Raw genomic sequence first — 190,469 nt, forward strand, 5'->3', positions numbered from 1 at the left:
GCGAGGATCACGCCGCCGACCGCGCCCACGACGACGACCGCCCATGGCGGGCACCGCCATGCCGCAAGCAGCACGAAGCACACCAGAGCCAGCGCAAGGTCGGCCACGCCGCCGATCGCCGTTGTGAAGACGGGCGTGTACAGGGCGGCGGCGAGGATGCCGACGACCGCCGCGTTCGCGCCGCGAAGAAGAGGCGGCGCCCACCACCGCCGGCGGAGCGCGTTCCAGAACGGCATCACACCGGTGAGCAGAAGGAACCCCGGAAGGAAGATCGCCGCCGTGGCGATCACGGCGCCGCCGACGCCGCCGGGGCCGGCATCAGCGAGGGCTCCGAGGTAGGCGGCGACGGTGAACAGCGGCCCCGGGACCGCCTGGGCTGCCCCATACCCCGTGAGGAACTCGTCGGCACTCACGTGCCCGTTCTGCACCACGGCGGATTCGAGGAGGGGCAGCACCACGTGCCCGCCCCCGAAGACCAGCGCGCCCACCCGGAAGAACGCGTCGAACAGCTCGATGCCTCCCGCACGAGTGACCAGGCCCAGCACCGGCAGGCCGACCAGCAGCACGGCGAGCACGCTGAGACAGACCACGCCGACCGTTCGCGACACCGGGAATCGCAGCGCCGGCTCCTCGGATGCCGGTGCCACGGTCCGGCAGAACAGCAGTCCGGCCCCCGCGCCCAGCGCGATGGCGAGGATCTGACCCACCGATCCGCCCCACAGCAGCGCGAGCACCGCCGCACCGAGGGCGATCGTCGCGCGCTGCCGATCGGGTGTCAGCGTGCGCGCCATCGACCACACCGCGTGCGCGACGATCGCGACTGCGACGATCTTCAGCCCATCGACGGCTCCCTCGGCGACGGGCCCCTCGTAGAGGTCGGCACCGGCGGCCACCGCTCCCATGAGCACCGCGGAAGGAAGCGTGAACGCTACGAAGGCCGCGAGCGCGCCGACGGCGCCGGCGCGCAGCATCCCGACAGCGAACCCGACCTGGCTCGACGCCGGTCCGGGAAGGAACTGGCCGAGGGCCACCACATCGGCGTACTGCTCCTCGCTGAGCCACCGCCGGCGGGTGACGAACTCGTCGCGGAAGTACCCGAGGTGCGCGATCGGACCACCGAAGGACGTCACGCCGAGCTTCAGGAAAGCGCCGAACACCTCTGCCACGGGATGCCGCACGTCAGAACCCCACCAGCGACGGGTGAACGGCGCCTGAACGCGCGCACGGGCGTGCGGTCGACATGACGGAAGTCTCGCACCGCCCGCGCGGTCGTCCCGATTCGCGGGCCGCGTGGCGCGTGACTGAAGATGGGCGCATGCGGCACGTGATCGAGAGGATGCAGGCGCGCCAGGTCGCGCTTTACCTGCTGGCGATCGCCGTGGGCGCCGTGCTCGGCTGGGGGCTCCCCGCGCTGGCCGCTGCGCTCGAATACGCGATCGCTCCGGTACTGGCGGCCCTCCTGTACGTCACCTTCCTCGCCGTGCCGTTCGGGCGGGTGGCCCACGCGCTCGCCGACCTGCGGTTCCTCGCCGTCGTCCTGGTGCTCAACTTCGTCGTGGTGCCGGTGGTCGTCTTCGGGTTGAGCCGGTTCGTCGCCTCCGACCAGGCGCTGCTGGTGGGCGTGCTGCTCGTGCTCCTGACCCCCTGCGTCGATTACGTCATCGTCTTCTCCGGCCTGGCCGGCGGTGACCGCGAGCAGCTCGTCGCGGCCACGCCGCTGCTCATGGTGGCCCAGATCGCGCTGTTGCCCCTCTCGCTGCGGGTGATGGCCGGAGCGGAGGTGGCGGCGGCGATCGACGTGCGACCCCTCGTGGAGTCGTTCGTCGGGCTCATCCTGGTTCCGCTGGTGCTCGCGGTGGTCTCGCAGTCCCTGGCACGCCGCTTCGCGCGCGCCCGGCCCGTCGTCGAGGGGGCGATGGGAGCGATGGTGCCCCTGATGATGCTCACGTTCGTGGTGGTGATCGCCTCCCAGCTGGCACGCGTGGGTGCCGCTTTCCCCTCGCTGGTTGCGGTCATCCCCGTCTTCGTCGCCTTCGTCGTCGTGCTCGCCCCCGTCGGGGCGCTGTTCGCTCGGGCGGCCGGACTGGAGAGACCGGCGCGCATCGCCGTCACCTTCAGCGGTGTGACGCGGAACTCGCTCGTGGTGCTCCCGCTGGCGCTGGCTCTTCCACCGGCGCTGTCGATTGCTCCGCTGGTCGTGGTGACGCAGACCCTCGTCGAGCTGGTCGCCATGGTGACGCTGGTCGCCGTCTTTCGCGCCGGGCGGCGATCGGCGCCCTTCGCCGCATCCACGCCGGTGTGATGCGGCCGCTCGCGGAGCGGATGCGGTAGCGCGACGAGGAGGAGACACGTAGATTGCCCCGTGAGAGGTGCGCGCAGCCGGTACGAGCGATGAAGGAGGCGCCCATGGCGGACAACTCCCGCGGGGCGAACCGCGACGATCCCGTAGGCACGCTCACGACGGCCGAGTGCTGGGTCCTTCTCGAACACACCCGTCTGGGTCGCCTCGCCCTGCTCGATTCCGCAGGGGAGCCCGAGGTCTTCCCCGTCAACTTCACCAGCAGCGAAGGCTTCCTCTACATCCGCACGGCCAATGACAGCAAGCTGCGCCATCTCCGGGTACGACCGCGGGTCGCCTTCGAGGTGGACGGGAACATCGACGACACGCACTGGAGCGTGCTCGTGCGCGGGAACGCCGCGCAGGTGACCGTCGACGAGGAGATCCGTCGCAGCGGAGTCGGTCGGCTGACCTCGGCGAGCCCTGCGGCCAAGCCGTTCTACATCCGGATCGCCCCGTCAGCCATCACCGGCCGCCGATTCCGGGAGGGGGCTGCCCAGCCGTTCTCCGCCCCGCGGACGGGCCCGCTGGATCGGGGCGCCGGCGTCCCGCGGTCCACGCGCCCGAACCCGATCCCGCACCTGCCGCCGTTCGAGGAGCAGTAGCCGACCTGGTCGGGCTCAGGCCCCCGCGGTGAGCCTGCCGTGGAATCGGGTGGACGCGTCGTTCATCCCCTCGAACGTGGCCGTCTTCCCGAGGCGCTCGTACTTCGCCTGGATGGCATCCAGCGCCGCGACCGTGGACGCGTCCCACACGTGCGAACGCGACAGGTCGATGATCACCCGGTCGGGGTCGCGGGTGTAGTCGAACTGCGTCGTCAGGTCGTTGCTGGAGGCGAAGAACAGCTCGCCGTCCACGGTGTAGCGCGCGGTGGGGACGGGGTCGGCGGCGACGACGCGGGTGACGGTCGTGAAGTGCGCCACTCGCCGCGCGAACAGCAGCATCGCGGCCACCACGCCGGCGCCGACTCCGAGGGCGAGATTGTGGGTCCAGACGGTGGTCGCCACCGTCACGACCATCACGAGAGTCTCGCTCTTGGGCATGCGGCGCAGGGTGCTGGGGCGGATGCTGTGCCAGTCGAAGGTCGCGACGGAGACCACGATCATCACGGCGACCAGGGCCGCCATGGGGATGACGGCCACGACATCGCCGAAGACCAGCACCAGCACGAGCAGGAAGACCCCGGCGAGGAACGTGGAGATGCGGGTGCGCGCGCCTGACGCCTTCACGTTGATCATCGTCTGGCCGATCATCGCGCATCCCCCCATGCCGCCGAACAGTCCCGACAGGATGTTGGCGGTGCCCTGCCCGAGCGCTTCGCGCGTCTTTCGCGAGTGCGTGTCGGTGATGTCGTCGACGAGCTTCGCCGTCATCAGCGACTCGAGGAGACCGACGATCGCCATCGCTGCCGCGAAGGGCCCGATGATCCCGAGGGTCTCCCACGTCAGCGGCACCGTCGGGACGAACAGCTCGGGCAGGCTCTGAGGGAGTTCGCCCTGGTCGCCGACGGTGGGCACCGTCAGACCGAGGACGACCGCGGCGGCGGTGAGGAGCACGATCGCCACCAGCGGCGCCGGGACCACCTTGGTCACGCGGGGCATCAGGTACATGATGAGCAGCCCGATGGCGAGGAGCGGATACACCAGCCACGGCACACCGATGAGGTGGGGCACCTGCGAGGCGAAGACGAGGATCGCCAGCGCGTTGACGAACCCCACCATGACGCTGCGGGGGATGAATCGCATGAGCCGCGCGACCCCGAGCGTCGCCAGGACGATCTGGATGAGGCCGCCCAGAAGCACGGTGACGAGGAAGTAGTCGATGCCGTACTCGCGCGCCACGGGAGCGATGACCAGCGCGACGGCGCCGGTTGCGGCGGTGATCATCGCGGGGCGGCCGCCGAGGAAGGCGATGGCCACGGCCATCACGAACGAGGAGAACAGCCCGAATCGGGGATCGACCCCGGCGATGATCGAGAACGCGATCGCCTCGGGGATGAGCGCGATGGCGACGACGAGACCGGCCAGCACCTCCCGGGTGAGCAGGCGCGGGCTGCGCAGCGCCTGCCATACGGTGGGTTCGATGCGGTAGCGGGTGGCGGGATCCTGGGCGGGGACGACGGCGGTCAACGTTCTCCTGTGGTCGGCGCCGGAGCGCGGCGCACAGGCACTCTACCGGGCGGCAGAGTCTCGCCCGGCCCGCCCGCGGGCGCCGCTCACGAGACGATTTCGCCGATCAGGTTCTCCACGCGACCGCGGATGTCGTCGCGGATGCGGCGGACGGCATCGAGGTCCTGTCCGGCTGGGTCCTCCAGCACCCAGTCCTCGTACCGCTTGCCGGGGAAGATGGGGCACGCGTCGCCGCATCCCATCGTGATGACGACGTCGGACTCGCGTACGGCATCCACGGTGAGAACCGTCGGGGTGTTCCCGGCGATGTCGATGCCTTCCTCGCTCATTGCGGCCACCGCGACGGGGTTGATGGCATCCTTCGGCTCAGACCCGGCTGAGCGGACGTCGATCCGGTCGCCGGCGAGGGACTGCAGGTAGCCCGCGGCCATCTGCGACCGACCCGCATTGTGGACGCAGACGAAGAGCACGGTCGGGCGGGTCATGGCGGTAGTCCATTCGTCGAGGGCGTCAGGCGTCCGAGTCAATACTGACGGAGACAGGTGAACGCGCGATGAATGTCATCGACTCGAGGCGCGCCGGGGAGCCACGCCGGGACAGGTGAGTAGGCTCTCGCCTCAAGAACAGAAAGCCGTGGACATGCTTCAGCGGATGGTTCTCATGGGAGACGTGCTGGACACTCTCCGGGAATGCTCGACAGATGACGCCGTGACGGTCGTCGCCGAGGGCGACGTGCCGACCGGTGCGCGCACCCTCGTCATGGGAGTCGATCTTCGTGGCGTCCCCTCACGCGGGGCGGCGAAGGTCCGCCTGCGCGCGGCCGGCCGGCTCGCCGCCGCGAGGGCCGGGGAAGGCGACGCGCTGCGTCATGTGGTGATCGCAACGGCCATGGACCAGCGCATCGTGCATCACTTCGATCGTGTGGCGTCGGCGATCGCGACCCACGTGCACTCGGAGGTGGAGAGGGCCGCCGGGCGCGAGGTCGAGGTCACGCTCCTCGACGTCTCCGGGTGCGACAACGGGCGCCTGCTCCGGGACAGACTCCACGAGCGCTCCGCCGACCGCACCGGCTCCCACGGCGTGGTCGTCTTGAACTGGGACGACATCCGCTCGCGCTCGATCGCCCGCGCGGCGAACGAGCAGTACATCTGAGAGCCATCACTCGTGGGGGCCGGAGCTCTCGTCCTTCCGATGAATGAGAGAAGCGCCGCGCCCTCGGGCGCAGCGCTTCTCGATCGGCGGAGGATAGGGGATTCGAACCCCTGAGAGCTTTCACTCAACACGCTTTCCAAGCGTGCGCCATAGGCCACTAGGCGAATCCTCCTCGGCCCCGGAGGACCGCCGACCATCCTACCCGCAACCGTCAGTGCGCCCGAACCGTGGGTCAGCCGGCCGTCGCGGGCTCGGGCGGATGGGCGTAGGCGGAACCGGGGCGGATGACGAGGGAGCGGGGGAGGACGCTGGCCAGGATGCGCCGCCCGGGCACCACGCCGCTGCGCATCCCCACGCGGACGGACTCCAGGGCGGCGGCGAGCTCTTTATCGGAGCCTGAGCCTGAGCCGGATCGGGCGCGTGACGACCCGGCGTCGGCGTAGCTGGCGCGCTCGATCGCGGTCACGAGGACGCCGACCGTGGCGGCGGGGGCGCCGTGCACGTCGACGAGGCGCGAGCCGAACGCGCGCGGCGACTCCGCCCCGGGCACCGCGATGCCCAGGTCGATCGCGAGTTCCTGGACGGCCAGCCAGGCGCCGCCGGCATCCCCACCCGCGGCTGCGGCAACCGACCGGCGCCGGCGGATGTCGCGCAGGAGCCCCGGCACGGCGAGCACGGCGAGGACGAGCAGCGCGGCGCCGATCCCCGGCCACGGGTTGCTTCCGCTTGTCGTCCCGCTGCCGCCCGCGCCGGCTGTGAGGTCGTCTTGCGGGAGGGGCCCCGTTGTCGCCGGCGCCGACGGCTCGGGCGCGGGCTGCTGGGCCTCCTGAGGTGCCTGGTCGGCGGGCGTGCCGGTGCCCGGTGTGACGGCGGAGCTGAAACTGGTCGCCACTCCGAGGCTGTTGGTCGGGTCGAACGGCACCCAGCCGATCCCCTCGAAGTGCACCTCCGGCCAGGCGTGCAGCTGGCTGCTGGAGACGGTGTAGACCGTTTGTCCCTGACTGGACTCGCTCGTGTTCGAGCCGGGGAGGTACCCGACGACGATGCGGGCGGGCATCCCGAGCGTGCGCGCCATCAGCGCGAAAGCCGACGCGAAGTGGACGCAGTAGCCCTCGCGCACCTCGAGGAAGTCCGCGACGGCGTCGGATCCGGAGCCGTCGAACCCGTCCTCCACCGGCGCCTCGAGGGAGTAGGCGAACTGCGGCCCGCGGAACCAGGACTGCAGGCTCTGCAGGGCGTCGTAGTCGTTCTGCGCGGCGCCGGCGACCTCCTGCGCGGTCGCCGCGATCACCTCCGGCATCCCGTCGGGAAGCGCGAACGTCTCCTCCGGCGCGGCTCCTCCGGCCTCGCGAGAGCGGATCTGCTCGAGCGTGGGGCGCGGCAGCGCGGTCGTGACCTCGTACACCTGACCCTGGGCCGATCCGGTACGGGTGACCACGGTGCGGTTCTCGGACAGCGCACCCCACTCGCCCTCGAGACCGGACAGCGACATGGCCGGGTACGGCACAGGGAGCCACGGGGAGTTCAGTTCCCGGATCTCCACCGTGGTGCGGTACTCGGACACGTCGATGCCGGAGTCGATCTCCACTTCGGGAAGCGCCCCCTCCTCCACCAGCGGCAGAGGACGCCCCGCATCCGGCTCCCAGACCGAGCCGTCGAACTCGGAGAGGGTCACGGCGCGCAGGTACGGGGGGCTCGGAGCGGTCGAGCGCACCGACAGCACCTCCGTCTCGCGAGGCTGGCGGAGATCATCGCCGAGCTGCAGCGTGGGGTCGATGGTCGGCCCCACGCCGAAGCCGCCGGAGCCGGCGCGCGCCACGGGGGAGGGAAGCAGGGGGCCGGCCACGAGGGCGACGACCACCGCGATCGCCCCGATGGCGCTCGCGGTGGCAGTGGCGCCGCTGCGGCGGCCGGGAGCCGGTGCCAACCGGCCCGGGCGGGCCTGCTCGGCCGGGTGGCTCTGCCGGGCGCGGGTGTCCACGCGCAGCAGGAACAGGATGCTGGCGGAGAGGATGACGAAGCCCGTGAGGTTGATGTCGCCGGGCACCGCGACCGAGGGAACCAGCGAGATCGCGACCAGTCCGACCGCCGCCAGGAGCGGCATCCGCGCGGTGAGGACGACATGGTCGATCGCGAGAGCGAGCAGTCCCACGGCGCCGATCAGGATGAACGCGAGCGGTGCCCCCGCCTCCAGGGGTGCCGCGCCCGAGACGATCTCGTCGACGCCGGCCGAGACCAGGGCGGGCACCATCGCGACGGTGGCGGGCGTGGGGATGACCCACACCAGGGCCGTGGAGCGACCGAACATCGCCGTCAGAATCAGCACCCAGACCGCCGCCTCCAGCGCCGCGACGGCAACGCCGGGAAGGCGGAACCAGCGGGCCACGAGACCGGCGGCAACGACAGCGGCGGCCAGGACCGCCGCGCCGAGCACCCACGGGCCGCTTTCGATCACGCGGAGAAGCGGGATCGATGCTCCCGCCAGAGCGACGAGGACGCCGGCGGCCAGCAGGACGTCGGTCCGTCGCCGACCGGTCGGCACGGCGCGGGAGTCGGCGCGCTCGCCGCGGTGCTCAGCGGACATGGGCGGCCCCCTGGCCGAGGGCGCTTTCCCAGGCGCGCGAGAGGTCTCCGCCGGGCGCGACGGAGGAGGCGGACCATCCGAAGCCCCGCACCCGATCGATGGAATCGGCAGCCGCTCTGATGGCGAGCAGGACCGGCAGTGAGGAGTGGTGCGCGAGCGGCGCGAGCGCCTCGGCGTCTTCGGAGTCGAGCCGGCCGGTGATGAGCACGACGGGCCCCGTGAGGATGCCGGCGAACAGGGCGGGGACGTGTGCGAGATCATCGCCCTGGCGGGCGGTGAGGGTGGCCACCTGTGCGGCCAGGGCTTCGACGTCGAACACCTCGCCCCCCGCGAGCGGGTCGGACAGCTCCGTGCCGTCGGAATCCAGCAACGCCACGGTGTATCCCTCGCGGACGAGCTGCATCACGGCCGACATGGCCAGCGAGACGCCCGTCTCGAAGGCGCCGTCGTTGCCGGGCGCCCGCATCGCGCCGGTTCCCCAGCGCGAGCCGCCTCGGTCGAGCACCACGGTGGCTTCGGGGCTGGCCTCCTGCTCCTCCTGGCGCACCATGAGCGTGTCGCGGTGGGCGGTGGCGCGCCAGTGGATGCGGCGCATCGAGTCCCCCGACGCATAGGGCCGCGCGACGAGGTTGTCCGCTCCCTGCCCGAGCTGCGCGGTGGCCGCGGGGAGCATCCCGCCGGCCTCGCCGGGGGCGGTGGGCAGCGGCGACAGATCGACGATGGCGGGGGCGACGGTCACGCGGGTGCGGCCGCCGAGGACGAAGCGTCGGCGGACGAGCCCGAAGGGGTCGGTGGCGGTGATGATGAGGGGGCCGATCGAGTGGATGCCGCGGCTGCGCCCCTCGACGGTGTACCGGAGCTCGACCGCTCCGTCACCGCCACGGAGGCCCGAGACCATCGCCGGGAAGATTCCGCGGGCGCGGCCGGCGAGGCCGCGCGGCAGGGTGTCCTCCCACGTGCCGGGTGCGGTCGGCAGCGCGGAGCGCATGCCCACGCGCACGCGCACCTCGCTCGCCCGTCCGACGGCTGCCACGTCCGGCAGGAGCGAGCGGGCGACGGCCTCGGTGCGGCGCGCGACGAACAACGAGACGATGCTTCCGGCCGCCACGGCCAGCAGCAGCACCCCGAAGTACACGAGCTCTCCCAGCCCGGCTTCGTGGGCGACGACGAACGCGGCGAGCGCGAGGGCGACGGCGCCGGTGCCCCGGGCCGTCAGCGGCCACACGCGCTTCACGGCCGTCTCACGTGCGCACCGCCAGCGGGACGCGGACGGAGCCGACGATCCGCTCGAGCGCCGCTGCGATCACGTCGATCGAGGACCGGCCCCCGGCGGCGGCGCGACGGGGGATGAGGCGGTGGGCGAAGACCGGGGCGAGCAGCGCGCTCACGTCGTCGGGGATCACGAAGGAGCGTCCGTCGAGGGCTGCCCACACCTTCGCGGCGCGCACGAGCTGCAGGGTGGCGCGAGGACTCGCCCCGAGCCGCAGATCGGGGTGGGAACGGGTGGCCTGTGCGAGCGCCACGGCGTAATCCTCCACGGCGGGCGAGACGTGCACGGCGCGCGCCCACGCGATCAGCTCGGTCACGCGCGCGGCGGTCACGACCGGTCGGATCCCCTCGAGCGGGTTCACGGTGTCGCGCTGGCGCAGCATGAGGGCTTCGCTGCGCGCGTCGGGGTACCCCATGGAGATGCGCATCATGAACCGGTCGCGCTGGGCCTCCGGGAGCGCGTACGTGCCCTCCATCTCGAGAGGGTTCTGCGTCGCGACGACCAGGAAAGGGTCGGGGAGGAGGTGGGTGCGTCCGTCGACGGTCACCTGCTTCTCCTCCATGGCCTCCAGCAGGGCCGACTGCGTCTTGGGGGAGGACCGGTTGATCTCATCCGCGATCACGACGTTGGCGAAGATGGCCCCGGGCTTGAACTCGAACTCGCGGTCCACCGGGTTGAAGACCGACACGCCCGTGACGTCGCTCGGCAGGAGGTCGGGTGTGAATTGGATGCGACGCACGCCGGCGTCGATCGAGGCGGCCAATGCCCGCGCCAGCATCGTCTTGCCGACGCCCGGCACGTCTTCGATCAGCAGGTGCCCCTCGGCGAGGAGACTGACCAGCGCCGAGCGCACCGCATCCGGCTTCCCGTCGATGACGCGGGAGATGGACGCCAGGATGCTGCCGGTGAGCTGCCCGAAGTCTTCGCGGGTGAGCGCCTGGGTCGCCGGGGCGTGTGCGGTCGTCGCCGTCTCGTTCATACGGTCCCTCGGGTCGGGGCGATGGGCGCCGCCGCCCGTCGTTACCTGATCGTAACCCCGCGATCGATACCCGAGGCTGGGAGAAACCTGCCCTTGTTACGGCCGCGGGAGCGGGGCAACCCTCCGGCCGCATTGGGAGGGCGCCGGCGGACCCGGTAGAGTGATGGCGGCTCTCCGCGTGGCGGCATCCAGGCCAACTCCCCCAGGACGGAAACGTAGCAAGGGTAACCGGGCTCTGCTGGGTGCGCGGAGAGTCTTTCTTTTTTGCCGCACGCCCGGGTGCGCGGGCGCGATCGTGACGCAACCCCCCGGGCGTCGACCGCCCGCCGCGCCTAGGGTGGAACCGTGGCGCAGAGCATCTACATCACGTCGGCAGAAGGCCACTCGGGCAAGTCCACGGTCGCGCTCGGGGTGCTCGACGCGCTCAGTCACGCGACGCCGCGAGTCGGGGTGTTCCGCCCGATCGCCCGCTCCACGGCCGAGCGGGACTATGTGCTCGAGATGCTGCTGGACCATGACGGGGTCGACCTCGAGTACGACGACTGCATCGGCGTCAGCTACGACGACGTGAGGTCGGACCCGGATGCGGCGCTCGGCCGCATCGTCGAACGGTACAAGGCCGTCGAGGCCCAGTGCGACGCGGTGGTGGTGATCGGCAGTGACTTCACCGACGTGTCCAGTCCGGCCGAGCTCGGCTACAACGCGCGCATCGCCGCGAACCTCGGGGCGCCCGTTCTTCTCGTCCTCGGCGGCCGCGCGGGACAGGGGCAGGGGGAACAGCTCGGCACCAGCACGGCCCGCACGCCCGAGGAAGTCGGTCAGGCGGCATCGCTGGCCCTGGTCGAACTCGCCCACGAACGTGCGGAGTTGTTCGCCGTCGTGGTGAACCGCGCCGACCCGGAGCGGCTCGATGAGGCCGTCGCGGCGCTCCGCGACATCGTCGACACCGAAAGCGCCCGCGCCGTGCCGGGGCGGCGGGTCTCAGTGTGGGCACTGCCTGAGGATCGTTTCCTCGTCGCCCCGTCGGTGCGCGGTGTGCTGCGCTCGGTCGGCGGCGAACTCGTCAAGGGCGACCCGGCGCTGCTCACCCGGGAGGTGCTCGGTGTGGTGGTCGCCGGCATGTCGATGGTGAACGTCCTGCCGCGGCTGACGGAGTCGGCGGTCGTGGTCATCCCCGCCGATCGGGCCGAAGTGCTGCTGGCGACGCTGCTGGCCAACTCCTCCGGCACGTTCCCCTCGCTCGCCGGCATCGTGCTCAACGGCGGGTTCCCCCTGCCCGAGCCGATCGACCGGTTGATCGACGGCCTCGGGTCGTCGCTGCCGATCATCGCCACCGACCTCGGCACGTATGACACCGCCGTGCGCGTGATGAACACGCGAGGCCGCCTCGCCGCCGATTCCCAGCGTCGCTACGACACGGCGCTGGCGATCTTCGAGCGGCACGTCGACACCGCCGAGCTCACGCGCTCCCTGGGTGTCGCCCGGCCCAGCGTCGTCACGCCGCTGATGTTCGAGTACGGCCTCGTCGAACGAGCCCGCCGCGATCTCCGCCACATCGTGCTCCCGGAGGGCAACGACGACCGGGTGCTGCGCGCGGCGGCCACGGTGCTGGCCCGCGGCATCGCGGAGCTGACGATCCTCGGTGACGAGAGCGACGTGCGCGGGCGCGCGACCGAGCTCGGCATCGACCTGGCCGCCGCGCGCATCGTGAGCCCCTTCGATCCGTCTCACGTCGACCGCTTCGCGCGCGAGTACGAACGCCTCCGCGCGCATCGCGGCATGACGTACGACCGCGCCGCGGACACCGTCACCGACGTGTCGTACTTCGGAACACTCATGGTCCACCTCGGCATGGCCGACGGGATGGTCTCGGGCGCCGCGCACACCACGGCCCACACCATCCGCCCGGCGTTCGAGATCATCAAGACGCGGCCGGGCGTCTCGGTCGTCTCGAGCGTCTTCCTCATGGCGCTGGCCGATCGGGTGCTCGTGTACGGCGACTGCGCCGTCATCCCCGATCCCACGAGCGAGCAGCTCGCCGACATCGCGATCTCCTCGGCGGCGACCGCCGACCAGTTCGGCATCGATCCGCGGGTGGCGATGCTGTCGTACTCGACGGGGGAGTCGGGCAAGGGCGCCGAGGTGGAGAAGGTGCGAGCTGCCACCGCGCTCGTGCGGGAGCGCGCCCCCCGGCTGCTGGTGGAAGGGCCCATCCAGTACGACGCGGCCGCCGATGCGGCCGTTGCGCAGGCGAAGATGCCGGGGTCCGACGTCGCCGGACGGGCGACGGTGTTCATCTTCCCCGACCTGAACACCGGCAACAACACCTACAAGGCGGTGCAGCGCTCGGCCGGGGCTGTCGCCATCGGGCCGGTGCTGCAGGGCCTCAACAAGCCGATCAACGACCTCTCGCGCGGCGCGCTCGTCGATGACATCGTCAACACCATCGCCATCACCGCGATCCAGGCTCAGGGCGGCTCCTCCGACCTCCTCGACCCGCGTGGGACGGGGGAGGGGGACGCATGACCGCGGTGCTCGTGATCAACTCCGGTTCGTCGTCGTTCAAGTATCAGCTCCTGGACACCGAGACCGAGGAGGTGCTGGCGACCGGACTCGTCGAGCGCATCGGCCAGGCATCCGGGGCTGCGCGGCACACGGTCGCCTCCGCCGCCCTGACGGCGGGGGCGGAGGAGCCCGCCCTGACGGTGACGGATGCGACGTTCAGGATCGAGCGGGAGATCCCCGATCACACCGTGGGTTTCCAGGTGATGCTCGACGCGTTCGCGGCGCACGGCCCCTCGCTCCGGGAGCATCCGCCCGTCGCGGTCGGGCACCGTGTCGTGCACGGCGGCGCCCGCTTCTACGAGCCGACCCTGATCACGCGCCTCGTCGAGATCAACATCGCCGATCTCGGGGTCCTCGCGCCGCTCCACAACCCCGCCAACCTCGCCGGCATCGTCGCGGCGCGCACGGCCTTTCCCGACGTGCCGCATGTTGCCGTCTTCGATACCGCCTTCCACCAGACCCTCTCCCCGGCCGCCTACACCTATGCCATCGACGCCGACCTCGCGCGGGCGCACCGCATCCGCCGGTACGGCTTCCACGGGACCAGCCACCAGTTCGTCAGCGCGGCCGCCGCGGCCTTCCTCGGCCGGCCGCTGGACGAGCTCAAGCAGATCGTCTTCCACCTCGGGAACGGCGCGTCGGTGACCGCGATCGACGGCGGCCGCTCGATCGACACGTCGATGGGCCTCACCCCCCTGGAAGGCCTCGTCATGGGCACGCGCTCGGGCGACCTCGACCCCGCCGTGCTCCTGCACCTCGCCCGCCGCGCCGACATGTCCATCGCCGACCTGGACGACCTGCTGAACAAGCGCTCGGGGCTGCTCGGACTCGCCGGCGTCAGCGACATGCGCGACATCCGCGCGGGCGTCGACGCGGGCGATCCGCAGATCACCCTCGCGTGGGACGTCTACGTCCACCGCCTCCGCGCGTATGCGGGCGCCTACCTCGCCGAGCTGGGCGGGGTGGATGTCATCTCGTTCACGGCGGGGGTGGGGGAGAACACCCCGGAGGTGCGTGCGGAGTCGCTCGCCACCCTCGGGTTCGCCGGTATCGAGATCGACCCCGACCGCAACGCGGCGCGGCAGCGCGGCATCCGCGTGATCTCCACGGATGCGTCGGCGGTGACCGTTCTCGTCGTGCCGACGAACGAAGAACTCGAGATCGCCCGGCAGACGCTGCAGGTCGCGGGGCTCTGACCGGCCGCCGCCGGCCCCGCAAGCCGCCGCGCCCTCGTGTGTCCGGGCGAACTACGCTGAATCCGTGCCCGACGGAACCCACGCCCCCTTGCCCGATCTCACCGCCTACGACGCCGTCCTGTTCGACCTCGATGGTGTGCTGACCCCCACCGCGGAGGTGCACATGCACGCGTGGCGGACGATGTTCGAGCAGCTGTTCGCGCAGTGGAACATCCAGCCGGCCTACACCGACCGCGACTACTTCGAGTATCTCGACGGAAAGAAGCGATACGACGGGGTGGCCGGTCTCCTCCGCAGCCGCGACGTCGAGGTGCCGTGGGGAGAGCCGTCCGACCCCCCAGAGGCCGACACCGTCTGCGGCATCGGCAATCGCAAGAACCTCGTCTTCGCCTCGGTGCTGCGCGCGGAGGGCATCGCGCCCTATCCGGGGTCGGTCCGGCTGATCGACAAGCTCCAGGCCGCCGGCGTGCCCATCGCGGTGGTCTCCAGCTCCAAGAACGCCGAAGAGGTTCTCGCGGCCGCCGGAATCCGCGACCGCTTCCCCGTCGTCATGGACGGCGTGATCGCCGAGCGCGACCACCTCGCGTCCAAGCCGGCCCCCGACGTCTTCGTCGAAGCGGCCCGGATGCTGGGGGTCGACCCGTCGCGGTCGGTCGCCATCGAAGATGCCCTCAGCGGGGTGCAATCGGCCGCGGCGGGCGGCTTCGCCGTCGTCGTCGGGGTCGACCGCGGCGCCGGGGGAGAGGAACTTTCCGACGCCGGGGCCACCGTCGTCGTCCAGGACCTCTCCGCGTTCGTAGACTGACATTGAGGCATCCCGATTCCTCCGCAGTGGAAGGCCGTAAATGATCGATCGAGGTCGGTTTCCCGTCGATGAGTGGCAGCTCATCGAGACCGAGGGGTCTCTCGACGACGCCGGCGTGACCGAGACGCTGTTCTCCGTGGGGAACGGCTACCTGGGACTGCGCGGAAACCATCCGGAGGGCCGGTTCGCGCAGGAGCAGGGAACCTTCATCAACGGCTTCCACGAGATCTTCCCGATCCGTCACGCCGAGCAGGCCTACGGGTTCGCCGAGGTCGGGCAGACGATCATCAACGCGCCGGACGCGAAGGTGATCCGCGTGTACGTGGACGACGAGCCGCTGTCCTTCGATGTCGCGGACGTGCGCGAGTACGAGCGAGTCCTCGACATGCGCGAGGGCGTGCTGCGTCGGCGCGTGCAGTGGGTCACCCCGTCGGGGAAGCACGTCGAGCTCGAGGACGAGCGTCTCGTGTCCTTCGAGGAGAAGCACCTCGCGGTGATGAGACTGACCGTCACGGTGCTCAACGCCGACGCTCCGGTGACGATCAGCTCGCAGCTCATCAACCGGCAGGACGGCGAGGGCATCTACGGCGGATCCCCCATGGCGGGGAAGAAGAGCCGGTCCGGGTTCGATCCTCGCAAGACCGAGAAGCTGCAGGAGCGGGTGCTCCAGCCGCAGGAGTACTGGCAGGACGGTGACCGCTCGGCGCTGACCTATCGCGTGAGCGAGTCGGGCATGACCCTGGCCGTCATCGCCGACAACATCCTCGAGACCGAGAACGACTACACCGCGCGCCGACTCATCGAGCCCGACATCGCCAAGAACGTCTTCCGCGTCGAGGCGCGCGCGGGGGTCCCCACGACCCTGACCAAACTCGTCAGCTATCACACCTCGCGGGGCGTCCCCACGGGCGAGCTCCTGGACCGGTGCCGCCGCGGTCTCGACCGCGCCGAAGCGCTCGGCGTCGACGAGCTCTTCAGGCGTCAGCGCGCATGGCTCGACGCGTTCTGGGAGCGCTCCGACGTCCGCATCGAGGGGCACCCCGACCTCCAGCAGGCGACCCGCTGGTGCCTGTTCCAGCTCGCTCAGGCGACGGCGCGTGCCGATGGGCAGGGCGTGCCCGCGAAGGGCGTGACCGGCTCGGGCTATTCCGGCCACTACTTCTGGGACACCGAGATCTACGTCCTGCCGTTCCTGGCGTACACGACGCCGCTGTGGGCGCGGAACGCGATCCGGATGCGGTACCTGATGCTGCCGGCGGCCCGCAAGCGCGCACACCAGCTGAACGAGGCCGGGGCGCTCTTCCCGTGGCGCACGATCAACGGCGAGGAGGCGTCGGCGTACTATGCCGCCGGCACCGCCCAGTACCACATCAACGCCGACGTGAGCTTCGCGGTGGCCAAGTACGTGCGCGCCACCGGCGACGTGGACTTCCTCGATTCCGAGGGCGTGGACATCGCCGTCGACACCGCGCGGCTGTGGGCCACCCTCGGCTTCTGGCGGTCGGGAGACGGCGTCATCGACGGCGAGGGGGAGACGTTCCACATCCACGGCGTCACCGGCCCCGACGAGTACACCACGGTCGTCAACGACAACCTGTTCACGAACGTCATGGCCCGCTTCAACCTCCGCTTCGCCGCGCGCACGGTGCGGGAGATGGAGGAGGCCGACCACGACGCCTACCTGAAGATGGTCGAGCGGATGAACCTCGACCCCTCGGAGCCGGAGATGTGGGAGCGGGCCGCCGAGGCCATGCACATCCCCTACAGCGAGGCCCTCGGCATCCACCCGCAGGATGCGGTGTTCCTGGAGAAGGAGATCTGGGACCTCGAGCACACCCCGGCCGATCAGCGTCCCCTGCTGCTGCACTTCCACCCGCTCGTGATCTACCGGTACCAGGTGCTCAAGCAGGCCGACGTCGTGCTGGCCCTGTTCCTGCAGGGCAACCACTTCACCGACGATGAGAAACTCGCCGACTTCGAGTACTACGACCCCCTGACCACCGGCGACTCGACCCTGTCCGCGGTGGTGCAGTCGATCCTCGCCGCGGAGGTCGGCTACCAGAACCTCGCGCTGGAGTACTTCCGCGACGCCCTGTTCGTCGACCTCGGCGATCTGCACCACAATGCCGCCGACGGCGTGCACGTCGCCTCCGCCGGTGGCGTGTGGACCGCGCTGGTGTCGGGCTTCGGTGGCATGCGCGACCATTTCGGCGAGCTCACGTTCGACCCGCGCCTCCCGGCGGAGTGGCCGTCGCTGGCGTACGTGCTGCACTGGCACGGTACGCGGCTGGATATCACCCTCACCCGCGATCTCCTCACGATCGAGGCGGGCGACGGCGACCCCGTCCAGTTCTCCGTCCGCGGCGTCGGGTACACCGTCCACGGCGGCGGACGCGTCGAGGTGCCGCTGCTCGGGCAGGGTCCGGTCATCCCGGGCAAGCCCTCCCTGCGACAGTTCGCCGACGCCCGTCGTGAGGATGGCACGTTCCTGTCGGTCTCCGTCCCGACCGTGACGGCCACGATCCCGGTGGTGGGCGACGATATGCAGGACATGCAGGTCCAGTCCCTCGGGGTCGACAGCTGAGCCGGACCTCGGGCGTGAGTCGGCTGCGTCGGCGCAGCCGTCTCGTCCACCTGGGGAACGGCGGGCGGGATGTCTGCGGCACACCGTAGGCTGGTTGCGTGACGACCGCCCTGTACCGCCGCTACCGCCCTGAGGCGTTCGGCGAGATGATCGGGCAGTCCCAGGTGACCGAGCCGCTGATGACGGCACTGCGCAGTGATCGCGTCGGCCACGCGTACCTCTTCTCCGGTCCGCGAGGCTGCGGCAAGACCACCTCCGCGCGCATCCTCGCCCGGTGCCTCAACTGCGCCGCGGGCCCCACCGACACCCCGTGCGGCACGTGCGACAGCTGCGTGGAGCTCGGCCGCGGCGGCGGCGGCTCGCTGGACGTCGTGGAGATCGATGCCGCCAGCCACAACGGCGTCGACGACGCGCGCGACCTGCGGGAACGCGCGATCTTCGCCCCGGCCCGCGATCGCTTCAAGATCTTCATCCTCGACGAGGCCCACATGGTCACGCAGCAGGGTTTCAACGCGCTGCTGAAGCTGGTCGAGGAGCCGCCCGATCACGTCAAGTTCATCTTCGCCACGACCGAGCCGGAGAAGGTGCTCGGCACCATCCGATCGCGCACGCACCACTACCCCTTCCGTCTCGTGCCGCCCGCCGCCATGCTCGAGTACGTCCAGGAGCTGTGCGAGACCGAGGGCGTGGCGGTGGAACCGGGCGTGCTTCCGCTCGTGGTGCGCGCCGGCGGCGGATCGCCCCGCGACACCCTCTCGCTGCTCGACCAGCTCATCGCCGGCTCCGACCCGTCGGCCGATTCCGGGCTCGTGACGGTCCGCTACGAGCGCGCCGTGGCGCTGCTGGGATACACGCACGCGGAACTGCTCGACGAGGTCGTCGACGCGTTCGGCTCGGCGGATGCGGCGGCGGCCTTCACCGCCGTGGACCGCGTCGTGCAGACCGGCCAGGACCCACGCCGATTCGTCGACGACCTGCTCGAGCGGCTCCGCGACCTCATCGTCATCGCGGCGACGGGGCAGGGTGCCTCGGCGGTGCTGCGCGGAGTGCCGGCGGAGGAGCTCGAGCGCATGGGACGCCAGGCCGCCGTGTTCGGCGCCGACCGTCTGTCGCGAACGGCCGATCTCGTCGTCGCGGCGCTGGATGAGATGACCGGAGCGACATCGCCGCGTCTCCAGCTCGAGCTGCTCGTCGCGCGGGTTCTCGCGCGCACGTCGCGCGGCGCCGCTGCGCCGGCACCGGCCGGCCCCGTTGCGGCCGCTCCGCCGGCTCCGGCCGCTCCGCCGGCACCTGCCGCTGCGCCGGCTCCGGCCGCTGCCCCGGCTCGCGCTGCCGCCCCGGTCGCTCCCGCTCCCGCCACCGGCTCCGTTGCTGAGCGGGGAGCGCGCGACGACGAGCCCGCCGCCGCGCAGCCGCGGGTCGCTGCCGAGCCGCCGCAGCGCGACGAGACGGCCGCGCCTCCCGCCGACCCGCCCATCCCCATCGCCGAGCCCGCCGGGCCACCGGCGGAGGCCGAGGCGGAGTTCGCGCCGCCCGCCGCGGCCGGCCCCTTCACCGCCCAGCGCATGCGCGACGCCTGGCCGGAGGTGCTCGGCCGGCTCGAGACCCTCAGCCGATCGTCCTGGCTGCTCGCCTCCGGCGCGCGGGTGATCGACCTGGATGACGATGTGCTCACCCTCTCGTTCGCGAGTCAGAGCGACCTGTCGGCGTTCAAGAAGAGGGCGGCCGGTAACGGCCCGAGCGAAGACCTGCGGCAGGCGATCCTCGGCGTCCTGGGCATCCGGGTGAAGTTCCTCGCCAAGCACGACGGCGACGGCCCGGGCGGCAGCGCGCCGCCGGCGCCCGAGTCCGCGCCGCCGCCCGAGTCCGCACCGCCGGAGCGGCCCGCGCGGCGCCCCACCGCGGCATCCACCGCCCCGGTGACCGAATGGGCCGTGGCGCCCATTCCGTCCACCCCGCCGGACGATTTCGACGCACCGCCTCCGCCCCCCGAGGCGCGGGGCGCGGTGGCGCAGTTCCCCGTCGACGACGAACCCGAAGACGCCGCGCCCGCCGCGCGGGCGGTCGCGACTCTCTCCCGGGTCCGCGAGGGCGATGTGCTGCCCGACGGCGACCCCGGCGAGGCCCCGCCCGAGGACGAGCCCGAAGACCTGCCCGCTCCAGAAGACCTCCGCGACGCCCCCGTTCCGCCGGTCGTGGCCCCGCGCATCGCGCCGCCGGCGCGCCCGGGCGTGCAGCGCTACGGCGAAGCGGTGGTCCGGCAGGTGCTCGGTGCGAACTTCGTCCGGGAAGAACCCCACCAGGCGCCGACGAGGTTCAACTGACCCATGTATGACGGCATCGTCCAAGACCTGATCGACGAGTTCGGCCGGCTCCCCGGTATCGGCCCGAAGTCGGCACAGCGGATCACCTTCCACATCCTGCAGTCGCCGTCGTTCGATGTGTCGCACCTCGCGAAGCTGCTGGCCGAGGTGCGCGAGAAGGTGCGGTTCTGCGAGGTGTGCGGCAACGTGTCCGAGCAGGATCGGTGCTCGATCTGCCGAGACCCTCGCCGCACTGCGACCCTCATCTGCGTCGTCGAGGACGCCAAGGACGTCGCGGCGATCGAGCGCACGCGCGAATTCCGGGGTCTCTACCACGTGCTCGGCGGCGCCATCAGCCCGATCGCCGGCGTCGGGCCCGACGATCTGCGCATCACGCAGCTGATGCAGCGCCTGGCCGACGGCACGGTGCAGGAGGTCATCCTCGCCACGAACCCGAACCTGGAGGGCGAGGCCACCGCGACGTACCTGAGCCGTCTGCTGCACACGCTCGAGATCCGCGTCACGCGGCTGGCCTCGGGCCTGCCCGTCGGCGGCGATCTCGAGTATGCCGACGAGGTGACGCTGGGCCGGGCCTTCGAGGGACGCCGGACCCTGTGAGCGACAGCACCACCGGGTTCAGCCGGCGTGCCTGGCTCCTCTTCGCCGCGATGGCCGTGCTGTGGGGAATGCCGTACCTGTTCATCAAGCAGGCGGTGGACTCGCTCTCACCGCCGGCGGTCGTCTGCATCCGCACTCTCGGCGCCGCATTGCTGCTCCTGCCGTTCGCGCTCCGCGGCGGCGTGCTGCGACAGGCGCTCCGCGCGTGGCCCTGGGTGCTCCTCTTCGGACTTCTCGAGATGGCCGCGGCGTACCTCCTGCTCAGCCACGCCGAGCTGACCCTGTCGTCGGGGATGACGGGTCTGCTCGTGGCCACCGTTCCCCTCTTCGGCGCGATTCTCGCCTTCGCCGCCGGTGATCGCGGAGCGCTCGGTCCGCTGCGCGCCACCGGGCTCGTGGTGGGGTTCGCGGGTGTCGCCGTCATCGTCGCCGGGCCCGGTCTCGCCCTCGGCTCCGGATCGGGCGGCCTCATCGCCGCCGGAGAGGTGCTGCTGGCGGCGATCTGCTACGCCGTCGCGCCGTTCATCGTGACCAAACGCCTGTCGCACGTGCCGACGCTGGGCGCGGTGACGTTGTCGCTGCTGGTCGTCGGTATCGCGTATCTGCCGGCTGCGCTCCTCACGCAGCACACCCCGCCCACCACCACGAGCCTCCTCGCCGCGGCGGCGCTGGCGGTGCTGTGCACGGCGCTTGCATTCCTGGCGTTCTTCGCCTTCATCGCCGAGGTCGGTCCGGCTCGCTCGACGCTGTTCACCTATGCGAACCCCGTCGTCGCGATCGCGCTGGGCGTGCTCATCCTGGGCGAATCCCTCTCGTGGGGGCTCCTCCTGGGGTTTCCCCTCGTGATCGCGGGATGCTGGCTCGCCGCCACCGGCGGCACCACGCGGATTCGCCGGCGCTCCCGAGTAGCGCCACCGGTCGCCCCGGGCTGACCCGCCTCCGGCGCGCCCGTCCCGCCGCCACCCGACGCGGACGCCCGTCCTTCCCCGGCGCGTGGACTCCGGAGGATGCGGGCGTATGTCGGCCGCGGCATCCGTGCGTCCGTAAGATGGTGCGTCGGGCGTGGCATCCGCCCGCTCAGCGTCGGCGGCAGCCGGCGACAGGTCCCGGGAGATCGAACGTGGCGCTGATCGTCCAGAAGTACGGCGGATCGTCCGTGGCTGACGCCGAGAGCATCAAGCGCGTCGCCAAGCGGATCGTCGACACCCGCCGGGCCGGTCACGAGGTGGTCGTCGCGGTGAGCGCCATGGGCGACACCACCGACGAGCTGCTCGAGCTCGCTGCGGAGGTCGCCCCGATCCCCGCCCCCCGCGAACTCGACATGCTGCTCTCCAGCGGAGAGCGCATCGCCATGGCGCTGCTGGCCATGGCGATCCACTCGATGGGCTTCGAGGCGCGCTCGTTCACGGGCAGCCAGGCCGGCATGATCACGGACGGGACCCACGGCGCGGCCCGCATCGTGGATGTGACGCCCGTGCGTCTGCGCGAAGCGCTCGATGAGGGCGCCATCGTGATCGTGGCCGGGTTCCAGGGGTTCAATCGCGACACGCGGGACATCACCACCCTGGGCCGTGGCGGGTCCGACACCACCGCCGTCGCCCTGGCCGCCGCGCTCGAGGCCGATGTGTGCGAGATCTACAGCGACGTCGACGGCATCTTCACCGCCGACCCCCGGGTCGTGCCCCGCGCCCGCAAGCTCGACCGCATCTCCAGCGAGGAGATGCTCGAGCTCGCCGCCAACGGCGCGAAGGTCCTCTACATCCGCGCGGTGGAGTACGCCCGCCGCCACGGCGTCATCATCCACGCGCGCTCGACCTTCAGCTCGGGCGAGGGCACCTGGGTGCTCGACCCCTCCCGCACGTCCCACCTCATCCCCGAGGGAGCCCCCATGGAAGAGCCCATCGTCGCCGGCGTCGCCACCGACCTCAGCCAGGCGAAGATCACCGTCATCGGCGTGCCCGACGTGCCGGGCAAGGCCGCGGAGATCTTCAAGATCGTCGCGAAGTCCGGCGCCAACGTCGACATGATCGTGCAGAACGTCTCGGCCGCCGCCACCAGCCGCACCGACATCTCCTTCACGCTGCCCAAGACGGATGCGGCGACCGCTCTGAAGGCCCTGGCGGCCGACCAGTCCGCTGTGGGCTTCGAGAGCCTCGTGCACGACGACCAGATCGGGAAGCTCTCCGTCGTCGGCGCGGGGATGCGGACGCACTCGGGCGTCTCGGCGACCCTGTTCGAGGCGCTGAGCGTCGCCGGGGTGAACATCGAGATGATCTCCACCTCGGAGATCCGCATCTCGGTGGTGCTGCGCGGCGATGACCTGGCCGAGGCCGCCCGCGTCGTGCACTCGGCGTACGGCCTCGACGGCGACGTGGAGGCGACCGTCTACGCCGGCAGCGGCCGCTGAGCCCGCTGCCTCCCGCAGCCCCGAGCTGTTCACAACTCAGGAGACACGCCGAGCGCCCGGCCCGCTGACGCGTCATCCCGGCCGGATCTCCTGAGTTGTGAACGGCCTGCCGTGATCCGGCGGCGACACGTCGGATCCGGGCGCCGCGGGAGGGTGGAGCTCTTGCGCCGCTAGAATCGGGCCACCGCGATCCCGCGGCATCCCCACGTGCGACGGCCCCGCGCCGCCGCATCCGAGGCGACCGAGGTACACCGTCATGACCCGCATCTCCGACTCAGGACTCTCCCTCGCCGTCGTCGGCGCCACCGGACAGGTCGGCGGGGCGATGCTCGACATCCTCGAGGAACGCGGATTCCCCGTCCGCGAGCTGCGCGCCTTCGCCACGGCTCGCTCGGCCGGGTCGGACGTCGTCTTCCAGGGCAAGGCCGTGATCGTCGAGGATGTCGCCACGGCCGACCTCGCCGGGATCGACATCGCCCTCTTCTCCGCCGGCGCCACGGGCTCACGGGCGCACGCCCCGCGGTTCGCGGAGGCCGGAGCCCTCGTCATCGACAACTCCAGCGCGTGGCGGATGGACCCCGACGTGCCGCTCGTGGTCAGCGAGGTCAACCCGCACGCCATCGAGGACGCGCGCAGGGGCATCATCGCCAACCCCAACTGCACCACCATGGCCGCGATGCCGGTGCTGAAGGTGCTCGACGCGGAGGCGGGCCTGGAGCGACTCATCATCAGCACCTACCAGGCCGTCAGCGGGTCGGGCATCTCCGGTGTGCAGGAGCTCCTCGGTCAGGTCGAGGGCGTCCTCGCGCAGGGCGATGTGGAACGTCTCGCGCGCGACGGCTCCGCGCTGGATTTCCCCCAGCCGGACAACTACATCGCGCCCATCGCGTTCGATGTCATCCCCTTCGCCGGCAACCTGGTCGACGACGGCCTCAACGAGACCGACGAGGAGAAGAAACTCCGCAACGAGAGCCGCAAGATCCTCGAACTCCCGGGCCTGCGCGTGGCGGGGACGTGCGTGCGCGTGCCGGTGTTCACCGGTCACTCGCTGAGCATCAACGCCGAGTTCGCCCGTGATCTCACCCCCGAGCGCGCGCGTGAACTGCTCGCCTCCGCCCCCGGCGTGACCCTCGAGGAGGTGCCGACGCCGCTGCAGGCCGCGGGAAACGACCCGACGTATGTCGGCCGCATCCGCGCCGACCAGTCGGCGCCGGAGGGCAAGGGGCTCGTGCTGTTCATCAGCAACGACAACCTGCGCAAGGGCGCCGCCCTCAACGCCGTGCAGATCGCCGAGATCGTCGCCGCTCGTCTCAGCGCCGCCGCCTGAACCGCCCGCGCTTCTCTCGACGTCGAGCGGTCGGATCTCTCGATGTCGAGACAGCAGGAGCTGCCCGCCTAGAATCGTCGGGTGACCGAAAACGTCGACGTCCTGCTCATCGGGGGCGGGATCATGAGCGCGACCCTGGGAACGCTGCTGAAGGATCTCCAGCCCGACTGGAAGATCGTGGTCTGCGAGCGCCTGAGCGCAGTCGCCCAGGAGAGCTCCAACGCGTGGAACAACGCCGGCACCGGCCACGCCGCGCTGTGCGAGCTGAACTACACGCCCGAGGGCCCCGACGGCACGATCGATCCCGCCAAGGCGATCGCGATCAACGAGCAGTTCCAGCAGAGTCGCCAGCTGTGGTCGACCCTTGTGGAGGAGGGCGTCCTGGATGCTCCGTCCACGTTCATCAACGCCACCCCCCACATGACGTTCGTCCGCGGGGAGAAGGACGTGGCGTTCCTTCGCAAGCGCTACGAGGTGCTCAAGAAGGAGCCGCTGTTCGCCGGCATCGAGTACAGCGAAGACTCCCGCGTCATCCACCAGTGGGCACCGCTGCTGATGAAGAATCGGCTGAAGAGCGACGAGCCGTTCGCGGCCACCCGCGTGCCCTCGGGAACCGACGTGGACTTCGGTGCCCTCACGCGCCAGCTCTTCGACCACCTCGCGGACGCCGGCGCCGATGTCGTGACCAACTGCGAGGTCCGCAAGCTCAAGCGCCAGAAGGACGGAACGTGGCTCGCCACCTACCGTGGGACGGTGGGCAAGACGCCGGGGACCATCCGCGCGCGCTTCGTCTTCGTCGGGGCCGGGGGATGGGCGCTCAAGCTTTTGCAGCGCTCGGGGATCCCCGAGATCAAGGGGTACGGCGTGTTCCCCATCGGCGGTCAGTGGCTGAAGACCTCCAATCCCGCGATCGTCGCGCAGCACAGGGCGAAGGTGTACTCCCAGGCATCCGTGGGTGCGCCGCCCATGTCGGTGCCGCACCTGGACACGCGCGTCGTGGATGGCGGGACCTCTCTGCTGTTCGGTCCCTTCGCGACGTTCAGCCCCAAGTTCCTCAAGAACGGTTCGATGCTCGACATCGTGTCGCAGGTGCGACCGCACAACCTGTGGCCGATGCTGAAGGTCGCCATCGACAACCCCAGCCTCATCCAGTACCTGGTCGGCGAGCTGCTGAAGAACCACGCGAAGAAGGTCGACAGCCTCCGCACGTTCATGCCGACCGCCAAGGATGAGGACTGGGAGCTGCTCAACGCCGGGCAGCGGGCACAGGTGATGAAGCGCGACCCGAAGAAGGGTGGCGTCCTGCAGTTCGGCACCGAGGTCGTCACCGCGGAGGACGGTTCCATCGCGGGTCTGCTCGGCGCGTCTCCGGGAGCATCCACCGCCGTCTCGATCATGCTGGGCCTGCTGAAGACGTGCTTCCCCGACCGGATGCCGGAGTGGGAAGGGCGTCTCAAGGAACTCATCCCCAGCTACGGCGAGACCCTCAACCCCCGCCCCGAGGTGGCGCGGGAGATCACGAGCGAGACCGCTCAGACGCTGGCCCTCACGGCGTAGACCGCGCATGGCGAAGCTGTACTTCCGCTACGGCGCGATGAACTCGGGCAAATCGACCGGGTTGCTGCAGGCGGCGTACAACTACGAAGAGCGCGGGCTGGAGGTGCTGCTCGCGAAGCCGGCGATCGACACCAAGGGCGCCCAGCAGATCGAGAGCCGCCTCGGGGTGGCCCGGCCGGCCGATTTCCTTCTCGGCCCCGGCGACGACGCGCGCGCCGTCTTCGCGGCCGCAGCCGGTGATCGTCCGATCGCGTGCCTCCTCGTGGACGAGGCGCAATTCCTCACCCCGCAGCAGGTGGACGACCTCCTGCGGGTGGCCGTGCTCGATGACATCCCGGTGATCGCATACGGGATCCGCACCGACTTCCGCACCGAAGCCTTCCCCGGATCGCGTCGCCTCCTGGAGCTCGCGCACAGCCTGGAGGAGCTGAAGACCATCTGCCGGTGCGGACGCAAGGCGATCTTCAACGCCCGGCTGGTCGACGGCCGGTTCGTCTTCGACGGCGACCAGGTCGCGATCGACGAGGGGCCGTCCACCGGGGTCGTGACCTACGAATCGATGTGCGCGGTGGACTACCTCCGGGAATCGGGCGGGCGTCTGGACGGCCGCTGAGCGGCATCCCGGAGGTCCGTTCCGCGCGCCGCGCACCGACCGGCAGCGGCGACGGCGGATACGCTGGCAGTATGCGAGTTCTCCTGTCCGGCGGCGCCGGATACATCGGTACGCACACCGCCGTGGCGCTTCTGGATGCCGGACACGACGTCGTCCTCCTCGACGACCTGTCGGGCACGTCCGCCGTGGCCGCCGACCGCGTGGCGCAGATCACCGGCAGGGCAGCGCCACTGGTGGTGGGGGATGCCACGGATCGCGACGTCGTCGAGAGCGTCTTCGCCGAGTACGGCCCGATCGACGCGGTCATCCATCTCGCTGCTTTCAAGGCGGTGGGGGAGTCGACCCGGATTCCGCTGGAGTACTACCGCAACAACCTCGACAGCACCTTCGCGCTGGTCGAGGCGGGCGTGCGCCACGGCATCCGCTCGTTCGTGTTCTCCAGCACCGGCACGGTGTACTCCGATCCTGCCGACCTGCCGTTCACCGAGGACTCGACGACGAGCGTGGACCTCTCCAACGCGTACAGCAAGTCCAAGCGCATGAACGAGGTGGTCCTCGAGGACGTGGCGCGCGTGAACCCCGACCTCAACGTGACCGTGCTGCGGTACTTCAACCCCGTGGGCGCCCACCCCAGCGGCCTCATCGGCGAGGACCCCGCGGGCATCCCGAACAACCTCATGCCGTACGTGTCGCGCGTGGCGATCGGCGCGCTGGAGGAGGTCGGCGTGTTCGGCGACGATTACGACACCCCCGACGGCACGGGCCTGCGCGACTACATCCACGTCGTCGATCTCGCGGAGGGCCACGTGGTCGCGCTCGAGAAGGCGCAACCGGGTTATGCGGTGTACAACCTCGGGACCGGGTCGCCGGTGAGCGTGCTCGACCTCATCGCCTCGTTCGAGAAGGCCGTCGGGCGGGAGCTTCCCACGCGGATCCTGCCGCGCCGGCCCGGCGACGTCGCGGCGACGTACTGCGACCCGTCGAAGGCCGCGCGCGAGCTGGGCTGGCGCACGCGCCTGTCGATCGACGACGCCAGCCGCGACTACTGGAACTGGCAGAGCCGCAACCCGACAGGCTACGCCCCTCGCCCCTAGCCCTCGCCCATCCCGTCGACTCGCCACAATCCGTCGCCTTTACGCTCCGAACCCGACGTTTGCTGGCGACTGGACGGGGGGTTACCGGCGCGGCGGCCAGGGGATCAGCATCGACGTCGTCCGGCGGTAGTCGGCGTAGGCGGGGTACTTGGATGCGCTGATGGACTCGGTGAGGATCGTCGAGCCGATGAACAGGACGGTCAGCAGAACCGGTCCTGCGATCGTCCAGTTCAGCAGGCCGCCCCACACGCCCAGGCCCGCCGTCGCCGCGGCGACCGCCCCGATCAGATAGAACACCCACCACTGCGCCTGCTCGAAGAAGAAGTTGGGGTGCCGGCTGAAGCGGAAGAGTCCCGTGGTGAGGAAGCCGGGCTCAAGGGTTCCGCCCGCGCGCTTCTTGGCCTGGTGGAAGTCCCATTGCTGCTGGTCGGCGACGAACTCGCCCGCGAGGAACGCCACGAACAGAATCGCCAGCGCGCCATCCCACCCCGTCAGAGGCTCGGGATGCTCCCACGCCATGGCCGCCGGGAGCGAGATCAGCACAAGCAGAGCGTTCTGGTACAGCACGATGAAGAGCAGGTTGAAGACCTGGAACTGCGCCGGGCTCATCCGCTCGCGCAGGATCGCCCACCGGTAGTCCTCCATCCCGGTGTAGCCGCCCTTGCGCGCGAAGTTGAACGTGAGGCGCGCGCCCCACGCCGTCACGAGGACAGCCATGAGCACGGCGCGGCCGGCGTCGCGCGCATCGGCGATCGTGGCGATCGCGAACACCCACACGTATAGGACCGGGACGATCGACCAGATGCGGTCGACCCACGACGTATCCTTCGTGACCAGCGACAGGACCCAGCACGCCGCACAGGTGACGGCGGCGAGGATCAGCACGACGCTCAGGGGCTCCACGGGCTCAGGCTAGCCCTTTGTGCGGTCGCGACGCCGGGGGTATTGTGGTCAGACCACAGGGAGGTCGTATGGCGTCGCGTGCTGCGCCACGGGCATGGCAGGTCGTGCTCGAGCGCATCGAGGCCGACCTCCGCGGAGGGCGCCTCGCCCCCGGCGATCGGCTCGCCCCCGAGCGCGAGCTGGCCACGCAGTTGGGCGTCGGCCGCTCGAGCGTGCGCGAAGCGCTGCGGGTGCTGGAAGTGCTCGGGCTCATCCGCACCGCCACCGGCTCCGGACCCAGCTCCGGTGCGATGATCGTCGCGACCCCCCGCGGCGGCCTTTCGGCTCTCCTGCGCCTCCAAGTCGCCGCGAACGGCTTCCCCGTCGATGACGTCGTGCGGACGCGCCTCGTGCTGGAGACGGCCGCCCTGGAGGCGCTGGCGAGCGCGCCGGACCGGGACACCGCATCCGCTCACACCGTGCTCGACGCGATGGATGCCGCGGACCTGTCACCGGCGGAATTCCTCGCACTGGACGCGCAACTGCACCTGACGCTCGTCGAAGCGTCGGGAAACCTTGTCGTCGCGGCCATGATGGAGGGCCTCCGCACCGCGATCGAGACGTACGTCCTCGCCGGCGCCAGCGCGCTGGAGGATTGGGATGCCGCCGCCGATCGCCTCCGCGCAGAGCACCGCGCGATCGTCTCCGCCGTCGACGCGGGGGACGGCGGAGAGGCTCACCGCCTCGTCCGCGCCCACATCTCCCGGTACTACGCCGAGGCCGGACTCGCACACCCCCGCGAAGGAGAGAACGCATGGTGACTCGCCAGTTGCCCAAGCCCGCCGAGATCTTCGAACTGATGAAGTTCAAGGCGCCCGAGCTCAACGCCAAGAAGCGCCGCCTGGAGGGCGCGCTCACGATCGCGGACCTGCGTCGCATCGCGCAGCGCCGCACGCCCAAAGCCGCGTTCGACTACACCGACGGTGCCGCCGAGGGTGAGCTGTCGCTGGCCCGTGCGCGCCAGGCGTTCGAAGACATCGAGTTCCACCCCAGCGTGCTGCGCCCGGCCGAGAACGTCGACACGTCCACGATGATCCTGGGCGGACCGAGCGCGCTTCCCTTCGGCATCGCCCCCACCGGCTTCACGCGACTCATGCAGACCGAGGGGGAGACCGCCGGGGCCTCCGCGGCGGCGGCGGCCGGGATCCCGTTCACGCTCTCGACCCTCGGCACGACCTCGATCGAGGGTGTCAAGGAGGCCACCCTTCGAGAGCCTCAGGGACCGGTTCCCGGACGTAACTGGTTCCAGCTCTACGTCATGCGCCAGCGCGAGATCTCTTACGATCTGGTGCGGCGAGCGGGGGAGGCGGGCTTCGACACCCTGATGTTCACCGTCGACACCCCGATCGCCGGCGCTCGGCTGCGCGACAAGCGCAACGGATTCTCCATCCCGCCCCAGCTGACCCTCGGCACGATCATCAACGCGATCCCGCGGCCGTGGTGGTGGATCGACTTCCTCACGACGCCGAAGCTGGAGTTCGCCTCGCTCACCGACACCGGTGGCACCGTCGGCGACCTCCTCAACGCCGCGATGGACCCGACGATCAGCTACGACGACCTCGACGTGATCCGGGGGATGTGGCCGGGGAAGATCGTCATCAAGGGTGTGCAGAACGTCGAAGACAGCGTGCGACTCGTCGACGCGGGCGTGGACGGCATCATCCTCTCCAACCACGGCGGCCGACAGCTGGACCGCGCACCGATCCCGTTCCACCTGCTGCCCCACGTGGTGCGCGAGGTGGGGACGGACGCCACCATCATGATCGACACCGGCATCATGAACGGCGCCGACATCGTCGCATCCGTCGCCCTCGGGGCGAAGTTCACCCTCATCGGCCGCGCCTACCTCTACGGCCTCATGGCCGGCGGGCGCGCCGGTGTGGACCGCACCATCCAGATCCTGCGCACGGAGATCGAGCGCACGATGGCGCTTCTCGGGGTGGCGTCGCTGGCCGAGCTCGAGCCCCGGCACGTCACGCAGCTGTCGCGCCTCGTGCCGCTCGGCGATCCCGCTCCCGCCGCCGCCCAGGCGTAGCCGGCTCCACGAGAAACGACGTTCCGGACGAGAAACGCCGCGCCGCGTTATGTCTCGTCCGGGACGTGGTTTCTCGTGGGTCAGCGTGCGGCGAGCGTCGGCAGGAGAGCGTCCAGGTACGTGGCGGTGTCGGGCCAGCCTTCGACCGCGTGGCAGGGGACGCCGAGCGTGAGCACGGGGTAGTCGTTGCCGTCGGGGTCGAGGCGGTCGCCGACGAACAGCATGTCGTCGAGCGCGATGCCGGTGACCTCGGCCAGTCGGGTCATGCCGTAGGCCTTGTCGATGCCGCGGTGGGTGATGTCCACGGACGTGGAACCTCCCGAGCGGACTTCGAGCTCGGGGATGCGGGCGGCCACGGCTTCGCGGAGCGCATTCTTCTTCGCGCCCGTGGGATCCCACGCGGTCTTCGCGGCAAGCGGTGCCCTCTGCCCGAGCGCCGAGAACGTGATCTGCGAGCCGCGGTCTTCGAGGATGTCGCCCCACGTCTCGCTCTCCCAGAGGCCCAGGCGCCGGGCTTCTTCCTCGACGGCGGCGAGGGCACGGGACTTCTCGTCGTCGCTGAGCGAGTGGGCGTAGACCGTCTCGATGCCGCCATCGGCGAGACGGTAGTACTGCGTTCCGCAGGTGGGCATGAGGTGCACGTGGCTGAGCGTCTCCGCCGACGCGGCCGGGAGACGCTCGACGACCTGGGTGCGGAACTGCGCGAGCTGCCCACCGGAGATGATGGCGACCTCGACGCGCTCGGCGAGGGCGATCAGCAGGTCGCCGATCCGCGGGTCGATCGGGCTCTTGGACGGGGCGAGCGTGTCGTCGAGGTCGAAGGCGACGAGGCGGGGCGTGGGTGCGGGCACGGTGCTCCTGTCGACGACGTCCGGTACGTGAAGAAGGCCCCGTCAGGCGACGGAGCCTTCTCCAGATGTTAGGTGGTCGGGGTGACAGGATTTGAACCTGCGGCCTCTTCGTCCCGAACGAAGCGCGCTACCAAGCTGCGCCACACCCCGTAACAACCACCCGAGTCTACCCCGAACCGACGGATGCTCCGAACCGCGGCCGGCCCGTCACCGCGCCGGACGACGACGCCGCTGAGCGAGGTGTGCCAGGAGGGCGAGGCCCGCGAGAAGGGCAGCGACGCCGCCCGCGCCGAGGCGGGAGCCCGCGTCATCCCACAGTCCCGTGGCCGCGAGCGACCGCGGCGTTTCCTGCGGCGCAGGCGCCGGCGGGGGAGTCGGAATGTGCACGATCTGGGTGGGTGCGGCGAAGTCCTCGGCCCAGAGATACTCCGGCTCCAGGAAGGGGGCGACGTCCGGCTCCTGCGCCGAAGCGGCGATCTCCCAGACCGCGGTGTAGTAGCCCGGGCCGGGCAGCTGCCAGTCCGAGGTCACGCGGTAGGTCCCGGCGCCCCGGGACGGATCGGTGACCAGTTCGAGCTCACCGATGGGCGCGGCGTCCGACGGGATCCCGGGGCCGGTGGGCGCCCCCTCGGTTCGGTATACGACGGCCGTCGCGCGGAGCGAGACGAACGCTCCGTCAGCCGTGCGGGGCCAGGCTCCCTCGACCGGCGCGATCGTCACATCGTCCACGAAGGGGCCCCCGTTCGCCTCGGGAACGAGGACCTGGGTGGTGATGCCGGGGGAGAAGACGACCGGTCGGGGCGTGGCATCCACAGCCTCCACCGAGTACTCCATCCCGCCGCCGGGCCCCGCGGTGTGCTGCTGGCCCTCGGTCGTGTAGTACCGCACAGCCGGCGCCATCGTGGCCGTCAGCGTGGCCGCGGCGTGCACGGTGAAGGGCGACCCGCTGTCATCCGGCGGCGTCGCGAGGATCTCGTGCGTGCTGCCCGGGGCGACGCCGGCCAGCTCAGCGTGTCCCGACCCGACGAACACGGCGTTCCGGAGGGTGACGACCGCCGTGGTGCCTGCCCCGCCCTCGAGCCGCACGGTGCCCCGCCGCGGGTCGGCGCCGTCCATCGTGAGGGTGAGCACGGCATCCGTGCCGGGAACGGTCACCCCCATCCCTTCGGCGTAGTACGCCTCGGCCTTCTGCTGGATCGCGGCGGAGTGCTCGGGGGCGAGCCGGGCGAAGGTCCAGTCCACGGCACCCGCCAGCGAGTCGCCGGGGTACCCCCAGGAATGCAGGGTCGTGTTCCAGTCGGCGATGGCCTTCACGGCCCACCCGACGCCGGCCGCCTGCACGGGGTCGGTGGTCTGCCCGTAAGTGGTCACCAGGTGGTTGATGCCCGCGAGCTGCTTCGGCGAAAGGCCGGCAGCATCCCCGCGAACCCCGTGGTCGGTGCTCGGTCCGGTCGGGGCGGGGAGCCCGGGCACGATGCAGTAGGTGTGCACGCCGTCGATCAGCATCGACCCGTGCCATCCGTCTGCGGAAAGGGGCGCCCACGTGCCGAATCCGCTGCCCTGGGATGCGGCGGACGCCGGCGGTGCCGCGAAGAGGATGCCCGCGAGCACCAGGAGGGCGCACACGAGCGCGCCGATCAGGCCCCGGCGGCGGCACGGGAGGGGGGTGGGCACGGAGGTCATCGCGCATCCTTTCGACAGGTGATCTCCGTCGATGGTGCGGTGTGCGCCGGCGCCGTCGGGCGCGATGTCGGCCTGGTGTGGAGGAACGGTCGCCGCGGGTCCTTGGGGAGGAGGAGTGGCGGCGCCACCGGGCGAACGCCGAATCCGTGGCGCGCGAGGCCGCGCTCAGCGGGGGAGGAGCGTGAGGAGCGTGACTTCGGGGCGGCAGGCGAACCGCACGGGCGCGTAGATGGAGTGGCCGATGCCGGCGCTGACGTTCAGCGGAACCGTGCGGTCATGGTGCGACCACTCGCTGAGACCGCGTGCCTGGTCGAGCGGGATGTCGCAGTTCGCCACGAGCGCCCTGCGGCTCCCGGGAATCCGGACCTGGCCGCCGTGGGTGTGACCGGCCAGCAGCAGATCGGCGCCGAGGTCGGTGAACGCGTCGAGGATGCGGCGATAGGGCGCGTGCGTGACGCCGAGCGACAGATCCGCGGCATCCAGACCGCCGAGCGCCGCGGTCGTCGCGCCCACATCGTCCCAGTCGCGATGGGCATCGTCGACGCCGAAGGCGCGGATGCGGAGGTCTCCGACGGCCAGCGCGGACGCGGTGTTGTCGACATCCGTCCATCCCAGCTCGTCGCTCAGGTAGCGGTCGAGGGCGTCGACATCGAGGTGCGTCACGTCGGGCTTGCGCGTCGACGGCCCCGAGAAGTACCGCAGCGGATTGCGCGGTGACGGGGCCTGCGTGTCGTTCGAGCCGTGCACGTAGAGGCCCGGGACGCCGGCGAATGGGGCGAAGGCGGTGCGGATTCCCTCGAGCCCATCGACGTGCCCGAGGTTGTCGCCGGTGTTGACGATGAGGTCGGGTCGGAGATCTGCGAGGCCGGCGATCCACTCCTGCTTGCGGTGCTGCCACGGCGCCATATGGGCGTCCGAGAGGTGGAGCACCCGCAGGGGCGTCGCGCCGGCGGGGAGGATGCGGAGGGCCGCGTACCGGACGGTGAAGAGGTATCGCTCGATCCCGACGCCCCACACGGCCGCGGCCGCACCGACGGCCCCCACGGCCCCGAGGGTCGTGAGGGCGGTCCTGGCGATCAGACCCGCCGCCACTTAGCAGTCTCTGGCGGTGACGGCCAGGACTACGGCAGCACTGCGCGAGGCCAGGGTTCCGGCACCCGGGTTCGTCCCGGTGGCCGAGCCCGCAGCCGGCGCGTTGGGATCTTCCGTGCAACTGGCCGACAGGTTCGTGAAGCCGGCTGCCCGGAGGGCTTCGGCGGCTGTTGCCCCGTTCATCCCGGCCACCGTGGGGATGGCGGTGGCCTGCCCGTTGCTCGGGTTGATCGTGATGGGCGCGCCGCCCGGGGCGGAGCCCGTGGGATTCTGGGCCGCCACGATGTCGGTCGGCCGGTCGGAGTCCACCGGATCGCCGACGGTCACTTCCCAGCCCGCATCCTGCAGCGTCGCACGCGCCTGGTCGACCGTCTGCCCCACGACGTTCGGAACATCACGCGTGACCTGCTTGGTCAGGGTCGACGCGGGGGAGGGGAAGGAACGCTCGCCGGGATAGATGTCATTGGCCACCGACTGCACGGCCCGGGCGATCGGATAACGGATATCCGAGAGGGCGCGACCCCTGTAGTAGTTGCGGAACGGGTTCAGGGTGCCGTTGGCGTTTCCGGCCCACACCGCGGTGGCGACCTTGGTGCTCGATTCGACCATCCACGTCTGGAGGAGCTCGTGCGTTCCCGTCTTGCCGAGGACGGCGACGCCGTCCCGCGGGTTGGCCTGGGCACCGGTGCCGTTGTTCATGACGCCCTGCAGAGCGTACGCGGCCGTGGCTGCCACCTCCGGGGTGAGCACCTGCGTGCAGGAACGGTCGGGCTTCGGCAGCTCATTGCCCTCGCTGTCCGTGACGCGGTCGATGATCTGCGGCTCGCAGTACATTCCGCCGCTGGCCACGGTCGCGAACGCCCCGGCCATGGCCATCGGCGACACGGGATCCGGCCCGATGACCTGGGCCGGGCCGTTGACGGCGATCGGCACGGCCGTGTCGTTCAGGGCGCTCGCGCGCACGGCGACACCCTCTTCGTTCACGGCAGAGTTGGCCATCACGCCCATGCGTGCGGCCACCTTGCCGATGTCGCACAGGTCGAGCTGGGCAGCCATGGCGACGAAGCCGGAGTTCAGCGACTGGGCCGTGAACGACATGGGAGTGCCCACCCCGCCGCCGCCGCCGCCGAAGTTGTTGGCCTTCCACGTGTTGTTCACGGTGTCGCCGACGCAGCTGTTGGTGAAGCGCTTGATGGGGAAGGAGCGGCCGTTGACCGACTCGTTGACGGAGTGCCCCTTCTCCAGCCAGTCGATGAGGGTGAACAGCTTGAAGGTGGAGCCCGCAGAGAAGCCGTTGGATGTCCCGAAGACCGGGTCTCCGGCATACACGATCGAGCTGAAGGACGGGTCGTTCTCCGTCACCGCGGGATCCTCGCTGAACTTCGTGTTCTGCGCGATCGCGAGCACACGGCCCGTTCCTGCCTCGACACTGACCGAGGTGGCCCCGTACCGCGTGTTGGGCATGGCCTCGGGGGCATACTGCGTGATCGCGTCCTCCGAGGCCTTCTGCACCCGCGTGTCCATCGTGAGGTAGACCCGCAGGCCCCCGCGCTTGAGCGCGCGCTCACGGTCTGCGGCTGTTTCGCCGAAAGCCTTGTCGTTGCGGATCACGGACACGGCGTACTGGCAGAAGTACGCCGCCTCGCCCGTGGTCTGGCAGCCCGTCGGCGCGGGAGTGATGGCGGGGGAGATGGGCTCCAGAACGGCCTGGTCGTACTGCTCCTGCGTGATCTTCCCGTCGTCGAGCAGACGGCTGAGAACGTAGAGCTGGCGGCTCTTGGTGGCGTTGTAGCCGTCGGCGGCGGCGAGGTACTGCTCCTGGGTGATCTCGCCGGACTCGAGCTTGGTGTTGAGCGCTGCCAGGATGTTCGGGTTGTCCACCGCTCCGTTGGGTGCGCCGTTGTCTTCGCGGTCGGGCTGGTCGATGCGGTACGTGTTGGGGTTCTGCACGATGCCGGCGAGGATCGCCGCCTGCCCGACGGACAGTTGGGAGGCGGGCACGTTGAAGTAGTACTTCGCCGCAGCATCCACGCTGTAGGTCGTGCCGCCGAAGTTGGCGATGTTCAGGTATCCGAGGAGGATGTCGTTCTTCGCATACTGCTTCTCGAGCTGGATCGCGTAGCGCATCTCCTGGAGCTTGCGCTGGTATCCCTCGATGCCCGAGGACTGCGTCGCCTCCAGGAAGCACGCCTGCTTGGCTTCGTCGAGCGACACGACCTCCTTGCCTTCGTCGTCGACCTCACGCTCGGCGTTGGATTCGCAGCGCTGGATCAGCACGTTCTTCACGTACTGCTGGCTGATCGAGGAGCCACCCTGGGTCTGGCCGCCCTGCGCGTTGCTGAGGAGCGCGCGAGTGGTGCCGATGAGGTCGATGCCGCCGTGCTGGTAGTACCGGGGATCTTCGGACGAGAGGATCGCGTCGTACATGACGGGCGAGATCTGATCGAACGCGACGACCGAGCGGTTCTGTTCGTAGAACTGCGTGAGCGGGTAGTCCTCGCCCGTCTCGGGGCTCTTGACGAACAGCTCCGTGGGCTGCATCACCTTGTCGATCTCGAGGTAGCTCGGCATGTTGTCGAAGATCGAGATGGCGCTGGATGCGGCGGCACCCGAAACGGCGATGGCCGGGGTGATGGTCGCGGTCACCAAGACGCCCGCAACGGCGCTCAGGCCGACGAGGCCGGCGAGACCGCCGAGCACACCGGACGTCGTCCGTTTCGTATCAGGCATAGGGTGATGCTAGGCCAGATTCCTGGGCGAAGCCTTGATTGGCATGCGCCCCGGGCGCTGTCGTGCGGCCGCCCCCTGAATGATCGGAGCTGTCATGACCACGTGGGAATACCTCACGGCACCCCTGCTCATCCACAACACCGCTGCGATCCTCAACAACTGGGGCAAGCAGGGCTGGGAGCTCGTGCAGGTGGTGACGGGCCCCGAGGGGGGCCTCGTGGGCTACTTCAAGCGCCCCTCCGGCGGCGGGAACGCCAACGCCGGGCTCGGCGCTGCGGCGCAGGCTTCGGAGCAGTTCGGACAGGGCGCATGAGCATCGCCGGCCGCCTCCACGAACTCGGACTCGAGCTCCCCGACGTCGCCGCACCGGCGGGTGCGTACGTGCCCGCCAAGGTGCACGGCGACCTCGTCTTCACCGCGGGGCAGCTGCCGCTGGTCTCCGGCGCCCTGCCCGCCACCGGCAAGGTCGGCGACGGGCACGGCCTCGTCCCCGCCGCCGACGCGCATCAGTACGCGCGGCTGTGCGCGCTGAACGCGATCGCTGCCGCGGCCGATGCTGCAGGCGGGATCGATCGCCTCACCGGCGTGCTCAAGGTCACCGGCTTCGTGGCATCCGTTCCCGAGTTCACCGGGCAGCCCGGTGTCATCAACGGCGCGAGCGAACTGCTCGGCGAGGTCTTCGGCGAGTCCGGCCGCCATGCGCGCTCGGCCGTCGGCGTGCCGGTGCTGCCGCTGGACAGCCCGGTCGAGGTCGAGGTCGTCTTCACCCTCGCCTGACAGCGGACGCTCGCCTGACGGCGCGCGCCGCCTGCCGCCTGCCGCGCGCCGTCTGGCGCCTGCGCCGCGAGAGCCGCTGCATCCAGCCGCCGCTCGAGTGCACAACGGCGGAGATGGGTGGCGACACGCGGGCGTGGCGGGCCTGGATGCGGCGTGTCCCGGTCGATCTCCGCCGTTGTGCACGCGCGACCGGCCACCCACGCCAACCGGCCGGACCCACGCCAACCGGCCGGGCCCACTCCGACGGCCGGGCCCACGCCGACGGCCGGGCCCACGCCGACCGACCCAGGCCCACCGTCGGCCCAGGCCCAGGCCCAGGCCCGCCCCAGGCCGACCCGTCGGCCCAGGCCCACCCCAGGCCGACCCGCCGGCCCGCGCCGGAACCGAACGGAACCGAACGGAACCGGACGGAACCGAACGGAACCGAACGGGCGCTCTACTTGACCTGCTTGCTGATGACGCTCATCACGGCCGTGTCGGCGAGGGTCGTCGTGTCGCCGACCTCGCGGCCCTCGGCCACGTCGCGCAGCAGCCGGCGCATGATCTTCCCCGAACGGGTCTTGGGCAGCTCGCCGACGATGTAGATGTCGCGCGGACGGGCGATGGGCCCGATCTGTTCCGCGACCCAGCTGCGCAGCGTCACGGCCAGGCCCTCGGGGGAGTGCTGCTTGAGGAAGCTCTCCTTGATGATGACGAACGCCACGACGGCCTGACCGGTGGTCTCATCGGATGCACCCACCACTGCCGCTTCGGCGGTGGACTCGTGAGCCACCAGCGACGATTCGATCTCGGCGGTGGAGAGCCGGTGGCCGGAGACGTTCATCACGTCGTCGACGCGTCCGAGCAGCCAGACGTCGCCGTCATCGTCCAGGCGCGCGCCGTCGCCGGCGAAGTAGTACCCCTTGTCGGCGAACTTGTCCCAGTAGGTCTCCTTGTAGCGCTCGGGGTCGCCCCAGATGCCGCGGAGCATGCTCGGCCACGGCTTGGTGATCACGAGCAGCCCGCCGTTGCCGTTGCCGACGTGCTCGCCGGCGTCGTCGACCACGTCCACCGCGATACCGGGAAGCGGAACCTGCGCCGAACCGGGCTTGGTCTCGGTGATGCCGGGAAGGGCGGAGATCATGATCGCGCCGGTCTCCGTCTGCCACCAGGTATCGACGACCGGCGTGGATTCGCCCCCGATGATGTTGCGGTACCAGACCCAGGCCTCCGGGTTGATCGGCTCGCCGACCGACCCGAGGAGGCGCAGCGATGACAGATCGAAGCGCTGCGGCACCTCTCGGCCGATCTTCATGAACGAGCGGATGGCCGTCGGCGCGGTGTAGAACACCGTCACCCCGTATTTCTGGATGATCTCCCACCACCGGCCCGGATGCGGCGTGTCCGGCGTGCCCTCGTACAGCACCTGCGTGGCGCCGTTGGCGAGCGGCCCGTACGTCACGTAGGAGTGCCCCGTGATCCAGCCGATGTCGGCGGTGCACCAGTACACGTCCGACTCGGGGTGGATGTCGTGCACGACCCGGTTCGTGAACGCGGACTGAGTGAGGTAACCGCCCGAGGTGTGCAGGATGCCCTTGGGCTTGCCGGTCGTGCCCGAGGTGTAGAGGATGAACAGCGGGTTCTCGGCGGGGAACGGCTGGGCCTCGTGGTCGGCGGATGCGGCCGGCACGACCTCGTGCCACCACAGGTCGCGGTCGGCGTTCCACTCGACCTCGTTCCCGCCGCGGCGGACGACGAGGACGTGCTCGACGGTCTCCTGCGGGCCGCTGCCGTTGCGGTCGGCGAGGGCCATGTCGACGGCGGGTTTGAGCGCGGAGACCTTTCCCTTGCGGTAGCCGCCGTCGGCGGTGATGACGACCTTCGCGCCGGCGTCGTCGATGCGGGCGCGCAGGCTGTCGGCCGAGAATCCGCCGAACACGACCGAGTGGATGGCTCCGATCCGCGCGACGGCGAGCATCGCCGCGACCGCCTCCGGGATCATCGGCAGGTAGATCGCGACGCGGTCGCCCGCGCCCACGCCGAGCCCCGCCAACACGTTGGCGACGCGCTTGACCTCCTCGGTGAGTTCGGCGTAGGTGACGCGGCGCTCGTCGCCGGGCTCGCCTTCCCACAGCAGGGCGACGCGGTCGCCGTTGCCGGCCTCCACGTGCCGGTCGAGGCAGTTGTAGGCGACGTTCAACTCGCCGTCGGCGAACCAGGTGGCGAACGGCGGGTTCGACCAGTCCAGCCCCTGCGTGAACGGTGTGTGCCAGTGCAGCAGTTCGCGTGCCTGATCGGCCCAGAAGCCCTCGGGGTCGGCGGCGGCGCGCTCGTACAGGTCAGCGGTGCCCACGGCCTCCGCAGCGAACTGCGCCGGTGGGGCGAAGCGCCGAGTCTCGGAGAGAAGATGGTCGATCTGACTGCTCATGCGCGCTCCTTTGCGGGAATGTCGCGCGGCGCGGGGGAATGCGCCGTGGCGACACGGTCAATCTAGTTGGCGTGGTGAGAGCCCGACTACCTCCGATAGTTGGGGCACGTGCGTCGAGGCCGCCGATTTGCTCCCCTCGGCGATGTGCGTAAGGTGGATGCGGCCCGAACATCGTTCGGCAGACGTGATGAGCGTGTCCCCCAACATCGCTCGTCGCGTGGCGGCATCCCGTCCCCCCCATATGGGATGCCGCCTTCTCTTTTTTCACATCCCAGTGCCGGGAACGTGCGCCACGGGGGAACGCGTCAGCTCTGCAGCGAGGCCAGGAACTCGTCGGTCGTGCGGACGTCGTCGCGGTCGTAGGTGCTGACGCTCGCGAGCAGCTCGGCCGCCCCGGTGCGCGCCATGAGCTCGGCGAGCGTCTGCGCCACCTGCCCCGGGGTGCCGGCGATGGCAGCATCCGCCGCGGCCATCACCGCCCCGACCTTCTTCGGCGTGCTGGAGTCGAGCATCCGCCGCACGTCCGCCACCGGCTCCAGGGCGCGGAATTCGCCGATCTCGCGCGCGTTGGTGGCAGCCCACGCCTCGGGGAGCCGGAGGTCGCGGGCGCGCTCCGGCGTCTCGGCGACGACGACATCGACGCTCACCATGAGGTAGGGGTCGGGCACACCGGGACTCGGACGGAACGTGTCGAAGTACGCCTCGATCGCGGCGTCGTCTCGCAGGGCCGGCCCCGCGATGACCGCGGGAAGCCCCAACTCCGCGGCGAGCGACAACCCATCCTTGATGGCGAGCAGGAACAGCGGGGGAGCATCGACCCGAGGCCTGACCGTGATCTCCGCCTCACCCGTCACGAATCGGCGCACCTGCACGACCTCGGAGGCGTATTCGTCCGGGCTCACGGTGTTCCGACCGAGCGCTCTCCGGATCGGGGAGGTGAAGCCGAGGGAACCTCCCAGCCCCACGTCGATGCGGCCGGGGTACAGCGCCTCGAGGAGGAGCGCCTGTTCGGCGATCACGAGGGGACTGTGGTTGGGGACCATGATCCCGCCGGTGCCCAGGCGGATGTGTCGCGTGCGTGAGCCGATCGCCGCGAGCAGCACGGCCGGGGCGGCGCTGGCGATCCCAGGGACGCCGTGGTGCTCGGCGGTCCAGAACCGGTCGAAGCCGAGGGCGTCGGCCCGCACCGCGCGCTCCACGGTCGTGGCGACGGCCTCCGCGTCGGATTCTCCGGCGCGCGTGCGCGACCGGTCCAGCAGGGAGACGCGCATTTGTGACCTTCCGACGTTGCCGAACGCGCAGCACGCTCCGATGGCCGGCCGCTGCTTCGCTGGATGACGCAACAGCGGGCCGCCCGGCGCGATTCCCGGCTCCGAGCGGCCGATCCCGTTCGCTGTGCAGCCCTTCTCCCCAGGCGCGGATGGAGGAGCGCTGTCCACCGACCGTGCTGCTCTCGGGCTCGCCGACGCCCGGGGCCCGTAGCGTCGCCGCATGCCCCCTCCCTTCGTCGTCACCCCCCGGCGAGAGCGGTCGGCATCCTCCTCTCCCGCGGCGCCGCCTGCCTCGCCCGGAGCGCGAGATGCCGCGCCCGGAGCGCGGGATGCCGCGCTGGAGCCCTTCGCGCGGTTCCTGGCGGACCCCGACGTCACCGACCTCTTCGTCAACGGTTCAGACGGTCTCTTCGTCGACCGCGGCGACGGGCCGCACCCTGTGCGGGAGTGGCGGGCCGCCGAGAACGACGTCCGCGACCTCGCCGTCGCCCTCATCGGGGCGGGAGGGCGTCACATCGACGACGCGACGCCCTGCGTCGACGTGCGTCTGGAGGGGGGTGTGCGCGTCCACGCGGTCCTGCCGCCGATCTCCTCGGCCGGCACGACCATCTCCATCCGGGTTCCCCGCGTCATAGCGCCCGACCTCGACGAGCTGGTCGCCCGCGGGCTCACCGACGACACGGGTGCGCGACGCCTCGACCAGCTCGTCCGCGACCGCGTCAACCTGCTCATCACCGGGGCGGCCGGGTCTGGCAAGACCACCCTCCTCTCCGCCCTCCTGTCCCGGGCGCCGGCCACCGATCGCATCGTCACGATCGAGGACGTCGCCGAACTGCGGCTGCACCATCCGCACCACGTCGCCCTGGAGGCGCGGCAGCCGAACCTCGAGGGCGCCGGCGGGATCGACCTGGCACGGCTGGTGCGCGAAGCCCTGCGGATGCGGCCCGACCGTCTCGTCGTCGGCGAATGCCGCGGTGTAGAGGTGCGCGAGCTCCTCTCGGCGTTGAACACCGGCCACGACGGTGGCGCCGGAACGCTGCACGCGAGCGGCCTGGCCGACGTCGCCGCGCGGCTGGAGGCACTCGGTGCGCTGGCGGGCCTGGACGACACGGCGCTCGCGCGGCAGGTCGTCAGCGCCATCGGGTGCGTCCTCCATCTGGTTCGCGGCGCCGACGGCCGTCGGCGCATCGCGGGAACGGGAAGCCCGAGCATCGAGGCGGGCCGGCTGCAGATCGTGGGGACGCCGTGGGTCTGATCAGGCGACGCCGCGATGCGTCCCCGGATGCGGCGGCGACAGCCGACACCGTCCTCCGCCTGGCGGTCCTGTTGCGCTCGGGCATCGCACCGGCGCGCGCGTGGACCGTGCTCGATGACGGCGGCGACGCCCTCGCCGGCCGAGTGCGCGCTGCGGCGGCGCGCGGCGAGGACGTCACCGACGCGCTCGCCGCAGAAGGGGGAGCGTGGCGGGAGGTGGCCGCCGCCTGGTCGGTGGCCACCACCGTGGGAGCGCCGCTGTCGGACAGTCTCCGCGATGTCGCCGCGGCTCTGCGGGACGGTCAGCGGACGGCCGATGAGGTGCGCGTCGCGCTCGCCGAGCCGGCGTCCACGGCGAAGCTCCTCGGCTGGCTCCCGCTCGTCGCCGTCGCTCTGGGTATCGCCCTCGGGTTCGACACCGCCGTGGTGCTGACGACCACGCCGTTCGGGCTGGCGTGCCTGACCGCCGGCCTCCTGCTGCTGATCGCCGCGCGGCGATGGAACGCCGCCCTGGTGCGCCGAGCGGCGCCCCCACCCGGCATCCCGGGGATGACGGCGGAGCTCACCGCCATCGCGCTGTCGGGCGGAGCGTCGGTCGAGCGGGCGAGACAGCTCGTCCGCGGTGCCCTCACCGGTGTCGACGGCCTCTCCGGCGCCGACGACGGTGATGTCGACGACGTGGTGGCGCTCTCCCGCGCGGCAGGGGTTCCGGCCGTCGAACTGCTGCGCTCGTCCGCGTGGCTCGCGCGCCATCGCGCCCGCACCGACGGGCGGTTGCGGGCGGCGCGGCTGAGTTCCCGCCTGCTGGTGCCGCTGGGCGTGTGCACCCTGCCGTCCTTCCTGTTCCTCGGCGTCGCCCCGATGATGCTGAGCATCCTCTCCTCCGGCGTGCTGACGCTGTGACCACCGACGTGCCCACCGAACCCCGATTCCAGGAGGATCACATGTCCCTGCCCCTGCTGCCGCCCCCGGCTCCGCCCGGATCCGCGGCATCTCTTCCCGCTCTCACCCGCCGGCGGGCGCGAGAGCTGTTCGCCGACGACTCCGGCGCCGCCACGGCGGAGTACGCCATCGCGACGATGGCCGCCGTGGCCTTCGCCGGGTTGCTGGTGGTGATCATGAGGTCGGACGAGGTGCGCGGCATCCTCACCGACCTCATCCGCCGTGCGCTGACGGTCGAATGACTCCTCGCCGCCCCCGCTCGCTCCTGGGCGAGCGGGGGTCGGTCACGGCCGAGTTCGCCGTGGCCCTTCCCGCCGTCATCCTCGTCGTCCTCTTCGGCGTCGGGGCGCTCGGCGCCGGCGCGCGACAGGTGCGCCTGCAGGACGCCTCCGCGGATGCCGCGCGCCTGGTCGCGCGCGGGGAGAGCCCCGACCGCGCGGCGGCCGTGGTCGCAGCAGCCGGGGGAACGGTGTCGATCGAGCCGCGCGGCGATCTCGTGTGCGTCACGGCGCATGCCCCCTCCCCGCTCCCCGGGCTCCCGCCCGCCGCGGCCACCTCGTGCGCGCTCGCGGGAGGTCTGTGATGGCCGGGGTCGCCGCCTCCGTCGGCATCGTGGGCGCCGCCGCCACGCTCACCGTGGCGCTGTGCGCCGCGGCCGCGGCGTCCGTGCACGCGCAGCGGGTCGCCTCGGCCGCGGATGCTGCGGCCCTCGCCGCCGCGGATGCCGCCAGCGGGGCCGTTCCCGGTGTGCCGTGCGAGCGCGCCGCCGAGGTCGGAGCCGCGGCCGGCGCCCGGGTGACGGCGTGCGATCTCGACGGCCTGGTGGCCACGGTCACCGTCTCCGCGCCGTTCGGGGTATTGCCGGCGACGGCGTCCGCACGGGCCGGTCCGCCGCCGTGAGATAGCCGCTGTGGCGAGCTATGCCGGATCCGCACCCAGGAAGTCGTGTGTATGGTGTGCATCGGAGAAAGGACCGCAGTGGCACAGGGCAAAAAACTCGTCATCGTCGAGTCACCGACGAAGATGAGGTCGATCCAGGGTTACCTCGGAGACGACTATGAGGTGCTCAGTTCGGTCGGGCACATTCGCGATCTGGCGAGCAAGAAGGACATTCCCGCGGACAAGAAAGAGTCCTACGGGAAGTACTCCATCGACGTCGACAACGACTTCGACCCGTACTACGTCGTCAATGATCGCAAGAGCAAGACCGTCGCCGAGCTCAAGCGCGCCCTGAAGCACGCCGACGAGGTCCTGCTGGCCACAGATGGTGACCGCGAGGGCGAGGCCATCGCGTGGCACCTGCTGGAGGTTCTCAAGCCCAAGGTTCCGGTCAAGCGCATGGTGTTCCACGAGATCACCCAGGACGCCATCCGCGACGCCGTCGAGCACACGCGGGAACTGGACACGTCGCTCGTCGACGCACAGGAGACGCGGCGCGTGCTGGACCGCCTGTACGGCTGGGACGTCTCGCCCGTGCTGTGGCGCAAGGTCGGGTCGGGCCGAGAGGGCACCGCGCTCAGCGCCGGCCGCGTGCAGTCGGCAGCGACCCGTCTGGTGGTCGACCGCGAGCGCGAGCGCATGGCCTTCGTCACGGCGTCCTACTGGGATGTCGAGGCGTCCGCCGTCAAAGACGCCGCCTCCTTCACGACGCGCCTGGCGCGCGTGGACGGTGCGCCGCTGGCCCGCGGTACCGACTTCGACGACCGCGGCGCGCTGAAGAAGGCCGTCGTGGCCCTCGACGAAACCTCGGCGCGCGAACTCGCCGAGGCGATCGCGGCCTCCGGCGAAGCATCCGTCACCCGCGTGGAGGCCAAACCCGGCACGCGCAGCCCCAAGCCCCCCTTCACCACCTCCACGCTTCAGCAGGAGGCCGGTCGCAAGCTCTCGATGAGCGCCAAGCACGCGATGAGCGTTGCGCAGCGGCTCTACGAGAAGGGCTACATCACCTATATGCGCACCGACTCCACCGCGCTGTCGGGGCAGGCGGTGAAGGCGGCCCGCGAGCAGGCCGTCTCCCTCTACGGTGACCGCGCCGTGCCGCCGAACCCGCGCACGTACCGCAACAACTCCAAGAACGCCCAGGAGGCGCACGAAGCCATCCGCCCGTCGGGCGAGGTCTTCCGCACGCCCTCCTCGGTATCGGGTGGCCTCGACCGCGACGAGCAGCGCATGTACGACCTGGTGTGGAAGCGCACGGTCGCCAGCCAGATGTCCGACGCGAAGTACGAGACGACGACCGTGACCCTCAGCGTGCAGGCGGGGGCGCGTGTCGCCGAGTTCACGGCGTCGGGCACCGTCTACACCTTCAAGGGATTCCTGGAGGCGTACGAGGAGGGCCGCGACGAGAAGCGCAGCGACGCCGACAAAGCCGACGACCAGTCCCTGCCCGCTCTCGCCGTCGGCGACGCGCTGCAGATGCGCGACGTCGAGCCGAAGGGGCACGCGACTTCGCCCAAGCCGCGCTACACCGAGGCGAGCCTCGTCAAGGCACTCGAGGAGAAGGGCATCGGTCGCCCGTCCACCTTCGCCAGCATCATCGACGTGATCCTCGACCGCGGCTACGTGACCAAGCGCGGGCAGGCCCTCGTGCCGAGCTGGCTCGCCTTCAGCGTGGTCCGCCTGCTGGAGGAGCACTTCGCCGACCTGGTCGACTACGACTTCACCGCGGCGCTGGAGGATGACCTCGACGCGATCGCCCGCGGGGAGCAGAACCGCTCGGAGTGGCTCCGGTCGTTCTACTTCGGCTCGACCGAGCAGGTGGGGCTGCGCAACGTCGTGGAGAACCTCGGCGAGATCGACGCGCGCGAGCTGAACTCCACGCGCATCACCGACACCGCCACGCTCCGCTTCGGCAAGTACGGCCCCTACCTCGAGGTGACCGACCCGGCCGACCCCGAGGCGCGTCGCATCGTCAACATCCCGGAAGACCTCGCCCCTGACGAGCTGACCAGCCAGAAGGTGCAGGAGCTCATCGACGCCCCGGTCGCCGGCGACCGTGTGCTGGGCGAGAATCCCGAGAACGGCAAGCTCATCGTCGTCAAGGACGGCCGCTACGGGCCGTACGTCCAGGAGGTCGACCCGGAAGACCCCGAGAACGTCGACGAGGCGACCGGCGAGGTCGTCGAGGCTCCGAAGAAGAAGACCGCGAAGAAGGATGCGGCGCCCAAGCCCCGTACCGCTTCGCTCTTCCGTTCGATGTCGCCGGAGACGATCGACCTGGACACCGCCCTCAAGCTGCTGACGCTCCCGCGGATCGTCGGCGCCGATCCCGAATCGGGCGAGGAGATCACGGCGCAGAACGGGCGCTTCGGTCCGTACCTGAAGAAGGGCACCGACTCGCGGTCGCTGGACGCCGAGCAGCAGATCTTCGACATCACGCTCGAGGAGGCCCTGGCCAAGTACGCCGAGCCCAAGTACGGCGCGAAGCGAGCGTCCAGTGCGCTGAAGGAGTTCGACAACGACCCCGTCAGCGGCAAGCCGATCCGCCTCCGCGACGGCCGGTTCGGCGCGTACGTGACAGACGGCGAGACCAACGCGACGATCCCGCGCGGGGAGAACGCGATGGACATCACGTTCGAACGCGCCGTCGAGCTGATCGCCGACAAGCGTGCCAAGGGCCCGGCCCCCAAGAAGACCACGCGCAAGGCGAGCACCACCCGGAAGGCACCGGCCAAGAAGTCGTGATCCAGCCCGCTGCATCCGGCCTCTTCCTCACCCTCGAGGGAGGAGACGGGGTGGGCAAGACCACCCAGGCGCGCCTCCTCGAGCAGTGGCTCGGCGAGCAGGGACGCGCCGTGGTGCGCACACGCGAGCCGGGCGGCACCGACGTGGGCATCCTCATCCGCGACATCGTGCTGCACCATCGCGGCGACGTGGCGCCCCGGGCGGAGGCGCTGCTCTACGCCGCCGACCGTGCGCACCACGTGGCCACGGTGGTCCGGCCGGCACTGGAACGCGGAGACATCGTGCTGCAGGACCGGTATCTCGACTCCTCGGTGGCGTATCAGGGCGCCGGCCGGGTGCTGGACGGGGACGAGGTGCGGAACCTCTCCCTGTGGGCGGCGGGCGGGCTGCTGCCCGACCTGACGATCCTGCTCGACCTGGACCCGGTGACCGCCCGCGCGCGTCTGGATGCCGAGGACAAGCCGTTCGACCGGCTGGAGGCCGAGCGCGACGACTTCCACACCCGCGTCCGCGACGCCTTCCTCGCGCTGGCCGCCGCCGAGCCGGAACGCTTCGTCGTCCTGGATGCCGCGCAGCCGGCGGAGTCGATCGCCGCCGCGATCCGCGACCGCGTGGCGCCCCTGCTGCGCTGACCGCACACCGGCGGCGTCGGTGGCCGGAGCTAGGCTGGAGCGCATGCCCACCGCTCCCACCGATGCCGTTCCGTGGGATGCCGTGTGGGGTCAGGACGAAGCCGTCCGGTCGCTGCGGGCGGCCACGGAAGACCCCGCGCTCCTCGCTCACGCGTGGCTCCTGGTCGGCCCCCCGGGGTCGGGGCGCTCGACCCTGGCGCGGGCCTTCGCGGCTGCTCTCATCGCCGAGCCGGGCGATGACGCCGCCGTGCGGCAGGTGCTCGCGGGCACCCACCCCGATCTCACGGCGCTGCGCACCGAACAGGTCGTCATCCGCATCGACGAGGCGCGCCGCCTGGTCGAGCGTGCCTACTTCGCGCCCTCCCTCGGGCGCTACCGGGTGATCGTCGTCGAGGATGCCGACCGCATGACCGAGCGCACGTCCAATGTGCTCCTCAAGGCGCTGGAGGAACCGCCCGAGCACACCGTGTGGGTGCTGTGCGCTCCCAGCGACGCCGACCTTCTCCCCACCATCCGCTCGCGGGTGCGCGTGCTCCGCCTGCGCGAACCGGAGGTCGCCGATGTCGCGGCCCTGATCGCCCAGCGGACGGGGGTCTCCCTCGAGGTCGCCGAGCAGTCCGCCCGTCACGCCCAGCGCCACATCGGGATGGCCCAGCGGCTGGCCACGGACGCCGATGCCCGGGCGCGCCGGGCCGAGACGCTCGAAGCAGTGCTGCGGGTGCGGGGGGTCGGTGACGCCGTGGAGGTCGCCGGTCATGTGGTGCGGGTTGCCACCGATGACGCGAAGGCGATCACCGCTCAGCGCGACGAGGAGGAACGCGCGGGGCTCCTCCGCACCCTGGGCGTCGCCGAGGGTGCGGCCGTGCCGCCGGCGGTGCGCAGCCAGCTCACCGCGCTCGAGGACGACCAGAAGCGGCGGGCCACCCGGAGCCTTCGCGACGGCATCGACCGGGTGCTGACCGACCTGCAATCGATGTACCGGGACGTCGTCGTGCTGCAGTTCGGTCGCGATGGCGACCTCATCAACCGCGAGTACGAGAGCGAGTTGCGCGCGATCGCGGCGGACTGGACCCCCGAGCGCACGCTGGTGGTGCTCGACCGCATCGCCGAGACCCGCCGCAATCTCGAGCAGAACGTCGCCCCGCTCCTCGCGCTGGAGAGCATGCTCATCACCGTGGCCACCGGGACGACCCCGTGACGCGCCTGCGACGCGCCGTCGCGATGGGGATGGCGCTGGCCATGGCCGCGGTGCTCTCCGCCTGCTTCCTCGCACCGCCCGCGCCGATCCCCACGCGCTCTCCCGACACCAGCGGGGTGGCCGCCGAACTCCTGCCGTACTACGGGCAGGACCTCGACTGGAACCGGTGCGAGGACGGCCGTTTCGACTGCACGACCGTGCGGGCGCCGCGAGACTGGGACGACCCGTCCGCGGGCGATCTGGAACTCGCCGTCATCCGCCAGCGTGCCACCCGCGGGGAGCCGCTGGGCTCTCTCCTGACCAACCCCGGCGGCCCGGGGGTCAGTGGCTACGACTACGTGCGGGATGCGGCATCCTCCCTCGTCTCGCCCGACGTCGCCGCCGCGTACGACATCGTCGGCTTCGACCCGCGGGGCGTTGCGCGGTCGAATCCTGTCACGTGTCTCGACGACGCGGGGATGGACGAGTTCCTGTACGGCATCGTCGACGGAGCGCGCGGTACTCCGGAGTGGGAGGAGAACCTCGCCGAAAAGGCCGAGACCTTCGCCGACGCCTGCATCGAGAACAGCGACGGCATCCTGCCGTACATCTCCACGCGCAACACCGCGCGCGATCTCGACCTGCTGCGCGCCGTCCTGGGCGATCGGGAACTGCACTACCTCGGCTACTCATGGGGGACCGCGCTCGGCGCCCAGTACGCGGAGCTGTTCCCCGAGCGCGTGGGACGCATGGTGCTCGACGGTGCGCTGGATCCGTCGCTGCCCGGGTCGGCCATCGGCGCGGAGCAGGCCATCGGTTTCGAAGCCAGCCTGCGCGCGTTCTTCGCCGACTGCGCCCGCTACGACGACTGCCCCTACGCGGGCACCGTGGACGACATGCTCGCCGACCTCGGCACGCTGCTGGCCCGCGTGGACCGCACCCCCGTTCCGGGCGCCGACGGCCGGCTGCTGGGGGCCGACGCGCTCCTGACCGCGATCATCCAGTCGCTGTACGTCCCGGGCACCTGGTCGTGGCTGCGGCTGGGTCTCACAGAGCTCGAAGACGGCGACCCCACCGCGATCTTCACCGCCGCGGATGCCTACAACGGCCGGGCCGAGGGTGGCTATCCCGACAATTCGACCGAGGCGTTCACCGCGTACAACTGCATGGACTACCCCGTGGAGTCCGAGGAGTCCGAGCAGGCGGCGGAAGACCGCATCCGCGCCGAGGCGCCGACGACCGCGGACTACTGGTTCGGCGCCGACGTCTGCGAGTTCTGGCCGGCCGAGCCCACCGGCACCCGCGAACCGGTCAGCGCCGAGGGCGCCGCCCCCATCCTCATCGTCGGCACCACCGGAGATCCGGCGACGCCGTATGCGTGGGCGGTCGCGCTGGCCGAACAGCTGTCGTCGGGAGTTCTCGTCACGCGGGTAGGGGAGGGGCACACCGGCTACACCGAGGGCAACCGGTGCGTGGATGATGCCGTCGACACCTACCTGCTCGAGGGCGTCGCACCCACGACCGACCTCGTCTGCGAGTGAGCGGCGCCGTGTTCGCGGCACCGTCGGCAAGCAGGTAAGATCGATGATCGTGCATCGTGCGAGCGACGCGCGCCACCTTAGCTCAGTCGGCAGAGCGATTCACTCGTAATGAATAGGTCAAGGGTTCGATTCCCTTAGGTGGCTCCAGAACAGGTGGTCCCACCTCAGGCCGATGCGGAGGGGACATGACGAACGCGATCGAGGCGGTCGTCGAGATCCTCACCTGGGTGACCTTGGGCGCGGGGATCGTCAGCGCCGGCCTGGCGTTGGTCGCCTACCTGGTGGACGGCACGTGGGTGCCCGTGCGCGGGTTCGTCGAACACGAGGACGACGGCATCGTGGTGCGCTGGTTCGACGAGGACAACGCGGTGAACCAGGCGTCGCTGACCGCCGAGGAGTGGCGCCATCTGGGCGGCGGCGGCACGGTGGAGATCTTCGCCCGGCGCGGGTACCGCAGCCGGATGCGCGCGCACCCGCGCTCGGGCGCGGTCCGCGCGCTCGCCCTCCTGGCAGCCATCCTGCTCGGTGTGGGCGTGGTGTGTCTGGTGCTCTCGCTCGTCCTCCTCTTCGTCGCCGGCTGACCGATGACGGAATGGCGCCGGACCATATAGCTAGATAAGCTAGCGATATGTCCGCGTCGCCCCGCACCGCGCCTCGCCCGCCCCGTTGGCTGCGCGTCGTGCTTCCCGCCGTCCTCATCGTCATCTGGCTCGCCGGTGGCGCCATCGGCGGGCCGTACTTCGGCAAGGTCAGCGAGGTCGCGACGAACGACCAATCGTCGTTCCTTCCCGAGTCGGCGGATGCCACGCAGGTCAACGAGCGCCTCGCGGACTTCCTCGGCGAAGACAGCATCCCCGCCGTCGTCGTGGTGGAGGGGAGCGCCGAGCTCACCGAAGACCAACTCGCCGAGGTGCAGACCCTGGCCGACGACCTCGCCGAGGTCGAGGGCGTGCAGGAGGAGATCTCTCCGCCGATTCCGAGCGACGACGGGCAAGCGGTGCAGATCTTCGTGCCGCTGGACAGCTCGGGGGAGATCCGCGAGACCGTCGCGGAGCTGCGGGACGTGGTCTCGAGCGACCTGCCGGACGGACTGGAGGCGTGGCTGACGGGGCCGGCCGGGTTCACCGCCGACCTCGCCAACGGGTTTCTCGGGATCGACGGACTGCTCTTGATCGTGGCGCTGGCTGCCGTCTTCGTGATCCTCGTGATCGTGTACCGGTCGCCGCTGCTGCCGGTCCTGGTGCTGATGACCTCCGTCTTCGCCCTGTGCGTGGCGCTGCTGACGGTGTGGTGGCTCGCCAAGGCGGGGGTGTTCATCCTCAACGGTCAGGTGCAGGGGATCCTGTTCATCCTCGTCATCGGGGCCGCCACCGACTACGCGCTGCTGTACGTCGCCCGGTTCCGCGAGGCGATCGCCGACGGGCAACCGCGGTGGGATGCGGTGGTGCGCGCGTGGCGCGGATCGTTCGAGCCGATCCTCGCCTCGGGCGGCACGGTGATCGCGGGGCTGCTGTGCCTGCTGCTGTCCGACCTCGCCAGCAACCGGGCACTGGGGCCGATCGCCTCCATCGGCATCGCCTTCGCCATGCTCTCGGCGCTGACGTTCCTCCCGGCGCTCCTCGCACTGGTGGGGCGCGCGGCGTTCTGGCCCTTCATCCCCAAGGAGCCCGCCGTCCAGGTCTCCGACGACCTCTCCCAGCCCGTCCGCGGCATCTGGGCGCGGCTCGCCCGCTTCGTCAGCCGTCACGCGCGACCGGTGTGGATCGTCAGCACCCTGGTGCTGCTCGTCGGGTGCGCGGGGGTCACGCAGCTGAAGGCCGACGGCGTGCCTACGAGCGAGTTCGTCCTCGGATACTCCGAGTCCCGCGAGGGTCAGACGGCACTCGCCGACCACTTCCCGGCCGGGTCGGGGAGCCCCGCCTACGTCCTCGTCGGGGAGGACGACGCGGCTGATGCTCTCGCGACCCTCGAAGAGGCCGATGGGGTCGACAGCGTGTCGCTGATCGTCGAGGATTCGCCCACCGGGCAGGCGCCGGTCGCGCTGCAGGACGGTGAGCTGGCCGTCACCGCCTTCGGCCCGCCGGGCACTCCGGCGCCGTCTCCGACCGTGTCCGATGGGGAGGTGCTGTTCTCGGTCACCCTGACGGATGCGGCCGACTCGGGTGGCGCGGAAGACACCGTCCGCGACCTCCGTGCCGACTTCGACGCCGACCTTGGGGAGGGCACGGTGCTCGTGGGCGGCCAGACCGCCATCGACGTCGACACCAATGACACCTCGATCCGTGACCGGACGGTCATCATCCCCGTCATCCTGGTCGTGGTGCTCATCATCCTGATGCTGCTGCTGCGCTCGATCCTCGCCCCCGTGCTCCTCGTCCTCAGCACGGTCCTGTCCTTCGGCACGGCCCTGGGGGTCAGCGCGGTCGTGTTCAACGTCGTGTTCGGCTTCCCGGGTGCTGACCCCGCGGTTCCCCTGTACGGCTTCGTCTTCCTCGTGGCGCTGGGCATCGACTACAACATCTTCCTGATGTCCCGCGTGCGGGAGGAGTCGCTGCAGCACGGGACGCGCTCGGGCATCCGGCGCGGGCTCGTCTCCACCGGCGGGGTGATCACCTCGGCCGGGCTCGTGCTGGCATCCACCTTCGCCGCGCTCGGAGTCATCCCCATCCTGTTCCTGGCGCAGATCGCGTTCATCGTCGCCTTCGGCGTGCTGCTGGACACGTTCGTGGTGCGATCGCTGCTCGTCCCCGCGCTCGCGATCGACATCGGGCGCGCCATCTGGTGGCCGTCGAAGCTCTGGCGAGAGGGCCCCGAGACCCGGCGCCCGGCGGCCGGGGGCGGCCCGGCGGTCGGGCGCGGCCCGGCGGCCGATCCGGATGCCGGCGCAGCCCCGTCGGCTGGCACTAACTCAGTCTTGATCGCAGGTGGGGCGCCGACACGCCGGTCCCTTCGGCGGCGGTGAGCCGTTCAGACTGAGTACGGCCCGCTCGCGCGCGCTGCGCCCGCCGGCTGGGCCGGCGGCCGGGGGCAGCCCGGCGCCCGGCGGTCGGGGGCTGCCCGGCGGCCGATCCGGACGCCGGAGCTGCCCCGTCGGCTGGCACTAACTCAGTCTCGATCCCACCCAGGGCGCCGACACGCCGGTCGCTTCGGCGGCGGTGAGCCGTTCAGACTGAGTACGGCCCGCTCGCGCGCGCTGCGGCCCGGCGGCCGATCCGGACGCCGGCGCAGCCCCGTCGGCTGGCACTAACTCAGTCTCGATCGCACGCGGGGCGCCGACACGCCGGTGCCTTCGGCGGCGGTGCGCCGTTCAGACTGAGTACGGCCCGCCCGCGCCCGCTGCGGCCGGCGGCTCGCGGCGGTGCGCCCGGCCCCCGAAGGAGTCGTACGCTCGAATCATGACCAAGGCGCTGTTCATCGTCGACGTGCAGAACGATTTCACCGAGCGGGGCGCGCTCGGCGTGACCGGTGGGGATGCGGTGGCCGAACGCATCTCGCGTTTCCTGGCCGAGCACGCCGGCGAGTACGAGATCGTCGTCGCCTCCCGCGACTGGCACGACGGTGACAACGACAACGGGGGGCACTTCTCCGACACCCCCGACTTCGTCGACACCTGGCCCGTGCACTGCGTCGCCGGCACGTACGGCGCCGAGTACGACGAGGGCTTCGACACGTCGCAGGTCACCCACCACTTGAAGAAGGGCCAGGGGAGGCCTGCCTACTCGCTGTTCGAGGGGGTGTCGGACGACGGGGCGACGGCGGCCGGCCTGCTCGAGGAACACGGCATCCGTGACATCGACCTGGTCGGGATCGCCACCGACTACTGCGTGCGGGCCTCCTCGCTCGACGCTCTGGCGTCGGGGCGGCACGTGCGCGTGTTCACCGACCTGGTCGCCGGGGTGCATCCCGACTCCAGCGCCGCGGCGCTCGCCGAGATCGCCGCGGGCGGGGCGGAGCTCACCGACTCCGGCAGGTGAGCCCCCGGCGGTGCGCTCGGCCGGGAACGGCCCGTTCAGCCCGCGACGGTAGGGTGCTCGACGGGAGGCGGCCGGTGGCGGGTGGGATGCAGCGGACCGCTGCCGGGCAGCGCGGTGCCAGCAGCCGCTCCTGGGCTGTGCGCGCCGAGCTGGCGGGCTGGGGGGTCGCTCTCGCGCTGAGCCTTGCGGTGACCGGGGTGGTGGCATCCGTCAGCGCTGACCTGCTCTTCACCGACGGCGACTCCGTCATCGTCCCGATGATCGTCCGGTCGATCACGCGCGGGGGCCCGCAGGACTGGGCGATGTCGCCCGTGCTCTTCGTTCCGGAGGCGATGGTCTACGCGGTGCTGGCCGCGTTGGGTCTGGGGATGCGGGCGACACTCGTTCTCAACGCCCTCGTCAACCTGCTCGGGCTCTACGGGGCGCTGCGCCTGGTGGCCGGGAGGCGACGCCCCGGCGCTTTCCCCGTGGCCGGTGCCGTGCTCGCCTTCGCATCGTTCAGCGCGTTGGGGCTGCTGGAGGGAACGGCCACCCGGGACGGCGCGCAGTTCGCCACGATGCTCACGACCACGTCGTACTACTCGGCGACCGTGATCGCCACGGTGGCCACGATCGGCGTCGTCCGCCGCGCCGTGGACCGGCCGGGCGCCCTCTCGTGGTGGTTCCCCATCGTCGCCGGCGCGATCGCGGCCGTGTCCGCGCTGTCGAACCCCCTGTTCGCGCTCTGGGCGATCGCCCCGCTCCTCGCCGTCCTGGCGCTGGTGGCCGCGCGGCGTCGCGTGCCCGTGGCATCCGCTCTCCGGCTCGGCGGGGCGTTGGCGGCCGGGGGCGCGCTGGGTCTTGTCTTGCGCGGGCTCTTCTCCACCGCGATCGTCGCCGAGAGCGGCAACTACCTGCGACCCGATCGATGGGCGCATTCGCTCGCGCACTTCGGGGGTCTCGTGGGTGCGACGGCAGCCACGCCCCACGGCATCGTATGGCTGGTCGGGATCGCGGCGATGTGGGTGGTGGCGATCGCCATGACCGTCCGGGCGTGGCGGTCGCGGGATGCGGCCCTCACCGTGGTGGCGGGGATCGCTGCGGCCTGGCCGCCGCTGCTCACGGCCGGCGCCGTCCTCGTCGGATCGGATGCGGCGCGCTACCTGCAGCCGTGGATGTACCTTCCCCTCGCCTCCCTGGCCTGCGTCCCGCAGGTGTGGCGACCCCGCTGGTCGGCCCGGGTCCGCCGGGCCGGGGTGGCCACCGGAGGGGTCCTGGCCGTGGTCATCGGCGGCGCGGCACTTCCCGCCGTGGTCTCCGCCGCATCCCGAGGCGACGCCGACCTCGACTGCGTCGTGGAGTGGGTGGAGCGATCCGGCCGCACGGGCGCCGGTCAGTTCTGGACGGTCCGCGCGCCGAAGGCGAACCTCGACGACCCCGCGCAGCTGATCCAGGTCGACCACACGCTCCGGGTCTACACGTGGCTCACCAACCGCACCGATGCCGTCGGCGCGGAGGTGACGTTCCTCGTGCAGGACGCGGAGACCTATCCCTTCGAGCTGCCCGCGGGATGGACGCTCGATCAGGCCGAGACCGTCGGATGCGGTCGCTACACGATCCTCGATTTCGGTGGGCGCGTGCTGCCGCTGGGACCACCGCGCAACTGAGACGTCAGGTGTGTGAGGGCGAGCGCGGAGGTCTCATTGCGGTGGACCGCCGGGATGTCATCCGGCGGGACGAGGAGTCCGCGTTCCCTCTCCTGGGCCGGCCGACGTTCCCCGCTGGGCGAGGTCTTGGTAGGCGGGCGTGAGTTCCTTCCACCGCGTCTCCCAATCGCCCGCGGGCCGTCCGTCCAGATGGGCACGGAGGTCTTCGACGTGGGCCTGCCAGCCGGAGCCGTGGAAGGGAAGTGCGTCCAAGGTGAAGCCGGACTCCTCGATGCGCAGTCTGGTGCGCGATCCTTCCGGGGTGAGGGTGGCCTCCATGCGAGTCTCGTCGGCCCCGCCGGGGTTGGCGATCAACGCCACGTGGTAGGGCGGGTCGCAGACCTCGACGCGGGCGGGCCCGTCCCAGCCGCTCACCAGGTTCATCCGCACGACGCCTCCCGGGTGGAGGTCGCCGTCGATCGTGCCGAGCCAGCGAGCCAGTCGAACAGGGCTCGTGACGGCGTCCCAGAGGTCGTGCACATCGGTGTTGTAGACATCGTCCATGCGCACGGTTCCCCTGCCCGCTTCGATGAGGAGGTCACCGGTCGGTTCGATATCACTCATGATTGCTTCCTGTCTTCCTTGACGCCGCGCGCCACCTCCGTGTGGAGCGCGTCCATCCGGGTGCGCCAGAGATCGCGGTATGCCTCGAGCCACTGGTCGAGCTCCGCCAGAGGCTCGGGCCTCAGCCGGTAGATGCGCCGCTGCGCCTCGCTCCGGACCTCCACGACACCGGCCTCGCGCAGAACGCGAAGATGCCGCGAGACGCCGGGGCGGGCGATGGGCAGGAGCGCCGCGAGTTCACCCGCGCTGGCCTCACCGTTGCGCAGCGCCTCGACGACCGTGCGACGTCCTCCGTCGGCGAGCGCGTGCCAGACAGCATCCATGCGCCGAACGTACCATGTCAGTTACGTAACCGAAAGGGTACGGAATCCGCAATCCGGCGGTGGCGATGATCCTTCCGGGGCCGTCAGGTGACGCGGCCGTCGCCGGGTCGCGACACCCGCAGCCACCGGTAGCCGTACGCTGCCACCTCCAGCTCGACCGCGCCGCGGGCTCCGAGTGGCAGGCGATCGGCGGCCAACAGGTCGACCAGCACCGTGCCCTCCGGCTCATCCGGCAGGGCGAACGCCAGCGTGGCCGGAGTGGCGGCGAAGTTGTGGATCGCCACCATCCGCCCGACGTGGGCGCGCAGGGAGTGCATGAGGATGCCGGGAACGTCGTGTTCCAGCACCTCGAACTCGCCCCACCCCAGCTCGGGGGAGATGCGGTAGCGGCTCGTCAGGTTGCGGAAGAAGTGCAGCAGAGAGTCGGAGTCCTCCAGCTGGTCGGCGACGTTCACGTGCGTGGGGGCATACCCGTCGCCGGGCGGGGCGGCGACCAGGCGTGAGGGCGCGGCGGCGGAGAATCCGCCGTTCCGATCGGGCGACCACTGCATCGGCGTGCGCACGGCGTGGCGCTTGTCGAGTTCGGCGTTCTCTCCCATCCCGATCTCCTCGCCGTAGAAGAGCACGGGCGTACCGGGGAGGGTGAACAGCAGGCTGTAGGCCATGCGGATGCGCCGCGGATCGCCGCCGAGCATCGTCGGCAGGCGTTTGGTGATCCCGCGCCCGTAGACCCGCTGGCTTTCGTCGGGCGCGAGCGCCTCGAACACCTCCTGGCGCTCGTCGTCGCTCAGCTGGTCGAGGGTGAGCTCGTCATGGTTGCGCAGGAAGTTCGCCCACTGCGCCTCTACGGGCAGAGCCGGCCGCGACGAGAGCGCTGCGGCCAGCGGTGCCGGGTCGCCGCGCACGAGCGACAGGTAGAACGCCTGCATGCCCGCGAAATCGAACTGCATCGTCAACTCCTGCCCGTCGCCGGTTCCGAAGTAGGCGACCTGCTGGTCGTAGGGCAGGTTCACCTCCCCGAGCAGCACGGCCTCACTGGAGCGTCGCTGCAGGAACCGCCGGATGTCGCGGAGCATGTCGTGCGGATCGCCCATCTCCTGGCCCTCCGGAACCTCGAGGAAGAAGGGCACCGCGTCGACGCGGAAGCCGGTGATGCCCAGCTGCAGCCAGAACCCGATCACCTTGGCGATCTCGTCGCGGACGGCGGGGTTGGCGATGTTCAGGTCGGGCTGGTGCGGATAGAAGCTGTGCAGATACCACTCGCCCGACTTCTCGTCCTTCTCCCACAACCCCCCGGCCTCGCCGGGGAACACCGGATTCGTCTGGCCCTGGGGCGGTGGGTCGCTCCGCCACACGTAGTAGTCCCGGTAGGGCGACGACGTGCTGCGCTTGGCGGCCTGGAACCACGGGTGACGGTCGGAGGTGTGGTTCACGACGAGGTCGACGATCACGCGCATCCCGCGGTCGCGGGCGGTGCGGATGACCTCGACCAGATCGCCGTGCGTCCCCAGTCGCGAGTCGACGCCGTAGAAGTCGCTGACGTCGTAGCCGTCGTCGCGGTCCGGCGTCGGGTAGAAGGGCATCAGCCACACGCACGTGACTCCGAGCTGCGAGAGGTAGTCGATGCGGGAGGCCAGCCCCTGCAGGTCGCCGACCCCGTCGCCGTCCGAATCGCGAAAGGTCTCCACATCCAGGCAGTAGATGACGGCGGACTTCCACCACAGGTCGCTCGTGTCGGTGATCCTCACAGCAGCTGCCTCAAGCGCGGGAGCAGGCGCTCGCGCGCCGCCGCCAGGAACGGCGCCTGATCCTGGCCGACGTGGTGCAGGTACACGCGGTCGAAGCCGACGCGGGTGACCTCGGCGATCCGATCGGCAAGCTCGTCGAGGTCGGGGGAGATGAACAGCGCCTCCCGCAGCTCGTGATCCTCCGGTTCGCCGGCGGCGGCGTCGAGCTGCTCGGGCTGCTCGATGTCCCACGCCGCCGGGGGACCGACCACGCCGTTGCTCCACTGGTCCCGCGCGATGGCCAGCGCCTCGGCATCCGTCTCGGCCCAGCTGAGATGCACCTGCAGGATGCGCGGGCCCTTCCCGCCTGCGGAGCTATATGCCCCGACGACCTCGCGGAGGGAGTCGGGAGCCTGCAGAACCGTGGCCAGGCCGTCGGCCCAGGATGCGGCCCACCCGGCGGTCTCGGGGCTCACCGCCGTGGCGAAGAGGGGCGGTGGGGTCTCGGGGAGGGTCCACAGCCGCGCCTCGTGGACGCGGACGAGCCCGTCGTGATCGACCATCTCGCCGTTCAAGAGCCGCCGGATCACCGACACACTCTCTGCGAGCCGCTCGTTGCGTTCGGGCTTGGGCGGCCACGGCTGTCCCGTGACGTGCTCGTTCATCGCCTCCCCGCTGCCGAGGGCGGCCCAGAACCGGCCGGGGAACATCTCCTCGAGGGTCGCGTACGCCTGGGCGACCACGACCGGGTGATACCGCTGGCCGGGGGCGTTGACGAACCCGATCGAGAAGTCGGTGCGTGCGAGCGCGGCCCCGAGCCAGCTCAGCGCGAAGCCTGACTCGCCCTGCCGGACGCCCCACGGGGCGACGTGGTCGGAGCACATCGCGCCGTCGAATCCCGCCGCCTCGGCGGCGATCACGTCGTCGAGGAGACGGCTGGGCGGAATCTGTTCATGAGAGGCATGGAAGCCGATGAGGACCATGCCCCCAGTCTTCCGGGAATCCCCCTGCCGGGGGAACGCGTTGCCGCCCGGCAGCACCGTGCGGTAACGGGCGGGCCCGACGGATGATTTTGGCCGCGCGCGCGATTCCGCGCTCTGCGATACTCCTAGCCATGATGCGGTTCCCTGTTGCGGCCATGGCGGCCGTCCTCACCGGCACGCTCGTATCTCCGACAGGGGTGATGGCAGCTTCTGAGCCGGTACCCGGTGTGCAGTTCCTCACCGCGGGCGAGGTGGAGCTGCACACGGCCACCGAAACGGACGAGGAGTTCGATCCCGGCACGGTGTATTGGGAGGTGCAACTCGAGTGGAGCGTCGAGAGCCGGCCGTACATCGCCTCGTGGGAGCGTTCCGACGGATTCTGGGAGTCGGAGGATGAGGCGAAGGCCTACTTCGCCGAGAACGACATGCCCGCCGCGCTCGAAGAACGGCGGCTCTGTGAGAACGCCCGGATGGGCGAGATCGCGGCGGAAAGCTCCTCGTATGACGACTTCAACGCGACCTGGGGCGCCGGGGAGGAGGAGTGGACGTTCCCGGAGGAGGAGTGGCAGGAGATCGAGTCGCAGTGCCCGCTGGAAACGCCGGCGGAACCGGAGTGGACGTGGGATCGCACGCCGTCCACCGAAGACGAGGACGCCCTGATCACCACGGTGCGCGTCCCCCTCGAGGTGATGGGCCCCGGCGAGCACGCCCTGTTCGCCGCCCCCTACGAGTACCGGTACGAGCCCTCCCAAGAAGCGGATGAACTGTGTCGCATTCAGGATTGGCCCGACGGCTCGCGGTTGAGTCGTGCGTGCCGCTTCCAGTGGCTGGACACGGCGACGACCGTCGTGACCGTACCGGAATCGCCGAGCGATGCACCCGCAGACGGTGCGGGAGAGGACGCGGGGGGACCGATGGGTCAGAGTGCGGTCCCGCTCCTGGCCGCGGCCGGAGTCGGGACGCTCGCGGTCCTCGGTGTCGTGGTGATCATGGTCATGAAACGGCGACGGTCCCAGCCGTAGCCCTCAGCCGACCGAGACGGAGTCGCCGACCCGGACGGGGCCTCCGCCTCCTGCCGGGAGGAGCAGGATGCCGAGGGTCGGCTCCGTCTGGTCGAACTCGGTCGTGAGGATGCGCAGCAGGCGTGCGTCGCGCACGCCGGTGTCGGGGTTGGCCATGATGGCCGCGCACCGTCCGATCGGCCGGTGCACTTCGAAGAGCACCTCGCCGATCCGTACGCGGCCGGTCCAGCCCAGTTCCTCCCACGGGGCTGTGCCGTCGATGACGATGTTCGAGCGGAAGCGGCGGTCATCGACGGGCGCCGGCACCGCCGCATCCGCCGTCCCGACGGAGGCCGCGCCATGCAGCGACACGAAGCCCCGCGGGCGGTCCTGGAACCGCGAGGTCATCCCGTCGCCGACGAGCTGAAGAGGCAGGATGCCGTCGCCCATCAGCCGTGCGGCGTCGGTGGTGTCGGCGAGGAACGACGTGACCGCCTCTTCGAGGCGACGCCGCCCCTCGGGGTCGAGCCCGGCATCGGCCACGGCGCGATCGCCGTCCCAGATGCGCACGCGCTGGGCCTCGCCGTCGTACCGCAGACGCAGGCGCGCGAGCGAGGGGAACTCCATGAGCGAAAGGCCGCGATTCTTCGGCCAGTAGTCCAGCCCGTCCCGCTCTTCCGGCTCGGATGCGGCAGCGAACCGGAACGCGAGTACGCGGTCACCGGCTACTCGGCCGTCCGCCTGCACGACCAGTTCGTCCTGCTGTTCGGGCGTGAACCCCTTGACCGGGTAGCGGTACAGCGCGGCGACGGAGGGCACGCCCCATCCTTTCACCGCCCGGCGGGGAGCCTTTCACCGCCCGGTGGGGAGCCCGGCGGTCGTGCGCACCGCCGGGCTCCTCCCTTTAGAAGGCGACCTCGATCGTCTCGTTCGACTCGATCACCTCACGGACGGCATCGCTCGCGAACGCCTTCTTCAGTGCGGCGGTCGCCTCCGATTCCGCATCCTCCTCGCGAACCACGAGGTTGAGGGCGAACGTGTCGTCGAGCTCGGTGATGAGGCCGTCGTCCTGCGGGGTGAGGCCGAGAGCTGAGATGTGCGACGGCCACTGGAAGACGAGGTCGGCCTCCTCGTACGCGGCGTTGAGCGAGCTGATCGGCACCTGCAGGAACTGGACGTCCTGGGGGTTGTCGACGACGTCGGTGACGCTCGCCTCGTAGGGATCGACCGCGGCATCGAGGGTGATGATGCCCTCCTCCGCGAGCAATTTGAGCGCGCGTCCGGTGTTGGAGGGGTCATCCGGAATCGCCACAGTCGCGCCGGTGGGGAGGTCGCCGATGTCGGTGAGCGTCTTCGAGTAGAACGCGATGACGAAGTTGTACACCGGCTGCACACCGACGAGCGTTCCGTCGTTGCCGGCGTTGAACGACTCCATGTACGGCACGTGCTGCGAGAAGTTCGCGTACACGTCACCGTCGTTGAGGATGGTGTTGGCCGTGACGTAGTCGCCCACCTCGACGAGCTCGATCTCGTAGCCGTCCTCGATGGCGTCGGCGGCCGCTTCCACGACGTCCGTCATCGGCGAGGTGACTGCGGCGACCTGGAGCGTCACCGGAGCGGTCTCGTCGCCCGCGCTCTCGTCTGCACCGGTGGCGCACCCGCCGAGGACCAGCACCGCCCCCAGTGCCGCTGCGACGATGCTGATTCGAGACGATCTCATGTGTTCCTTCTTTCCTGTGGTGGCCGGGTGCGCGGGCAGGGGATCACCGGTGATCCAGCCGCACGGAGGTGCGATGGCCGACCGCCTGGATGGCGAGGACGCACGCGATGATGATGACGATCGTGATGTACATGAGTGCGTCGTTGTACTCCTGGTAGCCGTAGCGCATCGCGAAGTCGCCGATCCCGCCACCGCCCACCACCCCGAGGACGGTGGAGTACGACAGCAGGCTGATCGCCGCTGAGGTCAGGGCGTAGACGAGCCCCGATCGCGCCTCGGGCAGCAGAACGCGGAACACCGCTCGGGGGAGGGTCGCTCCCATCGCCACGGCGACGCGGGAGACACCCGGCGGGATCTCGCGGAGGATCTGCTCGACCAGGCGGGCGTAGATCGCCACGGCCACGAAGCAGAGCGGCAGGGTCGCGGCCTGGGTGCCGAAGCTCGTGCCGATCACGAGGCGGGTGAACGGGATGAGGAAGACGACGAGGAGCAGGAACGGGAAGGAGCGGACGACGTTGATGTACATGTTCGCCACCGACCAGATCGGCCGGTTCTCGGCGATGCCGCCCCGCCGGGTGAGGAAGACGACCATCCCCAGCGGCAGCCCGATCAGGACGGCGGCGAGGAGGGAGACCACCAGCATGAAGCCGGTCTCGCCGAGCGCCTCCAGAATCTCTTCGCCGTACTCGGAGAGGAGGTCGGTGATGCCGTTCACGGCATCAGCTCCCGCTTGACCTGCTCGTGATAGCTCGGGAGGGTCCGGTAGTCGCTCCTGGCCACCGGGAACAGCTCACGCAGCTTCCCCCGTTCCAGCAGAGCCGCGCGGTCGCAGATCGCCTTGACGACATCCAGATCGTGCGTGATGACGACCACGGTCGTGCCCAGCTTGTCGCGGGCATCCGTCAGCACCCGCAGAACGTCGGATGTCGTGGATGCATCCAGTGACGACGTCGGCTCGTCGCAGAGGAGGAGCGCGGGGCGGGCAACGAGGGCCCGCGCCAGTCCCACGCGCTGCTGCTCGCCGCCGCTGAGCTGCGCCGGGAAGTGATCGGCCCGATGCGACAACCCGACGAAGGCGAGGATCTCGTCGACGGCCTCCTGCTCCTCGGCGCGGGTGAGGGCGGGGCCGCCCTGCCCTCGGGCGAGCTGCAGCGGCAGCGTGACATTGGATCGCACGGTGCGATTGCTCAGCAGGTGGACGCCCTGGAACAGCACCCCGATGTTCTGCCGCAGCTCCCGCAGCCCGCGGCGGCGGAGCCCCGTGACGGCGACCCCCCGCACCGTGAGCGAGCCGGAGGTCGGCGCGGTCAGCCCGTTGATGAGCTCGAGGAGGGTCGTCTTGCCCGCGCCGCTCTCGCCGATGACACCGAAGATCTCGCCCTCACGGATGCTGAGGGTGATGCCGTCCAGCGCCGGGAGGGTGTCAGAACCCGTGTCGTGACGCTTGGTGATGTTGTCGAATTCGACGATCGCGCTGCCGGCAGAGACCATCGCGTCGCGTCGTCCTTTCAAGGCCCAGCATCCACCTGGGTCGGAGTTTCTGTATCGGATCCAATTATAGTTGTCATATGAGTGCGAGGTATCGGACGGCCGCTGTCAATCGCGATGGCGGGGAGGGCGTCAGCAGTGTGGTCGGCGGGCTCGAGGTGGCGGTCTCCTCGCCCCTGGCGGCGGACATCGATCCGACGGCGTCGAACCCCGAGCAGCTGCTCGCGCTGGCCTGGGCCACCTGCCTGAATGGCACCGCGCAGGCAGTGGTGGCGCGGCAACGGCGCACAGCGGTGCGCGTGGAGGTCGAACTGCATCCCTCCCCGTCCGGATCGGGGTATGAGTTCCATGTCGACGCCTACCTCTCGGCCGAGGGGGCGTCGGAGGCCAAGACCGAAGAGATCCTCGCCGCCGCCCACGCGCGCTGCCCGATCTCGAAGCTGCTGGGCGCCGCACCCACGGTCCAGGTGCATCCCGAGGCGTACATCGCCGACTGACTCGCCCGTCGATCGGTCGTCGGCGCCCCGCGCCGCCGTTCTGATAGCCTCGTTTCCTGCCGGTGCCCTGTGGCGTCGGGTGGTCGGCGCGTTACGCGGCTCGGTCCGGGGCTTGAAACCCACAGCATCCCTCACCAGGAAGCCTGGAGGTTTCTCGTGTCCCTTGCGCTGCGCAGCCACACCGCCCGATGGTGGGCCCTCGTTACTCTCGCCCTCACCCAGCTGGTCATCACGCTGGACGTCACCATCGTCACCATCGCCCTTCCGCAGGCTCAGGATGACCTCAATCTGTCGGACGGGCAGCGGCAGTGGGTCGTCACCGCCTACGCGCTGGCCTTCGGTGCGCTGCTGCTGCTCGGCGGTCGCGTCGCGGACTACTGGGGACGCAAGCGCACTTTCCTCGTGGGGATGCTGGGATTCGGCATCGCATCCGTCTGGGGCGGACTGGCCCAGAGCGGCACCGACCTGATCATCGCTCGCGGCGTTCAGGGCGCCTTCGGTGCGCTCTTGGCCCCGGCAGCCCTCGCGATGCTCACTGTGCTCTTCCCGAGCGGCAAGGAGCGCGGCATCGCGTTCGCCGTCTTCGGCACCGTCGCCGGCACCGGTGCCGTGGTCGGTCTCGTCCTCGGCGGTGTGCTCACCGAGTTCGCCGACTGGCGCTGGTGCCTTCTCGTGAACATCTTCTTCGTGCTCATCGGCCTCGTGGCCGGTGCCCTGCTTCTGCAGGAGAGCCGCGCGGAGGGCGACAATCGCTATGACATCGGCGGAGCGATCACGGTGACGCTCGGGCTTGGCTGCCTCGTCTACGGATTCACGCTCGCCGAGCACGGGTGGGGGTCGCTCGACACGGTCGCGTTCCTTGCCGCCGGCGTGGTGCTCCTCGTGCTGTTCGTCTGGATCGAGACGCGTGTCCGTCAGCCCCTGCTTCCGCTGCGCGTACTCACCAATCGGGTGCGCGCGGGCGCCTTCGTCGTGCAGGCCATCGTGGGAACGACCATGATCGGCGCGCTCCTCTACCTCACCTTCCACTTCCAGATCGTGATGGGGATGAGCCCGCTGTGGTCGGGGCTGGCCAACGCCGCCATGACGGCCGTGATCCTCACGGCCACGCCGTTCGTGACGCGGTGGATGCTGGCGGTCGGGCCGCGCCCACTGATGATCACCGGGCCGCTGCTCGTCGCCGCTGGGCTGTTCTTCCTCGCCTTCATCACGCCCGACGGCAGCTACGTGGTGCAGATCCTGCCCGCGCTGGTGCTCATGGGATGCGGTCTGTCCATGCTCTTCGTGCCCCTACAGAACCTCGCCCTCGCCGGTGTGGATCCGCGCGACGCCGGGGTCGCCTCGGCGACGGTGAACTCCGTCTTCAACATCGGCGGATCGATCGGACTTGCCGTGTTCACGATCTTCTACGCCACCGCCGTGGACGCCGCGCGCGCCGCGGGAGAGGGTGCGATCGCGGCCTTCACGTCGGGCTACGCCACGGTCTTCGTGTGCGCAGGCGTCGCGATGCTCCTCGCGGCGGCCGTGTCTATCGCCACCATCCGCGGCCCGAAGGATGCGCTCCTGCCTCGGAACGACGAGCCCGTCCTCGCCGCGGGCTGACGCCGGTACGCGCCGGCCAGCGAGGAGTAGATCGGCCTCCGATCTGCGCTGGCGCTCCGATCATGCGACCCCACCTATGGGGTGGGTCAATGGGCGCCAAGAACTTGGAGCAGATTTCGCGTGGCGCGGTGCGCACTCGTTACGGCATTATGCAGAGAGCCGACGTGAGGAGAATGCATTGTCGATCGCCCACGGGCCGGCCGTTGCCGCGGACGTAGCGTCCGTGCTCCCCGAGCGCGCTCTGATCGCCAGGATTCGACGGGTTCTGATCGTGTCGCTTGTCGCCGCGTCGATGTATCCCGCATTCATGGGAGCCAGCTCGGGCTATTGTGCGGGCGGTGTCGATGGAAACGGCGGCTTTGTCGATGCGGCTGGCCGACCGATTGACGACGTTCCCTCATGCATCCAGCTGTCCCTCGGCCCCAGCCCGCTGGTTTATTTGGGCATCGGACTGATCGTCCTCGTCGCGATCAACCGTGTGCTCCGTGCGAGCGATGAGCGAATGGCTCTGCGAATCCTCGACCACGCGGCGATCGGGATATGTGTGCTCGTGAGCGTGGCGGTCGTTGCGTCTCAGGTGTGGTTCCACCTGATTCCCATCACCGAGTTCACGTCCGGATCATTCTGGTTCTTGAGCCCGTTCCCCTTCGGTCTCGTTGAAAGCTCCACCCCACCGTTTATCGCGCCCTGAGCGGCAACTGCTCGGTGGATACAGAGTTATCAAGGGCGCTATCCGCCCGTGAAGCCCTCGGCGAAGAGTTGGTAGCCGGCTGCCTCACAGGCGTCGGCAAGGGAGGCGGCCGTGTTCCACTCCGGGGTACCGATGTTGGCTGCGCCGTACGTTCCCGAGGGGATGGGAGGTGCCGCCGTTTTCAGTGCTGCGATGGCTTCGCTAACGGCGCCTTCACCTCGAGCGGGAACGCGGTCGAGGACCCGCGTGGCGAGTCGCATCCAGGCGTCGTACTCCTTCTGTGACATGCGCCCCTCGTGAAGGGCCGCCCCCGCGTTCTGGAGGATGGTCGAGACGTCAGTGAACGCCTCGCACGTTTCCACGTCCGTCACGGTCGAAGTGGTCGTGGTGGGGGGAGGGGTGGAGGCTGGAGCTGTGGTCTCGGGCGTCGAGGCGGCGGGCTCTGCCGCAGCACACCCGGCGATCCCCGCAGTGACCGCGAGAGCGAACATCGCCAGAACCGCACGGCTCACTGTGAAACCAGCAGAGGTCCTGATCATGGCCCGCAGCCTAGCGCGCACTCATCCGCCCGGACAAAGCGCTCCGGCTGGTGTCAGGTTGTTGTCACGCGGCTACTTTGGCTAGGTTCTCGGGCGGTCGGGGATTTCCCAGGGTTGCCCCGATTTCCGCTTCGACAGCGGCAACGAACTCGTCATCCCCGCCATGAGGGCCCGGCCGCAAATGCTCGACCTGTTGCCCTGAGCCTCGCCGTGGCGGAGGCCTTCGGGCGAGCGAGATAGCAGCCGGTGCCATCTTGGCGCTGCAGGTGAGAGGCTTCCAGATGGCGCGTAGGCGGATCGTTGTTCGGACGGTCCGGAGCGTTACGGTGTGTCGCGTAGCCCATGAGGGCCGCTTCGGGAAGGGGCAACGCGATATCCAGCTCGGGGCGGTAACGATGACGTATGGACACGATTGACGACACCGACCCTTCCGTCGGTTCATCAGAGCGGCAAGTTTTCCCGTCTCCTCCGGAGCGGATTCGAAAGGCTCGGTCGTTGGCGCGCGTGCCTGGCGCGAGGCGCCGCTTCGAGCCCGTCTATTCGTCCGCCGTCGCTGTAGGACGATTCTTCTTCGGCGGAATTCTTCAACTGCGGCCGACCGTTTCAGGGGCGGAGCGGATCCCTTCATCGGGTGCGGCCGTGTTGGCGATCACGCATTTCGGCTACATGGACTTCGCGTTGGTCGAGTGGGTCGCCTGGTTACGAACGCGGCGTCGGATCCGGTTCATGGTGACGAGGCGGGCGGCCGATAAAGCCGTGATCGGCTCGCTTCTGCGCCAGATGCGGCACATTCCCGTGGAGATGGGAGCCGGCCGCGACGCGTACGAACACGCGGTCCGCGCCCTGCAAGATGGCGAGCTTGTCGGAGTCTTCCCCGAGGCGGGAGTGAGCGCGTCGTTCACCGTGCGTGAGCTCAAGACCGGCGCGGTGCGTATGGCCGCTGCCGCCGGTGTAACCGTGATCCCCGTCGTGGTCTGGGGTGGGCAGCTATTGCGAACCAAGAATCATCGAGCGCGGGTCCGGGAGGCTTTCAAAGCGCCGATCCGCGTCTCGGTCGGCCTCCCCATGGAGGTTGAGCCGTCCGACGATGCCGCGGAGAAGACAGCTGAGCTTCGTTCGCACCTGCAGGCCCTTCTCGAGGACGCACAGAGGACTTATCCGATGTCGGGGGCGGGCCAGTGGTGGCAACCAGCCCATCTCGGCGGCTCTGCACCCACCCCCGCCGCCGCCGCAGTCGCAGAAGCGGAGCGCCAGCGGCGAAGGTTGGCTGACCGCGGAGCGACAACCAGTGACTGACCCCCGAGCCCGTCGAGATCACGATCGGACGATCCCGACCGTGAGCGGCCCACGAGCGCTAGAGGCTTCGATACGTCGGCAACTTCCGACATGACGCGAGCCTGGTAGACAGCGGATTGCTCCCCATGGCCGGCGGAGAAACCCGCGATCCCAGTTGAGACAAGGGATGGAGGCGGCCGGGATGCGGTGGGCCCCGTGGGGCTCGAACCCGCCTCAGACCCTTTTTGGGGTGGCCCGAGAGGCGAAAACCGCGTGATTCCGCCTTTCTCGGGCTGTCAGCGATTTCCCAGAAACGGTGCGATTTCAGCCGGATGTTGTCATTTTGTTGTCACGCCGGGGCGCGATCGACTCTTCCGCTGATGCGAGCCTGCTAGGCCGGGTTGTCCCGTCCAGGCTATGCCGGGCATGCCCGCCGGCGGCACTGGAGTTGGCGCCGATTATCACCCGGCCGGTTTCTAGGTCCCCAGCGACGCGGCCCCCGCGGTCGCCGTTAGCGGTGGCAGCCCGAGGGATGGTCGCGTTCGGGTCGACGGACCGGTGTGGGGCGGCGAAAAGGGCGCGAGCGCGTCCCGGGGTGGTGCAAAACGGCGTTCGCGTGGGGATCCCTACGCGGGCGGTGAGTGATTGAGGAACGTGCGCGGGCTAGGTTAGCGTCACGAGCGGGCTCGCCATCGACAGCCTGCTTTCATTCGACACCCTCCAGAGTCGCCGAGAGCGGCTGCGGCCTCGTGATGTCTCTGAGTCGCGCGTAGTGACCGGGGCGACGCTCGAGCTGCCCTTGCACCACAACGGTCGTGCCCGAGTGCATCCAGTCGTGCAGTTCTTTCATCTGCGTCGCTCTGACCGGCACTTCGACGCGACTCTTGCGGGTTCCTTCCACCATCGCGGCCGCCGTCATCGTGATTAGTCCTAGCGGCTCGCCCTTCACATACTCGATGCGAAAGATCGGGCCGACGAACACCCGCTCCGACTGCTTCTTGGTATCGGCGAGCACGCGTGTCGCGTCGCGAAGAAGGTGGCCCGCTTCGGCCGGGATGCTGACTGCGGTGGGAAGATCGTCGGCCGCCGGCTCTGCCCCGGCCCAGGTGAACCCGGTCTCCAGAAACGCAATATCGGGCTCCGCGAGAGCGGTCGCGGCCTTCGAGAACAGCTCGCGCGTGCCGCCCGCGTAGATGATTGGCAGCATGTTCTTCGCCGTGGGCACCGCGTCGGGTGTCACAATCTGCTTCTGAAACGCCGACAGCGCCTGTGCGAGCGTGCGGGTGACGCGGCGCTCGTTCGACTCAGGTGTCACCTGGTCCACGCCATCGAGCGTGTTCTCCGGTGGCGGTGCTGGCTCATCGACGTGGACGAGCACCGGGAAGACGAAGGATCCTTGCTCGGTGTGCCCGAGCCTGGCGGCACTCGCGATGGCGTCGCCGGTCTTCGCGTAATTGTTGATGGTGGCCCTTGGCTTGCGAGCGGCAGTCGCCGCAGCCCGCAACATCCCGAACGCGCTGCTGATGACGGTTGCCGCGGTCTCTAGTGGGATGGTCTCACCGCTGGCGTTCACTCGATATCGGACGACGTCATAGTTGTTTTGCTCGATGGACTTCTCGATGTCTCGCGGGTGCTCGTCAGTCGGTGCGGCGATGCGCTCGAGTACGCCGTCCCACTCGATGGTGTCGCGGCGGAGACTATGCGGGACGTATAGCTCGGCGTCGCGACCAGGAAGCGCCCAGAGCGCGGCGCGGTCGCTGACGCGGACGTGTGCCCACCGCCGACGGATAAGCAGCGCAGTGATGTCGCCGGCGGCAGGACTGACGGCGGGTGCGATGTGCTTCGCGCTCATGTCGTCTTCCCGTCCAGGACGTCGTAGACCAGGTCACGCCAGTCGTAAATGGTCTCGCTGGTGAGCTTGTCGGTAGCGGTGAAGGTCAGCGACGTGACGCCGAGGCCGCGCGGGAACAGCTTGCCGAAGGCGACGGTGTGATGGCGCGTGAACACGGCATCATGCTCGACCCACCCGTCGACATTCTTCGGCACCTTGACCACCACAACGAACACCGGAGTGTCGCTGGCTTCCCAGCTCTCGACCCAGTGACTTTCGAGCTGCAGGGTCATCTGCCCATTGCCCACCGCGAACTTCGACGTGCACTTGATTTGCACCCGAACGATCGTGCGCTGGAAGCCAAGCGTTGCGTCGATTGCTTCGATGTCTTCGTCGACCCGGGTCTCTGTGAACGTCGCGCCGGCATGTGCGCACAAGCTGCTGAAGTAGGCGGCGCCGTAGCGGGCGCGCCGCCCGTTGTCGGAGAACTTCGGGTGCGCGGGCGACGTCAGACGGCTGAGCGGGGTTCCCGTCGCGGCCGTGGTCATGCCCCAACATTAGGGGCATGACCACGGGGGTCCGCCAGGATTTCGGAACCGTGGGTAGAGCCGAGCTAGCTGTGCGACGTCCGGACCGGAGTCGTCCATGCGTTGACCGCGTTGCAAGGGTGGGTGCAGAACGTCGCCGGGTATCTCAGGCCGTCACAGCAGCCGTGATCAGGCGACGGCCAGATCCCGCCAGCGCCGCGCCCCCTAGCGAAGACATCCCCTACCGTGAACATGGCGGTCGTTGAGCGATCGGGCTGACCATCTACCTACGAGCGGCGGTACCTACCTGTGGCGCCAAGCCAGTCGTCGTATGTTGGTGCGCCGACGTTCGCTGCGTCGCGTTCCTTCGCTTCGCGCCAGCGTTGTAGTGCCTGGATCGCCACGCTCACGTAGTCACGCGCGTACTCCGTCCACCGGGGGTCGAAGTCCGTGGGCTCAACCTGCTCGCCTATGTCCACAAGCTCGAACACTGCGACGGCCCCCAGGGCCTCGCCACATGCGTCACGGATGCTTCGTCGGACGTGCAGCAACTGCCGAGGAAGAATCGGCTTCGCGGCGTCGAGTGCGTCGTACGTGTTGCCGACGACGCGCTCCCAATCGCGGCCGGTCCATTCGGGGTCGCATTCATGCAGAGCTGTGCGGAGGGCCAGAGCTGACGCGATGGCGGCGTCCGCGAGCTCATGGCGACGGGTTCGCCTTGAGTGGGCCTCGGCGTTCTGTTGACCTACTCGTCCACTTAAGTACGCACCAAGACCTGCGGCGACCACCGTTGCACTTGGCGCGATCAGCGTTGAATTGTCGAACATGTCAGAGATTCTGTCGGACATCGCCGACATGACTGCCCGGTCCGCGCGTTGGGTGATCTTCCCTCGTCCGCAAGGGTCCCTCAGCGGGCACGGAGTGACAGGATCGACGATCTTCTCGTTGAGGGACCGCTCATGACTCCGTACAGCGATCGTGGGAGTCATCTAGAAGATGAGCTCCGCGCTCGCTCGGTCGGCAACGTCCGGCGCGGGGCTCGCGGTCCGTGGATCGCTCGTTCGCACCTCCAGGGCGGAGTGATACGCGCGCGCAACAAAGAATCCCTCCACGGCCTCGACCTGACGGTCGTACTTGAGGGAGTTCGGTTCCTCGACCGAGAAGACGGGATTCTTCCTGCCAGGCCCAGCGATCCCTAGAAATCCGATGTCATACAGCATGCGTAAGATCGGCCCGTAGCGACCCGCCCACGACTGCTCCTGAGTCCCGTCAAGTACGGCGTTGCCGAGTGGAGTAAGCCAACCAACGCCGGTGAAACCATCTTCCGCCAGGAGCATGATGCAGTCGTCCAAACGCCGTTGCATATTCTCTCGGGACATGCGTCCGTCCGCGTGGCGAAAAGTCTCGAAAACTCGATCAATACCGGGGTAGTTGGTCTTCCATTCGTCGCGCAGGGCCAACAGTCTGTTCTCTGAATACACAACCTCGGCACGATGAATTGCATCCCACGAGATTTGGCTCTTGCCCTCGCTCTGAACAAGACACTCCCGCACGAACGCGATGAAGTCACGTGGGCGCAACAGAGTTCTGTCCAAGAGGTAATCCAGTGCGCTGCCTCGCCGCGAGTTCTGGTGAGGAAGGATCGAAATCACCGATTCGATCGCGGCCTGCTGCTGACGACCTGCCGCTCTGACTCTTTCGTCGATGAGACCAGTTAGCTGTTCGCGAGTCCAGTTCATGGGTAACACGAGAGATCGAAACTTCTCCTCCTGGCCGCCGCTAGCGGCGCCAAACTCCAGATGCTGAAAGATGTTGGTCCGGAGGGCCACGAGGATCTTGAGGTTCTTGACTCGCTTGAGGTCATGCACCGTTTTGAACAGGGCCATGATCAGTTCATTGGTGAGCTTTGCGTCGACCCAGTCCTTATCCAGATCGTCGATAACGATGTAGGTGAAGTCCTGTGGAGAGCTGAGAATGTCTTCATGCAGGACGTCCATCATCTTGTTTAGACGAGCAAGTTGAATCTCGTTGATGATGCGTTGATAGCGTTGCGTCAGTTCGACTCGCGACGTCTGCGTGTTCTCAATGCCGCTCGAGGCGCTCGCACCACCATCGACGATGCCGGGGATTCCGCCCTTGATTGCGCCTTCACCTTCGATGCGTTGGGTGAGTGTTGAGGTGATCTCCTTCACGCGTTCGTCGGTTTCCGCCCAGAATTTACCCTCGAAGTCATCGAGGTAAGCGAGTGCAAGCTTCTTACCTGGATTACGTCCGAGCTTCTCTCGGAGGGACTGGAGGACGGTCGCTTTCGCGTCCTGAGAATCAACCCGATAGCGGTGGCGAATGACCTCAACAATCAGCACATGCCGCCAGAGCGCCTTCCAGAACGACTGCATATCGACGTCGAGCGCCTGGAGTTGCTTTACGACGTCGAGGTTCGTGATGTAGGGCAGAGAGAGGTCCTCGGGGACTATCCGAATCACTTTGCTGGGATGTTCTTCCGAGAGGACCTTGAGCGCCGCTGACTTGCCTGAACCAGTGCGGCCGACCACGAAACAGCGGGGATCCGCCTTGCTCTCCATCGCGTGATATTGGGCGGACGGATAGAAGGCTTCGTCTAGCAATGGGTCGGCTTCTGCTTGATCGCCGCCGATGTTAAACCCAAACCCAAGCCGAGCCTTCTTCGCCATCGTTGCCCCTTCTCGTCCCAGAAGACTAGGGGAGACAGCCGACCATGCGTACGACACGCAACGTTCAGTTGCGCTCCGCCGCCGAATTAGTACGAACCGGGTGATCGCCGCTCGCTGATCGGTACGAGGCATCCCCATTCCGGAGGCGCGCGAGGCGGTCGGCCACGGGCGGTCGCTCGCCCCTCGAGCTGCTGGCTATCCGAAGCAGGTAGCGCGTGCCCGTGTGTGGAACGCGGGCCGCCCGCAAGCGGTCCTGCTACGCACACCCGAAGCCGTCACGCGGCGGCTCTGCGGAGGTCATGACGTAAGGCACGAAGCGATGCTCGCAACACCCGCCCGGGTCGATGCCCGATGCGGCCGCCTTTCACGCACGGTCGAAGACAGCGCGGATTGAGTGTCGGCACCGAACGGCGGTCGCGGATGGGAACCACAACTCGGCGCGCGGGGGTAATGACGAAACAACGATGCACGCAGGCACTTTCTGTGGGTGCTGCGGATCTTGCACGTTGGCTGGCCTCCTGTGTAAACCATGTTGCATGGCCAAATCGAAGCGGCGGAGCGAGGACGGCAGGGCCAAGGCGCACGCTCGTCAGCGCGAGCGGAATGAGAGGGCTGCCGCCGAGCGGGCCGTTCTCGCTGCCCGACAGGCCGCCTCGCAACGTCTCGACGGCAGCACGACCTCAGGTCTGCAGCGACTGGGCGAACTGTCGACCAGGCTCGAACGGCTTCATTCCGAGGAGAGCGACATCCTCCGTGAACGCGATCAGCTGATCGACGACCTGCGCCTTCTCGACACGTCTTGGAACCTCATCGCTCTTCGCAGCGGCGTCAGTCGCCAAGCACTGAGCAAACGCGCCCGGTGAAGTTCCCAGGACAACACGTTGGCATGTTGAGGCGGGACCAGAGGCTGCAGCGGGCGATGCCGCGCGGCCTCGACGAGCTGAGCCTCGAAAAAGCTCCGAGGGGCGATGACGTAAGCGACGGTCGTCCGACTCTCCCGTCAAGACGGATACCTGCCATGGCTGCCGTCGGTCCTCGGTCGTACACTCGGTGCATGGCGCTGGATCTCAACGAGTACATCGAAGCGGGCTACGCACTTACGCCTGCCGAACGTCTCGAGGCCGCCCGCGCCCTTCGACTCAGCGTCGACCAGGACACGGATGAGCGCCAGCCCGAGATCGACGCCGCGTGGGAAGACGAGATCGACCGTCGTCTGGATGACGTCAAGCGCGGAGAAGCCGTTCTCGTCGATGGTCGCGAAGGTCTCGCTGCGATCCGGGACGAGCTGGCGGCGCGCGTTCGGTGACCTACCGGTGGCGTGAGCACGAAGCCGCTCACGCGGAACTCCGCGAAGCCATCCTCTTCCTCGAAGATCAGCGCGAAGGCTGGGGCGAGCGCTTCGCCGACGCCGTGGAGGCTGCCATCGGCAGCATCCTCGACTCACCCCATAGTTGGGGGCTTCATCGTGGGCGCCCTCGCGTGCCGCCGGTGCGGTCGCGAAGCGTCGCAGGGTTCCGGTACGACATCAAATACGTCGTCATCGAGGACGAGGTGATCGTCCTGGCGTACGCGCACGAGCGACGCAAACCCAACTATTGGTCCGAACGGCTCTGACTCATGAGCTGAAGCGACGCGGGCGCGGGCGACCGGGGCCGAACTCCACCACAGAGGCGGATCAATAGAACCGCGAGCCCGTCGCTCCTATCCACAGAGCTGAAGCAGCCCTCCACAGTTGCCGGAGTTCGGCGCAGGATGCATCATGCGCAGCGCGGTGTACCGCCGCGCACCGATGCATCAACAACGGAGCCAGCATGGGCAGCATCCACTCCTACACCGCAGCATCCGGCAAGCGGGTCTACCGGATCAGCTATCGCAAGCCTGACGGGAGCCAGGCCACGCTGCGCGGGTTCCGGACGAAGTTCGACGCCGAGATCCGACTCGCCGAGGTGGAGATATCGAAGAACCGCGGCACCTTCGTCGATCCGTCCGACGCCCGCATCCTCGTCGGCGACCTGGGTGAGGATTGGGTCGCATCACGTCGGGCGGACCTCAAACCGTCGACCTTCCGTACGGTCGAGTCTGCGTGGCGCATCCACGTCCGTCCGAAGTGGGGCGCCCGGGCGGTGGGCGGGATCCGCCACTCCGAGATCCAGATGTGGATCGCCGGGCTCTCGACCACCCACAGCGCGACCTCGGTGCGTCGCGTCCACGAGGTCCTCTCCGGCATCCTCGAGGTGGCTGTAAGAGACCGCCGGATCTCCGCCAACCCCGCTCGCGGAGTCAAGCTCCCGCGCAAGAAGTCGAAGCCCCGCGCCTACCTCAGCCATGAACAGGTCGCCCAACTCGCCGCCGGGGCCGCTCGCCCCGAACTCATCGTCTTCCTTGCCTATACCGGTCTGCGCTGGGGTGAGGCGACCGGGCTGCGGGTGAAGCACGTCGACCTCAAGCGTCGCCGCGTGAGTGTCGAGGAGAACGCGGTCGAGGTCGGTAGCTTCATCGAGATCGGCACGCCGAAGACCCACGAGAAGCGTCAGGTCCCGTACCCCGCCTTCTTCGCCGAGACCATGCAGCGCCTCGTCGCCGGCAAGGGGCGGGAGGACCTCGTCTTCGGTGAAGGACGGATCCACGTCCGCCGGCCGAAGGCGACGTCAGGATGGTTCAATAGTGCGGTCTGCCGCGCGCAGGAGAAGTCGGCCGTCGCGATCAAGGCCGCTGTGGATGCGGGGGAGGAATCGCTACGCCCATTCCCGCGGGTCACGCCGCATGACTTGCGGCACACCGCCGCGTCCCTCGCCATTTCGGCCGGCGCCAACGTGAAGGCCGTGCAGCGGATGCTGGGCCACGCCTCCGCCGCGATGACGCTCGATACCTACGCCGACCTGTTCGACGATGATCTCGACGCTGTCTCGGCGGCCTTGGACGAAGCGGCGGGCGCCTCAGGTGTTGTCGATCTGTTGCGAGGTGACGGGCATTAGGAAGTCGAGCGAGGAGGTTGCTCCGATGCACTCACTCGCGAAGGCGGTCATGGGTCGTGTCGGAAACATCTACCCGTCGAAAGCTTGTGGCTCGTTGTACTGGGCGTGCGGGCCGAGTGCCTCTACGAGCGCTTCCGGGCATTCGATCCGTTCCTGGATGCGCCTAAGGTCCCCGATGGTGTCGGCGATGAAGCCGACCTCCATGCTGTAGCGCGTGTAGACCGAGGTGGGTCGAAGGTCGAGCCAGTCTCGCTGGCCGTCATCGCCGGACGCAAGGCCGGAGTGGAAGAGCAGATTGAACGTCAGCGTCTCATCGGCGGGGTCATCAGATACCTCTTCCGTCGCGTCGAAGTACACCACCCCGGGTTCCGTCGGGTCCAGGTCAGCTGGGGCGTCACCGCCATCCCAATGCACAGCCACGTCAGCGAGTTCATCGATGAACCGTTGCGGATTCCACCCTTGGTAGCCCGCGTTCCGGATGTTGTAAACGATTCCTTCCTGACCGTCGAGCTGTCGCCACAGCTGCGAGTCCATCGGCACCGGCGCGCACCCGGAGGCCACAACCGCCATGGGTGTAGCGATGCCCACGGCAAGAACGAGGCGAAGACCTCGACCCATCAATCGCGCTCCCTTTCACGGCCACGCGCCCGCTCAACTACGGCGTAGAGTGCCAAGCTCTTTCCCTTCCTCGTCGAGGAGCACCAGCTCGTCTCCGCGTACCTGGGCGGAACGGGCGAGAGCCAGCCACTGGTCATGTTCCTCGAGACACATCACGAGGGTCGTGTGGACCTCTTCGAATGTTGCGGTACCGTCGCCCTCGTCCTGCCAGCGGCCACCGAACCCGTTGCAGCCGTCATAGCCACCGAACTGCCCGCCGACACGCAGCTCGACATGCGGCTCGCGGTCATCGCTGCTACCCCACCTGCCCGCCGCATCCCCCGGAGGTGCGCAGGCGGTGAGCGCGAGCACGCTGGCTACGACAAGTGCAGCGACGGCGCGGCGGGGCAAACTCGAAGGCCTGGCTGCGGGCACACGCCCATCATGATTCATTCACGGAGCCGTGTGAACTCGGCGAACCGAAATCGATCGACTACGGGATTGCGAAGTCCTAGGGCGCGGACGGCAAGTGGATCAGCTTGTCGTCACCGTCGGCGAGCTCGATGAAGCCGAGACCACACCTCCGGAGGTAGTCGGCTGCTGCGCGTGCCGCGTCGGAACCAGCGTGGGGAACAACTCGCGTGGTGGTCAGCTTCAAAGTCTGCGCAGGCGTCTCAGCCCGGTAGCCAGGAGGATGGGTCGACACTTCATCCATCATGTGGATGCCGCGTAGATCTATCGACGTGAGACAGGCGCCCGCCGAGTAGCCGGCGTAGTCGAGGCGCGGAGAGCGGGCGAGCGCAGCCCTCAGCCGGGATTCCGTCGCCGCCCGCGCGAGCACGAACGCGTTTCCCCCTACTACCCAGAGCAGATCGGCGGCCGCGAGACGCTTCCTCAGCGAACTCTCTTCGCCGTCCCAATACTCCCGGAGGTCGAGTTCCTCGCTGCGATAGCCGAGTCGAGCCAGGTCGTCGACTTCCCGATCCCAGCTCAGCAGGCGCTCTTCGTACTCGTCCAGCGCATTCATCACGATCAAAGCGCGACCGTCGACACGTCGCAGAGCTTCCGCGCGCGGCCCGAACCGGTAGGCACTGAGATAGATCCGCACGTACCAACGCTAGCGATCCGCAGATCCCGCAATCATCCGAAAACGATGGCGGGGCTGAGCGTCACCCGAATCTGGGCTGGCTGGCGACGATCTTCTTAGTTGCGTTTGCACTTGCCCTTCGGCGCCTCTAGGTGGACGAGCCGCGGTGCCTGTCGCCAGGGCGATTGCCGAAGTGGGCGCGTCGTGCGCCTGGGAGCTGAACCCCGGGGTCGATTCGGACGAGCGCGCAGCATGGTCATACGCCACGGCATTCCGGTCATTGGAGACGGTTATTGCGCAGCTCGGGGCGAGCACTTCGGACGCGTAGCCGTTGGCCGAGCTCCGCGAACGGATCGTCGCGCAGCTCAGGCGGCAGGGGCACGGCGTCGTGCGCCGCGAAAAGCAGGGAATCCGTGCGCTCAAGGTGGCCCAGGTGAGAGTGGGCAGAGCTTTCGCAAAGATCGGCTTCCAGGTCACTCGACGTATTGCCCAAGAGATTCCACCGGTGACAATGCTATGCGCCGGCATGTCGGGTATGACGCATGGCGAGCCGACTCGGTGGGCGGAATACGGCCCAAGCGCACGGTAGTTGTGCCCGTCCTAGTGGGAGGTGCGCCCTCGATAGGCAGTCGCCTCCTACGTCAGCCCTCTTCTTCTCATCTCCTGGTCCATCCGACGCCGGGCGCGATCCAATCTGTCGCTTCCAAGGTGACCGAGGGTGGCGATGAAAGACGTTGCGTTGAGGTTCTCCAAGAAGCTCTCGCGTTCGATCTGTCCCAGCCGGGCGCGCCTGCTGCGAAGCTCGGCATCGGATATCTCAGTCAGGTCAGACAGATCGAAGAGCTCGCTTTCGGCACCGTCGCGGCTCACCTCATCGCTCATGAACGGAAGTATCCAACGGACGTCATGCCCGTCAAGCTACCCCGGCGGGACCCGAATTATGAGCGGGTGGACCCGAACGTGGCTGCATCCACGCGACTGCTGCAAATGATGGCGCTCTCAACCATGGTTTTCGGGACGGTTCTTACCGACCGTCGAGCAGGACTCCCATCACCGCAACCGTGAGCGGTCGAGGGCTCTGGCGGCTCCGATGCGTCGGCGACTTCTGACATGACGCGAGCCTTGTAGACAGCGAATTGCGCCCTATGGCCAGTGAAGAAAGCTCCGCGGATGTTGTCAAATTGTTGTCACGCGGCCGTTTCGGCGGGAGGTGAAACGCCGTGATCCCAGTCGGGACAAGGGATCGCGCGGTGCGGATAGCGGTGGGCCCCGTGGGGCTCGAACCCACGACCCGCGGATTAAAAGTCCGATGCTCTACCGACTGAGCTAGAGGCCCGCACCGACCAGCCTACCGGCCCTGGCGGGTGCAAAACTCAGGAGGAACCGGGGTCGGTAGGCGCTTGCGGGCCGCAGAGTGCGCGATTCTCCTGAATTTTGAACAGCCGGTGGCGCCGCATCCGCCGTCTGCCACCAGGCTGGAATAGGGACAGCGGACAACTCGCCCACAGGCCGGTCGAGTCCTGGCGGCGAGTGGGGCATGCTGGTGCACATGGTCATCGACGGTGTGGACGTCCCGGAGGACGCCGGCCCACCGGTCGACCACGTCGGCGCGCTGCTGGTGCGAGTCGCTGCCCGCGACCAGGCCGCGTTCGCCGAGCTGTACGACCGAATGTCCCCGCGCGTGTTCGGTCTCATCCTGCGCGTTCTCGTCAATCGATCCCTCAGCGAAGAGGTGCTGCAGGAGGTCTTCCTCGAGGTATGGCAATCCGCCGGCACCTTCGCTCCGAATAAAGGCCAGGGGAGGTCCTGGTTGCTCACGATCGCACACCGCCGAGCCGTCGACCGCGTCCGGGCGTCGCAGGCGAGCAGCGACCGTGACGTGCGTGCGGGCTTCCGAGACCTGGAGGCGCCGCGTGACGACGTAGCCGAGACGGTGGAGATGCGCATCGAGGGACGACGGGTGGTTGACGCGCTTGCCGTGCTCCCGGAGGTGCAGCGCGAGGCGCTGTCGCTGGCGTACTTCGGCGGATACAGCCAAAGTGAGATCGCGGCGCTCGTGGGAGCACCGCTGGGAACGATCAAGACCAGGATGCGGGACGGACTGACCCGCCTTCGCACCGAGATGGGGGTGACCGTATGAACGAGAAGGACTTCGCCGAACTGTCGGCCGCGGCCGCCCTCGGCGCGCTCACGTCCGACGAACAGCGCGCGTTCGAGGCGGAGCTGGCGGAGCATCCCGAGCGCGCCGACCTGGTCCGCGACGATCTGGATGCGGCGGTACGCCTCGCCTCCGCGGTACCCGCAGTCGTCCCGCCGCCGGGCATCCGCGACGCGCTTCTCGCGCGCATCGCGGACGAGTCGTCGCCGGATGCGGACGCCGGTTCCCGCGCGAGCGTCGACGACGCCGCCGCGGACGCGCAGACGACGGTGCCCGACAGCTCGTCGCGCACCGGGATCTGGCCCGGTCGCCCGCGGGGCTGGTTCGCGCTCGCCGCATCCTTCGTCCTGCTCATGGCGGTGGGCTTCGGTGCCGTGACGATCGGGCAGCAATTGAACCCGCCGCCGGCGATCGCCGCTCTCGAAGAGATCCAGCAGGCACGGGATGCGGCGTCAGCGAGCGTGGAGCTGGGCGACGGCGCCGAGGCGACGGCGCACTGGTCGGGTGAGCTCGGAAAGGCCGTGCTCGTATCCGACGGACTCCCGGCGCTGGAGAGCGACGAGACGTTCGAGCTGTGGTTCGTGCGCGAGGAGGGCGCGATCCCCGCGGGCACTTTCGCTGCGGACGACGGCGAGGCCACGGCGCTGCTGACCGGCGAGATACGTGCGGGCGATGTGATCGCCGTCACTGTCGAACCGGCGGGAGGATCGCCCGACGGCACGCCCTCGAGCGACCCGCTGTTCGCCATCCCGACCGCGTGAGCGGGGCCGGGTCCGCCTGAGCGGTGCCCGGTCCGCGTCAGTTGGCGGGTCCGCGTCCGAACCCCGCGGGTAGCCTGGAACGATGACCGATCAGCCCCGCGACTTCCACAAGCCGGTGCGCCGGCCCGCTGAGCTGTTCGACCGGCTGTTCGCCGCGGCTGACCCGGCCGAGGTATCGCGGGTCGCGCACAGCACCGCGCAGGCGCTGCTGTCGCGCGTGCGTGAGGATCCGTCCGTCGACGTGATCGGGCGCCTGGTGACCTTCACGGACGAGCACGGGATCGACGACATCGCCGAGCTGTGGTCGCGCTCGCCGGCACGTTCGCTGCCGGGCGCGCTGTGGCGTCTGTACCTGTTGCAGCTGATGATCCACGACGACCCGCAGACCGCGGCACTGCTGTACGAGCGCGGGCGGACCGAGATCGCCTCGGCCGACCCGATCGTGGCGGGGGCGCCGACACCGGCGAGCCCGGACGAACTCGTCGCCCTCATCGACACGATCCTGCGCGGACTGTTCGAGGGCGACTTCGCCGTGGCGCTGGAGCGCGCGGCGGCGTTCTGCCGCGTGCAGGCCTCGGGCGCGACGCACCTCGCCGACGACTACGAGCAGACCGAATCCGACCGCTCCTCGGCCCTCACGACCCGCGCCCTGCGGCTGTCGACCTACGCGGGCGATCTGTCGTCGTGCGCGGGCCTGTGGCGCCGCGACTCGCTGGCCTGACGCATCCGCGGGCCTGACGCATCCGCGGGCCTGCGAGAAACGACGATCGGGCTGAGAAGTGCCGCGCCGCGCCGTTTCTCGTCCGTATCGTCGTTTCTCGGCGAACACACGAGCAGGGCGCGAAGGCAAGAAGGTGCCGGGCCGCAGAACGCCTCTCGGCGCGAGGCCGCTCTCGGCGGCAAAAGATGGAGCCCGGGGTTACTGCGGCCCGGCTAGGAAAGTGTAACCGGTCCGCGCCCGAGGTATTCCCCCCCCGCATAGGCTCGGACCATGGCATGGCGTTACGCACTCGTGATCGATCCCGCCGCGGCGGGCGACCCGCGCACCGACTTCTCCGACACTTTCACCCCGATCGACCCGGCGGCGCCGGCGCTGAGCGTGGGGGAGTTGTCGACCCAGCGGGGCGACGGCATCTTCGAGTCGATCGGCGTTGTGGACGGGCATCCGCAGGAGACGCAGGCCCACCTGGAGCGGCTCGCGTACTCGGCGAGTCTGTGCGACCTGCCCGTTCCTCACCTCGAGCAGTGGCATCAGGCGGTGGCCCGGGTGGCGGATGCTGCAGAGCCCGGGGAGAGCGTGATCAAACTCATCCTCAGCCGCGGCGTCGAGCACGGTCCGGCGCCGACCGCCTGGGTGACCCTCGCGCCCGCACCGGATAGCACCAGCGCTCGCGAGGAGGGCATCCGTGTGGTGACCCTCGACCGGGGTCTGGACAGCGGCGCGGCCGAGCGGGCGCCATGGCTGCTGCTGGGTGCGAAGACGCTGTCGTACGCGGTGAACATGGCCGCGATCCGCGAGGCACGCCGCCGCGGGGCGGATGACGCGGTCTTCGTCACCAGCGACGGTTTCGTGCTCGAGGGTCCGACGTCGTCGGTGCTGCTGCGCTTCGGCGAGCGGTTCGTGACGCCCGAACCGGGGGCGGGCATCCTCCACGGCACCACCCAGGTGAGTCTGTTCGAGTATCTGGCCGACCACGGGTTCGAGACGGCCTATGAGCAGGTGCGCGCCGACATGCTGGCGCAGGCGGATGCGGCGTGGCTGGTGTCGAGCGTTCGCCTCGCCGCGCCCGTTGCCGCCATCGACATGCGCTCGCTCCCCGTCGACCGCCCGTTCACCGCCTCGATGAACCGCTACCTGCTGGCGCCCCGCGACTGACCCGCGCCAATACCGCTCCTCCGCCTCGCCACCCGCGGGCCGCGCGGCGGCGTCGCCCGCCTGCGAGCCGGCGCCGACGCCCACCCGCCCGCGGCCCCGCGGCTCCCGCACCCCCGGGCTCCCGCCCCCGCCCCCCGCCCGCGAGCCGGCACCGCCGCCCGTATCCCGCGGCCCGCGGCTCCCGCACCCCGGGGCTCCCGCCCGCCCGCCAGTATCGGTCCCCGCACCCCGGGCTCCCGCATCCGCCCGTGCACAACGGCGGACATTTCGAGCGACGCCCCCACACGGGGGTCGCGACGCCGGCGTGTCTGCGTCGATCTCCGCCGTTGTGCCCGGCGAGGCGAGGCGATGCGCGGCAGTGCCCGGCGTGGCGCGGCGCGGCGACGCGGTGACCGACGGCACCGCGGATCAGGTATGGCGCGCCGCCGCGACGTGGGCGAGGATCGCGCGCTCGACCAGATCCCAGTCGTGGATGACGAGCGCGTAGTCGAAGCGCAGCGTGACGTATCCCCACATGGCCGCGTATGCGTCGCGTACCAGGTCCTTGTGCCGCATATCCGGCGCCGCGTGATTGTCCTTGCCGTCCGTTTCCAGGATGAGCCGGTCACCGATCAGGAGGTCCACCCGTCCGACCCCCGGCACCCGGACTTGCGTGCGCACGGTGAGGCCGTGGCGTCGGAGGCGCCAACGCACGAGCGACTCGAGTCCGCTGTCCGCATCCGAGCGCGCGAAGTCGAGAGCCTCCCGCGCGGCGTCGTTCGTGTGGATTTGGAGCCAGCCGATACCCCGGGCATCGATGCGCCCGAGTCGCAGAGCCGATTCCAGCACGACGAAGAACTCTTCCACGCCACGACATGCCAGTACCTGGCGCAGGATGCGGGGGATGGAGGGAAACCCGAAGGCATCGGGCGCCTCGGCGTCATCCCAGTGCTCGACGCAGATGCATCCGTCGTGCCGATGGGTATGCCCGTCCGGCTTCATCCACACGTGCGCAGCGGGCTCGGCATCGATGACCCACAGCCCCTCGTGCCGGGCTGCTGTCACGCACGCCGACACTCCGCCGTGGGCGACGGCGGTGCGGGCCGGATCACATGCGGACGGGGAGGCGTAGATTCCCCGGCGCACTCGCTCGAGGATGCCGGAGCGTAATTGAGCGCTCAGCTGCGCCCTCGAGAGGCCGCTGTCGCGCAGCATCCGGTAGGTCGCGAAAGCCTCCCGCGGGTCGCACATGCGCTCGATGGTGCGGCCCCGCGTCAGCTCGCCGTGGCCTGCTGACTCGATCTGTGGGCGGACCGCCCCGGGCCGAGGCTGGGGAGGAGGGGTGACCGCTCGACACAATTGCGGACATGGTGCGCGACATGCCGATGTCCGGGCCCGGCGAGCGGCGTGTCGGAGATGATCTCCGCCGTTGTGCACGGGGCGGCGGATGCGGTGCACCCGAGGGCGCACGCCCGCACCCACGCCCGCCACGCCCGCCCGGGAGCCGGCGCCGCCGCCCGCACCCCGGTGCCCCCGCGGCACCCGGCGGCACCGGGGTGGATCAGCCGAAACGTCCGGAGACGTAGTCCTCCGTGGCCTGCACGGAGGGGGTGGTGAAGATGGTCGCCGTGTCGTCGTACTCGATGAGCTTGCCGGGCTTGCCCGTGCCGGCGATGTTGAAGAACGCCGTGCGGTCGGACACGCGAGAAGCCTGCTGCATGTTGTGCGTCACGATGACGACGGTGTAGTCGTTTTTCATTTCCGCGATCAACTCTTCGATCGCATACGTGGAGATCGGGTCCAGCGCCGAGCACGGCTCATCCATGAGGATGACCTCCGGGGAGACCGCGATCGCGCGGGCGATGCACAGGCGCTGCTGCTGGCCGCCGGAGAGTCCTGAGCCCGGTCGGTCGAGCCGGTCCTTGACCTCGTTCCAGAGGTTCGCGCCCTTCAGCGAGCGCTCGACGAGATCGTCGGCGTCCGACTTCGAGATGCGCTTGTTGTTGAGCTTCACGCCGGCCAGCACGTTCTCACGGATCGACATGGTGGGGAAGGGGTTCGGACGCTGGAAGACCATGCCCACCTGTCGGCGCACCAGCACCGGGTCGACGTTGGGGGCGTACAGGTCGTCGCCGTCCAGCAGCACCTGCCCTTCCACGCGGGCGCCGGGGATGACCTCGTGCATGCGGTTGAGTGTGCGCAGGAAGGTCGACTTCCCGCAGCCGGACGGGCCGATGAAGGCCGTCACGGTGCGGGGCTCGATGGTGAGTCCGACACCCTCGACGGCGAGGAAGTCGCCGTAGTAGACGTTCAGATCGTTGACTTCGATGCTCTTGGACACGATTCCTCGGGTTTCGGTTCGGGGGAGGGAGCCTCAGCGGCTCAGCTTGGGGGAGAAGACCTTCGCCACGAGGCGCGCGACGAGGTTGAGCAGCATCACGATGACGATGAGCACCAGCGCGGCGGCCCACGCCCGGTCGATGTAGGCCTGGGCGGGGATGCCCTGGTTCATGTACTGCGAATAGGCGAAGACCGGCAGGGTGGCCATCCGGCCTTCGAACAGGTTGTAATTCATCGAGGTCGCCACCCCCGCGGTGAGAAGCAGCGGAGCGGTCTCACCGATGACCCGCGAGATGGAGAGCATCACGCCGGTGGTGATGCCGGCGATGGCGGTCGGGAGGACGACCTTGCTGATCGTCAGCCACTTCGGCACTCCCAGGGCGTATGCCGCTTCCCGCAGCTCGTTCGGCACGAGCCGCAGCATCTCCTCGCTCGAACGCACGACGACCGGGATCATCAGCACCGACAGCGCGATGGCGCCCATGATGCCCATCCGGATGCCGGGGCCGAGGAAGAGCGCGAACAGGGCGTACGCGAACAGGCCCGCGACGATCGACGGGATCCCGGTCATCACGTCGACGAGGAACGTGATGCCCCGTGCCAGGCGGTTGCCGACACCGTATTCGACGAGATAGATCGCGGTGAAGATGCCGATCGGGATGGAGATGACCGCGGCGGCCAGTGTGATGAGCAGGGTGCCGACGATCGCGTGCAGCGCGCCGCCGCCCTCGCCGACGACGTTGCGCATGGAGTGGCTGAAGAATTCCGCGCTGATGCCGGCGATGCCGTTGGTGAGGACGGTCCATGCCACCGACACGAGCGGGACCATCGCGATGGCGAAGGCGGTCGCGACCACTCCGACCACGAGCCGGTCGACGCCCTTGCGGCGCCCCTCGATCAAGGTCGAGATGGCCGTGATCAGCACCAGGTAGACCAGAGCGGTGAGCACGGCCCAGCCGGCGACGTCGAAGCCGGTATCGCCGGCGATTGCCAGGACGGCGAAGACGAGCGCCATGATGACCGCGCTCGCGGCCAGGATGCCCCACGGCACCCACCGCGGGAGACGGCCGCTGGTGAGCTGGTGATGCTCGCGCACGGGGCCCGCGGGGGGAGCCTGGAGGCGGGGAGCGGTGATGGTCATGTCAGTTGGCTCCCGAGAATTCCTTGCGCCGGCTGACGATCCACCGGGCCAGCGCGTTCACGGCGAAGGTGACGACGAAGAGGATGAGGCCGGTGGCGATCAGGACGTTGATGTTGACCCCGTACGCCTCGGGGAACGTCAGTGCGATGTTCGCCGGGATCGTGCTGGGATTCTGCGACGTGAAGAGCCGGAAGGTGATGATCCCGGTGGCGGAGAGCACCATCGCGACCGCCATCGTCTCCCCGAGGGCGCGACCGAGGCCCAGCATGGACGCCGATACGATGCCGCTGCGCCCGAAGGGGAAAACGGCCATCTTGATCATCTCCCAGCGCGTCGCACCGAGGGCGAGGGCGGCTTCCTCGTGCAGTACCGGGGTCTGGAGGAAGATCTCCCGGCAGATGGCGGTGATGATCGGGGTGACCATCACCGCGAGCACGATCGCGGCGGTGAAGATCGTGCGGCCCGTGGCCGACGCGTCGCCGGCGAACAGCGGGAACCAGCCCGCGTTCACCGTGAGCCAGCCGTAGATCGGCTGCACGGCCGGGGCCAGCACGAGGATGCCCCACAGGCCGAAGACGACGGACGGCACGGCGGCCAGGAGGTCGACGACGTATCCGAGGCCCTGCGCGAGACGGCGGGGGGCGTAGTGCGAGATGAAGAGGGCGACGGCGACCGAGAGCGGCACGGCCATCACGAGCGCGAGGAACGACGCCCACACGGTGCCGAAAGCGAGCGGCCAGACGTACGCCCAGAAGTTTCCCGGAAGGAGCGAAGCATCCTCGCTCGTGGCGGTGAGTCCGGGGATGGACTGGACGACGAGGAAGGTCGTGACTGCGGCGAGGGTCACGAGGATCATCGAGCCTGCGAACAGCGCGGTACTCGAGAACACGCGATCACCGGGGCGCTGTTTGGGCTTCTCCCGGGCCGGAGCCGTGGTGGCGGTCATGGGGTCCTGTCTCGATCTGGCTGGTCTGAGCGATGCCCGGTCCGGCGCGAGGCCGGACCGGGCATCGGGGTCTTACTCGGTGACGATGAGCTCGATCGCCGCGTTGACCTGCTCGCGCAGGCTGTCGCTGATCGGCGCGCTACCGGCCGCCTCGGCGGCGGCCTCCTGACCCTCGGGGCTGGCGATGTACTCGAGGTAGCCCTTCACGATCGGGGCGACGGCGGTGTCGACGTACTCCTGGCACGCGATCATGTAGCTGATGAGGACGATGGGGTAGACACCCGCCTCCTGCGAGGTGCGGTCGAGTGCGATCGCGAGGTCGCCCTCTTCGCGCCCGTCTTCGAACGGCGAGGCGTCGACGATGGCCGCGGCGGCCTCGGGCGAGTACTGCACGAATTCGTCCCCGACCTGGATGGCCACGGTGGACAGGCCCTCTTCGGTGGCACGCGACGCGTCGGCGTACCCGATGGTGCCGTTGCCGCCCGCCACGGCGGAGACGACGCCGGACGTGCCGTTGGCGCCTTCACCGCTGTCGAGAGGCCACACGCCGTCGGGCTCGGAGGTCCACACGTCGGGGGCCGCCTGGAACAGGTAGTCCGTGAAGTTCTCGGTGGTGCCCGAGTCGTCCTGGCGGTGCACCGGGGTGACCGCGAGGTCGGGGAGGGTGACCTCGGGGTTCAGCGCCGCGATCGCCGGGTCGTTCCAGTTGGTGATGGTGCCGGCGAACAGGCCCGCCACGGTGGCCGCGTCGAGGTTGAGCGATTCGATGCCCTCGAGGTTGAAGATGACCGCGATCGGGGAGATGTAGGTCGGCAGTTCGATGATCCCGGAGCCTTCCACGCAGCCGTCGAAGGGACCTTCGGCGATCTCCTCCGCTGTGAAGGCGCGGTCCGAACCGGCGAACGGGAAGGCGCCCGCCTGGAAGGACTCCCGCCCGGCGCCCGAACCGGCGGGGTCGTACGTGATGGTCACGTCGGGGTGGGCGGTCTGGAAACCGGCGGTCCAGGCCTGGACTGCGACCTCCTGCGACGAGGCGCCGCCACCGGCGATCTCGCCGGAGAGGTCGGAGACGGGGGCGTTGCCCGTCGAGTCGCCGGACGAGGTCTCGTTGGCGGCGCAGCCGGCGAGGGCGAGGGCCGCGATTGCGGCGACAGCGCCCGCCTGGGCGATGCGGGAGATCTTCACTGTGTGAATCCTTCACGTGTCAGGGATGTGACGCCCCGGGTAGGGCTTCGGGTATCGAACCTGGTGCAGGTTCGATCTGAAACGTAGGCGGGGGCCCTTAAGAGGATGCGCTCCGGCGGTGAACGGGAGGTGAACGGGTCTCGGCCGTCCCGCGTCGCTGCGCCGTGCGCGTCCAGGCCGCCCGTCCGGCTTCTACAGTGGGACCATGGCGAAGCGACCCCCTGCCGAGGCGCGCGCGCTCGAGGCGCTCGCGGATGCCGCGCACGCTGCCCGCGCGGCACGGAAGGCGTCGAAACGGGTCGGTGACAAGGCCGGCCGGGCGCTGCGCAAACGCGCCGCGGACGTCGCGCAGTGGGTCGCTGCCACCGACGATGTGGCGTCGCATCCGAAGCAGGTGCGCAGGAGCGCCGAGAAGGCCGCTGCCGACCTCCGCCGGGCCACCCACGACGCGGTGCGCGATCAGGCGGCACGCGAGCGCGCGCGTGCGGCAGCGACGCAGGATCGTGTCCGCGCGGCGATGGCGGACTCCCTGCCCGTCGTCGCGACCGTCCCGGCCGCGCGTGCCGCCGGCCTGCCGGCCGTGGTGCGTCCGGAGGCGACCCGTGGCGCTCAGACCTTCGGCTCGTGGGTCTCGATGGCCACGATCCCGGATCCCGGGTGGTCGACCGACAAGTGGACGACGGAGAATCCGCCGGTCTCCAGCGACGACGCACTGCCGAGGTAGGACCCGGGGAGCGTGCCGGTGGCCAGTGCGAGCTCGTTGAGGATCTCGGGCAGCACGGGCCGATGGCTGCACAGCACGGCGGGGCGGCGCGCCCGCACCCGCTCGCCCACGACCGCGCGCACGTCGGCGGTGCCGTCCTCCCACGCGTCCTGACTGATGAGCGGGGTCTGTTCGATGCGCCGCGCGAGGGCTGCCGCCAGCGGGGCGACGGTTTTGACGCACCGCTCGGCGGGGCTGGAGATGATCTTGCGCACCCCGAAGGCCAGGAGCGGACCGGTGACCGTGCTGGCCTGTCGCTGCCCGCGGGAGGTCAGGGGGCGGGATGCGTCGGGGCCGCTCCAGTGCGCGCGGGACTTCGCTTTGCCGTGCCGCAGGACCACGAGCGGGAAGGTGCGGGTGACACCCTGATCCACGAGGGCCTGAAACGCGTCGAGGATCTCGAGGTCGACGGGGTAGCTGAGCCGGGTGCGGGCGTGCTTCACACTCGTCCACTCGAGGGCGGCGATCTCCTTGTTCGGCACGAACGACGACGCCCGCACCGCGGCATCCGTCGCCTCGGCCGCCCAGTAGTGCACGACCTTCTCGCGCGAGTTGGGCAGACCGTAGCGGGCGACGCCGATCGGCACGCCCAGGCTCACCTGGATCCCCGTCTCCTCGCGGATCTCGCGCACGGCGGTCTCGGCCAGCATCTCGCCGGGATCGACCTTCCCCTTGGGCAGGGTCACGTCGCGGTATTTCGTGCGATGGATGAGGAGGACCCGGGGCTTGCCCTCCACCAGGCGCCAGACCACGCCGCCGGCGGCGTAGACGGCGCTATCGGTCATCGCGCCGCCCGGGCGCGGCGTCGGCGCTGCACCGAGGCCATCGTCTTCTCCTGCAGGTCGATGAGCGGCTTGCCGTCCTTGTGGGTGCTGTGGCGCGTCCATTCCCCGTCGGAGCCGAGGTGCCACGACGTCGTGTCGGGGCTCATCGCGACGGTGAACAACTCGGTCAGATCGGTGATCTGCTCGGGGGCCGTGACACGCACGAGCGCCTCGACTCGGCGATCGAGGTTTCGATGCATCATGTCGGCGCTGCCGATGAACACCTGAGTGTCGCCGGCGTTGTCGAACGCGAAGATGCGCGAGTGCTCCAGGTAGCGACCCAGGATCGAACGCACCGTGATGTTGTCGCTGAGACCGGGGACACCGGGCTTGAGGGAGCAGATCCCGCGCACCCACACCTCGACGGGCACGCCGGCCTGGCTGGCGCGGTACAGCGCGTCGATGATCTGCTCGTCCACCATCGAGTTGACCTTGATACGTACGCGGGCGGGCTTACCGGCCAGCGCGTGGCGCCGCTCCTTGTCGATGAGACGGATGAGGCCCTTGCGCAGGTGAAGCGGGGCGACGAGGAGCCGCTTGAACTTCTTCTCGATCGCGTAGCCGCTCAGTTCGTTGAAGAGGCGGGTGAGGTCGCGACCGACCTCGTTGTCGACGGTGAACAGCCCGAAGTCCTCATAGATGCGGCTGGTCTTGGGGTTGTAGTTGCCGGTGCCCACGTGACTGTAGTGGCGCAGCACGCCGTCTTCCTCGCGGATCACCAGTGCCAGCTTGCAGTGGGTCTTCAGCCCCACGAGGCCGTACACGACGTGCACGCCGGCCTTCTCGAGTTTCCGCGCCCACACGATGTTGGCGGCCTCGTCGAAGCGCGCTTTGACCTCCACGAGTGCGAGCACCTGCTTGCCGGACTGCGCGGCATCGATCAGCGCCTGCACGATGGGGCTGTCGCCCGAGGTGCGGTAGAGCGTCTGCTTGATGGCGAGGACGTGCGGGTCTTTCGCGGCCTGCTCCAGGAACGCCTGCACGCTCGTGGCGAACGACTCGTAGGGGTGGTGCACGAGCACGTCCGCCCGCCGGATGGCGGCGAAGATATCGGCCCGCCGGTTCTGCTCCGGGGGCTGGAACGCCACGGCGGTCTTGGGCACGTGCGGCGGATAGCGCAGGTCGGGCCGGTCGATGCGCGACAGGTCGAAAAGTCCGCGGAGGTCCAGCGGTCCGGGGAGGCGGTACACCTCCTGCTCGGTGATGTCGAGTTCGCTCAAGAGCAGGTCGAGAGTGAGGTCATCCATGTCGTCGGTGATCTCGAGGCGGATGGGCGGACCGAACCGTCGTCGCAGGAGCTCGGCCTCGAGCGCCTGGATCAGGTTCTCGGTCTCGTCCTCCTCGATCGTGACGTCCTCATTGCGGGTCAGGCGGAACGCGTGGTGATCGAGCACCTCCATGCCCGGGAACAGGTCGCCGAGATGATTGGCGATGAGGTCCTCCAGCGGCAGGTAACGCCACTTGCCCCGCTCGCTGGGGATCTGCACGAAGCGGGGGAGCATCGGCGGCACCTTCAGGCGCGCGAACTCCTGCCGGCCGGAGCGGGCGTTGCGCACCCGGATGGCGAGGTTGAGCGACAGGCCCGAGATGTAGGGGAACGGGTGCGCCGGGTCAACGGCCAGCGGCATGAGGACGGGGAACACCTGCGTCTGGAAGTACTCCGACAGGCGCGCCCGCTCGTCGTCGTCGAGATCGTCCCACCGGACCACCTCGATTCCCGTTTCGGCGAGGGTCGGGCGGACGTGCTCGGTCCACGCCGCCGCGTGGCGCACCTGCAGGCGGTGGGCTTCGGCCGAGATGTCGGCCAGGACGTCCAGCGGCGCCCGGCCCACGTTCGTCGGCACCGCCAGGCCCGTCACGATGCGCCGCTGAAGCCCCGCGACGCGCACCATGAAGAATTCGTCGAGGTTGCTGGCGAAGATCGCGAGGAAGTTCGCCCGTTCCAGCGTCGGCAGGCTGGGATCCTCCGCCAGCTCGAGCACCCGGCGGTTGAAGGCCAGCCAGCTCAGTTCCCGGTCCAGGTAACGATTCTCGGGAAGCTGCGCGTCGACTGCTTCGACCGCCTCATCGAAGTCATCGTCGTCAGCGTCGCCGAGGCCGGCGTCGAGCACGTCGTGTCCGATCATCTCTTCATCATTGCAGGGGAAAGGGAACTCCGGCACGAACGGATGTCGTCATCGTCCCGCTCAGTCCCGCTGCGGGTGCCCCGGCCGGATGAACCCGCTCTCGTAGGCGAAGACCGCGGCCCCCACCCGGCTTCGGGTGTCGGTCTTGGCCAGCACCCTGCTGATGTGGGTCTTGATGGTGGCCTCGCTCACGAACAGTTCGGCCGACATCTCGGCGTTGCTGAGGCCGCGCGCGATGGCCGCCAGGACGTCCTTCTCTCGGTCCGTGAGCTCGGCCAGTCGCTGTCCGAACGCGTTGGCGGTCACGGCATCGACGGTGGACACCTCGAGCCGGCGTTCGATGAGCCGGCGCGTCATGACCGGATCGATGAGCGCGTCGCCGCGGACGGCGCTGCGAACGGCCGCGGCCAGCAGGTCGGGCCCGGCGTCCTTGAGGAGGAACCCGCAGGCGCCGGCGCGCACGCTGTCGAGCAGGTAGGCCTCATCGTCGAACGTCGTGATCATCACCACGGCCCGAGCGGTTCGCGCGTCGATGATGCGCCGTGTGGCTGCGATCCCATCGAGCCGCGGCATCCGAATGTCCATGAGGACGACATCGGGCCGCAGTGCCGCCGCCAGCTCCACCGCCACCTGGCCGTCCGGCGCCGCGCCGACGACGCTGATGTCCGGCTCGGCGTCCAGCATCGCCTCCAAACCGGCGCGCACCACTGGTTGGTCGTCGGCGACCACCACGGTCAGCTGTTCTCCGGTCATCTGCTCTCCTTCGAAGCGACGCCGGTGGCGGGAAGCGAGGCGGTCACCCGCCACCCCCCACCGGCGAGCGGACCGGCTGTGAGGGATCCCCCTGCGGCGTGTGCGCGTTCGGTCATGCCGGCGATGCCGTTCCCGCCCGGTGAGGCGTCGAGTTGCGGCGACGGCGACCCGTCATCGGTCACGGTCACCCCCACCCCCGTGCCGGTGGAGGCGAACGCGACGGTCACGCGGCGGGCGTCGGAGTGCAGGAGGACGTTCGTGAGCGCCTCCTGAGCGATGCGCAGGAGAGCGGTGCGGACGAACTCCGTGCCGACCCCGACCGACCCGCTCACCTCCACGGCGCGGCCACTGGCCCGTACCCGGTCGACGATGCCGGCGAACTCGGCATCCATTTCGCGTTCGGTCTGGGGCGAAGCGGCCGCGTCGCTCCGCAGGATCCGCACGACGCGGCGCATCGCCGTCAGCGCGTTGCTTCCGTCGGTCGCCAGCTCACCCAGCGTGTCTCGCAGCTCGCGGGGATCGTCCGATCCGACCCGGGCTGCCGCCTGCGCGCGTACCACCATGGCGCTGACGTGGTGGGCGACGACGTCGTGGATGTCGCGGGCGATCGTCGTGCGCACTTCCGCGGCGACGCGTTCACGATCCCGTTCCTGCAGCGCGAGCAGTTCGGCGTTGCGGGTGCGGAGGTCTTCGGCGATCGCACGCTGCCTGCGGATCGCATACCCGAGGGCGACGACGACGACGAGGACGACGGCCACCAGGACGCGGCGCGACGGGTCCGGCAGCAGGGCCGCATAGACCCCGAACAACTGCGGATTGATCGGGATGTCGCGGATGGGCAGGTACACGATCGCCACCGCGGCCGACACTGCCACGACCGGCGCGACGAAGATCATGGGCGCACCACGGAGCACGGCGCCGAAGCTGGCGACCACGAGGGGGGTCACCCTCACCTCCGGGACGTCGAACCACCACTCCGGCAGCGCGACGACCAGGGCGACGATGGCCAGAGTGGTCTTCGGGATGAGGCGTGATGCCGGCCAGGCCGCGGCCGCGAGGGCAGCGCACCCGAGGTAGCTGTCTAAGTCGTTCGGGTACCAGCCGTTCCGGGCCGCAACGAGGATCGTTCCCACCGCGATCGCGAAGGCCGCTGCCGCCACCACAGCGTCGCCGGCGATCGATCCACCGTCGCGGAACCACCTGGGCATGGCACAACCGTACGCCGGTGGGGCGAGTACGCCGTCCGTCGTTCGGATGACGCGGAAGGGCCATCCCGCCGACGCCCGGCGAGCCGGCGAGGAGAACAGTCGCTAGGGATCAGACCCGATCGGAGACCGTGATGAAACGTCCCCTTGTCATTGCCTTGTCGTTGCTCGCCCTTGCCGCGCTGTCTGCGTGCTCGGCAACCCCTGCGGCGGGGACGGGTGCTTCTCAGTCGTCCGGGGGGACAGCGGTGCCCGAGGAGACCACGGCGACGGAGGGGTCCGACCGTCTCCCGCTGTCGCCCCTTGACCAGTTCATGTCCGAGGTCAGGGGGTCAGACGTCAGCCCTGAAGAGCGGACGAAACGAGAACTCGCCCTCTCGACGGAGGAGCAGGACCGTATCGCGGAGTGCATGAAGGCGGAGGGCTTCGAGTACACGCCTAATCCCTCCGCTCCCGAATACCGGGAGAACACCGACGTGGAGGGGATCTCCGACGCCGATCGGGACGACCGGGAGTGGGTCGCGCAATACGGGTATGGGATGGTCCAGAATCCCGCCAGGTCGATGGACAAGCCGTACGGGTACAACTTCGAGATGGAGCAGCGAAAGGCGCGCGCGAACCCCGACCCCAATTGGGCCTACTGGGAGACTCTGTCGCGGGCTCGACAAGAGGCATACGAACTCGCACTCTCGGGCCCGCCGTACACGGAGACGGATGAAGCGTCCGGCGTCGAGCCGGAGCCCGGCGGGTGCGCGTGGGAGGCCCGCGTCGCTGTGCGGGGTGAGAATCCCGAGGACATGGCGGAGCACAAGCCGCTGTTCGACGCGATCGAGGACTTCTATGCCACGTTCCCGTGGCCGGGGATCCCGGAGCTGGAGGCGTCGTGGGTGGCGTGCATGGCCGAGAACGGGCGCCCGGGGTTCGGTCGGCACGAGGAAGCGCAGGTGTCGATCGCGCGTGAGCGGGACGCGCTCTGGGCGTCGGCGAACCCGGAGTCGGCCCAGAGCAGCGAAGAGATGCTCACAGGCGGGTTCACGGAGCAGACGCCGCCGGCGATGGAGGCGCTCACCGCGCTGGCCGAGAAGGAGCGGGAACTGGCCCTGATCGATCTCGGCTGCCGTGAGGAGGTCGACTACTGGGATACCTATCGTGCCATCCAGTTCGCCGAGGAAGAGCGGTTCATGGACGACCACCGGCGGGAATTCGACGCACTGCGCGCAGCGTACGAGCAGCAGGGTGGTAGCCGGTAACGCCTAGACCCCGAGGGGGAGCAGGGGTTGCCCTCACCCGTTCGGATGACCCGAAAGCGCCATCCCGCCGACGCCCCGCGAGCCCGCGAGGAGAACACTCGGTGGGGATAAGACCCGAATCGGAGATCATCATGAAACGTCCACTCGTTTTTGCTTTCTCGTTGCTCGCCCTCGCCGCGCTGTCTGGGTGCACGGCAAGCCCCGCGACCGAGGCGGGTGCTTCCCAGCCGGTCGGGGGTACGACGGCGACCGAGGAATCCGACCGTCTCCCGCTGTCGCCCGTGAACCAGTTCATGTCCGAGGTCCACGGATGGGACGACAGCCCGGAGGAGCGCACGAGACGAGACCTGGCGCTCTCCACCGAGGAGGAGGACCGCATCGCGGAGTGCATGAAGGCGGAGGGCTTCGAGTACACACCGACTCCCTGGTCTCCCGACTACGACGTGGACAACGTAGATGAGTCGGGCAACCCCGTCGACGACGACGGGGTCTCCGAGGCCCATCGGAACGACCGGGAGTGGGTCGCGAGCTATGGGTACGGGGTGGTCGAGAATCCGGGGAGGTCGATGGACAAGCCCTACGGGTACCAGTTCGAGAAGGAGCAGGCAGAGAGCGACGTGGAGGCCCGCGCGAACCCCAGCCCCAACGCGGTATACCGGGAAAGTCTGTCGCCGGCTCAGCGGGAGGCGTACAACCTCGCCTTCTCGGGTCCGCCCTACACGGAGGAGGATGCCGCGTCCGGCATCGAGCCGGATTCCAGCGGGTGCCAGTGGGAGGCCTATGTCGCTGTTCGGGGCGAGCGCCCTGAGGACATGCCGGAGCACAAGCCGCTGTTCGAAGCTATCGCGGACCTGTCCGCCACCTTCCCGTGGCCGGGGATCCCCGAGCTGGACGCGTCGTGGTCGGTATGCATGGCCGAGAACGAGCGTCCCGGTTTCACGAGTCAACGCGATGCTGATGCCTCGATCAGGGATGAGCACACGGCGCTCTGGGCGGCGGCGAACCGCGCCCCCGCGGAGAGAAGCGGGGACATGGCCATAGGCGAGCTCACGGAGCAGACGCCGCCGGCGATGGAGGCGCTCACCGCCCTGGCCGAGAAGGAGCGGGAACTGGCCCTGATCGATCTCGGCTGCCGTGAGGAGGTCGACTACTGGGATACCTATCGTGCCATCCAGTTCGCCGAGGAAGAGCGGTTCATGGACGACCACCGGCGGGAATTCGACGCGCTACGCGCAGCGTACGAGCAGCAGGGTGGTAGCCGGTAAACCCAAGACCCCGAGGGGGAGCAGGGGTTGCCCTCACCCGTTCGGATGACCCGAAAGCGCCATCCCGCCGACGCCCCGCGAGCCCGCGAGGAGAACACTCGGTGGGGATAAGACCCGAATCGGAGACCATCATGAAACGTCCACTCGTTTTTGCTTTCTCGTTGCTCGCCCTCGCCGCGCTGTCCGCGTGCACCGCAACCCCTGGGACGGAGGCGGGTGCGTCGCAGCCATCAGCGGGCACGACCGCGACGGAGGACGGTCGCCCGCTGACACCCCTCGCGCAGTTCTGGAAGGACAGCTGGTGGGGGGGCAACCTCAGCCCGGAAGAGCTGTCGAAGAGACAACTGGAAAAAGCCACCAAGCGGAGCGACCGCATCGCGGAGTGCATGAAGGCGGATGGGTTCGAGTTCTCACCCGCTCTTACCCCTCCCGAATCCGGGGGCACCGACGTCACCACTGACATCGAGGGGGTCTCCGACGCTGATCGGGAGGACCGGGAGTGGGTCACGAGCTATGGGTACGGGGTCGTCGAGAACCCCCAGAGGTCCATGGACAAGCCCTACGGGTATCACAACTTCAAGAAACGCGCGGAGGACAACGCGGAATACCTCGCGAACCCCGAACCCAATGAGGTGTACCGGGACAGTCTGTCCCGGGCTCAACGAGACGCGTACGACCGCGCCCTCAGCGGGTGCGAGGGCGAGGCCTACACCGCTGCCGGGGGCGAACATCCTCAGCTAATGCCGGAACACATACCGCTGTTCGAAGCGATCACGGAATTCGAAGAGATGTCGTGGCCGGGGATCCCGGAGCTGGAGGCGTCGTGGGGGGCGTGCATGGCGGACAAGGGGCACCCCGGGTTCACCGCCCAGGAGGATGCGATGCTGTCGATCAAGAATGAGCACGAGGCCCTCTGGTCCGTGAATCCGGCTGCTGAGGAAGCCCAATTCAAGAGGATGAACGAAGGCGAGTTCACGGAGCCGACGCCGCCCGCGATGGATGCGCTCACCGCGCTGGCCGAGAAGGAGCGTGAGCTGGCTCTGACGGATTTCGAGTGCCGTGAGGAGGTCGACTACTGGGACACCCAGTACGCGATCCAAGTCGCCCAGGAAGAGCAGTTCATAGCCGATCACCAGGAGGCGTTCGACGCGCTGCAGGCAGCGTACCTGCAGTGGGACAACCAGTGACTCCGCGAGTCAAGAAGCGCGCCCCGGAAGACGCAGAAGGCGCGCAGGGGGAGCAGGCGACCGACCTGCTCGACCTGGCACCCGCATCCGAGGACAGTAGTCCTGTTTCCCGGCGGCGGTGGCGGGATCTCCTCCCCTCGTTGCACGGAGCCCGCGTGCGGGAGTTGTTCGCACGCAACAGGGTGCTGTGGGTCGTCGCGATGTCCGCGTGCCTCGCGCTTGTCGTCGGATTGGTCACGGGGCGGATCATGGCGCCGGCGGCGGCCGAGACACCGCGGGCGGGGCTCATCACGACCCCGGTCGTCCTGGGCGAACTGCGGAGCGAACTGTTGGTGCGCATGGATGCCGCGTACGCCGACCCGATCGAGGTGGTCATCAATACCTCCGACGGGGGCGCCGGCATCGTGACGGGCCGGATTCCGGCGGGAGGCTCCGAGTTGACGACCCTCTCGGTCGCTCTGGAAGTGGATGGTCGTCCGCTCATCGTGCTCCCCGGCGGCGTTCCGTCGTACCGGAACCTTCGGGTGGGCCTCAACGGGCCGGACGTCGTGCAGCTCAAGACCGCGTTGCGCGCTGTCGGGCTGGACGGCGGCGATCCGGCGGGGGACGTGTTCGACGGTACGACGGCCGCAGCGGTTGCGGCGCTCTACGAGAAGGTCGGCTATGCCGCACCCGAAGGAGAGGAGGAGGCCGAGGAGGTTGTCCAGCAAGCCGAGGACGCGGTTCGCCAGAGCGAGCAGGCGCTCGAACTGGCGCGCCACCAGCTCGGTCTGGCGCGCGCCGGTGCGCCTAAGCCCGAGATCCTCGCGGCGGACAACGCCGTCGCCGCCGCTCAGCGGGAGCTCGATGCGGCCCAGGCCGCCACCCCGGGCGACGCGGTGCTGCTGGCATCGCTCCGCGATGCGCTCGTCCTCGCGCAGGCTCAGCGTCAGGAGTTGTCGGTTCCACCCGACGTGCGGGCGGAAACCATTGCGGTGAAGGGGGCCGAGCAGGAGCTCAACAGTGCGCGAGAATCGCTGACCCGCGCGCAGAACGACGCGTTGCCGGTGCTCCCCGCGGCGGAGGTCCTCTACCTTGCAGACGTTCCCCGCCGTGTCGATGCGGTGACGGCTCAGCAGGGAGCCGTGCTGTCCGGACCGGCCATGACCCTCTCGGGTGCCGCGTTGGCAGTGACCGGCGCGCTCGAGGAAGCAGACGCCGGGCTGGTGTCCAGTGGCGCCGAGGCGTTCTTCGAGTTGCCGGATGGAACCGAACACCGCGCCGTGGTCGACACCGTGGCACCTGCAGACCCCGTGGCATCTGCAGAGGGTGAGAACGCGACCGGCTGGAGCGTGCGATTGATTCCCGACCCGCTGACCCCCGAAGCGGAGGAGCAACTCCGCGGCCAGAGCGTGCTGGTGCGTATCCCTGTCGGTGCGACGGACGGAGCGGTGCTCTCCGTGCCTGCTGCGGCGCTGACATCCGGCTCGGGAGGGGAGACGCGTGTCGAGGTCGTGGAGGGAGACCCGCGCGACGGCGACCAGGCGGACGTTCGCGTCGTGGTGGTCGAAACGGGCCTCTCCACCGCGGACGGGGTGGAGGTGCGCGCCCTGGAGGGCGAGCTCGACGAGGGCGACATCGTGGTGGTGGGTCGATGAGCGAGCCCGTTGTCGAACTGCGGGACGTCACCCGCTCCTTTCCGGGCCCACCGGAAGTGCAGGCCCTCCGCGGGGTGAACCTCGTCGTCGAACGCGGCGACTACGTTTCCATCGTCGGTCCGAGCGGGTCGGGGAAGTCCACGATGCTGAACATCCTCGGTCTCCTGGACCGGCCGACCGTAGGGGAGTATCTCCTCTCGGGCGTTCTCACCGGGGTCTTGGATGAGAACGGGCGTGCAGCGCTTCGCGCCCAGCGAATCGGGTTCGTGTTCCAGGCCTTCCATCTCCTGGCCCGCCGGAGCGTCTTGGAGAACGTCATGCTGCCGATGCTGTACGACGGGACCCCCCGCGCCGATCGTGAACGGTACGCGCGAGACGCCCTCTCCCGCGTGGGGATGGCGCATCGGGTCGATTTCTCGCCGTCGGTGCTGTCCGGTGGCGAGCGGCAGCGTGTCGCCGTGGCGCGCGCCGTCGTGTCCCGACCCGCTCTCCTTCTCGCCGACGAACCGACCGGAAACCTCGATCAGGAGACCGCGGCCGAGACCATGCGCCTCATGGAGGATCTGCACGCCGACGGGCTGTCGGTGATGGTCATCACCCATGACGAGTCCGTCGCGCGTCGCTCCTCGCGGCAGATCCGCATCGCGAGTGGGCGGATGGGGGAGGTGCGATGATCCGGCTCAGACGGCGCAAACGCAGCGCCATCCCGGCCGAGGTCCGCGATGGCGACCGCTACGACGTTCTCGATCTGGTGACGGAGGCAACCAGCGATCTGGGATCGCGTCCGACCCGGCTCGTGCTCACCCTTGCCGGAACGGTCATCGGCGTCGGCGCGCTCATCGCCACCGTCGGGCTTTCCCAGAGCAGTGCCGGCGAAATCGCCCGGCAGTTCGAACTGGCCTCCCGGGCGCAGGCGCTCGTCCGACCTCTCGAGGCGCCCGGGCCCGACGGTGAGCCCGTACCGATGGGTCAGCTGCCGTGGGACGCCGCTGACCGGGTATCGACGCTGGCGGGGGTGGCGAGCGCGGCGACCCTGTCCGAAATCCCGAGTGACGACGTGGCCATCGAGGCGGTGCAGGTGCACGACCCGACCCGCGCCGAGACGAGTCCGCCGGGCCTCATCGCGGCATCGAGCGATGTACTGGACACGACGGAGGGGTCGCTCGTCTCCGGCCGGATGTTCGACCGCGGCCATGAGGAGCGGGCCGACCGCGTCGCGGTTCTCGGCATTCATGCCGCGGAGAAGTTCGGTCTCGCAGGGGTTGGTTCCCAACCGTCGATCTTCGTGGGAGGGAAGCCCTACGCCGTCATCGGTATCTTCGATGACACCCGGTACCGGGCCGAGCTGCTCAGCGCGGTGGTCATCCCGACCGGCGCGGCGCAGTCGGATTTCGGGATCGTCAGCCCGGCTGAGGTCCAGATCCGGCTGGATCCGGGAGGAGGGCCCATCGTCTCGGCGCAGGCGGCACGCGCCATCCTCCCCGACACGCCGGAGGTCCTGGAGGTGGGGGCGCCACCGGGGGAGAGCCTCCTTCAGCGGAGTGTGCAGGGGAGCCTCGACGCCGTCTTCCTCATCCTGGCGATCGTCGTGCTGCTGGCCGGTGGCTTCGGCATCGCCAACGTCACCATGCTCTCGGTCCTGGAACGCACCGCCGAGATCGGTCTGCGTCGCGCCCTGGGCGCAACCGGACGCCAGATCGCCGGCCAGTTCATCGTGGAATCCGCGATTCTCGGACTGGTCGGCGGATTGATCGGCGCGGTGGGCGGGGTGGTCGCCGTGATCGCCATCTCGCTGTCGCAGGGCTGGGCTCCGGCCGTGGATGTGCTGGTGGCGACCGGTGGTGCAGGTCTCGGCGGAGCCATGGGCCTCCTGGCCGGGTGGCTCCCCGCCCGCCGTGCCGCGCGGATCGAGCCGGTCGCCGCCCTGCGCGCGGAGTGAACGACGGGCGTCAGGTCGTGGGAGAGGGCGTCGGCAGCTGATCGTCCTCGTAGACGTTGAAGCGGTACCCCACGTTGCGCACGGTGCCGATCAGCTGCTCGAGGTCGCCGAGCTTGGCGCGCAGGCGCCGCACGTGCACGTCGACGGTGCGGGTGCCGCCGAAATAGTCGTACCCCCACACCTCGCTGAGCAGCTGCTCCCGCGTGAACACCCGCGAGGGGTGCGTGGCGAAGAAGTGGAGGAGCTGGAACTCCTTGTAGGTGAGGTCGAGAGGCTTCCCGTGCACCTTCGCTGAGTACGACGACTCGTCGATGGTGATACCGGACGTCTGGATGCGGGTAGACACCTGTTCCTTGGACATCCGGCCGATGGCCAGGCGTATGCGGGCGTCGACCTCGGCCGGTCCGGCGGTGACCAGGATGACGTCATCCACGCCCCAGTCGGGGGACACGGCCGTCAGGCCGCCCTCCGTGATCACGAGCATCAGCGGCGCGTCGAGCCCCGTGGTGTTGAGGATCTTGCACAACGACTTGGCACCGACGAGGTCGAGGCGGGCGTCGATGAAGATGACATCGGCGCTGGGGGCGTTCACCAGTTGGGCGGGCTCGGCCGGGATCTGACGCACCCGGTGGCTGAGCAGCTCGAGCGAAGGCAGCACGGGACCACCGCTGTGCGCGGAACTGAGAATGAGAAGCTGTGCCAACCGGACCTCCCCGATGCGGCGGGCCGCATGTCCCCCATATCTTAGGGCGAGTCGGGACCGGTCCCGCGCGCGCGTGCAGACGGGCCCGACCTGAGCGAGAATGGCGCACATGACCGTTCCGGAGCTTGCACCCCGCCGTACCGTGTGGGGCGTGCTCGCCGTGTGGATCGTGGCCGCGCTGACGGGCATCGGAATCGGCGTCTTCGTCCCCGAGGACTGGCGCGCCGCGTGGGTGATCGTGGGGCTCGGAGCGTGCGTGGTCCTCTCCTTCGCGGTTCAGCTGTGGTACGGCCGCTCGCAGGAGTTCCTCGTCCGCGTGGCCGCGAGTGCGCTGGGTGCGATGGTCGTCATGGCAGTCATCAGCGCCGGCTTCGCGCTCGCCGCGATCGTCCCCGGCTGAGCCGCCCGCCGCGAGGGGCGCGTGGGATAAACTCAGCGCATGGATCTCGTCGCGCTCGAACTGTTCTTCGTGGGGCTGCTGGGCCTTGCTTCGCTGGCGATCATGTTCGTGTCGGGCGTCGTCGTGAAGAACCTGTACCGCGGTCAGCGCTGACGGTCGCCTCGTGTTCGAGCTGCCGACAGACCTTCCCGCCGACCTTGCGCCACTCTCGTGGCTCGTCGGTGTCTGGGAGGGGACGGGCGTGCTGGACTACACGGCGGGCGACCATCACTACACCGGCGAGTTCTCCCACCGGGTGAGCTTCAGCCACGACGGCGGGCCCTACCTGAACTACTCGGCCAGCGCCTGGCTGTTGGGGGACGGCCAGCCGGCGCCGCTCGTCGCCGAGATGGGCTACTGGCGTCTGAGCCGGGCCGCGACCGCGACCGACGCCGGTCCGGGCCTCCTCCCGGCACTCGTGTCAGGTCCGGAACGCACCGTCGATGACGTCGAAACCCTCCGCAACGACGCGGGTGGCTTCGACATCGAGGTGACCCTCGTGCACGCCGACGGCATCAGCGAGCTCTATCTCGGCCAGGTGCGCGGGCCACGGATCGACATGGCCACCGACGCGGTGGTGCGCACCGCCGGCGCCAAGCCTTACACCGCCGCCACCCGGATGTACGGGCTCGTCGAAGGCCATCTGCTGTGGGCGTGGGACATTGCGGCCCTGGGGTCCGAGCTGACCTCTCACGCCTCGGCGCGACTGGCGCGAGCCGACTGATGGGCGATTACACGCGCGTACCGGGCGCCGTCTCCGACGAGCACGGGCTCCGCCACCTCGGAGGTCCGCTCACTGAGCAGCGCGCCCTGGCCGCCGGACGCGCACTGGCGCCGCTGGATGACCGCCGCATCCTCACCGTCGCGGGCGAAGACCGGCTGAGCTGGCTGGATTCGCTGTCGTCGCAGGCGCTCACACATCTTCCCGCCGGGGCGTCGACGGAACTGCTCATCCTCGACCCTCAGGGTCACGTCGAGCACGCCGCCGCGGTGCTCGACGACGGCGCCACGACGTGGCTGCTGGTGGATGCGGCCGATGCCGAGGGCCTCCTGGCGTGGTTGCAGCGCATGCGGTTCCGGTTGCGGGTCGAGGTTGCGGATCGCTCGACCGACCTCGCGGTGGTGGGCGGCACCGCCGCCGCCGTCCAGACCGTGACGGCGATCGCCCCCGCGGGCGTTCCCGTCATCTGGCGCGATCCGTGGCCGGATGTCGCGCCCGGCGGCCATGCGTACGCCAATTCGGTCGACCATCCCGGGATCGACCGGGACTGGGCCGAAGCGGTGGTGGAGCGCGCCGAACTGGCCCGCCTCATCGACGTGGCCACCTCCTCGCCCGGGACGCTCGCGGGCCTGGACGCCGTCGATGCGCTGCGGATCGCCGCGTGGCGCCCGCGCATCTCGGCGGATGCGGACGAGAGGGTGCTGCCGCACGAGCTGGACTGGCTGCGGACCGCGGTCCACCTGTCCAAGGGCTGCTACCGCGGTCAGGAGACGGTCGCGAAGGTGCACAATCTCGGTCACCCGCCTCGCCGCGTCGTGGCGTTGCACCTGGACGGCAGTGACAGCATCCTTCCGGCGCGTGGGGACGCCGTCCGCGTCGGTGACACCGTCATCGGGGCGATCACGTCGTCCGCGTGGCACTACGAGGACGGTCCGATCGCCCTCGCCCTGGTCAAGCGCACCGCTCCCGTGGACGCCGAGCTGGTGGTGGACACCGCGGAGGGTCCCGTCGCCGCAGCGCAGCAGGTGGTCGTGCCTTCGGACGCGGGAGCCACGGCGTCCGTTCCGCGTCTGCCGCGCCTCGGGCGCCGCACCGCCGCCGGCTGACCCGGCCGCGCGGCTACGCCGACCCGGCCTCGCGACGACGCCGACCCGGGCAGGCTGCTACGCCGGAGCGACCTCGGACCACGGCACGCCGACCTCCCCGAGACGCCACCGCGCCCGGCCGAGCAGCGGCCATCCCGCCCCGACCATCGCGTCCAGCGCGGTGCGCCACCGGTGCACCGGCCCGAACGGTGCCACCGCCGCCGCCCGCTGCCACTCCGTGTCGAGCGCGCCGAGGAACGCGTGGATGCGCTCGCCCGGCACGTTGCGGTGAATGAGCGCCTTGGGCAGGCGCTCGGCGGCGACGGCCGGGGAGTCCAGCCCGGCCAGACGCAGGGAGATCGTGAGAGTGCGGGGCGCGGCATCCGCGCCCACCTCGACCCACGTGGCGATCCGTCCCAGTTCGTCGCACGTACCCTCCACGATCACCCCGCCGGGCGCGAGGCGTGCCGCCATCCGCTCCCACGCGGGGAAGACCTCGGGTTCGTCGTACTGACGGAGCACATTCATGGCGCGGAGGATGGCCGGACGTCGCCCGCCGGGCACCGGCACCTCGAAGCCGCCGCGCGCGAACGACACGTGCGCGCGTGCCTGCTCCGAAGCGCCCAGGAGTTGATCGCGAGCGCGAGCGACCCGGTCGGGGTCGATCTCCAGTCCCAGCACGTCGACGTCGGGTCGCGCGCGGGCGAGGCGCGCGTACAGTTCGAGCGTCGTCACGGCGCTGGCCCCGAAGCCGAGGTCGACGACCAGCGGGTCGTCGACCCGGCGAAGGGCGGGATGACGCGCGATCCACCGGTCCACGCGGCGGAGGCGATTCGTCCCGGTGGTGCCGCGGGTGACCTGTCCCACCACCGATCCGCGCATGGGCCCATGATGCCAGGGCCGCACGGAGAACCCCTGAGGGCAGCCGGTGCGGTCGCTAGGATGGCGGCATGACCGCGCCCTACACGCTGATTCTGCTCCGCCACGGCCAGAGCGAGTGGAACAAGACCAACCAGTTCACGGGATGGGTCGATGTCCGCCTCACCGAGCAGGGCAAGGCCGAGGCCGCGCGTGGTGGCGAGCTGCTCGCCGAGGCGGGCCTCCTGCCCGACATCCTGCACACGTCGGTGCTCAGCCGGGCGATCCAGACCGCGAACATCGCGCTGGACACGGCCGACCGGCTGTGGATCCCGGTCAAGCGCTCGTGGCGGCTCAACGAGCGTCACTACGGCGCGCTGCAGGGCAAGGACAAGGCGCAGACCCTCGAGGAGTTCGGCAACGAGCAGTTCATGCTGTGGCGCCGTTCCTTCGACGTTCCGCCGCCGCCGCTTCCCGCCGACGACCCGTACAGCCAGGTGGGCGACCCCCGGTACGTGGGCATCGACGGCGAGGTGCCGGACACCGAGTCGCTCAAGCTCGTGATCGACCGGATGCTGCCCTACTGGGAGGCGGAGATCGTCCCCGACCTCCGCGCGGGTAAGACCGTCCTGGTGACCGCGCACGGGAATTCGCTCCGCGGGCTGGTCAAACACCTGGACGGGATCAGCGATGAGGACATCGCGGCGCTGAACATCCCGACCGGCATCCCGCTGGTCTACCGGCTGGGCGAGGATCTCACGCCGCTCGAGCCCGGTCGGTACCTCGACCCGGAAGCGGCCGCGGCGGGCGCCGCCGCGGTGGCCGCGCAGGGCAAGGGCTGAGCGGCCGAGGGCTACTCGACGAACGCTTCGAGGGTCTGCGGGTCGGCCGTCCAGTCGCCCGTGGCGAGGTAGACGACCTTCTTCGCGACCGATTCGGCGTGGTCGGCGAAGCGCTCGTGGTAGCGGCTGGCCAGCGTCGCATCGACCGTGGCCATCGCTTCGCCCTTCCAGTTGTCGCCGAGAACCTTCTCGAACACGCTGACGTGCAACTCGTCGATCGCGTCGTCGTCGTTGCGGATCTCCTCGGCCAGACGCAGGTCTTCGGTGCGCAGCAACTCGGTGAGCTTGCGCGACACCGACACGTCCAGCTCACCCATCCGCTTGAACGTGCCCTTCAGGCCCTTGGGGATGGCACGCTCGGGGAAGCGTGAGCGGGCGAGCTGAGCGATGTGCTCGGCCATGTCGCCCATCCGCTCGAGCGACGCGCTGACGCGCAGCGCGGTCACGACGATCCGCAGGTCGCGAGCGACGGGTTGCTGGCGGGCGAGGATCTCGATGGCCAGTTCGTCCAGGGCCACGGCCTTCTCGTCGATGACGCGGTCGGCCTCGATGACCTCCTCGGCGAGGGTGACATCGCTGGTCGAGAATGCGCGGGTGGCCCCGTCGATCGCGACCGTCACCAGCTCGGCGATCTCGACCAGCCGGTTCTGGACGTCCTGGAGCGACTGATGAAACACTTCGCGCATCACGGCAACCTTCCTCGTTCGTGGCACGGCACGCCCGTACCACGACCTTCGCGATTGTCCTCAGCGAAGGTGAACGGATGGTGCTGTGCGAGTGAATTGTATCCCTCGCTCCGCGGCGGAACGGCGGCTGCCGGTGCACTCCTGGCGGTCGAGGGGGTGTGCGCACGTACGCTGGGGGCATGGATCGAACGCAGCTTGTGCTGCTGGCCCTCCTCCTCGGAGTCGTCGTCGGTGGCACCGTCGTTCTCCTCATCACCGTCGCGCTGCGCATTCGCGATCGTCAGCGCGAGCAGACATCCGCGGAGGTGCCGGACGGCGTGACGCAGGTGCTGCGGGCCCTTGATGACCCGGCCTTCGTCTCCGACGCGTCGTCGACCGTGCTGGCCGCCTCGGCCCCGGCAGAAGTGTTCGGCATGCATGTCGGCGATGTGATCCCGGGTGACGACCTCCGGCGGGTCGCGCGCGCGGCGCGGGATACCGGTGTCCCCGTCGCCGAGAATCTGCGGCTTCGCCGCGGGGCGGCACCGGCAGAGCCGCGACTGGTGGCGGCACGGGCGACGAGGATCTCGCCCCGTCTGAGCCTGGTCGTCCTCCGAGACATCACCGAACGGGAGCGGGTCGAGGAGATGCGCCGGGACTTCGTGGCCAACACCAGTCACGAGCTGAAGACGCCGGTGGGGGCGGTGAGCCTTCTCGCCGAGGCGATGGAGTCCGCCGCGGACGATCCCGCGCAGGTGCGCATCTTCGCTGCCCGGCTGACGGCCGAGGCGGCGCGGCTGGGTGCACTGACCGCGCGCATCATGAGCTTGTCGCGCCTGCAGGCCTCGGACGAGCTCAAAGAGATGCGCGATGTCTCGGTGGATGAGGTGGTCGCCTCGGCCGTCGAGGCCCACGCGCTCCAGGCCGACTCGGCGTCGGTGAGCCTCGTCCGCGGCGGGACGCGTGGCCTGTACGTGCGCGGTGACGCGCAGGTGCTCGCCGAGGCCGTCGGCAACCTCATCGCCAACGCCGTGGCGTATTCGTCTGCCGGATCCAGCGTGGGCGTCGGCGTGAAGGAGGTCGAGGGCATCGTCGAGATCGCCGTCACCGACCGCGGCATCGGCATCCCGGAGGCCGATCAGCATCGGGTGTTCGAGCGGTTCTACCGCGCCGACCAGGCGCGCTCGCGCAGCACCGGCGGAAGCGGCCTCGGTCTGTCGATCGTCAAGCACGCCGTGCAGCGGCACGGCGGGGAGGTGCGGTTGTGGTCGCGGCCAGGCCGCGGATCGACCTTCACCATCCGTCTGCCGCTGTCCGCTCCGCCCGAGCCCGAGCCGACCCGGTCGAAATCGCGTCGCAAAAGCCGTAAGACCGCCGCGCCTGCCTCGCGCAGCGCATCCGTGGAAGAGGAGCACTCATGACCCGAGTCCTGATCGTGGAGGACGAGCCCGACCTCGCCGATCCGCTGGCCTACCTGCTGCGTCGCGAAGGGTATGAGGTCGAGATCGCCGGTGACGGCGCGGTCGCACTGAACGCGTTCCGGGAGCGAGGCGCCGACATCGTGCTGCTCGATCTGATGCTGCCGGGGATGCCGGGCACGGAGGTGTGCCGGCAGTTGCGGTCGGCGTCCTCGGTGCCCATCATCATGCTCACCGCGAAGGATTCGGAGGTGGACATCGTCGTGGGGCTCGAACTCGGAGCCGACGACTATGTCACGAAGCCCTACTCGGCGCGCGAACTGCTCGCGCGGATGCGGGCGGTCCTGCGACGTTATGCGCAGGCGGAGGCGGACCTGGACGAGCGGGTGCTCAACGGCGGGCGGGTGACCGTCGACATCGACCGGCACACGGTCGCGGTCGACGGCAAGGAGATCAACATGCCGCTCAAGGAGTTCGAGCTGCTGGAGGTGCTCATGCGCAACGCAGGCCGCGTGCTCACGCGCGGCCAGCTGATCGACCGCGTGTGGGGGACGGACTATTTCGGCGACACCAAGACGCTCGACGTGCACATCAAACGCATCCGCTCGCGGATCGAGGCCAACCCGAGCGATCCCAGCATGCTCGTTACCGTGCGGGGCCTCGGCTACCGCTTCGAGGGCTGAGGCGTGGCGGGACGGCGTTAGGGGAGGAGCTCGTTGTAGTAGTCGAGCTCGCCGTCCAGGACCGGCACCTGATACAGGACGCCCTCGGCGTCACCGGACTGGAAGTACACCGGAACGGTCGAACCCGGAGGGCCGTCGACGGCGTCCAGGGGGATCGGGTCGGTGTCGTCGGAGGGGTTGCCGAGGCTCAGCGACGAGTTCGCCGGTACGCGCACGGTGGCCTTCTGCGCCGATGAGCCCTCGCCCAGCTCGATGTTGAGGGTGTGTGCTTCATCGGTCTCGTTGACGATCGCGGCGATCATGTTGCCGGCCTCGCCCTCGTCCTCGCTGACGATGAGCACGTTGCGGACCTTCAGGGGGCCGGAGTCAGGGACGTTGACGCCGTCGGCGGGGGAGTAGCTCTCGGTCGTGGCCTGCTCCGTGATGAAGGCGCAGCCGGTCGTTCCGAGGACGATGGCAGCGCCCAGGGCGACAGACGCGATGAGGCGCGATTTCACAGATCCTCCCGAGACCAGACGAGCTTTCTCCTGCATTCTACGGGGTGCGTCGCGCGGTTCCCGTCTTCCCCCCAGCAGTACGTCGGACCGGGGGCGGAGAACTTTAGCGCATCGGTGGCTGTGGTATCCTAGACGTTGCCGAAAGGACATAACTGCATGCTTTTTGAGGTTGGCGAGACCGTCGTGTACCCCCATCATGGAGCGGCCACGATCATCGAGGTCAAGGATCGCATCATCAAGGGCGAGACGAAGAAGTACCTGAAGCTCAACGTGACCCAGGGAGACCTCGTCATCGAGGTGCCCGCGGAGAACGTGGACCTGGTCGGCGTCCGCGACGTGATCGGCAAGGAAGGCCTGGACAAGGTCTTCGAGGTGCTGCGTGCTCCCTTCACGGAAGAGCCCACGAACTGGTCGCGCCGGTACAAGGCGAACCTCGAGAAGCTCGCGTCCGGCGATGTCATCAAGGTCAGCGAGGTCGTGCGCGACCTGTGGCGCCGCGACCAGGACCGCGGTCTGTCGGCAGGGGAGAAGCGCATGCTCGCCAAGGCGCGTCAGATCCTCGTGTCCGAGCTCGCGCTGGCCGAGAAGACCGACGAGGAGCGCGCCGGCGCGGTCCTCGACGAGGTCCTCGCTTCCTGACACTCCCGCAGTAGCGTGGGGGCGTGAGCATCACGCCCGTTCCCCGTGTCGCCATCCTCGTCGTCGCCGCCGGATCCGGCACCCGCCTGGGTGCGGGAGCGCCCAAGGCGTTCGTCGGCATCGATGAGAACACGGTGCTGCGCCATGCCTTGGACAACGTCTTCGCGGCGCCCTCGGCCCAGGTCGTCGTCGTCGCCCCCGCCGGGCGTGAGGGCGATGCGCTGACCGAGGTGCTCGCCGCCGCCGGTGACGCCCGCGACCTGGCCTCCGTCGTCACCGGCGGCGCGACGCGGCAGGAGTCGGTAGCCGCGGGGCTGGCCGGCGTGTGGCCCGATGTCGAGTACGTCCTCGTCCACGACGCCGCGCGTGCTCTCACGCCGCCGGAGGTTTTCGTCCGCGTGCTCGACGCCCTCGCCGACGGGCTTCCCGCCGTCGTGCCGACCATTCCCGTGATCGACACGCTCAAGCGCGTAAAGGGCGCCGACGTCGTCTCGGCCGTCGACCGGTCAGAACTCGCCGCGGCGCAGACCCCGCAGGGGTTCTCCCGGGTGATCCTGGATACCGCGTACGCCGTGGCCGCTGAGGATTTCACCGACGACGCCGCCCTGGTTGCGGCGGCCGGCCATCCCGTCACGGTGGTGGCCGGAGATGCGCGGGCCTTCAAGATCACCACTGCGGAAGACCTGGAACGCGCGCGCGGTCTCGTGACCCACTCGCCGCTGGCGCGAGCGGCCCTGGAGCGTCCGCATCCAACCCCTCGCGTGGGGCTCGGCACCGATGTGCACGCGTTCGGCGGGGAGGGCGCGCTGTGGCTCGCCGGCCTCGAGTGGCCCGGCGAGCCGGCCCTGTCCGGGCACTCCGACGGGGATGCCGTCGCTCACGCGATCGTCGACGCCGTCCTCTCCGCTGCCGGGCAGGGCGACATCGGGACGCACTTCGGCACCGACCGGCCGGAGTTCGCCGGAGCTCACGCCGACGCGTTCCTCGCGCGCGCCGCGGCGATCGTTGGGGAGGCGGGGTGGCGCATCGGCAACGTCTCCGTGCAGTTCCAGGCGACGCGTCCGCGTTTCGCCGCTCGACGCGCCGAGGCCGAGGCGGTGTTGTCGGCGGCGCTGGGCGGAGCGCCCGTCTCCGTCAGCGCCACGACGACGGATGGCCTCGGCTTCGCGGGTCGGGCCGAGGGGGTCGCCGCTTTCGCGACGGCCCTGGTCTTCCCCGCCTGAGCCGCGCCATCCCCCGCCGAGAAACAACTTTGCGGACGAGAAACGGCGCGACGCGGGGCGTCTCGTCCCGAATGTCGTTTCTCGGCCGGGGGAGGGGCGCGCCGGCGCACGGGCTCAGAGCGCGCGCGTCATGAAGATGGAGAGGGGATCGGCGGCGTACGCGCCGAACGGGCGGCACTCGGCGAAGCCTTCGCTCGCGTACAGCCGGCGGGCGGGGAGGAACTCGTCGGCGCTGCCCGTCTCCAGCCACAGGCTCGTGAAGCCGCGCTCGCGCGCCACTGCCATGATGTGATGGAGGAGCGCGCGTCCGACGCCCTGCCCGAGGAACGCGGCATCCACGCGCATCGACTTGATCTCCCCGCGCTCATCGTCGAGGCGGGCAAGCGCCCCGATGCCGGCGACCCGTCCGTCGACGTCTGCGGAGAAGAACGTGATGTCTGGATGGCGCAGACCGTCGATGTCCAGGGCATGCACGCTCTCCGGAGGCGACAGCGCGTGCATCCCGGCCAGGTGCGCGGCCACCAACGCGCGGGTCTGCTCGCGGGCGAGGTCGTCGACGGTGATCCGGAGCACGCTCACGCCTCCACCGGCGTGGATGCGGCGGCGCGGGGCCGGCGGGCACCCCACGCGAGCAGCACGAGGCCGGAGGCGAGCACCGAGAGCCCGGCGATCGCCAACCCCGACAGTCGCTCGCCCAACACGGCGATCCCCAGCACGGCGGCCGTGAGCGGCTCGGCGAGGGCCAGGGTGCCTGCGGTCGCTGCCGTCAGACGCTGCAACCCGCCCGTGAAGAGGCAGTAAGCGAGGGCGATGGTCGCAAGTCCCAGCCACAGCGACATCGTGAGCCCCTCCACGCTCACCACCCAGCGAAGGTCCACCGACGGTGCGGCCATGAGGGCGACGGCGGCCGACCCGGCGCCCATCGCTCCGGCGGCGGTGAAGGGATCCCACCCGTCCTGCAGCAGTCGGCGCTGCGCGTTCGCGAGGACGGCGAAGGCGCCGCCGGCGCCCACCGAGCCGGCGAAGCCGACCGGATCGGCGCCTGACGAACCCGCGTCGCCGCCGAAGATCAGGAGCGACACCCCCGCGAGGGCGAGAACCGTGGCAGCGGCCCAGGTGGCACTCGGGAGCCGCCGCGTCAGCCCCCATTCGATGACCCCGGCGATGACCGGCACCGATCCGATGGCCACGACCGTGCCCACGGCGACGCCGTTGCGCTCCGTACCGAGGAAGAACAGGGGCTGGTATGCCGCCAGGCTCGCCCCCGTCAGCGCCATCAGCCCGAGCGATCCTCGCGTGTACCGCGGGGGGTTCTGAGCGCGGCGCCGCGCGCGCAGGCCGAAGCCGAACCCCACCAGGGCGAGCGCGGTCCCGCCGGCCAGCAGGCGCATCGTGCCCACCGCGAGAGGCGTCGTATCGGCCGGCCCCACCGCCTGAGATGTTCCCGTGGTACCGAACAGGACTGCTGCTGCAATGACTGCAAGGACGGCGAGCACGCGCTCCTTTCTACCCGTTCCCAAGCTGGGGTCGAGCGATGCCCAGGAGATTCGCATCTGCGGACGCCGCCCGCCCCGCCGGTAGTCTGGGACGATGACCGTCCGGATCCATGACACGAAGGCGCAGGCGTTGCGCGACTTCGTCCCGCGCGACCCCGGAAACGTCACGGTCTACGTCTGTGGCCCCACGGTGCAGTCGGGTCCGCACATCGGCCACGTCCGCGCGGCGCTGAGCTTCGACATCCTCCGCCGGTGGCTGACGCACCGTTTCGGGCGCGTGACTTTCGTGCGCAACGTCACCGACATCGACGACAAAGTGCTCGCCAACGCCACCGACGGCGAGCCGTGGTGGGCGCTGGCCTATCGGATGGAGCAGGAGTTCACCGCCGCGTATGCCGCCGTGGGCATTCTGCCCCCGACCTACGAGCCGCGAGCGACCGCCTCCATCCCGCAGATGCAGGAGATTATCGCCCGGCTGATCGACGCCGGGCATGCCTACCCGGCGGAGCCGGATTCGGACGCCGCCGGAGACGTCTACTTCGACGTGCGCTCGTGGCCGTCGTACGGCGAGCTCACCCGCCAGTCGATCGACGCCATGGAGGCCGCCGGCGATGCCGACCCGCGCGGCAAGCGCGACCCGCACGACTTCGCACTGTGGAAGGGCGCCAAGCCGGGCGAACCCGACAGCGCCTCCTGGGACTCCCCGTGGGGACGCGGACGCCCCGGCTGGCACATCGAGTGCTCCGCCATGTCGCGCCGCTACCTCGGAGCCGAGTTCGACATCCATGGCGGCGGTCTCGACCTGCGCTTCCCCCACCACGAGAACGAACTCGCCCAGTCCACCGCTGCCGGCGACCCGTTCGCCCGCTACTGGGTGCACAACGGTCTCGTCACCGTCGACGGGCAGAAGATGTCGAAGTCGCTCGGCAACTTCGTCCTGGCCGAAGACGTCCTCGCCGAGCACGACCCCCTTGTCGTCCGGTACGCGCTGGCCGCGGCCCACTACCGCTCCACGCTTGATCTCACGCCCGAGTCGTACGCCGAGGCGCGGGCAGCGCTCGAGCGCATCGCGACCTTCCGTCAGCGCGTGCTGCGCATGGCCGCCGGCGACCCGGGCGCCGTGACGCCGGCCGGCATCCCCGAGGCGTTCGCGGGGGCGATGGACGATGACCTGGGCGTGCCGCAGGCGCTGGCGGTCGTGCACGACACCGTGCGCTCGGGCAACGTCGCCGTCGACGACGGCGACCGGGACGGAGCGATCGCCGCGTCGCGAGCCGTGGCGGCGATGCTCGACGTCCTCGGCCTTCTCCAGGCGGACAGCGGCGTGGCGTCAGCCCCGGATGCCGCAGCTGCGGCCTTGGACGGGCTGCTCCGCGCACTCATCGACCAGCGCGCGGATGCCCGCGCGAACAAGAACTGGGCGGCAGCCGACCGCATCCGCGACGCGATCGCGGCGGCCGGTGTCGCCCTCGAAGACGGTCCCACCGGGACCCATTGGAGTCTGAACGATGGCTAAGCCAGGAAACCCCTCCGCCGGGCGCGGCAAGAAGGGCCCCACCAAGGGCACGGGTGGCAAGAACAAGCGGTCCCTCGAGGGCCGCGGACCGACGCCGAAGGCGGAAGACCGCAGTTGGCACGCCGCCGGCAAGCGCAAGGCCGCCCAGGAGCGCTTCGCCGCAGCCGGCGGAAAGGGCAGGCCCGCCACCCGCAGCGCGGGGCCGAACGCCTCGCGCGGTGGACGCTCGAAGCAGAACGATGACACCGAGACGGTGACCGGCCGCAACTCGGTCCTCGAGGCGCTGCGGGCCCGCATCCCGGCGACCGCGTTCTACATCGCCCAGCGCGTGGAGATGGACGACCGCGTCAAGGAGATGCTCGCCCTCGCGACGCACCGGGAGATCCCGGTGCTCGAGGTGACGCGTCCGGAGCTGGACCGCATGGCCGGATTCGACGGAGTGCACCAGGGCGTCGCGCTCAAGGTTCCGCCGTACGAGTACGCCCACCCGCAGGACCTCCTCGAGAAGGCGGTCGACACCGGTGAGCTGCCGCTGTTCGTGGCGCTGGACGGGGTCACCGACCCTCGCAACCTCGGCGCCATCATCCGCTCGACCGCGGCCTTCGGCGGCCAGGGCGTCATCGTGCCGCAGCGCCGGTCGGCGGGAGTGACCTCGGCCGCCTGGAAGACCAGCGCGGGAGCTGCCGCCCGCATCCCGGTCGCGATCGCGCCGAACCTGACGAACACCCTCAAGGAGTTCAAGAAGCAGGGCGTGTTCGTGCTCGGTCTCGACGGGGGCGGCGATGTGTCGCTGCCGGCCCTCGAGCTGGCCGACCGGCCCGTCGTGATCGTCGTCGGGTCGGAGGGCAAGGGCCTCTCGCGCCTGGTCACCGAGACGTGCGATCAGATCGTGTCGATTCCGATCTCGGCGGCGACGGAGTCGCTGAACGCCGGTATCGCTGCATCCGTGGCGCTGTATCAGGTGTCGACGTTGCGCGCCGTGCGCGAATAGCGGTTCACTGAGGTTCGACGGCCTCGTGCGAACACGAAGGGGTGCCCTCATGCGGGACGGTGGGAATCCCCGGTCGGCCTCGGGCACGGTCATCCGCTCCTCCGACATGGACGAGGTGCACCGTTCGGCCACGACGGTGATGAACGCGCACGCGATGCGCGTGCTGCGGCGTGGGGAAGGCGCCCAGGCCGAGATCACGCAGAGCGCCACCGGCGGGCTCAAGCTCCTGCGCTTCGCGTACCGCAGCGAAGTCGACATCCGGCCGGAGCCGCTCGGCGATTTCGTCGCGGTGCATCTTCCCGTGCGCGGCACACTCGCCTATTCGTGCAACGGCCGGGAGTACCGCGTGGGCCCGCGCTCGGGGGTTGCGATCTCGCCGCGCGATGACGTGCGGATGCGGTGGAGCGAAGACCTCGAGTTGCAGGTGCTCCGCGTCGACCTCGCCGCGGTCGAGACCCGGCTGGCGGCGCTGACCGGCGCCGCACCCACCCGGCCGCTCTCGTTCGTCCCCGTCCTCGACGAGCGCCGGGCGGGGATGCTGGTGCACCTGGTGGAGGCGGTGCGCCTCGTGATCGACCGGTCGCCCACCGCCGGTGCGTCCGCCCTCCTCGCCGGCGAGTTCGAAGAGCTCGTCACCTCCACCCTCGTGCTGGAGCTGCCGCACAGCTACTCCGATCGCCTCGGTGCGGGGCTCGGCGCGGCGCCCGCCCGCACCGCCCGGATCGTGGCCGACTACTGCCTCGAGCACTACGCCGAGCCCCTCAGCGTGGGCGATCTCGCAGCGGTCGCGCACGTCAGCGAGCGGACGCTCTTCGCCGCGTTCCGCCGCGAGTTCGGAACAACCCCCGGCCGCTGGCTTCGCGACCTGCGCCTCGAGCGGGCCCGCGACACGCTGGAGGGCGGGGCTGAGGTGGCCGGCGTCGCGGCCGTCGCGCTCGACCACGGGTTCGGTCACGTCGGACGGTTCGCCGCCGACTACAGGCGCCGGTACGGGGAGTCGCCCTCCGACACCCTCCGCCGCGCTCGGGCGCGCTGATCCGGCCGCTGCCGGATCCGCCCCGTGCGCACACCCGCGCCGGACCGGCGCGGCGTCGGCTCCCGAGGCGCGTGCACAACGGCGGAGATGTCGGGCGACACGCCGTCCGGTCGCGGCCTGAGGCGGCGTGTCGGGAGGAATCCCCGCAGTTGTGCGTGAGGCGGGCGCGGAGGGAGGCTCAGCGGGCCGCGCGCTGGGCGATCGCGGCCGCCCCGGCGGCCTCGTAGTTCTCCTCGGAGAGGTAGACGTGCTGCAGCGCGCCGAGGGAGTTGCGGAGGTGCCGCTGCATGGGATGCTCCACCGACAGCACCCGCCCGCCTCCGTAGCGGAAGAGGTCGGAGATGAGGTCCGCGCACATCTCGGCCACGAGCGTGTGCCGCGCACGCAGGATGGCGACGGTGTCGTCGTCGATCGTCGCTCCGGATCGGACGATGTCGATGCCCTCCTGCGCCGTCGCCCGGTACAGCGTGCGCGCCGCCGCCCACGTCGCCTCAGCCTGGCCCACGGCCTTCTGGAACGAGGCCCGGCCGGCGAGTGACCCGCTCAGGGAGCGAGCGGTGGATGCGGCCAGGTCGATCATGTCGTCGATGGCGCGACGGGCGATCCCGACGAGCAGGGGCGACAACTCGTTGGAGATGAAGATCATGATCGGCTGGCGGAAGATGTCGCCGCCGCGTCGCGGCACGCCGCCGTACGCATCCATCGCCCGAGATGCCGGGATGAACACGTCATCGAAGGAGAAGTCGTGGCTGCCCGTTCCCTGCAGCGCTGCGGCGTTCCAGTTGCCGTGCACGGTGACCTCCGATTTCGGCGCGGTCACGAAGATCGGCGCGCCGGTGCCCTCCACGATGCATCCGCCGACCACCCAGTTGGAGTGGTCGATGCCGCTCCCGAAGGCCCAGCGGCCCGAGACGCGGTACCCGCCGTCGACGGGTGTCGCGGTACCGCGCGGGGTGAACTGACCGGCAACGGTCGGCAGGGCCTGACCGGGCGCGAACAACTCGGCGATGCCCTCATCGGGAAGCCACCCGGCCATCGTTCCGATCGTGCCGCTTCCGATCATCGTCGCCCACGCCGCGGAGGCGTCGTGGTACGCGATCTCCTCCATCACGTCGCCGAAGCTCACCGGGTCCAACTCGCTGCCGCCGAGTTCGACCGGCGTCTTCATCCAGAAGAACCCCGCCTTGCGGAATTCCTCCACGACCCGGTCGGGAAGGCGCCGGGCTAGTTCGGCTTCGCGCGCGTTCTCCTCGATCAGCGGCCCGAGCGCCCGTGCGGCGGCGAGGAGGGTCTCGGCGCGCTCGGCGGCAGAGGAGGGTTGAGGGGTCATCGGGCTCTCCTTCGAGACGACGGTCTTCGCCCAGTGAACTCCCGCCGGCGGGCGACGTCAGTCCACATCCCGCCGTTGTCGCCGGGGATGTGCAGTATTCGTCCTTCGTGCGGGCTCGCCGCGTCGGAGGCACTGCCGGGCGGGACGTGGCATCCTGAACGGGGTGTCGTGGCCGGTCCGCTTCACCAAGACCGCGTGGACACGTCGCATTCCCGGGAATGAATCCGCACACGGGTGGATTGTCGCCCGTGTACGCCCAACGAAAGGATCATCGTGGCTCGCATCGCTGTCATCGGAGGAACCGGCTACGCCGGCAGTCATGTCGTCCGAGAGGCCGTCGACCGCGGCCACACGGTCGTCTCGGTCGCCCGCTCCGTGCCGGCCGAGCGGGTCGAGGGCGCGACCTACATCGAGGGGAGCATCCTCGATGTCACCGATCTCGTGCACAAGCTGGAGGGCGTGGAGGTCGTGATCTCGGCGGTCGCCCCGCGCGGTGACATGCTCGGCAAGGTGCGTCCAGCACTCGCGGAGTTCTTCGCGGCGCTTCCGGAGGACGTGCGCGTGGGGGTCATCGGCGGCGCCGGCGGGAGCCTCGTGGCCCCCGGCGGACCCCGGGTGGTCGACACGGAGGATTTCAACGAGGACTACAAGCCGGAGTCGCTCGAGGCGATCGGCGTGCTCGAAGACCTGCAGTCCGGCACGGGTGGCCGCGACTGGTTCTACGTCCACCCCGCCGTCGGGTTCGGCATGTGGGCACCGGGCGAGCGCACCGGCTCGTACCGCGATGGCGGCGACGTGCTCGTCGTGGATGACAAGGGCGAGTCGTTCATCTCCGGCCCCGACCTCGCGGTGGCGATCCTGGACGAGATCGAGACACCCAAGCACTCGCGGGAGCGGTTCGCCGTCGGGTACTGACCGGCCCGGCGCTTCTCTCAGACGAGATCGCGCCAGTCGACTGCCGTCTCCTCGTCGTCCTCGTCGTCGTCGTCCTCGTCCTCACCCACGAGGGGCATCATGCCCGTGGCGACTGGCACGGAGAGGCTGTCGGTGGGGGGTCCCATCACCGTCGCCTCGTCGCGGCGGTGCCGCAGCACATCGTCGATGTACGACGTCAGCACCTCGGCGATCGGGACCGACCGGCCCCGCGCCTGAGACATGTACCAGCGGTGCTCCAGCACCTGGTGGAACGCCTCGGCCGGTTCGAGCTTCGCGCGCAGGTCGAACGGGATCGCCAACACGATCGGCTCGAACACGCGCGTCAGCCACTCGTGCGCGACCCGCTCCTCGTCGTCGCCGAGGCGACTGACCCGGGCACGGAACTCATCCAGGTCGTTCAACAGCCGGCGCGCCTGGTTCTCCTCGACGTCGAGCCCGGTGAGCCGCAGCAGCCGCCGCTGGTGGTGTCCCGCATCCACCACCTTGGGCTGGATCGACACGTGCGTCCCGTCGGACGTGGTCTGGATCGACATCTCACCGATGTCGAAACCGAGCGCATTGAGGCGCTGGACCCTCTCGGTGAGCCGCCACGATTCGTCCACGGCGAAGCTCTCCCTGTCGGTGAGCGCCGCCCACAGCGAGTAGTAGGACGACAGAAGTCCGTCGGCGATCTGCACGGCGTCGATGCCGCCCTCCAGGCGACCGCCGGCTTCCAGGTCCATGATCTCGCCGGCGATGTTGGTGCGGGCCACATCGAGGTCGTGTGCGCGCTGCCCGCGCGTCAGGCCGCCCTCGTGGAGCTCACCGGTCTCCGCATCCACGAGGTATGCGGCAAACGCGCCGGCGTCGCGTCGGAAGAGGGTGTTCGACAGCGACACGTCTCCCCAGAAGAACCCGACGTTGTGCAGGCGCACCAGCAGCACCGCGAGGGCGTCCACCAGGCGCGTGGCGGTGTGGGGCCGCAGCACCTGCGTGAACAGTGCGCGGTACGGCAGCGAGAACCGCAGGTGCGCCGTGACGAGGGCCGCGGGGAGCGGCTCGCCCGCGGCATCCGTCCGTCCGTCGATCACCGCGACGCGCTCGACGCAGGGCGCTGCGAGCCGGTGCAGGTTGCCGAGCATGTCGTACTCGCGCCGGGCCATTTCGTGCGTGGTCTCCTTGATCGCCACGACCCGTCCGGAGAGGTTCGCGAAGCGCACGAGGTGGCGGGAGATGCCCTTCGGCAGGTACACGATCGTGCTGCTCGGCCACTCCGCCAGCGGCGTCGACCAGGGCAGAGACAGCAGGCCGGGGTCGACGGAGCTGGCAGTGATACTGAGCGAATCGGGCACGGAACCTCCCGGAGAAACAGACGCGGCGCGGGCAGCCCCAAGGCTACCCGCGCCGCGCGGTGACAGATCGATCAGGCGGAGACGACCGGCTTGTCGTTCAGACGCTCTCCCGACTCGATGTCGAACGCGTGCACGTGACCGACGCCGGCGGCCAGGGTCACCGTGTCGCCCGCGTTCGGGTGGCGCCGGCCGTCGACGCGTGCCACCAGATCGGCGCGCTTGCCGTTGATCTCGGTGTGGCCGTAGAGGTAGCCGTCGGCGCCCAGTTCCTCGACGAGGTCGACGACGACCGACAAGCCGCGGCCGTCGGCGGGGCCGACGATGATGTCCTCGGGGCGCACACCCACGGTGACCTGGCTGCCGTTGGCGCGGCCGACGGTGTCACGGTCCAGTGCCACGACCTCGTCACCGAAGCGCACGCCACCGTCGGCGAGGTCGGCGGAGAACAGGTTCATGGCGGGGGAGCCGATGAAGCCGGCGACGAAGACGTTGTTCGGCTTCTCGTACAGGTCGCGGGGCGTTCCGACCTGCTGCAGGATGCCGTCCTTGAGCACCGCGATGCGGTCGCCCATGGTGAGGGCTTCGGTCTGGTCGTGCGTGACGTAGACCGTCGTGACGCCGAGGCGGCGCTGCAGCGACGCGATCTGCGTGCGCGTCTGCACGCGCAGCTTGGCGTCGAGGTTCGACAGTGGCTCGTCCATGAGGAACACCTGCGGCTGACGGACGATCGCGCGGCCCATCGCGACACGCTGACGCTGACCACCCGAGAGCGCCTTGGGCTTGCGCGTCAGGTACTCCTCCAGGTCGAGGAGCTTGGCGGCCTCGAGCACGCGCGCGGCCCGCTCTTCCTTGCCGACGCCGGCGATCTTCAGGGCGAAGCCCATGTTCTCGGCGACGGTCATGTGCGGGTACAGCGCGTAGTTCTGGAACACCATCGCGATGTCCCGGTCCTTCGGCGGGATGTCGGTGACGTCGCGGTCACCGATCAGGATGCGGCCGGAGTTGACCTCTTCGAGGCCGGCCAGCATCCGCAGCGACGTGGACTTGCCGCATCCGGAGGGGCCGACGAGAACGAGGAACTCGCCATCGGCGACTTCGAGGCTCAGCTTGTCGACTGCGGGACGAGTGCCCCCGGGGTACAGGCGGGTTGCGTTGTCAAAGGTGACGGACGCCATTTTTTCTTCTCCTTCACCGGCAGGTACGTGCCGGACGATCCGTAGTGATGGATGAGCGGGGGCCAGCCCGCACGCCCGCCATCGGGCGCGATCCTCAGTATAGGTGTGCGGGGGTTCTGTCTGGGCTTTTCCCAGGCTGCCTGGCTAGCATCGGATTCTGGCCGCGTTACCCGTGCGGCCCGCCGGATCTCCGGCCACCGTCATCCGTTCAGAAGGTTCCATGTCGACCGACGAGACACCACAGGTGCCTGCCACGCGCGACCGCCGAGAGGCGGTGCGCGAGAAGGCGCAGCAGGTGCACGCCAAGCAGTCGCGCGTCCGCGTGCTGCGCGGTGTGCTGCTGAGCGCAGCGGGTCTGGCGGTCCTCGGAGCGGCCGCTGCCGCCATCATCTGGGCCTTCGCCGAGATGGGTCCGCGCCCGCTCATCGAACCGGGAAACGCGGATGACGACGGGTTCGCGATCACCGCCGTCACCGATGTCGCCGACCCCGGGAGCTCCGGCGTGGACGAATCGACCGGCGACGGGGAGGCGGAGCCCGCCGAGGCGCCGCCCGCCGAGGCGCCGGCGCCCACGCCGACGCCCAGCGACACGCGTGCGGTCGACATCCGCGTCTACGTGGACTACCTCTCCACCGAAGCTCGCGAATTCCAGATGGCCAACGCCGAGCAGCTCAAGAAGTGGGTGAGTGCCGACGCGGCGACGCTGACCTACTACCCGGTGGCGATGCTGACCTCCAAGTCCAACGGCACCAAGTACTCCCTGCGAGCGGCCGGCGCTGCGGCGTGCGTGGCGACGTATTCGCCCGACACGTTCTTCGCCTTCAACGACCAGCTGCTGCGGGAGCAGCCCGACATCGACTCCGACGGCCTGACCGACGAGCAGCTGGCCGAGCTCGCACAGGCCACGGGCGTCTCCGCCTACAAGGTCGTTCGCAACTGCATCGAGGAGGGCTCGTTCGCCTCCTGGGCGCGAGCGGCCACCGACCGTGCGCTCGACCGCATCCCCGACACCGACGGGGTGCCCCTCACCGCGACTCCGATGATCCTCGTGAACGGCGTGCAGTACGTCGGCGCGACGGAGGACCCGACGGAGTTCGCCCAGTTCGTCCTCACCGTCGCCAGCGACGCGTACTACCGCACGCCTTCGCCGACGCCGTCGGCCCCTGCCACGTCGACGCCCGCACCGTAACCGGCCCCGGGCGTCCCGATAGACTGGGCGCTCTGCCGGCTTGGCGCAATTGGTAGCGCACCTAACTTGTAATTAGGGGGTTGCGGGTTCGAGTCCCGCAGTCGGCTCCACGCTGCATCCCCCGCCGAGAAACGGCATTTCGGACGAGACGGACCGCGCCGCGCCGTTTCTCGTCCGGAACGTGGTTTTTCGCGGGTGCGGGCGGACCGTAACATCGGGCGGGTGGCGTCGCGCGAAGGTACCGGACCGACACGACGCATCCCGCTGGGGGTCGCGGTGGCCGCCGCCGTCGCCGTCGGGGTGCTCACGGCACTGCAGGCCCGCATCAACGGGTCGCTCGGCGACGCGATCGACGACGGGTACACCGCCGCGGTCATCTCGTTCGCCTCGGGCCTGGCGATCGTCGCGATCATCACCGCGGCGCTCCCCTCGGGGCGTGCCGGTCTCGCGCGGCTGATGCGGGGTATCCGCGGTAGGCAGGTGCCGGCATGGATGCTGCTGGGCGGGTTCGCCGGAGCACTCACCGTCGCGACCCAGGGCCTCACCGTCGCCACCATCGGCGTCGCCCTCTTCACGGTCGGCGTGGTCGCGGGCCAGACGATCCACGGGTTGATCCTGGACCGCCTGGGTTACGGTCCCGGGGGAGTGGTCGCCGTCACGGTGCCGCGCGTGGTGGGTGGCGGCCTGGCCGTGGCCGGCGTCGTCGTGTGCCTCGCGGGGGTCACCGGCGCGCCGGCGCTCTGGATGCTACTCCTTCCGCTGCTGGCCGGTGCGGGCATCGCGTGGCAGCAGGCCACCAACGGCCGCCTGAATCAGCGGGTGGGAAACCCGCTCATCGCCACTCTCGTCAACTTCCTGGGAGGCACGCTGGCGCTCGCGGTCGCCGCATCCGTGCACATCCTCCTCGACGGGGCGCCGCGCACCCTGGTGGTGGATCCGTGGCTCTATCTCGGGGGCGCGGTCGGAGCGGTGTATATCTTCCTGTCGGCCGCGGTCGTGCGGGTCACCGGGGTGCTTCTGCTCGGACTCGGATCGGTCGTGGGGCTGCTGGCGACGTCGGTCGTCCTCGACGCGCTCTGGCCGGCACCGTCGGGACCGCCGTTACCCGTCGCGCTCACCGGAGTCGCCATCGCGCTGGCGGGGGTGGCGATCGTCGTGGGGTGGCGGCGGAGGCCGTCCGGCTAGAGCAAAGTCGGGTCGACCGCGGCGGAGTGTTTCGCGCCCTGGCCGCGCTCGGGCATGCGCGTGATGAGCGCGCTCGCGTCGACCTCTTTGCGCGGCCCGAGCCGCGTCGTGTCGGGCTTGCCGCCGACGTAGAGCCAGCCCAGGAGGGCCTCGTTCTTATCCAGGCCGTGCGCCTTGGCCACGGCCTTGCTGCGGGTGTAGTGGCCGCTGCGCCAGATGACGCCCCACCCCGCCTCATCCAGCAGCAGGCTGAGCACGTGCGCCACGCCGGATGCGACGGCCTCCTGCTCCCACCGCGGAACCTTTTCGCTCTTGCGGTAGCTCACGACGACGGCGAGCAGAAGCGGGGCGCGCAGCGGTTTGGGCGATGAGCCCTTCTCGCCGAGACTCTTGTTGATGGCGCGGCCGAGGCGCTCCCGGTCGGCTCCGCGCAGCTCGACGAGACGCCACGGCCGCAGGGACGAGTGGTCGGCGACCCGCGCGGCCGCGGACACGAGCGACTCCAGCTCGGCGCGGGTGGGCGCGTCGTCGGTCACCCGCGACCACGACCGGCGGGCGCGAACGGCCTGGAGCGCCGCGCCCCCGCGCCCGGAGGCGCCGCGCGACGGGTCGGCGGCGTCGGGAGGAGGAGGCGTGGGGGTGGTCACGCCGGGGACTCGGGGGAGAAGTTCAGTGCGAGGGAGTTCATGCAGTAGCGGTCTCCGGTGGGGGTTCCGAAGCCGTCGGGGAACACGTGGCCGAGGTGCGAGCCGCATGCCGCGCACCGCACCTCGGTGCGAACCATCCCGTGGCTGCGATCGTCGATGAGCTCGACGGCCTCGGGGCGCACCGACTCGTAGAAGCTCGGCCATCCGCAGTGCGAGTCGAACTTCGTGCCGCTCTGGAACAGCTCGGCGTTGCACGCCGCACACGTGTACAGACCCGCGCGCTCCTCGTCCAGAAGCTCGCCGGTCCACGCCCGCTCGGTACCGGCCTGGCGCAGGACGGCGTACTTCTCGGGGTCGAGCTCGGCACGCCACTCTTCGTCGGTCTTGTTCACGGAATAGCTCATGGGATCTTCCTCTCCTCCTCCATTCAACCCGACCCTGTGCACTGCTGGCGCCGCGCGAGGATAATGCCGGAGTGAATGCCGATGCCGTCGCCGCGGTGACGGGGCGCTACGACCGCTTCGCACGAGAGGAAGCGCCGGGACGTTCCGCGCTGTACGGCCAGTGGGCTGCCGGGGTGGCTGCCGACCCCGAGACCGCGGCCGTTCTCGCGCGCATCCCGGACACCCACCGCCAGCCGCCGCTGGTGTTCGCGGTGACGCGGATGCTGGGGGCACCGGAGAGCGGATACCCGGAGTGGGCCGCGTGGCTGCGGCGGCACGCCGACCGGGTGGTCGCCGAGTGCGGGGCCCGGAGCCTGCAGACCAACGAACCGCTGCGGTGCGCCGCGCTCCTTCCGGCGCTGAGCCTCATCGAGGGGCCGATCGCGCTGCTGGAAGTGGGCGCGAGCGCGGGCCTGTGCCTGTATCCCGACCGCTACTCCTACCGTTACGCCACCGGGGAGGGGATGCTCGCGCTCGACCCCGCCGACGGCGCGAGCTCGGTCGTCCTGACCAGCCGCCTCACGGGGGAGCCTCCCCGGCTGCACCTGCCGCGCATCGTGTGGCGCGCCGGCATCGACCTGTCGCCGCTGGATGCGCGGAACCCGCGCGACCGTGCGTGGCTGACCGGCCTCGTCTGGCCCGGGGAGACGGGGCGGACCGAGCGGGTCGAGGCCGCGCTGGACGTGGTCGCCGCCGACCCGCCCGCGCTGACCGCCGGCGACGCCGCGTCCGTCCTGGCCGAGGTCGCCGCCGCAGCCCCCCGCGACGCGACCCTGGTCGTCACGACCCCGGGTGTGCTGGCCCACATCCCGCGCGCCCGGCGGGGCGCGGTGATCGACGCGGCGCGCGCCGCCGGCCGGTGGATCACGATGGATGACCCAGGGCTGCACGAGGGCTGGAGCTCGGTCCCCGACCCGTGGCCGGGCGGCTTCGCCCTGGCGCTGGATGGCGCCATCCTCGCGGCGGTGGATCCCCTCGGCGGTTTCGTGGAGTGGCTCCCGGCACCTGCCCGCCCGCAGGCTTAACGTGGAGGCGTGCCTCTCTCCGACCGCGATCGAGCCCTCCTCGCCTTCGAGGCGGAGTGGCGCCGGCACGGGGGAGCGAAGGAAGAGGCGATCCGGGCCGAGTTCGCGATGCCGCCCGCGCGCTACTACCAATTGCTGGGCCGCCTGATCGACACGGCCGAGGCCCTCGAGCACGATCCGCTCCTCGTGCGTCGCCTTCGCCGGGTCCGGGATGAGCGCGCCTCCGTCCGGGCCCGGCGCACGGTCATCCTCAGCACTCGCGGTTAGCATCGGGGGGTGGCGCGAACGACGTACCCGCGAGACCGATTCGACGAGCTCGCCCCTGACACGGGCCGGGTCGGTGCCCATCGCGCCGAGAATCCGCGCCTGCGCGGCGGCATCATCTTCCTGTGGGCCGTCGTCGCAACGGTCATCCTCCTCGTGGCCGGGATCTTCGGCTCGCTGCTGATGAGCGGGCGGATCTCGTTCGCGCCCGAGCCGGTTCCCACGACGTCACCGCTTCCCGTCGTCGAGCCCGTGGTCGACACGACGGTGCCGGTGCTCGTTCTCAACGCCACGCCGCAGGACGGACTCGCATCCCAGATCCGCGACACCGTGGTCGCTGCGGGCTGGGCCGCCGAGATCGTGTCCGCCGGAGCCGCCGGGGTCGACGACTTCCCGGTGACGACGGTGTACTACCCGTTCGAGGAGGACGAGGCCGCGGCGCTGGGACTGGCCGAGGCCATCGGCGGCGCGGAGATCGCGTTGAGCGACCAATACCTCCCCCTGGACGACCCCGACACAGAGGCGAACGAGGCAGCCCGGCAGCTCACGGTGGTGCTGGGACTCGACCGCGTCCCTGAACCCTCCGAGTAGGCCCCGACCCCCGTGTTTCCGGGGAGTAAACAGTTGGATGCGGCCGTGTCAAAACTTGCCCGACCAGGGGCCGCGACGCTGCACGTGGTGGATACGATGACGGTCGTCCCACACCATCAGGAGAAGAGCATGGCCCAAGGCACCGTCAAATGGTTCAACGCGGAGAAGGGTTTCGGTTTCATCACTTCCGGTGACGGACAGGACGTCTTCGTCCACTACTCCAACATCGATATGACCGGCTTCCGGGTTCTCGAGGAGGGGCAGACGGTGGAGTTCACCGTCGGCGCCGGCCAGAAGGGCCCACAGGCCGAGTCGGTTCGCGTCGTCTGACGCGTCCGTCCCGGCGCCCCTTTCGAGGCGGCATCGCGCGATGACTCCACCCCGGCAACGGTGCCCGGAGTCGCCGCGGGATGCCGCCTCGCTCTCTTTCCTCGCGGCCACCGCCGCGGGCAGGACGGAGACGACCCGCGGGTGCGGCAGCTTGCACTCGCATGGGTCGAGTGCCAGAATGAGTTAGCACTCGTGTTTATTGAGTGCTAACAGACTGATAGCTCCGTCCTGGAGGGACGACACACATATGGCAAAGATCATCGCTTTCGACGAAGAGGCCCGCCGCGGTCTCGAGCGTGGCCTGAACATCCTCGCCGACGCCGTCAAGGTGACGCTCGGCCCGCGCGGTCGCAACGTCGTGCTCGAGAAGAAGTGGGGCGCCCCCACGATCACGAACGACGGTGTCTCGATCGCCAAGGAGATCGAGCTCGACGACCCCTACGAGAAGATCGGCGCCGAGCTGGTCAAGGAGGTCGCCAAGAAGACCGACGACGTCGCCGGTGACGGAACGACCACCGCTACCGTTCTCGCTCAGGCGCTCGTTCGCGAAGGACTGCGCAACGTCGCAGCCGGCGCCGACCCCATCTCGCTCAAGAAGGGCATCGAGAAGGCCGTCAAGGCCATCACCGACCAGCTCCTCGCCGGCGCCAAGGAGGTCGAGTCCAAGGAGCAGATCGCTGCCACGGCATCGATCTCTGCCGCTGACCCTGCGATCGGCGAGCTGATCGCCGAGGCCATCGACAAGGTGGGCAAGGAAGGCGTCGTCACCGTCGAGGAGTCGAACACCTTCGGCACCGAGCTCGAGCTCACCGAGGGTATGCGCTTCGACAAGGGTTACATCAACCCGTACTTCGTGACCGACCCGGAGCGCCAGGAAGCGGTCTTCGAAGACCCCTACATCCTGATCGCGAACCAGAAGATCTCGAACATCAAGGACCTGCTGCCGATCGTCGACAAGGTGATCCAGGAGGGCAAGGAGCTCCTCATCATTGCTGAGGACGTCGAGGGTGAAGCTCTCGCGACGCTCGTGCTCAACAAGATCCGCGGCATCTTCAAGTCGGTCGCCGTCAAGGCTCCCGGCTTCGGCGACCGCCGCAAGGCGCAGCTGCAGGACATCGCGATCCTCACCGGCGGCCAGGTCATCACCGAAGAGGTGGGCCTCAAGCTCGAGAACGCCACGGTCGACCTGCTCGGTCGTGCGCGCAGGGTCATCATCACCAAGGATGAGACGACCATCATCGAGGGTGCCGGTGACACCGCGCAGATCGAGGGTCGCGTGACCCAGATCCGTCGCGAGATCGAGAACACCGACAGCGATTACGACCGCGAGAAGCTCCAGGAGCGCCTCGCCAAGCTCGCCGGCGGCGTTGCCGTCATCAAGGCGGGGGCGGCCACCGAGGTCGAGCTCAAGGAGCGCAAGCACCGCATCGAGGACGCCGTTCGCAACGCGAAGGCGGCCGTCGAGGAGGGCATCGTCCCCGGCGGTGGCGTCGCGCTCATCCAGGCCGGCAAGATCGCGTTCGCCACCGAGGCCCTCACGAGCCTCGTGGGTGACGAGGCGACCGGGGCGAACATCGTCCGCGTCGCCATCGAGGCCCCGCTGAAGCAGATCGCCTTCAACGCCGGCATGGAGCCGGGTGTTGTCGCGAACAAGGTCGCCGAGCTCGAAGCCGGATGGGGCCTGAACGCCGCCACCGGCGAGTACGGTGACCTGTTCGCACAGGGCATCATCGACCCGGCGAAGGTCACCCGCTCGGCGCTGCAGAACGCGGCATCGATCGCAGGCCTGTTCCTCACCACCGAAGCGGTTGTCGCCGAGAAGCCCGAGAAGGCTTCGGCAGCTCCCGCCGACCCGACCGGCGGCATGGACTTCTAAGTCCTCCCCGCGTCCGACGCACAGAAGAGCCCCCTCCGCTGGAGGGGGCTCTTCTGCGTTCCGGGGGTCCCTGAGCCTGTCGAAGGGTCAGCGGAACAGGCTGGTGCTGGCTTGCTCCACCTCGGCGTACTGGCGTCCGGCGACGGTGAGCGCGCCGTCGATCTCCGCGAGGGCGGCGGCGACGTCGCGCTGCGTCGCCCGCCACCGTTCGACGACGCCGGAGAAGGCCGCCGAGGCCGCCCCCGTCCACGAGCCCTGCAGCTGTGTCAGCTGCGACAGCAGGGAGGCGGATTCGGATTCCAGACGGTCGACGGTCGCGCGGATGGCGCTGGAGGCGGTGAAGACCGCGTCGCTGTCGACGGAGAAGACGGCCATGGGAGGCTCCTTTCACGAGGTTCGTGCTCGTCACGCTAGGCCGGGGCGGCCACGGGCGGCCGGGCACGGAGGCATCCCCGTGGACAACCGCCGGCGGTCCTCGCCTGGGGAGGAGGCGCCGACGGTCGGTGCTCAGCGCAGCCGGGGAAGCGGGCGGGTGTCGGCGCTCTCGTCGGTCACCGGCTGCGGCGCGAGGGGGAAGGCCACGCGGAACGTCGCCCCACCCCCGGGGGTGTCGCGCACCGAGACGGTGCCGTGCAGGGTCTCGACGATGGAGGCCACGATCGACAGGCCCAGGCCCGACCCCCCGGTCTCGCGGGCGCGTGAGGTGTCGGCGCGCCAGAAGCGCTGGAAGATCTGCTCGCGGATCTGCTGGGGGATCCCCTCCCCGTGGTCGATGACCTCGATCCATCCGGTGTCGTCGGCCGACGACACCCCGACCCGCAGGCCGATGGGGGAGTCGTCTCCCGTGAAGCGGCGGGCGTTGCCGAGAAGGTTGGCCACCACCTGCCGGATCCGGTTCTCGTCCCCGAGGACGATGGGCTCTGGCGGGAGGAGGTCGGAAACCTCCTCCGTGGCGCCCGTGGACGGTTCAGGGCCTTCGCCGTCGGCGTGACCCCGCGGTCGGCGGCGAAGGCGGGAGAACGTCGCACCCGCCAGTGCGATGGCCGACGTCGCCGACGTGGCCCGCCGGCGCGGCTCGTCGGACGGCTCGACGGGCGCGTCGGCCGTCAGGGAGGCGGCGTCGGGCAGGTTCTCGTACACCGTGGTGTCTTCGACGGTCACCTCGCGCTGCGGCGAGGCGGCGCGAAGGTCCAGCGCCGCGTCCCGGGCGACCGGGCGCAGGTCGACGGGCGCGATCGTCACATCCCGCCGCTCGTCGAGGCGGGCCAGGGCGAGAAGATCCTCCACCAGCACGCCCATGCGGATCGCCTCTTTCTCGATCCGGTCCATCGACTGCGCGATCTCCTCGTCTCCGCGGATCGCGCCCATGCGGTACAGCTCGGCGTATCCGCGCACGGTCACCAGCGGTGTGCGGAGCTCATGGCTGGCGTCACCGATGAAGCGGCGCATCTGGCCGACGGTCGCGTCGCGCTGACGGATCGCCGCATCCACCCGGTCGAGCATGGTGTTGATGGCCATCTTCAGTCGCCCGACCTCGGTGCCGGGCACGACGTCCGACATGCGCTGTCCGAAATCACCGCCGGCGATCGACATGGCGGTGGCCTCCACCTGCCCGAGGCCCCGGAAGGTGAGGGTGACCAGCCAGCGGGTCAGCAGCGCGCTGGCGATGAGGATGAGGAGGGCCAGGATGCTGTAGATGCCGATGTAGGTCGCCACCACCCGCTCCGTCGAGGCCAGCGGCACGACGACCATCTGCGTGAACACCTCGGCCGTTCCCGGCGGCTGGAACACGTCCACGCTGGCGCGGAACGTCGCGCCGGTGTCCTCGTCGCGGTACTCCAGCGACTGACCCATCTTCAGGTACGTCTCCTGCAGGGTGAAGGTCTGCGGGAGGTCGGGGAGCACGCGGGCGGCCGTGCCGTCGTAGAGCGCCTCGAGCGCGCCGTCCACCCCCCGGTAGAGCACCACGATGCTGCCGGTGGCGGCCACGTCGTCGCGGGGGGTGAACGCGATCGTCCCCCCGTTGTCGTAGGGGTCGAACACGGTGTTGGCGATGTCACTGGCCGCGAGGAGGCGCAGCTGCTCGTCGAGGTTCGTGATCAGGGTATAGCGCAGGAACGCCATCGTGCCGAAGCCGGCGGCGACGAGCCCGATGGCGAGGAGCCCCACGGTCACGCCAGTGACCTTGGCGCGCAGGCTGAGCCCGCGCCACCATCCGGTTACGGCGTCGTTCGTGTGGGACAGGGGGTGTCTTCCGTCGTGCCGCTCAGGCGGTCTTGCCGGCTTTGAGCATGTACCCGAACCCGCGCTTGGTCTGGATCAGCGGCTCGGAGGAGTGCGGGTCGATCTTCCGGCGCAGGTAGGAGATGTAGCTCTCCACGATGCCCGCGTCGCCGTTGAAGTCGTACTCCCACACGTGATCGAGGATCTGCGCCTTGGACAGCACGCGGTTGGGGTTCAGCATGAGGTAGCGCAGCAGCTTGAACTCGGTGGGGCTGAGGTCGATCGACACGTCGCCGACGGTGACGTCGTGGGTGTCCTGGTCCATCGACAGCTCGCCCGCACGGATCACCGACTCCTCGTCGGCCTGCATGGTGCGGCGCAGGATCGCCTGGATGCGCGCGACGATCTCGTCGAGGCTGAAGGGCTTCGTGACGTAGTCGTCGCCGCCCGCGTTGAGGCCGGTGATCTTGTCCTCGGTCTCGTCCTTGGCGGTGAGAAAGAGGATGGGGGCGGTGTAGCCGGCGCCGCGAAGGCGCTTGGTGACGCTGAATCCGTTCATGTCCGGGAGCATGACGTCCAGCACGATGAGGTCGGGCTCCTCCTCCAGCACGGCGGAGATGGTAGCGGCGCCGTTCGAGACGGCGCGCACCTGGAATCCGGCGAATCGGAGGCTCGTGATGAGCAGATCGCGGATGTTCGGCTCGTCGTCCACAACGAGAATGCGTGGTGCGGTCATTCCCTCATTATCGTGACCAAACCCATGGGCGGGCTGGATATCGGGGGATTCGGCGTATCAGGCTGCGGGGGCGAGCAGTTCGTCGGCGTCGAGGATCGTGTACGCGTAGCCCTGCTCGGCGAGGAAACGCTGACGATTCTGCGCGAAATCCTGGTCGACCGTGTCGCGGGAGATGAGCGTGTAGAAGCTCGCCGTGAGGCCCGATTCCTTCGGTCGCAGGAGCCGCCCGAGCCGCTGCGCCTCCTCCTGGCGGGAGCCGAACGACCCGGAGACCTGGATGGCGACGGATGCTTCGGGCAGGTCGACCGAGAAGTTGGCCACCTTCGACACGACGAGAAGCGAGATCGAGCCTTCGCGGAAGGCCTGGAACAGCTCCTGGCGCTCGGACACCGGCGTCGCGCCGGTGATCTGCGGGGCATCCAGGGCCTCGGCCAGGATGTCGATCTGGTCGAGGTACTGCCCGATGACGAGGATGCGCTCTCCGGCGTGACGGTGCACGAGCCCGCGCACGACGTCGATCTTGGCCGGCGCGGTGGCGGCCAGACGATAGCGGTCCTCGTCCGCCGCGGCGGCGTACTCGAGCCGGTCGCCGGCGGGAAGGTCGACGCGCACCTCGTAGCAGGCGGCCGGGGAGATGAAGCCCTGAGCTTCGATCTCCTTCCACGGCGCGTCGAAGCGCTTGGGTCCGATGAGGCTGAACACGTCGCCCTCGCGGCCGTCCTCGCGCACCAGCGTCGCCGTGAGACCCAGGCGGCGGCGGGCCTGCAGGTCGGCGGTCAGCTTGAACACCGGCGCCGGCAGCAGGTGGACCTCGTCGTAGACGATCAGGCCCCAATCCAGCGCGTCCAGGAGGGCGAGGTGCGCGTACTGGCCCGCCCGCTTGGCGGTGAGGATCTGGTACGTGGCGATCGTGATCGGCTTGATCTCCTTGACCTGACCGGAGTACTCGCCGATCTCCTCCGCCGTCAGCGACGTGCGGCGGAGCAGCTCGTCGCGCCACTGCCGCGCGCTGACGGTGTTGGTCACCAGGATGAGGGTCGTGGTCTTGGTGTCGGCCATCGCCGCAGCTCCCACGAGCGTCTTCCCGGCGCCGCAGGGCAGCACCACGACACCCGATCCGCCGTCGGAGAACGCGTCGACGGCCTCCCGCTGGTACGGGCGCAGGTGCCAGCTCGTCTCATCCAGGTCGATGACGTGGGGCGTGCCGGGGGTGTAGCCGGCGAGGTCTTCGGCCGGCCAGCCGATCTTCAGCAGCTCCTGCTTGATGTGACCGCGCGCCCACGCGTCCACGAGGTACGCGTCGGGGGAGGGGTGACCGATCAGCAGCGGCTGGATCCGCTTGTTGCGGGCCACTTCGGTCAGCACCGCCGGGTCGGTCGAGCGCAGCACGAGGGCGCCCTCGTCATCGCGCTCGATCACGAGCCGGCCGTAGCGGCCCACGGTCTCGCGGATGTCGATGGACACCGATGCCGGCACGGGGAAGCGCGACCAGCGCTCCAGCGTTGCCAGCATGTCCTCGGCGCCGTGCCCGGCCGCCCGCGCATTCCACAGCCCCAGACGCGTGATCCGGTAGGTGTGGATGTGCTCGGGGGCGCGCTCGAGCTCCGCGAAGATGGCAAGCTCGTGCCGCGCGCTCTCCGCGTCGGGATGTGCGACTTCGAGCAGTACCGTGCGGTCGCTCTGCACGATCAGGGGGCCGTCAACCATAACGTTCGATTCTACCGTCGCGGCAGAGGTGAACGGCCCTCACGGCACGGGATGCACGCTCGCGATGCTGGACAACGGCACGGTGCGTTCGACGTCGGCCCCGCGGTCGCGGCCGCGCAGACGCCCGCCGCCCAGCCCCGTCGCCTCCAGGCGGAAGGTGCGGGTGGACCCGTCCGGCAGGCGCACCACCACGTCCACGACCGAGCGTGCCCGTACGGCGGTGTCCAGTTCACGCTCGAGCCACGCCGCGTCGGCGTCTTCTGACTCGCTGCCCGCGCGCACCCGGGCCACGAGTTCGGCGTACTGCTCGGTGGGGGAGGGCGCCGCGCGGTCCGGCGCCAGGCGCGCACGATCGAGCTGTCGCGGCATCCCCGCCTCGTCCACCGCCACCACCGGATAGCGTGCGTCGGCGAGGGCCCAGAAGACCGTGTCGTCGCCCACCCGCGAGACGAGGGCGCTGCCGTCGTGGATGAGCCCGAGAGAGCGCAGCGCCTGGTCGACGGCCACCGTCTCCAGCGCGGCGGGGTCGTCGCTGGTCACGCGGGTGCGTCCGGTGGCCGCATCCCGTCCGACCCGCAGGAGGCCGTAGCGGTCGGCGGTGCGGCTGAGGACGTACTCGAGCGGCTGCGGCACGCCCGTGAGCGACAGGTCGGAAAGGAACGCGCGGAGCGACTCGGCGGTCTCACCGGCCGTGATGGCTGCGGCGATGGTGTCGGCGCTGAACCGGTAGGTCGCGGCCTGGGCGCGCGACTCCCGCACCGCCATGCTCCGCAGGCGCACGTCCAGGTGGGGCATGAGCGGACCCGGGGCGATGGCGGTGAGGTCGTTCTGCAGGTACACGCGATCGACCTCGGGGGGCAGGAACGCGGCCAGGGCCGCCGCATCCGCCTCGCCGCCGGCGGCCAGCGTCACCGCCCAGGGTGGTTCTCCACCGGCCGGTGTCAGGAGTCCCCACGCCACCGCCCGGGCGCGCCACAGGCCTGCCCGGGTCGGCCACGCCGTGTCGAAGGGGTAGGCGTCGGTCCAGGTCGCGGCAGCGACCCACCCGCCGGTGCGCGTGCGCAACCCCGCGGGGAAGGCGTCGCGAAGCCGTTCGGCAACGCTCGTCCAGCGCTCGATGGTGGGGCTGGCGACCCATTCGCGCCCGGCCGCGGTGACCAGCCACGCCCGCTCCTCGGGGTGGAGGAGTCCGGTGGCTGCCCCGAGTCCGACGAGCAGATCCGCGGTGTCGCCATCGGGCACCGCGCCGGATTCGACGAGCGCGCGGCGGTCGCCGGCGCCCAGTGCCCCGTTGCCGATGCGGGTGAGCGGCTCGGTCAGGGCGCGCAGCAGCAGGTCGGCGAGGGATGCCGCCGAGGTGAAGGCGCGTTCGGCGGCGGCGGCGTCGTCGGCGGGGGACGTGGACCGGTCGAACGAGCCCGCGCGTTCGACGGGAGGCTCCCGGTCGCGCACGGCCGTGGTCACCGCCGCGAAGGGGCGGCCGTCGGCATCCACGAGGCCCACGGCCACGAGAGCGGCGCGGTCATCGTCCGGCACCGCCCCGCCTGCCGTGACGGAGAGCGTGAGGGCGAGGGCCGGGCCGTACGGCAGCGCGATCAGGGCACGGGCGACCGAGGTCGGCTCCAGCAGGGCCGCGGCCACGTCGAACAGGTCGCGCCATCCGGCCGACGGGGGAGCGCCACGGCCGGCGAGCAGCCCCGAGAGCTCGGCGTCATCCAGTGCAGCCAGGGCAGTGGCCAGCGCGCGTTGATCGGAGGTCGGCGGCACGATCAGCGGTCCCGGTTGGCGCGGGCCCTTCGCACGAAGCTCATCACGAGCACCGTGATCAGCAACACGAAGGCGAGCACCGGCGCGATGTAGACGGTCACACCGACCGTCGGCCACATTCCTGTGCCGAAATCCGCTCTGGCGGTGGACCCGATCATGATCGCGATGAAGCAGGCGATCGACAGGAGCAGCAGGCCGAGCGACATGAATGCCAGGATGCGGTCAATGCGACGGACCGGCAGATCCTCGCTCGGCATACGGCTGCTCATCCCCCTCAGCCTAGCGGTTCGCGCCCGTGCCGTAGTCTGGAAGATGGCGACCCTCCGGTCGCGATCCATCCGTCCGCACACGCGGACCCCCGTTTCAGTGAGGTTCCGATGCCCACCGGCAAGGTCAGGTTCTACGACGAAGAGAAGGGGTTCGGCTTCATCACCAGCGATGACGGCCAGGACGTCTTCCTGCACGCGACTGCCCTGCCCGCCGGCGCTCCCGCCCCGAAGGCCGGTGCGCGGCTGGAGTTCGGTGTCGCCGAGGGCAAGCGCGGTCTGCAGGCGCTCTCGGTGCGCGTGCTGGAGGCGCCGCCGAGCCTGTCCAAGCGCACGCGCAAACCCGCCGACGACATGGCCGTGATCGTCGAGGATCTCGTCAAGCTCCTCGACGACATCGGCACCGACCTCCGCCGCGGCCGGTACCCCAGCGGTTCGCACGGCAAGAAGGTCGCCGCCGTGCTCCGCAAGGTCGCCGATGACCTCGACGCCTGAGCCGGTCGACGAGCGTCTGCTCGCCGCATCCGACCTCGCCCGTGCGGCGCTGCTCGAAGTGACCCCCGAGTCCTCCATCGGGGAGCCGGTCGGCTACCTCGACGAGGGCGACGGCGTGGTGTCGCTGAGGTTCGCCAATCGCCTCGCCGGATACCCGGGCTGGTTCTGGACGGTCAGCCTCGCGCGCGTGGACGACGCCGACCCGACCGTGCTCGAGGTCGAGCTGCTTCCCGGCGACCAGGCCCTGCTCGCTCCGGAGTGGGTGCCGTGGGCCGTGCGGCTGGCGGAGTACCAGGCTGCCCAGAACGTGGCCGATTCGGCCGACGCGACGGGAGGAGACGTCGACGACGAGGATGACGCCGAGGACGACCTCGACGACGACGAGATCGACGACGTGCTGGGCGACGACCTGGATGACGACGAGCTCGACGACGACGGCTCGCCGATCCTGCACGCCGGCGACGTCGACGGGGTCGACATCGACGAGCTCGACCCCTCCGCTCCCGACGACGACGACGAGGACGTCGACTCCGACGAGGACGACGACGACGACGAGGACTCGGACGACGACTCCGACGACTCCGACGACGACGAGGACTCGGACGACGACTCCGACGAGGACGACTCCGACGAGGACGACTCCGACGACGACGACTCCGACGAGTCCGACGAGGACGACTCCGACGACGACGACTCCGACGAGGACGACGGCTCCCGCCACGACGACTGAGCCGCCCGCTCCCTTCGTCCTCCCCGTCGACTCGCCAACAAACGCGCGGTTTCGACAGTGAATCCGGCGTTTTGTGGCGACTCGACGGCGCTTAGAGCCGCTCGATGATGTAGTCGATGGAGCGGATGAGCTGGCGCACGTCGTCCGGCTCGATCGAGACGAACGTCGCGATGCGCAGCTGGTTGCGGCCGAGCTTGCGGTACGGCTCCGTGTCGACGATCCCGTTGGCGCGGAGGCTCGCAGCCACCGCGGCGGCGTCGATGCGCTCGTCGAAGTCCACCGTCACCACGACCGGCGAGCGGTCGGCCGGATCGGCGACGAACGGGGTGGTCACGGCGGAGGCCTCCGCCCATTCGTACAGGGCGGTGGATGACTCCGACGTGCGCGCGTGCGCCCACGTCAGCCCGCCGTTGTCGAGGATCCACGACAGCTGGTCATCGAGCAGCAGCAGCGTGGTCAGCGCCGGGGTGTTCAGCGTCTGCTGCAGGCGGGAGTTGTCCAGCGCGTTCTTCAGGCTGAGGAACTCGGGGATGTACCGGTCGGATGCGGCGATCCGCTCGATGCGCTCGATCGCGGCGGGGGAGACCACGGCGAACCACAGGCCGCCGTCCGATCCGAGGTTCTTCTGCGGCGCGAAGTAATAGACATCGGCCTGTGCGATGTCGAGGTCGATGCCGCCGGCCGCGCTCGTCCCGTCGATCACGGTGAGGGCGCCGGTGTCGCCCTGGACGCGCGTCACCGGGGTCGCGACCCCCGTGGAGGTTTCGTTGTGCGGCCACGCGTACACGTCGACGCCCTCGACGGGCTCGGCGACGGTCGCCGTGCCGGGCTCGACCTTGCGCACATCGGGAGCTTCCAGCCACGGCGTCTTCGCGGCGGCGGCGAACTTGCCGCCGAACTCGCCGAAGACGAGGTTCTGCGCGCGCCGCTGGATGAGGCCGAACGCTGCTGCGTCCCAGAATGCGGTCGACCCGCCGTTGCCGACGATCACCTCGTAGCCGTCGGGAAGGCGGAACAGCTCACCCAGGCGTCCGCGGACGCTTCCGACGAGGTTCTTCACGGCCGCCTGCCGGTGCGACGTTCCGAGCAGCGTGGCGCCGCGGGTGACGAGCGCCTCGAGCTGCGCTCCGCGGATCTTGGACGGACCGCATCCGAAGCGTCCGTCGGCGGGCAACAGGTCGCGAGGCAGATCAACGTGCGGCATGGCTCGATTCTACGGTGGCCGCGCCCCCGCCTCCGGCGCCCGGATCCCGGGCGCTCCCCGTTGGATAGGCTGGAAGTCCACCTGCTGAGCGCCGAGGAACCCCGCCCTATGACCGATCTCATCGACACCACGGAGATGTACCTGCGCACAATCCTCGAGCTCGAGGAGGAGAACATCGTTCCCCTGCGCGCACGCATCTCCGAGCGCCTCGGGCACTCCGGCCCGACGGTGTCGCAGACCGTCGGGCGCATGGAGCGCGACGGTCTGGTCGTGGTGTCGGAAGACCGCCGCCTCGAGCTCACCGATGCCGGACGCCAGAAGGCGGTCGACGTGATGCGCAAGCATCGCCTCGCCGAGCGGTTGCTCAGTGACGTGATCGGCCTGGACTGGGCCTACGTGCACGAAGAGGCCTGCCGCTGGGAGCACGTCATGAGCGAGCAGGTCGAGCGTCGCCTCGTCGAACTCCTCGGCCACCCCACCGAGTCGCCCTACGGCAACCCCATCCCCGGCCTCGACCAGCTGGGAGACCACCCGGCGAACACGTTCGAGCAGGGCGTGGTGGGCCTCGTGCGCCGGCTCAACGAGGCCGGAGAGCCCATCGTCGGAACCGTGCGCCGTCTCGCCGAGCCCGCGCAGGTGGATCCCGAACTGTTGCAGCAGCTCAAAGCGGCCGGCGTCGTCCCGGGTGCGCGGGGAGATTATCGGTTCAGCGAGGGCTACGTCCTCGTGCAGATGGATGGCATCGACGAGGGCCTCGAACTGCCGGTCGAAGTCGCCTCGCACATCTTCCTCGTCGACGAGAAGCGCTGAGCCTCCCCAGCCGCCTTCGGACATCGATTGTCCACAGGGTTTGTCGTCAGCGTGACTTATTCGTTACCTTCCGGTAGCGTTCATCCCGTCCACAGGTGAGAAGCCCACCGTCGGACCCCGCGCAGATTGCCTCTCTGGCTCGTCGTCTGCGGTGGGTTTACGCGCGCGATCGTGCCCTGACATCGAGTGCCGACGAGCCAGCGCTATGTGCGCGGAGGCGACGGAGGAACTATTGGCTGAAGAAATCGATTCGATCGGCTCTGCACCCGAGCAGAACCCGACCGACATGACGCGCCGAGGTCGAGTGCGCCCATCCGCTCGTGCGAAGGTGCGGCCCCCCGCCCGCGCGCCGCGGCCCGCGCGCTCGACGACGCCCCGCCCGATCCGTTCGGGTACGGCGACACCGCTCCGCAGCGCCGTGATCCTGACGATGGTCGCCGGCCTGATCGCCACAGTGGCGCTGCCCGCCTACGCGGCGTGGCAGCCCGAGGAGGAAGCGCGCACGCTGCAGCAGATCTCCGCTGACGACGCGCAGTCTCTCGTGGTCGCCTCGGACGCATCCGCGGAGCAGCTGCAGCGAAGCAGCTACGCCGCGACCACCGCGGAGGAGATCGAGAAGAAGAAGGCGGCCGAGGCTGCCGCAGAGCGCGCCCGCGCCGCCGCCGCCGCCGCCGCGGTCGCTTCGTCCTCCTCCTCGTCGTCCTCGGCGCGGCTGTCCTCGGTCGACCTCACGATGACCGCTCCGGGATCCGGGGAGGTCCGCTGGCCGCTGTCGGGGTTCAAGAAGGGCCGCGGCCTCGGCGACTCCGGCTACCACCAGGGCGTCGACCTGCTCGCCTCGTGCGGCACGCCGCTGTTCGCCGCCGCCGCGGGCGTCGTGCGCGTCTCGCAGGAGAGCTACGGCGGCTACGGCGTCGGCGTCACGATCGACCACGTCATCAACGGCCAGCGCGTGAACACGCTGTACGGCCACATGACCTACGGCAGCCGCGTCGTCCAGGCGGGTCAGACCGTCTCGGCCGGGCAGCTCATCGGCGTCGTCGGATCCACCGGCAGCTCGACGGCATGCCACCTGCACTTCGAAGTGCACGTCAACGGCCCGGTCGTCGACCCGTGGGCGTGGCTCGAGATGAACGCCAGCTGACACATCCGCCGAAGGCGGCGTGCGAGGAATCCGTTCCTCGACACGCCGCCTTTCGTTTTCCCCGGCGGCGATCCCCGGGCGTGTCGCGTGGGTTAGCCTGTCAGCGACGCTGAGAGAAAGCGGAGGTCGCCGATGGGCAGCACACCTCGCATCCGCACCACGGATGCGCTTGGCCTGCTCGTCCTTCGGCATCGTGGAATCGGATGCTGCGGCCCTGCCGCGACGTTCTGGCGCTGTCTGTGAAGACAGCGCCTTTTTCATAACCTGCGCTCCTTGATCCGTCGCACGTCGAATATCCGAGAATCCGTCCCGGCCATTCGAGAGGAAGCGGAATGCGCACACTGGTGCTCAATGCGGGCTATGAGCCGCTCGCCATCGTGTCGTTCAAGCGGGCCATCGTGCTCGTGATGGACGAGAAGGCCACCGTCATCGAGCGTGTGGAGGGCGACCCCGTGTGGGGGAACTCGGGGTGTTACGACCGCCCCGCGGTGATCCTCCTCACCCGCTACGTGCGGGTGCCGGGCGGGCGCCGCGTGCCGGTCACCCGAAGAGGCGTCCTGCGCCGCGATGGGCACCGCTGCGCCTACTGCGGCAAGACCGCATCCACGATCGATCATGTCCTGCCCCGCTCCCGCGGAGGCGCGGACTCGTGGGAGAACCTCGTCGCGTGCTGCCTGCGGTGCAACAACCTCAAGGGCGACCGCACGCCGCAGGAGATGTCGTGGGAGCTGCGGCTGATCCCGGGAGCGCCGCACGGGACGCAGTGGACGGTGCGCGGCACCGACCGGGCCGACCCGCGCTGGGAACCGTACCTGGCTCTGGCTGCCTGACCCGCTCCTCGCCCCCGACGCGAATGTCGGAAGGCGTTCGTATCTTCGAACCACAGGGATTGAGACCCTAGAACGAATGTTCTAGCCTGTGGGAGTGAGGGCGATCGTGCGAACCGAGGCGGAAGCGCTGAGTGACGTGCGTGAGCTGCGCGCACAGCTCGAACGGATGCAGGGCCGCCGTCTCGACGCGCCGGCGATGCCGACCCATCCGGCGTTCGCGGGACTCCTTCCCGGCGGCGGACTGCGCCCGGGCTCCGCTTACGCCCTCGCCTCCTCGACCGCGCTGCTGCTCGCGCTGATGGCGCGGCCGTCGCAGGACGGCGCGTGGTGCGCAGCCGTGGGCATGCCCGAGCTGGGCGTCGAAGCGGCCGAGCGCTACGGGCTCGATCTCGACCGGCTGGTCTTCGTGCCCGACCCCGGCCCGCGGTGGCTCGCGATCACCGCGACGATCGCCGAGGTGATGCCCGTGGTCGCCGTGCGCCCGCCCGCCCGGGTGACCGACGCCGACGTGTCGCGTTTGGCCGCCCGGCTGCGCGATCGTGGCACCGTCCTGCTCGTGCAGGGCTCATGGCCGCAGGCCGAAGCCGTGATCGACGTCGCCGACCCGCGCTGGGAAGGCCTGGGCGACGGGCACGGATACCTCGCCGGGCGCGAACTGACCGTGTCGGTGACCAGTCGCCGCTCCCCGTCCGCGCGGCGCGCCCGGATGCTCCTTCCCGCTGCCGACGGCACCGTGTCGCTACTCGGCGGCGCCGCCGCCCAGCGCCCCCGCCTGGAGGCGGTGCCGGAGCTGTCCGAGGTGAGGGCGGTGGGCTGAGTGCTCGCACCCGTACGCAGCCTCGTGCTGTGGTTTCCCGATTGGCCGGTCACCGCGCTCGCCCTGGACGCTGCCGCATCCGACCCCGAGGCGCTGAGCTCCGACGCAGCGGTCGCGGTGTTCGCGAACAACGTCGTCGTGGCGTGCTCGGAGGCCGCGCGCGCCGCAGGGGTGCGACGCGGCCAGCGACGGCGCGATGCGCAGGCGCTCAGCCCCGGGCTGATCGTCGTGCCCGCCGACCCTGCCCGCGATGCCCGTGCTTTCGCCCCGGTCGTCTCGCGGATCGAAGAGCTCGCGCCCGGCGTGCAGATCGTCCGCCCCGGGCTGTGCGCGCTGCGGGCGCGCGGACCCGCCCGGTACTACGGCGGAGAGGACGAGGCGGCCCGCACGATTCTGGCCGCCCTCGTCGCCGACGCGCTGACGTCGGTGCGCGCGGGCGTCGCCGACGGGCCGTTCACGGCCCAGCTCGCCGCCCGCGCCACCCGCCCGGACGACCCCGTGCGGATCGTTCCCCCCGGCGAGGCCGCGCCGTTCCTCGCGCCGCTGTCGGTGGCCGTGCTGCAGTCGGACGCAACCGGGTCCCCCGCATCCCGGGAGGCGGGGCTGCCGGAACTCCTGGCCCGGCTGGGGGTGCACACCCTCGGTGCCTTCGCGGCGATGGAGGCCGAGCGCGTGCGGGAGCGGTTCGGGGAGCAGGGGGTCCGGTTGCACGCGCTCGCCTCGGGGCGGGATTCCCGCCCCGTCGAGCCGCGCACGCCACCGCCCGAACTGCATCGCGAGGTGGCGTTCGAGCCGCCTCTGGAACTGGCCGAGCAGATCGCCTTCGGGATGCGGATCGCCGCGGACGAGTTCGTCACGGCGCTGGGCGAGCGGCGCCTGGTCTGTACGGAGCTGCGGGTCGAGCTCACCGGCGACCGCGGTGAACGCAGCGAGCGGGTGTGGCTGCATCCGGGGTCATTCGATGCGCCCGCCGTGGTCGACCGCGTGCGGTGGCAACTCGCCGAAGACGCGCAGAGCGTCCTCGGCAGCGGCGTGGCGCGCGTGCGCATCTCGCCGGAGGCGGTGGATGCCGCATCCCACCACGTCATCGGACTGTTCGGGGCGGGCCCCGAGGAACGCGTGCATCACGCCCTCTCGCGCGTGCAGGCGATGCTCGGCCACCGTGGCGTGCTCACTCCGGCCGTCGGCGGCGGACGCTGGCTCACCGAACGCCAGGTGCTTGTGCCGTGGGGCGATCGTGCGGTGGTGGCGAAGGAACGCGCGCGCCCGTGGCCGGGGAGCCTCCCCGACCCGTTGCCGACCACCGTCTACCCGCAGCCGCGGCCGGTGGAGGTCACCGATGTCGCGGGAGCGACGGTGACTGTGGGGGAGCGTGAGGTCATGAGCGCCCCGCCGGCCTTTTTCGCCGCCGGGGGGCGGCGCAGTCGCATCCGGTCGTGGGCCGGGCCGTGGCCGATCCGCGAGCGGGGATGGGATGCGGCACGCAGCCGCCGCGCGCACCGGTTCCAGGTGATCGACACCGACGGGGTGGCCTGGCTGCTCGTGGAGGAAGCGGGCGTCTGGACCGCCGAGGGCCGCTATGACTGACCCCCGCTCCCCGTCGACCCCCCGGTCCCTGAGCTTGTCGAAGGGCCGCCCCCAGCGCCTGTCGAACCTCCGGTCCCTGAGCTTGTCGAAGGGCCGGTGATGGGCTTCCACAACCCGCCGGTGCCGTGGTCGGAGATCGAACGCACCCTCAGCGACCGGCGCCGTCCGCGCCCCGTTCCCGCCGGAGCGGACGGCGGCGACAGCCCGGCGTGGTCGCACAAGCGCGGGCCCTACGTGCCCCCGGCCATCGAGCGTCCTGCCGACACCGTGCCGTACGCCGAACTGCACGCCCACTCGTCGTATTCGTTCCTGGACGGAGCATCCTCGCCCGAAGAACTCGCCGAGGAGGCCGAGCGGCTGGGGCTGCACGCCCTCGCGGTCACCGACCACGACGGCTTCTATGGCCTCGTCCGCTTCGCCGAGGCCGCCGAGACGCTGCAGCTGGGCACCGTCTTCGGCGCCGAGCTGTCGCTGAACCTGCCCGGCCCGCAGAACGGCGAGGCCGATCCGGTCGGCTCGCATCTGCTCGTGCTGGCCCGCGGGGAGGAGGGGTACCACCGGCTCGCCGCGGCGATCACGGCCGCGCAGTTGCGCGGGGCGGAGAAGGGCCGGCCGGTGTACGACCTCGACGACCTCGCCGAACGGGCCGGCGGCCCTCGCGATCCGCACTGGGCGGTGCTCACGGGGTGCCGCAAGGGCACCGTCCGCCGCGCGCTCGCCGACGGCGGCCCGGATGCGGCGGCCGCCGCCCTCGACCGGCTCGTCGGGCTCTTCGGTCCCGACGCCGTGCACGTCGAGCTGATCGACCACGGCAATCCGCTCGATTCGCGGGACAACGACCTCCTCGCCGCGCTCGCCGCCGAGCGGAAACTGCCGGTGCTCGCCACGAACAACGTGCACTACGCGGCCCCCGAGCGGGAACTCCTGGCAGCGGCCGTCGCCGCGGTGCGGGCGAACCGGGGACTGGACGAACTCGACGGATGGCTGCCGGCCCACGCCGGCGCTCATCTGCGCTCGGGCGCGGAGATGGCCCGCCGGTTCGCGCGGTATCCCGGCGCGGTGGCGCGCACCGTGACCCTCGCCGACGAGCTCGCCTTTCCGCTCCGCCGGGCCAAGCCCGCGCTGCCGAAGCAGACCGTGCCCGACGGGCACACGCCGATGTCGTGGCTGCGGCACCTCGTGTGGGAGGCGGTGCCGCGCAAGTACCCCGACCTGAAGCCGAAGGATCGCGACCGCATCGAGCGCGAGCTCGGGGTGATCGAGATGAAGGACTTCCCCGGCTACTTCCTCATCGTCTACGGCATCGTGCAGGAGGCCCGTCGCCGCGGCATCCTGTGCCAGGGTCGCGGGTCGGCGGCCAACAGCGCCGTGTGCTTCCTGCTCGACATCACCGCGGTCGATTCGATCGCGTACGACCTCCCGTTCGAGCGGTTCCTCTCGAGCCTCCGCGACGAAGAGCCCGACATCGACGTCGACTTCGACTCCGATCGCCGCGAGGAGATCATCCAGTGGGTGTACCGCGAGTACGGCCGTGACCGCGCCGCACAGGTGGCCAACGTCATCCAGTACCGGCCGAAGAACGCCGTCCGCGACATGGCCAAGGCGCTCGGGCACTCGCCGGGGCAGCAGGACGCGTGGTCGAAGCAGGTCGAGCGGTGGGGGGCGGCGCTGGACACCGGGGCCGATCACGACATCCCCGATCAGGTGCTGACGTACGCCACCGAGCTGCTCAAGGCGCCGCGGCATCTGGGGATCCACTCCGGCGGCATGGTGCTCACCGACCGCCCCGTGGGGGAGGTGGTGCCCATCGAGCACGCGCGCATGGAGAACCGCACGGTCATCCAATGGGACAAGGACGATGCCGCCTGGATGGGCCTGGTGAAATTCGACCTGCTGGGCCTGGGGATGCTGGCGGCGCTGCAGTACTGCTTCGACCTCATCCGCGATGCGACGGGGGAGAAGTGGGAGCTCGCGACGATCCCGAAGGAGGAGAAGGCCGTCTACGACATGCTGTGCCGCGCCGATTCGATCGGGGTGTTCCAGGTCGAATCCCGCGCGCAGATGGGGCTGCTCCCGCGCCTGCAGCCGCGGCGGTTCTACGACCTCGTCGTGCAGATCGCGCTCGTCCGTCCGGGTCCCATCCAAGGCGGGGCGGTGCATCCGTTCGTCCGGCGCAAGCTCGGCCAGGAGGAGGTGACCTACGCCCACGAGAAGCTCCGCCCGGTGCTCGAGCGGACGCTGGGCGTGCCGGTGTTCCAGGAGCAGCTCATGCAGATGGCCGTCGCGGTGGGGGATTGCACGGCCGAGGATGCCGACCTCCTCCGCCGGGCGATGGGGTCCAAGCGCGGCGTGGAGCGCATCGAGAAGCTCCGCGAGAAGCTGTACGCCGGGATGGCCCGCAACGGCCTCACCGGCGAGGTCGCCGACGGGATCTACGCGAAGATCCAGGCGTTCGCGAACTTCGGGTTCGCCGAATCCCACTCCCTCTCGTTCGCTCTGCTGGTCTATGCGAGCTCGTGGATCAAGCTGCACTATCCGGCCGCGTTCCTCGCCGGGCTGCTGCGCGCGCAGCCGATGGGGTTCTACTCGCCGGCGACGCTGAGCGCCGACGCGCGCCGGCACGGTGTCGAGGTGCGCCGCCCCGACCTGCGGCGCTCCGGCGTCCAGGCCACCCTCGAGCCCCGCGCGGATTCCGAGGAGATCTCGGGAATCGAGGATGCTGCGGACGGATCCGCTCCTCGATCCGCGCGATCTCCTCGGTTTTCGCGGGACGGGCGGCGGGTGGCCCAGGGTCCGGTCGCTGAGCCTGTCGAGCCGGGCGCGGATTCCGAGGAGATCTCGGGAATCGAGGATGCTGCGGACGGATCCGTTCCTCGATCCGCGCGATCTCCTCGGTTTTCGCCGGACGGGCGGCGGGTGGCCCAGGGGCCGGTCGCTGAGCCTGTCGAAGCGTCCGGACCGGCCGGACCGACCGGGCGGGATGCGTGCGCCCAGCGCGTGCAGCCGCCGGTGGGGAAGTTCGACCCGAAGGCTCCCGACGAGTCGGAGGCGCACCGGCGGGACGGGCGGTTCGCCGTGCGGCTGGGACTGGCCGGAGTCACCGGGATCGGCGCGAAGGTGGCCGAGCGCATCGTCGCCGAGCGGGAGGCGTCCGGTGACTATCGCGATCTGCGCGATCTCGTCCGCCGCACCGGGCTCACCGCCGCCCAGCTGGAGGCGCTGGCCACCGCGGGGGCGTTCGAGAGTCTGGGCGTCAGTCGCCGCGAGGCCATCTGGGTCTCCGGCTCGGCCGCGCAGGATCGTGCCGAGTACCTGCCCGATTCGATGGTGTCGGTGCAGCCGCCGCTTTTCCCCGACCCGACGAGCTACGAGGTGCTCGCCGCCGACCTGTGGGCGACCGGGATCTCGCCCGACGACCACCCGCTCACGCACTACCGTTCCCACCTCGACGCGCGGGGGGTGCTCACCTCGCGTGAGCTGCGCAGGCACGAGAGCGGCCGCCGTGTCGAGGTCGCGGGGCTGGTGACCCACCGTCAGCGGCCGGCCACCGCATCCGGCATCACCTTCCTCAACCTCGAGGACGAGCACGGGCTGGTCAACGTGATCTGCTCGGTCGGGTTGTGGAACCGGCACCGTCGCGTTGTGCGGGAGTCGCCGGCACTGATCGTGCGCGGCATCCTGGAGCGCTCGGTCGAAGGGGTCACCAACCTCGTGGCCGACCGGTTCGAAGATCTGCGCGTGGGGGTGACGCATATCTCGCGCGACTTCCGGTGACAGGCGCGGCTAATAGACTCGACGCGAAGGGCCCCCTCGCGGAAGGACCGACATGACCGACGCACCGCAGTATCCCCCGGGCTGGTACGCCGACCCGGACAACCCTTCCGTCCACCGCTGGTGGAACGGCTCGGCGTGGACCGACGCCCGCCAGCCCGCGGCCCCGTCCGCCGCCCCCGCGCCGACGTCAGCCGCGGCCCCCGCGGCCCCCGCGGCAGCGGCTGCGGCGTACCCGGCATACCCGCCCGCGACGACATATCCGGCCTACCCGTCGGCGCCCGCCACGGCCGCGCCGGAGCGTCGCGATATCCCGACCGAGACGCCGTGGATCTGGCTGATCGTCTTCCTGCCGCTGCTCACCTTCGTCCCGCTGTTCTTCATCGACTGGCGCGAGTTCCTCGAGGACAGCATCGAAGACTCCATGGAGTCGCCCTCCTCGGCGTGGGCGACCGGGCTCACCGGCGGCATCCTCGCGCTGACTCTGCTGGGCTACCTGATCATCGCCGCGCAGGTGGTCTTCGCCTACCTCGACTGGCGCACCCTGCGGGCGCGCGGCATCGACAAGCCCTTCCACTGGGCGTGGATCTTCTTCACCCTGGTGATCACCAACGGCGTGTACGTCATCGGCCGCGGCGTGATCCTGCGACGGCAGACGGGCAAGGGCCTCGCCCCGGTGTGGGCGTGGATCGCCGTCACGGTGCTCAGCATCGTGATCGGTCTCGTCTTCGCGGTGTACCTGATCAACGAGGTGTTCACCCTCATGAACACCTACGAGAACTTCTCGCGCCCCTAGGCGCGCCGGAGGAGGAACGATGACCGACGAACAGATCGACACGACCGTAAAGCCCTCGTCGAACGGATGCATCGACTGCGAGGCGAGCGGCAGTTGGTGGGTGCACCTCCGCCGGTGCACGGCGTGCGGGCATGTGGGATGCTGCGATGACTCGCCCTCCCGCCACGCCACCGCTCACTGGGAGAGCACAGGACACCGCTACATCCAGAGCTTCGAGCCCGGCGAGGACTGGTGGTGGGACTACCAGGAGCAGGCGACCATCGAGGGGCCCGAGTTGGCGCCACCGACGAGCCGCCCCGAGTCGCAGCCGTCCCCGGGCCCTGAGGGCCGGGTTCCGGAGGATTGGCGGCGACACCTGGCCACCCGCGCGCGGGCGGACTGAGCCCCCGCACAGCACGCGGGAGCCCCCGCGCACGCCTCCGGCGAGCCGCGTCAGGCCCGCTCGCGCAGGACGAGTGCCGCCGCGCCCAGCAGGGGGCTGTCGCCGCCCAGCTTCGCGCGGGTGATCTCCGGTCGGGCGAGGAACGGGAAGGCGGCTGTGGCGTCCCGCGCCTCGCGCACGAGGTCGATGTAGTCATCGGAGACGTGCGAGAAGCCGCCTCCGATCACGATCAGGTCGAGGTCGAGCAGCGCCGTGGCCGACGCGAGCGCGGAGCCGACCGCGGCGGCGCTCCGGCGCACGGCGGTGACGGCGATCTCCTGACCCTCGCGGTACGCGGCCGCGAGCTCTTCGCCCGAACGCCCGGTCCATCCCTGGTCGCGCGCCCAGCGCACGGTGTTGGGTCCGCTTGCGACGCGCTCCACCGTCGCATCCAGTCCGCGCACGCCCGGCGCGGTGAAGCCCGCGACCTCGATCTGACCGAGGTGCCCGGCGTTGCCGGTGCCTCCCAGGTACGGTGCACCGCGGGCGATGATGCCGCCGCCGATACCGGTGGAGACGATCATGCCCATCATCGTGTCCACGCCCTGCCCGGCGCCGCGCCAGTGCTCGGCGATCGCGATGCAGAGGCCGTCCAGGGCGAAGCGCACGGGGACCTCGCGAAGGTGCGGCGGCAGAGCGTGGCGGACGGCGTCCACGAGCGCGAACCCGGCCGCGTGGGGGAGGTTCACCGGGGCGACGGTCTCCCGCACGGTATCGATGGGGCCGGCGCTGCCGATGCCGACTCCGACCACCTCGGCGCCGGAGGGGAGGGCGGCCACCGCCCCGGAGATGACGGTCTCCACCGCGCGGGCGAGCCCCGCTCGGTCGCTCATCGCACCGGTGGCGGCGCGGGTTCGCGAGGCGGCGACCACGGTGCCGATGTCGTCCACGAGGCAGGCGTCGATCTTGGTTCCGCCGAGGTCGACGGCGATGGCGAAAGGCACGACCGAAGCCTACTGAAAGCCCATAACAACGAACGCATCGGCGCGTGCCGGGCCACCGCGCCCCGCCCCGTAATCTGAGCAGGTGAGCGGTGCCGTCGTACTGGGGGATCTGACGCCCCTGTCGTGGGTGGTGCTGGCCATCGGCGCGGTCGTCGTCGGGCTCTCCAAGACCGCCCTCCCCGGTGGGGGCACCATCGCCGTGGCGCTCTTTGCCGCGGTGCTCCCCGCGCGCGAGTCCACCGCGACGCTCCTCCTCCTCCTCATCGTCGGCGACATGCTCGCCCTGTGGGCGTACCGGCGCCACGCCCAGTGGCGCGCCCTCATCCGGCTGATCCCGGCGGTCCTGGCCGGCATTCTCCTCGGGGTGGCCTTCCTCGCCGTCGCCGACGACGGGTGGGTCCGCCGCGTCATCGGCGCGCTCCTCCTCGTGGTCGTCGCCGTGACGCTGTGGCGTCGGTGGGCTGCGCACTCGGTGGATCGCGCGTCGAGCGGGGGATGGCTGGCAGCAGCGGTCTACGGCACCCTCGGCGGATTCACCACCATGGTCGCGAACGCCGCCGGACCCGTCATGTCGATGTACTTCCTCGCGGCACGCTTTCCGGTGAAGCAGTTCCTCGGTACGGGCGCCTGGTTCTTCGCGGTGGTCAACATCGGCAAGGTGCCCTTCGCCGCCGGTCTCGGGCTGTTCTCGACCGACAGCCTGTGGATCGACCTGTGGCTGATCCCGGCGGTGCTCCTCGGCGGGCTGCTCGGCCGTCTTCTGGCCGGCCGCCTGCCACAGGTGGTGTTCGAGCGCCTGGTGATCGCGCTCACGATCGTCGGAGCGCTCTACCTCCTCTGGTGACGACCTCCGCTGGTGACGACGGCGCCACCCTGCTCAGGCCCGGCCCGGCTCATCGGAGGACGGCGGCCCGGCTCAGCGGGCGGTGGGCTCGCTCGCCTTGCGGGCGCGGCTGCGCTCGCCGCGTCGACGGCCCCACCGGGCGGCGAGGAACAGCACCACGCCGACGGCGAGCAGGATGGCCCCGAACAGCCACACGATGGGACGTTGCTGGGTGAGGAGCACGATGCAGGAGGCGATGCCCAGCACCGGAACGAACGTCCACACGCGGAAGTGGGGGTGCTCGACGGGGTCGCGACGCAGCACCAGCACCGACACGTTGGCGCTGAGGAAGACGATCAGCAGCAGCAGCACGACCGTTTCGGCGAGGGTGGCGAGGTCTCCGACGAGGGTGAGCAGCATCGCCACGAGGGTCGTGGCGACGATCGCCACCCATGGGGTCTTCCGCTTCGGCAGGACCCGCGCGAGGACGGCCGGCAGCAGACCCTGCTCGGCCATCCCGTAGGCGAGCCGGCTCGCCATGATCATCGTCAGCAGCGCACCGTTGGCGACGGCGATCAGCGCGATGAGGCTGAACAGCCATGAAGGGATGGCGACGCCGCTGGCCTCGACGACATCGAGCAGCGGTCCGCTGGATCCCTCGAGCTCGGCGGCGGGGAGCGCGATCGCACTGGCGAGACCCACGAGGACATAGACGACGCCGGCGGCGAGAAGAGCGGCGAAGAGAGCGCGCGGGAACGTGCGGGAGGGGTCCTTGACCTCCTCGATCACATTGGCCGACGTCTCGAAGCCGACGAAGGAGTAGTAGGCGATGATGGCGCCGGCGAGCACGGCCGAGCCGAAGGCGGCATCTTCGGGGAGTTGGGTGACGCGCGACACGTCGCCGCCTCCACCCCCGAGGAGGATGCCGACGACCACGATGACCAGCACCAGTCCGCTCACCTCGATCACCGTCATCACGAGGTTCGCCCCCATCGACTCGCGGATGCCGCGGGCGTTGAGGGCGGCGACGACGGCCAGGAACACGATGGCGACGGGAATGACCGGCAGGTCGATGAACGTCGTCAGATAGTCGCCCGCGAAGGCGATTGACAGCCCCGCGGCGCTGGTGACACCGGCGGCCAGCATGCTGAAGCCGACGAGGAACGACACGAGAGGGTTCTTGAAGGCGCGTTCGGCGAACACCGCCGCGCCTCCCGCCCGGGGGTACTTCGTCACCAGCTCCGCGTACGACCCGGCCGTGAGGAGCGCGAGCAGGAGGGCGAGGAGGAGTGGAGCCCACAGCATCCCGCCCACGCGCCCGGCGAGCACGCCCATCAAGGCGTAGATGCCCGCACCGAGCACGTCGCCGAGGATGAACGCGAACAGCAGCGGTCCGGTGATGCCTCGCCGCAGGCGCGTCGGCGGTTGCGTCTCAGTAGTCACCATCACAACCGTAGAAGCCGCCGGCCGGGCCGGCCGCGGCTTGACAGACCGCGCCGGACGGGAACACGACCGTCCCGAGCCCGCCTGCCCCGGCGCTAGCGTCCACCGCGGCCGTGGTCAAGACCTAGGTTCTCGCCCCGCACGCGGCGAAGCTGAACCGATCGTACGCGCCGTACCCGAGTGCGCTGCGAATCGGAGGAGAGGGCCTCGAGATGTTCGACATCTTCGTCACCGGAGCGCGCATGGCGACCACCGACGACGTCGCCGAAGCGCTGCTGGAGTACTTCCGCGTGCTCTCCGAGCAGGGCCGCACCGAGCTGGTGTCGTTCCCGGCGCTGCTGGACGGTCAGGCCGGCCAGGCGTGGGTCAGCCTCGGGGCCGGCGTCCCGCTCGTGGCCGTGCGATCCGAACCGGAACTGCCGCTCACGCTGGAGGGCGAGGAGCTGGCGGCCTGGAGCATCCGGCGCCGCGCTGCCGTCGTCGCCGGCCGCACGGCGGGTTTCGACTGGGACGAGGGGCGCTGAGAAGACCGACAGCGGTCAGGCACGCGTGTCATCGGCATTCGTCCGGGTAGCCAGCCCTTCGGCGTAGGCCTTCAGGGCCAGGTCGAATTCCCCGAGCTTGACCTGAATCTTCTTCATCATCGCGGGCGAGAGAGCAACGAGGAGCCCCGTCAGCTTCTCTGATTGCGCCAGCCTGGTGCGAGTGGGGCTCAACGCGGTGAGCGTGAATCGGTGATCGGCGTCCATCAGGCCCGGCAGGAGGAATCGGCTCGTCCAGCGGAGTTCCGCCTCGGGAGTCGCGGTGATAACCCGGACAGGGCCCTGTCGCGGCTTCCCGAAGCCCTCGTCAAGGGTCGCGCCGAGCAGAATCGTCTCTCCGGGCGCGACCACACCGGAGGCGTGGCGGAAATAGGGATTCCACCCGGGATACCTCTCGAAGTCGGTGAGGGCTTGCCACACGAGGCGAGCGGGCGCGTCGATGTCCACTGTGCTGGTCACGTCGGTCATGCGGGACTCTTCTCTTCGGGGGCGGGGGATCTCCTGCAGCGAGCGTAATGCGGCGCACAGCGCGCGAGGCATGGTGCCCGGCATTCGCCGCAGATTTCGCCCCATCCGGGCGAACATGCAGACAGCGGCACCGCACTGGGGTAGGGTCGAACCACGACGAGCATTCACGCGCGTCGGCTGTCCGGATGAGTATTCCAATGACGGACACCGCCCATCCGGGCAAAAATCCACAAACCCGCCCTCATCGCTGAACCGGGTTGCACGACTGAATCGACCTCTTCACATCTCTTCCTTGCTTTTATCCCCTGATCTTTCTCCTTCCCTGCTGACGTGGCTCAAGGCCGACCTCGACGTGTACGTCGGGCACTCGTCTGGCGAATACGCCGGGCACGTGACCATCGATGAGACCGAGTTCGCGGCCCACGACGCCGTCGGCCAGCCGCTGGGTGTCTTCGCCGCGCTGGTTCTCGCGCAGCGCTCGCTGGAAGACGCGCTCGGCCGCACCAGCGGCCACCCCCATCCTGGGCGACGTCGCCCCAAGTCTCCGCGATCTTTTCGTCGCGGTCATCGGGGTCGCCGTCGCGGCCCCTCTTTAAGAAAGAGAGATCCGATGGCATTCGGAACTGTTAAGTGGTTCAACTCTGAAAAGGGCTACGGCTTCATCGCACCCGAGGACGGCTCGCCCGACGTGTTCGCGCACTACAGCGCGATCGAGGGTGGCGGCTTCCGCTCGCTCGAAGAAGCACAGCGCGTCGAGTTCGACGTCGAGCGCGGCCCGAAGGGTCCCCAGGCCTCGAGCATTCGCCTCGTGTGACCTCAGGATGCGGCGGGCATGAAGCCCGCCGCATCCTTCTCATTTCGCGCTCCTGTGCAGTGACTGTGCATCCGCGCGTTGACACACAGCCGTCGGCTGTCCTTAGTATGGTCGGCAATAGCGGGCAGCATCCGCCCCCGCGTATCACATCAGCATGACCTTGGGTCTGGCTGGCTAACCCAAGGAGACCCTTGACCACTGTCACCCCCATACAGGCCACACTGGGTCCGGTCCGGCAGACGTATGCCACCCGTGAATCATTCCCTCCGGTCGCCAAGGCCTACACCCAGGTCTCGCAGGTGGTGAAAGAAATGGGTCTTCTCCGTCGTGCCCAGTGGTTCTACGCCCTGGTCGCCGCCGCCCTCGCGGTCGCGCTGGCCGGCGCCATCACCGGCTTCATCCTGCTGGGTGACAGCTGGTTCCAGCTCCTGATCGCCGCCGCGCTCGGCATCATCTTCACGCAGATCGCGTTCCTCGCCCATGAGGCCGCGCACCGCGTCATCCTCTCCACGGGTCCGGCCAACGACCGCCTCTCCCGCATCATCGGCCCTGCCCTCGTCGGCATGAGCTACTCGTGGTGGGACTCCAAGCACAGCCGGCACCACGCCAACCCGAACCGGGTGGGCAAAGACCCGGACATCGAGATCGACACGATCTCGTTCGTCGAGGACGACGCCCGCAAGGCGCGTGGTGTGGTCCGCTTCATCACCCAGCGTCAGGGGTGGCTGTTCTTCCCGCTGCTGACCATGGAGGGCTGGAACCTCCACTTCCTCGGCATCAAGTACCTCGTCACCACGCGTGAGCCCATCAAGGGCCGCTGGATCGAGCTCTCCCTGATCCTCCTGCGCCTGGCCGCGGTCATCGTGCCGGTCTTCCTTTTCCTGCCGCTCGGGTTGGCGATCGCCTTCATCTTCGTGCAGATGGCCGTCTTCGGCGTCTACATGGGTGCCTCCTTCGCTCCGAACCACAAGGGCATGCCGGTCATCGCACCGGACGCCCGCCTCGACTTCTTCACCAAGCAGGTGCGCACCTCCCGCAACGTGCGCGGCGGCTGGTGGGCGACCACCCTCATGGGCGGCCTGAACTACCAGGTCGAGCACCACCTGTTCCCGAGCATGGCCCGCCCGTACCTGTCACGCGCCCGCGTGATCGTGCGCGAGGCGTGCGAGAACCTCAACGTGCCGTACACCGAGACGAGCCTCATCCAGTCGTACGGCATCGTCATCAAGTACCTCAACGAAGTCGGTCTCGCCGCGCGCGACCCCTTCGACTGCCCGACGCGTCAGCAGATCCGCGGTATCTGACCCGGTAGGCGAACGCCCCCTTCCCGACGCACCGCGTCGCGGGAGGGGGCGTTTCTTCGTTGACGCTGCGCTAGCGTGAGCCTCGACAGACGAGGCACGCTTTCCCGGGAGGGTGATGCAGCATGGCGAAGACAGGGTCGTCCGACGGACTGAGCACGGAAGAGCGCGAGGCGGTCAAGCAGCGCGCGAAGGAGCTCCGGGAGCAGGAGAAGGCCGGCAAGAACCGGGCCGCGGGGGAGAAGGCGGTTCTGGATGCCATCGCCGATCTCGAGCCTGCGGACAAGAGCCTCGCCGAGGGTCTGTACACGGTGGTGAGCGAAGTCGCCCCCGACCTGGTGCCGAAGACCTATTACGGCATGCCCGGATTCGCCAACGCGGAGGGCAAGATCGTCGTCTTCATCCAGCCGGCGCTGAAGTTCAAGACGCGTTACGCGACGATCGGCTTCGAAGACAAGGCCGATCTCGACGACGGCGACATGTGGCCGGTCGGTTTCGCCGTGCGCGCGTGGACACCGGCCGTCGAGGCGCGAGTGACCGAGCTCGTCCGCAGCGCGGTCGGCCCGGCGCGCGCCTAGCCCCTCGCGCCACCTCTCGCGTGCCGTCCGTGCCGCTGGATCGGCAGCGGGCCGGTCACGCTCCGCTCGTCGCTCCAGCATTGGATGCCGGTGACCTCGGGCAGCCGATCGCGCGTGAAGACGGGGTCTCGTCCTTCGCGCCGCTGCTGCGTGTAGTCACGCAGCAGCGCGAAGGCAACGCCGGAGAGCAGGCCGATCGCGACGAGGTTCACCAGCGCCATCACGCCCATGATCCCGTCCGCGGTGTTCCAGATGAGGTCGGCGGATGCGATCGACCCGACGAAGACGACGGCCACGACCAGCACGCGGTAGATCGTGAGCACGCGGCGGCTGGAGGAGATGAACTCGATGTTGGACTGGCCGTAGTAGTAGTTGCCCAGGATCGAGCTGAACGCGAGCAGGAAGATGATGATGCTCAGCAGCACGTTCGACCATTCGCCGAGGTTGCCGACGATGGCCTCCTGGGTCAGCCCGATCCCGCGCGTCGCGCCGGCGAGGTCGGGGGTGGAGACCAGGATGATGGCGGCGGTGATGGAGCAGACCAGGAACGTGTCGAAGTAGACGCCCAGGGTCTGCACGAGCCCCTGCTTCACCGGGTGGGTGACGGCGGCACTGGCGCCGGCGTTGGGAGCTGACCCGAGGCCCGCCTCGTTGGAGAACATTCCGCGCTTCACGCCGGTCATGATGATCACCCCGAGGGTGGCGCCGACCACCTCGTTGAACCCGAACGCCTGCGTGAAGATCGACGCGAACGCCTCGGGGAGACGTTCGATGTTCATGCCGACGATCACGAGGCCCAGGAGGAGGTACCCCAGCGCCATGGCCGGAACGACGGCCTGGGTGACGCTGGCGATGCGGCGGAGGCCGCCGAAGACCACCAGGCCGGTGATCGCGGACAGGGCGATGCCGATGACCCAGGGGATCCACGTCAGGTCACCGCCGAAGCTCGACGACACGGTGGCGCTGATGGTGTTGGCCTGCAGCGAGCTGAAGGCGAAGGGGAAGCAGACCACCAGGATCACGGCGAAGACGATCCCCATCCACCGCGCCTTGAGGCCGTACTGCATGTAATACGCCGGGCCGCCGCGGAAGCCCTCCTCGTCGCGCACCTTGAACAGCTGACCGAGCGTGGATTCCACGAAGCTGGATGCTCCGCCCAGGAACGCCATCGCCCACATCCAGAACACCGCGCCGGGGCCGCCGATCGCGATCGCGGTGCCCACCCCCGCGATGTTGCCCACCCCGACCCGCGAGGCGGCGGAGATCGTGAACGCCTGGAACGCCGACACCGACTGCGGCTCGCCGTTCTCATCGCGTGGAGTTGGGTTGGTGAGCGTACGGAACATCTCGGGAATGAGCCGGAACTGCACCACCCCGGATCTCACGGTGAAGTAGATGCCGAGGACGGCGAGGACGGGCAGCACCGCCCAGGTCCAGAGGAAATCTCCCCCGGTGAGAACCGTGTTGTTCACCGCGTCCATCACGTCACCGTAACCTGCACGTACCGGTAGGACGGCTGCCGCACCCGCTCCACCCAGCGGTAGGTCAGGGCAGACACGCCGCGGAGGGCGGCACCGGCGATTCCGGCGAGACGAGCGAGCATGGGCCCATTGTCCGCAGGCGCCGCCGCTGTGGCGCCCCCCCTTCGCCGCCGCCGGGGCGACGGGCTACGATGCCGACGCCCGGCATCGCGATTCCTGCGCCGTTAGACTGGCCCAGGCGCGTCGGGAAGTCTGGTCGACACTTCCCTTGTCGACCAAAGCCCTAGGTGGAAACCGATGACGCACGAGACTCCTGGATCCCCCCCGCCCGCGTTCCCCCGCCGCGGCAGCTACGCCGAGGCGAGCCGCATCGGGACGCTCCTGCGGAAGGAAGCCGTCGGCGGCATGCTCCTCGTCGCCGCGGCCGCCATCGCGATCATCTGGGCGAACACCCCCTTCGCCGACGTCTACTTCGCCGTGCGCGACTTCAGGATCGGGTACGCCCCGTGGCACCTGGAGCTCTCCCTCGGCGCATGGGCGGCCGACGGACTCCTGGCGATCTTCTTCTTCCTCGTCGGCCTCGAGCTGAAGCGCGAGCTCGTCGTCGGCGACCTGAGGGAGTTCCGCACCGCGGTGGTTCCCATCGCGGCCGCCGCCGGCGGAGTCGTGGTCCCCGCTCTCATCTATGTGGCCGTCGTGTGGCAGGCGCCCTCGCTCCTGGCCGGCTGGGCGATCCCCGCCGCCACCGACATCGCCTTCGCCGTCGCGGTGCTGGCCCTCGTCGGCTCGCACCTCCCCAGCCCGTTGCGCATCTTCCTCCTGACGCTCGCCGTCGTGGACGATCTCATCGCGATCGTCATCATCGCCATCTTCTACACGAGCGACATCGAGCTCCTGCCGCTCGTCGCCGCTGCCGTGACGGTCGCCGTGTACGGGGTGATCGCGCAGCGTTACCAGAAGCTGTTCCACCTGAAACCTGCTGCCGCGTGGCTGATCCTCCTCCCCATCGGCTTCGTCGCGTGGGCGTTCATGCACGCCTCCGGGGTGCACGCGACGATCGCCGGCGTCGCATTGGCCTTCACCATCCCGGTGCGACAGCCCAAGGGCGCGGCACTGACGTCGCGCGAGGGGGGACTCGCGGAGGTGTTCGAGCACCGCTTCCGACCGCTTTCGGCCGGCTTCGCCGTGCCGGTCTTCGCGTTCTTCGCCGCCGGCGTCGCCATCGGGGGAGTGGACGGCATCGTCCGCGCCGCGACCGACCCCGTCACCATCGGTGTGGTCGCGGGCCTCGTGCTGGGAAAGCCCATCGGCATCGTCCTCACGACGCGCATCCTCACGGCCGTCACCCACGCGCGCCTGGATCCCGCGCTCCGCTGGATCGACCTCATCGGCGTGGGTATTCTCGCCGGCATCGGCTTCACGGTGTCGCTGCTGATCGCGGAACTCAGCTTCGGCCCGGACAGCGTGCACAATGACGACGCCAAGATCGCGATCATGATCGCCTCGGTCATCGCGTCGCTGGCCGCATCCGTGATCCTGCTCGCGCGCAACCGCGTGTACAAACGCGTGGCGGCGGAGGAGAGGCGGGATGCGGATGCGGACGGGATCCCCGACGTGTACCAGCGTCCCGAGCGGCCGGGCGGCGGCACAATCTGACGCGGTTTCGGCGGCGCAGGATGCAGGGTGCCTGGATTTTTCCTGGCGCGCAGCGCAAATAGCAAGGGGGCAGCGAAGATTCGTGCCGCCTGGTTAGCTCCCTGAGGCACATCTCGTGCCCGACGTACGCGATACGACAGTCACATTAAAGGACATACCCATGAGCACCACAACCCCCAGTGCCCGCAACTCCCGCCTCTCGACCGAGACCAAGGCGGCCTTCAAGACCACTGAGTTCATCGCCTACGTGGTGATTCTCGTCGCGATGTTCATCGCGTCCATCGTCGTGGACAGCAACGAAGACGGCCAGGGCTTCGGCGCCTCCGAGGTGTGGCTGTACGCCACCCTGCTGACCATCGGTTACATGATCAGCCGTGGCCTGGCCAAGTCGGGCAGCCGCGAGTTCTACGACCGCGACGACCGCGACGCGCGCACCGGTCGCTGACTGACCCCCAAGAGTGACCGGAGGGGGAGACCCCTCCCGGAAACGCTGTGATCGAAGGCCCCCTGCCACGCAGGGGGCCTTCGTGGTTCAGCGATCCGACCGGGTCGTCTCGTCGGTGCCGCGATCGCGGCCGTCGCCCCGCGTGCCGTCGCCCCGCACGAGCGGGTCGACCTTGTCGGCCTTCCGCAGCGTCTCGGCCTGTTCTTCCCGACGCTTGGCGGCCTCTGCCGCGTGCTCGTCGATGTCGGCGGCGCGGCGCTGCGCCTCCATGTCGGCCTGAGCGGCGCGCGCCTTCGCCCGCTCCGACTCGGCCTGGGCCTGAGCCGAGTCGGCACGGGCCTGCGCGACCTCCGCCTCGTGCTCGCGTGCGCCCAGGTCGGCCTGGCGGGCCTCGGCGCGCAGCTTCTGGGCCTTCTCGTGCTGCGCCTGCTGCCGGCGCTCGCGGCGTCCCTTCGCGGTGACCGCCAGCACGATGCCGACGATCACCAGCACCACGACGATGGCCACAATGATCCAGATGACGGTAGACGTATCCACGGTCTCTCCCTCGAGTGCGGCGCAGAACAATGGTTCGGCGCATCCTCTGCAAGGAAACCGGAGAGCCGGCGATTGCGCGTCCCGCTTGCCGTGCGAGCGGGACTGCGCTAGCCAGGCCGGCTATTGGTCCGCGGCGGCCCCGCTGAGTATTGTCACGGTAACGGGGATGAACGCAGCTGATCACGGCGAGGAGCGGCGGAGATGGAGCGAGCGGGGGGAACCGTCGCACTCACGGGTGGGACGAGTGGAATCGGGCTCGCTCATGCGCGCGGCGACGAGCTGATGCGGTGGACGTGGGATCAGTTGCGCCCGTTCGGCGTGACAGCGAGCTGACCTGTGCCTGACCCGGAGCAGCCTCATCGACTCGCGCTCGTCACGGGCGCCACCGGCGCGATCGGATCGGCGGTGTCCCGCCGTCTCGTCGCTGAAGGCGTGGGCGTTGCCCTTCTCGCGCGCAACGCCCGTCGACTCGAGAGGCTCGAGCAGCGGCTCGACGCCTCCGATCTGACGATACGTGTGCGAGCGGACGTGACCGAGCCCTTCGACCTGGTCGAGGCGCGGGATGCTGTCCGCTCCCGGTTCGGCGCGGATCCCGACCTGCTGGTGGTGAGCGCGGGAGTGTTCCTTGCTTCCTCGTTCGAGAACGCGATTCCCTCCGAGTGGGCGACCATGATCAGGACCAACATTCAGGGAGTGCTCCAGACGGTCCAGACGTTCACAGACGGTCTTCTCGCCGCCGGAGACAACGGACAACCGGCCGACATCGTTCTCATCGGATCAGCCATCGCCGAAAATCGCACCACCGCCTTTGCGGTGTACTCGGCCATCTCGGCAGCGGTCACGCAGCTGTCGAAACACCTCCGCGACGAGTTCGGGGGACGAGGGGTCCGCGTGCATCACGTCGCTCCGTACTACGTGACGTCACAGATCGGCTCCGACATGGCGGAATCGGCGGTGTTCGAGGAGGTGCAGTCGTTGTTCGACGACTTCGAGTCCATCGACCCAGCCTCCGTCGCCGACCTGGTGTGGTTCATGACGTCCCTCCCGAGGCGCGTGAACCTCGCGGAGGCCACCATCCGCGCGGCCAAGAGCTGACATGCCTCTTCTGAGTGCGGCTCGCTGGCGGCGCATTGCATCATCGGAGAGTGCGGGCGCGATCGCGCTGCTCTTCGCCACGGTACTGGCCATCGCGTGGGCGAACGTGTCCCCGGAGAGTTACGACGACTTCTGGCACACGGACATCGGGATCAACGTCGGTAGCTCCGCTCTGGAATTGTCATTGCAGCACTGGGTCAACGATGCCGTGATGGTTCTGTTCTTCTTCCTCGTGACCCTGGAGGTGAAGAAGGACTTCGTTTTGGGAGACCTCCGAGACTGGCGTCAAGCAAGCCTGCCCATCATCGCCGCAGCGTTCGGCCTTGCGGTGCCGGCTGTGCTCTTCGTGCTCATCACCAGAGGGACCAGCGATGTGGGCGCGTGGGGTGTCGTCATCTCCACCGACACCGCCTTCGTCGTGGGCATTCTGGCGGCGTTCGGCTCCCGTCTGCCGGTGCAGTTACGCGTCTTCCTGCTCACGATGGCCGTCGTCGACGATGTCGGCGCGCTCGGCGTGATCGCGGTCGTGTACACCGACCACCTGGACCTGGTCTGGCTCGTCGTGGCGGGCGTGGTCTCCGCGGGCATCTGGGTGGCGCAGCGGGCACGGGTGTGGCGCGGTGCGGTTTATGCCGTGCTCGGTCTCGTCCTGTGGTTCGCCATCTACCAGTCAGGTGTGCACGCGACTATCGCAGGTGTCGTCCTGGCCCTGCTCCTACCGGTCTTCCCCCCGAAGCGAGATCAAGTGGACCGCGCCGAGACACTCACTCAGGGCTTCCGCCGAACCCCCGATGCCGAGAAGGGACGCGCCGCCGCGGAGGGGATTCTTCGCTCCGTCTCGGTGAACGACCGGTTGCAGCTGGCCCTGCGCCGCGTCGTTGCCTTCGTCGTCGTTCCGATCTTCGCGTTGGCGAATGCCGGCGTGCAGATCACCGCCGAGTCGCTGCAGCACGCCTTCACGTCCACGCTCACGTGGGGCGTGATCATCGGGCTCGTCGTCGGCAAGTTCTTCGGAGTCACGGGATCCGTCCTGCTCGCTCGACGCCTGCGCGTCGGCCGTCTCGCGCCGGCGCTGCACGCGCGTCACATCACCTCCGGATCGCTCCTCCTCGGCATCGGGTTCACCATCTCGCTGTTCATCGTCGACCTCGCCATCGAAGACCCGGTCGCGCAATCCGACGCGCGTATCGGGATCATCACCGCGTCCCTCGTTGCTGCGCTGTCGGCGACCGCTGCGCTGTGGCTCACTTCGCGATACGACGCAGCACATGCGGCGCCGCGCACGCAGCTCGTGCGCGCGGTCGAGCCCGATCGCGACCATGTGGCGGGGCCGATCGACGCGCCGTACTCGCTCGTGGAGTACGGCACCTTCGGCGGGCTCGATGACCTGAGTACCGAAGAGATCATCGACGACGTGCTGGCGGACTTCGGCGATGACATCGCGTTCGTCTTCCGCCACCTCCGGCCCGACGCCGAGGGCGCACCGGAGCAGACGGGAGAGGCGCTCGAGGCGGTGGCGGCGCAGTCGCCGCGGCTGTTCTGGGCGATGCGGAGGGAGCTCAATCGTATGAGTGAGGACAGTTCGCTCGACTCGCAGGCGATTCTCCGGGCCACCGTCAATGTCGGGGCGAACCTGTCGCGGGTCGAGAACGACCTGCGACGAGGGGCGCGGCGGTCACGCGTGCAGCAGGACTACCTGGATGCCGAGAGCATGGGTCTGACCGAGGGGCCGGTGCTCTTCGTCAACGGGCTCATCTACTCCGGCCCTCTGGAAGCCGGCGCCATCGCGGCCGAGCTGAGGGCCACCGCAACGGCAGTGGGTGAGGACTCGGCAGCACGTCGCGCGGGATCGCTCGGCGACACAGCCGACGACGAAACGGCCGGCGCCTCGTGAGCGGGCGTGGCCCGCACGTCATCAGCGGGGGAGCGTCGGGGATCGGGCTTGCGCTCGCGCACCGCCTTCTCGGGCGGGGAGAAGGCGTCGTGATCGTGGACCGCCTCGAGCGCCCGGACGCGCTCGCGGACGACTCGATCCGCTACTTCGTGCAGGATGTCACCGACCACGAGGGTGTCGCGGATGTCGCGGCGCGCCTCCTCGACGAGTTCCCGCGCATTGCCTCCGTGACTGCGGCAGCCGGGCTGGGCCATTCCCAGCGGTTCGAGGAGACGCCGGTCGCCGATTGGTCCGCCGTCCTCGATACCAACATCGCCGGCACCATCGGCCTCGTCCAGGCGCTGATCCCCGGACTTGCGCGGGAGGCCGCAGAGTCGGGCGTTGCCGATGTCCTGACCATCGGCTCGCTCGCGGACGAGAACTCCTACGACGGCTCGACGCTATACGGCGTGACCTCCGCAGCCCTGAAGATGTTCGCGACGCATCTGAGGAAGGAGCTGCGCCCGCAGCGCATCCGCGTGGCCAACCTGGCACCGGGATATGTGCGCTCCTCGTGGGCGGAGGGCCTCACCCTGAACGCGGAGGACTACCAGCGCCTCGGGCCCGACCTCATCACCGTCGACGACGTCGCGGAGATCATCGACTTCGTTCTCCGGCAGCCCCCCGGCGTCGCGCTGCACGACCTGGTTGTCGCTTCCACCAAACAGGGCTGGGGCTGACCGCGGTACCTCAATTCGGCTGGTTCGGCCCATACAGTCGCGCGATCTCTCTCGAGTCGATCCATCCCTCATAGGGCGGATGCTGCGGCCAGCCCTCCGGCGAATCCTGCCAGTCCTCCTGCCGGCCGTAGGGGAGCAGGTCGATGAGCGGGAAGGTGTGCGCGAGCTGTTCGGTGCCCCGTCCGTTGGTGTGCCACGTGCGGTAGACCGTGTCGCCGTCGCGAAGGAACACGTTCACCGCGAACCCGCCTCCCGGAGGGGCGTCGACATCGGCGCCGAAGGGACTGTGCGCCGTGGAGTACCACGTCATCCGGTTGCCGACCCGGTCGCGGTAGGCGAGGGCCTCGCCGACCTCACCCTGGGTGACGATGACGAACCGGGCATCGTACGGCTCGAGGAAATCCAGTCGCGTGAACTGGGACGTGTAGCCCGTGCAGCCGGGGCACTGCCACGCTTTCCCGGGGCGCCACATGTGGTGGTAGGTGATCAGCTGCGACTTCCCCTCGAAGACATCCACCAGTCGGACGGGGCCGTGCTCGTCTTCGAGGATGTACTCGGGCATCTCGACCATGGGGAGTCGTCGGCGCTGTGCGGCGATCGCATCCAGTTCGCGGGTCGCCGCCTTCTCCCGCACGCGCAGGTCATCCAGCTGCCGGCGCCATTCGTCCGCGTCGGTAACAGGCGGAAGGGCAGTGGTCGTCGTGGAATCCATCGGTTCTCGCCTTTCGCTCCTGCGCGGATGCCGCGCATCCGCGCAATGTGTACACCGTGAACATCTCTGTCGATCACGATACTCAGGGTGGAAGGCCCGTCAAGGGGACCGCCGGGCTGAGGGCTCCTGCGGAGCGCGGGAGACGGGACCGGCGGCGCGCGGCACACCTCGCGGGCGCCCACCTCGTTGGATGACCGCGGTAGGGAATCCCTATGCGAACGGGCGGGAATGCCGGGCGTAGGACACCGCCCGGCGAGAACGAGGAGGGTCTGCTACATCGAGTCAGTTGCTCCAGAGCGCGTTCTCCCCAGAAAGTCAGTGAAGCGGGGGAGGAATTGGGATCGTCGGTTGGTTTGGGTCGGGCGTAACTCCCGAACTTTCGCTGAGCTGCGCCGGTATTGGGTGGCCGCGGCGCGGGCCTCGCTTGCAATCAGCCCGCCCATCAACGTCCAGTCCAGCATGAATCGCGCGGACCAGCGCGGGGGCCACAGGGCCGAGGCGGTAACAACGATCGCCATGGCGGAGACTGCAACTACGAGCGGTAGATTTTGGACGAGATCGCCGTCAGTCGAGAGCGACCAGGCCAGCCCCGCAGTGATCAGCCATAATCCGAGGAGTGAAGCCCATCCGAGCCACCACATAAAGCCGGCGGATGAACTTCGGATCCACGCCATGCTGAGCCCAAATACGCAAATGACCGAAGCCCAGATGGCGAGGGTAAGCGGGACCTGCCAATGTAGCCACGCTGGTCCTCCAACCGCCCATGCCCCGAGCTGGCCGGCTAGTGTCGCCACGGCGACATTCGTGACAAACACCAGCCACAGTTTTCGCCGAGAGCGCGGCCGAAGTCGATCTAGCGCGACGCGCGCTGCCGCACGAGTTCGCGTTGCCTCTTCGAGCTGCAACTCCCGATCAAAGACGACGAACCCACCCAATTGCGCCACCAGGAAGAGAGTTAGGCCTATCGCGGGGAGCAACAGGAAGATCAGGCCGAGGTTCCTCGGCGCTGTCACGGAATAGGTCAGCGCTAGGAGAAGTGCGGGCACAAAACCTGCGAATGATACTTCCGCCACAAAGCCCAGGAGCCGTCTCACCCGCCCGGCCGACTGAGGGGCGCCGAGCTGCTCGCCGCTGACCAGCACATAGAACCCTAGGAGCGTGGGAACGAATATCCCAAACGCCCACCCCACCTGCCCGAGAACCGCTTCACCCGCGTCGACTGCGATCTCACCCATGCTTCGAAGGTTGATCCCCGATGCAGCCAGCAGCGCGCAAGCCGCCACCAAACTGGAGAAGAGGCTGAGCATTCCTATCTCGGCGAGCGCAGCCTTCGTCGACCGCGACACAACTTCAGCTTTGTCGCCAGGTTTCGAGGCACGCTTCATGCTGTAACCGTACTCAGGCCGTCTGTATCGACCGCGAAGGGTGACCGCTGCGTGTTGGAGGCGCCGAGGCGAGGGTCGCTGCAGGTGTCACCGGAGGATGATGGGTGCATGCCTGCCGCTCACCGTCCCGGACTCCGGGTGACCTCGGCACTCACCATCCCCGAGTCGGAGTTGTCGTGGCGGTTCTCGCGGTCGTCGGGGCCGGGCGGGCAAGGGGTGAACACGGCCGACTCGCGCGTGGAATTGGGATGGGATGTGGCGAACTCGGCCGTCCTCTCGCCGGTTCAACGAGAACGGGTCCTCGAGCGGCTGCACGGGCGCCTCGTCGACGGGGTGCTGACGATCGCCGCATCCGAACACCGCGCACAGCTGCGCAACCGGGATGCCGCGCGCGCTCGGCTCGCGGCCGTCGTGGCTGACGCGCTGCGGCCGCCCGAAGCATCACGGCGACCGACGAAACCGACGCGAGGCGCGAAGGAACGGCGGCTGACCGCGAAGAAGCAGCGCACCGACGTCAAACGCCTCCGTCGACCACCCCACGACTGACGGTCAAGACGTGATGTCGCCCATCAGTCGTTTCGACCCCGTCGACCCACCGTCACGAGGGGTTCGCCGAGGCGTTGCGGGGGAGCGCCGAGAGGATTTCCTGAGCCACCCGCGGTGCCGCGCGTTCGGGGAGCCAATGCCCCTCGTCGAGTGCGACGAAGCGGTAGCCGCCGCGCACATAACGCCGGGTCAACTGCGCGGCCCGGCGCCCGAGTGCCTGGTCCTTGTTTCCCCACACGTACGTCGTGTCCACGGTGACCGGCGCCCGGGCGGCACGCGTTCCGCGTCGGTCAGGCAGCCACATCCCGCGGTACCAGTGCAGGGCGGAACGAAGAGCGCCCGGTCCGGAGAGGAACCGCTGATACTCGTCCGCGATCGGGGCGGGGAGCCCGGATGCGCGGAGCAGCCGCGCGAGGCGCGGCCGGAGCACCGTCTCAGGTAGCCGCGGCAGCTGAAAGAAGCCGATGTAGAGCGACCGCAGGCCCTGGGCCGAGGAGAGCAGCGAACGGAGCAGGGCGCGGGGATGCGGCGTCGACAACACGGTGATGCCGGTCAGTCGCTCGGGAGCGACGGCCGCGACGCGCCAGGCGACGAATCCGCCCCAGTCGTGCCCGACCAGGTGCACGCGCTGCCCGCCGAGCGCGTCGAGCAGCGCGAGCACATCGCCCGTGACATCGACGGCGCGGTAGTCCCGGCGCCGGCGTGGGCGAGCTCGTGGGGAGTACCCACGCTGGTCGAAAGCGACCACGCGAGCGCCGGCGCCCTCCAGCAGCGGTGTCACGGAGCGCCAGGTGTGACGCGAGCCCGGGAAGCCGTGCAGCAGGACGACCACCGGCCCGTCGATCGGCCCGGTGTCCGACACATCGAAAACGAGCTCGCCGCGGCGGAAGGTGTGGAGGCGGGCACCGGCCATGCTGCCATCCTGGCCGGTGGGGGCATGGGCTCCGAGGGGCTTGCTTCTGCGCGACGCCAGTGCGGTCACGCGCCGATGCGGTCAACAGCAAGGGCACTGACAGGTCGGCTCGGACGAGGAATACACTCGCGGCAAGCGGCTGAGAGCCACGAGCGGAGGGCGAGCCATGCTGGAGCACGTCGCTGAGGGTGTTCTCGTTCATGTCAGCGAGTTCATCCAGACCAATTCCACTGTCGTGCAGGGCCGGGATGGGGCGTTGCTCATCGATCCCGGCATCACCACCGACGAGATGGCGCAGCTGTCGGGAGACCTTGACGAGCTCGGCCAGCCGGTCGTGGCGGGCTTTTCGACGCATCCGGACTGGGACCACGTGCTGTGGCACGCCAGCTTCGGCGACGCACCCCGTTACGGAACGGCCCGCTGCGCGGCGTCCATGCACGAGCTGCTGTCGCACGCCGACTGGAAGGACCGCGTCGCCGAGGGACTGCCGCCCGAGCAGGCGGACGAGATCCCGATGGACCTGCTCGGTCTTGTCACAGGCCTGCCGGCCGGAGCGGGGCGCGTCCCGTGGGACGGCCCGACGGTACGGATCCTCGAACACCAGGCACACGCGCCGGGTCACGCGGCCCTGCTGATCGAGGAGGCCGGTGTCCTCGTCGCGGGCGACATGCTCTCCGACACCCTGATGCCCTTCCTCGACCTCGAGGCGGCAGACCCGATCGAGGACTACCTCACCGCGCTGCGGCTCTTCGACAGCGTCGCCGACGAGGCGGATGCGGTCATCCCCGGTCACGGATCCGTCGGCGGCGCGGGACAGATCCGAGTGCGCATCGACCAGGATCGCGCGTACGTGGAGGCCGCGCGCGACGGCGGTGCCATCGACGACCCGCGGGTCGGTCCGTCCGCCCCGCTGTACTGGCTGCCCGAGGTGCACGAGTGGCAATGGCAGCGGCTCGCGGAGCGGCGGCAGGACGAGACGCCGGGGCGGTAGCCTCGCACAGTGTTCGCACACGAGGCAGGCTCGGGTATCCCGGTGGTGCTCCTGCACGGATTCGGTCTGGATCACCGTTCCCTGCTCCCCCTGGAGCCGACGTTCGAGCGCGCGGGGGAGTGGCGGCGGATCTACCTCGACCTCCCCGGCGCAACCCGGTCGCCGGCGGGGGCCGTGAGCAGCGCCCAGGAGGTTGCGGATGCGGTGGTCGACGAGGTCGTCGCGCGCCTCGGCGAGGAGCCGTTCGCCATCGTGGGGAACTCATTCGGCGGGATGATCGCCCGCTATGTCGCCCATGAGCTGCGCTCGCAGGTGCTCGGGCTCGCCACGGTGGCCGGCGTCTTCGTCGCCCCGCACGCCGAGCGGACCGTGCCGCCTCGCACGGTGCTGAGAAGGGATCCGGACATCGAGCCGATCCTCGGGGCGGTGCTCGAGCAGTACCGCGAAGACGCCGTGGTGGAGTCTGCGGAAGATGCCAGCGCCTTCGTGCAGTACACCCTGCCCGGCCTCGACGGCGGCGATCAGGACGCCCTCGACCGCATCGCGAAGGCGTACTCGCTCGACCGTGAACCCGAAGACGCCCACCCCGCATCCTTCTGTCAGCCGACCCTGCACATCACGGGCCGGCAGGACGACGTCGTCGGCTACGTCGACGCGTGGGGGCGGATCGACCACTACCCACGCGCGACCTTCGCCGCACTCGACGCGGCCGGACACAACCTCCTCTTCGAGCAGGGCGACCTGTGCTCAGCCTTGATCGCCGAGTGGCTGGGGCGGATGCGGCAGCGGAACTGAGCGGACATAGCCAGCCCGCGGCCCGACCTAGGCTTGACGGATGACTGAATTCCTCGCCCTCACCGGCGGCTACGTCGTTCCCGTCATCGGTGATCCGATCGACAACGGAACGGTCGTCGTCGCCGACGGCGTGATCTCCGCCGTCGGCGGGGCCGAGACCCCGATCCCGGAGGGCGCTCGCGTCGTCGACGTCGCGGGCCGCTGGGTGCTGCCCGGGTTCATCGAGGCCCATGGTCACCTGGGCGTCCATGAGGACGGCGAGGGATGGTCAGGCAACGACACCAACGAGATGACCGACCCGAACGGCGCGCGCTTCCGGGCGCTCGACGGCATCGACATCGAAGAGGTCGGCTTCCGCGACGCCCTCCGCGGCGGAGTGACGACCGCGGTCATCAAGCCCGGCTCGGGCAACCCCATCGGCGGACGCACGGTTGCCATCAAGACCTGGGGCGGTCGCACGGTGGATGAGCAGGTGCTCGCGCTCGACGTGTCGGTCAAGTCGGCGCTGGGGGAGAACCCGAAGCGCGTGTATGGCGACAAGAAGCAGACGCCCTCCACGCGGCTCGGCGTCGCGGCAGTGCTGCGCGAGGCGTCCGTGAGCGCACGCAACTACGCCGAGAAGCGGTCGGCGGCGGTCACCAAGGGGGAGCCCTTCGACCGCAACCTCACCGACGAGACGCTCGCCGCCGTCCTGGACGGCGACCTGATCTGGGACCAGCACTGCCACCGCCACGACGACATCGCCACCGCGGTCCGCATCGCCGAAGAGTTCGGTTACAACCTCGTCGTGAACCACGGCACCGAGGGGCACAAGATCGCCGATGTGCTGGCGGAGAAGGGCATCCCCGTCATCTTCGGCCCGATGCTGACCTCCCGCTCGAAGGTCGAGTTGCGTGATCGCGCGATCGGCAACCTCGCGCTGATCGCGGCGGCTGGCGTGAAGGTCGCGATCACGACGGACCATCCCGTCATCCCGATCGAACAGATTCGCCTGCAGGCGATCCTCGCCGTGCGCGAGGGGCTGCCGGCCCAGACGGCGCTGGAGGCACTCACGGTGAACCCGGCCTCGATCCTCCGACTGGACTCGCGCGTGGGTGCCCTCGAAGAGGGTCGGGATGCGGACATCGTCGTGTGGTCGGGTGACCCGCTGGCGATCGAGTCAGAGGTCGAGCAGGTCTTCATCAACGGCCGGGCGGTTGTCGAGCCGGCCGCCGACGGTCAGCGGGAGCCTCGGATCGTGGACCGCTGGGAGCGGTTCGGTCGCACCTCCTGGGTCCGCTGACCCCGCGCGAGCTTTTACCTTCGGTCGCGCCCGTCCCCGGGCGTCACACGCCCCGCGGGTGTCGACCTTGGTAGGCAGTCATTCCCGCGGGGGCGTGTGGGATCGGTCAGCGTCAGCTACGGTCCGTGCGGGCCGCGCCGTCGTTCAGCTCGATCTCTTCCTTGCGGACCTGCTCGGTGACCGTCTCGTTCTCGGTGACGGTCTCCTTGTCGAGGCGGACCCGCTCGACCGGGACGGTTTCCTTGGCGATGACGGGGCGCTCTTCGGTGAGAACGATCTCGTGCTCTTCCTCGCTGATGTCGGGTCCGGCCAGGGCGTCGCCGACGTTCCCGTCGGTGATCGGCTCACGCTCGAGCCGCACCTCTTCACGGCTGACGGGGACGGTGACCGTCTCGTTCTCGGTGACGATGTACTTCCGCAGACGCGCACGACCGGTCTCCACCTTCTCGGTGCCGACGTGCAGACGCTCCTCGGAGCGGGTCATCGCGTCATCCGTGGAGGGCCCTGACGTGTCGTAGCCGACGGTGGTGTCCGTGTCGACCCCGCGGTCGTGATCGGTCGCCCCGCCGGTCGAGCCGTTGCCGTAGTAGGCGTACAGCTCGTTCTCCTGGGACTGCTCGAGCGCGCCGTCCACGTCGATGCGGGGAGCATCCTTGACGCGCTCCTTGGTGTAGGGGACCCGGACGTCCTCGCCGATCTGGTCTGCCTGGTCGATGGGAACGAAGGTCTCCGACATTCCGAAGAGCCCGGTGCGGACCGACGCCCACGAGGGCGCACCCGAGTCCGTGTCGACGTAGACCTGACCGATGGTTCCGATCTTGTCCCCGTCCGAGTCGATGACGCTGCTGCCGATGAGGCTGCCGAGATTGTTCGAGTTGATCATTTTGTTCCTTCCGTTGTTGAAATGCGTTTTTCGGGTTATCGGACCGCAGGTACGGGCGTCCCCGCGTTAGCGGGTAGCCCGCACGGTTTCGGCGTCGTTCTGACGGTCACGACTGACGACGGTGCGTACGCCGAACATGCCGCCCAAGGATGCGATCACTGCGCCGAGCAGAAGACCGAAGAAGCCCCACCATGAGCCCGCCTGAGCGGTGTCGGCGGCGTCCTTGGCCACCTGCTCTGCATTCTCGACCGCCTCGCCGGCCTGGTCCTGGGCCGCCTCCTCGTCGACGTTGCCCTGGACGTCTTCGGCGACCTGGGTCACGTCGGTGCCAGAGAGAGCCTGGGTGGCGGAGCTGACAATGCCGCCGACGGCTCCGAGCAGGCTGGCGCTGAGCCAGACCGTCAGGGCCAGAGCGACGACCAGGGAGGTCGCCCAGGTCAGGAAACCGTGTAGCAGCCCGCTGCGGACGGCGAGAGCGCCAGCGACGAAGCCGGCGGCGGCGAGCGCAATAGCGAGCGCAATAACGCTCCAGATGCCCGCCCCGACGCCCGAGCCGCCAAGCCCGATTGCTGCGGTGACCAGCGAGAGCAGTACCGATACCGCAAGGAACGTCATCACACCGGCGATGATCGATCCCCACGACACGTTCGCGGGGCGACCGGGACGTTCGGTCCCGATCAGCGACTCCTTGCCAGAGTCGTTATCGGTCGTGACGGGCAGGGCCGCCGCACCGCCATTCCTGCTTGAGCCGTTGTTGGCCATCATTGCCTCTCATGGGGGTGGAGCTCGCGCAACAGACAGCGAGCCGCCGGGGGAGAGCCGCTTACAGCGTAAGCAACGGATGTGACGTTACAGTGTAAGCAACGCCACCACCAGTGCCCCTGGCGGCCGGGAGGAGAGGGTGCTATGGAGGCACGCGTGCGGAAGAAGCCGGTGGGAGCGCCGGGCCCCCGCCTCAGCCGTGAGTTGATCGTCGAGACCGCCCTGGCTCAGATCGACCGCTCCGGCCCGCAGGGTTTGTCGATGAGGTCCCTGGGGCAAGAGTTGGGTGTGGAGGCCATGTCCCTGTACCGGCACGTGCACGGCAGAGAGGACCTCCTCGAAGGCGTTGTCGCATTGCTGATGAGCAACCTGACCTCGGACCTTGACGAGGAGCTGGCTGAGCACTGGCAAGGCTTCCTGCAGAGCACCGCGCACCAGGTCCGCCGCATCGCAATGGAACACCCCAAAGCCTTTCCACTGGTCGCCACTCGGCACCCCGCAGCGCCCTGGCTGCGTCCGCCGCTGAGAAGTGTCGAGGTCGTCAACACATTCCTGAGCACACTCATCGGACACGGGTTCACCGACGCGCAGGCTGTTGACGCGTACCGATCATTCAGCAGCTTCCTCCTCGGCCACCTGCTCCTCGAGTCCGCGGTCCGCGGAGCCGAAACGGGGCCCGTCGAAGAGCCCCTCGACGAGGGAAACGCGGACATCCCCGAAGTCGACGGGCAAACCTCCCTGGACGCGGCGACAGAAGTGGAACGCCTCCGTCCCCTGCTCAGCCAGGACCGCAGCGGCGAGGAGTTCGAAGTCTCCCTCGAAGTTCTCCTCGACCGGCTGAATCGCGAGTTGTCCCAATGACCCGATCACGGTCGTCAGTCCCGAGGGGTGAAGCCTAGGCGGGGCAGCTACTCGTCCGTCTCAATGTCGTTCGCTTCACCTCACACGAAGCGCGGCATCACGCGGTCCAGATCAAAACCGTCAGTGTGGGTCCTGCGGTTGCCCTGGTGGGTTCGACATGGCTGGACACAATCAGTCTGCCGTCGTCACGCTGGTCAGAGATCGAGGAAGTCGCCCAGCGCGCGCACGAAGCGTGGTGCCCCTGGAGGGACTCGAACACGTTTTGAGCATTCTGCATAGCGACAGCGAACGACAACTTCCGCGGAATTACGCGGATTTTCGCGAGTCAAACGGCATCGTGCGACGTCCGAAAACAGCCACGTGCGAATGAAATGCGGGCAAAATGCGGGCAAAATTGCCCGCCGTGGGGCGTGATTCCGGCCCATGCGGCGAGCCACTGCGGTCAAGCCCGCTCTGAGGACTATCCGAAAGCACGCATTTTGGGCACTCTGCTTAGAACGTCGATCGTCATTTAGCAACATGTCCAAACGATCCTCAGCGGTGCGTTGACGGCATCAGGCGGACAGACGGCGTTCCCCACCGCGTCTCTCATCGGCCGATCGAAGGCCCGCCGGGTTGGGACGACCCGAGGTGGGGCGCCGTGGGGTCGTAGGACCCGCCCGGGTTGTAAGGGTCAACCGCCGGCGCCCGTCGTGGCTCCTGGATCCGGACTTCCGGCGCCATACCGGAGTCGCGCGCGCGACTCATGAGGCGCGTCGCGGTGCTCTGGCTGATCTGGAGGGTGTCGGCGACCAGCTTGAGTGGCGGATAGCTGATTGCTGTCGCAACTCGATAGACAGCGATCGCGGCATGGAGGGACTCCATGGGCTCGCGTTCTTCTTGCGCCCGCAGGCGACTGAGAAACTCGCGCACCGGTATGCGGTCTCGCTCGCCGCCATCCGGAGCGTCGACGTCGACTGTGACGACATCGAGCGCTGACCTCGTCATGATCCAGTGCGTCCGCACCTCGCGGAGCACCTGACTCGTAATGTCGACGCCTTCCACTTCGCGCTCGAGCGCTGCGAAGGCGACGGCCGTGCGGCCGAGCTCGTCATCCCACTCCACGCGAACGGTGATCGTGCCGGGCACGTCCTGCTCGCCCGACACACGCGCATGCCAGGACCTCGGAAGCGTCACCCCGCTACCGAGATCATTGCGCTCGTCGCTGAAGTTATACGCTTCGACGTCTGCCATGAGGCCCACTATTCCAGGTCATCGCAGATTCGCGAAGAAGAGTGTCGATCTTGGCTCATGCGTGTGCTACCTTGCGACGAAAGGAGACTGACACTGCTGGCTCACGGAGAGGTAGAACCATGAACCGAACACAGGATTCCCTGGCACTGACGATGAAGGATGCCGCCAAGCTCGTCGGCGTCGACTACCGCACAATCAAGCTGGGCATCGAGAGCGGGACCATCCCCACGGTTCAGCTCGGCCCGCGCCGGATGATCCCCCGCGTGCCGCTGCTGCGCGCCTTCGGCGTCGACGCCTGATAGCGGCGTTGCCCGCCGCCCAAGCGGTAGCCTGACCTCGTGGTCGCCGATGGGCACGTCGACAACGTCGGAGACTTCGCCGCATACGACCCCGACGCGCCGTAACTGAGCTCCTTCTCGCCGAGTACGGTAAGCGATCCCCAGCCGGGCATCGCACGGAAGCGGGGCCAACGCGCCACCCAGATGGGTGCATGGATGTGAGCTAGTGGGTGGTCGCATGCTCCGGAATCGGCCATACGTCGCGCCGCGTCGGATGCGAGGAGCCAACCCTTTCGGCGTCCACCGCCACACCGGCTAAGTCTCCAAGTCGTTGCTGTTCATCAGCGTCGGGAACGGTTGGTATGCGGTAGACAAGTCACCTCGCCGTACTCACTCGCTCGTTCAGATGCGTTGATCTCTGACTTGCGCGCGGAATGGCTACTGGCGCCCAGGATATGCGGGCCCGAAAGTCGTGGGCGACTCGAATTTCCGGCGGCCCTTCTCTGTGCCGGTGCGCGGCGGCGGGGGCTCGGGGCGTCGTGGGCTGGTGGCTACGATTGAGCTCGGCGCTGCGGTGACCGACTTCACCCCGGCCCAGACGCCTCGCGGAGAGTGTTGAGCGAGCCAGCATCTTGAGGGGGCTTTCAGTGTGGATCACGGGGGATGTTGAGATCCCGCAGCCGGTTGTCGACGCGCATGCCAATGGCGACTTGGTCTTCTTTGTGGGGGCCGGAGCGTCTATGGGCCCGCCGTCGAAGCTGCCCTCGTTCGAGGGCCTCGCGAAAGCCATGGCTGAGAAAGCGGCGGTGCCGTTCTCGAAGGAGGGCGGGATCGACTTCTTCCTCGGTTCGCTTCCCGAGGGATTCGACACCCGACGCCACGTGCGCGACGGGATCATGAGCGGAAATCCGAAGTTCAATCCCACCCACACTGCTATCGCGCAGCTCGCGGCGACGAGTGGGAAGTTCAGGGTCGTAACGACCAACTTCGACCTGCATCTCGAAACTGCCGCCGCCGCCGCTGGCGTCAGCCCCGTTGATGTCTGGCACAGCCCCGCACTGCCCATCGGTTCCGACTATGCCGGCCTCGTGTACTTGCATGGTTCCGTCCGTCGCCCGCCCGAGGAGCTGATTGTCACGGATCGTGATTTCGGCCGCGCCTACATCACGGAGGCATGGGCTACACGGTTCCTGTTGCCGATGTTCGACAAGCGCACGGTGGTTTTCGTTGGTTACAGCCACGAGGACACCATCATGCGGTACCTCGCGCTCGGTCTCCCCTCAAACACCCGCCGATACGCCTTCACGAATGACGCGGACGACCCGAAGTGGGAACATCTCGAAATCACTACCATTCCGTACACGCTCCGCGGTGAACACGACCACGGCAACCTCGAAGACGCTCTGACCACCTGGGCGCAGCGCGCCAGAATGGGAGCGCTCGAGCACGCCGCTCGGGTTCGGGAGATCATCAACGGCGACTCAACGACCCTCCCGCTGCCCGAGCGCGACTACCTGATCTCCCAGATCAATACCGAGGAAGGAGCCCGTCGGTTTGCCGCGAGTACGACCGAGCATCGCTGGTTGCGGTGGCTCGAGGGCACCGACATCTTCAAGGCTCTCTTCCGAGGCGGTCCCACCGCCACCTCGAGTAGCGTCCTCGCGCACTGGTACTGCACCTTCATCGAGAACCCAGAATCGAGCGATCTCGCGCTCCACACGGTGCAGCGCCTCGGACGACGATTCTCCGATGAGCTCCTCTTCTCCGCTTCGCTCGCGACGGAGGCACTCTTTCGCGTCAACCCCGACCTCGGCTCACGATGGCGAGTGCTCCTAATGACCTCCATCGAAGGGCGTACCGCCCCCGGCGATCCGGGTTCCGCGCTCCGCTTCGGACGCGGAGGAATGTCGAACACTCGTGCCGTCGTCAGATCCGTGCTGCGCCCCTACCTCGTGCTGGAGCAGGGATGGTTCCCGAATAGCGACAACAACTATCCGCCGATCGCCGACCTCGGATGGCCCGCGAAACCGCGGAAGCTTCACAAGATCGTCACCGAACACGCGACATCTGCGGACTCTCACGATCCTCGAACCCTCAGCTTTTTCGAAGAGGCGCTCCACAGCGCCTACGATCTTGTCGCCGCATACAACGGCGCGTCTGAACACGCCAGCTTCCGCTTCAGCAGAAGCCGGATAGAAGAGCAGCCGCAGCATCGCATCCACCACATCGACTCCATGATTGACGGCCTCCGCATCGTCGGAGAACGTTTGCACCACGACATGCCCGATTTGCCAGATCGGTGGTGGCGGTTCGACCGCGTCCTGTTCCGCAGACTGGCGCTCCATCTCATCGCCGAGGACACCAACCGCTCCGCGGACGACAAGGTTGCCTGGCTGACGGACCGACGGGCGATTTTCCTCAGCGGCGTGAAGCATGAGGTGTTCCGAATCCTCGCCGATACGGTGGCTGGGGCGGGCGCCGCTCAGCGGGCGGCCGTACTCGAAGAAGTGCGTCGTGGTCCGCAGTTTCCCGCCGACGTCGAGAACGTGGAACGGCACATCGCTTACAGCAAGTTCAACGTTCTGGTCTGGATCACTCGCGCGGCACCGGAATGGGCTGAAGCGGCAGCCGAACTAGCCGCGATCCGAGCCGAGTACCCCGACTTCGCGGAACGAGAAGCGCCCGATCAAGACTTCACGATCAGCACTGGCACCTGGGGCGGGGTGCTTCCGATGGAACCTGACGACCTCGTAGGTATGGTCACATCGGACGGGGCCGACGCTGCTCTAAGTTCAGTGCTGGCTCGCGACTACTCCGAGCGCAACTTCAACGAGCCCACCTGGGACGATGCCCTCGATCTGTTCGGCCGTGCGGCCCGCGAAGACCCTGCATCCGGTCTCGAACTCCTAGAAGCGCTGCACCCCCTCGACGACGACAAGCATCAACAGATTCGGAACGCGATTGTGTCGGGCTGGGCCGAGGCGGTCATTGACGAGGCGATGAGGCTTAGAGTCATCGAGGCGCTCTCCGAGGACGCACCAGTCGCCGGCTCTACCCGGCCGATGGCGCAATTCCTGCTCGGCCAGATCCGCCAGATCGTCGACTCAGGTGAATCAGCCTCCGCCGACAGCTTGCGAGCCCTTTCACAGCGCCTTCTCGCGAACAACGAGAACGACGAGAACGCGTTTCCCCCCGGATACGACGGGTTGATGCTCGCTCTGAACTCATGGCCTGGCGAGCTCGCGACGTATTGGCTGACAGAGATCGACCGGCGCTGGCGCAGCGACCGCGACGGCTGGGGTGGGCTGAACGACGACGAAGCCGCGGCACTTCGGACATTGCTCGCACTTCCGAACCTGGCAGCTGCTGCCGCTCCCGCCATAGCCCGCGAACTCTTCTTCCTATTCGCCGCCGACGAAGCATTCACTACCAATAGCGTGGTCCCGCTGTTCAGCGACTCAACCACCATGGTGGGGGTCTGGAAGGCATATCTCTACGGGCCGCGCATCAACGACCGGATGCTGCAGAACGGCATGTTCGACGCCCTCTTGAGCATGTGGGATCGGCTGTCCGACCTTGACGATGAACCGCTGATCCGGCGATTCCTGTCGCTGGCGGCGTCCATCGCCACCCACGCGGGAATCACACCGGCTGAGCGCAGGCAATTGTGCTTCACCAGCGTCACCGCTCAGGGCGGCGTGCATGCGCCGCGCTTCGCCGAGGAGGTCGCCCAGGACCTGGATTCTGGTGCCGAAGACGGAGAGACCGCCTGGGAAAACTGGTTGCAAGGTCACCTGGAGAATCGCCTGAACGGTGTCCCCCGGGACCCCGACGCTGCGGAACTGGCTGCGTGGGCCGACGTCGTCCCCCTTCTCGGAGCGCGCATCCCAGAGGGGATCGCCACGTTCCGCGGCCGCGCGCCAGCGATGAACCCGGACAGCCTGAGCATCGACATTCCCACCGAGGCGCTCAACGCGCACGGATCGGCGCTAGTTGCGTTCTTGGCGGAGCGGGTCGCGAACTCTGAACCTGGCAACGCTATGCTCGCGTACCGGCTTCATGAGCTAATTGAGAGCCTCAGTGTATCCCTCTCCCCGCAAGAGCTCGCCCCGCTTGTGACGGCAGCTCGAGGAAAGGGGTACCTGCTTCCCGAAGTCTGACAGCCCCCTACTGCACAGCCCGCGAACGATCAGTCCATCCGTCCAGCACGCGATCGCTCGAGAAGGGTCGCGTTGCGGGCAGTGCTCGTTGGTAGGCGTCGGGTACGGGCGACAGCAGTTGCCAGATCGGGCCGGAACACCTTTTTCCCATATCGTGCGATGTGGATGAACCTTGGTCGAGACAGAACGACGATAATAAGCGTGTCAGGCAACGGCGCCTGGCGATGTCCCTGTGGGTAGACGTGAATGTTCAGACGCCGCTGGGCGACCAGGATCCAGATCGCCAACGCGATCTTCGAGTACATCGAGGGCTTCCATAACCGCCGACACCGACACGGCGCCCTCGGATGAGATACGCCGCTAGAGATGAAACCAGACACCGTCAACTAGCCACCACTCCTCAGCCTCGGTTCCGGGAAACGGGTCACACGCGGGCGCTGCGACCTGCGAGAGTGTGGCTGCCGCTGAACGCACGGGTGGTCCCACCGAGCAGGGCGCGCGCTCTCACCTGCACCTTGTCGACCTCGCTGCCATGCCCCACAGTCTTGAAAGGTGCCAATCGTGGATATCGTCGCCTACAACCCCGGCCATGACGGCGCCATCGCGCATCTGCGCGACGGTCAGCTCGTATCCTCGATCGAGGCGGAGAAGGACTCGAACTACCGGTACTCACCGCTGGCGAGCTCCGACATGCTGGACGCGATTGCTCGCCTCGACCGGATACCCGACGTTCTTGCAGCGGGAGGATGGTGGCCCCGCGAGGCACGCCCTACTGGGCGCACCCAACACGTCGGCTATCGCGGTCTCGATCGGAGCGACGTCATCATGCGCCGGAGCACCTTCATGGCAACAGACGTTGGCTACTTCTCTTCCTCCCACGAGAGATCCCATCTCCTTAGCGCATATGGAATGTCGCCGATCCCTCAAGGCGAGCCATGCTACGCGCTCATCTGGGAAGGCGCGATAGGCGCGTTCTACGAGATCGACAGAGATGTGAGCATCAGGCTTCTCGCCAATGTCATGAATCAGCCGGGCAATCGATATGCGTTCATCTACGGCCTGGCGGATCCCACGTTCCCGAAGGATGCTCCCTTCTCACGGTTGTCGGATGCCGGCAAACTCATGGCCCTGGCTTCATTCTCCAAGAGGACCGACCCCACCGACGCCGAAGAAGAACTGATGAGGTTCCTCTTGGGATCCATCGATGTACGGCTTGACTTGTACGACCAGTTGAATTCGTCGCCCTACTACGACGTCGGAGTCGATGATGAAGAGTTCCGCAACTTTGCGGGCATCTATAGCGATCGCATCTTCGACACCTTCGCGCGCTTCGCTGAGGCGAACCTTCAACGGGGGCTTCCGCTCGTGATCGCAGGTGGTTGCGGGCTCAATTGCGATTGGAACGCCAAGTGGCGAGCGACAGGACTGTTCTCCGATGTATTTGTCCCTCCAGTTCCTAACGACTCCGGCTCAGCAATCGGCACCGCGATAGATGCGCAATTCCACTTCACGAACAACGCGAAGATTGAATGGGATGTCTACTGCGGCCTTCCGTTCGTGATGGATGGGGCCGTCGCGGACGGGCGCTACGACGTTCACGACGTCTCGGCGGCAGATGTCGCGGGAATGCTGAGCAGCGGACTAATCCTCGGCTGGGTGAACGGCCGATACGAAATCGGTCCAAGAGCGCTCGGCAATCGGTCGATCCTCGCGGCCCCGTTCGATGACGCGACGAGGATTCGTCTTAACGAGATTAAACAGCGGGAGCAGTTCCGCCCGATCGCCCCCGTCTGCCTGGAGGCTGACGCGGCGCGCTGGTTCGGTATGGATCGGCAGAGCCCGTTCATGCTCTATACGTCGCAGGCAGCCACCGATGCGTTGCCGGCCGTCACACATGTCAATGGATCGGCGCGCCTGCAGACCGTCAGTCAGAGTTCGAACCCGGCCCTCTTCGACCTGCTCGTGGAGTTCAAGGCGCGCACGGGCTTCGGTGTCCTCTGCAACACCTCGCTGAACTTCAACGGCAAGGGCTTCATCAACAACCTCGTCGACATGGACACGTATGCGTGGCACCACGGCTTGGACGGATTCATCGTGGACGGGAAGGCGTTCCTTCGACGAGACTCCGGCCCATACATTGGCTCTCGTGAGCGGGCACATCAATGAGTTCACCGACCCACGCCGACCACAACGCGTCATTGCTGCAGCCTCCCCTCGGGTTCGAGGAGGACGACGGCCTCCGCTCAGATTACGTACGAGCACTGACAATCGATCAGATCTCGCGAGCCGCGGCGCATGGCGATGGTGACCCCGCGGCTGCGCGATCGACCATCCCCCGCACGCTGGTCCGCTACTGGCACAACCCCGACGACATACCTTCGGACGTTGTCCGTTGCCTCACGACTTGGCAACCGCTCCACGACGAAGGCATTGAGTTCAGGTTCTTCGGGGACGACACAGCGCGTGCTTACATCGCTGAGCAGTTTGATGCGCGGGCAGTCGCCGCATTCGATCGGTGTCATCACCCGGCGATGCGGAGCGACTTCTTCAGGATGTGCTTCATCCTCGCCGATGGCGGACTCTACGTCGACGCCGATGACGTGCTTCTGGGAAACGAGTGGCGCCAAATCTTCGCTGATCATCGGCTCCTTGTGCAGCCGCTCGCATACGACATGAACCTTCACTCGATGGTCCCAATGGGGGAGTTACGGAACGTCGACCTGCCGACGAGCGATCGAATCTTCTACGTGAACAACAACCCGATCGCAGCGCCGCCACTTCACCCCGTAGTACAGCGCGCGCTTGATCGCGCAATCGACACGCTTCTTCGCCATGGCTCAGATCTCGAGATTCAGTCGACCACTGGACCTGGGAACCTGACAGCGTCCCTGGCTGCCCATGCTCGGGCTCTAGCGATCTCCGGCAAACCCGCGGACTTCCATATATTGCTCGACTGGCACGCGACTGCGGAGCCGTTCTGGGATCTCGAGTATCGGAACGACGCCCGCAACTGGCGCAACATCGGACCCCGCTAGACGAAAGGCAGCTCGAACCCATGAATCTCGCAGAAGCACTCGACCCGCTCAGGGCAGCTGCATTCCGAGTATGGCGCGCGACTGTCGCTGCAATTCCAGGTGGTCGCATCGAAGCCTTTGGGCATGATGGCAATCGGATTGACGCGATCTTCGTGATCAATCTGGATCGCCAACCAAATCGATGGCGACGTATTGCCCGGGAGCTTCAACGCTTCAGGACGTCCGACGGTGACAACCTCATGTCAATGGTGCGCCGCGTTGCCGCGATTGACGCGCGAGATGGCCGCGCGGTCGCGGCGACGGCGGACGTTGACCCCGTGTACCAGATAGGTGATCAGCTGTTCGTCCAACCCGATGAGCGACTCGCGCATTCATTCCCAGCCGATGAGCCGGTTCGCATGTCTCGACAGGAGGTCGCCGTCGCGAGATCACACATCGAGGTTTGGAAGGCAATCGCGACCGGCCCTGATTCGCTGGTGCTGATCCTGGAAGATGACGCTTGGTTCAAGCCCAGGGCGCGCGCCTCTATCGACGGAATCTGGCGCGAGGTACGCAATCGCTCGACTGCCGTCGGGAACCCGGACATAGTGTTCCTGTCGTACGAGGATGCCGGAGGAACTGCGTCGAGGCAGGACGAGCGCGGCGGCCTATTTCGACCAGTCCGCGGTCTTTGGCATCTGTCCGGGTACGTGCTCACGCAAGCGGGTGCGGCGAAGCTACTGCGTTCGATGCCGGTTAAGGGTCCCGTCGACCTTTGGATGAACTACCAGTTTGCTGAGCTTGACGCGCTTGCGATGACTTCGCCGGCAATAGCTCAGAGACTCGACGGAAAATCCGACAACTCATACTCAGTGATGCCCTACTTGGCACGAGCAGGCGTCGTCGACGGAGGCCACGCAATCAAGCAGGCAGGCGTGATGGGTTCTGAACGGGTCCTCGCCTGGACTCGTCGTGGCGACCACGAGAGCCTCGCAATGGCGCTCTCGATGCTGGGTCTGAGAGTCCGTGTATTCGACTCAGACGAGGAGCCATTGTCACCGGCCGCGCTACTGGGTGAGCTACAACTCTTTGACGCCCTCGTGGACCCTCCATTGCTGCCGCCAACACTGGCCTCTGCCATAGCCACGCACGAAACGAGGTTCATCCTAGAGAACTCTGATGTGGAGCCGGCTACGACACTGCGCACGCGCGTCGCTCCTTCCCGGGTCGCAGTAGTGGATGCCACGAGTTCTGCGGAGAGGACCTGGCAGGCACTGTGCGAGTTCCTGAAGATCGCCACCCCCGTTGAGGCCTTCCCTCTCGGCGCGCCACCCTCCTTTCGGCTCTTTCGCCGCAAAGAATCGTCCCCTCCTGTGGCGGATGGTGAGGTGTCGCGCAAGGCGGTTCCGATGGATAACTCCCCGTGGGTATTGCCACCCTCCGCGCGCTGGCGACCGACTGAACCGACCACATGTCCCACCGGTTACGGCGACACAGTCATCGTGACCTCGTCCATGACCAGCGCATCTGAGTCGTTCCCGAGCGTGACGGAGACTTTTCCAGGCAATCTGGCTTCGTTCTCACCTGACCGCCTCTCATTCAGCCACGAGGGCGTCCGCGTTGTTCTCGACGAAGGAGCGGGCCATGGTCGCCGGCTAGTGTCTGGGGCGTTCGCGTCATCTCAGTCCTTCACGCACGGCTGGTTCCGGGCGGAAATCCGCGCGGCGTCTGGACCAGGCCTAATCACAGGGTTTTTTCTGCACCGCGCTTCCCCGCGTCAGGAGATTGACATCGAGATTGTTGGGACTGATCCGACCCGCATGCTGACCAACGTCTTTTACAACCCAGGTGGAGTGGGGACGGCCATGGAATACGGTTACCGCGGTGCGCCACACTGGATCGACCTTGGCTTCGATGCCACCCAGGACTTCCACGAATATGCCATCGGGTGGACCACCGACCGGATTGTTTGGCTGGTCGACGGTCGGCCCGTTCATGAACGGGCGAGCTGGGAGCCGACACCCATCCCCCACCTCGCGATGCGGCTCCACGCGAACCTTTGGGCTCCTCGGTCTTTGGAGCTCGCGGGGCGGATCAACACCCAGGTTCTGCCAGCCTCCGCCATGTTCCGGAATGTCGTCGTAACGACGATGATGAGGGAATCGCGCCGGATCGATGAGGACCAAGAGCTCACTGAGCAACGCTCCGAAGTCGCTGACATCGTCTGAGTTCCGACCGCGCACGCGCTTAGTCTGCTCCGAGCTGGTCTCATCGGCCCCAGCACGCGTCGTCGCCGCATAGTTGACGTTCGCCCCTAAGCACTCGCCGCCGCCGGTGCCCGGGCGCACGGAAGACCCACGGAAGCCGGTCGCTGATCGAGGGGCAAGCACTCTGTACGGTGTCAGGCATGGAGCAGATGCCGCAGTCCCCGCCGGAGCGGCGCGTCATTCGTATGTTCCCTGACTACGGCCGGCGATACCCGCTCTGGGAGAACTCGACACTGACTTGGGATGTCGGGTACACGACCACCCCGGAGATGTACGGGTTGTCACGTGAGCTGGCCGAGGATCTCGAGGGATGGCAATCGTTCTTCGAGACGCACGCGGACCCTTTTGAAGGGTGGGACAGCGAGCACAACCTGCAGAAGTGGTTGCGCGATGGCGAGTGGCTCGCGCGACGCCTCCAGGAAGAAGTCCAGGTGTTCGCCTACGTACAGCCGGAGTTCGGCGGTCATCGCACGTAGCCCGGTCCTCAGTCGGGCTTCGCAGCCTCTCTTGTAAGCTCATCTGCCCACGTCGCGAAGTCGACGAGCGACAACTCACCCGTGCGCCATTCACGAACCTTCCGCGGGAGCGCGCGGAGAATTGATTCTCGCTCGCGCAGGTCAACTGTGTCCCAAGCAGTCTTAAAGACTTCGCGCACGACATCCATCGCCTCTATGTCCTTCCCACGAGCGCGGAGCCGGACTACCTCAAGCGACGCGATGAGCGGGGCCATCGATGACTTCGTGTGGTGGGCGCTGATTGCGGCTCGGAGTATTTCGAGTTGCCGGCCGACATCCTCTAAGAATTTGGCTAGTGCGTCTTCGAACCGAAGCTCGTACTCGCGTGCCCGTCGCCCCTCCTCGTCGCGGACCCGTGCCGCCTCGGACTCGGAGGCGATTCTCCGCGCAGTACGGGATGACCTGAACGCCTCGAAGGCGACCCATACCGAGGCCGCGGCGGCCAATGCAGTCGCTGCGAACATCCACCAGTCCGCCTGCGTGCCAAGCGGCAATGCCCCGACAGGGACCGGTGATGGTGAGGGCGACACGTGCGGCACTCTATCGGCAAGCGTCGATTCGTCGGTCGATTGCACTCCGACGGCTTTCCATAGCGATAGACCGCGTCCGCATGCCGGTCCTCGATTAAGCGTGGCTGGAGCGTCTCCATTGTGCGGCCGGCTGTGGAGCAGACCCCTCGCATCCCCCGCGCGCAGATCTGCCCGATTGAGCTCCGCCAACTGCAACGCTGCCGAAGCCCGCGACTGCTGATGCCGAGACCTCACGTCTGCCGTCGTCACGTCCGTCAGAGATCGAGGAAGTCGCCCAGCCAGGTGCGGGCTGCAGCGAGACAGTCGTTCGACACTTCGCCGGCCAGCCCCGTGAGTCTGTCGCGTGACAACGTTCGGGGTTGCTCCGTCATGACCCACGATGGCCCGTCCAGCCCGCTCGGCCCCCTCCACACGAACGTGGTTCGGCCATCCGCGGTCGGTGGTCGTAATCGGCAACACAATGACGAGCGTCGTCACAGCATCCAAGTGGCCGGCGGGCGCAACGACCAGCACCGGGCGATGACCACCTTGCTCTCTGCCGAGGACAGGCTCGAGTGCCGCCCAGGCCACGACTCCCGGGGCAAGGTCGGCGGCCGTCACGAAGCGTCGGCGAGTTCGGTGCGCTCCCAGTCTTCAGTCTCCGCAGCGTGCGACCTTGCAGCGTCGTTATTCGACGCATCGATCGCGGACTTCAGCGTGTGCAGACGCCATCGTCTGTCCTCGGCATCTGCGAGATGTACGAGGTGCGCACCGAGGGTAAGCCCGTCGCGGGCGGCTTGCTCCTTGAGTCGGTCGCGAAGCTCGGCGCTGACCTTGACGGTCGTGGTCATACCCCGGAGAATACCCGCGAGCGAGCGCACATTCCCGAGCGCACGATTACAGCGAGAGCCCGCCACGCGAGGGAGACGCGCTCGGTGCGGTCCGAGGGGCCGAAGTCTCCCGCTCTCGCGCGGCGCGCCGCACCTCGGCGTGCGCGGCGCGCATCGCGTCCTGGATCGTGAGCTCGGTCGTCCCGCGCATCATCGTGGCTCCGACCTGTGCAATCGCGTCCTCGTCGGTCCGCGCGACCGTGATCGCGACGTTCTGGTGACGCCCTCGGGTCAGTCCGACGTACAGCCCGGCTGCGTCGACATCCGGTCCCACCACGGCCGCATCCGTCGTCTCGCCCTGGATGCCGTGCACCGTTGACGCGTACGCCAGCTGCACGTGTTCGAGCGCGTATTCACGAGTCACGGCCCGGATCTCGCCGCTGTCGCTCGCAGACGCGAGCGTGATGAAGTCGTCGCGTATCCCGCGCACCACCCACTGCGCACGGTTCTCGACTCCGGTGCGCGGGTCGTTGCGACGCGTCTGCACGGTGTCGCCGACGAGGATGCGCTGCTCGCCCATTCCGAGCGCAAGCACGGTGGCATCGAGCTCGCCGTCGTCGATACGGCGCTGCTGGATCGCGTCGTTGATCGAATCCGCTTCGCTGTTCGTGCCCGAGATCAGCGCGACCCGCTTCCCGCGTGCGTGCCAATCGAAGTACGCCGCGACCATCGCTTCGCGCGCTTCTTCCGTGCTCCGCGCCCGTTGCACGTGCCCGCGCTCGAGCAGCTCTCCTCCAACGGTGAGCGCGTCTTCCCGGTCACGTGGATTGCGTAGGCGAAGCGTGAGCGCGGCGTACTCGGGTCGCTGAACCGGTGCACCGTGTCGAGTTCGACGGTGCTGTCGCGAAGCGCACTGCGGATGCCATCGCTCCCGCGTGCCCGACCGGAAGCGCCTGGTACGGATCGCCCACCATCGCCACGCCCACCTGCCGTCGGAGTGGGGCCGAGCCGCGCCGAATCGATATCGATGCCGTGCGTCGGACGGGGTTACGGTCTTAGTGGAGCGAATCGCGATGCGAGCCGCGCCGAGCCGGATATTCTGGCGAGACAGCTCGTAGAGGAGAACGGCGCACCTCAACGAGTGAGGGCAGACGCGATGTACTCGCGGAGAGCCGGATCGCAAACATAGATGTACGTGCCGCGTATGCCACGTGTGAGAAGCACTCCGTAGATGTTGCGGATGAACTCGAGCAGGTCGTCGTCGGAGTAAACGATGCCGCGCTGCTTGTTGTTCTCCTTGCCCTTCGTATCGCGGTACGCGTCACGGTCGATGAAGAGACGACGCGACGCGGGGTCGTAGCGAAGGTCGTTGCCGATGATGACGCCCGCGTAGTTGAGGTCGTACCCCTGCACGGTGTGGATCGAGCCGACCTCGTGAATCGAGCTGGGGCTATTGATCCAGTCCTTCGCTTTGCTGTTCCAGCGCAGCTGCAATCCATCCAACTCAATGTCGAATGCCGCCTTGTTGCGTCGGCTTTTCCACTCCCATGAATACCCGGCGACTACACGCGCAAGTCCGTGCTCGGTGTTACGATCCGTGATCGCGCCCTGCATTTGAGCGAGGTTGTCGAACAAACGGAGGTCGTAGTCGCCGAGGTCCGGTCGGCTCCTCGAGCTCGACTCTCCGCGGAGCATCGCACGTACGAACTCCACGTAGTCCGCTCCGGCTCGCACCCGCATCTGCGTTGACAACGGGTACCGGCGGCCCGCCGAGCGGGCGTCCTCGACAAGCGAGCGCAGTATTTTCTGCGGGAGGTCCGCTGGCCGCACCGTCTGCTGCGCGTCCAGCAAATAGATCTGGTGTGAGCTCTGGGCTCGAATCCAGTCCAGCTGGGTCTTCGAGAGATCGTCGGCGCCAAACAGCGTGCCGTTTATCGTGCCGAATCTCTTGTTATTCACGCCAGACGATTGACTGGCACGTTGATTCAACCGGTGGGTCTCGTCAATGATCAGCACATCCCAGGGCGTGCTCGACAGGCCGACGTCGAACGGCGTGAGAATCTGATCCTCGGACACCTTGGGCGTCTTCCTGAATACGCGCTTGATCGATTCCCTTAGCGATTGCTGCGGGACAACCAATCCGATGCGAAGGTTCTTCAGCAGATCCCGATTCTCCGGGACAAAGAAGTCAGCGAACATCGAATCCGGCTCGACTTCGTCGGCATCGTCATAGTCCCGAATGTCGGCGAGAAGCTTCATGAGGAAGATTGCGACGATCGTCTTCCCGGTCCCCGGGTGACCCTCGATCACACTCGTTGAAGGGGCTCCGCTCACGAGGTCTTCGAGCAGGCCCTCAACAATGTCCTCAACGGCGATCGCCTGCTCCGACGTGAGCACCTTGAACGGGGAGAGCTTAAACAGGTCGCTGTTTTCGATCTCCGGGATGCTGCGCTGGAAGACCCCCTCCGATCGAAGCCTCTCGAAAATGTCCCGAAAGCTCTCTCGGTAGACGTCGCGCTCGTAGTAGCGAGCGTCGATGATGCCCTCATTGCCGTTCATCACCGCGAACTGCCCGTCGCCAGCGAGCCATCGGATCAGGTGCGACTCCAGATCGAGGCATGCTGACTTGTTGAAGGTCTCATCGATGACCACTCGGACTCTGCGGAAGGCGCCCTTGGCGGGGTTGCCCAGATGCTGACGTATTCGCGAGGCGGCGTTCACAGTCTCACCTACGTATACGGACGGAGTGCCCGGGGAATCGGCACCATCAAGGACATAGACGACGGGCCAGTTTCTGCGCCGTTCGTCACCGGCAGCCCACGACGTGACACCCGGCGAAGTGAAGTCGAGGCGCTCAATCTCAAAGGGCGTCATACTTCGTGTTCCGCCCCTTCGCCCTCTCGACGGGGTACTTTGCGCGCGTGCTCTCCAGCTTGGCCATCACGATCTGGTCGAGGTCGCCGCCTAAACGGTCCGCGAGGAGGATGCAGTACGTGACAACATCGGCGAGTTCCTCCGCCACCCGGGCCGCGTCGGCATCCGGGCCCCACTGGAAGCACTCGAGGAGTTCGCCCGCTTCGATTGCCACGCTCTTGGCGAGATTCTCGGCGGTGTGGAACTGTCCCCAGTCGCGCTCATCTCGCATCGACAGAACTGCTTTCCGTGTTTGCTCACTGACCACGTTGTGAACGTATCAGCCGTCGCGAGATGGGCTTGCTGCAACCGCTTATTGCTCGCATGCCCATCCGTCTCCGTTCCGATCGAGATCGTAGGGGTCTCCTCCAACCACGCGCGCGACGCCATCGAAGTAGGCGGGCCCGTCACCAGTACCCCAAGCGCAGTCGACGTCGCTGGCGACAGGTACGCACGCGTCGGCATAGTTCGAATCGCAGTTGGATGCAGGGGGCGGGGGCGGCGGCGGCGGCGGCGGCGCGTCGTACGTCCCAAGGATGGTGACTTCGCTCACCGGCGCCACGGTCACCACGTCCGACTTGAGCTCTCGGGCGGTCTCAACACCGTCCACGAGCGTGACCACATAAGTGAGGGTGCGCTGGCCATCTTGGCCGCTCACCGAGATGCTCGTCTGCCCGCGTGGCACGGTCGCGTCCTCGACGGTGGCCCGCTCGAAGGCAATCACCTCCGAGACGATCTCCTCGCGGGTTGTCGTCACCGGGGTAGGAGTCGGTGTCGATGTTCGTTTTGGTGCTGGTGTCGCGGTCGGGTCTCCCGTGTCGGCAAACCGTGCCGGCTGTACCGCAGCGTTGTTCTCCGCCGCTCTGGGTAGTATCGCCGCCGACACGCTACCGGTGACAAGAAGAACTACCGCCGCGCCAGCGGTTACGCCGATTGCGGCGCGACGAGATCTAAACCGCAGCCATGTCCGTGACCCCCTGCTCAGGCCGATGATCCCAGTGATGAGCACGACGAGTGCGAGTGGCGCAACAACGGGTGCGAGAAGGAGCACGGGTATGAGCAACAGCAATCCGATGGCCACCCATGCCCACACGGGAAGTCGTCGCCTCGTAGTTGGGGAGCCCGCAGCGGGCAGCGCCTCCTCCCAGACCTTCCCCTTCCGTGACACTCCGGATGTCCATTGGTTGCCGTCCCACCACCGGGACTTGCTCTTGTCGGTCGGGTCTGGAAACCACCCGGGCTGCATATTCGACATTGATCCCCCTAGGCCCCCAGGGTGAAGGACCTAGCCGGACATTACCGTGCAGTGGACGATTGCCCAACGGTGAATCGTCCACGCGGTACCCGAACCGCTCCACTAGGACAAAGCTCTGGGGTCCGGGCCGACGCAAAGGAGCTAAGCAGGCCACCCCCAAGGGACGGGCACCACGCTAACTCGAGCCCACGAGCCGGCGGTGGCCAAGGTCAAGCTGTTGAGTCCTCGAACACGTCGGATCCAAACGCGCGAAGGAAGTACGCCGAAAGCGCCCGCGCGGCAGCCCGGTCAAATTGGTAAGTCTGGGTGATGTGCCGCTTTGTGCTGGACTCCGCAAGTCCGGATCCAAAGCTGGCGAGCTGTACCAGCACTCCGCCCTCGCCGTCGTCAACGAGCTGAGCCGCGCAAACTACGGTCGTCGGATGAGGTTTCGAGTCGAGGTCGCCGTCCTCGATCAGTTCAATCCGCGCCATTGTCGTCCTTTCCTACATAGGTGGAAGAGCTGAATGTTTGGCCCGTCAGAATGCACCCGCGCCCGGCTCGAGCACGCGAACAGATTTACGGGCGGCCGCCAACGCGAGCACGTCCTCGAATAGGTCGCGGCGCAATTCTCCGAGCAGTATGGCGTATTGAGGCGGAGAAGCCGCGCTCATCTCTAGGTAGCGATTGCATGCCCGCGTCATATCCGCGAGTGGAGCTTGTCGCGAGTCAGTTTGACGCACACGATCACGGGTACGACGAATCTCGTCGCGGATACTCAAGACGCTCGCATTCGCTCTAGTGAAGTCTGCGCGGATTGCGGCGTCAGGTATCAACGGCTCCGACCCCGCCGCGAGTGCTCGGCGACGATGCAGCTCGTTAATCAGCGACTGGAGAGCGCGCTTCTCTTCGAGTCGCAGTCTGAGCAGATAGGTGATCAGTGCGATGAGTACGGTTATCGTCGCCCCGATCAATGCAACGAGCACGTCCGGCCAGAAGCTTTGCCACATCGCTCAAGCATCGCAGCCGGTCGGAGACTTCCACGGCAATGCGTGATTTCGACGTCACTTTGCGCCAAGCTCGTCGGCGATTCCGGGACTGTCGGGCATTCGGCACCGACACGCGCCTTCAGGAATGAACACTGGCGGCCGACGAGACGGTGGTGTAGTCGGCCCGCCGACTACACCACGCTTCGGCAATCGCCCATCCAGCGATCGGGCGTTGCCGGGGTGACGGGCAAGGCGCGGGCCAGAACTGAAGTTCTGTGGTGTGCCCGAGAGAACATGGTCGGGAAAAGCGACGGTGCCCCTGGAGGGACTCGAACCCCCAACCGTTTCCTTAGGACGGAACTGCTCTTCCATTGAGCTACAGAGGCTGGCTTGGTCAGTCTACCGAGCGGGGGCCCGGACGCTTCGACAAGCTCAGCGACCGGGGGAGGGTTAGCGACCGGCTCTCGGCGCAGCGACCGGGGGAGGGCTAGCTGTTGCTGGCCAGAAGGTTGTTGACGTTCTGACACGAGCGACCGGAAGGCGCTCAGTTCGCGGACGGTATCTGGAGG

180 protein-coding genes, 6 tRNA genes, 1 other RNA gene and 2 pseudogenes (1 of these 189 cut by a window edge) are annotated in these 190,469 nt (G+C 69.0%); 105 read left to right on the forward strand and 84 right to left on the reverse strand.

Annotated elements, in window-relative coordinates; all coding sequences use genetic code 11:
• Positions 1–1,178: the 5' portion of a chromate efflux transporter gene (gene chrA, locus AC2DFQ_RS07170; RefSeq protein WP_484533415.1), read on the reverse strand. The gene continues 16 nt to the left of window position 1, outside the view; the window shows 1,178 of its 1,194 coding nt (coding positions 1–1,178); it begins with the start codon at positions 1,176–1,178; its stop codon lies beyond the left edge, outside the window.
• Between the two features lie 137 nt (positions 1,179–1,315).
• Between chrA and AC2DFQ_RS07175 the strand changes: the two genes are divergently transcribed.
• A complete protein-coding gene (locus AC2DFQ_RS07175; protein ID WP_484508505.1) occupies positions 1,316–2,302 on the forward strand; it encodes an arsenic resistance protein in 987 nt (328 codons plus the stop codon).
• 104 nt (positions 2,303–2,406) lie between these two features.
• Entirely contained in the window at positions 2,407–2,943 is a 537-nt protein-coding gene (locus tag AC2DFQ_RS07180; protein WP_484508506.1) for a pyridoxamine 5'-phosphate oxidase family protein, read from the forward strand.
• A gap of 15 nt (positions 2,944–2,958) precedes the next feature.
• Here AC2DFQ_RS07180 and AC2DFQ_RS07185 read toward each other — a convergent pair whose 3' ends face one another.
• Positions 2,959–4,467 (reverse strand): SulP family inorganic anion transporter, encoded by a 1,509-nt coding sequence (locus AC2DFQ_RS07185; protein ID WP_484533416.1) that lies wholly within the window; start codon positions 4,465–4,467, stop codon positions 2,959–2,961.
• A gap of 86 nt (positions 4,468–4,553) precedes the next feature.
• Positions 4,554–4,952, reverse strand: a complete 399-nt coding sequence (locus AC2DFQ_RS07190) for an arsenate reductase ArsC (protein ID WP_484533417.1) — start codon at positions 4,950–4,952, stop codon at positions 4,554–4,556.
• Between the two features lie 148 nt (positions 4,953–5,100).
• Here AC2DFQ_RS07190 and AC2DFQ_RS07195 point away from each other — a divergent pair, with 148 nt between their 5' ends.
• Positions 5,101–5,619 carry a hypothetical protein gene (locus tag AC2DFQ_RS07195; RefSeq protein ID WP_484533418.1) on the forward strand — a complete coding sequence of 173 codons (519 nt, stop codon included), beginning with the start codon at positions 5,101–5,103 and terminating at the stop codon, positions 5,617–5,619.
• Between the two features lie 87 nt (positions 5,620–5,706).
• Here AC2DFQ_RS07195 and AC2DFQ_RS07200 read toward each other — a convergent pair.
• The 4 genes from AC2DFQ_RS07200 to AC2DFQ_RS07215 form a co-directional block, all read right to left on the reverse strand.
• Positions 5,707–5,791 (reverse strand) — tRNA-Ser (locus tag AC2DFQ_RS07200).
• Positions 5,792–5,851: 60 nt separating this feature from the next.
• Positions 5,852–8,203, reverse strand: coding sequence for a transglutaminase TgpA family protein (locus AC2DFQ_RS07205; RefSeq protein ID WP_484533419.1), 2,352 nt, complete (start codon positions 8,201–8,203; stop codon positions 5,852–5,854).
• Positions 8,193–9,437 (reverse strand): DUF58 domain-containing protein, encoded by a 1,245-nt coding sequence (locus tag AC2DFQ_RS07210; protein ID WP_484533420.1) that lies wholly within the window; start codon positions 9,435–9,437, stop codon positions 8,193–8,195. Before AC2DFQ_RS07210 ends, AC2DFQ_RS07205 begins: the two co-directional genes overlap by 11 nt.
• A 7-nt stretch (positions 9,438–9,444) precedes the next feature.
• Complete coding sequence (locus AC2DFQ_RS07215) at positions 9,445–10,452, reverse strand: AAA family ATPase (RefSeq protein WP_484508512.1); 1,008 nt, start codon at positions 10,450–10,452, stop codon at positions 9,445–9,447.
• A 165-nt stretch (positions 10,453–10,617) separates the two neighbouring features.
• On the opposite strand from AC2DFQ_RS07215, the gene ffs reads away from it, so the two are divergent.
• The 13 genes from ffs to galE all read left to right on the forward strand — a co-directional run bounded on the left by ffs (position 10,618) and on the right by galE (position 27,521).
• Positions 10,618–10,714: signal recognition particle sRNA small type (gene ffs / locus AC2DFQ_RS07220), an RNA gene on the forward strand.
• Positions 10,715–10,797: 83 nt separating this feature from the next.
• Positions 10,798–12,978, forward strand: a complete 2,181-nt coding sequence (gene pta / locus AC2DFQ_RS07225) for a phosphate acetyltransferase (protein WP_484533421.1) — start codon at positions 10,798–10,800, stop codon at positions 12,976–12,978.
• Positions 12,975–14,213, forward strand: coding sequence for an acetate/propionate family kinase (locus tag AC2DFQ_RS07230; protein ID WP_484533422.1), 1,239 nt, complete (start codon positions 12,975–12,977; stop codon positions 14,211–14,213). Before pta ends, AC2DFQ_RS07230 begins: the two co-directional genes overlap by 4 nt.
• Positions 14,214–14,277: 64 nt before the next feature.
• Complete coding sequence (locus AC2DFQ_RS07235; protein WP_484508515.1) at positions 14,278–15,018, forward strand: HAD family hydrolase; 741 nt, start codon at positions 14,278–14,280, stop codon at positions 15,016–15,018.
• A gap of 40 nt (positions 15,019–15,058) precedes the next feature.
• Positions 15,059–17,602 carry a glycoside hydrolase family 65 protein gene (locus AC2DFQ_RS07240; protein ID WP_484533423.1) on the forward strand — a complete coding sequence of 848 codons (2,544 nt, stop codon included), beginning with the start codon at positions 15,059–15,061 and terminating at the stop codon, positions 17,600–17,602.
• A gap of 98 nt (positions 17,603–17,700) precedes the next feature.
• Positions 17,701–19,926 (forward strand): DNA polymerase III subunit gamma and tau, encoded by a 2,226-nt coding sequence (locus AC2DFQ_RS07245; RefSeq protein ID WP_484533424.1) that lies wholly within the window; start codon positions 17,701–17,703, stop codon positions 19,924–19,926.
• A gap of 3 nt (positions 19,927–19,929) precedes the next feature.
• Positions 19,930–20,523, forward strand: a complete 594-nt coding sequence (recR, locus tag AC2DFQ_RS07250; protein ID WP_484508518.1) for a recombination mediator RecR — start codon at positions 19,930–19,932, stop codon at positions 20,521–20,523.
• On the forward strand, positions 20,520–21,455 hold the full coding sequence (locus AC2DFQ_RS07255) for a DMT family transporter (protein WP_484533425.1): 936 nt from the start codon (positions 20,520–20,522) through the stop codon (positions 21,453–21,455). The genes recR and AC2DFQ_RS07255 overlap by 4 nt, the downstream gene beginning before the upstream one ends.
• Before the next feature lie 188 nt (positions 21,456–21,643).
• The gene (locus tag AC2DFQ_RS07260; protein WP_484508520.1) at positions 21,644–22,930 is read left to right on the forward strand and encodes an aspartate kinase; all 1,287 of its coding nucleotides are present in this window, start codon (positions 21,644–21,646) and stop codon (positions 22,928–22,930) included.
• A 256-nt stretch (positions 22,931–23,186) separates the two neighbouring features.
• Positions 23,187–24,257, forward strand: a complete 1,071-nt coding sequence (locus tag AC2DFQ_RS07265; RefSeq protein WP_484533426.1) for an aspartate-semialdehyde dehydrogenase — start codon at positions 23,187–23,189, stop codon at positions 24,255–24,257.
• A gap of 81 nt (positions 24,258–24,338) precedes the next feature.
• Complete coding sequence (locus AC2DFQ_RS07270; RefSeq protein ID WP_484508522.1) at positions 24,339–25,814, forward strand: malate:quinone oxidoreductase; 1,476 nt, start codon at positions 24,339–24,341, stop codon at positions 25,812–25,814.
• A gap of 7 nt (positions 25,815–25,821) precedes the next feature.
• Positions 25,822–26,427 (forward strand): thymidine kinase, encoded by a 606-nt coding sequence (locus AC2DFQ_RS07275; RefSeq protein WP_484533427.1) that lies wholly within the window; start codon positions 25,822–25,824, stop codon positions 26,425–26,427.
• Between the two features lie 71 nt (positions 26,428–26,498).
• Positions 26,499–27,521 (forward strand): UDP-glucose 4-epimerase GalE, encoded by a 1,023-nt coding sequence (gene galE, locus AC2DFQ_RS07280; protein ID WP_484533428.1) that lies wholly within the window; start codon positions 26,499–26,501, stop codon positions 27,519–27,521.
• 81 nt (positions 27,522–27,602) lie between these two features.
• On the opposite strand, the gene AC2DFQ_RS07285 is transcribed toward galE, so the two are convergent.
• Entirely contained in the window at positions 27,603–28,424 is an 822-nt protein-coding gene (locus AC2DFQ_RS07285) for a DUF1295 domain-containing protein (protein WP_484533429.1), read from the reverse strand.
• Positions 28,425–28,492: 68 nt separating this feature from the next.
• Between AC2DFQ_RS07285 and AC2DFQ_RS07290 the strand changes: the two genes are divergently transcribed.
• Both AC2DFQ_RS07290 and AC2DFQ_RS07295 read left to right on the forward strand, forming a co-directional pair.
• The gene (locus AC2DFQ_RS07290; RefSeq protein WP_484533430.1) at positions 28,493–29,224 is read left to right on the forward strand and encodes a FadR/GntR family transcriptional regulator; all 732 of its coding nucleotides are present in this window, start codon (positions 28,493–28,495) and stop codon (positions 29,222–29,224) included.
• Entirely contained in the window at positions 29,218–30,498 is a 1,281-nt protein-coding gene (locus AC2DFQ_RS07295) for an alpha-hydroxy acid oxidase (protein WP_484533431.1), read from the forward strand. Before AC2DFQ_RS07290 ends, AC2DFQ_RS07295 begins: the two co-directional genes overlap by 7 nt.
• Before the next feature lie 80 nt (positions 30,499–30,578).
• Here AC2DFQ_RS07295 and AC2DFQ_RS07300 read toward each other — a convergent pair whose 3' ends face one another.
• The 5 genes from AC2DFQ_RS07300 to AC2DFQ_RS07320 all read right to left on the reverse strand — a co-directional run bounded on the left by AC2DFQ_RS07300 (position 30,579) and on the right by AC2DFQ_RS07320 (position 36,854).
• Positions 30,579–31,349: an HAD-IIB family hydrolase gene (locus tag AC2DFQ_RS07300; RefSeq protein ID WP_484508528.1), complete on the reverse strand. Its 771-nt coding sequence runs from the start codon at positions 31,347–31,349 to the stop codon at positions 30,579–30,581.
• Between the two features lie 73 nt (positions 31,350–31,422).
• Positions 31,423–31,499 (reverse strand) — tRNA-Pro (locus tag AC2DFQ_RS07305).
• Between the two features lie 57 nt (positions 31,500–31,556).
• A complete protein-coding gene (locus AC2DFQ_RS07310) occupies positions 31,557–33,032 on the reverse strand; it encodes a hypothetical protein (protein WP_484533432.1) in 1,476 nt (491 codons plus the stop codon).
• A gap of 165 nt (positions 33,033–33,197) precedes the next feature.
• Positions 33,198–34,124 carry a metallophosphoesterase gene (locus tag AC2DFQ_RS07315; protein ID WP_484533433.1) on the reverse strand — a complete coding sequence of 309 codons (927 nt, stop codon included), beginning with the start codon at positions 34,122–34,124 and terminating at the stop codon, positions 33,198–33,200.
• Positions 34,125–36,854: a transglycosylase domain-containing protein gene (locus AC2DFQ_RS07320; RefSeq protein ID WP_484533434.1), complete on the reverse strand. Its 2,730-nt coding sequence runs from the start codon at positions 36,852–36,854 to the stop codon at positions 34,125–34,127.
• Positions 36,855–36,948: 94 nt separating this feature from the next.
• Here AC2DFQ_RS07320 and sp36 point away from each other — a divergent pair, with 94 nt between their 5' ends.
• Positions 36,949–37,167, forward strand: a complete 219-nt coding sequence (sp36, locus tag AC2DFQ_RS07325; protein ID WP_484508532.1) for a Sp36 family protein — start codon at positions 36,949–36,951, stop codon at positions 37,165–37,167.
• Positions 37,164–37,631, forward strand: coding sequence for a RidA family protein (locus AC2DFQ_RS07330; protein ID WP_484508533.1), 468 nt, complete (start codon positions 37,164–37,166; stop codon positions 37,629–37,631). Before sp36 ends, AC2DFQ_RS07330 begins: the two co-directional genes overlap by 4 nt.
• A gap of 436 nt (positions 37,632–38,067) precedes the next feature.
• On the opposite strand, the gene acs is transcribed toward AC2DFQ_RS07330, so the two are convergent.
• Both acs and AC2DFQ_RS07340 read right to left on the reverse strand, forming a co-directional pair.
• On the reverse strand, positions 38,068–40,038 hold the full coding sequence (gene acs / locus AC2DFQ_RS07335) for an acetate--CoA ligase (protein WP_484533435.1): 1,971 nt from the start codon (positions 40,036–40,038) through the stop codon (positions 38,068–38,070).
• A gap of 305 nt (positions 40,039–40,343) precedes the next feature.
• Positions 40,344–41,309: an MsnO8 family LLM class oxidoreductase gene (locus tag AC2DFQ_RS07340; protein ID WP_484533436.1), complete on the reverse strand. Its 966-nt coding sequence runs from the start codon at positions 41,307–41,309 to the stop codon at positions 40,344–40,346.
• A gap of 220 nt (positions 41,310–41,529) precedes the next feature.
• Between AC2DFQ_RS07340 and AC2DFQ_RS07345 the strand changes: the two genes are divergently transcribed.
• The 14 genes from AC2DFQ_RS07345 to AC2DFQ_RS07410 all read left to right on the forward strand — a co-directional run bounded on the left by AC2DFQ_RS07345 (position 41,530) and on the right by AC2DFQ_RS07410 (position 56,159).
• Complete coding sequence (locus AC2DFQ_RS07345) at positions 41,530–42,564, forward strand: TadA family conjugal transfer-associated ATPase (RefSeq protein ID WP_484533437.1); 1,035 nt, start codon at positions 41,530–41,532, stop codon at positions 42,562–42,564.
• Complete coding sequence (locus AC2DFQ_RS07350) at positions 42,555–43,466, forward strand: type II secretion system F family protein (RefSeq protein ID WP_484533438.1); 912 nt, start codon at positions 42,555–42,557, stop codon at positions 43,464–43,466. The genes AC2DFQ_RS07345 and AC2DFQ_RS07350 overlap by 10 nt, the downstream gene beginning before the upstream one ends.
• Before the next feature lie 41 nt (positions 43,467–43,507).
• Positions 43,508–43,747 carry a DUF4244 domain-containing protein gene (locus tag AC2DFQ_RS07355; protein ID WP_484508538.1) on the forward strand — a complete coding sequence of 80 codons (240 nt, stop codon included), beginning with the start codon at positions 43,508–43,510 and terminating at the stop codon, positions 43,745–43,747.
• Positions 43,744–44,088 (forward strand): TadE family type IV pilus minor pilin, encoded by a 345-nt coding sequence (locus AC2DFQ_RS07360; RefSeq protein WP_484508539.1) that lies wholly within the window; start codon positions 43,744–43,746, stop codon positions 44,086–44,088. The genes AC2DFQ_RS07355 and AC2DFQ_RS07360 overlap by 4 nt, the downstream gene beginning before the upstream one ends.
• The gene (locus AC2DFQ_RS07365; RefSeq protein WP_484533439.1) at positions 44,088–44,405 is read left to right on the forward strand and encodes a helicase; all 318 of its coding nucleotides are present in this window, start codon (positions 44,088–44,090) and stop codon (positions 44,403–44,405) included. The genes AC2DFQ_RS07360 and AC2DFQ_RS07365 overlap by 1 nt, the downstream gene beginning before the upstream one ends.
• Positions 44,406–44,483: 78 nt before the next feature.
• Entirely contained in the window at positions 44,484–47,189 is a 2,706-nt protein-coding gene (topA, locus tag AC2DFQ_RS07370) for a type I DNA topoisomerase (protein ID WP_484533440.1), read from the forward strand.
• Complete coding sequence (tmk, locus tag AC2DFQ_RS07375; protein WP_484533441.1) at positions 47,186–47,821, forward strand: dTMP kinase; 636 nt, start codon at positions 47,186–47,188, stop codon at positions 47,819–47,821. Before topA ends, tmk begins: the two co-directional genes overlap by 4 nt.
• A 43-nt stretch (positions 47,822–47,864) precedes the next feature.
• Positions 47,865–49,019 (forward strand): DNA polymerase III subunit delta', encoded by a 1,155-nt coding sequence (locus AC2DFQ_RS07380; protein WP_484508543.1) that lies wholly within the window; start codon positions 47,865–47,867, stop codon positions 49,017–49,019.
• Positions 49,016–50,539, forward strand: a complete 1,524-nt coding sequence (locus AC2DFQ_RS07385) for an alpha/beta hydrolase (protein WP_484533442.1) — start codon at positions 49,016–49,018, stop codon at positions 50,537–50,539. The genes AC2DFQ_RS07380 and AC2DFQ_RS07385 overlap by 4 nt, the downstream gene beginning before the upstream one ends.
• 71 nt (positions 50,540–50,610) lie before the next feature.
• A tRNA-Thr gene (locus AC2DFQ_RS07390) sits at positions 50,611–50,686 on the forward strand.
• 38 nt (positions 50,687–50,724) lie between these two features.
• Positions 50,725–51,120: a hypothetical protein gene (locus AC2DFQ_RS07395; RefSeq protein WP_484508545.1), complete on the forward strand. Its 396-nt coding sequence runs from the start codon at positions 50,725–50,727 to the stop codon at positions 51,118–51,120.
• Between the two features lie 47 nt (positions 51,121–51,167).
• Positions 51,168–53,501: an MMPL family transporter gene (locus tag AC2DFQ_RS07400; RefSeq protein ID WP_484533443.1), complete on the forward strand. Its 2,334-nt coding sequence runs from the start codon at positions 51,168–51,170 to the stop codon at positions 53,499–53,501.
• 433 nt (positions 53,502–53,934) lie between these two features.
• Positions 53,935–54,513, forward strand: a complete 579-nt coding sequence (locus AC2DFQ_RS07405) for an isochorismatase family protein (protein WP_484533444.1) — start codon at positions 53,935–53,937, stop codon at positions 54,511–54,513.
• 86 nt (positions 54,514–54,599) lie between these two features.
• Positions 54,600–56,159 carry a hypothetical protein gene (locus AC2DFQ_RS07410; protein WP_484533445.1) on the forward strand — a complete coding sequence of 520 codons (1,560 nt, stop codon included), beginning with the start codon at positions 54,600–54,602 and terminating at the stop codon, positions 56,157–56,159.
• Between the two features lie 57 nt (positions 56,160–56,216).
• On the opposite strand, the gene AC2DFQ_RS07415 is transcribed toward AC2DFQ_RS07410, so the two are convergent.
• The 4 genes from AC2DFQ_RS07415 to AC2DFQ_RS07430 all read right to left on the reverse strand — a co-directional run bounded on the left by AC2DFQ_RS07415 (position 56,217) and on the right by AC2DFQ_RS07430 (position 59,795).
• Complete coding sequence (locus tag AC2DFQ_RS07415) at positions 56,217–56,762, reverse strand: SRPBCC domain-containing protein (protein ID WP_484533446.1); 546 nt, start codon at positions 56,760–56,762, stop codon at positions 56,217–56,219.
• Positions 56,759–57,085, reverse strand: coding sequence for an ArsR/SmtB family transcription factor (locus AC2DFQ_RS07420; RefSeq protein WP_484533447.1), 327 nt, complete (start codon positions 57,083–57,085; stop codon positions 56,759–56,761). The genes AC2DFQ_RS07415 and AC2DFQ_RS07420 overlap by 4 nt, the downstream gene beginning before the upstream one ends.
• 83 nt (positions 57,086–57,168) lie before the next feature.
• Positions 57,169–58,833 carry an alpha-amylase family protein gene (locus AC2DFQ_RS07425; RefSeq protein WP_484533448.1) on the reverse strand — a complete coding sequence of 555 codons (1,665 nt, stop codon included), beginning with the start codon at positions 58,831–58,833 and terminating at the stop codon, positions 57,169–57,171.
• A complete protein-coding gene (locus AC2DFQ_RS07430; protein WP_484508550.1) occupies positions 58,830–59,795 on the reverse strand; it encodes a TIGR03885 family FMN-dependent LLM class oxidoreductase in 966 nt (321 codons plus the stop codon). The genes AC2DFQ_RS07425 and AC2DFQ_RS07430 overlap by 4 nt, the downstream gene beginning before the upstream one ends.
• Positions 59,796–59,926: 131 nt before the next feature.
• Between AC2DFQ_RS07430 and AC2DFQ_RS07435 the strand changes: the two genes are divergently transcribed.
• Complete coding sequence (locus AC2DFQ_RS07435) at positions 59,927–60,817, forward strand: hypothetical protein (RefSeq protein WP_484533449.1); 891 nt, start codon at positions 59,927–59,929, stop codon at positions 60,815–60,817.
• 3 nt (positions 60,818–60,820) lie between these two features.
• On the opposite strand, the gene AC2DFQ_RS07440 is transcribed toward AC2DFQ_RS07435, so the two are convergent.
• The 4 genes from AC2DFQ_RS07440 to AC2DFQ_RS07455 form a co-directional block, all read right to left on the reverse strand.
• Complete coding sequence (locus AC2DFQ_RS07440; RefSeq protein WP_484533450.1) at positions 60,821–61,615, reverse strand: MOSC domain-containing protein; 795 nt, start codon at positions 61,613–61,615, stop codon at positions 60,821–60,823.
• A gap of 85 nt (positions 61,616–61,700) precedes the next feature.
• Entirely contained in the window at positions 61,701–62,516 is an 816-nt protein-coding gene (locus tag AC2DFQ_RS07445; RefSeq protein WP_484533451.1) for a MetQ/NlpA family ABC transporter substrate-binding protein, read from the reverse strand.
• A 43-nt stretch (positions 62,517–62,559) separates the two neighbouring features.
• Positions 62,560–63,231, reverse strand: a complete 672-nt coding sequence (locus tag AC2DFQ_RS07450) for a methionine ABC transporter permease (RefSeq protein WP_484533452.1) — start codon at positions 63,229–63,231, stop codon at positions 62,560–62,562.
• Complete coding sequence (locus AC2DFQ_RS07455) at positions 63,228–64,028, reverse strand: methionine ABC transporter ATP-binding protein (protein WP_484533453.1); 801 nt, start codon at positions 64,026–64,028, stop codon at positions 63,228–63,230. Before AC2DFQ_RS07455 ends, AC2DFQ_RS07450 begins: the two co-directional genes overlap by 4 nt.
• A 56-nt stretch (positions 64,029–64,084) precedes the next feature.
• On the opposite strand from AC2DFQ_RS07455, the gene AC2DFQ_RS07460 reads away from it, so the two are divergent.
• The 3 genes from AC2DFQ_RS07460 (at position 64,085) to AC2DFQ_RS07470 (ending at position 66,794) form a co-directional block, all read left to right on the forward strand.
• The gene (locus tag AC2DFQ_RS07460; protein ID WP_484533454.1) at positions 64,085–64,501 is read left to right on the forward strand and encodes an OsmC family protein; all 417 of its coding nucleotides are present in this window, start codon (positions 64,085–64,087) and stop codon (positions 64,499–64,501) included.
• A 156-nt stretch (positions 64,502–64,657) separates the two neighbouring features.
• Positions 64,658–66,103, forward strand: coding sequence for an MFS transporter (locus AC2DFQ_RS07465; protein WP_484533455.1), 1,446 nt, complete (start codon positions 64,658–64,660; stop codon positions 66,101–66,103).
• 178 nt (positions 66,104–66,281) lie between these two features.
• A complete protein-coding gene (locus tag AC2DFQ_RS07470; RefSeq protein WP_484533456.1) occupies positions 66,282–66,794 on the forward strand; it encodes a hypothetical protein in 513 nt (170 codons plus the stop codon).
• Positions 66,795–66,832: 38 nt separating this feature from the next.
• Here AC2DFQ_RS07470 and AC2DFQ_RS07475 read toward each other — a convergent pair whose 3' ends face one another.
• Positions 66,833–67,165, reverse strand: a complete 333-nt coding sequence (locus AC2DFQ_RS07475) for a hypothetical protein (RefSeq protein WP_484533457.1) — start codon at positions 67,163–67,165, stop codon at positions 66,833–66,835.
• 570 nt (positions 67,166–67,735) lie between these two features.
• Between AC2DFQ_RS07475 and AC2DFQ_RS07480 the strand changes: the two genes are divergently transcribed.
• Positions 67,736–68,629: a lysophospholipid acyltransferase family protein gene (locus tag AC2DFQ_RS07480; RefSeq protein WP_484533458.1), complete on the forward strand. Its 894-nt coding sequence runs from the start codon at positions 67,736–67,738 to the stop codon at positions 68,627–68,629.
• Between the two features lie 685 nt (positions 68,630–69,314).
• On the opposite strand, the gene AC2DFQ_RS07485 is transcribed toward AC2DFQ_RS07480, so the two are convergent.
• The 4 genes from AC2DFQ_RS07485 to AC2DFQ_RS07500 form a co-directional block, all read right to left on the reverse strand.
• Positions 69,315–70,460 carry a hypothetical protein gene (locus tag AC2DFQ_RS07485; RefSeq protein ID WP_484533459.1) on the reverse strand — a complete coding sequence of 382 codons (1,146 nt, stop codon included), beginning with the start codon at positions 70,458–70,460 and terminating at the stop codon, positions 69,315–69,317.
• Entirely contained in the window at positions 70,457–70,987 is a 531-nt protein-coding gene (locus AC2DFQ_RS07490) for a DUF4365 domain-containing protein (RefSeq protein ID WP_484533460.1), read from the reverse strand. The genes AC2DFQ_RS07485 and AC2DFQ_RS07490 overlap by 4 nt, the downstream gene beginning before the upstream one ends.
• A 266-nt stretch (positions 70,988–71,253) precedes the next feature.
• Positions 71,254–71,793 carry a hypothetical protein gene (locus tag AC2DFQ_RS07495; protein ID WP_484533461.1) on the reverse strand — a complete coding sequence of 180 codons (540 nt, stop codon included), beginning with the start codon at positions 71,791–71,793 and terminating at the stop codon, positions 71,254–71,256.
• A 162-nt stretch (positions 71,794–71,955) separates the two neighbouring features.
• Positions 71,956–73,656 (reverse strand): P-loop ATPase, Sll1717 family, encoded by a 1,701-nt coding sequence (locus AC2DFQ_RS07500; protein WP_484533462.1) that lies wholly within the window; start codon positions 73,654–73,656, stop codon positions 71,956–71,958.
• Between the two features lie 536 nt (positions 73,657–74,192).
• Here AC2DFQ_RS07500 and AC2DFQ_RS07505 point away from each other — a divergent pair.
• From AC2DFQ_RS07505 to AC2DFQ_RS07520, 4 genes are all read left to right on the forward strand, one after another.
• Positions 74,193–74,519: a hypothetical protein gene (locus tag AC2DFQ_RS07505; RefSeq protein ID WP_484533463.1), complete on the forward strand. Its 327-nt coding sequence runs from the start codon at positions 74,193–74,195 to the stop codon at positions 74,517–74,519.
• Positions 74,520–74,710: 191 nt separating this feature from the next.
• Positions 74,711–74,962, forward strand: a complete 252-nt coding sequence (locus AC2DFQ_RS07510; protein ID WP_484533464.1) for an addiction module protein — start codon at positions 74,711–74,713, stop codon at positions 74,960–74,962.
• A complete protein-coding gene (locus AC2DFQ_RS07515) occupies positions 74,959–75,270 on the forward strand; it encodes a hypothetical protein (protein WP_484533465.1) in 312 nt (103 codons plus the stop codon). The genes AC2DFQ_RS07510 and AC2DFQ_RS07515 overlap by 4 nt, the downstream gene beginning before the upstream one ends.
• 197 nt (positions 75,271–75,467) lie before the next feature.
• Positions 75,468–76,631: a tyrosine-type recombinase/integrase gene (locus AC2DFQ_RS07520; protein WP_484533466.1), complete on the forward strand. Its 1,164-nt coding sequence runs from the start codon at positions 75,468–75,470 to the stop codon at positions 76,629–76,631.
• Positions 76,632–76,700: 69 nt separating this feature from the next.
• On the opposite strand, the gene AC2DFQ_RS07525 is transcribed toward AC2DFQ_RS07520, so the two are convergent.
• The 5 genes from AC2DFQ_RS07525 to AC2DFQ_RS07545 all read right to left on the reverse strand — a co-directional run bounded on the left by AC2DFQ_RS07525 (position 76,701) and on the right by AC2DFQ_RS07545 (position 79,651).
• Positions 76,701–77,219 carry a hypothetical protein gene (locus tag AC2DFQ_RS07525; protein WP_484533467.1) on the reverse strand — a complete coding sequence of 173 codons (519 nt, stop codon included), beginning with the start codon at positions 77,217–77,219 and terminating at the stop codon, positions 76,701–76,703.
• 63 nt (positions 77,220–77,282) lie between these two features.
• On the reverse strand, positions 77,283–77,639 hold the full coding sequence (locus tag AC2DFQ_RS07530) for an META domain-containing protein (RefSeq protein ID WP_484533468.1): 357 nt from the start codon (positions 77,637–77,639) through the stop codon (positions 77,283–77,285).
• 100 nt (positions 77,640–77,739) lie between these two features.
• The gene (locus AC2DFQ_RS07535; RefSeq protein WP_484533469.1) at positions 77,740–78,336 is read right to left on the reverse strand and encodes a Type 1 glutamine amidotransferase-like domain-containing protein; all 597 of its coding nucleotides are present in this window, start codon (positions 78,334–78,336) and stop codon (positions 77,740–77,742) included.
• Positions 78,337–78,951: 615 nt separating this feature from the next.
• Positions 78,952–79,197, reverse strand: a complete 246-nt coding sequence (locus tag AC2DFQ_RS07540) for a hypothetical protein (protein ID WP_484533470.1) — start codon at positions 79,195–79,197, stop codon at positions 78,952–78,954.
• Positions 79,198–79,578: 381 nt separating this feature from the next.
• A tRNA-Lys gene (locus AC2DFQ_RS07545) sits at positions 79,579–79,651 on the reverse strand.
• 201 nt (positions 79,652–79,852) lie between these two features.
• Between AC2DFQ_RS07545 and sigK the strand changes: the two genes are divergently transcribed.
• From sigK to AC2DFQ_RS07565, 4 genes are all read left to right on the forward strand, one after another.
• Positions 79,853–80,455 (forward strand): ECF RNA polymerase sigma factor SigK, encoded by a 603-nt coding sequence (gene sigK / locus AC2DFQ_RS07550; protein ID WP_484508562.1) that lies wholly within the window; start codon positions 79,853–79,855, stop codon positions 80,453–80,455.
• Positions 80,452–81,234 carry an anti-sigma factor gene (locus AC2DFQ_RS07555; RefSeq protein WP_484533471.1) on the forward strand — a complete coding sequence of 261 codons (783 nt, stop codon included), beginning with the start codon at positions 80,452–80,454 and terminating at the stop codon, positions 81,232–81,234. Before sigK ends, AC2DFQ_RS07555 begins: the two co-directional genes overlap by 4 nt.
• Positions 81,235–81,316: 82 nt before the next feature.
• Positions 81,317–81,955, forward strand: coding sequence for a DNA-directed RNA polymerase subunit beta (locus tag AC2DFQ_RS07560; protein ID WP_484508564.1), 639 nt, complete (start codon positions 81,317–81,319; stop codon positions 81,953–81,955).
• A 270-nt stretch (positions 81,956–82,225) separates the two neighbouring features.
• Positions 82,226–83,110, forward strand: coding sequence for an aminotransferase class IV (locus AC2DFQ_RS07565; RefSeq protein ID WP_484508565.1), 885 nt, complete (start codon positions 82,226–82,228; stop codon positions 83,108–83,110).
• Positions 83,111–83,518: 408 nt separating this feature from the next.
• Here AC2DFQ_RS07565 and AC2DFQ_RS07570 read toward each other — a convergent pair whose 3' ends face one another.
• From AC2DFQ_RS07570 to pstS, 5 genes are all read right to left on the reverse strand, one after another.
• Positions 83,519–84,340, reverse strand: coding sequence for a type IV toxin-antitoxin system AbiEi family antitoxin domain-containing protein (locus AC2DFQ_RS07570; RefSeq protein WP_484533472.1), 822 nt, complete (start codon positions 84,338–84,340; stop codon positions 83,519–83,521).
• A gap of 310 nt (positions 84,341–84,650) precedes the next feature.
• Positions 84,651–85,430: a phosphate ABC transporter ATP-binding protein PstB gene (pstB, locus tag AC2DFQ_RS07575; RefSeq protein WP_484508567.1), complete on the reverse strand. Its 780-nt coding sequence runs from the start codon at positions 85,428–85,430 to the stop codon at positions 84,651–84,653.
• 33 nt (positions 85,431–85,463) lie between these two features.
• Entirely contained in the window at positions 85,464–86,570 is a 1,107-nt protein-coding gene (pstA, locus tag AC2DFQ_RS07580; protein WP_484533473.1) for a phosphate ABC transporter permease PstA, read from the reverse strand.
• A 1-nt stretch (position 86,571) separates the two neighbouring features.
• Entirely contained in the window at positions 86,572–87,516 is a 945-nt protein-coding gene (gene pstC / locus AC2DFQ_RS07585; RefSeq protein WP_484508569.1) for a phosphate ABC transporter permease subunit PstC, read from the reverse strand.
• A 72-nt stretch (positions 87,517–87,588) separates the two neighbouring features.
• Positions 87,589–88,701 (reverse strand): phosphate ABC transporter substrate-binding protein PstS, encoded by a 1,113-nt coding sequence (gene pstS / locus AC2DFQ_RS07590; RefSeq protein WP_484508570.1) that lies wholly within the window; start codon positions 88,699–88,701, stop codon positions 87,589–87,591.
• Between the two features lie 205 nt (positions 88,702–88,906).
• On the opposite strand from pstS, the gene AC2DFQ_RS07595 reads away from it, so the two are divergent.
• Positions 88,907–89,425: a hypothetical protein gene (locus tag AC2DFQ_RS07595; protein ID WP_484533474.1), complete on the forward strand. Its 519-nt coding sequence runs from the start codon at positions 88,907–88,909 to the stop codon at positions 89,423–89,425.
• On the opposite strand, the gene AC2DFQ_RS07600 is transcribed toward AC2DFQ_RS07595, so the two are convergent.
• The 4 genes from AC2DFQ_RS07600 to AC2DFQ_RS07615 are packed head-to-tail and all read right to left on the reverse strand — an operon-like array spanning position 89,311 to position 94,375.
• Complete coding sequence (locus AC2DFQ_RS07600; protein ID WP_484508572.1) at positions 89,311–90,249, reverse strand: NUDIX hydrolase; 939 nt, start codon at positions 90,247–90,249, stop codon at positions 89,311–89,313. The two genes, AC2DFQ_RS07595 and AC2DFQ_RS07600, sit on opposite strands and share 115 nt — an antisense overlap.
• On the reverse strand, positions 90,246–92,414 hold the full coding sequence (locus AC2DFQ_RS07605) for an RNA degradosome polyphosphate kinase (protein WP_484508573.1): 2,169 nt from the start codon (positions 92,412–92,414) through the stop codon (positions 90,246–90,248). Before AC2DFQ_RS07605 ends, AC2DFQ_RS07600 begins: the two co-directional genes overlap by 4 nt.
• 60 nt (positions 92,415–92,474) lie before the next feature.
• Positions 92,475–93,167: a response regulator gene (locus tag AC2DFQ_RS07610; protein ID WP_484533475.1), complete on the reverse strand. Its 693-nt coding sequence runs from the start codon at positions 93,165–93,167 to the stop codon at positions 92,475–92,477.
• Positions 93,164–94,375, reverse strand: a complete 1,212-nt coding sequence (locus AC2DFQ_RS07615) for a sensor histidine kinase (RefSeq protein WP_484533476.1) — start codon at positions 94,373–94,375, stop codon at positions 93,164–93,166. The genes AC2DFQ_RS07610 and AC2DFQ_RS07615 overlap by 4 nt, the downstream gene beginning before the upstream one ends.
• A 245-nt stretch (positions 94,376–94,620) precedes the next feature.
• Between AC2DFQ_RS07615 and AC2DFQ_RS07620 the strand changes: the two genes are divergently transcribed.
• From AC2DFQ_RS07620 to AC2DFQ_RS07645, 6 genes are all read left to right on the forward strand, one after another.
• Positions 94,621–95,622, forward strand: coding sequence for a hypothetical protein (locus tag AC2DFQ_RS07620; protein ID WP_484533477.1), 1,002 nt, complete (start codon positions 94,621–94,623; stop codon positions 95,620–95,622).
• A gap of 131 nt (positions 95,623–95,753) precedes the next feature.
• Positions 95,754–96,887, forward strand: a complete 1,134-nt coding sequence (locus tag AC2DFQ_RS07625; RefSeq protein ID WP_484533478.1) for a hypothetical protein — start codon at positions 95,754–95,756, stop codon at positions 96,885–96,887.
• Positions 96,888–97,018: 131 nt separating this feature from the next.
• Positions 97,019–98,074, forward strand: a complete 1,056-nt coding sequence (locus AC2DFQ_RS07630; protein ID WP_484533479.1) for a hypothetical protein — start codon at positions 97,019–97,021, stop codon at positions 98,072–98,074.
• Complete coding sequence (locus tag AC2DFQ_RS07635) at positions 98,071–99,711, forward strand: efflux RND transporter periplasmic adaptor subunit (protein WP_484533480.1); 1,641 nt, start codon at positions 98,071–98,073, stop codon at positions 99,709–99,711. The genes AC2DFQ_RS07630 and AC2DFQ_RS07635 overlap by 4 nt, the downstream gene beginning before the upstream one ends.
• A complete protein-coding gene (locus AC2DFQ_RS07640) occupies positions 99,708–100,385 on the forward strand; it encodes an ABC transporter ATP-binding protein (protein ID WP_484533481.1) in 678 nt (225 codons plus the stop codon). The genes AC2DFQ_RS07635 and AC2DFQ_RS07640 overlap by 4 nt, the downstream gene beginning before the upstream one ends.
• The gene (locus AC2DFQ_RS07645; RefSeq protein ID WP_484533482.1) at positions 100,382–101,650 is read left to right on the forward strand and encodes an ABC transporter permease; all 1,269 of its coding nucleotides are present in this window, start codon (positions 100,382–100,384) and stop codon (positions 101,648–101,650) included. Before AC2DFQ_RS07640 ends, AC2DFQ_RS07645 begins: the two co-directional genes overlap by 4 nt.
• Positions 101,651–101,660: 10 nt before the next feature.
• On the opposite strand, the gene AC2DFQ_RS07650 is transcribed toward AC2DFQ_RS07645, so the two are convergent.
• Complete coding sequence (locus tag AC2DFQ_RS07650; RefSeq protein ID WP_484508581.1) at positions 101,661–102,353, reverse strand: winged helix-turn-helix domain-containing protein; 693 nt, start codon at positions 102,351–102,353, stop codon at positions 101,661–101,663.
• Positions 102,354–102,462: 109 nt separating this feature from the next.
• On the opposite strand from AC2DFQ_RS07650, the gene AC2DFQ_RS07655 reads away from it, so the two are divergent.
• From AC2DFQ_RS07655 to ygfZ, 3 genes are all read left to right on the forward strand, one after another.
• Positions 102,463–102,753 carry a hypothetical protein gene (locus AC2DFQ_RS07655; protein WP_484508582.1) on the forward strand — a complete coding sequence of 97 codons (291 nt, stop codon included), beginning with the start codon at positions 102,463–102,465 and terminating at the stop codon, positions 102,751–102,753.
• 163 nt (positions 102,754–102,916) lie between these two features.
• Positions 102,917–103,516, forward strand: a complete 600-nt coding sequence (locus tag AC2DFQ_RS07660) for a heme-binding beta-barrel domain-containing protein (RefSeq protein WP_484508583.1) — start codon at positions 102,917–102,919, stop codon at positions 103,514–103,516.
• Positions 103,516–104,619, forward strand: a complete 1,104-nt coding sequence (gene ygfZ / locus AC2DFQ_RS07665) for a CAF17-like 4Fe-4S cluster assembly/insertion protein YgfZ (protein WP_484533483.1) — start codon at positions 103,516–103,518, stop codon at positions 104,617–104,619. Before AC2DFQ_RS07660 ends, ygfZ begins: the two co-directional genes overlap by 1 nt.
• 57 nt (positions 104,620–104,676) lie before the next feature.
• On the opposite strand, the gene AC2DFQ_RS07670 is transcribed toward ygfZ, so the two are convergent.
• On the reverse strand, positions 104,677–105,480 hold the full coding sequence (locus AC2DFQ_RS07670) for a class I SAM-dependent methyltransferase (RefSeq protein ID WP_484533484.1): 804 nt from the start codon (positions 105,478–105,480) through the stop codon (positions 104,677–104,679).
• 68 nt (positions 105,481–105,548) lie between these two features.
• On the opposite strand from AC2DFQ_RS07670, the gene AC2DFQ_RS07675 reads away from it, so the two are divergent.
• Positions 105,549–106,298: a phosphoglyceromutase gene (locus AC2DFQ_RS07675; protein WP_484533485.1), complete on the forward strand. Its 750-nt coding sequence runs from the start codon at positions 105,549–105,551 to the stop codon at positions 106,296–106,298.
• A gap of 11 nt (positions 106,299–106,309) precedes the next feature.
• Here the strand turns inward: AC2DFQ_RS07675 and phoU are convergent, their stop codons facing one another.
• Positions 106,310–106,984 carry a phosphate signaling complex protein PhoU gene (phoU, locus tag AC2DFQ_RS07680; RefSeq protein WP_484508587.1) on the reverse strand — a complete coding sequence of 225 codons (675 nt, stop codon included), beginning with the start codon at positions 106,982–106,984 and terminating at the stop codon, positions 106,310–106,312.
• 179 nt (positions 106,985–107,163) lie between these two features.
• Between phoU and AC2DFQ_RS07685 the strand changes: the two genes are divergently transcribed.
• Positions 107,164–108,384 carry a sensor histidine kinase gene (locus tag AC2DFQ_RS07685; protein ID WP_484508588.1) on the forward strand — a complete coding sequence of 407 codons (1,221 nt, stop codon included), beginning with the start codon at positions 107,164–107,166 and terminating at the stop codon, positions 108,382–108,384.
• Positions 108,381–109,064, forward strand: coding sequence for a response regulator (locus AC2DFQ_RS07690; RefSeq protein WP_484508589.1), 684 nt, complete (start codon positions 108,381–108,383; stop codon positions 109,062–109,064). Before AC2DFQ_RS07685 ends, AC2DFQ_RS07690 begins: the two co-directional genes overlap by 4 nt.
• 17 nt (positions 109,065–109,081) lie before the next feature.
• On the opposite strand, the gene AC2DFQ_RS07695 is transcribed toward AC2DFQ_RS07690, so the two are convergent.
• Positions 109,082–109,561, reverse strand: coding sequence for a DNA modification methylase (locus AC2DFQ_RS07695; RefSeq protein WP_484508590.1), 480 nt, complete (start codon positions 109,559–109,561; stop codon positions 109,082–109,084).
• A 156-nt stretch (positions 109,562–109,717) separates the two neighbouring features.
• Between AC2DFQ_RS07695 and AC2DFQ_RS07700 the strand changes: the two genes are divergently transcribed.
• On the forward strand, positions 109,718–110,200 hold the full coding sequence (locus tag AC2DFQ_RS07700; RefSeq protein WP_484508591.1) for a CarD family transcriptional regulator: 483 nt from the start codon (positions 109,718–109,720) through the stop codon (positions 110,198–110,200).
• A 23-nt stretch (positions 110,201–110,223) separates the two neighbouring features.
• Positions 110,224–111,423, forward strand: coding sequence for a 2-C-methyl-D-erythritol 4-phosphate cytidylyltransferase (ispD, locus tag AC2DFQ_RS07705; protein ID WP_484533486.1), 1,200 nt, complete (start codon positions 110,224–110,226; stop codon positions 111,421–111,423).
• Positions 111,424–111,537: 114 nt separating this feature from the next.
• Here ispD and AC2DFQ_RS07710 read toward each other — a convergent pair whose 3' ends face one another.
• On the reverse strand, positions 111,538–111,996 hold the full coding sequence (locus tag AC2DFQ_RS07710; RefSeq protein ID WP_484508593.1) for a GNAT family N-acetyltransferase: 459 nt from the start codon (positions 111,994–111,996) through the stop codon (positions 111,538–111,540).
• 2 nt (positions 111,997–111,998) lie between these two features.
• Entirely contained in the window at positions 111,999–112,976 is a 978-nt protein-coding gene (locus AC2DFQ_RS07715; protein ID WP_484533487.1) for a DMT family transporter, read from the reverse strand.
• Positions 112,977–113,013: 37 nt separating this feature from the next.
• Here AC2DFQ_RS07715 and cysS point away from each other — a divergent pair, with 37 nt between their 5' ends.
• Genes cysS through AC2DFQ_RS07730 form a run of 3 tightly spaced genes read left to right on the forward strand, consistent with a single transcriptional unit; the run spans position 113,014 to position 116,462 of the window.
• Positions 113,014–114,435 (forward strand): cysteine--tRNA ligase, encoded by a 1,422-nt coding sequence (cysS, locus tag AC2DFQ_RS07720; RefSeq protein ID WP_484533488.1) that lies wholly within the window; start codon positions 113,014–113,016, stop codon positions 114,433–114,435.
• Complete coding sequence (gene rlmB / locus AC2DFQ_RS07725; protein ID WP_484508596.1) at positions 114,428–115,426, forward strand: 23S rRNA (guanosine(2251)-2'-O)-methyltransferase RlmB; 999 nt, start codon at positions 114,428–114,430, stop codon at positions 115,424–115,426. The genes cysS and rlmB overlap by 8 nt, the downstream gene beginning before the upstream one ends.
• A gap of 49 nt (positions 115,427–115,475) precedes the next feature.
• On the forward strand, positions 115,476–116,462 hold the full coding sequence (locus AC2DFQ_RS07730) for an AraC family transcriptional regulator (protein WP_484533489.1): 987 nt from the start codon (positions 115,476–115,478) through the stop codon (positions 116,460–116,462).
• Positions 116,463–116,640: 178 nt separating this feature from the next.
• Here AC2DFQ_RS07730 and AC2DFQ_RS07735 read toward each other — a convergent pair whose 3' ends face one another.
• On the reverse strand, positions 116,641–117,792 hold the full coding sequence (locus tag AC2DFQ_RS07735; protein ID WP_484533490.1) for an acyl-CoA dehydrogenase family protein: 1,152 nt from the start codon (positions 117,790–117,792) through the stop codon (positions 116,641–116,643).
• Between the two features lie 273 nt (positions 117,793–118,065).
• Here AC2DFQ_RS07735 and AC2DFQ_RS07740 point away from each other — a divergent pair, with 273 nt between their 5' ends.
• Positions 118,066–118,707: an NAD(P)-dependent oxidoreductase gene (locus AC2DFQ_RS07740; RefSeq protein ID WP_484533491.1), complete on the forward strand. Its 642-nt coding sequence runs from the start codon at positions 118,066–118,068 to the stop codon at positions 118,705–118,707.
• 17 nt (positions 118,708–118,724) lie between these two features.
• Here the strand turns inward: AC2DFQ_RS07740 and AC2DFQ_RS07745 are convergent, their stop codons facing one another.
• Positions 118,725–120,059 carry a DUF4032 domain-containing protein gene (locus AC2DFQ_RS07745; RefSeq protein WP_484508600.1) on the reverse strand — a complete coding sequence of 445 codons (1,335 nt, stop codon included), beginning with the start codon at positions 120,057–120,059 and terminating at the stop codon, positions 118,725–118,727.
• A 71-nt stretch (positions 120,060–120,130) separates the two neighbouring features.
• Complete coding sequence (locus AC2DFQ_RS07750) at positions 120,131–121,234, reverse strand: ABC transporter ATP-binding protein (protein WP_484508601.1); 1,104 nt, start codon at positions 121,232–121,234, stop codon at positions 120,131–120,133.
• A gap of 220 nt (positions 121,235–121,454) precedes the next feature.
• Between AC2DFQ_RS07750 and AC2DFQ_RS07755 the strand changes: the two genes are divergently transcribed.
• From AC2DFQ_RS07755 to AC2DFQ_RS07765, 3 genes are all read left to right on the forward strand, one after another.
• On the forward strand, positions 121,455–122,423 hold the full coding sequence (locus AC2DFQ_RS07755) for a DsbA family protein (protein ID WP_484508602.1): 969 nt from the start codon (positions 121,455–121,457) through the stop codon (positions 122,421–122,423).
• Between the two features lie 34 nt (positions 122,424–122,457).
• A tRNA-Thr gene (locus AC2DFQ_RS07760) sits at positions 122,458–122,533 on the forward strand.
• A gap of 112 nt (positions 122,534–122,645) precedes the next feature.
• Positions 122,646–123,608, forward strand: a complete 963-nt coding sequence (locus tag AC2DFQ_RS07765) for a DMT family transporter (RefSeq protein WP_484533492.1) — start codon at positions 122,646–122,648, stop codon at positions 123,606–123,608.
• Here the strand turns inward: AC2DFQ_RS07765 and AC2DFQ_RS07770 are convergent.
• Positions 123,605–124,255 carry a nitroreductase family protein gene (locus tag AC2DFQ_RS07770; protein ID WP_484533493.1) on the reverse strand — a complete coding sequence of 217 codons (651 nt, stop codon included), beginning with the start codon at positions 124,253–124,255 and terminating at the stop codon, positions 123,605–123,607. The genes AC2DFQ_RS07765 and AC2DFQ_RS07770 overlap by 4 nt on opposite strands.
• A complete protein-coding gene (gene msrB, locus AC2DFQ_RS07775) occupies positions 124,252–124,659 on the reverse strand; it encodes a peptide-methionine (R)-S-oxide reductase MsrB (RefSeq protein ID WP_484533494.1) in 408 nt (135 codons plus the stop codon). Before msrB ends, AC2DFQ_RS07770 begins: the two co-directional genes overlap by 4 nt.
• Before the next feature lie 71 nt (positions 124,660–124,730).
• Here msrB and AC2DFQ_RS07780 point away from each other — a divergent pair, with 71 nt between their 5' ends.
• The 5 genes from AC2DFQ_RS07780 (at position 124,731) to groL (ending at position 128,784) form a co-directional block, all read left to right on the forward strand.
• On the forward strand, positions 124,731–125,723 hold the full coding sequence (locus AC2DFQ_RS07780) for a DUF2332 family protein (RefSeq protein ID WP_484533495.1): 993 nt from the start codon (positions 124,731–124,733) through the stop codon (positions 125,721–125,723).
• 9 nt (positions 125,724–125,732) lie between these two features.
• Positions 125,733–125,990: a DUF3263 domain-containing protein gene (locus tag AC2DFQ_RS07785; RefSeq protein ID WP_484533496.1), complete on the forward strand. Its 258-nt coding sequence runs from the start codon at positions 125,733–125,735 to the stop codon at positions 125,988–125,990.
• 9 nt (positions 125,991–125,999) lie between these two features.
• The gene (locus AC2DFQ_RS07790) at positions 126,000–126,578 is read left to right on the forward strand and encodes a LytR C-terminal domain-containing protein (protein WP_484533497.1); all 579 of its coding nucleotides are present in this window, start codon (positions 126,000–126,002) and stop codon (positions 126,576–126,578) included.
• A gap of 129 nt (positions 126,579–126,707) precedes the next feature.
• The gene (locus tag AC2DFQ_RS07795; protein WP_442925313.1) at positions 126,708–126,908 is read left to right on the forward strand and encodes a cold-shock protein; all 201 of its coding nucleotides are present in this window, start codon (positions 126,708–126,710) and stop codon (positions 126,906–126,908) included.
• Positions 126,909–127,155: 247 nt separating this feature from the next.
• Positions 127,156–128,784 (forward strand): chaperonin GroEL, encoded by a 1,629-nt coding sequence (groL, locus tag AC2DFQ_RS07800; RefSeq protein ID WP_484508609.1) that lies wholly within the window; start codon positions 127,156–127,158, stop codon positions 128,782–128,784.
• 87 nt (positions 128,785–128,871) lie between these two features.
• On the opposite strand, the gene AC2DFQ_RS07805 is transcribed toward groL, so the two are convergent.
• The 6 genes from AC2DFQ_RS07805 to AC2DFQ_RS07830 form a co-directional block, all read right to left on the reverse strand.
• Positions 128,872–129,159 carry a WXG100 family type VII secretion target gene (locus AC2DFQ_RS07805; protein ID WP_484508610.1) on the reverse strand — a complete coding sequence of 96 codons (288 nt, stop codon included), beginning with the start codon at positions 129,157–129,159 and terminating at the stop codon, positions 128,872–128,874.
• Between the two features lie 132 nt (positions 129,160–129,291).
• A complete protein-coding gene (locus AC2DFQ_RS07810) occupies positions 129,292–130,959 on the reverse strand; it encodes a sensor histidine kinase (RefSeq protein WP_484533498.1) in 1,668 nt (555 codons plus the stop codon).
• 91 nt (positions 130,960–131,050) lie between these two features.
• Positions 131,051–131,743: a response regulator transcription factor gene (locus AC2DFQ_RS07815; RefSeq protein ID WP_484508612.1), complete on the reverse strand. Its 693-nt coding sequence runs from the start codon at positions 131,741–131,743 to the stop codon at positions 131,051–131,053.
• A gap of 57 nt (positions 131,744–131,800) precedes the next feature.
• Positions 131,801–133,450 (reverse strand): DNA repair helicase XPB, encoded by a 1,650-nt coding sequence (locus AC2DFQ_RS07820; protein WP_484508613.1) that lies wholly within the window; start codon positions 133,448–133,450, stop codon positions 131,801–131,803.
• A 39-nt stretch (positions 133,451–133,489) separates the two neighbouring features.
• Positions 133,490–135,217, reverse strand: a complete 1,728-nt coding sequence (locus tag AC2DFQ_RS07825; RefSeq protein ID WP_484533499.1) for a helicase-associated domain-containing protein — start codon at positions 135,215–135,217, stop codon at positions 133,490–133,492.
• A gap of 2 nt (positions 135,218–135,219) precedes the next feature.
• A complete protein-coding gene (locus AC2DFQ_RS07830; RefSeq protein ID WP_484508615.1) occupies positions 135,220–135,486 on the reverse strand; it encodes a multidrug ABC transporter ATPase in 267 nt (88 codons plus the stop codon).
• Between the two features lie 108 nt (positions 135,487–135,594).
• Here AC2DFQ_RS07830 and AC2DFQ_RS07835 point away from each other — a divergent pair, with 108 nt between their 5' ends.
• Positions 135,595–135,978 carry a cold-shock protein gene (locus tag AC2DFQ_RS07835; RefSeq protein WP_484508616.1) on the forward strand — a complete coding sequence of 128 codons (384 nt, stop codon included), beginning with the start codon at positions 135,595–135,597 and terminating at the stop codon, positions 135,976–135,978.
• Positions 135,962–136,708 carry a DUF3027 domain-containing protein gene (locus tag AC2DFQ_RS07840; RefSeq protein WP_484533500.1) on the forward strand — a complete coding sequence of 249 codons (747 nt, stop codon included), beginning with the start codon at positions 135,962–135,964 and terminating at the stop codon, positions 136,706–136,708. The genes AC2DFQ_RS07835 and AC2DFQ_RS07840 overlap by 17 nt, the downstream gene beginning before the upstream one ends.
• A 91-nt stretch (positions 136,709–136,799) precedes the next feature.
• Here AC2DFQ_RS07840 and serC read toward each other — a convergent pair whose 3' ends face one another.
• Positions 136,800–137,912 carry a phosphoserine transaminase gene (serC, locus tag AC2DFQ_RS07845; protein WP_484508618.1) on the reverse strand — a complete coding sequence of 371 codons (1,113 nt, stop codon included), beginning with the start codon at positions 137,910–137,912 and terminating at the stop codon, positions 136,800–136,802.
• Positions 137,913–138,020: 108 nt separating this feature from the next.
• Here serC and AC2DFQ_RS07850 point away from each other — a divergent pair, with 108 nt between their 5' ends.
• The 8 genes from AC2DFQ_RS07850 (at position 138,021) to AC2DFQ_RS07885 (ending at position 148,049) form a co-directional block, all read left to right on the forward strand.
• Positions 138,021–138,722 carry an iron-dependent transcriptional repressor DtxR gene (locus tag AC2DFQ_RS07850; RefSeq protein WP_484508619.1) on the forward strand — a complete coding sequence of 234 codons (702 nt, stop codon included), beginning with the start codon at positions 138,021–138,023 and terminating at the stop codon, positions 138,720–138,722.
• 418 nt (positions 138,723–139,140) lie between these two features.
• Positions 139,141–139,866 (forward strand): M23 family metallopeptidase, encoded by a 726-nt coding sequence (locus AC2DFQ_RS07855; RefSeq protein WP_484533501.1) that lies wholly within the window; start codon positions 139,141–139,143, stop codon positions 139,864–139,866.
• Between the two features lie 332 nt (positions 139,867–140,198).
• Positions 140,199–140,696 carry an HNH endonuclease gene (locus tag AC2DFQ_RS07860; protein ID WP_484508621.1) on the forward strand — a complete coding sequence of 166 codons (498 nt, stop codon included), beginning with the start codon at positions 140,199–140,201 and terminating at the stop codon, positions 140,694–140,696.
• A gap of 94 nt (positions 140,697–140,790) precedes the next feature.
• A complete protein-coding gene (locus AC2DFQ_RS07865; RefSeq protein WP_484508622.1) occupies positions 140,791–141,513 on the forward strand; it encodes a hypothetical protein in 723 nt (240 codons plus the stop codon).
• A complete protein-coding gene (locus AC2DFQ_RS07870) occupies positions 141,514–143,100 on the forward strand; it encodes a DNA polymerase Y family protein (RefSeq protein WP_484533502.1) in 1,587 nt (528 codons plus the stop codon). It abuts the gene before it with no gap.
• Between the two features lie 99 nt (positions 143,101–143,199).
• The gene (locus tag AC2DFQ_RS07875) at positions 143,200–146,874 is read left to right on the forward strand and encodes an error-prone DNA polymerase (RefSeq protein ID WP_484533503.1); all 3,675 of its coding nucleotides are present in this window, start codon (positions 143,200–143,202) and stop codon (positions 146,872–146,874) included.
• 52 nt (positions 146,875–146,926) lie between these two features.
• Positions 146,927–147,667: a DUF2510 domain-containing protein gene (locus AC2DFQ_RS07880; protein ID WP_484533504.1), complete on the forward strand. Its 741-nt coding sequence runs from the start codon at positions 146,927–146,929 to the stop codon at positions 147,665–147,667.
• A 19-nt stretch (positions 147,668–147,686) separates the two neighbouring features.
• A complete protein-coding gene (locus AC2DFQ_RS07885; RefSeq protein ID WP_484508626.1) occupies positions 147,687–148,049 on the forward strand; it encodes a UBP-type zinc finger domain-containing protein in 363 nt (120 codons plus the stop codon).
• 50 nt (positions 148,050–148,099) lie between these two features.
• Here the strand turns inward: AC2DFQ_RS07885 and AC2DFQ_RS07890 are convergent, their stop codons facing one another.
• Positions 148,100–149,032, reverse strand: coding sequence for an ROK family protein (locus AC2DFQ_RS07890; protein WP_484533505.1), 933 nt, complete (start codon positions 149,030–149,032; stop codon positions 148,100–148,102).
• A gap of 82 nt (positions 149,033–149,114) precedes the next feature.
• Here AC2DFQ_RS07890 and AC2DFQ_RS07895 point away from each other — a divergent pair, with 82 nt between their 5' ends.
• Entirely contained in the window at positions 149,115–149,876 is a 762-nt protein-coding gene (locus tag AC2DFQ_RS07895) for a sulfite exporter TauE/SafE family protein (protein WP_484533506.1), read from the forward strand.
• A gap of 72 nt (positions 149,877–149,948) precedes the next feature.
• Here AC2DFQ_RS07895 and AC2DFQ_RS07900 read toward each other — a convergent pair whose 3' ends face one another.
• On the reverse strand, positions 149,949–151,301 hold the full coding sequence (locus tag AC2DFQ_RS07900) for an APC family permease (protein ID WP_484508629.1): 1,353 nt from the start codon (positions 151,299–151,301) through the stop codon (positions 149,949–149,951).
• Between the two features lie 209 nt (positions 151,302–151,510).
• On the opposite strand from AC2DFQ_RS07900, the gene AC2DFQ_RS07905 reads away from it, so the two are divergent.
• Positions 151,511–151,822 (forward strand): hypothetical protein, encoded by a 312-nt coding sequence (locus AC2DFQ_RS07905; RefSeq protein ID WP_484508630.1) that lies wholly within the window; start codon positions 151,511–151,513, stop codon positions 151,820–151,822.
• 15 nt (positions 151,823–151,837) lie between these two features.
• Here AC2DFQ_RS07905 and AC2DFQ_RS07910 read toward each other — a convergent pair whose 3' ends face one another.
• Positions 151,838–152,308: an SRPBCC family protein gene (locus tag AC2DFQ_RS07910; RefSeq protein WP_484508631.1), complete on the reverse strand. Its 471-nt coding sequence runs from the start codon at positions 152,306–152,308 to the stop codon at positions 151,838–151,840.
• 298 nt (positions 152,309–152,606) lie between these two features.
• Positions 152,607–152,822, reverse strand: coding sequence for a hypothetical protein (locus tag AC2DFQ_RS07915; protein WP_484533507.1), 216 nt, complete (start codon positions 152,820–152,822; stop codon positions 152,607–152,609).
• Positions 152,823–152,918: 96 nt separating this feature from the next.
• Here AC2DFQ_RS07915 and AC2DFQ_RS07920 point away from each other — a divergent pair, with 96 nt between their 5' ends.
• The 3 genes from AC2DFQ_RS07920 to AC2DFQ_RS07930 all read left to right on the forward strand — a co-directional run bounded on the left by AC2DFQ_RS07920 (position 152,919) and on the right by AC2DFQ_RS07930 (position 155,001).
• Entirely contained in the window at positions 152,919–153,122 is a 204-nt protein-coding gene (locus AC2DFQ_RS07920; RefSeq protein WP_135068062.1) for a cold-shock protein, read from the forward strand.
• Between the two features lie 191 nt (positions 153,123–153,313).
• Complete coding sequence (locus tag AC2DFQ_RS07925) at positions 153,314–154,426, forward strand: fatty acid desaturase family protein (protein WP_484508634.1); 1,113 nt, start codon at positions 153,314–153,316, stop codon at positions 154,424–154,426.
• 122 nt (positions 154,427–154,548) lie between these two features.
• On the forward strand, positions 154,549–155,001 hold the full coding sequence (locus AC2DFQ_RS07930; protein ID WP_484508635.1) for an iron chaperone: 453 nt from the start codon (positions 154,549–154,551) through the stop codon (positions 154,999–155,001).
• On the opposite strand, the gene AC2DFQ_RS07935 is transcribed toward AC2DFQ_RS07930, so the two are convergent.
• Entirely contained in the window at positions 154,998–156,482 is a 1,485-nt protein-coding gene (locus AC2DFQ_RS07935) for an alanine/glycine:cation symporter family protein (protein ID WP_484533508.1), read from the reverse strand. The genes AC2DFQ_RS07930 and AC2DFQ_RS07935 overlap by 4 nt on opposite strands.
• The gene (locus AC2DFQ_RS07940; RefSeq protein ID WP_484533509.1) at positions 156,482–156,604 is read right to left on the reverse strand and encodes a hypothetical protein; all 123 of its coding nucleotides are present in this window, start codon (positions 156,602–156,604) and stop codon (positions 156,482–156,484) included. Before AC2DFQ_RS07940 ends, AC2DFQ_RS07935 begins: the two co-directional genes overlap by 1 nt.
• Before the next feature lie 175 nt (positions 156,605–156,779).
• Here AC2DFQ_RS07940 and nhaA (AC2DFQ_RS07945) point away from each other — a divergent pair, with 175 nt between their 5' ends.
• Both nhaA (AC2DFQ_RS07945) and AC2DFQ_RS07950 read left to right on the forward strand, forming a co-directional pair.
• Entirely contained in the window at positions 156,780–158,138 is a 1,359-nt protein-coding gene (gene nhaA, locus AC2DFQ_RS07945; protein WP_484533510.1) for a Na+/H+ antiporter NhaA, read from the forward strand.
• Positions 158,139–158,298: 160 nt separating this feature from the next.
• Positions 158,299–158,583, forward strand: a complete 285-nt coding sequence (locus AC2DFQ_RS07950; protein ID WP_484533511.1) for a hypothetical protein — start codon at positions 158,299–158,301, stop codon at positions 158,581–158,583.
• 87 nt (positions 158,584–158,670) lie between these two features.
• On the opposite strand, the gene AC2DFQ_RS07955 is transcribed toward AC2DFQ_RS07950, so the two are convergent.
• Positions 158,671–159,120 (reverse strand): hypothetical protein, encoded by a 450-nt coding sequence (locus AC2DFQ_RS07955; RefSeq protein ID WP_484533512.1) that lies wholly within the window; start codon positions 159,118–159,120, stop codon positions 158,671–158,673.
• Between the two features lie 336 nt (positions 159,121–159,456).
• Between AC2DFQ_RS07955 and AC2DFQ_RS07960 the strand changes: the two genes are divergently transcribed.
• From AC2DFQ_RS07960 to AC2DFQ_RS07970, 3 genes are read left to right on the forward strand one after another with little or no spacing between them, the layout of a single operon-like run.
• Positions 159,457–160,215, forward strand: coding sequence for an SDR family oxidoreductase (locus AC2DFQ_RS07960; protein ID WP_484533513.1), 759 nt, complete (start codon positions 159,457–159,459; stop codon positions 160,213–160,215).
• Position 160,216: 1 nt separating this feature from the next.
• The gene (nhaA, locus tag AC2DFQ_RS07965) at positions 160,217–162,109 is read left to right on the forward strand and encodes a Na+/H+ antiporter NhaA (protein ID WP_484533514.1); all 1,893 of its coding nucleotides are present in this window, start codon (positions 160,217–160,219) and stop codon (positions 162,107–162,109) included.
• Positions 162,106–162,828, forward strand: coding sequence for an SDR family oxidoreductase (locus tag AC2DFQ_RS07970; protein WP_484533515.1), 723 nt, complete (start codon positions 162,106–162,108; stop codon positions 162,826–162,828). The genes nhaA (AC2DFQ_RS07965) and AC2DFQ_RS07970 overlap by 4 nt, the downstream gene beginning before the upstream one ends.
• A gap of 10 nt (positions 162,829–162,838) precedes the next feature.
• Here the strand turns inward: AC2DFQ_RS07970 and AC2DFQ_RS07975 are convergent, their stop codons facing one another.
• Entirely contained in the window at positions 162,839–163,540 is a 702-nt protein-coding gene (locus AC2DFQ_RS07975) for a DUF899 domain-containing protein (protein WP_484533516.1), read from the reverse strand.
• Between the two features lie 272 nt (positions 163,541–163,812).
• A complete protein-coding gene (locus AC2DFQ_RS07980) occupies positions 163,813–164,925 on the reverse strand; it encodes a hypothetical protein (protein ID WP_484533546.1) in 1,113 nt (370 codons plus the stop codon).
• A 108-nt stretch (positions 164,926–165,033) separates the two neighbouring features.
• On the opposite strand from AC2DFQ_RS07980, the gene arfB reads away from it, so the two are divergent.
• Complete coding sequence (arfB, locus tag AC2DFQ_RS07985) at positions 165,034–165,471, forward strand: alternative ribosome rescue aminoacyl-tRNA hydrolase ArfB (protein ID WP_484533517.1); 438 nt, start codon at positions 165,034–165,036, stop codon at positions 165,469–165,471.
• Between the two features lie 52 nt (positions 165,472–165,523).
• On the opposite strand, the gene AC2DFQ_RS07990 is transcribed toward arfB, so the two are convergent.
• Positions 165,524–166,384 carry an alpha/beta fold hydrolase gene (locus tag AC2DFQ_RS07990; protein ID WP_484533518.1) on the reverse strand — a complete coding sequence of 287 codons (861 nt, stop codon included), beginning with the start codon at positions 166,382–166,384 and terminating at the stop codon, positions 165,524–165,526.
• 166 nt (positions 166,385–166,550) lie between these two features.
• Here AC2DFQ_RS07990 and AC2DFQ_RS07995 point away from each other — a divergent pair, with 166 nt between their 5' ends.
• The 3 genes from AC2DFQ_RS07995 to AC2DFQ_RS08005 are packed head-to-tail and all read left to right on the forward strand — an operon-like array spanning position 166,551 to position 169,452.
• Positions 166,551–167,375: an MBL fold metallo-hydrolase gene (locus AC2DFQ_RS07995; protein WP_484533519.1), complete on the forward strand. Its 825-nt coding sequence runs from the start codon at positions 166,551–166,553 to the stop codon at positions 167,373–167,375.
• Positions 167,376–167,384: 9 nt separating this feature from the next.
• Positions 167,385–168,170, forward strand: a complete 786-nt coding sequence (locus AC2DFQ_RS08000) for an alpha/beta fold hydrolase (RefSeq protein ID WP_484533520.1) — start codon at positions 167,385–167,387, stop codon at positions 168,168–168,170.
• A 40-nt stretch (positions 168,171–168,210) separates the two neighbouring features.
• Positions 168,211–169,452 (forward strand): amidohydrolase, encoded by a 1,242-nt coding sequence (locus AC2DFQ_RS08005; protein WP_484533521.1) that lies wholly within the window; start codon positions 168,211–168,213, stop codon positions 169,450–169,452.
• Positions 169,453–169,564: 112 nt separating this feature from the next.
• Here AC2DFQ_RS08005 and AC2DFQ_RS08010 read toward each other — a convergent pair whose 3' ends face one another.
• Both AC2DFQ_RS08010 and AC2DFQ_RS08015 read right to left on the reverse strand, forming a co-directional pair.
• Complete coding sequence (locus AC2DFQ_RS08010; RefSeq protein WP_484508650.1) at positions 169,565–170,335, reverse strand: DUF2382 domain-containing protein; 771 nt, start codon at positions 170,333–170,335, stop codon at positions 169,565–169,567.
• Positions 170,336–170,401: 66 nt separating this feature from the next.
• Complete coding sequence (locus AC2DFQ_RS08015; RefSeq protein WP_484533522.1) at positions 170,402–171,097, reverse strand: hypothetical protein; 696 nt, start codon at positions 171,095–171,097, stop codon at positions 170,402–170,404.
• 144 nt (positions 171,098–171,241) lie between these two features.
• On the opposite strand from AC2DFQ_RS08015, the gene AC2DFQ_RS08020 reads away from it, so the two are divergent.
• A complete protein-coding gene (locus AC2DFQ_RS08020; RefSeq protein ID WP_484508652.1) occupies positions 171,242–171,958 on the forward strand; it encodes a TetR/AcrR family transcriptional regulator C-terminal domain-containing protein in 717 nt (238 codons plus the stop codon).
• Positions 171,959–172,546: 588 nt separating this feature from the next.
• On the opposite strand, the gene AC2DFQ_RS08025 is transcribed toward AC2DFQ_RS08020, so the two are convergent.
• The gene (locus AC2DFQ_RS08025) at positions 172,547–173,191 is read right to left on the reverse strand and encodes a hypothetical protein (RefSeq protein WP_484533523.1); all 645 of its coding nucleotides are present in this window, start codon (positions 173,189–173,191) and stop codon (positions 172,547–172,549) included.
• Between the two features lie 119 nt (positions 173,192–173,310).
• Between AC2DFQ_RS08025 and AC2DFQ_RS08030 the strand changes: the two genes are divergently transcribed.
• The 6 genes from AC2DFQ_RS08030 to AC2DFQ_RS08055 all read left to right on the forward strand — a co-directional run bounded on the left by AC2DFQ_RS08030 (position 173,311) and on the right by AC2DFQ_RS08055 (position 183,386).
• Positions 173,311–173,490, forward strand: a complete 180-nt coding sequence (locus tag AC2DFQ_RS08030; RefSeq protein WP_484533524.1) for a helix-turn-helix transcriptional regulator — start codon at positions 173,311–173,313, stop codon at positions 173,488–173,490.
• A 626-nt stretch (positions 173,491–174,116) separates the two neighbouring features.
• Positions 174,117–177,629, forward strand: coding sequence for an SIR2 family protein (locus AC2DFQ_RS08035; RefSeq protein ID WP_484533525.1), 3,513 nt, complete (start codon positions 174,117–174,119; stop codon positions 177,627–177,629).
• A gap of 561 nt (positions 177,630–178,190) precedes the next feature.
• Positions 178,191–179,795 (forward strand): carbamoyltransferase C-terminal domain-containing protein, encoded by a 1,605-nt coding sequence (locus AC2DFQ_RS08040; protein ID WP_484533526.1) that lies wholly within the window; start codon positions 178,191–178,193, stop codon positions 179,793–179,795.
• Positions 179,792–180,664 carry a glycosyltransferase family 32 protein gene (locus tag AC2DFQ_RS08045; protein WP_484533527.1) on the forward strand — a complete coding sequence of 291 codons (873 nt, stop codon included), beginning with the start codon at positions 179,792–179,794 and terminating at the stop codon, positions 180,662–180,664. The genes AC2DFQ_RS08040 and AC2DFQ_RS08045 overlap by 4 nt, the downstream gene beginning before the upstream one ends.
• A gap of 20 nt (positions 180,665–180,684) precedes the next feature.
• Positions 180,685–182,871: a family 16 glycosylhydrolase gene (locus AC2DFQ_RS08050; RefSeq protein ID WP_484533528.1), complete on the forward strand. Its 2,187-nt coding sequence runs from the start codon at positions 180,685–180,687 to the stop codon at positions 182,869–182,871.
• Between the two features lie 179 nt (positions 182,872–183,050).
• A complete protein-coding gene (locus AC2DFQ_RS08055; RefSeq protein WP_484533529.1) occupies positions 183,051–183,386 on the forward strand; it encodes a hypothetical protein in 336 nt (111 codons plus the stop codon).
• An 8-nt stretch (positions 183,387–183,394) separates the two neighbouring features.
• On the opposite strand, the gene AC2DFQ_RS08060 is transcribed toward AC2DFQ_RS08055, so the two are convergent.
• The 11 genes and pseudogenes from AC2DFQ_RS08060 to AC2DFQ_RS08110 form a co-directional block, all read right to left on the reverse strand.
• Complete coding sequence (locus AC2DFQ_RS08060) at positions 183,395–183,955, reverse strand: hypothetical protein (RefSeq protein WP_484533530.1); 561 nt, start codon at positions 183,953–183,955, stop codon at positions 183,395–183,397.
• Positions 183,956–184,209: 254 nt separating this feature from the next.
• Positions 184,210–184,555, reverse strand: a pseudogene (locus AC2DFQ_RS08065) (type II toxin-antitoxin system PemK/MazF family toxin).
• Positions 184,552–184,785, reverse strand: coding sequence for a hypothetical protein (locus AC2DFQ_RS08070; protein ID WP_484533531.1), 234 nt, complete (start codon positions 184,783–184,785; stop codon positions 184,552–184,554). The pseudogene AC2DFQ_RS08065 and the gene AC2DFQ_RS08070 overlap by 4 nt, the downstream one beginning before the upstream one ends.
• A 46-nt stretch (positions 184,786–184,831) precedes the next feature.
• Positions 184,832–185,533 carry a hypothetical protein gene (locus tag AC2DFQ_RS08075; RefSeq protein ID WP_484533532.1) on the reverse strand — a complete coding sequence of 234 codons (702 nt, stop codon included), beginning with the start codon at positions 185,531–185,533 and terminating at the stop codon, positions 184,832–184,834.
• Positions 185,534–185,898: 365 nt separating this feature from the next.
• Positions 185,899–187,638: a DNA/RNA helicase domain-containing protein gene (locus AC2DFQ_RS08080; RefSeq protein WP_484533533.1), complete on the reverse strand. Its 1,740-nt coding sequence runs from the start codon at positions 187,636–187,638 to the stop codon at positions 185,899–185,901.
• A complete protein-coding gene (locus AC2DFQ_RS08085) occupies positions 187,625–187,909 on the reverse strand; it encodes a nucleotide pyrophosphohydrolase (protein ID WP_484533534.1) in 285 nt (94 codons plus the stop codon). The genes AC2DFQ_RS08080 and AC2DFQ_RS08085 overlap by 14 nt, the downstream gene beginning before the upstream one ends.
• An 81-nt stretch (positions 187,910–187,990) precedes the next feature.
• Positions 187,991–188,758, reverse strand: a complete 768-nt coding sequence (locus AC2DFQ_RS08090; RefSeq protein WP_484533545.1) for a G5 domain-containing protein — start codon at positions 188,756–188,758, stop codon at positions 187,991–187,993.
• 87 nt (positions 188,759–188,845) lie between these two features.
• Positions 188,846–188,932: pseudogene (locus tag AC2DFQ_RS08095) on the reverse strand (DUF2510 domain-containing protein); the annotation flags it as partial.
• A gap of 209 nt (positions 188,933–189,141) precedes the next feature.
• Positions 189,142–189,405 (reverse strand): hypothetical protein, encoded by a 264-nt coding sequence (locus AC2DFQ_RS08100; RefSeq protein WP_484533535.1) that lies wholly within the window; start codon positions 189,403–189,405, stop codon positions 189,142–189,144.
• Between the two features lie 45 nt (positions 189,406–189,450).
• Positions 189,451–189,921: a hypothetical protein gene (locus tag AC2DFQ_RS08105; protein WP_484533536.1), complete on the reverse strand. Its 471-nt coding sequence runs from the start codon at positions 189,919–189,921 to the stop codon at positions 189,451–189,453.
• Between the two features lie 293 nt (positions 189,922–190,214).
• Positions 190,215–190,286, reverse strand: a tRNA-Arg gene (locus AC2DFQ_RS08110).
• Between the last annotated feature and the right edge of the window lie 183 nt (positions 190,287–190,469).

Source organism: Microbacterium sp. Z11_20, from assembly GCF_057197605.1.

Bases quoted from the DNA above. Each gene is read 5' to 3' on its own strand.
- AC2DFQ_RS07175 (WP_484508505.1), top strand. From the start codon at position 1,316: ATGCGGCACGTGATCGAGAGGATGCAGGCGCGCCAGGTCGCGCTTTAC.
- AC2DFQ_RS07180 (WP_484508506.1), top strand. From the start codon at position 2,407: ATGGCGGACAACTCCCGCGGGGCGAACCGCGACGATCCCGTAGGCACG.
- AC2DFQ_RS07190 (WP_484533417.1), bottom strand. From the start codon at position 4,952: ATGACCCGCCCGACCGTGCTCTTCGTCTGCGTCCACAATGCGGGTCGG.
- AC2DFQ_RS07205 (WP_484533419.1), bottom strand. From the start codon at position 8,203: ATGTCCGCTGAGCACCGCGGCGAGCGCGCCGACTCCCGCGCCGTGCCG.
- AC2DFQ_RS07215 (WP_484508512.1), bottom strand. From the start codon at position 10,452: ATGAACGAGACGGCGACGACCGCACACGCCCCGGCGACCCAGGCGCTC.
- AC2DFQ_RS07230 (WP_484533422.1), top strand. From the start codon at position 12,975: ATGACCGCGGTGCTCGTGATCAACTCCGGTTCGTCGTCGTTCAAGTAT.
- AC2DFQ_RS07240 (WP_484533423.1), top strand. From the start codon at position 15,059: ATGATCGATCGAGGTCGGTTTCCCGTCGATGAGTGGCAGCTCATCGAG.
- recR (WP_484508518.1), top strand. From the start codon at position 19,930: ATGTATGACGGCATCGTCCAAGACCTGATCGACGAGTTCGGCCGGCTC.
- AC2DFQ_RS07265 (WP_484533426.1), top strand. From the start codon at position 23,187: ATGACCCGCATCTCCGACTCAGGACTCTCCCTCGCCGTCGTCGGCGCC.
- AC2DFQ_RS07275 (WP_484533427.1), top strand. From the start codon at position 25,822: ATGGCGAAGCTGTACTTCCGCTACGGCGCGATGAACTCGGGCAAATCG.
- galE (WP_484533428.1), top strand. From the start codon at position 26,499: ATGCGAGTTCTCCTGTCCGGCGGCGCCGGATACATCGGTACGCACACC.
- AC2DFQ_RS07290 (WP_484533430.1), top strand. From the start codon at position 28,493: ATGGCGTCGCGTGCTGCGCCACGGGCATGGCAGGTCGTGCTCGAGCGC.
- AC2DFQ_RS07295 (WP_484533431.1), top strand. From the start codon at position 29,218: ATGGTGACTCGCCAGTTGCCCAAGCCCGCCGAGATCTTCGAACTGATG.
- AC2DFQ_RS07310 (WP_484533432.1), bottom strand. From the start codon at position 33,032: ATGACCTCCGTGCCCACCCCCCTCCCGTGCCGCCGCCGGGGCCTGATC.
- AC2DFQ_RS07320 (WP_484533434.1), bottom strand. From the start codon at position 36,854: ATGCCTGATACGAAACGGACGACGTCCGGTGTGCTCGGCGGTCTCGCC.
- sp36 (WP_484508532.1), top strand. From the start codon at position 36,949: ATGACCACGTGGGAATACCTCACGGCACCCCTGCTCATCCACAACACC.
- AC2DFQ_RS07330 (WP_484508533.1), top strand. From the start codon at position 37,164: ATGAGCATCGCCGGCCGCCTCCACGAACTCGGACTCGAGCTCCCCGAC.
- acs (WP_484533435.1), bottom strand. From the start codon at position 40,038: ATGAGCAGTCAGATCGACCATCTTCTCTCCGAGACTCGGCGCTTCGCC.
- AC2DFQ_RS07340 (WP_484533436.1), bottom strand. From the start codon at position 41,309: ATGCGCGTCTCCCTGCTGGACCGGTCGCGCACGCGCGCCGGAGAATCC.
- AC2DFQ_RS07345 (WP_484533437.1), top strand. From the start codon at position 41,530: ATGCCCCCTCCCTTCGTCGTCACCCCCCGGCGAGAGCGGTCGGCATCC.
- AC2DFQ_RS07355 (WP_484508538.1), top strand. From the start codon at position 43,508: ATGTCCCTGCCCCTGCTGCCGCCCCCGGCTCCGCCCGGATCCGCGGCA.
- AC2DFQ_RS07360 (WP_484508539.1), top strand. From the start codon at position 43,744: ATGACTCCTCGCCGCCCCCGCTCGCTCCTGGGCGAGCGGGGGTCGGTC.
- AC2DFQ_RS07365 (WP_484533439.1), top strand. From the start codon at position 44,088: ATGGCCGGGGTCGCCGCCTCCGTCGGCATCGTGGGCGCCGCCGCCACG.
- AC2DFQ_RS07380 (WP_484508543.1), top strand. From the start codon at position 47,865: ATGCCCACCGCTCCCACCGATGCCGTTCCGTGGGATGCCGTGTGGGGT.
- AC2DFQ_RS07395 (WP_484508545.1), top strand. From the start codon at position 50,725: ATGACGAACGCGATCGAGGCGGTCGTCGAGATCCTCACCTGGGTGACC.
- AC2DFQ_RS07400 (WP_484533443.1), top strand. From the start codon at position 51,168: ATGTCCGCGTCGCCCCGCACCGCGCCTCGCCCGCCCCGTTGGCTGCGC.
- AC2DFQ_RS07405 (WP_484533444.1), top strand. From the start codon at position 53,935: ATGACCAAGGCGCTGTTCATCGTCGACGTGCAGAACGATTTCACCGAG.
- AC2DFQ_RS07410 (WP_484533445.1), top strand. From the start codon at position 54,600: ATGCAGCGGACCGCTGCCGGGCAGCGCGGTGCCAGCAGCCGCTCCTGG.
- AC2DFQ_RS07415 (WP_484533446.1), bottom strand. From the start codon at position 56,762: ATGAGTGATATCGAACCGACCGGTGACCTCCTCATCGAAGCGGGCAGG.
- AC2DFQ_RS07420 (WP_484533447.1), bottom strand. From the start codon at position 57,085: ATGGATGCTGTCTGGCACGCGCTCGCCGACGGAGGACGTCGCACGGTC.
- AC2DFQ_RS07430 (WP_484508550.1), bottom strand. From the start codon at position 59,795: ATGGTCCTCATCGGCTTCCATGCCTCTCATGAACAGATTCCGCCCAGC.
- AC2DFQ_RS07435 (WP_484533449.1), top strand. From the start codon at position 59,927: ATGATGCGGTTCCCTGTTGCGGCCATGGCGGCCGTCCTCACCGGCACG.
- AC2DFQ_RS07445 (WP_484533451.1), bottom strand. From the start codon at position 62,516: ATGAGATCGTCTCGAATCAGCATCGTCGCAGCGGCACTGGGGGCGGTG.
- AC2DFQ_RS07460 (WP_484533454.1), top strand. From the start codon at position 64,085: ATGAGTGCGAGGTATCGGACGGCCGCTGTCAATCGCGATGGCGGGGAG.
- AC2DFQ_RS07480 (WP_484533458.1), top strand. From the start codon at position 67,736: ATGGACACGATTGACGACACCGACCCTTCCGTCGGTTCATCAGAGCGG.
- AC2DFQ_RS07485 (WP_484533459.1), bottom strand. From the start codon at position 70,460: ATGAGCGCGAAGCACATCGCACCCGCCGTCAGTCCTGCCGCCGGCGAC.
- AC2DFQ_RS07490 (WP_484533460.1), bottom strand. From the start codon at position 70,987: ATGACCACGGCCGCGACGGGAACCCCGCTCAGCCGTCTGACGTCGCCC.
- AC2DFQ_RS07495 (WP_484533461.1), bottom strand. From the start codon at position 71,793: ATGTTCGACAATTCAACGCTGATCGCGCCAAGTGCAACGGTGGTCGCC.
- AC2DFQ_RS07500 (WP_484533462.1), bottom strand. From the start codon at position 73,656: ATGGCGAAGAAGGCTCGGCTTGGGTTTGGGTTTAACATCGGCGGCGAT.
- AC2DFQ_RS07505 (WP_484533463.1), top strand. From the start codon at position 74,193: ATGGCCAAATCGAAGCGGCGGAGCGAGGACGGCAGGGCCAAGGCGCAC.
- AC2DFQ_RS07510 (WP_484533464.1), top strand. From the start codon at position 74,711: ATGGCGCTGGATCTCAACGAGTACATCGAAGCGGGCTACGCACTTACG.
- AC2DFQ_RS07520 (WP_484533466.1), top strand. From the start codon at position 75,468: ATGGGCAGCATCCACTCCTACACCGCAGCATCCGGCAAGCGGGTCTAC.
- AC2DFQ_RS07540 (WP_484533470.1), bottom strand. From the start codon at position 79,197: ATGAGCGATGAGGTGAGCCGCGACGGTGCCGAAAGCGAGCTCTTCGAT.
- sigK (WP_484508562.1), top strand. From the start codon at position 79,853: ATGCTGGTGCACATGGTCATCGACGGTGTGGACGTCCCGGAGGACGCC.
- AC2DFQ_RS07555 (WP_484533471.1), top strand. From the start codon at position 80,452: ATGAACGAGAAGGACTTCGCCGAACTGTCGGCCGCGGCCGCCCTCGGC.
- AC2DFQ_RS07560 (WP_484508564.1), top strand. From the start codon at position 81,317: ATGACCGATCAGCCCCGCGACTTCCACAAGCCGGTGCGCCGGCCCGCT.
- AC2DFQ_RS07565 (WP_484508565.1), top strand. From the start codon at position 82,226: ATGGCATGGCGTTACGCACTCGTGATCGATCCCGCCGCGGCGGGCGAC.
- AC2DFQ_RS07570 (WP_484533472.1), bottom strand. From the start codon at position 84,340: ATGTGCGACCCGCGGGAGGCTTTCGCGACCTACCGGATGCTGCGCGAC.
- pstA (WP_484533473.1), bottom strand. From the start codon at position 86,570: ATGACCATCACCGCTCCCCGCCTCCAGGCTCCCCCCGCGGGCCCCGTG.
- pstC (WP_484508569.1), bottom strand. From the start codon at position 87,516: ATGACCGCCACCACGGCTCCGGCCCGGGAGAAGCCCAAACAGCGCCCC.
- AC2DFQ_RS07595 (WP_484533474.1), top strand. From the start codon at position 88,907: ATGGCGAAGCGACCCCCTGCCGAGGCGCGCGCGCTCGAGGCGCTCGCG.
- AC2DFQ_RS07600 (WP_484508572.1), bottom strand. From the start codon at position 90,249: ATGACCGATAGCGCCGTCTACGCCGCCGGCGGCGTGGTCTGGCGCCTG.
- AC2DFQ_RS07605 (WP_484508573.1), bottom strand. From the start codon at position 92,414: ATGATCGGACACGACGTGCTCGACGCCGGCCTCGGCGACGCTGACGAC.
- AC2DFQ_RS07610 (WP_484533475.1), bottom strand. From the start codon at position 93,167: ATGACCGGAGAACAGCTGACCGTGGTGGTCGCCGACGACCAACCAGTG.
- AC2DFQ_RS07615 (WP_484533476.1), bottom strand. From the start codon at position 94,375: ATGCCCAGGTGGTTCCGCGACGGTGGATCGATCGCCGGCGACGCTGTG.
- AC2DFQ_RS07625 (WP_484533478.1), top strand. From the start codon at position 95,754: ATGAAACGTCCACTCGTTTTTGCTTTCTCGTTGCTCGCCCTCGCCGCG.
- AC2DFQ_RS07630 (WP_484533479.1), top strand. From the start codon at position 97,019: ATGAAACGTCCACTCGTTTTTGCTTTCTCGTTGCTCGCCCTCGCCGCG.
- AC2DFQ_RS07640 (WP_484533481.1), top strand. From the start codon at position 99,708: ATGAGCGAGCCCGTTGTCGAACTGCGGGACGTCACCCGCTCCTTTCCG.
- AC2DFQ_RS07645 (WP_484533482.1), top strand. From the start codon at position 100,382: ATGATCCGGCTCAGACGGCGCAAACGCAGCGCCATCCCGGCCGAGGTC.
- AC2DFQ_RS07655 (WP_484508582.1), top strand. From the start codon at position 102,463: ATGACCGTTCCGGAGCTTGCACCCCGCCGTACCGTGTGGGGCGTGCTC.
- ygfZ (WP_484533483.1), top strand. From the start codon at position 103,516: ATGGGCGATTACACGCGCGTACCGGGCGCCGTCTCCGACGAGCACGGG.
- AC2DFQ_RS07670 (WP_484533484.1), bottom strand. From the start codon at position 105,480: ATGCGCGGATCGGTGGTGGGACAGGTCACCCGCGGCACCACCGGGACG.
- AC2DFQ_RS07675 (WP_484533485.1), top strand. From the start codon at position 105,549: ATGACCGCGCCCTACACGCTGATTCTGCTCCGCCACGGCCAGAGCGAG.
- phoU (WP_484508587.1), bottom strand. From the start codon at position 106,984: ATGCGCGAAGTGTTTCATCAGTCGCTCCAGGACGTCCAGAACCGGCTG.
- AC2DFQ_RS07685 (WP_484508588.1), top strand. From the start codon at position 107,164: ATGGATCGAACGCAGCTTGTGCTGCTGGCCCTCCTCCTCGGAGTCGTC.
- AC2DFQ_RS07690 (WP_484508589.1), top strand. From the start codon at position 108,381: ATGACCCGAGTCCTGATCGTGGAGGACGAGCCCGACCTCGCCGATCCG.
- AC2DFQ_RS07700 (WP_484508591.1), top strand. From the start codon at position 109,718: ATGCTTTTTGAGGTTGGCGAGACCGTCGTGTACCCCCATCATGGAGCG.
- AC2DFQ_RS07715 (WP_484533487.1), bottom strand. From the start codon at position 112,976: ATGCGAATCTCCTGGGCATCGCTCGACCCCAGCTTGGGAACGGGTAGA.
- cysS (WP_484533488.1), top strand. From the start codon at position 113,014: ATGACCGTCCGGATCCATGACACGAAGGCGCAGGCGTTGCGCGACTTC.
- rlmB (WP_484508596.1), top strand. From the start codon at position 114,428: ATGGCTAAGCCAGGAAACCCCTCCGCCGGGCGCGGCAAGAAGGGCCCC.
- AC2DFQ_RS07730 (WP_484533489.1), top strand. From the start codon at position 115,476: ATGCGGGACGGTGGGAATCCCCGGTCGGCCTCGGGCACGGTCATCCGC.
- AC2DFQ_RS07735 (WP_484533490.1), bottom strand. From the start codon at position 117,792: ATGACCCCTCAACCCTCCTCTGCCGCCGAGCGCGCCGAGACCCTCCTC.
- AC2DFQ_RS07750 (WP_484508601.1), bottom strand. From the start codon at position 121,234: ATGGCGTCCGTCACCTTTGACAACGCAACCCGCCTGTACCCCGGGGGC.
- AC2DFQ_RS07755 (WP_484508602.1), top strand. From the start codon at position 121,455: ATGTCGACCGACGAGACACCACAGGTGCCTGCCACGCGCGACCGCCGA.
- msrB (WP_484533494.1), bottom strand. From the start codon at position 124,659: ATGAGCTATTCCGTGAACAAGACCGACGAAGAGTGGCGTGCCGAGCTC.
- AC2DFQ_RS07795 (WP_442925313.1), top strand. From the start codon at position 126,708: ATGGCCCAAGGCACCGTCAAATGGTTCAACGCGGAGAAGGGTTTCGGT.
- groL (WP_484508609.1), top strand. From the start codon at position 127,156: ATGGCAAAGATCATCGCTTTCGACGAAGAGGCCCGCCGCGGTCTCGAG.
- AC2DFQ_RS07805 (WP_484508610.1), bottom strand. From the start codon at position 129,159: ATGGCCGTCTTCTCCGTCGACAGCGACGCGGTCTTCACCGCCTCCAGC.
- AC2DFQ_RS07815 (WP_484508612.1), bottom strand. From the start codon at position 131,743: ATGACCGCACCACGCATTCTCGTTGTGGACGACGAGCCGAACATCCGC.
- AC2DFQ_RS07820 (WP_484508613.1), bottom strand. From the start codon at position 133,450: ATGGTTGACGGCCCCCTGATCGTGCAGAGCGACCGCACGGTACTGCTC.
- AC2DFQ_RS07830 (WP_484508615.1), bottom strand. From the start codon at position 135,486: ATGAGCAGCCGTATGCCGAGCGAGGATCTGCCGGTCCGTCGCATTGAC.
- AC2DFQ_RS07835 (WP_484508616.1), top strand. From the start codon at position 135,595: ATGCCCACCGGCAAGGTCAGGTTCTACGACGAAGAGAAGGGGTTCGGC.
- AC2DFQ_RS07840 (WP_484533500.1), top strand. From the start codon at position 135,962: ATGACCTCGACGCCTGAGCCGGTCGACGAGCGTCTGCTCGCCGCATCC.
- serC (WP_484508618.1), bottom strand. From the start codon at position 137,912: ATGCCGCACGTTGATCTGCCTCGCGACCTGTTGCCCGCCGACGGACGC.
- AC2DFQ_RS07850 (WP_484508619.1), top strand. From the start codon at position 138,021: ATGACCGATCTCATCGACACCACGGAGATGTACCTGCGCACAATCCTC.
- AC2DFQ_RS07860 (WP_484508621.1), top strand. From the start codon at position 140,199: ATGCGCACACTGGTGCTCAATGCGGGCTATGAGCCGCTCGCCATCGTG.
- AC2DFQ_RS07875 (WP_484533503.1), top strand. From the start codon at position 143,200: ATGGGCTTCCACAACCCGCCGGTGCCGTGGTCGGAGATCGAACGCACC.
- AC2DFQ_RS07880 (WP_484533504.1), top strand. From the start codon at position 146,927: ATGACCGACGCACCGCAGTATCCCCCGGGCTGGTACGCCGACCCGGAC.
- AC2DFQ_RS07885 (WP_484508626.1), top strand. From the start codon at position 147,687: ATGACCGACGAACAGATCGACACGACCGTAAAGCCCTCGTCGAACGGA.
- AC2DFQ_RS07900 (WP_484508629.1), bottom strand. From the start codon at position 151,301: ATGGTGACTACTGAGACGCAACCGCCGACGCGCCTGCGGCGAGGCATC.
- AC2DFQ_RS07905 (WP_484508630.1), top strand. From the start codon at position 151,511: ATGTTCGACATCTTCGTCACCGGAGCGCGCATGGCGACCACCGACGAC.
- AC2DFQ_RS07910 (WP_484508631.1), bottom strand. From the start codon at position 152,308: ATGACCGACGTGACCAGCACAGTGGACATCGACGCGCCCGCTCGCCTC.
- AC2DFQ_RS07920 (WP_135068062.1), top strand. From the start codon at position 152,919: ATGGCATTCGGAACTGTTAAGTGGTTCAACTCTGAAAAGGGCTACGGC.
- AC2DFQ_RS07930 (WP_484508635.1), top strand. From the start codon at position 154,549: ATGGCGAAGACAGGGTCGTCCGACGGACTGAGCACGGAAGAGCGCGAG.
- AC2DFQ_RS07935 (WP_484533508.1), bottom strand. From the start codon at position 156,482: ATGGACGCGGTGAACAACACGGTTCTCACCGGGGGAGATTTCCTCTGG.
- AC2DFQ_RS07940 (WP_484533509.1), bottom strand. From the start codon at position 156,604: ATGCTCGCTCGTCTCGCCGGAATCGCCGGTGCCGCCCTCCGCGGCGTG.
- nhaA (WP_484533510.1), top strand. From the start codon at position 156,780: ATGACGCACGAGACTCCTGGATCCCCCCCGCCCGCGTTCCCCCGCCGC.
- AC2DFQ_RS07950 (WP_484533511.1), top strand. From the start codon at position 158,299: ATGAGCACCACAACCCCCAGTGCCCGCAACTCCCGCCTCTCGACCGAG.
- nhaA (WP_484533514.1), top strand. From the start codon at position 160,217: ATGCCTCTTCTGAGTGCGGCTCGCTGGCGGCGCATTGCATCATCGGAG.
- AC2DFQ_RS07975 (WP_484533516.1), bottom strand. From the start codon at position 163,540: ATGGATTCCACGACGACCACTGCCCTTCCGCCTGTTACCGACGCGGAC.
- AC2DFQ_RS07980 (WP_484533546.1), bottom strand. From the start codon at position 164,925: ATGAAGCGTGCCTCGAAACCTGGCGACAAAGCTGAAGTTGTGTCGCGG.
- arfB (WP_484533517.1), top strand. From the start codon at position 165,034: ATGCCTGCCGCTCACCGTCCCGGACTCCGGGTGACCTCGGCACTCACC.
- AC2DFQ_RS07990 (WP_484533518.1), bottom strand. From the start codon at position 166,384: ATGGCCGGTGCCCGCCTCCACACCTTCCGCCGCGGCGAGCTCGTTTTC.
- AC2DFQ_RS07995 (WP_484533519.1), top strand. From the start codon at position 166,551: ATGCTGGAGCACGTCGCTGAGGGTGTTCTCGTTCATGTCAGCGAGTTC.
- AC2DFQ_RS08005 (WP_484533521.1), top strand. From the start codon at position 168,211: ATGACTGAATTCCTCGCCCTCACCGGCGGCTACGTCGTTCCCGTCATC.
- AC2DFQ_RS08010 (WP_484508650.1), bottom strand. From the start codon at position 170,335: ATGATCAACTCGAACAATCTCGGCAGCCTCATCGGCAGCAGCGTCATC.
- AC2DFQ_RS08015 (WP_484533522.1), bottom strand. From the start codon at position 171,097: ATGGCCAACAACGGCTCAAGCAGGAATGGCGGTGCGGCGGCCCTGCCC.
- AC2DFQ_RS08020 (WP_484508652.1), top strand. From the start codon at position 171,242: ATGGAGGCACGCGTGCGGAAGAAGCCGGTGGGAGCGCCGGGCCCCCGC.
- AC2DFQ_RS08025 (WP_484533523.1), bottom strand. From the start codon at position 173,191: ATGGCAGACGTCGAAGCGTATAACTTCAGCGACGAGCGCAATGATCTC.
- AC2DFQ_RS08030 (WP_484533524.1), top strand. From the start codon at position 173,311: ATGAACCGAACACAGGATTCCCTGGCACTGACGATGAAGGATGCCGCC.
- AC2DFQ_RS08045 (WP_484533527.1), top strand. From the start codon at position 179,792: ATGAGTTCACCGACCCACGCCGACCACAACGCGTCATTGCTGCAGCCT.
- AC2DFQ_RS08050 (WP_484533528.1), top strand. From the start codon at position 180,685: ATGAATCTCGCAGAAGCACTCGACCCGCTCAGGGCAGCTGCATTCCGA.
- AC2DFQ_RS08055 (WP_484533529.1), top strand. From the start codon at position 183,051: ATGGAGCAGATGCCGCAGTCCCCGCCGGAGCGGCGCGTCATTCGTATG.
- AC2DFQ_RS08070 (WP_484533531.1), bottom strand. From the start codon at position 184,785: ATGACCACGACCGTCAAGGTCAGCGCCGAGCTTCGCGACCGACTCAAG.
- AC2DFQ_RS08080 (WP_484533533.1), bottom strand. From the start codon at position 187,638: ATGACGCCCTTTGAGATTGAGCGCCTCGACTTCACTTCGCCGGGTGTC.
- AC2DFQ_RS08085 (WP_484533534.1), bottom strand. From the start codon at position 187,909: ATGCGAGATGAGCGCGACTGGGGACAGTTCCACACCGCCGAGAATCTC.
- AC2DFQ_RS08100 (WP_484533535.1), bottom strand. From the start codon at position 189,405: ATGGCGCGGATTGAACTGATCGAGGACGGCGACCTCGACTCGAAACCT.
- AC2DFQ_RS08105 (WP_484533536.1), bottom strand. From the start codon at position 189,921: ATGTGGCAAAGCTTCTGGCCGGACGTGCTCGTTGCATTGATCGGGGCG.